Here is a 227,777-nt window from a genome sequence, read left to right as displayed (position 1 = left end):
CCGCCGCCGGGGTACCGGTCCCCCGGGCCCTGACCGGCCCGCCCGTGGCCGGCTGGGGGGACCTGCGGGCCCGGCTGGAGACGGCCGGACTGCGCCGCGTCTTCGTCAAGCCGGTGCACGGCTCCTCGGCGTCCGGGGTGGTGGCGCTGGAGTTCGGTCCGCGGGGGCAGGTCCTGGCCACCACCTCGGTCGAATCGGAGGACGGCCGCCTGTACAACTCGCTGCGGGTCCGGCGCCATCGGGACGAGCGGACGGTGGCCGAGCTGGTCGACCGCCTCGCGCCCGACGGCCTGCACGTCGAGCAGTGGATCCCGAAGTCCTCGCAGTCGGGGCGCTCGGCGGATCTCCGGGTGGTGGTGATCGGTGGGCGCGCCACCCACGCGGTGGTGCGGACCAGCACCCAGCCGATCACCAACCTCCACCTCGGCGGCGCCCGCGGCAGCCTCGACCTCGCACAGCAGGCCGCGGGCAACGCCTGGCCGGCCCTGCTGGAGACGGCGGAGCGGGCGGCCGCCTGCTTCCCGAACTCCCCCATGGTCGGCGTCGACGTGCTGCCGGCCGGTGGCTGGCGGCGGGCCCTGGTCGGCGAGGTGAACGCCTTCGGCGACCTGCTGCCCAACCTCACCGGCCTGCCCGGCGGCCCGGCCGAGGGCCTCGACACCTACGCCGCCCAGCTCGCCGCACTCCACCGCACCGACCCCGACGGCCGGCCCGAACCGGCCGACCGCACACGCCTGGAACCGATCGGATGAACCACCAGAACCCCCGTACCCACCACCGCGCGGACGCCGAAGCCAGCCCGACCGCGGCGACCAACGCCACGGCTCCGACCAACGCTCCGGCTCCGAGCGCCGCCACGGCGAACGCCGCCGACGCGACGCCCGACATGAACGCCGTGGTGGGCAGCCACGACCTGCTCCTGGTCACCCTCGACACCCTGCGATTCGACGTCGCCGAGGAACTGGCGGCGGCCGGCCGGATCCCCAACCTCGCCGCCCACCTCCCGGGTGGCCGGTGGGAGCGCCGGCACTCGCCCGGGAGCTTCACCTACGCCTCGCACCAGGCGATCCTGGCCGGCTTCCTGCCCACTCCGGCCTCCCCCGACGGGCCGCACCCGCGCCTGTTCGCGGCCCGCTTCGCCGGCTCGGAGACCACCGCCCCGCGCACCTGGGTCTTCGACACGCCCGACCTGCCGAGCGCCCTCGCCGCGACCGGGTACCGGACGGTCTGCATCGGCGGCGTCGGGTTCTTCAACAGGCAGGGCGCCCTGGGTTCGGTGCTGCCCGGGCTGTTCCAGGAGAGCCACTGGGAGCCCGAGATGGGCGTTCCCTCGCCCGTCTCCTTCGAGGCGCAGGTCGCCCGGGCCGAACGGGTGGCCGCCGAACAGCCTGCGGAGCAGCCGCTCTTCCTCCTCCTCAACGTGTCAGCCCTGCACCAGCCCAACTGGTTCCACCTGCCCGGCGCGACCCGCGAGGACGGGGACTCCCGCGCCAGCCACGCGGCCGCGCTGGAGTACGTGGACGCGCACATCGGTCGGCTCTTCGCCGCGATGAGCGCGCGCCGGCCGTGCTTCGCGATCGTCTGCTCCGACCACGGCACCGCCTACGGCGAGGACGGCTACACCGGCCACCGGATCGGCCACGAGGTGGTCTGGACGGTCCCGTACGCGCACTTCACCATCCCCGCCACCGGAGCGACCGTATGACCGTCACCCCCGCCGGCACGCCGGCCGCCCCTGCAACCCCGGCCGCCCCTGCAACCCCGGCCGCCTCGGGCACCGCGGCCGTCCCGGCAGTCTCGGCCCTCCCGGTCACGCAGGTCGCCCCGACCACCCCGGCGACCCCCGCTGCCGCCGCGTCCGGATCGCCGTACCAGTCGTACGTCTACGCGTACCCGCACAAGACCGCCTACCGGGCACTGCCGGAGCGCCCGCCGCTGCGCGAGCTGTGGGCCGGCGAGCCGCAGCACGCCCTCTCGCTGTACCTGCACATCCCGTTCTGCGAGGTGCGCTGCGGCTTCTGCAACCTGTTCACCCGGATCGGCAGTCCCGAGGGCCTGACCACCGCCTACCTGGATGCGCTCGACCGCCAGGCCGCCGCGGTCCGCGAGGCGCTGGCCGGCGACGCCCGGTTCGCGCTGGCCGCGTTCGGCGGGGGCACGCCCACCTACCTCTCGGCCGGTGAGCTGGAGCGGCTCTGCGACATCGCCGAGCAGCGGATGGGCGCCGACCTGCAGGCCGTCCCGCTCTCCGTGGAGGCCTCCCCCGCCACCGCGACCGCCGACCGGCTGGAGGTGCTGGCCACCCGGGGCACCACCCGCCTCAGCCTGGGCGTGCAGTCCTTCATCGACCGCGAGGCCCGCTCGGCCGTACGCCCGCAGAAGCGTGCCGAGGTCGAGGCCGCCCTCGGGCGGATCCGCGCCGCCGGGTTCCCCGTCCTCAACATCGACCTCATCTACGGCATCGACGGCCAGACCGAAGCCAGTTGGCTGCACTCGCTCGACGCCGCCCTCGCCTGGCAGCCCGAGGAGCTGTACCTCTACCCGCTGTACGTCCGGCCGTTGACGGGCCTGGCCCGGCGCGGTGAGCCGGAGAGCCCGGCCGCATGGGACGCCCGGCGGCTCGCGCTCTACCGGGCCGGCCGCGACCACCTGCTCGACCGGGGGTACCGGCAGGTGTCGATGCGGATGTTCCGCCGCGCCGCGTCCCCGCAGGCCACCGCCGGCGAGTACGCCTGCCAGACCGACGGCATGGTCGGCCTCGGCTGCGGTGCCCGCTCCTACACCTCGCGGCTGCACTACTCCTTCGACTACGCGGTGGACGCCACCGAGGTCCGCGGCATCATCGACGCGTACGTGGCCACCGGGGACTTCCACCGCGCCGAGTACGGGCGGTACACGACGCCCGAGGAGGCCCGGCGGCGCCACCTCCTCCAGTCGCTGCTCCAGGCCGAGGGCATGGAGCTGGCGGACTACCGGGCCCGGTTCGGCTCCGCGCCCGCCGAGGATTTCCCGGTCGAACTGGCCGCGTTCGAGGCACACGGCTGGCTGGCGGACGGCGGCGGGCCGCGCCTGGCGCTCTCCCCCGAGGGTTTGGCGCACTCGGACGCGGTCGGTCCGATGCTGTTCTCCCCCGAGGTGTGCCGGCTGATGGCGGAGTACGAGGCGAAATGACCTTCCTCGGCATGCCCGCGATCGGCCCGGTGCCAGGCATCGCCCCGGCGGGCGCACCTACGCCCGCCGAATCACCCGCCCCCTCCGACGCACCCGCCCCCGCCGCATCGCCCGCCCCCGTCGACGCGCCCGGCGGCGGCCTCGACCTGTCCCTGCTCTACCGCGGCCCGCTCGCCTCCTGCGACTACGACTGCCCGTACTGCCCGTTCGCGAAGCGGCGCGACACCCCGGAGCAACTACGGGCGGACCGCGCGGCGTTGGAGCGGTTCACCGGCTGGGTCGCGGGCAGGGCGGGCACGGGCGACACGCTGTCGCTGCTGTTCACCCCGTGGGGCGAGGGCCTGGTGCGGTCCTGGTACCGGCGCGCCCTCGTCGAACTGAGCCGCCTGCCGCACGTCCGCCGGGTGGCGATCCAGACCAACCTCAGCTGCCGCACCGACTGGCTGGCCGAGGCCGACCTCACCACCCTCGCGCTCTGGGTGACGTACCACCCCGGACAGGTCGGCCACGAGCGCTTCGTCGCCAAGTCCCGGGAACTCGACCGGCTCGGTGTGCGGTACAGCGTCGGTGTGGTGGGCGAGCCCGATCACCTGACGGCGGCCCGCCGGCTCCGCGCAGAGCTCTCCCCCGCGGTCTACCTGTGGATCAACGCCGCCGAGGGCCGCACGTACACCGACGCCGAGGCCGCCGACTGGCAGGCCCTCGACCCGCACTTCGGGTACAGCCGGCACGCCCACCCCAGCGCGGGCCGCCCCTGCCGTACCGGCGAGTCGGTGCTCTCGGTCGACGGCGACGGCACCGTCCGCCGCTGCCACTTCGTCCGGGACGCCCTCGGCAACCTGTACGACGGCTCGTACCGGGCGCAGCTCCGGGCCCGCCCCTGCCCGCTGCCGGTCTGCGACTGCCACATCGGCTACGTCCACCTGGAGACCCTGCCGCTCTACGAGGTCTTCGCCGGGGGCGTCCTGGAGCGGGTGCCGCACGACCGGCAGCCGCAACGGGAGCCGGCGGCGCGGGAAGTGAGGGCCTCGTGAGGGCGGCCGCCCGGGTGTCGCCCGGGGCGGCCGCCGCACGGATGGGGCCGATGCCGGGGGTCAGTTGACGTTGACCGCCGACCAGGCCGCCGCGACCGCCGCGGACTCGGCCGAGCCGGCGCCGTAGAGGTCGGTGGCGGCCTTGAGGGTGGCGGTGCGGGCGCCCGCGTAGTTGGTGGTGGACGTCATGTAGACGGTCAGCGCCCGGTACCAGACCTGCAGCGCCTTGTCCCGGCCGATGCCGGTGACGGTGGCGCCGTTGGAGGTCGGGCTGTTGTAGCTGACGCCGTTGACGGTCTTGGCGCCGCTGCCCTCGGCCAGCAGGTAGAAGAAGTGGTTGGCCACGCCGGACGAGTAGTGGACGTCCAGGTTGCCGACGCCGGAGGACCAGGAGTCGGCGGAGCGCCCGTCCTTGGAGGGCTTGTCCATGTAGCGCAGCGGCGTGCCGTCGCCGTTGATGTCGATCAGCTCGCCGATCAGGTAGTCCGGGGTGTCGGCGGGCAGGTCGGCGTACCACTCGACGCCCGTGCCGAAGATGTCGGAGGTGGCCTCGTTCAGACCGCCGGACTCGCCGGAGTAGTTCAGGCCGGCGGTGTTGGACGTGACGCCGTGGCTCATCTCGTGGCCGGAGACGTCGAGGGCGGTCAGCGGGTTCCGGTTGGAGGCGCCGTCACCGTACGTCATGCAGAAGCAGGCGTCGGACCAGAACGCGTTCACGTAGTTCTTGCCGTAGTGGACGCGGCTGACGGCGCCGACGCCGTCGCCCCGGATGCCGAGGCGGCCGAAGGCGTACTTGTAGAAGTCCCAGGTGGCGCCGGCGCCGAACTGGGCGTCCACGGCGGCGGACTGGTTGTTGGCCGCGGTGCCGTCGCCCCAGACGTTGTCGGCATCGGTGAAGAGCGTGCCCTGGCCGCTCTGCCTGTTCTTCAGCGAGACGGTGTACTGGCCGCCGCGGGTGTTGTCCTTGAGCTCGTAGGTCGAGCCGGTCCAGTTGGTCGTCAGCGTGACGCTGCCGACGAACACGCCCTTGCCCGAGCCGGTCGCGTTCGAGGTCTGCACCTGCTCGTGGGTGGAGAGGACCTCGCCGCCGCCGGCGTCGGTGACGACCAGCATGCTGCTCGGCGTGCCGTCGGCGCGGATGCCCTCGACGGTGGTCCGGTAGGCCAGCCGCGGGGTGCCGGTGGCGGCCCAGACGACCAGTTGGGCCGTGCCGGGCCGGTCGACGGAGACCAGGGCGGGCCCGTCGCCGTCGGAGACACCGACGGTGGCGCGCACGGCCGCGGTCGCCGTGGCGGCGGCCTGCGCGGCGGTGAGCTTCGGGCTGAGCGAGGCCGGTGCGATGGAGCCGGGGACCGCGCGGTCGGTGGACTTGACGGCCCCCTTGGCGTCCTGGTGGATGATCAGGTCGCCGCCGAGCACCGGCAGGCCGGCGAAGGTGCGCTCGTAGCGGAGGTGGCGGGTGCCGTCGGCGTCCACGACGGTGTTCTTCGCGACGAGCCCCTCCGGACCGGAGAGGCCGAGCGCGCGGGCCGTGGCGTCGGGCGCGGGGGCGGCGTGTGCCACGCCGGCACTGACCTGGATCACGCCGGCCAGCAGGGCCGAGGCGGACAGAACGGCTCCGAGGGCGAGCTTACGCTTCACGAAGGTGTTCCTTCCGTGTCTACCGCGTGTGCGCGGTCGCGCCGCGCTCCGAGGCGCCGGGTTGGCGCGCACTGGGGCGGAACGGGCGCTGACGTGCGCCCGTGCGAGGGTCGGCACCCACCGATGCGGGGAAGTGCGGGTGCCGATCGCGCCGGGTGGCCGGAATCATGACGAAGGATCAGGTCCGGCGAACAGACCGCCCACAGTGATTGGCAGGAGCTCGCCAGACGGCCCGCCCCGCGGGCGGACGGGGGTCGGTGGTCGCCGGGCGCATCCCCGCAGGCCGCGGGAGCCGCGGACCGGCGGACCCGCCGCGACGGCGTCCGAGCCGGGGCTGCCGGATCGGGCCCTTTCGCCGAAGGGCCGCACCAAGGCCTTGGCGGAATCCCGCCAGTGCACGCCGCTTGCCCGGCGAAACCGAATTCAGTAGGCGGCCGACACGAATTCGGCAGGAATGCAGGCGAATTCCGGGCACGACTTCGAGGCGAATGCCGCTCATCGGCATTCACCCGACGGGACGGACGGAATTCGCCTCTCCGCCAGGTCCGGGTGGACGCCTTGGGCCGTCCGGTGGATCCCCCCTTCCGATCGCGCAAGCCCGGAGGAATGCGGGGCCCGCCTCTACTCAGCGGCCGGGGACCCGCCTGCGTCACACCACGCCCGCCCGGCGCACCGCCCCGCGCCGCCCGGCCACCGGAGGGCCTCGGAATCCCGCCGGGCGCACTGGGCCCGGGCGCGCCTAGCCTGGTAAGTAGGAGGAGGCGATGGACATGCTTGGAGACGCACCGTTGGTGGCCATCATCCCGGCGGCCGACATAGCACGGGCCAAGAGCTACTACACGGACACCCTCGGCCTGAAGATCAGCGACGACAGCGGCCCGGACCTGACGTTCGAGTGCGGCGGCACCGAGTTCGGCATCTACGAGACCCCGAGTGCCGGGCAGGCGGCGCACACCCTGGCCAGCTTCAAGGTCGACGACCTGGACGCCGCGATGACCGCGCTGCGCGGCCGCGGAGTCACCTTCGAGGAGTACGACATGCCGGGCCTGAAGACGGTCAACGGCGTGGCCGAGGCCGAAGGCATGCGCGCGGCCTGGTTCAAGGACAGCGAGGGGAACATCCTCTGCCTCAACGAGCGCAGCAGCGGCTGACCCGACAACCCGACCGGCCGTCGTACGCGGCGGGGCCCCACCCCCGGCCCCGCCGCGTAGGCGGACGGCCGGCTTCAGCAGGAGCGGAGTCCCCGGCAGGTCGCCCCCCGCACCGACGGGCCGGGGGGCGGGGTGCTGTGCGCTTCGGTGCGCTTCGACGCCGGCGGGAAGGGGGCGCCTGCCCCCACCACCTCTGCCCGGTGGACCGGCCACGCTCCCCGACAGTGGTGGAAGTGTCGTTTCCTCCAGCCTGCGGGCCGATCTTGCGGCGGATCGCCCAGGCATTGGGGACTGTTGGCAGATGCGGGCGATCCACTACCTTGCCCATGGCACATGCGCCATAGAAGTAGGCATCCGGCTCGCATCTGCAATGCACCCCGCGGTCCGCGCGGCGGTGCGCGCAGCCACGCGCGCCCGGGCCGTCCGGGAGGGAACAGTCCATGCGAGACCGCCGCGAGAACCGCTCCGCCGACCGGCGCCGGCGAGGCGGGGGAGGACGCGGAGCGGCACGTCCGGCCGTCTGCCTGGCCGCCGCAGCCCTCCTCGCCCTGCCGCTGGCCGGGTGTGCGAGCGGATCCGCCGGCTCGGGCGGGTCGTCGTCCGCACCCGCCGCCGCACCCACCGCCGCCGCCACCGGCTCCCCGAGTGCGTCTGCCGCGGCCGGTACCCCCACCGCTTCCGCCACGCCGCTGAAGCCGGGCGAGGTGCGGATCACCGGGCAGGTGGACAAGCCCTACACCGTCACGGCCGCCGACGTCCGCAAGCTGCCGCAGGTGTCGGTGTCGGTCGAGTTCACCAGCGCCAAGGGCCCGCAGGCCCACACCTACGAGGGCGCGCTGCTGAGCACCGTGGTCACCGCGGCCGCGCCCCGTTTCGACCAGAGCAAGAAGAACCCCTTCCTGCGGGGCGTCGTGGTGGCCACCGGCGGCGGTGACTACCGGGCCGTCCTCGCCTGGGCCGAGCTCGACCCAGGCTTCGCCAAGAGCCAGGTCCTGCTGGCGGTCTCCGAGGACGGCAAGCCCTTCGACGACGCCGCCGGGCCGCGGCTCGTCGTCCCCCAGGACACCAAGGGCGGCCGCTACGTCTCCGAGCTCAACCAGCTGTGGGTCGGCACCGTCGACGCGGTGGTCGACGGTGCCCGCTGAGCCGGTGCCGACTGCACCGGGCGGCGCTCCGAGCACCCCGCCGAGCACCCCGCCGAGCACCCCGCCGGGCGGCTCGCCGGCAGGGCCGAACGCCACCGCTCCGCCGCGGCCGGCCCGACGGGCCGTACTCGGCGCCGGCGGGCTGGCCGCCCTCCTCGCCGGGGGCGCCACGGTCGGGGCCGCCACGACCGCGGCGGCTACGTGGGCCAGGCACTGCTGGAGGGCTGACGCCGGCCCGCCGATGCGACCGGATCCGCGTCGCGCATCGCAGGACTAGGCTGCTGACCATGGGTGCGTATCCGACGTCCGGGGAGTCCGTGGCGCGCCGGGCCGGTCCGACGGGCGGGTCCGCAGCCGTGGACGGGGCCGCGGCCGTCCCCGGCCGGACGGCAGGGACCGGCGCGGGGCTGGAGGCGGTGGAACGGCTGCTGGCCGGGCGCGGGGTCGTCGTCCTGAGCGGGGCCGGCCTGTCCACCGAGTCGGGGATTCCGGACTACCGGGGCGCCACCGGCAGCCGGCGCCGCGGCACACCGATGACGTACCAGGAGTTCACCGGGAGCGAGGCCGCCCGGCGCCGGTACTGGGCGCGCAGCCACCTCGGGTGGCGGGCGATCGCCGGGGCCGAGCCGAACGCCGGGCACCGAGCAGTCGAGGCGCTGCGCCGATCCGGGCACGTCTCGTCGGTGATCACCCAGAACGTCGACGGGCTGCACCGGGCGGCCGGCACGGCGGACGCGGTGGAACTGCACGGCGGGCTCGACCGGGTGGTCTGCCTCGGGTGCCGGCGCACCAGCGCCCGCGCCGCGCTGGACCGCCGGCTGGAGGTGCTGAACGACGGCTTCCGGGAGGCGGAGGCACCGCTCAACCCGGACGGGGACGTCGAGCTCGCGGACGAGCGGGTGGCCGCGTTCCGGGTCGCGGCGTGCGAGGCGTGCGGCGGGGTGCTCAAGCCCGACGTGGTGTTCTTCGGCGAGGCCGTCCCCAAGGAACGGGTCGAGCAGTGCTACCGGCTGGTCGACGCGGCGCGGGCGCTGCTCGTCCTGGGCTCGTCGCTGACCGTCCTCTCGGGGCTCCGGTTCGTCCGCCACGCCGCCCGCGGGGGCCGGCCGGTCGCGATCGTCAACCAGGGCAGGACGCGCGGGGACGACCTCGCGGTCGCCACGGTCGCGCTCCCGCTCGGCAGCACGCTGAGCGCGCTGGCCCACCGCCTCGCACCGCCCACCGAAGCGCCGCCGACCGGAGCACCGCCCACCGGGACACCGCCCACCGAAGGAAGGTGACAGTCCACCAGGCGGCGCGGCGCCCGACCGCGGGGCGCGGCCGCCGGGATCGGCGGAAGGTCCGTGCGCACGGCCGCCCGGCCGTCGGCGGAGGGGCGCATCGCCCAATTGGCCCGACCGGAGGGCGGATCTAGGGCGTGTATCGAAAGCACGGACAGGCCGGGCGGGGTGATGTCCCGGTCCGGCCCGTCCACTCTCTGCTAAAGGTCGAGCTGATACTGGTGTGTCGTGTGCGTGGGTGTGTAGCCGAGACCGTCGTTGACCCGTCGCATGTGCGCGTTGCTGTCGGCGGTGTCGGTCAGGAGGTCACCGAGGTCCGGATAGTCCCTGTGGGCCTGTCGGATCGACTCGGCCTTCATCCATCGGCCGAGGCCGTGACCTCAGTGCTCGGGCAGCACCCCCGTGCCGTAGTGCTGGCCGTCACCTGTGCCGTTGCCGGGGATGACGAGTTCGGTGAAGGCGGCGGTCGAGTCGCAGAGTTGAGCTCGGCCGCCTCTTGACTGACCCCTGACCTGACGGCGAAACGCCGCGGCTTGCCGGGGCGTTTCCTCAGTTCAGCGCAAGCCGTCTGTGTCGTCGTGCTCTTCGCCGACTGGGAGTGGCCGACGGTCCTCCACCGGGTCATCGCTGTAGATGACCGCGGAGACCGCGCTGTCGTAGGCATCGTCGAGGCCGTTACCGCTTGCGTCGAGTATGTTCTCCCAGTCAATTCCCATACCTACGAGCCTACCCGTAGTGTTCGAGGAATCGAGCGATGTGGGCGTTGAGCTCGTCCGCCTGGGCAAAGATCGCAGCTTCCTCTCCTGGAAGGTGGGCGGCGCGGCCAGCCTCGTCATCGGGCTAGGTGTTCTGCCTCGGGAGGTTGTGGACGGCTGGGCAGTTGAGTGCTACGGGTCGGTACAGTCGCGTGCATGCTAAAGCCAGTGCTGCATGTAGTTGAAGCGGGCGGTCGTACCGTGGACGATCCGACCGAGGAGGTTCTGCACGACCTGCTGTCTGAGATGAACCTGTCGCACCGGTTTGTGATCCTGGAAAGACTCGATCTGGAGCCTGTGGATCAGCATTGCATTCAGGTGTACCTGAACGACGACCTCAGCTACCAGGTCGAGTACCGCGAAGGCAGTGCAGACAAGCACTACCAGGCCCACGTTCCAAGGCTCCATGAAGTGTTCGGCCCAGAAGAGTCGACCGCCAAGGTGATGATGGACTGGGCTCACGATCGACAGGGCTGGCGGGAGGCGTTGCCGTGGACCCCGATGCCTTTTCAGTGAAGGATTACAGCCACTCGTTGATCGCCGCGACCAGGACTGTCGCTTCGTAGCGGACAGCGAGCTTGTCGTACCGCGTGGCGACAGCGCGGTTCCTCTTGAGGCGGTTGATCCCACACTCGACCGCTTGGCGCTCGCGGTAGTCGGCCGGGTCGAAGCGCGGCGGCCGGCCGCCGCGGGAACCGAGCCTTCGGCGGTTGCGGGCCTGGTCGGCCTTGTCCGGGATGGTGCAGCGAATCCCGCGGCGGCGCAGGTAGCCGCGGTTCCTGCGGGAGGCGTACGCCTTGTCGGCCCGCACGCGGTTGGGGCGGACGCGTGGCCGTCCCGGACCGATGCGGGGCACGCGGACCTTGTCCAACACGGGTTCGAACTGCGGCGAGTCGCCGCGCTGCCCGGCCGTGATCACGATCGACATGGGTTTCTGACCCTGCTCGACGGCCAGGTGCAACTTGGTGGTGAACCCGCCGCGTGAGCGACCCAGTCCGTGATCCTCGGGTTCGGTGAACACACCGCCTGGCGGTTCCTTCTGCAGGTCACCCTGCCTGCGGGCCCCAGCCGCATGCTGATGAGCACGACAGACCGTGGAGTCGACGCGCAGGTCCCACGTGATCCTCCCCTTCGCGTCGGCCAAGGACTGCAGCCGGGTGAAGACCTGATGCCAGGTGCCGTTCCGCTGCCACCGGCGGAACAAGTCGTAGACCCGGCCCCACGGCCCGTACTCGACGGGCACGTCCCGCCACGGAACCGCTGTACGGACCCGAAACCTATGCCATCGATCAACCGCCGCCGAGGCCAGACAGGTGGCCGGCCCGCCTTCGTGCCCTTCGGCAACAACGGCTCCAGCACCGCCCACTGCTCGTCCGTGAGATCTCCCCGACCCATGAACCGTGATCATCCACAGCACCAGATCCACTTTCGACACACAGCCTAGGGTTCCTCGGAGCCGGCGCCGGCGCCGGCGGTCCTGCAGCGAGGGGGGAGCCCGGGTGCGCGGTCGTCAGTCCCGCACGGGTCCGATCGCGACTGCCCTGTGCACGTACTCGTCCGTGTCGAGCTGCGCGAGCATGAAGTCGGCGACGTCGGCGTAGGTGACCCTGGAGCGGAACGTGAGCCGGAGGTCGGTTCCCGTGCGGTAGCGCGCGGTGCGGGGCCCGTCGGTGAGGGCGGCCGGTCGGACGATGGTCCACTCGGTGTCGCCGCCCCGGATGAGCTCCTCCATCCGTTCCTTGTCGCGCATGATGGATCTGATGGCGATCCACACGGTGGTGGCGTAGACGCCGGGGCGGCGGCTGTCGGCCGTGCCGTAGTTGCTGAGGGCGACCAGGCGGCGCACCCCGTGGGCGGCCATCGCCGGCAGGACGGTGCGCATCGCGTCCGTGCAGACCGTGGTCCCCCAACGACGTTGGCCCAGTGCGCTGATGACGGCGTCCGCGCCGGCGACTGTCCTCGCCACGGCCTCCGCGCTACGGATGTCGCCCTCGATGACGTGCAGATGTTCACGGATGGGGAGCTTGGTGGCGTCCCGGGCGAGCACGGTGACCCGGTGCCCGTGCCCCAGGGCCCGATCGACCAGGTGGCGACCGGTATGACCGGTCCCTCCGAAGATGGCCAGATACACGATGCCGCCTCCGTCCGACGACGTACCGGCACGATTGCCCGGACACTCAAACCATCATGCACATCCTCGGATTCTTCAAGGTTTTGACGCTCCATATGGCGTTCGAGTGTGCACGCGATGCCCGACACGCCCGGTGAGCCGCTCAGCCACGCCATCGTCGAACAGATCCACGCACTCGCCGCGCAGACCAGCGCCGCCTTCGCCGACCTGCTGGCGGAACCGGACCTCACCGAGGCGCCCCCATCGGTCGCCGGGGTTCGGTAAACCAAACGACTGGGGCTGGTCAGGGGGCGGCCGGCGCGTCCGGGGGCGGGCCGGGGGTGGTGCCGGGGCGGCAGTCGCCGGGGGTGGGGGCGCTGAGGTGGAGGCGCTGTTCGGCCCGGTAGTGCAGCAGCAGGACGGAGCGGACCGGGCCGTCCAGCGCGGTGTAGGAGTGCGGCATCGCCGCGTCGAAGGCGATGTAGTCGCCGGGGCCGAGCTCCACCTCGCGCCCGTCCACCCGGACGCCGAGCCGGCCGGTCTGGACGACGGTGTGCTCGGTGCCGGTGTGGCCGAGCGATTCCTGGGTGCCGTCGACCCGCACCTGCTGGTCGTAGACCTCGAACACGGCGTCGCCGGACTCGATCCGGCGCAGCGGGCGCAGGTCGACGCCCTTGCCGCTGAGCACCTCGACGTCGGCCGCGCGGACCACCGTCACCTCGCGGGACGGCGGGCGGTCCACCAGGTCCGAGATGGGCACCTCCAGGACGCGCGCGAGGCTGAACACCGTCTCGATGGTGGGGTTGCCGGTGCCCTGCTCCAGTTGCGAGAGGGTGGCCTTGCCGATCTTCGATCGCCGGGACAGCTCGGAGAGCGACAGCCCCCGCTGGGTCCTGACCCGCTTCAGGTTGGCGGCCAGCATGTCCCGGACCGATCCCTCGGTGGCGCTCACGCTTCCTCTTTCCTCCAGATGCCGTTCGATATACCGTACAGGTCGTGCCGGTGGACCAGGCCATGATGCCGATCGTTCCCCCGACCGGGGTGGAGCGCGCGCCGTGCCCGACCGGACGCCGGCCGGCTGCCGTCGAGCGGCAGCCCGGACCCCCATTCGATTCAGGAGACGGCTGTGACCGAGCGGACACCCGACAACCAGGAGTTCGAGGCCCCCGTGAGCGAGCGCAAGAAGCGGAAGAACGGCCTGCTCCAGGGGGTGAGCGAGGAGCTCGCCGCGCACATGCGGCAGGGGTGGGGCGACACCGAGCTGCGCGGCCTGGAGCCGATCCCGCAGGCCACGCACACCGCCCGCCGCCGCGCCGTGCTCTCCGCCCGCTTCCCGGGTGAGCTGCTGGTGATCCCCTCCGGCAACCCGAAGGTCCGCTCCAACGACACGGACTACCCCTTCCGGCCGTCGTCCGACTACGTCTACCTGACGGGCGACCAGTCCGAGGACGCCGCCCTGGTGCTGGAGCCCCTGGCGGACGGCGGGCACCGGGCGGTCGCCTACCTGCTGCCCCGCTCCGACCGCGAGAACGGCGAGTTCTGGCTCGACCTGCACGGCGAGCTCTGGGACGGCCGGCGCCCCAGCCTCACCGAGAACGAGCGGCTGCTCGGTCTGCCCTGCCGTGACGTCCGCACGCTGCTGGAGCGGCTCGGCGACGCCACCGGCCCGGTCCGGCTGCTGCGCGGCTACGACACGGACGTCGAGGCCGCGCTGAGCGACGCGGTGAGCCTGCGCGAGGACGAGCAGTTCCGCGAGTTCCTCTCCGAGATGCGGCTGGTCAAGGACGAGTTCGAGATCGCCGACCTGCGCTTCGCGTGCGAGGCGACCGCCCGCGGTTTCGAGGACGTCGTGCGCGCCCTCGGTGCGGACACGCCGACCGCCGAGCGGGTCATCGAGGGCACCTTCTTCCTGCGCGCCCGGACCGAGGGCAACGACATCGGCTACAAGTCGGTCTGCGCCGCCGGCGAGCACGCCACCACCCTGCACTGGGTGCGCAACAACGGCCAGGCCCGCCCGGGTGAGCTGCTGCTGCTGGACGCCGGTGTGGAGACCGACAACCTCTACACCTCCGACGTCACCCGCACCGTGCCGGTCAACGGCCGGTTCAGCCCGATCCAGCGCAAGGTCTACGACGCGGTGTACGCCGCGCAGGAGGCCGGCATCGCCGCGGTCAAGCCGGGTGCCGGCTTCCGGGACTTCCACGTCGCCGCCCAGCGCGTGCTCGCCGAGCACCTGGTCGCCTGGGGCCTGCTGGGCGAGCGCTCGGTGGACGAGGTGTTCGAGCTGGGGCTGCACCGCCGCTGGACGCTGGCCGGCACCGGTCACATGATCGGCCTGGACGTCCACGACTGTGCGGTGGCCCGCCGCGAGGCGTACGTCGACGGCGCGCTGGAGCCCGGGATGGTGCTCACCGTCGAGCCGGGGATGTACTTCCAGGCCGACGACCTCTCCGTGCCCGAGGAGTACCGCGGCATCGGCGTCCGGATCGAGGACGACATCCTGGTCACCGCCGACGGCAACGAGAACCTCTCGGCCGGCCTGCCGCGGCAGGCCGACGAGGTGGAGGCCTGGATGGCCCGCGTCCGCGGCTGACCCGCCGGCAGGTCCGCAGCGACGCGAACGGCCGGCCCGCACCACCCGGTGCGGGCCGGCCGTGCTCGCGTGCCCGCGCTACAGCAGGCCGTGCAGCCGCAGGTCGGCGACGCACTTGCCGATGAACTCCGGAGTGAGCGAGGGCACTTCACCCCCGCCGACGCCGAGCTCGCGGACCGCCGCGGTGAACCGCTCGGCCGGGGTCGCGGAGCCCGGCCGCGGCTCGCCGGGGCGGGCGTAGGCCGGCAGCAGAGGCAGCAGGGAGAGCCGGCGCTGGTGGTCGGGCAGACCGCGCAGCGCCGCCTCGAAACGCATGTGCCACTCCCGGTGGTCGTCGAAGCGGGCGATCGGGTGGCCCGCCTCGACCAGCCAGTCCACGATCCCGTCCAGCGAGATGCCGTCGTCGTTCGCGTTGACGGTGTGGAAGGTGGTGTAGCCCTCCGCGCCGTCGGCGGCGAGGGCGGCGATCGCCTCGGCGGTGAAGTCGACCGGCAGGCCGCTGTAGTGGGCCCGCTCGCTGCGCCCGCCGTCGCGGTCGAGCCGGTAGAAGGAGCGGGGTGCCATGCCGGCGGCGAGGACGCTGAGGACGACGCGGGTGAACCGGTCCGGCAGGTTCAGCCGGCCGGGGAGGCTGCGGTGGGCCAGGATCATGTCCGGTCGGAAGACGGTGACCGGCAGCCCCGTGCGTTCGTGCGCCTCCCGCAGCAGCACCTCGCCGGCCCACTTGCTGGTGGCGTAGCCGTTCGCGTCGGAGTCGTCGAGCGGACGGGCGGGGGCCGCGGCGCGGATGTCGGCCGCCTCGTCGAGCAGCGTCGCGTTGGGGCGCACCGCGGCGGCGATGGTGGAGACGTAGGCGAAGCGCTTCGGGCGGCCGGTGAGCGCCAGGGCGATCAGCTCCGCCGTCGCGGCGACGTTCGGGGTGAACAGCCGCCGGTACGGGAGCACGTGGTTGACCAGGGCGGCGGCGTGCACGATCTGGTCGGTCCGGTCGGCGAGCCGGGCCCAGGTGGCGTCGTCCAGGCCCAGTTTCGGCTCGGCGAGGTCCGCGGCCAGGACGTCGAGGCGGTCCCCCGCGGCCTCGACGAGCCGGTCGGCCCGCTCCTCCCCCGCCGCGGCGCGCAGGCAGTCGAGGACGCGCCGGCGGGCGGCCCCGTCGTCCTCGGCGCGGGCCAGGCAGGTCAGCCGCCCGCCGGTCCGGGCGAGGCGTTCGAGCCATTCGACGGCGAGGAAGCGGCCGAGGTAGCCGGTCGGGCCGGTGAGCAGGACCTCGCGGACCGGGGCCGGGCCGTCCGCCGCCCCGGCCGGGGCCCCGGCCACGGTCCCGGGCGCGGGGGTGAGCAGGCGGGCGTCGAGGAACCTGTCGAGGGTGAGGTCGGCGGCCCGGGCCTCGACCGCGTCGGCGCCGTGCACGGAGGCGAAGGTGGCCCGCGGCGCCGGAGCACCGGGCGCGGGAACACCGGACGCGGGACCACCGGACGCTCCCTGGCCGCCCGGCGCCGCCCCGGTGCCCCGGCCGAGGCGGTCGGCGATGCGGGCCAGCGTCGCGGTCGGCCCGAGGACCGCCTGGACCGGCACCTCGGTGTCGAAGACCCGTTCCAGCACGGTCGAGAAGGTGTGGGCGGAGAGCGAGTCACCGCCCAGCTCCGCGAAGGTGGCCTCCGGCCGCACCAGCGCCGCGGGGTGGCCGAGGGTGATCTGGACCGCGGTGCGGACCGCCTCCAGCGGCTCCACCTCCCCGTCGCGGGCGCGCAGCGCGGCGAACTGGCCGGCCCGGCCGGCCGCGATGTCCGCGTACAACTGCTCCAGCCGGGCGCCGTAGTGCTCCTTGAGGGCGGGGCGCAGCAGCTTGCCGACCCCCGAGAGCAGTCCGTTGGCGAGGCCGAACGGCTGCCGTTCGATCAGGACGTCCTGTGGGATCTCGTAGGCGTACAGGCCGGCGCCGTGGGCGAGTTCGCGCATCGAGTCGAGGACGGCCGCGCGGGCGGCGGCGTCGTCGGCCTGCCCCAGCCGGTCCCGGTCGGGGACGACGACCGCCAGCAGGAACGCCTGCTCGCTGCTGCCGTAGACGTAGACCTGGGCGACGGCCGGGCTGGTGGAGTAGAGCGCCTCCAGTTTGGAGACCGCGACGAACTCGCCCTGGGAGAGCTTGACGACGTTGTTGATCCGGTCGACGTAGACCAGGCGGTCGGGCTCGATCTCGGCGAAGACGTCGCCGGTGCGGTAGTAGCCGTCCTCGTCGAAGGTGCGGGCGGTGACCTCGGGCTGCCGGTAGTAGCCGGGCACCAGGTCGGTCGACCTGAGCCGCAACTCGCCCCGGGGGTGGGGCTTGTCGGTCGCGAAGTAGCCGAGCTCGGGGACGTCGACCAGGCGGTAGTCGAGGATCGGGGGGCGGCGGACCTGCTGGTCGACGATGACGGCGCGGGTGGTCTCGGTGGAGCCGTAGCAGTCGACGATCTTCGTGCCGAGGACGTCGCCCATGAAGGTGTGCATGGCGGCCGAGAGCGGCGCGCTGCCGCACAGGGCGCTCATGATCCGGCCGCCGAGCATGCCGTCGCGGACGTGGTCGCGCGCGGCCGCCTCGGCCTCGGGGCGGGCGGTGCCGCCGCGGGTGCGGCGCTCGGACTCCAGCAGGTGGCGCTGGTGGACCATGTCGCAGATCCGCGGGACGAGGCTGAGCACGGTGGGGCGGGAGAGTCGGATGTCGTCGAAGAGGGTGGACAGGTCGCCGCGGGCGGCGAAGTGGCCGATGCCGCCGCTGGCGAGCGCGGAGACCAGCCAGGAGCGGCCGTTGACGTGGCTCATCGGCATGTAGTGCAGGACGATGGTCGGCACGGGTATGCCGTCCACCGCGGCCATGCCTCCGCAGGCCTTCTGCCACATCCGGGTGATCATGGCGGCGGTGTAGATCGCGCCCTTGGGGGTGCCGGTGCTGCCGGAGGTGTAGATCAGGCCGGCCAGCCGTTCCGGATCGCCCTCGTGGGGTGCGGCGCACGGGAGTTCGGCGCCGCGCCGCAGCTCGTCCGCCAGCGGCGCCACCGCGGCCCGGCCGTCCAGCTTGTCGGCGGCGGCGCGCAGGGCCTCCCGGTGGTCGTCGACGCGCGGGTCGCAGTCGAAGACGACCAGGCGCTCGACGGTGTCGGAGGCCAGGACGGTGTCGACGGCGGCGTCGAGCGAGCCGATGTCGGCGGCGAGCAGGCGCGGCCCGGTCTCGGCGACCACCGGGGCCAGCCGGGTCGCGGGCGCGCCGGTGGCCAGCGGGACGGAGACGGTGCCCAGGTACATGCAGGCCAGGTCGATGACGGCGTAGTCGACGCCGGTGAAGCCGAGGGTGGCGACGAAGTCGCCGGGGCGCAGCCCGGCGCCGGCCGGGTCGGCCCAGGCGGTGGCGAGCCGGCCGACCCGCCGCCAGAGTTCGGCATAGCTCACCGTCTCGAAGGCGGGCAGGAGTTCGCGGATGCTCCGGCCGGTGGCGGCGTCCCGGACGACGCGTTCGGCGCGGCGGGCGAGGGCCGGCCGGTCGGCGTAGCCGCGCATGGCGGCCTCGATGGTGGCGACGAGGCCGCCGTCGCACGCCCGGATCGCGTCCGCGACCTCGGGGGACGGGACGGAGGCGGTGAAGTCGGGGTCGTGCGCGCGCAGCGCCGCGGCCCGGGCCGCGAGGTCACGGCCCGGCTGGTGTTCGGACATGGGTGCTCCGTGTGTGAGGGGTCGTTGGGCCGGTGCCCGGGAGGCCCCGCCGCGCCGGACCTCAGGGTGCGTCGGCGGGCAGTCGGCGGGCCCCGAGGCCGACGGCGAGCGCCAGCAGCAGGTAGATCAGGACGGCTGCCAGTGCCGGGGCGGCGATGCCGTTCCCGGACTGCAGGCCGCCGAGGAGGGCGACGCCGATCGTGGTGCCGGACGAGCGGCCCGCGGACATCAGCCCGCTGGCGATCGCGGAGCGGTGCTCCGGGGCCGTCGCCATGACCAGGGTGATCTGGGGAACCGTCGCCAGGCCGAAGCCGAGGCCGATGAAGGCGAGCCCGGCGCCGGTGCCGATCGGGGCGTCGCTGCCGACGAGGACCAGCAGGACGCCGCCGACCAGGGTCAGCAGGACGGCGATGCTGAGCACCCGCGGGGCGCCGAGGCGGGTGTGGATCCGCCCGGCGACCAGGGGCATCAGGGTGATCGGCAGGGCAGAGGGCAGGAAGCACAGCCCGGTGGTGACCGGGTCGTACCCGCGCACCTGCTGGAGAAACATGCTGATCGAGAAGACCAACCCGTAGTACCCGGCGAAGAGCAGCAGGCCGGCCGCGACGAAGTTGCGGAAGCCGGGCGCCCGGAACAGGTCGCCCGGGATCATCGGGTGGGCGCAGCTGCGCTGGCGGACCACGAAGGCGGCGAGCGCGAGGGCCGCGGCCGCCGCCGCCGCGACGGGCAGCGGCCTGCTCCAGCCGAGCTCCCGGCCCTCGGTGAGCGCCACCGCGATGCCGCCGAGGACGACGGTGGCCAGCAGCTGACCGGGCACGTCCCGGGGCTCCTTGCGCACGCTCGGGCCGCCCCCGGGCATGTGACGGGCCGACAGCCAGAGGACCGCCAGCACGACCGGCACGTTGACCAGGAAGATGCTGCGCCACCCCACCGCCGCGACCAGGGCGCCCCCGAGGACGGGGCCGAAGGCGACCGGGCTGCCGCCGACCATCGCCCAGACCGAGACGGCCTTGGCCCGGTCGTCCGGGTCCCGGTAGGTGTCGGTGAGCATCACCAGGGTGGCGGGCGTCAGCAGGACCCCGCCGAGGCCCTGCAGGGCCCGGGCGGTGACCAGGGCCGCGCCGCTGGGGGCGAGGCCGCAGAGCACGGACGTCACCCCGAAGACGGCGACGCCCACCCGGAAGACCGGCACCGCGCCGAACCGGCCGACCAGCGCGGCACCGGCCAGCACCAGGCTCGCCATGACCACCGCGTACGCGTCGACGACCAGCTGCATCGTCGACAGGCCCGCGCCGAGGCCGGCCCGGATCTCCGGGATGGCCACGTTCACGATGCTGATGTCGATGACGACCATGGCGGTCGCCAGGCTCGCCGCGGTGAGGACCCGGCGGGGTCTCGGGGGTGCATCGTCCAGGGCCGGCGCGTCGTTGTCGAGTCTGGTCGAGTTGGCCATGCGGCTGCCATTTCCGGTGAGGCGGTGAATTCCTGCCGAGCGGTGCCCGGAAATCCTAGCCGGGCCCAATGGGGCGTCAACCGGGTTGTCTGCCGGACTGGTCGGGATGCGCCGGATAGGTCCGATTCCAGGGTCCGGTCTAGAAGATCCTCGGCTTCCCCGCCACAGCTGACGCTCCGTAGTGTCGGACCGTCAAGAACAGCGAGAGGAGGCAGCATGGGGGCACCCCGAACGGATTCACCACTGCCTTTCCCGGAGCGGACCGCCGGAATTGTGCAACAGCCGTCGTCGATGCCGTTCCGACGCTATGCGCGGAGCGAACCGACACCCACCGCAGGCTGGTTGAGACGCTGGCCGGACCAGGAGTCGAAGCGCGCCCCGATCTGGGCGTCGGTCGACCTCCGGGACGGGAACCAGGCCCTGGCCGAGCCGATGGACCCCGGCCGGAAGCGGCGGATGTTCGATCTGCTGGTGGCGACCGGCTTCAAGGACATCGAAATCGGATATCCGGCGGCCAGTACCGACGACTTCGATTTCGTGCGGGAACTGGTGAGCAAGGACGGAATTCCGGACGACGTCACCGTCTCGGTATTCACGCCGGCCCGGCCGGAACTCATCGAACGGACCTTCGAGGCAATTCAGGGAGCCGACCGCGCGACGGTCCACCTGTGCCACGCGACGGCCTGCCTCTGGCGCGAGGTGGTGTTCGGCATGTCGCGGGACGAGGTCCGGCGGATGGCCCTCGAAGGGGCGCAGCAGCTGGTGCGGCTGGCCGAGCGGGCCGGCGGGACGGACGTCCGGTTCGAGTACTCGCCGGAGACCTTCAACCTGACCGAGCCGGAGTTCGCGCTGGAGATCGCGAACCTGGTCACCGCGACCGTCGGGGCCACCCCCGACCGGCCGCTGGTGCTGAACCTGCCCACCACCGTGGAGACCCACTCCCCCAACGTCTTCGCCGACCAGGTGGAGTGGATGCACCGCAACCTGGACCGGCGCGACGCGATCGTCCTGTCGGTGCACCCGCACAACGACCGCGGCACCGCCGTCGCCTCGGCCGAGCTGGCGGTGCTGGCCGGCGCCGACCGGGTCGAGGGCACGCTCTTCGGCAACGGCGAACGCACCGGCAACGTCTGCCTGGTGACGCTGGCGCTGAACCTGTTCAGCCAGGGCGTCGACCCGCAGCTGGAACTCTCCGACATCGACGCCGTCCGCGAGGTCGTCGAGGACTGCAACCGCCTGCCGGTGCACCCCCGGCACCCCTACGCCGGCGACCTGGTGTACACCGCCTTCTCCGGCACCCACCAGGACGCCATCGCCAAGGGCCTGGCCGCGCTCGCGGACCGGGCCGACCGCGAGGGCCGCGACGTCGCCGAGACGCCGTGGCAGGTGCCGTACCTGCCGATCGACCCGAAGGACGTCGGCCGCGACTACCGGGCGATCATCCGGGTGAACAGCCAGTCCGGCAAGGGCGGCATCGCCTACGTGCTGAAGGCCGGCTGGGGCGTCGACCTGCCGGCGGAGCTGCGCCGGGACTTCGCCTCCGTGGTCCAGGGCGCCGCCGACACCCTGGGGCGGGAGCTGGAACCGGCCGAGATCTGGCAGCTGCTCCGGGAGACCTACTGCCTGGACGACTCGCCCGCCCCGGCGGACGCCGCCGACGAGCACGAGGCGGTCGCCCGGCAGGCCGCGGCGCACGGGGTCGTCTTCACCCGGGTCGTGGCCGGCGGCACGGCGGCCGCGGCCGGCGAGCCGGCGGCCTGCTTCACCGCGCTGGAGACGGGCGGGCGGACGGTCTGGGGAATCGGCCTGGCCGCCACCGCCGCCGGCGCGGCGCACCGCTCGGCCCGCTCGGCCCTGCGCCGGGCCGGCCTCGACGAGGGAGCACGGGAAGCACAGTGAAGCGCAACTCCTACCTCTCCGTCGCCCCCGGGGTGTACCGGGAGGACGACGGCATGGTCTACGAGGACTTCGTCCCCGGCGAGGTCGTCGAGCACCGGCCCGGCCGGACCATCACCATGAGCGACAACACGTGGAGCTCGCTGCTCTGCCTCAACCAGCACCCGCTGCACATCGACGCCGTCTACGCGGAGCAGACCGCGTTCAAGAGGATCCTGGTGTCCAGCCTGGTCACCTTCGGGATCGTCAACGGGATGACGGTGTCGAGCATCAGCGCCAAGTGCATCGCCAATCTCGGCTGGGACAAGGTGCGGATGACCGCGCCGGTCTTCGTCGGCGACACCCTCTACGCGACGACCCGGATCCTCACCAAGCGCGAGTCGGCCAAGCGGCCCGGCGAGGGGATCGTGACCGTCCACACCACCGGCCTCAACCAGGACGGTGTGTCAGTGATCGAATTCGAGCGGACGATTCTCGTCCCCCGGCAGGAGGCGGACCGATGATCCCGATCATCACCCTGGAACCCGGACCGGCCGAGGCGGACCACGCCGGCGCCGAACGCCGGATCGCCGACGAGATCTCCGACGCGTGCCGCAACACCGGCTTCTTCGTCGTCCGCGGCCACGGCATCGCCCGCGAGGTCTTCGACGACGCCTACCGCACGTCGCTGGACTTCTTCGGGCGCCCGCTGGACACCAAGCGCGCGCTGGCGATGCGCACCAGCACCGCACGCGGCGACAACGACTACAGCCCGTACGGCTACAGCGCGCTGCTCTCCGAGAACGCGTACGCCTACACCGGCCGGCCGGGCATGCCCTCGGACTACGTCGAGAAGTTCAGCGCCGGGCGGCTGATCCTCGACGACGCCGAGGACCTGCCGTTCCCCGCCGACGCGCAGGGCGCGCAGCTGCGCACGGCGCTGAAGCGGTACTTCGCGGCCTGCGAGACCGTCGCCGGCCGGATCGCCGAGCTGCTGGCCCTCGCCCTGGACCTGCCGCGCGACTTCTTCGCCACCCGCACCGACACCTCCAACGACTCGCTGCGCTCGCACCTCTACCCCGGCGTCGCCCCGGAGTTCCTCAACGACCAGGGCATGGGGCAGCACACCGACGGCACGCTGATCACGCTGCTCACCCAGGACGGCCCGGGGCTGCAGCTCCGGGACCGCGCCGGCCACTGGCTGGACGTGCAGGTGCCGGACCGGGAGAGCTTCATCGTCAACATCGGCGACCTGATGGCCCGTTGGTCGAACGACGAGTACGTCTCCACCCCGCACCGGGTCCGGCTGGCCGACCGGCGGCGGCAGTCCATCGTGTTCTTCAAGCTGGCCAACGACGACACGGTCATCGAGTGCTTCCCGAAGTTCACCGCGGACCGCCCGGCCAAGTACGAGCCGATCCGCTACGAGGACTTCTCGCTGGAGAAGATGAACCTGCTGTTCGGACGGGAGGGCGCGCGGTGAAGTCGTACGCGAGCCTGCTCTACACGCCGGCACTGCGCCTGGCGTCGGTGGCCGAGCCCGGCCGGATGCACGCGGACATGCTGGTCCTGGACCTGGAGGACTCCACCCACCCGGCCCGCAAGGCCGAGGCCCGCGCGCTGCTGGCCGACGCGGACCTGACCCGGGCCGGGCTGCCGGCGCTGGGCCTGCGGGTCAACAGCATCGCGACCCCGGACGGCCTGGAGGACATGCGGACGCTGCTCGAACTGGACGCCGTGATCGGCGGCGTCCCGATCGACGTCGTCTTCATCCCCAAGATCGCCGGCCCCGGCGACGTGGCCATCTACCGGTCCCTGCTCGGGCTGACCTCGAACGCGCCGCAGATCTGCAGCTTCATCGAGACCGTGGACTCCGTCGAGAACGCCTTCGCCATCGCCGAGGTGAGCGACGGCCTCTGCTTCGGTCAGGCGGACCTGACGGCGGAGATGTACGCCGAGAACGCGACCTACCTCGACTACGCCCGGGCCCGGCTCTGCGTCGCGGCGGCCCGCCACCGGGTGCCCGCCATCGACACCAACTCCTTCGAGCTGCACGACCTCGACGTGGTCGCGGCGTCCTGCCGGGCGGCCCGGGAGGCCGGGTTCACCGGGAAGGCGGCCATCCACCCCCGACAGGTCCCCGTGATCGCCGAGGCCTTCACGGTCGGCCCGGACGAACTCGCCGAGTACCGGCGGGTGGTCGCGGACTACGACGCCACGCCGTCCGGCTTCGCGGTGGAGAAGGACCGCGTGCTGGCCCCGCCGTTCGTCCTGCGGGCCCGGCGCATGCTCGCGCTCCACGCGGCCGCCGAGGCCTGAGCGCCGGCGGGGCCCGGGCACCGCCCGGCCCCGGGCGCGCTCCGCAGCACCCACAGCACCGCCAGCACCGCCAGCACCGCCAGCACCGCCACCGCACCACCCCAGCACCCGTACCCTCACCACGAACCGGGGAGCCCCCTGTGAAGACCCTGCCCCAGCACGCCCTCATCGACGTCTCCGCCCACCCGACCGAGCTGGTCGACGGCCGCCTGCAGGCCGTCGGCGAGGAGCTGGTCTCCGAACTGGTCCGCCTGGTCACCCAGGGCCAGGGCGTCGCCGTCTGCCACGGCGTCGCCAGGACGCTGGAGCACCACGGCCTGGACGTCCACGACGAGCAGGACGCCGCCGTGGGCCGCGACTACCTGGAGTCCCTGTTCCGCGCGTTCGGCGAGCGGATCGACGTCGCGCCGTTCAGCCCCGTCGTCATGGACTACGACCGCATCGCCGGCATGGACGTCGACGGCTACAACAAGAACACCTCCTTCACCCCGAACGGCGACCACACCGCCGAGCGCGAGTTCCTCACCACCAAGTGCGTGCACTTCGACTCCGCCACGCCGTTCGTCGGGAACATCTACGGCCCCAACACCAACATCCGGGGCGGCGTCCCGGTGATCTGCGACACCCGCGCCTACTGCCAGGACGCGGGCGTGGCCCCGGGCGACCTGGTCGAGCTGATGCCGCACAGCTACAACGTCGCGGTCCGCGAGGAGCACGCCGAGCCGATCCTGGCCGGCTACGCCAGCGCGCTGGACGTCGACCTCTCCGCCGACCTGGCGATGGTCGTCCTGCTCAACGAGGTGGACGGCGGCCTCGCGCACGCCGGCTCCGAGCCCCGCCCGATCGACCCGGCCCAGCCCTCCCGCCGCCCGATCCGGCACCTGGAGTACCAGTTCGCCGAGGGCGTCGAGCTGGCCAAGTGGTTCACCCACTACGGCCTGGACGTCCCCGCCCCCATCATGGAGGCCCCGGACGACGCCTCGCGCGAGCGCTACCACCGCGGCATCGCCCCGGTCGGCGCCCAGGACGGGGCCGCCGGGTGATGAGCACCACCGACACCGGCGTGCCGGCCATGTCCGCCCGCGACACCGCCGAGCTCGACGAGCTCCTGGCGCGGCTCGCCGCGGACGACTGGCCCGACGACATCGCCGAGGCCCGGCTGTTCTACGACGCGTGGGGCACGCCGATCGCCGACGACGTCACCGTCGAACCGCGCGACGGCGGCTACCTGCTGACCCCGCCGAACGCGGAGGGCGCCCGCACCGGGCTCTACTTCCACGGCGGCGGCTACGTCTACGGCTCGCTGCGCAGCCACGGCGCCATGGTGGCCGAGATCGCCCGGGCGGCCCGCTGCCGGATGTTCTTCGTGGACTACCGGCGGGCCCCCGAGCACCCCTTCCCCGCCGCGCTCGACGACGCGGTGGCCGCCTACCGGAGCCTGCTGGCCGGCGGGACCGCCCCCGAGGACGTCGTCCTCACCGGGGACTCGGCGGGCGGCGGCCTGGTGCTCACCACGCTGCTGCGGCTCCGGGACGAGGGCGTGCCGCTGCCGGCCGCCGCGGCCTGCATCTCGCCGTGGACCGACCTGACCGGCAGCGGGGAGACCCACCGCACCCTGGCGGACCAGGATCCGATGATCAGCCAGCACGTGGTGGCCCTGGTCACCGCGTCCTACCTGGCCGGCACCGCGCCGACCACCCCCTACGTGTCCCCGCTGTTCGGGGAGCTCGCGGGCCTGCCGCCGGTGCTCGTCCAGGTGGGCAGCCGCGAGGTGATGCTCAGCGACGCCGAGCGGTTCGTCGGCGCGCTGCGGGAGGCCGGCTGCACCGGCGAACTGGAGGTCTGGCCCGGCATGGTCCACGTCTGGCACCTGCACCACGCCCGGCTGGACAAGGCCCGCCAGGCCGTGGCCCGGCTCGGCGACTGGCTGCGCGCCCGGAGCGGGGGTGCGCGATGACCGAGCCCGTCACGCCTGTCACGCCCGTCGAGTCCGTCGTCGGGCCGCACCGGTACCGGAACAACCAGAAGATGGTGCCGGCCAGCGAGGCCGCCTGGGGCCTGGCGCAGAAGCACGGCATGCTCGGCCTGGTGGTCGAGGCCGTCGAGGGCCAGAACCGGCTGCGGGAGGTGCACAGCGGCCACGAGTTCGCCAACCTGTCGTCCTGCTCCTACCTGGGCCTCAACAGCCACCCGACGGTGGTCGAGGCGGGGCGCGCCGCGCTCGCGGAGGAGCGGATCACCGGCCTGTCCATGGGCGAGTTCCGGATCCGGCTGGGGATCATGGAGCGGCTGGAGGAGGAGCTCTCCGAGCACTTCGGCGCACACGTGCTGCCGTCGGTGTCCTGCGGGGTGCTGAGCGCGGCGATCCTGCCGCTGCTGGCCTCGGGGCACCTGACCGACGGCGAGCCATTGGTCGTGGTCTTCGACCGGTTCGCGCACTTCTCGATGAACTTCCTCAAGCCGGTCCTCGCCGACGAGACGCTGGTGCTCACCTGCCCGCACAACGACCTGGCGTACCTGGAGGAGGTCTGCCGGAAGTACCCGCGGGTGGCGTACGTCTGCGAGGGCGTCTACTCGGTCGGCGGGCAGGCGGACCTGGCCGGCATCAAGGCCCTCCAGGAGCGCTACGGCATGTTCGTCTACCTCGACGACTCGCACGCGATGTCCGCGGTCGGCGAGCGGGGCGTCGGCTTCGCCCGGACGGTCTTCGACGAGCTCGACTCCCGGACCATCGTGGTCGCCTCGATCGCCAAGGCCTTCGGCAGCACCGGCGGGATCGCCATGACCGGGGACCGGGGGGTGTTCGACTTCCTCTACCGGTCGGGTCCGCTGGCCTGGTCGCAGGGGCTGCGCACGGCGGCCATCGGCACCACCCTGGGCGCCCTGGAGGTCCACCGCAGCCCCGAGCTCGGCGCACGCCAGCGGCAACTGGCCCGGAACATCGAGCTGTTCGACGAGCGGCTGCGCGGGCACGACCTGCGCGGCACCGGGTCGCACATCAAGTTCGTGGTCACCGGTGACAACGACCGGGCGGTGCGGCTGTCGAACGAGCTCTACGAGCGCGGCTACTACTGCTCGGCCATGTTCTTCCCGATCGTGGCCCGGGGCCAGGCCGGCGTGAGGATGATGCTGCGCGGCGACATGCCGACGGAGCTCACCGAGCGGTTCGCCGCCGACCTGGTGGACGTGCTGGCGGGGCTCGGGTGACCCTCCCCCGCCCGGGGCGGCCGGAGCACTCGGCCGACGACGTCAGGGCCGTCGCCGCCCTGATGCGGACCGGTCTGCGCAGCGGCGCGGTACGGCGGATGACCGTGCCGCTGCGCCTGACCGTCGAGGACGGGCGGGGCGCCAGGTTCCTGGCGATGCCCGCCGTCTCGGCCGACTTCGGGCTCTACGTCTCGAAGACCGCGACCATCACCGACGGGCCCGGGCCGACCGTCACCGCGGTGGTCCCGGTCTTCTCCACCACCGGGGAGCTGCTGGCGGTGCTGGACGGCGCGGCCGTCACCGACCTCAAGTGCGCCGCCGTCACGGCCCTGGTCACCGACCGCTGTGCGGCGCCGGGCAGTTCCGAGCTCGGGATCGTCGGGTCCGGGGTGCAGGCCTGGCAGCAGTACCTCGGCGTCTCGGCGGTGCGGGAGATCACCCGCGTCCGGGTCCATTCCCGCACCGCCGCCGGGGCCGAGGCGCTGTGCGCCCGGATCAACGCCCTCGGCCGGGCCCGGGCGGTGCCCTGCTCCTCCGCCGAGGAGGCCACCGCCGGCGCGGACGTCGTCTCCACGGCGACGACGTCGGTGCTCCCGCTGCCGATCGCCACCGACCTGCCGGAGCACGTGCACATCAACTGCATGGGGGCGCACACCACGGAGTCCCGCGAGGTGTCGCACGCCCTGCTGGCCGCCGTCACGGTCGTGGTGGAGGACATCGGGATCGCCGTCGCCGAGGCCGGCGCGATCCACCGCACGGCACTCGACCTGGAGGCGCTGGAGAGCGGCGGGCACACCGGGCTCGACGCCCGGCCGACCGTCTTCAGCTCCACCGGCCACGCCTCGCTGGACCTCATCACCTGCGCCCACCTGGTCGGGCGCACGCACCGCTGAATGCCGGTACGTCCGGACATCCGGACATCCGACTGCCCGACCGCCTGAACGCCTGACCGTCATCGAAGGGAAGACCGCACGTGGCACACGCCGGCAAGGACCCGGACACCGGGGCGCACGGCCCCGAGCCGTCCGAGGCCGAGACCGCGGACCGGGAGTTCGCCGCCGCCCTGGCCCGCCTCGGCATCGAGATGCCGCCGGACCTGGCGCCCGGCGTCCTGGCCGGCTACCGCCCGATGCGGGCCATGGCGGCCCTGCTGCGCGGGCTGGACGGCACGGACGGCCCGCTGGGGGGCCGCCATGTCTGACCCCACCCCCGCCACCGCCTCCGCGGCCACCCCCGCCGCTGCCGCGCCCGGTGCGCTCGCCGGGCTCTCCGTCGCGGAGGCCGGGGCGCTACTGCGCGCCGGGCGGCTCAGCGCGGTGGAGCTGGCCGAGCACGCCCTGGACCTCGTCGAGGCCCACGACGGGTCGCTGCACTCCTTCGTGCTGGTCACCCGGGAGCAGGCGCTGGACCGGGCCCGGCAGGCCGACCGGGAGCTGCGCGAGGGCGTCGACCGGGGCCCGCTGCACGGCATCCCCTACGCGCTGAAGGACATCTTCGCCGCCGAGGGCCTGCCCACCACCAACCAGTCCCGGCTGACCGTCGACGACGTCGCCACCGCGGACAGCGCGGTGGAGGAACGGCTGCGGGCCGGCGGCGGCGTCCTGCTGGGCAAACTGACCACCTACGAGTTCGCGATGGGCGGGCCCAGCCCGGACCTGCCCTTCCCGCCGGCGCGCAATCCGTGGAACACCGAGCACATCCCCAGCGGCTCCTCCTCCGGGGCCGGTGTCGCCGTGGCCGCCGGCTTCCTGCGCGTCGCCTTCGGCTCCGACACCGCCGGCTCGATGCGCGGCCCGGCCTTCCACTGCGGGACGGTCGGCCTGAAGCCGACGTACGGGCTGGTCTCCGGGTACGGCGCCACGCCGCTGTCGCCCACCATGGACCACTTCGGGCCGCTGGGCTGGACGGTGGCCGACACCGCGGCAGCCCTCCAGGCCGTCGCCGGACCGGACCCGCGCGATCCGCGCACCGCCGACGCGCCGGCCCCGGACTACCTCGCCGGCCTGACCGGGGACGTCCGCGGGCTGCGGGTGGCGTACTCGACCGCCTGGTACGCGGCCGACCCGGCCACCCTGCCGGAGATCACCCGCGGGATCGAGCGGGCCCTCACCCACCTGGAGGGGCTCGGCGCGATCGTCGAGGAGTGCGAGCTGCCGCCGTACGAGCTGTTCAACGCCTGCGGCCGGATCGTCATGGCGGCGGAGGGCTTCGCCACCCATGAGAAGAACCTGCGCGAGGCGCCGCGCGAGTTCGGCCGCTTCACCTACCAGAAGCTGCTGCCCGGGGCCGGCGTCGGCGCCGACGACCTGCGGCGTGCCCTGGACGTGCGGCGGCGGCTCGCCGAGGCGCTCGACCGTCAGGTCTTCTCCGGCCACGACGTGCTGGTCACCGCCTGCGGCCAGACCACCGCGGCCCGGTTCGACGACTTCCCGCGCGACTGGCCGCCGCCCCGGCTCGCCAACGACATGCAGACCATCCCGTTCGCGCTCACCGGGCACCCCGCCATGTCGCTGCCGCTCGGCTTCGCCGGCAACGGCCTGCCGATCGGCGTGCAGCTGGTCGGCCCGCGCTTCGGCGAGGCGGGCCTGTTCCGGGCCGCGATCCCGCTGGAGGCCGAGTTCGGCCGGCGCGAGGTGCGCCCCGCGCTGACGGGACCCGCGTGAACGACGCTCACCGCCCCCCGCTCCCCAGGGGCTTCTGGTGGCTGTGGACCTCGACCCTGGTGAACCGGGTCGGCCTCTTCGTGATGCCGTTCCTGTCCCTGTACCTCACCGTGGAACGCGGGTACTCCGCCACCTCGGCGGGTCTGATGGTGTCCCTGTACGGGTTCGGCGGGATCCTCGGCTCACTGGCCGGCGGCTCCCTCGCCGACCGTTGGGGGCGGCGGCCGACCATGCTCACCGGCCAACTGGGCGCCGCCGCCTGCACAGTGGGCCTCGGCCTGGCCGACCGGCTCGACCTGATCGCGCTCTGGGCCGCCGCGCTGGGCGTCACCCTGAAGATGTCCCAGCCGGCGGTCGGGGCGATGCTCGCCGACCTCGTCCCGCCGGAGGCCCGGCCGCGGGCCTACGCGCTCAACTACTGGGCCCTCAACCTGGGCTTCTCGATCTCGGCGCTCTCCGCGGGCACAATCGCCGCCTTCGGCTACCTGACGCTCTACCTGGTGGACGCCGCCACCACGCTGCTCTGCGCGGTGCTCGTCTTCCTCAGGCTCCCCGAGACCAGGCCCACCGCGCCGCCGGCGGTGCGCTCACAGGCTCCCCGCCCGTCGACGACCGAGGTGCTGCGCGACCGCCGGTTCATGTGCCTGGTCGGGCTCAACCTGCTGGTGGTCGCGGTGTTCAGCCAGCGGCACGTGGCACTGCCGCTCTCCACCGCCGAGTCCGGCCTCTCCGCCGCGCAGTACGGCCTGGTGGCCGCGGTCAACGGCATCATGATCGTCACGCTCCAGCTCGCCGTGACCCGGTTCACCCAGCACCGGCCGGCCGGCGCGGTGCTGGCCGCGGGGGCCTCGCTGGTCGGGCTCAGCGCGGCCCTCAACGCCGGCTCCGACACCGTGCTGCTCTACGCCGTCGCCGCCGTCGTCTACACGCTGGGCGAGATCGTCTACGTGCCGACCAGCGAGGCCCAGGTGCCGGCGATGGCACCGGCGTCGGCCCGCGGCCGGTACGAGGGCGTGATGGCCCTGACCTGGTCCGTCGGCGGCTTCCTCGCCCCGCTCACCAGCGGCCTGCTGATCGACGCCTACGGCACCGGCGCCCTCTGGCTGGGCTGCGCCGCCGTCGGCGTGCTCGCCGCCCTCGGCTACGCCGCGCTGCTGCGCCCGCGAACGCTCCCCGCCGACGCCCCGCCGTCGGCACGACCCCTCTCCCAGGAGTAGCGAATGGACCTCACCACGACGGCGCCGCAGTCGGCCGCCGCCACGACTGCCGCCACCGTCGCGACCGCGACCGCGACCGCGACCGCCGCCACCGTGACCGACCCGCAGCTGCTGCTCAACGCGCTCGACCACCAGTTCCGGGGCTTCCGCACCTTCTGGTTCGACCGCATCTCCCCCGCCGGCCCGCTCGTCCTGCCGGCCGCGCGCGGCGCCGAGCTCGAACGGGCCTCCGTCCGGCTGGCCGGCCTGCTGCGCCGGGCGGCGTCGGGCCTGGGCGCGGACTGCCTGGCCCGGCACCGGGCCCTGGGCCTCGACGAGCGGCTGACCGCGTTCTACGCCGACGAGGAGTTCGAGCAGACCTACGCCACCGCCATCGGCCGGCCGGACGTCGTGCTCACCGAATCCGGCTGGAAGTTCATCGAGTTCAACTTCTGCTCGGCCACCGGCGGGCAGGTCTTCACCCACCTGCTGAACGACCTCTGGCGCCAGCTGCTCCCCGGCCGCACCGCGGACTCCCTCGTCCTCGCCGACCCGATGGCCGCCCGCAACGAGCTGCTCCGCGGCGTCCTCGCGGAGTACGGGCTGGAGCCGCGCCTGGCCCTGATCGGCTACCTGCCCGACGTCTTCGTCACGGACCGCCGGTACTACGAGATCGAGATCGACGCGCTGCGCAGGGGCGGGATCGACGCGGAGTACTTCGACACCGACGAGTTCACCGACGCCCTCGCCACCCGTGCGGGCGAGTTCCCGCTGGTGCTGGAGCGGGTGGTGCCGCAGGAGTGGCTCGACGCCGGACGGGACCTCACCCCGCTGCTCACCATCAGGAAGTGCGGGGCCACCGTGCTGACGCCGCAGAGCTCCTACCAGGCGGCGAACAAGCAGCTCTTCGCCGCGCTGTCCGCGGGGCTGGACTGGATGACCGACGACGACCGGGAGTTCGTCGCCACCTACCTGCCCTGGTCGCGGAGCATCCGGGCGGAGTCCGTCGAGTTCGAGGGCGAGTCCTGGAAGCTGACCGACCTGCTGGTGCGCCGGCGGGAGGAGTTCGTGCTGAAGCGCTCCGACGGGGACCAGAACGCCGACGTGCACCTCGGCTTCCGGACCGGCGCGGCCGAGTGGGAGGCGGTCATCGCCAAGGCCCGGGAGGCCGGCACCTGGATCGTCCAGCAGGCCGTCCACAGTGCCGACCTCGCCGTGACCGTGCTCGACACCGGCAGCCGCGAGTACCGCCCGCTGTCGACGAAGGCGGTGTTCGGCCCGCTCGTCATCGGCGGCCGGACGGCGGGCTGCCCGGTCCGCTACGAAGTCCCGGCACCGCTCGGCGCCGCACCGGGGACGCCGGGTTCGAGCATCCTGGGCACCGCGGCCTGGGCGGCGTGACCGGGTAGCGGGCCCGGCGGGACCGGTGGCCGCGCCAGAGGTCGGCGCGGCCACCGGTCCCGCCGGGCCCGCGCGGTCAGCGGTCCGGGTGGCGCTCGTCCTTGCGGGCGAGCGCCACCAGCTGGACCCGCGAACGCACCCCGAGCTTGCGGTAGATCCGGGTCAGCACCGCCTCCACCGTCTTGACGCTGACGTACCGCGCGGCCGCGATGTCACGGTTGCCGTACCCGTCCGCGACCAGCTCGGCGATCCGCTTCTCCGCGTCCGTCAGACCGGCGAGCCAGGACGGCGCCCCGGCCCGCTCCGACCGGGCGGCCCCCCAGAGCGGCGCACCCGCCGCCCGGAACACCGCCTCGGCCGCCGCCCGCAGCTCCCTCGCCCGGGCCGGCCGCCGGCGCCGGCGCTCGACCGCCGCGTGGGCCAGCAGCACCCGGCCCCGCTCCAGCGGGTACCCCAGGTGGTCGAAGGTGTCCAGGGCCCGGAGCAGCAGCTCCTCGGCCCGCTCGAACTGGCCGTCCGCCGTCCGGCAGAGCGCCTCGGCGCGGTCCAGCGAGGCCAGCACGCCGCGCCGCCCCAGCTCCTCGGCCCGGCGCCTGGCCCCGGCCACCAGCCGCGCCCCCGCGGCCGGATCACCCGCGGCCACCAGCGCCTCGGCCAGGTCGGCGTCGTAGCGGATCACCGCCGGATCGGCGATCGCCAGGTCCCGGACGAGGTCGCGCACCCGGAGCAGGTCCGCCAGGGCTCCCACGGTGTCCCGCAGCAGCAGCCGGGTCAGGCCGGACAGGTGCAGGCAGTGCGCGGCGACCAGCAGGTCGGCCTCCTCCTCCGACGCCGCCAGGCCCAGCTCCGCGTACGCGAGCGCCTGCTCCAGCTCCCCGCCCGCCAGCTCGGCGGTCGCCGCGGCGTACCAGGGCGGGCCGGGCGAGGCGCCCAGTGTGCGGGCGAGGTCGAGCAGCCGGCCGGCCTCCTCACGGGCGGCCCGGCCCTCACCCCTGGCCGCGTGGACCTGGACGGAGCCGTCGAGCAGCCAGAGCAGGTCGGCGGGGCCGCCGGTGCCGGCGACCACCGGCCGGAGCTCGTCGAACAGCCGGCCCGCCTCGGCCGTCCGGTCGTCCAGCAGGGCGAAGCAGGCGGCGGCCCGCCGCGGATCCGCGGTGACCCGCGGGGCTGCGCCGGCCGCGCCCGGTGCCAGGGCCAGGCGGAGCGTCGCGGTGTGCTCCACCGCGCCGCGGCCCTGTTCGATCCGGGCGGTCAGCGTCATGGCGGCGGCGCGGGCGGCCGGGTCGCCGGCCCGCTCCGCCCAGTCCACGGCCCTGCGGGCCTGCGCCAGGGCCTCGGCGCAGAAGCCCCGGTTCAGATGGGCGCTCCAGGCCAGCCGCAGGTGCGCCGCCGAGACCAGCGCGGGCTCGTCGCCCGCGCCGGCGTCCACCAGGGCCTGGGCGGCGACGCCCTCCAACAGGGCGGCGCCCCGCCCGGCGGCGTCGATCACGGCGATCCGCGCCCGGGCCCGCGCGGCGGGCCCGGCCCTGGTGCGGCCGAGCCGTTCCAGGGCCGTCCAGGCGAGGTCGAACCGCCCGGCCGCCTCGGCGTCCCGGGCGGCCGCGACCAGCAGGTCGGGCCGGGCGCCGCCGGCCCGCTCGCCGGCCAGCAGGCCGAGCTCCGCGGCCCGCCCCCGCTCGCCGCGCTCCCGGGCGCCCGCGGCGGCCCCGGCCAGCGCCTCCACCAGGGCGGGCGGGATCTCGGCCGCCGCCCAGGCGGACGCCTCGTGCCAGGCCCGGTCGGCGGGCCCGGCCGAGGCTCCGGCCAGCACGTGGTGGGCGCGGCGCACCGCCTCGTCGCCGGCCTCCGCGACCACGCCCTCCCGCACCACGGGTGCCGGGAATGCCACCGCGCCGTCGACCAACCGGACCAGCCCGGCGGCCTCGGCGGCGGCCAGGGCCGCGTCCGCCGGTGGCCCGCCGGCCCGCCGGACGGTGGCCACCGACGGGTCGGCGGCCAGGGCCGCCAGCAGCAGCACCCGCCGCACCGGTTCGGCCAGGTCGGCCAGCCAGGCCCGCATCGCCTTGCGGGCGAACGGGGCCAGCGGCCGGGTGTCCAGCGCCGTCGCGGGCGTGCCGGCCCGGGCGAGCCCGGCGGCGATGTCCGAGACCAGCCGCGGATTGCCACCGGCGGCGGTGTGGATGCGGCCGGCGGTCCGCAGCGGGATCCCCAGCGACCGTGCGACGGCCGCCGACTCCTCCGGGCCGAGCGTCGGGATCCCGATCTCCACCGCACCGCCGCCCAGGACGTCGTGCGGCGAGGGGCCGTCCGGCCGCAGCGCCGCCAGCAGGGAGACGCTGCCGCGGATCCGCCGGGCGGCGAACCCGAAGACGTCCAGGCTGGCCGGCCCCCACCAGTGCACCTCGTCGACGGCCAGCAGCGGCCGGGCCCGGCGTCCCCAGGTCTGGAGACAGGAGAGCACCGTGACGCGCAGCGTGGTGGTGTCGGGCTCGGGCCCGGTGACGCGCCGCAGCACCCAGTCGATCGCCCGGCGCTGATGGTCCGACAGCTCGCCGGACACCTCGGCCGGACAGGCGGTGAACAGGTCGACCAGGGGCGCGTAGGCGACGTCGGCGTCGGCGGGCGCCGAGCTGAGCCGCACCACCGGGTCCCCGGCCGCCTGCCACTGGGTACAGACCGCGTCCAGCACCGCCGACTTGCCGAACCCGGTCGGTCCGACCACCGCCACCGCGCCGCCCTGCCGCAGCTCTCCGCAGACCTGCTCCACCAAGGGGCGGCGCTCGGTCATCGCAGCGACGCCATCCAGGCCTCGACCTCGTCCGCCTGGCGCGGCAGACCGGACGACAGACAGACCGCGCCGTCGGCGGTGATCAGGAAGTCGTCCTCGATCCGCATGCCGATGCCGCGCAGCTCCTCGGGGATCGTCAGGTCGTCCGGCTGGAAGTAGAGGCCGGGCTCGACGGTGAGGACGTGGCCGGGCTCCAGCACGCCGCCCAGGTAGGTCTCCTGGCGGGCGCTCGCGCAGTCGTGGCAGTCGAGGCCGAGCATGTGGCCCGAGCCGCAGACGGTGTACCGGCCGTACAGCGTGGAGTGCGGCGCGAGGGGCGGCTCGCCGCCCGGCCGCAGGCCCCAGCCGTCGAGCCCCTCGGCGATGACGGCGGCCGCGGCGTCGTGGAAGTCGCCGAAGCGGGCGCCGGGCTTGAGCGCGGCGATGCCCGCCGACTGGGCGGCGAAGACCAGGTCGTACACCTTGCGCTGGACGTCGGTGAAGCGCCCGCTGACGGGCAGCACCCGGGTGATGTCGCCGGTGTAGAAGGAGTCGGCCTCGACACCGGCGTCCAGCAGCAGGATGTCACCGTCGCGCACCGGGCCGTCGTTGTGCATCCAGTGCAGGACGCACGAGTGCGCGCCGGAGCCCACGATGGTCTCGAAGCCGAGGCCGTACCCGTCCATCCGGGCCCGGCGGTTAAAGGTGCCCTCGATCCAGCGCTCGCCGCGGGCGACGCCGGTGGCGTGGCGCAGCTCGCCGACGACGTCGTGGAAGCCGGCGACGGTGGAGCCGACGGCCGTGCGCAGCTGCTCGATCTCCCACTCGTCCTTGACCAGGCGCGATTCGGAGAGGTAGGTACGGAGTTCGGCCTCGGCCGCCTCGTTGCGCGGCACCAGGGCGTCGACCAGCGCGTCCTCGCCGCGCAGCACCCGGGTCGGGACGTGGCCGCCGAGGGCGCGTTCGAGGTCGTCGCGGGCGGCGGCCTCGATGCCGAACGCGTCGGCGGTCTCCGACAGGGTCCGGCGCCGTCCGACCCAGAACTCGCCGTGCTGCCGGTCGCGGTAGAACTCCGCGCTGTTCGGCCCGCCGTCGCGCGGCGACCGCGGCCGGGTGAACAGGGTGACCTCGTGCCCCGTCCCGGTGGGCTCGAAGACGAGGACGCTGTCCGGGACGGCCGAGGTGCCGAGCTCGGCGGTGAGGTGGATGTACGCGGAGTGCGGCCGGAACTGGTAGTCGAAGTCGTTGCTCCGGGCCTTGATCCCGCCCGACGGGACGACGATCCGCTCTCCGGGGAACCGCTCGGACAGCGCCGCACGCCGCTTCGCCGCGTGCACCGCGCCGGGCACCGGCGGCAGCTTCAGTCCGGTGTCCGCCCACCCCTGCTGGAAGCACGCGGCCAACGCGTCCGGCACCGCGCGGTCGTGGCTCTGCACACCACGCGACCCACCCTGTCGTTCCACCGTAAGCCTCCGATCTTGTTTGGTCTGCTCACGGCGAAGCTACCATTTCACATGTGACACAGCCAGAGCTGGGAAGTGATCAGCGAAGCTTTCGTTCCTGGTGAGGCGCCCGGGGCGAGCGGTACGGGGAGCGGCGCCGGGGCCGTGCCGGCCGGCACCGCAGTGGCCGCCGCGGGACGGCACACGGCGACGGGCCGGACGGTTCGTCCGGCCCGTCGTCGCAGGGGTCGTCACACGTCGGGTTGCCCGGCCCCGCCGCCGAGGTGCGCCTCGATCTCACGGCGTCCGGCGGCCAGCGCGTCCCGCTGCTCCCGGTGGGCCCCGGGACGGAGCCGGTCGAGCTCCTCATAGAGCTCCTCCGCCTCGGAGAGCAGCGCCAGCGCCTCGGCGAACTCCTCGTACGCGCTGCGATACCCCGCCGCCAGAGCCAGTGCGTGCGCCGCGGGCAGGCCGAAGGCACCGACGTCCCGCCCGGCGAGGCCCCGGAACATCTCGACCGACTCCACGATCGCCGCGCGACCTTCGTCGTGCCGCTCGGGAGTGCCGCCGAGTCGCAAGGCCAGCGCGTACAGGGCCTCGGCGAGGACGGGCTCGAAGACCGCCGGATCGGCCGCCGCCAGCGGCCGGAAGGCGCCGATCGCCTCCTCGGTGGCGGCCACGGACTCCTCCGGACGCTCCAGCTCCCACAGGCACGCGGCGAGGCTGATGACGGCGAAGGCCAGTGTGTCGGCCATCGACGGGTCGCCGGCCACCAACCTTCGGAGCAGCCGCACCGCCTCGTCCTCCGTCTCCACGGCCTCCGCGAACCGTCCGGCCTCCATCAGCTTCGCGCCCAGACCGCGGAGCGCCAGGGCGAACCGGTCCTCGAACAACCCGGGCCGTTCGTCCACCAGACCGCGATAGATCCGCACCGACTCCTCGGCGGGGGCGAGCCATTCCTCGTCCGGGCCCGCCTCCCGGCGCAGGTTCGCCAGAGAGGCCAGCAGTCCGGCGTGTTCGTCCTCGAAGGCGGAGGTGGTCTCGGCCAGGGTCCGGTAGAGCCCGGCGGCCTCCTCCGCCGCGGCGCGCGCCTCCGCGCCCCGGCCGAGCGCCGGCAACGCGCCCGCCAGGTGCAGGAGTGCCAGTGCACGTCCGCGCGTCCGGTCGTCCCCCGGCCGAGGCCGCCGGTAGATCTCCAGGGCCTGCTCCACGGCACGTACCCCGTCCACCGGCCGGCCCGCCCCGCGCAGCCGCACACCCAGGTTGAACAGTGAGACGGCGTAGTCCTGTTCGTGGACGGCCGGCAGCTCCGCGGCGAGTTCGCGCCGGATCTCCACCGCCGCCTCCATCCGGGCCAGCGCGGTGTCCTGGTCCCCTGCGTCGGACCAGTGGTTGGCGAGGTTGTGCAGTGCCATCGCCAACTGGGGGCGCAGCACCGTCGGCCGGTCGGCGGCCCTGCGCCGGTAGATCTCCACCGCCTTGGCCACCGCCACCAGCGCCTCCGGCCAACGGCCCAAATCCGACAGGAAGTTGCCGAGGTTGGAGAGCGCCAGGGCGAGGCCGGGCTCGTGCACGGCCGGGTTGTCCGGGACGAGCCGGCGCATGATGGCCACCGCCTCCCCCTCCGCGGCCAGCGCCTCCGGCCACCGGCCCAGCTCCGAGAACCGGGTGCCGAGGCTGATCAGGACGTCGGCGAGATCGGACTCGTAGGCGGCGGGACTGCTCGCGGCCAGGCGGCGCACGGTGTCCACGGCCTCCTGCTGGCACTGCAGCGCCTCCTCCCACTTCCCGCTCTCGGCCAGCCGGTTGCCGAGGTTCAGCAGGCCCCTGGCCAGTCCACGGGCATGGGTGGCCGGGTCGAGACCGGTCAGCCGGCGGTCGATCGCCACGGCCTCCCGGGCCGCTTCGAGCGAGTCCTCCGCCCGGCCCACCTCGGACAGCCGCAGCCCGAGGTTGTTCAGCGTCCCGGCGAGGTCCTCCAGTGCCCCGGAGTCGGCGGGCACAGCGTTGGTCAGCTCCCGGGCGATCCGCACCGCGGCCTCGGCCGCAGCCAGGCCCTCGTCCCATCGGCCCACCTCGGACAGATGGATGCCGAGGTTGGTCAACGACCGGGCCCAGGCCGCCCGGGTCTCCCGGTCGGCATCACCGTGGCGCTCCAGGAGCTCGACCGCCGCCCGGCCCTCGACCACCGCCCCGTGCAGGTCGCCGGCCCGCGCCAGGCAGGTCGCCAGGTAGTCGCGGGCACGACCGAGCAGCGGCTCGAACGCGACGGGGTCGTCGGCCACCCGCAGACGCAGCCCCTCGATCCGCTCGCGGATGAGCCGCAGCGCGAGCGGGGCGACGATCCGCGCCGGATCGGCGAGGGCCAGCGCGGCCGGGCGCAGCGCGTCGAAGTGCAGGGGGGTGCGGTCGAGCGCGGTGTCCAGGGCGTCCAGCACGTCCCGGGAGGGCGCCTGCCGGTCGTTGTCGTAGTGGGCCACCGCCGCGCGGGCGAGCACGGTGACGAGCTGGCCCTGCTGGTCGGGCGTCGCGGCGGCCAGCACGGCCGGCAGCTTCACTCCGCCGCGGACGACGCGGTCGGAGGCGTGGAACTCGGCCACCCGGTCCGGCTGGAGGGAGCCCCAGAACCGGTCGGGGGCGGGCGGATAGAGCCGGGCGAGCCACTGGACGGCCGCGCGGCGCTTCTCGGCCGGCAGTTCCGGCACCGCCGCGACCACGGCCAGCGCCTCGTCCACGTCCGCGGCCCCGCACAGTGCCGCGACGGCCACCAGGTCCTTGAGCGTGTCCCCGAGGTCCAGCCGGAACGCGGGGGTCCTGGCACTCTCGTGCCAGAACCGCCCCTCGTGGGCCTGCAGGATCCCCTCGGCACCTTCGCCGGCGGCCACCGGCACCGGCCGCGGTCCGTTCTGCAACAGCGTGGCCAGGGCCGTCATCTGGAGCGTGAGGGCGTTGTCGTAGCGCGGGCCGTCGAGGCCGTCCAGCGGCTCCACGGTGGCGGCCAGCTCGGCCCATGGGTGGCTGGGGAGGCCGGGGACGGCGGGCAGCAACCGGGCGAGGTGGCCCGCCGCGTCCCGGAACGCCTCCAGGCGCTCCTCCTTCGGCCCGCCGCGGGGCACCAGCGGCCCGAGCGCCATGACCACGGCGGTGTTGAGCACGCTCCTGGTGCGGTAGTCGGCGGTCAGGGTGTCGGTGCGCCACTCGCCGTCGGCGCGGGCGATCAGCAGCAGCCGGACGCGGTGGCGTGACTCCTGGAGGAAGGCGGTGACGTCCCGGACCAGCTCGGGCCGGGTCTCGGCGTAGTCGACGACCAGGAGCATCGGCAGCTCGGTCTCCAGGACGTCGAGGGTGTAGGGAACACCGTCCCGGAGGCGGGGGTCCAGGTGCCCGGTCACCCAACCGGTGTGCGCCAGGTCCGTCGTCAACTGCCGGGCCAGCCGGCTCTTGCCCTGCCCGCCGGGGCCGACCAGCACCCGGGCGGAGAGCGCCGCCCGGCCGTCCGTGCACCAGGCGGTCAGCTCCGCGAGCTCCGCCTCCCGGCCGTGGAACGGCACGGCCTCGGCGTCCGCCCGCAGCAGCCCCGCGGGCGAGTCCAGACGGCGTTCGACGGCCGCCGGGCTCAGGACCCGCTGCCGCCCCGCGGTGGGTTCCACGGGCTCCAGCACCGGTGTCCACCCGCCGCTGTGCTTCTCGATCAAGCCCCGGAACGCCTCGTCCGCGATCAGGAGAGAGACGGGGACGGCGGTCAGCCGGACGCCGCCGACCGCCAGCCGGTCCTCACAGACGACCCCGCACAGCAGGTCACCGGCACGGACCGCCGCACCCGACATGCCCGCCCACGGCGAGCCCTCTCCGCCCGCGGGCGGGGCGTACGTGGAGAAGATCTCGTAGCGACGGGCGAGCGAACCGGTCCGCGGGCTGACCTCCCCGGGCAGCCCCTCGTCGATGCGTTGCCCGTTCACCCCGTCCCTCTGATGGCGCGGGTAGCCGACCACCGAGACGTCGCAGGGCCGGGAGCCGATGAAGTGGCCCCAGCGCTGCGGCGGCCGGTCGGTGAGGTCCGCCAGGGACTCGGGCACGGGCCAGGAGTCGTCCTGATCGACCTCGATCAGTGCCGCGTCGATCAGGTCGTCGTACCGGTACCACTGCACCGTGCCGGCGAAGCCCCGGACGGCCGGGGCGGTCCACGGGCCGTCGAGCGGGCGCGGCACGGGCCGCTCCACCGTGACTTTCCCGGGCGCCTCGCCCTCGCTGGTGCCGATGGTATGAGCGGCCGTCAGAACCAGCCGGGGAGCGACGAGGTAGCCCGTCCCGAAGTCCGCCCCGCTCTCCCCCGGTGCGTACAGCCGCACCTGCACAACCCGATCGTTCTCCACAGTCTGTTCCGCCCCTTGTGGCCCGCACCCTGCTCCCGACTACTCCTCTACTCCTTGTCCTTGACCCTGACCGGGCGGTTGTCCGCCCCGCGCGGCTCCAGCCGGACCGTCACCTTGTGGGTGGACTTCGCCGCCTTCTCGGCCTTGCCGCCCAGGCTGACGACGCTGAAACGCAGCCCGGCGTCGGCGCCCCTGGTGCGCGTCAACTCCATGCCGAGTTCCAGCGTGATCTCACCCAGGCCGAACACCACGCCCTGGCCGCCCAGGCCGTCCGGGTTGTTGAGGCGGCCCTGCGCCTCGGCGATCTGGCCGCGCAGCAGCGTGATCGCGTCCGCGAGATCCAGCCGGTCCTCGTCGGGGGTGTTGCCCATTGCGGTGTCCTTTCGATTCGTCGAGTCCCGGGTGTGCCGGGCACGTTCTGGGTGGGGCCCCGGGTCGGCCGGGCGCCCCGGTCGCTCACTCCGGCTGCTCCAGGCGAGCCGTCAGCAGGTCGCGCAGCTCAGCCGCCTTGCGGAGGTCCCTCGCGACCAGGGCCGGTTCCTGCTCAGCGCGGCGTTCCAGGAGATCGATCGTCTCGTCCACGGCCGCACGGGCGTCGCCGAGCCGGTCGTTCGCCAGCAGCCGGACCCTGGCCTGGCCGAGAAGCGTGTCCGCCAGTAACAGATCCGCCCGGTCGGCGCCGTCGGCAAGGCACCGGCGGGCGAGCGAGACCGCCTCCTCACTTGTCGCCAGCGCCTGCTCGGTCTGCCCGGCCTGGGCGAGACAGAGGCCGAGAACCGGCAGCACCTTGGCCCGTCCGGCCCGTCGGCCCGTCGGATCGGTCTCGGCCAGCCGGTCGTAGATCCGCACGGCCTCGGTGGCCTCGGCCAGCGCCCCGGGCAGCGGCGGTTCGGCACCCGCCCGGTGCCCGGCGAGCGCGGCGAGCGCATCGGCCAGGACGTGCTCGAACGCCAAGGCGCCGCTACCGCGGACGGACCTGGCGGCCACCACCGCGTGCTCGAAGGCCTCCAGCGCCGCCGGATCGTCGCTCTCGGCCAGGAGGAAGCCGCGCAGGGTGAGCACCATCGCCGTCCCGGCGTGGCGGATCGGATCGTCCTCCGGGAACGGCCGGAAGGCGGCAGCGGCCTCGGTGAGCACGGCAAGCGCCTCGTCCGTCCGGCCTGACCCGTCGAGCAGCGTCGCAAAGCTGACGAGGGTGAAGCCCGGGTTCGATCCGTGGGCCTCGCGCTCCGACTCCGGCAGCCCACGCCACAGGGCGACGGCCTCCTTCAACACATCGACCGCCTCGCTCCCGCGGTCCGCCTCGATCAGCAGGGTGCCGAGCGCGCCCAGGCTCGCGGCGAGCGCGGCCCGATCGGTGGTGGAGCCGGTCGCCTCCCACCGCCGTCGGCGGACCGTCAGCGCCTCCTCGGTGACGGCGATGGCCTCCGGTAGCCGGCCCACCCAGCCCAGGTGGCTACCCAACAGATCGAGGGCCCGGACCAGCGCCGGCCCGTGCCGGGCGGGGTCGGCATCCGCCAGGCGGCGGCGCACCGCCACGATCACCTCGGCGGCGGCCAGCCCCTCCGTCGGCCGCCGGGCGAGCATCAGCAGCAGGCTGGCCGTGGTGAGGGCGGTCGCCGACTCGGGCAGGTCCGCGCTGGGCCCGAGCAGTTCAACGGACTCCAGGACGAGCGGCACGCTCTCCTCCAGGCGGTCCAGCTCGTACAGACACGTGCCCAGGTGCACCAGGTAGCGACCGAGATCGGTCCGGAACGCGTCCGGACCGTCCGCCGCCAGCTCGCGGCCGAGTCCGACGGCCTTCTCGATCAGGGGAAGCGCCTCCCCCGGCCGTTCCTGTGAGATGAGTTGGGCGGAAAGGTTGTTCATTGTCCTGGCCAGGTCGGGACGGGCCGCATCAGCCTGGTCCACCGGCAGCGACCGGTAGATCTCCAGGGCGCGGACCGTCGCGGCGAGGGACTCGCCCGGGCGGCCCGCATCGGCGAAGCGCATGCCGAGAGATTCTTGGGCCTTCGCATGCTCGGCGGCGAAGGCCTGTGGGAGGGCGCGGTGGAGCTCTCCGTAGATCTCGGCCGCCTCCGTCGCCGCACGCAGCGCACCTTCCGCGTCGCCGGCGTCCGCGAGCTGGTTCCCGAGTCCGTTCAGGACCCTGGCCAGATCCTCCCTGTGGGCGGCGGGGTGGGCCTCGGCCAGCGTTCGGAAGAGGACGACGGACTCCTCGATCCGGGCCAGCGCCTCGCTGCCGTAGCCGACCTCGCCCAGCTGGTTGGCGAGATTGTTCAGACTGTTGGCGAGGTCCGCCGTGTACGCGGCCGGGCGCCGCTCGGCGAGCCAGCGCCGGATGGCCACCGCCTCCCGGACCGTCGCCAGGGCCTCCTGCGGTCGACCCAAGTCACCCAGACAGGTCGACAGCGTCCCCAGTACCGTGGCCAGCATCGGCCGGTAGGCGTCTGGCTTCCGCTCGGCCAGTGGCCGGACCAGCTCGACGGCCTCCGAACTCTGCTCGAAGGCCGCCCCGCGGCGACCGCCTTCGAGGTAGCTCAGAGCGAGGTTGTTCAGGCCCGACGCGAGATCCGCCAGGTCGCCATCGGCGCCGGAGCTCGCCTGACGCCGCCGGAGCCGCACCGCCTCCTCCGTGGTTGCCCTCCCGGCCCGGACGTGACCGAGCTCGCGCTGGCATACCGCCAGGGTGCCGAGGGAGGTCACCAGGTGCTCCGGGCGCGCGACGGCGCCGGTTTCGTCCAGTTCCCGATAGATGCAGACGGCCTCCTCGGCCGCGCCGAGTGCCTCCTGGCGCCGGCCGAGCTCGCCGAGGAACACGGCCCGGTTGTTCAGGGCGCCCGCCAAGCCGTTCCGCGCCCGTGCCCCGTGCGGGTCCGCGATGTCCCGTGCCTTCGCCAGCGGCCGAAGCAGCTCGATGACCTCGTCGCCCTTCGCCAGCGCCTCGGCCACCGCGCCCACCGCACTGAGGCTCTTGGACAGCTCTCGGAGGCTGCCGGCGAGGGTGATCACCTCCTCGGGGGTGTTGCCGCCCGCCACGCGCCGCAACTCCACCAGCCGCTCCTGTACCTCGACGGCCCAGGGACCGAGGTTGTAGGAGAAGTCCGGGACCTCTGCGGCCCACGCCACCAGATCATCCGCACCGGTGGACGGCGCGTCGAGCAGGTCCCGCAGCCCGTCCAGGATCGGCGCGGGCTCCTCGACCTGGGTGGCCACGGCGATCGCGGGCAGCGCCAGCGCGTCCGCGTGGCCGCCGCACAGCCCGGCGAGCACCGGGGCCAGCCGCTCGCGCAGTGGACGGTGGTGGGCGGCGCGGGCGAGCACGGTCAGCAGGCGTTCGGCCTCGGCCCGCCCGATGCCGGCGAGCAGGGCGGGGAGGAGGCGTCGGCGCTCCAGGACGTGCTCGCCGGCGAACCGCTCGGCGAGCCGGTCCGGTTGCAGGCTCCCCCAGGGCCGGCGGCCGGTGCCGTCCGGCGGGTACAGCCTGGCGAGCCACCCGTCAACGGTGTCCAGGAGGTGATCGGGCAGGGAGGGCACGCGGCTCAGGACGGCATCGGCCCGGTCGTAGTCGTCCGCTCCCAGCAGGGTCGCGGCCGCCAGGGCGTCCTTGAAGGCCAGGTACTCGGGTTCCTCCTCGCCCTGCTTCAGCGTGAGGCGCCAGTACTGGGACTCGTGCACGAGCAGTCGCGTCTCGACGTCGTCGGGGTCGGCGGACGCCGAGCCCGTGGTGTCCGCCATGCCCTGGTCCAACAGGTCGGCCAGGGCGGTCATGTGCAGGGTCAGGACGTTGTCGAAGCCGGCCCGGCCGAGGTCCGGGACGGCCAGTCCGGCGGCCAGGTCCCGCCACTCCGGGCCGGCGCACTCCCGCACCTGCGGCAGGTACCGTGCGAACGCTTCCGCGGCCTGGCGGTACAACACCGTCCGCTCGGCCTCGTCCGCCGCCAGGGGCGACAGTTCCACCACGGATGCACGGCGCAGGAGGTCCGCGGCGGCACCGCGGCGGGCGTGCTTCCACCAGTGTCCGGCCGTCCGGGCGATGAGCACCAGCTTGAACGGCACCTGCCGTTCCCGGACCGTCCCGAGCAGCAGTGCCAGCTGGTCCACCCTGGTCTCGGCGTAGTCGAGCACCACCAGCAGCGGGCCGGTCGTCTCCTGCAGCCTCTTCAGCGACCGCTCGTCCAGCGCGGCGGTGGGTCGCAGCCAGACCACCGTCCAGGACGGCCGGTCCGGATCGCCGTCCGGCTTCGGCTCTTCCGTCAGACATCGGCCCAGCTCACGGACGAGACGGGTCTTCCCCTGACCCCCCGGGCCGTGCACCAGGCGGGCGCCGAAGCCGTCCTCGCGGCACCAGGCGACCAGCTCGTCAAGCAGCGGTCCGCGGCCGTGGAAGCCGACGACCTGCCGCTCGGCCTGGAGCAGCGCGGTCGGCGAACCGTTCGGACCGGCGACGTCGACGGCCTCGCCGCCGACCAGGTCGGCGAACTCGGCCGGTTCGAGGACGAGCGAGTCGGCGTCGTACAGCTTCAGCGCCGCGCGGAAGCCGTCGTCGAGGTGCAGCACGTACGCGGGGACGACCTGCACCTCGCCGTGCCCGAAATGGCGGCTCTCCGCGACGACGACCCCGACCACCGTCGGGCCGACGAACACCGCTCCGCCCGACAGGCCGCCCCACGGCAGGCCGTTCCTGCCCGTCCAGACGGGCGAGGCGCCGTCCAGCTTCACCACGTACCGGTTGCCGGCCACCCCGCTCCCCGGGTTGATCCGGCCCGTCTCGTGCTTGCCCTCGACGAAGTCGGAGCTCTCCTGGGCCGCCGCCGGAACGCCCCAGGTCTGGCACTCCTGCCGGGGCAGGTTCGTCACCAGCTTCCCCCAGCGGACCGCGGCGCCCCCGGGCGGCTGCCACCGCCCGTCCGTGATCTCGACCAGGGCGGCGTCGTCACGGCCTCCGCTCGTACCGCGCCACACCACCCGCCCGCGGAACACCTCGGGCCACCCCGGCCGGTACACCCCGATCGTCTCCGCGTCGCAGACCACGTGGGCCGAGGTCAGCACGAGTCGGGGCCCGACCGCGTACCCCGAACCGCGGCCCGACGGTCCGTCGACCGCTACCGCGCGCTGCTGATCCACACGTCCCCCTCAAGCCCCACCGTGCCGCCGCTCCCCCCGGTGCACCGGCTCAGCCCGGTCGGCGTCCGCTCACGTCGCCCGGGCCCATCGGCCGGTCGGCCGCCCCCCGGATCAGCAGGTCCGCACCGTCGGCGCTCCTCGGCGTCAGGGTGAACGACACCCGGTGGGTACGTCCGCGGGAGACGCCGGCCCCCGCCTCGGCGGTGACCGCCCAGACCTTGAACTTGCCCTTGGCGTTGGCGTCCGCCCGCAGCTCGACCTCGAACTCCATCTCCACCGGCCCCACCGTGAAGGCCAGGTCCTGGCCGGTGCCCCGCGCGGCGGCCTCCAGCAGTTCGTCCCGCACGGCCGCCACCGCGTCCGCCAGCCCGATGTCCAACTCACGCACTCCGTCCGTAAGATCATGCTTTCAGCGGACACCCTAGGAGGCCCGGGTCCGCGCGCGCAGGCGAAACGGCAAGTGCATGGCCGAAGTTGACGGAGTGTGTGGGGCGCAGCGAGGGGCGCCAACGTGCGCCGGGGGCGCTCGGTCTTCTATCGCGCGCCGGGTCGGTCGGCGGTCAGCCGGCGGCGGGCGGGGTCTCGCCGGAGCCGCGGGCGATCAGCCGGGTCGGGACCTCGATCCGCCGGGCAGGGCCGCGGTCGCCGTCGATCCGGTCGAAGAGCAGCCGGGCCGCGGTCGTGCCGAGGCCCGCCGGGTCCTGGGCGACGACGGTCAGGCCCGGGGCGAGCAGGTCCGCGAGTTCGAGGTCGTCGAAGCCGACCAGGGCGGGCCGTCCGGCGCCCGTGGGGAGGTGGTGCAGCGCGGCCAGGGTGATCCGGTTGTTGCCGGTGAGCAGTGCGGTGACGGCGTCCGGTCCGTCCGTGAGCCGCGCCACCGCGCGGGCGACGGTCGCCCGGTCGGTGGGTCCGGTGGCGATCCACCGCTCGTCGGCGGGCAGGCCCGCCTCGGCCATGGCCTCCCGGTAGCCGCGGAGGCGCTCGGTGCTGGTGTGGATCTGCGGGAGGTCGCCGACGAAGCCGATCCGGCGGTGGCCGTGCCGGATCAGGTGCCGCACCCCCGCCCGGGCGCCGACCGCGTTGTCGCTGAGGACGGCGTCGGCGTCGATGCCCGCACCGGGCCGGTCGAGGAAGACCGCAGGGGTGCCGGAGGCCGTCTCGGGCAGCAGGTACCGGTGGTCGTCGCCAGCCGGCACGATCAGCAGCCCGTCGACCCGGCGGGCGCAGAAGGCCAGCGCCAGCTCGCGCTCGCGGCGCGGATCCTCGGCGCTGGAGCCCGCGAACAGCAGGCAGTCCCGGGCCCGGGCCACCTCCTCCACGGCGCGCGACAGCGCCGAGGAGAAGGGGTCGCCGAGGTCCTCCAGCAGCAGGGCGACGCTCGCGGTGCGGCCGGTGCGCAGCAGCCGGGCACTGTCGTTGCGGCGGAAACCCAGCTCGGCGATCGCCGCCCGCACCCGCTCGGCGGTGGCGGGCGTGACGCCGCTCTCGCCGTTCACGACGCGGGACACCGTCTTGAGCCCGACGCCCGCCGCCGCGGCCACGTCCCGCATGGTGGGCCGGGATCCGGCTCTGCTCCTGGTCATGCCACCGCAGCCTAGCGGCGCCGCACCGAGGTCATGCCCGCGCACCGGACGACGGTCCGGCGGCCCGGGCCCGTCAGGGAACCCGCGCCACGAGGAGCGGTTGGAAGAACGCCGTGTCCTCGGGCGGCATCCACGCGGGTGCGTCGAAGCCGGCCTCGGTCGCCGCACCGATCAGCTGCTCCTTCGTGAGGGCCCAGTAGGTGGTGCGCCGCACCGCGACGCGCCAGTCGTCGCCCTCGGGGACCAGCTGGAAGTGCTCCAGGTCGTAGCGCTCGCCGTCGTCGTGCCAGTCCCACAGCTGGAACGTGACGGTCCGGTCGCGACCCGATCCGTGCAGTTGCGGGGCGGTGGAGGCGGGACGGGACCGCCGGATCTCGTCGTAGGGCCGGGTACTGACCAGCAGCAGCCCCCCGCTGCGCAGGACGCGGCGCATCTCGCCCAGCGCCGCGCGCAGGTCTGCTGCGGTCAGCAGGTGGGGCAGCGCGTTGTCGGCGCAGACGACGACGTCGAAGGCGGCGTCCTCGAAGGGGAGCGACCGCATGTCGGCCGTCCGGGTCGGCATGTCCAGCCCGCGCTGGGCCGCCTCCCGCCCGGCGCGCTCGGCGGCGACCGGGCTGAGGTCGGTCCCCGTGACCCGGTGACCCAGCGCCGCGAGGCCGACGGCCTGGGTGCCGATCCCGCACGCGCAGTCCAGCACCTCCGCGGGCTCCGGACCGAGGGCTGAGCGGATCAGCGCGTCCAGGGCCCGGCTCTGGCGCACCACGGCACCGTCCCAGTCGCCGTAGATGAGGTGGTAGTCCGCTGCCAGCTGATCGTAGAACCGTGCCACCGAAGCGTCGTTCACGACGGCCACACTACCCAACGACACCGGACACGCGTTTCCGTCGGCGGAACCGCCGACGGAACGGAGCGGCGTTCACCGACCCACCGTCACAGCCGTGCGCACCGCGGGTCGACAGCCGGGCCCGCCCGGCCCCGGACGCGGTCGGCCCGCGGGACTCAGTGCGGCTTGGACTCGGCGCGTCGCCCGTACCGCGCGCGTGCCCGGTGGTGGGCCTCGTCCAGCAGGTCGCGGACCGCCGTACCCGTGCGGGGGCCGGGGTTCACCACGGCCAGCCAGCCGGCGGCGCCGTAGACGGGGTGCGCGATCAGGGTGTCGGCCTCGCCCGGGTCGGCCGCGGCAGCGGCCGGATCGCCGGGGGCGTGCCCCGTCCACCGCGTGAACGCCTCCCTCCCGGCGGCGACGTTCACGCGGAAGGCGTCCGGCCGGTCCAGGCGTGAGGCCTCGTCGCCGGGACGGTTCCTGGTCACCACCGTCGCGAACGGCTGGGTGCGCGTCGGGGTGACCCCGTCCGGCGCGTAGTAGAAGAACGCGTCCCCCCAGCTGATCTCCGGTGTGCCGTCGCCGGGGGCCGGCCTGAGGGTGAGGACGCCGTCGAGGCCGTCCACGAAGCTGATGATCTCGTCCATCGTCATGTGCTCTAGCGTGGCATTCACGTGCTTGTGGAGACTTCGGGGCCGAAAGGGCGGGATCCAGGGTGCCAACTCTCAAATCGGGTGCTCTGCGCACCGTCGACGTCGCGCGGCGGGCCGGGTGCTCCGTCCAGCAGATCCGCAATCTCGAACGGGACGGGGTGCTGCCGCCCGCGTCGCGCACGGCCGCGGGCTACCGGATCTACGGCGAGGTGCACCTGCAGTCCGCGCTGGCCTACCGGGCCCTCGCCGCGGGCGCAGGTCCGACCGGGGCCAGGGGGATCGTGCGCGCCGCGCACCGGTTCCCCGGCTCGCCGGAGGTGTTCGCCCTGCTCGACGCGGCGCATGCCCGGCTCCACGGGGAGCGCGCGGAACTGGGGCAGGCCAAGGAGGCTGCGCGGGCGGTGTCCGACGAGCCGATCGAGGACGTCCGCGCCTCGGACGCGATGAGCGTCTCCGAACTCGCCGCCGCCCTCGGGGTGCGCCCTTCGACGCTGCGGCACTGGGATGCGGAGGGCCTCGTGGTCCCCGACCGCGGCCCCGTGCGCGGGGCGCGCCGCTACACACCGGCCCAGGTGCGGGATGCCCGGATCGTCCACCAGCTGCGCCGGGCCGGTTACCGCATCGCAGCCCTCCGCGCCCTCGTCCCGGAGCTCCGGCGGGCCCACCGGTCGCCGGACATCGCCACCGCGCTGGCCGCCCGGGACGCCGAGCTCGCGGCTCGTTCCAAGGCCCTGCTCGACGGTGCCGCCGCACTCGCCGCCGTCCTCGCCGCGCACGGCGGAACGGCCTGATCGCCCACCTGGACGCCGGAGGCCACCCCGCGGGCAGCCGGGCGACGAGCCAGTGCCCACCACCACCCACCGCCGCCATCGCCCCCGCCGCCCTACTGCCCCACCGCCCCACCGCCCCACCGCCTGGACAACGTTGTCAGAAGTGGTCAGAATCGGCCCGACCGACCGTCACGGCCACCGCCACGACACCGGGCCCGCACCCGCGGCCGGACGCCCGCCCGCCCACGACCGCCGGAGTAACCACGATGCGCCATGACCGGGCCGCCGCCGCCGACGACCAGCGCCCCGAGCAGCCGTCCCTGCTCGCCGCGCTCGATGTCGGCGGCACCAAGATCGCCGGTGGTCTGGTCGGACCGGACGGCGAACTCCTCCACCGGGTGCAGCTGCCCACCCCGGCCCGGGAGAGCGCCGAGGCGGTGCTCGCCACCGTGCACCGGGTCCTGGACCTCGTCGCCGAGCACCCGCTGGCAGCGGCGGTCCGCGCGGTCGGCATCGGCAGTGCCGGACCGGTCGACATCCGGCGCGGCACGGTCAGCCCGGTGAACATCCCCGGCTGGCGCGACTTCCCGCTGCGCGACGCCGTCGCCGAGCACCCGGGCGTCAAGGGCCGGCCGGTCGTCCTCGGCGGCGACGCCGTCGCGATGGCCGCCGCCGAGCACTGGCGGGGCGCCGCCCGCCCCTACCGGAACGCGCTCTGCATCGTCGTCTCCACCGGCGTCGGCGCCGGGCTGATCCTCGACGGCAGGCTGCACACCGGCCCCACCGGCAACGCCGGCCACCTCGGCCACATCACCGTCGACCTCGACGGCCGCCCTTGCCCGTGCGGCTCGCGCGGCTGCATCGAGGGCCTGGCCAGCGGGACCGCCATCGCTCGCGCCGCCCGCGAGGCCGGCTGGCGCCCGGCCGCCACCGTGGACACGGCCGCCACCCGGGACACGGCCGACGCCTCCGCCGCCGCGGTGGCCGAGGCCGCCCGGGCCGGCGACCCGATCGCCCGGCAGGCCTTCGACGGCGCCGCCCGCGCGCTCGCGGCGGGGATCGCCGCCACCGCGACCCTGGTGGAGATCGAGGCCGCCGTGGTCGGCGGCGGCGTCGCCCAGGCCGGCGAGCTCTTCTTCGAGCCCCTCCGGCGCCACCTCGCCGACTACGCCGCCCTCCCCTTCGCCGCCGGCGTGACCGTCCTGCCCGCCCGGCTGGGCACCGACGCCGGCCTGGTCGGCGCCGCCGCCCTGGCCCTCGACGCACCCACGGCCGACGCCCCCACGGCCGCCGCCCCGACAGTCGACGGCCGCTGAACCAGCCACGCCTGGCGGCCGACGGACCGCTGTCCGGCTTCCCCTCGTCCGGCTCCCCGGCGGCCACCGCTCGCCGACGGCGAGCCGCGGTCACCAGCCGCCGTCCACCAGCCGCCGGCCGCCGTCCACCGGCGTGGTCAGGCCAGCCTCTTCAGCAGCTCCTCGGCCAGCGGCCCGGCGGAGGAGGGGTTCTGGCCGGTCACCAGGTTGCGGTCCTCGACCACGAAGGGCGCCCACGGCTCGCCCTCCTGGACCAGGACGCCCGCCTCGCGGAGCCGGTCCTGGAGCAGCCACGGAGCCTTGTCGGCAAGGCCGGCCTGGGCCTCCTCGTCGTTGGTGAAGGCGGCCACCCGGTAGCCGGCGAACGCGTTGGTCCCGTCGGCGTCGACCGCGGCGAGCAGAGCGGCCGGGCCGTGACAGACCACGCCGAGGGGCTTGCCGGAGCGCAGCGCGCGGGCCAGCAGCCGGCCCGAGTCGGCGTCACCGGAGAGGTCCTCCATCGGGCCGTGGCCGCCGGGGTAGAAGACGGCGTCGTAGTCGTCGAGCTCGACGTCCGCGAGCCGGACGGGGTGCTGGAGCTCGGCGAACCCCGCGAGCGTCTCGGCGACCCGCTGCGCCCCCTCCGCGCCGCCGTTCACCTCCGGGGCGAGGCTTGCGCGGTCGACGGTGGGGACCACGCCGCCCGGGGTGGCGACGGTGATGTCGTGGCCGGCGTCCTTGAACAGCCTGTACGGGACGGCGGCCTCCTCGGCCCAGAAGCCGGTCGGGTGCTTGGTGCCGTCCGCCATCGTCCAGCGGTCGGCGCCGGTCATCACGAAGAGGATCCTTGCCACGGTGCGGTCTCCCAGCTTCGGGTCGGTACCCCGGCCTCGCCCGGCACCGGGGCGCATCGCGGGGACGCGGCGTCGGGGCGCCCTGCTGTCGGGGCACGCGGCGTCGGGGTGCTTGTCGCCCTCGAACCTAGGCGCGCTCACGCGTCGACGGCCGACGGCAACGCCGGTGCCGGACGCCAGACGGTCGGTTCCTCACCGGGATCGCCTACACGGCCGGACACGAGCAGGAACCGCTCACCCGCCCCACCCGTCATCTCCATGGAGCTGCCACAAACTCAACACTGACGCAGAGTCACCACCCCGTTCACCCGTCACCATCGAGGCCCGAGGAGATCCATGGCCGACACCGTCAACTCCCTGATCGCCCGTGTTCACGAAACCCTGGTGGGGCTCCTGACCCATGGCGCCTCCGCTGTGGGCACCGCGGGCCTCCACGACGTCGTCGCGCGCGCCACGGCGCTCGGCCCCGAGGGCACGTGGCTCGTCGCCGCGGGCCATGCGAGCCTCGCCGACGTGGCCTTCACAGGCGGAGAGACGGACCGGTTCATCTTCCACCTCGACGCCGCGGTGACCGCCGGCTACAACGACTGCGTGGCGCTCCACCTGCCCCCCGTACGCGCGCTGCACCACGATCCCCGCTTCCAGGCCCTGTACCAGCGGATGCGCATCACCCAGGCCGACCTCGACGAGTTCTTCTGGCTGCACCGGGAGATCCAGATCATGGCGAGGGACGCCCAGCGGGCGACCATCGACAACATCGACCGCCTCGACACCGGGGTGTCGCTGCTCCCGCAGGCTCCGTTGCCGACCCGCGAACCGAACACCCCCGGTGTCCTGATCACCCGCCTGGATCTCGCCGCGGCCCAGACCGCATTCCAGCAGGCCGCCGTCAAGCGGGACCTCCGGCGCAGTTCCGACAACGTCAGCCTCAGCCTCATCGACGACACCTGGGACTACGCCCGCGCCAGGCGCCATGCCTGGCAAGCCGACGAGCTGGAGTCCCACCGCCTGCAGGCGGGCGCGGCCCGGGCGTTCGTCGAACGCCCCGGTGCCGGCACCGTGCTCCTGCCCTGTCCGCCGCTGGGCACGATCACCTACCCGAGCTGAGGACCGCCGCACCGGCACGGGCGGTCGGCGAGGCGGGGGGCGAGTCGGCCGGCGAGGCGGGGGGCGAGTCGGCCCGGGTCGGCAGCCGGCCGGGAAGCGGTCGCGGCGCGCGGTCAGGCGGTGTCGGTCGGCCCGTGCCGGTCGGGCGGTACCGGTCAGCCGGTCAGCCGGTCAGCCGGTACCAACGGTGCCGCGGGCGTACATCAACCTCCCGGTTCCGTAGGCGAGGTGGGCCGTGCCGTTCTTTCCGAACTCCAGGGACGGCCAGCCGTCGCCGGTGGCCACCGGCTGACCGCTCCACCCGGCGGGTCCGCGCCTGGCGAGCACGACCTGACCGTTGTCGAGGTAGGCGATGAACAGAGTCTGGTGCGGGTCGCCCGCGGCGGAGGGGCGCCGGGGGCCGTTGGCGTCGTTGCCCTGCGCGACCACGTCGATGCTCGGGGGCGACCCGAAGGAACTGGACCAGGCGCGCACGGTGCGGGTCCGGACGTCGGCGTACGCGACGAGCACCTTGGAGAACAGGCCTCGGGCCATGGACACGCTCTCGGCGGCGCGCATGTCCGGGTCGATCACACCGTTGACGAAGGTCGGCGGGTGGGGGTCCTCGGCGTCGCTTACCTGTTCCTGCGCCAGCTTCAGCGGTTGCGGGATCACCGGCGAGCCGTCGTCGAAGCCCTGGAAGTAGGCGAGCCTGAGCCCGGCGCTGCTGTCGAAGGCCAGCGACAGGCCTGTCCTCACATCGCTCGGTGCGTCGACGCCGCTGATCTGCCAGGTTCCGCCGATCTTCCGCGCGACCGCCGCGGAGTCGCCGTTGAACGCGTCGCGGTACCCGACGGTCGGGGTGTCGGCGAACGGCGGATCGTTCAGGTTCGGCTCGATCTGCATGGAGACGTCGGCGGCGGCGCGCACGATGATCCCGGCCTGGGTGGGGATCTCCTCGCGGGACCAGCCGCCGTCGTCGCGCCTGGTGGCGAAGATCGCGTTGCCGCTCTGGCCGTCCCGGTAGGCGATGTGCGGGACGTTGGCCGAGTCGAAGCTCAGACTGATCCGCACGTCGTCCCCCGCGGCGATGCCGCCCGTGTCCTCGTGCGTCCAGTGACCGTTCTGCCGACGGGCCACCCTCACGGTGGTGCCGACCGCAGTACCGACCACGTAGGCGATGGCGGGTTCCCCGGTGCCGTCCACGGCGAGGAAGGACTGCCCCAGGACCTCGGCGGAGTCGTCGACGGTCTCTAACGTGAACTGAAGGGTTTGAGTGGTCATGACGAAGGCCCCCTTTCCGCGCGGGAGGGGTTCGGGTGCGACGCCTCTAAGGGCGCGGGCCTGCCATGTCTCTCCCTCCAGCCTAGGACGCGCACCGCGGCCCCGCCGACCCGTGCACGACTCGGTGCAGTGTGCGCCCGCAGGCCCGAGCCCCCTCCGGGCCGACCACCCGCCTCGGGGACCGGCACCGGCCGCCCTGGTGGGACTGCTGCGACGGGCCGGCCCCGGCCTGCGGCCTCCCGCGGCATCCGGGGCGGCGAGGTCGGCCGGGGCGGCCCTGCGGACGAGCGATCAGACCGCTCGGATCCGCGCCCAGTCGTAGAGGCGGTGGGCGCTGTCGCCGAGACGGGTGGCGTAGAGCGTGCCCGCCGGGCCGCCCGCGAGTTCGTCGGTGGCGGTGGTGACGCCGACGACGGTCCCCGTGCCGGTCCGGGTGTCGAAGCCGGTGAGGTGGGGGCCACCGCTCGCCCCGTGCGACATGTCGCAGGACCCGCCCCACAGGAGGGGGGCCGCAGAGCCGGGCCGGACGGGTCCGGCACAGTGGATCATGCGTGAGCCGGTGTACTTGCCGTCCGGGTTGTTGAGCCGGTCCTTCGGATAGCCGAAGGTGTGGACGAACTCGCCCTCCGCAGGCCGGGTGAACGCGATCCGCTGGCTCCCCGTGACGTCCGCGACCGGCCGCCCCTCGGCCGAGCGGTTCACCACGAGAACCCCGGTGTCGAAGCCGGCCACGGCTACGTCGTCCGAGGTCGTGCTGCCCGGATCGGCGTCCCAGCGGGAGGAGGTGGCCATGCTCCTGACGCTGAAGCCGCCGAGCGGCTTCGTGCCGTTGCGGTAGCCGGGTACGAAGTACAGGTTGTGGTTCCAGGTGTCGGCGTTGGCGGGGGAACCGACGCCCCGCAGGCAGTGCGCCGCGGTGAGGACGGTGCTGCGGTTCGCGCCGGTGACGACCGTCGCGGTGCAACTGCCGTCGTAGCCGTCGGAGAAGGTGAAGAAGAGTCGGCCGACACTGCGGTCCACCGCTCCGCCGTGACTCCAGACCGCCCCCGGGTCCGGGGTGTCGGCCGGCAACGGCCGGGGGTCGTCGGGTGTGTGGTCGTCCTCGGGCACGGGAGTGATCTCGGGGATCAGGGCGCCCGCCAGCCGCATCCGGTCGGGCGTCCAGTAGGCGTCGATCCGGCTGCGCTCCTCGGCGGTGGTGGCGCCGGCGTGCGTGGTCACGACGTCGCGTTCGGCGGCGACGGCCGCACCCGGCAGCAGCACCGCTGCGGTGGTCGCACTCAGCAGGAGGGCTGCGACGGCGGCGAGCCGGCGGGGCAGCGCGCGGTCGGTGACGGAGGTTCCTGGTGTCATCGGCATGGGCGCAACGGTAGGAACGGGACATCAAGGTCTCGCGTGGAACGGGTCTCGCTCCCCCGTCGAATGGATCAGGGCCCGGTAAAGACGTCTCGGCCGTGTATCGGTGGCGGTCGCAGTCAAGCGGCGCCGGTCGGACCAGCCGTCGGCCGGACTGTCGCGGACCGCCCCTGCGGAGAACCGGGTGAGGGCACGCCGGCCCCCTAATCGGGCTGGGTCGGGGACCACTTCCGCCCGTCGTAGGAGAACGCCGCCGCGTCGCGGATGCCGACGGTGTGAAAGGGCCGGCCGTGGTCGTCGACGCGGAGCCTGCCCTGGCGATCACCGCTGGTCCAGACCAGATCGAGGTACCAGGTGACGTCCTGCGAGGTGGTGGCGGCATCGACGTTGAAAACCTGCGGGTCGGTCACGGAGACGCGGTAGGGGAAGTTCGAGACAGTGGACTTGCCCGCACTCCCCTCGGCCGGTACGGGGACGGCCCGGGGCGCGGGCGCGTCGAGGTCCACCGCCAGAGCCGCCGGGGCGAGGGCACCACCGCAACCGGAGCCGGGTGTGTAGGCGTTCCCCTTGGGTGCCGGCTGCCTACCGACGACCTGGACGTACGCGGCGTGCAGGACGACCGGCGTGGCGCTGGCGCCCTGGGCGGTCAGTTGCAGGCGCAGGTGTCCACCCGGGACCGCCTGCTGGGCGGCCGCCCAGCTGTCGATGTCCGCTGCGGTGTCCGGCGGCGCGGTCACCTGGCCCGGGGAACGGGCGGAGAGGAACCACTGGCCGCAGGGGCTGCCCCAGTTGTCGGTCAGGACGTTGACGTGAAAGGGGGCGGGGCTCTCGTCGACCGGTGCCGACGCGGTGGGCGACGGCGTCGCGGGGAAGCCGCCCGAGGACGGCGGACTCACGGCCGGAGTCGGGGCCGCACCGGTCACGGTCGCGGTCGGGCCGGCGCTCACGGCGGAGGCCGACGTGGAGGTGGCGGAGGCGGGCGCGGAGACGGCGGGGGCGGAAGCCGAGGTGGCGGCGGGTCCACCACGGCCGTTCAGGACGAACGCCGGCACCGCGGCGGCCAAGCCCACCACGGCAACCGCACCGAGTATCGCCCTGGAACGCCATCGGCCGGTCCCGGCCGCCAGCCCTGACGGCTGCACCCTCGCCACGACATCCGAGCTTGCCTGCGACTCCCGGTCCGCTAGCGGATCCGGATCGGGCGCAGGCTCAGGCGCCGGTGCCGGTGCCGGTGCCGGTGCTGGTGCCGGCTTGGGTGTCACCGTGCCCGTCTCCCGGCGCCGCGCCGCGTCCGCCAGGATCCAGCGGCGGTGCAGCTCGACGAGTTCGTCGTCCTTGGCCCCGCAGACCCGGGCGAACCGCTCCACCGGCGCGTACTCGGAGGGGACCGCCGCGCCGTTGCAGTAGCGGTGCAGCGTGGAGGTGCTGGTGTGCAGTCGGGCCGCGAGCACGCCGTAGCTGTGGCCCGAACGTTCCTTCAGCGCCCTCAGCATCCCGGCGAACCCGTCGGTCTCCACGCCCATGTTCTGACTCCCCCACACCGCGGCCCGGCCCGGCTCCACACCGAACCCGCAGCTCACGCTACCGGTTGCCGGTCCGGGGTCCCCAATTCCGGGTGGGCCGCGCGCGGGCTCAGGGCTGCCGGTCCGCGGTGGACGCGCTGGCGGCCGCGTCCACGACGGAGCTCCGGTACAGGCCCAGCTTCGGCTTGACGACCGCGCCGGTGCCGAGCGGGAAGTTGCGCGTCTCGGCGGTGGGCATGTGGTCACCGTCGGCCAGCACGTTGAGCTGGTCGATCCCGGACGCGGTACCGGCACCCGCCCCGGCCGGATCGAGGTCGATCACGGCGTACGCCGTCCGGCCGGCCCCGACCGGGTAGGCGGGAGCGCCACCCAGCCCGCCGGGGACCAGCGGCCTGACGTCCTTGCTCCGGTCCGCGGATCGCGCGTCACCCAGGCTCACCATCGGGTAGTAGCTCAGACCGCAGGCGTGCGGGCCCTGGTTGCGCACCTCGATCACCCGCTGGGTCGGCGCCTGCGGGCGGGTGGTCACCCGCACCGACAGGTTCTTGCCCTCACAGGGGTGGGCGTAGGCGTACGAGTCGTCGTCGGCGCCACCGGAACCGGCTGCCGGGCTCGCGGCGCTCCCGGCGCTCCCGTTGCCACCGGCCCCGCCGCCCCGGGAGGCGCCGGCGGTCGGCTTGCCCGCGCCCGGCCCCGCAGCGGCCGGGCCCGAACCGGACGGGACCTGCGCGCCGGACGACGCGGCGGCGGCCGGCGGCGCCGCCGGATTCGGGGCGGCGGCACCGGACGCACCGGACGCACCGGCAGGGGCGGAGGTGGCCGAGGTGGCCGCCGGCCGCGGTCCGGCGGCCACCGTGTCGGGCCCGCAGGCGGTCAGGGCGAGAACGGCGCCGGCAAGCGCGGACGGCACGAACAGAGCACGGCGAACAGACATGACGAACCCCCGGAGAAGCGAAGCACGGATGGTGGAAGGCGGTCGGCGCCACCATCGGCGCCCCGCCGAACAGACTGTGGCCCGCCATCCGTCCCACCCACCACCCCCTGCCGCCGATCCGGCACGCGGGAACGATTCCACCCCATCTGACCTGCGGATTCATGAACCTCCTGGAACGGCCCGCCGGGACGCGGCGGCGTCATCCCCCGGTCAGGATGCACACACAGGTCACCACGGGCGCCGTGTCACTCCAGCCGCCATCGTCAGCAGCGCGCCCGCCTCGTCATGCCACCTTCCGTGGGAACCGGCCGGGCGGGAACGACGGCCGGCACCGGGACGGGCAGCAGCTCTGCAGGCTGTCAGTCCCGGTTGGCAGGATGCGTGGTGACGCAACAACCCGCACCGAGGAGCATCGTGACCGCCACCACCGAACCGACCTACCGACCCGCCTTCCAAGCCTTCTGGTGCGCCACCGACCTCGGTCCGCACCGCCCGTGCGGCGGCACCTACGAGTGGTACGACTCCGGCACGCTGCCACCGCTGGACCCGGCCCGTTTCGACGGCGGGTTCGGGTGGCTCGGCGGCACCGGCCCGGTGATGCCGGAGCTCGCCAAGCACCTTGACGCCGTCGCCGCCGAACTGGCGGGTGCCGGGATCGCGCTGCCCGCGGACTTCATCGCCTTCCAGAGCGGCGCCGCGAGCCACCAGGCCCTGGACGCAGTGTCGGCAACGGCCTGCTGGACGGATGTTTCATCGCCGATTGCGAGCCCGGTGGAGCCCGGTGCCTTCCTGGTCCGGTTCCTGCGCGACCAGCAGGACTGCGTGCACTGGTACCTCTACCTCCGCCCCACCGGCGAAGCCTTCGTGGTGGCCTCCCCTCTGGACCTCGAAGACGCACCCGAGCGGGACGAACCTGGCGTGCCGGTGGACTGGTTCGGGGCCATCGCCTGGTGCGCTGCCTCGTTCGAGGAGTTCGCGTACCGCTTCTGGGTGGAGAACCGCCTCTGGTGCGCGCTGCACGGGTACGGCGGGGAGACCATGGACGACGAGCTCGCCGGGTACCTCGCGCACTATCAGCGGGGCTGACCGGCAGGGCGGGCGGACCGGGGATCCGGGTCCGGTGCCTGCTTCGGCAGCGTGCGGCCTGTTCGAAAGCCCGGTTGTTCAGTGAGGGTGAAGCTTCTGGCGATAGGTACCCACCATGACGGCCGAAGCCCTGTACCAATTGACCAGCTCCGAATACACCGACCAGACGACAGGCTCAGGGGCGGCAGTGGGGTGGCTTCGAGGGTCGTGGCATCAGAGGCGGAGCCGGGTTCCGGGCCGGGCACGCTCGGGTGGCGAAATCGCCGGCTTTCGATGCCGGAACCTGTCAGGATCCCCGAATGGAGATCCGCCGCGTCACTCGGGTCGAGGCCGTCAACGCCGCCGGGCACCTCTTCGACACCGCCCCAGCTCAGAAGGCGACTGAACGGTTCCTGGCGGATGAGCGCCATCACCTCCTGATCGCCTATGTGGACGATGTCCCTGCGGGGATGGTCACCGGCGTCGAGATGACGCACCCGGACAAGGGGACCGCTTCCCGCCCAGGGCAGTTGGCGACCGGATGTCCGGTCACAAGGCACAGGGCAGTATGATCCGCCGCTTCATCATCTGGCGGAACAAGCACGCCGCCTGCCCCCGGGCGGCGGCCTCGGCGATCATCCCGTCCTTCTATTGGACACTCCCCGGATCAGTGGTGCGGACGGCAGCCGTCGAACACGACTCCAAGTGTTCGATCTCGCAACTCGGGTTCCCACTGATGGCGTTCCGCCGCCATGCACACGGCGCCCAGCAGGGCCAGCAGTTCGGGCATACGCAGGTCCTCGCGCACCGCACCCTGCTGCTGGGCGCGAACCAGAAGCAGCTCGATGGCGGACCGCACGGCACTGCCGACCTCCGACATGCCCGCCTTGACATCGATCCCGGCATCGGCGAGGACATCGGCCACAGCCCTCATCCGGGTTGCGTTGTCGACGATGTCAGTGAAGAAGCCGAAGAACGCCGCACCTGCGTCCTCCGCCTCACGCAAGGCCGGCACGTGCTCGACCAGGCGCTCCATTCGGGCGACGAGGATCGCTTCGTAGAGCGTCTCCCGGGTCGGGAAGTGCCGGTAGATCGTGCCGAGGCCAACGCCCGCCTCCTGCGCCACCGCCCGCATCGACGCCGCGACCCCGTCACGGGCCAGGACGGCCTCGGCCGCCTCCAAAACGCGGGCCCGGTTGCGCCGGGCATCCGCACGCAGCGGTTTGTCCTCCTTGGTCATGCCTCTCCCTGACTCGTCTGACTCATTGACATCCGGAACAGCCGTTCCGTATCGTCCAACCGGAACGCGTGATCCGATTCTATCGGGCCCGACCAGACGCATCCGACGAGCAGAAGGCCACCGAAGATGGAATACGCACGGCTCGGCAGCTCCGGCCTGAAGGTCTCCCGAGCATGCCTGGGCACCATGAACTTCGGCCCCACCGGAGGGGTGGGTGTCGGTAGCTGCGACGAGGCCGACGCCCGGCGCATCATCGACACCTTCCTGGACTCCGGTCACAACGTCATAGACACCGCCGACGCGTACACCGGCGGCGAGTCCGAGCGGATCGTGGGCCGGGCCATCGGAAGACGACGCGACTCCGTCGTCCTCGCCACCAAGGCCTTCCTTCCCCAGGGATCCGGCGCCAACGACAAGGGACTCTCCCGAGCCCATCTCACCCGCGCCCTCGACGCCAGCCTGCGCCGGCTCGGCACGGACTACATCGACCTCTACCAGTGCCACCAATGGGATCCGGAAACTCCGATCGACGAGACCATGGCGACCCTCGACGGCTTCGTCCGCTCGGGAAAGGTGCGCTACATCGGCTGCTCGAACTTCACCGCCGCCCAGATCGTGGAGTCGCAGTGGGCGGCCGAACGCGGCGGCGGCACACGGTTCGTCAGCCTGCAGTCGCAGTACTCGCTGCTGGCCCGCGGTATCGAACCGGAGATCCTGCCGACCTGCGAACGGCACGGACTCGGGACCCTGACCTGGTCCCCGCTCGGCGGCGGTGTCCTGACCGGCCGCTACGTGCGGGACGACACCCCCGACAGGGCGTCGCGAATCGGTCGACTGCTGAACTCTCCCTCACCACTGGCTCGCGCCTGGGCCAAGGACCTACTCACCGAGCGCAACCTGGACATCGCCGAAGAGGCTGCCAAGATCGCGGCGGGCCTGGGCTCGACCTCGACCGCTGTGGCACTCGCCTGGGTACGGCAGCGACCGGGCGTCACTTCGGTGATCATCGGCCCGCGCACACTCGACCAACTCACCGGAAACCTGGCGGGCTTCGCTCTGGACCTCCCCGCCGACGCCATCGCCCGACTCGACGAGATCTCCGACGCCGGCGCCTGACTTCACTGAACGGCATCGCCGCAAGGTCGGTGCCGCGCCAGGTCCGGTCCAAGGCGGCCTACTCCTCCCTCGCCGACCGCGCCCACCCGCGCCACCGTCGGATCAAGCCGTGATCCGCGAGAAGGCCTCCGACGAGGCTCTCGAAGACATGACCCGGCGCTTGCTCAGGCAGGCGTGGCAGCTTGGCCGGCGGAAGCGGCGAAGCCGGCGATTGCGGTGAAGTCCTCGTCCTGTAGGCCGATACGCGGGTTGACGTGGTGGAGCAGGGACCGGCCGGGGTGGTTGGCGGTGATGTGCGCGTGGTCCGCATCGGTCTGCTCGTCGTCCACCCACACGAAGGACCGGCCGCCGGCAGCAGGGCCTCACCATGTGCAGGGTTGAGCCACATCGTTTCCGGTCTCACGTAGGACCGGGGGCTTGTCATCGCGGAGGGCCGACGCGCCTCGGCCGAGAGGTGGACCGTGAGATGGCCCTCGGGACACGTCCCGGTCAGCGTCGCATACGGGTTCAGCGGGCCGTCGATGTCCAGGAACAGCAGCGGTCGTCGGCTCACGGTGTCCCCTGGTGCGTCGGTCGGTTCATCGCAGCGTATCCCTCGGCATGTTGAAGGGCCCCGGCCTGGGATCAGGCGGCCGGCCGGGCCGGCACTGCGTCTGCCCACCACACCCCGGCCCTGGCGACGGTGGCGTGACGCGATCGTTCCCACCGGGACCACCGGGACCACCGGCTCGCCAACCGGGATCACCGGGCCCCGCGAATAGCCCAAGCCACCCGACGAACCGGACGCGCAGCGGTCAAGCTGATCCCAGAGCACCCTTCCGCTCGCACTCCGCACCGTTCACGCCGGGAGGCATCATGGCCCGATCGTCGCGCTTCATCCTTCGCAACATGCAGGGCAGGACCCGCCACAACCACAACTTCGACGCCATCACACAGGAGTCCGCCGTCCTCGTCACGGCCGCGATGTGGCAGTTCTCCGGAGGTGTCTTCGGGACCGACGGACGCCCCGTCCTCGGGGAGGCCGGCCACGAACCCAACGTGTACGTGACCAACATCGGCCCCCACGGGAAGCCCGGGGGCGAGGCCGGGGGCGTGGAATTCCTCCTGCACACCGAGTCGAACTCGCCGGTCGACGTAATGGTCACCGTCACGGCCTTCGAGCCCGTCGAGTCCTTCCAGGTCATCGGCTGACCGAACCGGTCGCCGCCCTGGCCGCCGGCCGGCTCGACCGCGGTGCGCCGCAACCGGGCCGCGCCGCCTCCCCTCGGCGGCCGCGGCTTCGGCGGCGGCCCGCTCGTCAGCCCGCTCGTCAGCCCGCCGCCTTCTGGAGGCCGTCGAGGACGAGGTCGAGTCCGAACTCGAACTCGTCGCCGTAGGCGTACCCGGGACGCATGACGTGGGCGGTCGCGATCTCGGTCAGGTACGGGTACTCGCCGTCACCGAATCCGCTCGTGATGGACTCCGCCAGTTCGGCGGTCTCCTGCGGGGAGTCGAACGGCAGGGCCTTCTCCTGCAGGGCGAACCCGTAGATGTAGCTGTCGAGGACCGAGACGGCGTGGGCGGTCAGGGTGAGGGAGAACCCGCCCCGGCGCAGGCAGCCGAGGACGGCGTCGTGGTGACGCAGAGTGGCCGGGCCGGGGGTGGAGCGCGACTCCATCAGCCCGATCGCCCAGCGGTGGCGGGACAGTACGAGGCGCATGGAGATCGCCCGCTGACGCATCGCCTGTCGCCAGTCGTCACCCGGCGCGGGCAGGGCGACCTCGCCGAAGACCAGGTCGACCATGCCGTCGAGCAGGTCCTCCTTGTTGGCCACGTGGTTGTAGAGGGACATCGCCTCGACTCCGACGGCCTCGCCGAGCTTGCGCATGCTGAGCGCCCCCAGGCCGCCGGCGTTGGCGAGTTCGACGGCGGCCTGCAGCACCCGCTGCCGGGTGAGCGTCTCGCGGTTCGGCTGCGGGGTGGTACGTCGGGTCACGGTGGCCGGTCACTTCCTCTCGCGGTCTCCAAACGTTGACGAGCTTACGCCGTAAGTGCTCTACTTACGGCGTAAGCCCCTTTGGGCTTGCGCCGCAGGTGGGCGAGAGACGGAACCGGGACAGTGACGATGCGGAACACGAGCGAGTCGATCGCGACCACGGACGGGCCCGGGACGATGGCGGCCGTCGTGCAGGAGCGCTACGGCACCGAGCCGGAAGCCGTGCTGCGCGTGGCACGGCTCGCCCGGCCGGGCATCGGGCCGGGCGACGTGCTGGTGCGGGTGCGCGCCTCCAGCGTGGACCGGGGCACCTGGCACATGATGGCCGGCCTGCCGTACGCGGTCCGGCCCGTGAGCGGGCTGCGCAGGCCGAAGCTCCCCAACCCCGGCCGCAACATCGCCGGGGTCGTCGAGGCGGTCGGCGCCGAGGTGACCGGCTTCGCGCCCGGCGACGAGGTCTACGGCACGGCGGCCGCCGCGTTCGCGGAGTTCGCCGCCGCCCGCCCCGACCGGATCGCGCCCAAGCCGGCCGGACTCACCTTCGCGGAGGCGGCGACGGTACCCGTCAGCGCACTCACCGCACTCCAGGCGGTTCGCGACAACGGCAAGGTCCAGGAGGGCCAGCACGTACTGATCACCGGGGCCGCCGGCGGCGTGGGTTCCTTCGCCGTCCAACTCGCCCACGCCCTCGGTGCCCGGGTCACCGCCGTCGCGAGCACCCCCAAGCTCGACGCCGTGCGGGCGCTCGGCGCCGACCAGGTGATCGACTACACGCGCGAGGACTTCCTCGCCGGCCCGCGGCCCTACGACGTCATCATCGACATCGCGGGCAACCGCGGCCTGCGGGACCTGCGCCGCGCCCTGACGCCCCGCGGCAGGCTCGTCATCACCGGCGGCGAGACGAGCGGCCGCTGGCTCGGCGGCACCGACCGGCAGCTCCGCGCACAGTTGCTGTCCCCCTTCACCGGCCAGCACCTGGGAACCTTCATCGCCTCCGAACGCGCCGACGGGCTGCGCGACGTGACCGCTCTCGTCGACGCCGGCAGGCTCAGGCCGGTCGTGGACAGCGTCCACCCGCTCGCCGACACCGCCTCAGCCGTCCGACACCTTCTCGACGGCCGCGTCACGGGCAAGGTGGCGATCAGCCTGTCGGCCGACTGACACCGTCACCGTGGCCGGCACGCAGGCCGCACGGGCCGGGCGACCACGAGGGCCCGTCGGGGTGGGTGGGGCTCAGGCGCCGGTGGCGATGGTGCTGGAGGGACTCGACAGCGCCCCCACCGATCCGACCCTGCGTTGCAGCCCGCCGCGCCCGCGGGGCGGCTCGGGTCAGTGCCGGACGAAGGGCAGATCCGCCGGCCGGACCCGTTCGCGCGGCCCCGCGGCCCGCAGCACGACGTCCAGCACCCGGGCCGGGTCGGCGGCGTAGGAGTGCGAGAACCAGGCCATGTTGGCCTCCACCACGGCCCAGCGGTGGCCGGGACGGTACGGGTCGAGGAGCTGTCCGACGTCCAGGACGACGGCGCTCGGCAGCGTGTGCCCGGCGGCGGCGACCAGACGCTCGACGAACTCCGTGATCTCCGCGCCGGTGGTCCGGTCAGCGTGGTCGGCCCCGTCCGTGCCGAGCGGGCGCGGGTCGAGCCGGCCGAACACCGCGTACCGGCTCGCCGCGGCGATCCTGCCGTCCAGCAGGAACAGCCGGTACTCGGCCGCGAAGGTCACCACCTCGGAGAGGAGCACCGGCGTCGCCGGGTCCAGGCCGGCGGGCAGCCGGGAACCGTCGGCATAGACGTCCGCCGGGAAGGACTTGTCACGTGGCGGCTTGACGAACGTCGGCCGATCGAGCGCCCACGCGTCCGCGACGGTCGCCGACCGGACCTCCCGGCCGGTGAACTCCCGAGGCAGCTCGGCGAGCCAGCCGTCCGTCGGTTCGAGCAGCGCGAACCCGAGCCGGCCCGCCAACTGCGCGCCCGCGACCGGCCCGCCGTACCAGTGCGCCGGGCCCACCACCGGGCCGGGCTCCTCCGCCGCCCGGACCACCATCCCACGACCCGCCGCCTCGACGGCCAGCAGCTCCATCGTCGACGTCCGCCGCCCCGGCATGACCAGCACCGCAACCCCCTCCGCTCCGCAAAGCCGCCACGTTGACCTGCCGCGCCCGCTACCGCTGGACGGGGCCGTGGGGCCGCGGGCCGTCCGCGGCCCACTCCGGGGCCCGTCACTCGTCCGCGGCGAGCTCGGCCTCCCAGCGCAGCAGGTCGCCCGGCTGGCATTCGAGCACCTCGCAGAGCGCGGCGAGCGTGGTGAAGCGCACCGCCTTGGCACGGCCGTTCTTGAGTACCGCCAGGTTGGCGGGAGTGATGCCCACGCGGTCCGCGAGCTCGCCCACGGACATCTTCCGCCTCGCCAGCATCACGTCGATGTCGACGGCGATCGGCATCAGATCACCTCGTCCAACTCGGCTTGCATCTGCGTCGCTTCGACATCACGCGCGACGGCCTGGGCGAGCAGCATCCGCAGCACGAGCACGATGAGCGCGACGCCCAGGATGGCCACACCGATACCAGCCATGATCACCGTGACGCCCGGGTCCTCCCGCTGGCCCGGCGCATTGACGGCCGTGACCGCGAACCACACGAGGGCGGCCGCCACGATGGCGCCGATCACACCGTCCACGTAACGGAAGGCGGCGTGGGAGAACACGGTTCCGCGTCGCACCATCGCCACCAGCCGCCATACGCAGACCAGGGCGACCTGGGCCGCCATCAGCCCCACGATCGTGATCAGGCGCAGTGGGGTCAGCGGGAGCGACCCGTCCTCCGGATCGGTGGCCAACGCCCACACCATCAGCGCCTGTACGCACACGGTTCCGGCCAGCACCACCACGAGCACGGCGCGCAGCGCACGCACGGTCAGTCTTCCCACGGCCCATCCTTCCATCGAGTTGCGATGGGAATCTATCGAATTTCGATATGTAGAACAAGGGCCGGGCCTGCGGGTGGGCGACGGCAACGCATCACGGCGGGCCGGCCGGCGGCCGGCTCGACCCGACAGGGACCCCCGGGACGACTGCGGCCCGCCTCTCGAAGCGCCGAGAGGCGGGCCGCGCTGCAGCGGACAGCCGGTAAGGGCGGCCCCGGACCGGGGGCCGGACATCCCCTCCGGGAAACAGTGAAGGTCAGTCCTCGGCGCCGGCCGCCAGGACCGCCGCGTCGAGTGCGCCGGTCAGGCGGTCCAGCAGGGCGCGCAGTGCGCCGAGGTCCTCGACCGGGAGGCTGGTGGCGGTGAGGAGCCGGCGGGGCACCCGACCGGCACGGTCGCGCAGGGCCAGCCCGGCGTCGGTGAGGCTGACCGTGACCGACCGCTCGTCCTCGGGGCTGCGCTCCCGGTGGACGAGGCCGGCCGCCTCCAGCCGCTTGAGCAGCGGGGAGAGCGTGCCCGAGTCCAGTCGCAGCAGCTCACCGATCCGCTTCACCGGAAGCTCCCCGTGCTCCCAGAGCACCAGCATGACCAGGTACTGCGGGTAGGTGAGCCCCAGATCCTTGAGCAGTACCCGGTAGACGCCGCCGAACGCGCGCGAGGCGGCGTTCAGCGAGAAGCAGATCTGCTGGTCGAGGCGGAGCAGCTCGGCATCGGGGAGCTCCTCCGCATCGCGGAACTCGTCCGGGTCGCGGAGCGTCTCGTCGGTCTCGGGGGGCGTGGCCATGCCCCCATCGTACCGACCGCGCACGCCATTCAGTTGTGCGCAATTGAATTGCGTGCTCTACTTGTACCTGCACGGCGGCCCCACCAGGCCGCCGAGGACAGAAGCACGACCGACGCAGGACGGAAGGGAACGGACCCATGGACGCGCTCTACACCGCAGTGGCCACCGCGAACGGCCGGGAGGGCCGCGCTGTCAGCTCCGACGGACAGCTGGACCTCGCCCTGGCGATGCCGCCCGCCCTCGGCGGGAACGGGCAGGGCACCAACCCCGAGCAGCTGTTCGCCGCCGGCTATGCGGCCTGCTTCGCGAGCGCGCTGAGCCTGGTCGGCCGGCAGGCCCGGGTCGACACCAGCGAGGTCTCGGTCACGGCCGAGGTCTCCATCGGCAAGGACGGCGCCGGCTTCGGCCTGGGCGTGGTCCTGCGTGTGGAGCTGCCCGACTCCCTCGCGGGCGAGAGCGGCCAGCTGCTGGTCAAGCAGGCCCACGAGGTCTGCCCCTACTCCCGCGCCACCCGCGGGAACATCCCGGTCGAGCTCGTCGTCGAGTGACCTCGCCCCACCCGGACGGGCGGAGGCCCGCCGCGCACCCCGCGCGGCGGGCCTCCGCCCGTCTCTCCCGGCCGACCGGCCGGGCCTCCGCCTGCGGCGGGCGCGGCTGCTCCGCTACCCGACCGGACCGCCGTCGGCCGCCGGGCCGCCCGCTCCACCCGCACCCGGAGCGGGCCCGCCCGGAGCAGGACCACCCGGTGCAGGACCACCCGGCGCAGAACCGGAGGGCCCGGCACCACCCGGGCCGCCTCCACCCGGCCCGGCACCACCCGGACCACCGGCTCCACCCACCGATCGGAGGACGTCGAGCCGGTGCCGGTACTCCTCCGCGTCGATCTCCCCGCGCGCGAACCGCTCCGCGAGCAACTGCTCGGCCGTCGGTGGCGCAGCCCTGGGCGGCCCACCCGGTCCGACCGGCGCACCCGGCCCCACCGGTCCGCCGGCACCACCGGCACCACCCGGCCCGACCGGTCCCCACGGCCCCGGCGCGACGGGCCGCTGCGTCCGCGAGAGGTGGCGGACCAGCGCGATCCCGGCCAGCACCAGCACCGCCAGAAGCACCAGCATCCCGAGCGCCAGCAGACCCATCCCCCAGCCGCTCAGACCGTGGCCGTGGCCGTGCCCGTTCCAGTGATACATCGCGGACCTCCTCTGCCGGCCCGGGACCGGAGCCGCCGAGGCGACCGGCCCCCACCCACCCATCGTGCGCCCGAAACCGACCGGACGAGCGTGAGGATTGTCTGAGAATGCCCGGAACCGACCTCCCGCCCCGCCGGGCAGCACGCCGGGGGTAGCGTTACTGACCATGGACCGACACCCACCGATCGACGACCCCGAGCGGCTCGTCGCGACCGGGGCGCTCCGCCGCTACGAGGACGGGCGCCTGCACCCGGCCCTCGGTTACTCGCCGATCTCCTACGTCTCGACCCGGCTCTGGGACGAGCTCACCGCCCTCGCCATCGCCCCGTCCGCGGCCACCACGACCGCGCACGCGCTGCTGCGCGCCATCGCCGCCGAGGCGGTCGACGCGGCACTCGCCCCCGGCAACGAGCGGGCCCCGCGCAACGACCTGTACGTGACCCACCCCGCGTACATCGGTCCGCACCGCCGGGTGGTCTGGTTCCAGCGCACCGGCCCGCGCGGCCTGATCACCGCGACCCTGCCGCCCGGGTCCTGAGCCGGGCTCCGGGGCCCGGGCCTCCGGACCCCGCCACCGCCCCGGGCCGCGGCCCTGAACCCGCCGGCCTCAGCGCTCGACCCAGAGCCCGTGGCAGACCCAGCTGAGCCGGGGCGGCCCGAGCACGGGCGGCCGGTCGTGGTAGGTGCCGTCCGAGACGGACATGTTGACGATCAGATAGGCGTGCCAGCCCGGCCCGACGCCGCGGCGGTCGGCGTGGATCAGCGTGTCGTCGACGAACCAGTCCACGGACTGGGCGCCGAACACGGTGCGCAGCCGGAAGGTCGCGCCCGGGGCTATACCGGCCGCGGCCCCGTGCCAGTAGCGGTAGCCGCCGCGGACGTGGTTGGAGATCTCCAGGAGGTCCGGGTTGTCGGGGTGGTACTCGAAGACGTCCACCTCGTTGCCGCCGTCGCGCCACGTCCAGATCGCCGGCCAGGCGCCGAGCTCGACCGGGAGCGTGACCTCCGCGCCGAGCACGTCCCCGGTGCGGACCTGGAAGCCCTCGGGACTGCCCTCGGTGGTGAGCAGGTTGCAGGTCCACAGGTCGCTGCCGCGCCGCCGGGTGGCCGCGAAGACACCGCCGGGGCAGTACGCGCGACTGAGGAAGTCGAGTTTGTGGTCGCCTCGGTTGGTCGGCCCCATCTGGGGATAGGCGCTGCTGCGCCCCGCCGTCCACTGCCTGGTCGAGGTGAAGTCCGCGTCGAACACGACTGCCACGGCCGCCTCCCCGGTGCCCCTGCGCGCCGCCGGCCCTCCACCGGCGGACACACAGGGTGACTTACCCGGTACGCTCCGCACTATGCGAAGCGGACCGTCCGGATCCATGGGCGGCCGGGAAGCCGGGGCCGTGGCGGCCGCGAGTCCGGCACCGCGGCGCCCTGGAAGCCCGGGCCGCGGCGGCCGGGAGGCCGCGGCGACGGTCAGCCGACCGGCGTCACCTCGGCGCCGGTCCCGCCGAAGCCGCGGAGGCTGGCGAGCCGGTCGGTGACCGAGACGACGCCGTCGACCGAGCGGCAGAGGTTCAGCACGATCGGGACGAGGTACGGCTCCGGAACGGTGCCGCTGAGCACGACACGGCCCTGGTCGACCTCCACCCCCACCTCGGCCGGGCTGACCCCCTCGATCCGGCCGAGCACCTCCTCGACGATCTCGCGGCGGATCACCCGGTCCTCGCGCAGGAAGACCCGCAGCAGGTCGCCGCGGCTGACCATGGCGAAGACCCGGCCGTCCTCGTCCAGCACCGGCAGCCGCTTCACGCCGTGCCGGGCCATCAGCCGCGCCGCCGCGACCACACTCGTCCCGGGGGTGGTGCAGACCGCCGGGCCGGTCATCAGATCGGCCGCCGTGACGGCGCCGCCCGGACCGGTGCGGGTCAGTTCGGGGGCCGGGAGCAGGCTGCCCGGGTCCTCCTGGGCCGCCAGGGTGAGCAGGAGGTCCGCCTCCGAGACGATGCCGAGCGGCCGGCCCTCGGTGTCGACCACCGGCACCCCGGTGATGTCGTACTCGGCCAACAGGGCGACGATCTCCCGGAAGCCGGTTTCGGGCGCGATCCCGACCACGGGGCTGGTCATCACTGATTCGACGCTGGCATGCCGCACGCCGGTTCACCTCGTCCGCGAGCGATGTCGGCCGGACGACCGTCGTCCGGCCGCGGTACCTGGAGCATCGCCCCTGGCAGCGGGGACCGCCAGGGGCCAAGGGGCTGAAAACGCGGGACCAACGGCCCCTGACGCCGAACACCCCGTTCACGGCCGGTCCGCCGGGCGCGGCGCGCCCGGCACGCGCCTGTGCTGTGGCGGCCCGCGCCCGGCGGGGAGAAGCTGCTCGGAGGGACCGACCGACCCTGCAGCACCAGGCCCCGCAGCACCAGGCCCCCCGCACACCGCCGTCCCTGCCACCACCGCCCCGAGGCGCTGGAGCCGACATGACCGCACCGACCAACCCCGCTCCCCCGCTGCGCTGCCTGGTCACCGGAGCCACCGGCTACCTCGGCGGCCGCCTCGTCCCCGAGCTGCTCGCCGCCGGCCACTCGGTGCGCTGCCTGGTCCGCGACCCCGGACGGCTGCGCGACCACGCGTGGCGCGCCCGGGTGGAGGCGGCCCGGGGGGACGTCACCCGCCCCGACACGCTGGCCGGGGCCTTCGCCGGCATCGACGTCGCCTACTACCTGGTGCACTCGCTGGGCACCGGCCGCGACTTCGAGGCGACCGACCGCGCCGCCGCCCGGGCGTTCGGTGAGGCGGCCGCACGCGCGGGCGTCCGCCGGATCGTCTACCTCGGCGGGCTGCTCCCCCGCGGCGTGCCGCCGCACGAGCTCTCCCCGCACCTGCGCTCCCGCGCCGAGGTCGGCCGGGTGCTGCGCTCCTGCGGAGTGCCCACCGCCGAGCTGCGGGCCGCCGTGATCATCGGCTCCGGCTCGGCCTCCTTCGAGATGCTCCGCTACCTGACCGAGCGCCTGCCCGTGATGGTCACGCCGAGCTGGGTGGGTACCCGGATCCAGCCGATCGCCGTCCGCGACGTGCTGCGCTACCTCACCGGCGCGGCGCTCCTGCCGCCGGAGGTGCACCGGGCCTTCGACCTCGGCGGCCCCGAGGTCCTCACCTACCGGCGGATGATGCAGCGGTACGCCGCCGTCGCCGGGCTGCCGCACCGGGTGATCCTGCCGGTCCCGGTGCTCACCCCCGGGCTCTCCAGCCTCTGGGTCGGGCTCGTCACGCCGGTGCCGAACCGGCTGGCCCGGCCGCTGGTGGAGTCGCTGCGGCACGAGGTGGTCTGCGCCGAGCACGACATCGCCCGGTACGTGCCCGACCCGCCCGGCGGGCTCACCGGCTTCGACCGGGCCGTGGAGCTGGCCCTGCACCGGATCCGGGACGCCGACGTGACCACCCGCTGGTCCTCCGCCTCCGTCCCGGGCGCGCCGAGCGATCCGCTGCCCACCGACCCCGACTGGGCCGGCGGGAGCCTCTACCAGGACGTGCGGGAGCGCCGCGTGATCGCCCCGCCGGCGGAGCTCTGGCGGGTGGTCGAGGGCATCGGCGGCGAGAACGGCTGGTACTCCTTCCCGCTCGCGTGGGCGCTGCGCGGCCTGCTCGACCGGCTGGCCGGCGGGGTCGGTCTGCGCCGGGGCCGCCGCGATCCGGCGCGGCTGCGGATCGGCGACTCGCTGGACTTCTGGCGGGTGGAGGAGATCGAGCGGGGCCGGCTGCTGCGGCTGCGCGCGGAGATGCGGCTTCCCGGGCTCGCCTGGCTGGAGCTCTCGGTCGCCCCGGACGGCGACGGCGGGAGCCGCTACCGCCAGCGGGCCCTCTTCCACCCGCACGGGCTGGCCGGGCACGCGTACTGGTGGTCGGTCGCGCCGTTCCACGCGGCGGTGTTCGGGGGCATGGCCCGGCGGATCGCCGAGCGGGCCGAGGCCGCCCCGCGGGAACCCGCCCCACCCGGCGCAACCATCACATGATCGACTCGTTGGACCGTCCACCAGAGCACACACGGCACCACGGACGGCCCGGCGGAGGACGCGTTGGCAGGACGGATAGACGCGGGGCGACCTCCGCGGGGCACGGCCGGGCGGCCGGTGGCCGAGGCCGAGGCGGCACTGGTCCGCCACTACCGGCGGCTGGTCCGGCTCGCGTACCTGGCACTGCCGGCCGACCGGGACCGCCACAGCCGGGTGCTGGCCGCGCACGCGGCCGTCCAGCGGGCGCTGCCGTCCCGGTGGACCCTGCGGGACCTGCTGGCCGAGCCCCTCGGGCCCGACGAGGACCCGCTCTACGCCGCCCTGCGGCAGCGGGTGCTGCGCGCCGCGCTGCGGCCGCGGCCGGGCGAGCGGCTGCTCGCGCCACGGGTCTGGGGGCTGCGGCTGTTCACGCCCGGCGGCGGTGAGGCGGACGCGGCGCTGGACCGCGGGCTCGCCGGACTCGACGCGCCCGCCCGCGCGGCGTTCGCCCTGCTCGCCGTGGACGGGCTGACGCCGGCCCAGGCCGCCGGGGCGCTGCGGCAGGCCGGTGCGGCCGAGCCCGGCCCGGCGGTCGAGCGGGCCGAGCGGCTCCGCGCCGGGTCGGAGCCGGGGCGGCCGGCCTTCGACCCCTGCGCGGTCCGCGTCCAGCCGACCGACCTGCTGCGCCGGCGCCGGGCCTGGGGCGTCTCGCTGGGGGTCGCCGTGCTCGCCCTCACCACCACCGCCGCCGTCCTGGCCGGCTCCGGCGCCGGCGAGGGCGGGGGCGGTGCGACCGCCGCCCGCCCCCGGCCCGTCCCGCCGGCCGGCACGGCGTCCGATCCGGGCCGGCTGGTCCGCACCCCGGCCGACCGGTGGCAGCACACCGCACGGATGGACTTCTCCGCCTGGCCCGCCCGCGGCGACCGCCGGGACGACCCCGCCCTGCTCGGGCGCGCCCTGACCGCCTGGGCGCAGCCCGGCCCGCAGACCCGGGCCGAACCGGGCACCGACACCGCCCCGCCGCAGGGCCCGCCGCACCTGCTCTTCGCCGGTACGGTCGACGGCGCCGCCGTGGTGGTGCTGTACGACGGCGGCCGGCTCGCCCGCTACACCGACGGGCGCGGCGGCGGGCTGGACCTCGCCCGGGCCGACGACGCGGGCGTCACCACGGCCGCGGCGGTGGTGCTGCGCCGTCAGGGCACCTCGGCCCGGTACCTGCTCGCGCCGTGGATCGAGGCCGCCGACCTGCGGCGCTCGGACCAGCCCGACGCGCCCGCCAAGCCGCTGGAGCGGACCGACGGGGTGACCGCCGCGGCGGCGGCGCCCGCGACGGCCGCCTCCCCGGGGCCACTGGCCGACTGCCGGGGCGCCGCGGTGCTCCAGCTGCGCTCCTCGCCCACCATCGCCGAGAAGCACGTCTTCCTGCTGGCCGATCTCGGCGGGCTGGTCCCGGCGCACCTCACCTACACGCCGCCGCCGGACCGCGCCCAGCCCGCCCGGGAGCCGCGCGAGGCGGCCGGCCCGGACGCGCTGCAGGCCTGGGCGCGGGGCGGCTGCGCGGTGCCGGACGCCTCACCCGGGGTCAAACAGCTCAACCTCTGGGCGTTCGCCGTCCAGCAGCTGCCGCAGAGCGCGGGTGCGGCGTCCTGGGTCTGCCTGCGGGCGGACCGCTGGGACGGCGAGGGCAGCGCGGCGACGGCCGTCCTGCTGCCAGGGGCGCGCGGGCCGCAGCGCACCGGCGGCGGTCCGGGGCGGGCGTGCAGCCGGTTCGATCAGGACACGGTCGGCTGGACGTGGTGGCGCTCCCCGCAGGGCACCGAGTTCCTGCTGGCGGCGGGCAGTCGGCGGGTCGCCCGGATCGGCGTCAAGGGGCCCGACTGGACGGCCGACCGCCCCGTGCCCGACCACACCCTCGCCGTCGAGCGCCCGGCCCGGGCCGCCGTCACGGTCGAGGGCGTGCTGGACGGCGGCACCCGGATCGCCCCGCTCCGCTGAGCCGGCGCCCGGCCCCGGACACCGAACCGCTCAGGACCGTTCAACGTACCGTCAGGTCGGCCGGGTAGTCGGTCAGCTCCATCGTGCTGACCTTCCTGCCCAGCTCCAGCATCCGGTTCAGGATCCAGCTCCGGCCCAGCAGGGCGTTGCGCAACCGCAGTCCCGCCGCCGTGCCGGGGGCCAGGAAGGGACCGGTGCGGTCGCCGCCCTTCTGGCAGCCCTCGGCGTAGCCGCGGACGGCGTTCTCGTACCGGGTGAAGGCGGCCCGGTGGTCGCCGCGGGACCGGGCGAGCTCGCCGGCCAGAACGTAGGCGGCGACCACCGCGGTGCCGGTGCCCATGCCGCCGATGGTGGCGCCGCAGGCGGCGTCCCCGACCAGGGCGATCCGGCCGGTGGACCAGGCGGGGACGTCGGCCCGGCTGATCGAGTCGAAGTAGAGCTCGGGGGCGTCGTCGAGGCTCGCCAGCAGCCGGGGCACCTCCCAGCCGAGCCCGGCGAAGGCCTTCCGGAGCAACGCCTTCTGCTGCCCGGTGTCGTGCCGGTCGTAGTCGAGTTCGGGCGCGGCGAAGAGCAGGAAGGCTCCGACCCTGGAGCGGTCCCGGTGGTCGCGGCCGACCGCGGCGAGCCGGCCCGGAACGTTCAGGCCGACCGAACCGGGAGGAAGGTCCAGGTAGTTGGGCAACTGCCAGGTGGCGGCGTAGTAGCCGAGGTGGCGGACGTAGTGCCGCTCGGGGCCGAATGCCAGCCTGCGGACGTTGGAGTGGAGGCCGTCCGCGCCGATCACCAGGTCGAACACGCGGGGCGCGCCCTGCCGGAACTCGGCGCGGACGCCGGTGGGCGTCTGCTGCAGCGCAGTGATGGAGTCGCCGAAGACGTACTCGGTGCCCGGCAGGCTGTGCCGGTACAGCACCTGGGCCAGTTCGCCGCGCGGCACCTCCAGCTCGCCGCCGGCGAAGTCCGCCGGCAGGTGGAGCCTTCGCCGGCCGTTCGGGTCGACGAAGCTCATCGAGGTACCGCCGGTGGCGATCGCCCGTAGCTCGTCGAGCAGACCCATTCGCTCCAGCACGGTGCGGTGGGTCGCACCCCGGAAGTCGACCGCCTGGCCGCCGCCGCGCAGGGCGGGCGCCAGCTCGACGACGGTGGGTTCGAAGCCGTACCGGGCCAGCCAGTGGGCCAGCGCGGGGCCTGCGATGCTCGCGCCGGAGATGAGGACCTTCGCGCCCAAGGGGACCACTCCATCCGATCAGAACCAAAACTGTGTCCGGCGGACACTGATTATCGCTGTGTACGGTAGACACAGTTCGACGGTTCGGCAAGACAAGGGCGCGGGAGCGGGATTGAGCAGCGGATCGAGCAGGGCATCGGGCAGTGGATCCGGCAGCGGGGCGAGTGCGACGGCACAGCTGCTCTGGGGCCCACCGCCGAAGCCGGCCCGTGGCCCGAAGCCGGCCCTCAGCCTGGACCGGATCGCCCGCGCAGGCATCGAGATCGCGGACGCGGAAGGGCTCGGCGCCGTCTCGATGCAACGGGTGGCCGGGCTGCTGGACTACACCAAGATGTCGCTCTACCGCTATCTGCCCGGCAAGGCCGAGCTGGTCGCCCTGATGGTGGAGGCGGCGGTCGGCGAGCCGACCGAGCCGGTCGCGCCGACTGAGCCGTCCGGATGGCGCGGTCAACTCCTCGACTGGTCACACCACTTGGCGGCTGCGTTCGCCGCACACCCGTGGTTGCTGGACGCCACCGTGGGCCCCCGGCTGATGGGCCCCAGGGAGCTCGCGTGGCTGGAGCGGGTGGTGGCCGCCCTGGACGGCACCGGACTGACCGGGCCGGAGCGGATGGACGCCGCCGTCCTGCTCGCCGGCCACGTCCGCAGCATCGCCGAGCAGGCCCGGGCGGCGGGGCCCGGCGGCGAGCCGGAGTCGGAGCTGCTGGCCGCCCTCGGCGGCCTGCTCCAGGAGCACGCGGACCGCTTCCCGGCCCTGGCCGCCGCCACCCGGGAAGTCGCCGTCGACGGCGGGCAGGACGAGGCGTTCGGGTTCGGCCTGGAACGCATCCTGGACGGGCTGGAGGCCCTGATCACCCGCCGGAGCGGGCCCGCGGGCAGCTGAAACGGATCACCGGGGGCATGGGCTCAGCGCGTGTGGCGCAGGGCCTCCAGCTCCTCGGTCATCCGGCCGAGGAAGCGGGCCACGGCGGCCAGCTCGGCCGGGGTGAACTCGCCGCGCACGGCCTCGGTGCGCCGCGCCACCGGCGCGAACCACTCGCCGGCCATCCGCCCGGCGCCCGGGAGGTAGTGCACGAACACCTGGCGGCGGTCGGCGGCGTCCCGGGTGCGGCGGATGTGCCCGGCCCGCTCCAGCCGGTCGAGCACGGCGGTGACCGCCCCGGAGGTCAGGGCCAGCTCGTCGCGCAGCCGGCCGGGAGTGATCCCGCCAGGGCCGCCGTCCGGGCCGGGGGCCGCCCGCATCACGGCCAGCAGCGCCTGGACGTCGGTGGCGTGCAGGCCGCTGGCGGCGGCGAAGCCGTGGCCGAGCAGGTTGAGTTCGGAGGCGAGGTCCTGGAGCAGGCGGCCGAGCGCCGGCGCGTCCGACGCTGCCGGGTCGGCCGGGGCGGGCACGCCGGGCGAGGCGGGCGATCCGGGCGAGGCGGGCACGCCGGGCGAGGCGGGCGATCCGGGCGAGGCGGGCACGCCGGGCGAGGCGGGCGATCCGGGCACGGTGGGCGGGGTCGTCCTCGGCTCCTGCTCCGACAAGGTGATCCGCTCCGGTCGCGTACGGCGTTTACCCGATCAGCCTATCGGCCGCCCACCACGCTCACCACGCCCGCCGACGCCCGGCGCCGCCCGGCGGACCGTCAGACCCGCTCGCCGACCTGCTCCGGCACGGCCGCCCGCTCCGTCGCCGGCCGCACCCGGGCCGGCCACCAGACCCGGTCGCCCAGGTCGCGGACCAGCGCGGGCACCAGCAGCGAGCGCACCAGCAGGGTGTCCAGCAGCACGCCGAAGGCCACGATGAAGGCGATCTGCGCCAGGAAGGCCAGCGGGATCACGCTCAGCGCGGCGAAGGTCGCCGCGAGCACCACCCCGGCCGAGGTGATCACGCCGCCGGTCGCGGTCAGCCCCCGCAGCACGCCCTCCCGGGTGCCGACCCGCAGCGCCTCCTCCCGGACCCGCGTCATCAGGAAGATGTTGTAGTCCACCCCCAGCGCGACCAGGAAGACGAACCCGTACAGCGGCACCGAGGGGTCGGTGGCGGTGAAGCCGAGGACGTGCGGGAAGACCACGGCGCTGACGCCGAGCGTGGCCAGGTAGGAGAGCGCGACGGTGGCGGCGAGCAGCACCGGGGCCAGCAGTGAGCGCAGCAGCAGCACCAGGACGGCGAGGACGCAGAGCAGCACCGCCGGCATGATCAGCGACCGGTCGCGCTCCGCCGTGACCCGGGTGTCGTACTGCTGCGCGGTGTACCCGCCGACCAGCGCCTCCCCGCCCGGTACGGCGTGCACGGCCTCCCGCAGCCGGCGCACGGTGGCGATGGCCTCGTCGCTGTCGGCCGGGTCGGCGAGCGTGACGTCCAGCCGGACCCGCCCGTCGACGGTCCTGGGCGCGGCCCCCGGCGCGCCGCCGGTGTAGGGGCGGACGCCGGCCGTCCCGGGCACGGCGGCCGCAGCCGTCACCGCCCCGGCGTGCCCGGCCGCGGCGAGCACCACCGCCGGGTTGCCGGCGCCGCCGGCGAAGTGCGCGGAGAGCAGTCGCTGGCCGTCTGCCGAGGGCTGGGGTTTGACGAAGAGTTCGGACTGCGGGACGCCGCCGGAGTCGAGCGCCGGGGCGAAGGCGGCCAGCGCGGCCAGCACCGCGAGGCTCGCGGCCCAGGTGGTCCGGGGCCGGCGGCCGACCAGCGCGGCCACCCGCTGCCACACGGCGTGCACCGGCGCCCGCCCGTCGGCGGCCGGGCGGGCCGGCCAGTAGGCGGTGCGGCCGAGCAGGGTGAGGGCCGCCGGCAGGAAGGTGAGCGCCGAGACCACCGCGCAGCCGATCCCGATCGCGCCGACGGGCCCGAGCGCCCGGTTGTTGGTGAGGTCGGAGAGCAGCAGGACGAGCAGACCGAGGGCGACGGTGGCGCCGGAGGCCGCGATCGGCTCGACCGACTGCCGCCAGGCGGTCCGCATCGCGGCGAACCGGTCCCCGTGCAGGTGCAGTTCCTCGCGGAACCGGGCGGAGAGCAGCAGGCCGTAGTCGGTGGCGGCGCCGATCACCAGGATCGAGAGCAGGCCCTGGACCTGGCCGTCCACCCGGACCAGGCCGTGGTCGGCGAGCAGGTAGACCAGGGCGCAGGCGGTGGCGAGGGCGAAGACCGCGCCGAGGATCACCAGCAGCGGGAGCAGCACGCTGCGGTAGACGGCGAGCAGGATCAGCAGCACCACACCGAGCGCGACGCCGAGCAGCAGCCCGTCGATGCCGGCGAACGCGCGGCCCAGGTCGGCCGCGACGGCGGCCGGGCCGGCCAGGCCGACCTCGGTGTCCGGCACCTGCTCGGCGAGGGCGCGCACGGCCCGGACGCTGTCGCCGGTCTGCCGCCCGAGGTCGGAGCGGAATTGGACGACGCCCTGCAGAGCCCGGCCGTCCGCGGCGGTCAGAGCGGGCGAGACCCGCCCGGTGGCGCCGGGGACGGTCGCGGCGGCGCGCAGCACGTCCTCCGCGGCGGCGCGCTGCCCGGCGTCGACGGCGCCGGTGCGGCTCTCCCAGACCACGATCACGGGCAGGGTGGCGGGGGTCTGGAACTCCTGCCCCAGTCGCGCGACTTCGGTCGACTCGGCGCTGCGGGGCAGGAACGCGGCCCGGTCGTTGGTGGCGACCTCGGAGAGCCGTCCGGCGTACGGGCCGAAGGCGCCGCCGAGGCCGAGCCAGGCCACCAGCAGGGCGAGCGGGATCAGCAGCCGGGCTCGGCGCCGGGCGGTGGGGCGGCCGGTGAGCATCGTGGAACGCCCTTCGTGGCGGGGCCGGTGACGGTCCGCCGCATCCTATCTCTCAATCATCGAGATACTTCACCGGCTGAGATTTCCCGCGGCGCGCCGCGGGCCCGCGCCCCTGAGCCTGCGCCGCCGGGGGCGGTGCGGCTCGGGCCGGCGCTCCGCGTGTCCGCGGTCGGCCGGGGGCCGCGCCAGCAGTCCGGCCGCGGAGAGCGCGGCCCAGCCGAGCGACACCGCCACCGCCATCGCCCGGTGCCGCCGCTTCGGCAGCGCGGTGGCGAGCAGCGCGGCGTCACCCAGGTCGGAGGCGATCCGCAGCAGGGTGGCCGTCCGCAGCGCGGACGCGTCCGGGGCCAGGACCATGGCGAGGCCGCAGGCGGCGTCGCGGAAGGCGAGCGGGCGCAGGCACGCGGCCACGTCCGCGGGGACCGACCCGTCCGGGCCGCCGATCCCGGACGGGCGGGCCAGCAGCTCCGGGCGGCGCGCGACGGCGAACCCGTAGACGGCGGTGACGGCTCCGGTCAGGCGCAGCAGACGCTCGTTCACGGCGCGGCTCTCCTCGGGTCGACGGCTCTGCTGCGGGCCGCGGGGGCGCCTCCCCCGCGGCCCGCATCGTGGGCCCATCATGGACGACCGGGCGGCCCGGCCGGGGCCGACACGTCCGGCGGTGGCCCTTCCGGGGCGGCCGGGGTGTCCGCCGGCGCGGCGGCCGGGCGGCCGATCAGGTACTCGGCGACGAGCAGGTTGATCAGCCAGGGCGCCCAGGCCGCACCGGCGTATGCGGTGTCGAACTCCGCGCCGACGGCGTCGAAGAGGGGCAGCCAGATCCGGAGGGTGACGGCCGTCAGGATCAGCGCGTACGACCTGATCGCCCAGCGCCGGTGGCGGTCGAACCGCCGCGCCCGGGCGGTCCGGTGGGCCGCGGCGGAGGCGGCGAGGGTGAGGCCGCCCAGCACCGCGAAACCCACCGGGGCCACCGGCGGGACCAGTGCCCGCGGGGCCAGCAGCAAACCGCCCACGCCGGTCAGCGCCGCGCTCACCAGGTAGGCGCGGCCGGTCCACCGGTGCGCACCGGGGTGCCGGGCCCGCCATCCGGGGAGGAACTGCCAGGGGCCGAGCAGCAGGGCGAGGACGCCGGCTCCGATGTGCAGCAGGAGCGGGGCGAGGTGGGCGGTGTAGACGGCCTGCTGCCCGTCGAGGAAGGTGTCCTGATCCAGCGTGAAGTAGCGGGAGGAGAGCAGGGCGGTCGCCGCGGCGAGGAGGGTCATCACGGCCCAGCCGGTCCGGCGGCGGAGGGAGCGGACCGGCCTGGCCCGGTCCGCCCGCGGCCGGGGGCTCCGGCCGGGAAGGTCGGCCGGGGGCACGCGGTCGGCGGTAGACGGGTTCATACCGCGAAAGCTACGGAGCGGGAGGCGGCGGGGGCTTCCTCCCGGCGGGGTCCTCGCGGCTGCCCCGACGGGGGTGGCCGGGGCCGGACCGGGGTGGCCGACCACCCCGGCGGGGCGGCCCCGAATACCCCAGGAGGGCGATGTGCGCGGCGGGCCGGGCCGCTACCGTTCCCCCGGTCCCCACCCCGTGCCCCTGCCCGTGCCCCTGACCGTGTCCCATGACCCTGACCATGCCCCATGGCCCCGCCCGCAACGGGCCGTTCCGGGAGCGCGGCAGGCGCCGGGCCCGCCACCGAGACGCCAGGAGCCGCGTTGAACCGACCCGCCACCGGCCTCCGGGCACGCCTCCCCGACCGGTTCCTCGACCCCGCGCTGGCAGCCGCCTTCCTCGTCGCGATGCTGGTGGGGCGGGTCGGAGCCTCGGACGGGCTCGGCGGCCGGGCCGTCCCGGCCGCCGCCCTGAGCCTGGCCGTCGCCGGCGCGCTGGCCGCCCGCCGGACGGCGCCGCTGGCGTCCTACGTCGCCGGCTCGGCCGCGCTGGCGGCCGAATCGCTCCTCGGCCTCGGCAGCCCGGTGTCGCCCTACGCCAACCTCATCGGCCTCTACTCCCTGGGCCTGCACGCCTCCCGCGGGCGGGCCCGGCTCGGGCCGTTCGTGGCGCTGGCCACCATGGCCGGGTACTTCGCGCGGGTCGACGGCGCCCGTACCTACCCGGCGATCCCGGCCGGCGTGCTGTTCGTCTGGCTGCTCGGCTGGGCCCTCGGCTACGGCACCGCGCGGCGGCTGGAGGAGCGGGACGCCGCCCGGCTGCGGCTGCGCCGCGAGGCCGTCGCCCAGGAGCGCACCCGGATGGCGCGGGAGCTGCACGACCTGGTGGGCCACACGGTCACCCTGATGCTGGTGCAGGCCGGCGCGGCGCGGCGGCTGCTCGACCACGACCCGGCGCGCGCCCGCGAGGTGCTCGCGGAGCTGGAGCACACCGGGCGGGAGTCGCTCGACGAACTGGACCTGGTCCTCGGGCTGCTCCGCGGCGGTCCGGACACGCCGGAGCGGGCGCCCGACGACCCGCCCGAGGACCCGCCGGACGACCCGTCGGACCGGCCGGGCCTGGCGGACCTGTCGCGGCTGACCGGCCGGATCGGCCGGGCCGGGGTCCGGGTCGGCGTCCGCGTCGACCCGGCGGTGGGCGCGCTGCCGCACAGCATCGACGTGTCGGCGTACCGGATCGTGCAGGAGGCGCTGACCAACACCGTGCGGCACGCACGGGCCGGCTCGGCGGAGGTCACCGTCCTGGTCGCGGACGACGACGCGCTGCTGCGGGCCGGGGTCGCCCTGGTCCTGAGCACGGCCTGCAGGCCGTCGAGCTGTGCCGCCGCCTGGCCCCGGACGTGGTGCTGATGGACGTCCGGATGCCCGGGATCGACGGCGTCGAGGCGACCCGCCGGATCGTCGCGGCGGGCCTGCGCACCCGGGTCCTCGTCCTGACGGTCTTCCAGCACGACGACTACGTCTGGGGCGCGCTCCGGGCCGGCGCCGCGGGCTTCCTGCTCAAGCGCACCTCGCCGGAGCGCCTGATCGACGCCGTGCGGACGCTGGCCGCCGGCGAGCTGCTGCTCGACCCGGCCGTGACCCGCAGTCTGGTCGCCCGGGTGGTCGCGGCCTCGCCGGGCGGGCCGGCAGCCGAGGACGGGGATCCCCGGCTGGCCCGGTTGACCGCGCGGGAGCGCGAGGTGCTGCGACTGGCCGCCGAGGAGCGGTCCAACGCGGAGATCGCCGACCTGCTGGTGCTGGCGGAGTCGACCGTGAAGACCCACATGAAGCGGGTCCTGGCCAAGCTGGGCGCGCGGGACCGGGCCCAGGCCGTCGCCATCTCCTACCGCGGCGGCCTGATGGCCCGGTGAGCCCCGCGGCCCCGAGGACCGAGGGCCGCGGGAGGTACGGCGGGAACCGGCGGGCCCGCGGCGCGGAACAGCGGGCCCGCCGGTACGGCGTCAGGAGACGCGCTTCAGCTGCCAGCTGTTCTTGCCGAAGCTCGGCACCGCGGAGTAGTTGCAGCCGGAGCTGTAGAACTCGCTGACCTGCACCCAGCCGGCCGGCGGCCAGGTCGAGGCGCAGGCGTTGACCACGGTGCCGACCGGGTAGCCGGTGAGCTGCATGATCTTCTTGCTGTTGGGGGTGAAGGTGCCCGACCCGCAGCCGGCGCTGTTCCACCACTGCACGTCGACGTAGCCGCTCGGGGTGAGCGAGCTTCCGCACATGTTCACCGTGTCACCGGGCGCGGCGTGCGCGGTGGTCATCGACAGGGTCAGGGCGGCGGCAGCGGCGCCCAGGGTCAGGGCGGCGGCACGGAGACGGGACACGGAGCGGCTCCTCTCGTCGGCGCGGTCCGTCCGCACCTGGCATATTCCTATCGGCGGGTGACCGGACACGGACAGTGGCTTTCCGGTCCGGTCCCCGACGCGATTGCCGCCGTTGACAGGCTGCGCCCGGTGTGCCGCGGGTCGGCCGTCAGAGCAGGCGCTTGATGTCACCGCGGGCGCGGTAGAAGGCCCCGGAGCCGGACTCGAGCACCTCGGCCACCAGGTAGCGGGCGCCGGGCACCCGGATGTCCTTCGGGAACTGCACCCGGCGGGCCTGGTCGAAGCCGGGCGACACCACCCGGACCCGCAGCCGGCCGCCGTCCGCGACGCACTCGACCTCGATGCCGCCCGCGGCCGCCGCCGAGCCGGCGACCACCGACTCGACCTCGGCGCCGGCCACCGACGCCGTCCAGCCGCTGCCGTCGACCTCGGCGGCCTGCGGCAGCCGGCCCTCCTCGGCCGCCCGCACCGCCTCCTCGCTCGCGTCCAGGCAGACCAGCGAGCCGTCGGTGGTCACCAGGTACAGCCTGCCGTCGCGGTACTGCATGCTGTACGCGGAGCCGCAGCCGGTTCCGAGCTTCCAGAGCCGGGTGCCGTCCGCCGCGAAGCAGTACACCGAGGAGTGGTTGTCACCGGCGAAGACGTAGCGGCCGTCGGGCGACGCGGCGCACGAGAAGACGGCGGCGTCGCAGCGGTAGCGGGCCGTCTCCGAGCCGTCGGACTTGCGCAGCCGGTGCACCGAGCCGCGCGAGGTCGCGGCGAACACCTCCTCGCGCTCCTGCCAGCCGAACAGCACGTCGCCGTCGGTCCGGGTATGCCACAGCGGCTCGCCGCCGCGCGCGGCGTAGCGCGCCACCCCGCGCGAGTGCCCGTGGTAGACGCCGTCCTCGTCGCAGCGGACCATCCAGCCGTCGGTACCCTCGGCCTTGCGCCGCCACTGGAACTCGTCCTCGTGGTCGACGGTGGTGATCCCGCCGCGGGCGTCGGCGACGCCGAGCACGCCGTCGTGGATGTCCAGCCAGTAGATGTCGACGTCGGCGGCGATCTCGTACGCCACCCGCGGCACCTTGCCGCCGAGGTCGTACACCTTGCCGTCGTCGCAGCCGGCGTAGATCCACCAGTCGTCGGCGACGATGCACTTCACGCCGTCCGGCAGACCGTAGCGACCGGTGACCTGCCCGTCGTGGGTGAGCGTGTAGACGTCGCCGCGCTCGTTGCCCACCCAGGCGTGCTCCTCGCCGACGAAGATGCCGAAGGCCGCGGCGCCGGAGCGGAACCGCCAGAGCACCGGGGCCTGGTGGGCGGTCGAGCGGCTGCTGGTGATCGCCCGGCGGGTCACCGCGCGGCGCTGCCGCACCCCGCGCACGGCCGGGGCGTAGCCCTTGCGGACCTTCTCGCCGATCTTCTTGGCCGCCGCGGCGGCGGCCTTCTCCGGCGACGGGTAGCTGGTGGTCTTCGCCTGGCCGCCCTCGCCGATCCGCCCGTAGGTGATCGTCACGTCCACCCCGGCGACCCGGACCTCGTAGAACTTGTGGGCGCTGCCGGTGTCCTCGGACAGCTCCAGGTAGGTGGTCTGCTCGTCGGCGGCGACAGGCATGCGGGGCCCCTTCCGGGCGCTCGGCGGGAATCGGTGCGGGCGGCGTGCCCGGCGACACCCCAGAAGCTATGCCCAGGGACTGACAGCGCGTCCGGCGCCCCCGGCCCCGGCGGCGCAACCGCCCGCCACCGGCCCGCCACCGCCGGGGTACGGCCGGCCCGCGGCCGAGGTGTCCGGGAGGACAAACAGGGGAATCATCGGACAATATCCCTCGAAAGGCGGAATGTGATGTTCCAGCTCCTGTGGATTCTGCTCATCGGCTTCGTGCTGGGCGTGCTGGCCAAGCTGCTCCTGCGCGGCCCGCAGGCGATCCCGTGGTGGCTGACCATGCTGCTCGGCGCCGGGGGCGCCCTGCTCGGCAACGCCGCGGCCGGGTGGATCGGGGTGCGGCACACCGGTGGCATCGACTGGATCCGCCACCTCCTCCAGCTGGGCTTCGCCGTCGGCCTGGTCGCCCTCGTCGCGCCCGCGTATTCGAAGTCCCGCGCCGGACGCTAGGCCCCCCGTTGCCGGGGGCCCGGCCGGGGCCTCAGGCGACGTGGACGCGGGGGCGGCGGTCGCGGTCGGGCTCGGCCTCGCGCAGCACCTCGCGGGTGACCGGGGCGACCTCGCCCTGTCCGAGCAGGAAGAAGCGGAAGAACTGGGCGAACGGGTTGCCCTCGGTCCACTCGAAGTAGATGTGCGGCTGCTGCCCGGTCAGGTCGCGCACCTGGAGCAGCAGCGCGGCCAGCGCGTTCGGCACGCTGGAGTGCTCCAGCGTGAGGACCCGGTAGCGGTCGTGCAGCACCTCGCCGTGGACACTCAGCACCGCCTCGAACTCGGACGGGTCGCGGACCGTCACCTCGACGAAGACCAGGTCGTCCTCGGCCGGGATGTCGTTGTCGGTGCGGATCTGCCGGCTCTTCTCCTGGTACTCCGCCAGGTCGCGGCCGTTCGGCTCGTTGGCGATCAGCCGGATCGGGCGGTGGGTGTAGTCGCGGACGAAGCGCTCGGCGACCATGTCCAGCTCGACGTCGGTCACCCGCAGCTCGAAGGCGCGCTTGAGCCGGGAGGCCAGTGACAGCAGGATGATGCCGGCGATGAAGCAGGCGCCGATCTTCACCCCGTCCGGCCGCTCGGCGATGTTGACCGCGGTGGTGTAGAGGAAGACCGCGGCGATCACGGCGAATCCGACGGTCCAGTTGCGCTCGCGGGCCTTGTGGGCGGCGATGGTCACCGCGATCGCGGCGGAGCTGATCAGCACCAGCACGCCGGTGGCGTACGCGCCGCCCTGGGCGTCGACGCTGGCGTCGAAGATCCACGTCACCAGGAAGGCGATCGCGGTGAGCACCAGGACGGTCGGGCGGACCGCCCGGGCCCAGTGCGGAGCCATGCCGTAGCGGGGGAGGTAGCGGGGCATCAGGTTGAGCAGGCCCGCCATGGCCGAGGCGCCGGCGAACCAGAGGATCAGGATGGTGGAGAGGTCGTAGACGCTGCCGAAGGCGCTGCCCAGGTTCTCGTGGGCCAGGTACGCGAGCGCCCGGCCGTTGGCCTCGCCGCCGGGCTCGAACGCCGCCGGGGGGATCAGCAGGGTGGTGATGAAGCTGGTGGTGATCAGGAAGACGCTCATGATCAGCGCCGCGGTGGTGAGCAGCTTGCGGGCGCCGCGGATGCGCCCGGTGGGCTTCTCCTCGGTGTCGTCCGGATCCCCCTCGATGTGCGGCATCACGGCGACGCCGGTCTCGAAGCCGGAGAGGCCGAGCGCCAGCTTGGGGAAGGTGATCAGGGCGACCCCGATCATCGCGATCGCGTTGCCGTGCTCGGCGGTCAGCGCGTCGGCCCAGTCCGTGATCAGGTGCGGGGACTCCAGGACGTGCCAGAGCCCGTTCACCACCACGATCACGTTCAGCGCGAGGTAGACGGCCACCAGGACGACCGCCAGGCCGATCGCCTCGCTGAAGCCCTTCAGGAAGACGCCGCCGAGCAGGGCGATCAGGACGAGCGTGATCAGCACCTCCTTGTCGGTCAGCGAGCTGCTCAGGTGCGGGTTCTCCACCAGGTGCGCGGTGGCGTCGGCCGCCGAGAGGGTGATGGTGATCATGAAGTCGGTGGCGGCGAAGCCGAGCAGCGTCAGGACGAAGAGCTTGCCCTGCCAGAACGACAGCAGCCGCTCCAGCATGGCGATCGAGCCCTCCCCGTGCGGCGACTCCTTGGCCACCCGCCGGTAGACCGGCAGCGCGCCGAACAGGGTCACCAGCACCAGGACGACGGTCGCCACCGGGGAGAGCAGGCCGGCCGCCAGGGCGGCGATGCCGGGCTGGTAGCCGAGGGTGGAGAAGTAGTCCAGACCGGTCAGGCACATCACGCGCCACCAGCGGGCGCCCTTGTGCTCGACCGGCGTCTGGGCGTGCGGGCCCGGGTGCTGCTTCGCCATGTCGGACAGGCCTTCGAGCAGCCACGCGCGGAACCTCCCGCCCCGCGCCGACGGCGCCGCCCCCGGATCGGCCGAAGCTGACGAGCTCACCTGCACTCCTGTCCACGACTCCGGCCGCCCACCCGCACGCGGCTCCCGACCCACCGGCCCGGCACCGGCCACGGGCCGCCGGCACCCGCGCGCCGGCCACCGGCCACGCGCACGCCGGCCACCGGTCGCCGGACGGACGGCCCGGTCAGGCTATGTGACCGGAACTCCGCCGCCCCGCAACGCGGAGGGCGCGTCCGGGCGCGTCCCCCGCTCGGCGCTCACCCGGCCTGAGCAGCGGCGACGGCCGGGAGCCGCGGGCGGTGGGACCGGGCACGTACCACCCCGGCTAGACTCGCCCGACCGGAGTGGACAAACGTCCGGTCGGGAGCGGACGCCAGGGGGCGCGGCACCGGCCGTGGATCAACCGAGGGAAAGAACATGGTCGAGGCCTCCCCGAAGGTCGTCGTCGTCGTGCCCACGTACAACGAGCGGGAGAACCTCCCGGTCCTCGCGGGCCTGCTCGCGGACCTCGCGATGCCCGGTCTGCACCTGCTGGTGGTCGACGACAACTCCCCCGACGGCACCGGCGAGGTCGCCGACAAGCTCGCCGCAGACTCCCCCGGCACGGTCAGCGTGCTGCACCGCACCGAGAAGGACGGCCTCGGGCGCGCGTACGTGGCCGGCATGACCCGGGCCCTGGAGGACGGCGCCGACGTCGTCGTCCAGATGGACGCCGACCTGTCGCACCCGGCCTCGGTGCTCCCCGTCATGGTGGAGACGCTGCTGGCCGACGACACCGCCGTGGTGCTCGGCTCCCGGTACGTGCCGGGCGGCTCCACCGCCGAGGAGTGGCCGTGGCACCGCAAGGCGCTCTCCGCCTGGGCCAACTTCTACGTCAACACCATCCTCAGCCTGGGCGTCCGGGACGCCACCGCCGGGTTCAAGGCCTGGCGGGCGCAGACGCTGCGGGCGATCGACCTGCCGTCGGTCACCAGCAACGGTTACTCGTTCCAGGTCGAGCTCAACTACCGCGTGGTCACGCGCGGGCTGACCATCCGCGAGGTGCCGATCCGCTTCGAGGAGCGGATCAAGGGCGCCTCCAAGATGAGCCTCGGCGTGCAGGTCGAGTCGGCGATGGCCCCCTGGAAGCTGCGGCTCGGGCACCGCAGGCAGGCTTAGGCCTCTTTCGGATCCTGCCGGGCGCCGGTCGGCCGGAACGGGCTCTTTCGGGTATCCGTGGGCCGGATCGGCGGTGGGCGGGTCCGTCACGGGGAAGAACGGCCTCATGGCCCTTACCCGGGAGTCCGTCGCCACCGTGGTGCGCCGAGGTGCCCGCGAGCCCTTCGTCGTCTATTCGATCCGGGCGACCGTCGCCGCCACCCTCTCCTACGCGGTGGCCACCCAGCTGAGCAGTGAACCCGCGCCGCTCACCGCGCCGCTGACGGCCCTGCTGGTGGTCCAGGTGACCGTCTACTCGACGCTGACCACCAGCATCCGCCGGGTCAACTCGGTGGTGGTCGGGGTGCTGATCGCGATCGGCTTCAGCTCGGTGGTGGGCCTCTCCTGGTGGAGCCTCGGGCTGATCATCCTGGCCTCGCTGACCATCGGCCGGTTCGTCCGGGTGGACGAGTTCGTCCAGGAGGTGGCGATCAGCGCCATGCTCATCCTGGGCGTCTCGCAGGTGACCTCGCAGGCCTGGGACCGGGTGCTGGAGACGCTGATCGGGGCCGTCGTCGGGCTGGTGTTCAACCTGGTCTTCGCCCCGCCGGTCTGGCTCGACACCGCCGGCGAGTCGATCGAGGACCTCGCCCGGCGCGCCCGCCACCTGCTGCTGGGCATCGGCGAGGAGCTGGGGCGGCCCATCCCGGTGGAGCGCGCGGCCCAGCGGCTGCACGAGGCCCGCCGCCTCGACCAGGCGATCGCCGACGTGGACGCCGCACTGCGGCAGGCCGAGGACAGCCTGCGGCTCAACCCCAGGATCAGCGAGGGCCTGCTCTCCCGGCTGGTGCTGCGCACCGGCCTCGACACCCTGGAGATCTGCGTGGTGGTGATCCGGGTGCTGGCGCGCTCGATCACCGATCTGGCCAAGCGGCGGGCGCCCGGCGAGCGGCTCTTCCCGGCCGACGTGGCGGTGGCGCTGGAGGAGCTGCTGGCGCACATCGGCGGGGCGCTGGTGAGCTTCGCCGTCCTGGTCACCACCCCGGTCAGCCGCAACGCCGAGGAGGCCGAGGAACGGCTCACCGCCGAGCTGGCGGCCTCCTGGGCCAGTCGGGAGAACGTCGCCCAGCTGCTGCTGCAGCGGGTCCAGGAGCACCCGGAGGCCTGGCAGCTGCACGGTTCGCTGCTCGCCGAGGTGGACCGGATCCTGGACGAGCTGGACCTCGAACACCGCGGCCGGCGGCTGATGGAGGAGCTGGACCGGGCGGCGGTGGCGAGCCGGGAGCGGTTCTCCCGGTTCGCCTGGCTGCGCCGGCTGGCACGCGGTGAGAGCCTGCGCGCCGACCGGCTGCGGCCGGCCCGGCGGCGGCGCGAGCGGCGCGAGCAGCATCCGCCGGCGGGCGACCGGGCCGACTGAGCCGGTCGGGGCAGCAGGGCGTCAGGGCATCAGGGCATCAGCCAGGGTTCCTGCGGGAGCGGGCGGCCGGTCTCCAGGTAGGTCTTGAGGTTGGACAGCACCGCCGACCAGCCGGCCTCGGCGTCGGCCTGCTCCCGCTCGTCGGCGAGGTCGTCGTGGGTGACGGTGAGCCGGGTGAGGTCGCGGTGGCCCTGGAGCCGGAAGGTCACCCGGGACGGGCCGGCCGGGCGCTGTTCGTCCGGGCCGGCCCAGGTGGTGACCAGCCGGTGCGGGCGCTCGACCTCGACGACGGTGCCGACCACGTCGGCGACGCCGGAGTCGTCCGTGCGGCGGTGCTCCCAGGCGGCGCCGGGCAGCCAGGTGGAGACGTTGCGGTGCCCCCAGTAGACGCCGGACTCGTCGGCGTTGGTGAGGGCGTGCCAGACGTGCTCGGGCGTGGCGTGCAGGTAGACGGTGAGGCGGACGGCCGGGACGGTCACGGCGTCACCCCCGCGCCGCGTCGAGGAGCGGCTGGATCTCGATCTTCCGCATCTGCAGCATCGCCGCCATGACGCGGTCGGCCTTGGCGCGGTCCGGGTCGGCGATCAGCTCGGTCAGGACGCGCGGGACGATCTGCCAGGAGAGGCCGAAGCGGTCCTTCAGCCAGCCGCACTGGCTCTCCTCGCCGCCGTCCACGAGGAGCGCCGTCCAGAGCCGGTCCACCTCCGCCTGGTCGGCGCAGTCGACCTGGAGCGAGACGGCCTCGGTGAAGTGGAACACCGGGCCGCCGTTGAGGGCGGTGTAGCGCTGGCCGGCGAGCTCGAACTCGACGGTCATCACGGTGCCCGGCTCGCCGGGGCCGACGTCGCTGTAGCGGGTGGTGCCGGTGATCCGGGAGTCGGGGAAGAGCGAGGTGTAGAGGCGGGCGGCCTCTTCGGCCCGGTCGTCGTACCAGAGGAAGGTGGTGATCTTCTGCATGGCCCGACGGTAGCCGCGGGCCCCGGCCGGGCGGCCGAGCCACGGCCGGGGGTCACCGGTTCGGCGCCCCCGGCCGGGTGGGGCGGCCGGCGGTCTGCGCCGGCCGCCCCGAGGCTCCGTCAGTGCACCCAGCCCGCGTAGCGCTGGGTGAAGCGCAGGCCGGTGCCGGCCGTCACGACGACGTCGTAGCGGCCCTGCTTGTCCAGCGGCCAGACCACGTTCACCTGCTTGCCGGGCTTGACCCAGACGGTCTGCGCGGTGCCCGCGAAGTCGTTGGGGGCGGCGGTGAAGCAGACGTCGGTCAGGCCGTCGTTGACCAGCTGGAGCGTGAGCCGGGAGGAGTTGCTCAGATCGGCCGTCACGATCGGCACCCCGATGTCGTTCTGGCCGTCCTGGCCGTCCCGGACCACGGTGCCGGCGAAGCGGCGGACGAAGCCGTCCGGGCCGTGCACGGTGAAGTCGTACCGGCCGTTGGTCCCGGCCGCGTCCCAGACGTAGCCGGCGGTGGCGCCCGGGGCGACCGTGTAGGGCGTGCCGGCGAACGGCAGCAGGATGTTGGGGTAGACGGTGTACGGGAAGGCGACCGTGCCGTCGTTGGTCATGGTGCAGGTGACCTTGCCGGTCTTCCGGTCCACGTCCACGTCGGCCCAGGGCTGGTAGGGCAGCGGGCGGTGCGGGCGGTCGCCGCGCTCCTGGACCGGCATCGACTGGGCGCCGACGGCGGGCAGCTGGACACCGGGGAGCTTGGTGCCGGCGTCGGCCCTGGCCATCAGCGCGTTGGTGTCCGGGAGTTGCGGGATCGAGTGGTCCGGGGCGGCGAAGTCGAAGCAGCTGGTGAGGTCGCCGCAGACGGCCCGGCGCCAGGCCGAGATGTTGGGCTCGGCCACGCCGGTGACCTGCTCCATGAAGCGCAGGACGGAGGTGTGGTCGAAGACCTGGGAGTTGACCCAGCCGCCGCGCGACCAGGGGGAGATGACCCAGAGCGGGACGCGGTTGCCCAGGCCGATGGCGCGGCCCTGGGTGAACTCCTCGGGCGTGCCCGGCTCGGGGGTGGGCGGGACCATGTGGTCGAAGTAGCCGTCGTTCTCGTCGTACATGACCAGGAACACGGTGTGCTGCCAGACCGCCGGGTTGGACATCAGCGACTGCAGCGCCGTGTCGACCCAGTGCGCGCCGTACGCCGGCCCGGCCTCCGGGTGCTCGGAGAACAGGTAGGGCGCGACCAGCCAGGAGATCGTCGGCAGGGTGCCGTCCTTGCAGTGGGCGTCGAACGCGGTGAGGTCGAACCTGGTCATCGCGTTGACGTACCGCGGGTCGTCCTTCGGGAAGGCGTGGAACTGCTTGAAGTACGACAGCGCGTTGTCGTCGTAGTCGCCGGTCCGGTCGTCCTTACTCGGGTTGTGGTAGACCCGCCAGGAGACGCCGGCCTGCTCCAGCCGCTCGGCGTAGGTGGTCCAGTCGGCGACCGGGTTGTCGGTGACGGGCGTGTTGTCGATCCAGGGGCCGGTGGTGCCGTCCCGGCCGGGGCCGGCGGTACCGGTCCACAGGTAGAGCCGGTTCGGGTCGGTCGGGCCCGCCAGCGAGGTGAAGTAGGCGTCGCAGAGGGTGAAGGCGTCGGCCAGCGCGTACTGGTACGGGATGTCCTCGCGGTTGAAGTACCCCATGGTGCGCTCGCCCTTGGCGGCGACCCACTTGTTCATCGCGCCGTTGTTGATCGCCTGGTGGCCGGTGGCCCAGTCGTGGGCGAGACCGCCGGCGTTCTGCGCGTTGTACTTCGAGGTGTCCATCCGGTACGGCAGCATCACGCCGCCGTCGCTGCGCCCGGCGTCGGGCTGGCGGAAGACGTCGGTGCCGTTCGGGAACTGCAGCGCCTGCTTGTCGCCGAAGCCGCGGACGCCGTTCAGCGTGCCGAAGTAGTGGTCGAAGCTGCGGTTCTCCTGCATCAGCACCACGACGTGCTTGACGTCCTTGACGGTGCCGGTGAGACGGTCGGTGCCGGCTGCGGGTGCAGCGGCGGCCTGGGTGGCCGGAAGACCGACCACGGCGGCGGCGCCGGCGGCCGCGGTGGCGCCGACGAAGGAACGGCGGGAGAGATCGGGCATGACGAGCGGGCCTCTCGGGGGTGGCGGAGCAGGGTCGGCGGGCGCCCCGGGGTCGACGGGCGCCTCAGGAGGAGGGAGCTGCGGGACCGTCAGAACCGGAAGGTCGCGACGGCGGCGGCCGTGTCCGAGGGCCACTGGTTGGCGGCGACCGCTGCCTGGTCGGTGCCGGTGGCGGGCCAGTCGGCGACCAGGGTGTGCGCCTCGACCAGCTTCAGCGGGCCGGCGTACAGCACGTAGTCGATCCGGTCCTGCGGCTCGGCCTTGCCGACGGCGCGCTGCTTGCGGACCGGGGACCAGGTGCAGCCCGGCGCCTTGACCGGGTCGCGGTTCTCCTCGCGGAAGCTGTCGGTCAGCCCGGCGCCCTGGAGGACCGTCGTGACCGGCCAGGCGAGCGGCCCGAGCCCGCCGTGCGCGGCGGCGGTGGCGGCCGTCCAGTCCAGGTGGGACGGCGAGGAGAGCGCACCGGCGACCACCACCGGCGTGCGGCCGGCGGCGTCGGCCTGGACCGCGGCGGCCAGCGCCCTGGCCTGCTGGACCCGCACGGAGGCGTTCTCGGCGGCCGTCACCTGGGCGGCGCTCTGGCCGTCCTGGACGGCGTACGGGCCGTAGCCGGACTCGTCGAGGTGGGCGGCCCAGAACCGGACGGTGCGGCCGCCGGGCAGCTGGAGGGTCGCCCCGGCAGCGGGCAGCGCGTCGGTCACCGGGGTGACGGCGGTGAGCGGGTAGCGGCTGAGGATGCCGACGCTGCCGGCGCTCTGGTAGGCGTACCAGCCGAGGGCGGTGGCCAGCGTCTGGGCGGCGGTGCCGGCGGTCTCCTGGAGGGCGAGCACGTCCAGGCCCTGGGTGAGGACCACCCGCAGCTGCTTCTCCAGCCCGTCGGTGAACGCGGCGCCCGCGTTGGCGAGGTTCCAGCTCGCGGCCTTCAGACGCAGCTGGCCGGCCGGGTCGACGACCGGGATCTGCACGGTGACAGTGTCGGTGGCGCCGGCGCTGTCCTTGACGCCGACGACGACCACCTCGGGGTTCTTGGGGGCACCGGCGGGCGCCGTGCCGGTGAAGGTGCCGTCGGCGGAGACGGAGGCCCAGGCCGGCCCGGAGACCTTGCGGAACGCGGCGGTGCCGGCCGGGTTCCCGGCCGGACGGGACCAGAGGCCGCCGAGCTTGACCGAGACCGCGGCGCCCGGGGCGACCGGGGCGGTGGTCAGGGCGTCGACGGCGCTGTGCGGAGCGACCACGGCGGGCCGGGGGCGGAAGGTGAAGGGCGCGGTCTGGGCCAGGATGCCGTAGCCGTCCTTGGCCAGCAGGTAGGCGGTGTACGGGCCGCCGGTCAGCGCCGAGGTGTCGAGCTGGACGTCGCCGGAGGCGGCCGGGGTGTACTTCCAGAGCAGCGAGCTGCCGGTGCCGGGCTTCCGGGTGCCGTCGTAGATGCCGACCCAGTTCTTGGCATCGGGGGCGTCGGTGGTCCAGTGGAAGGTGAGCTTGTCACCTTCGACCGGGTTGGCGGGTGAGGTGAGCGTCAGGGCGCTGCCGGCCACGGTGGTCCTGTCCGCCGCGCTCGGGGGTCGGCCGTGCCCGGGTGGGGCGGTGCGGAGCCGGCGCCGTCGGCGGCTGGTCACTGAGGGAGGGGGGAGGCACCCACAGTTGGCTGTACAACTGCGGGCGGGCCCCATTCATCCGAAGGTCAGCGACCGAAACGTGAACGACGTATGACGGGACATCGGGCGGTCCGGGAACTCCGGGGCCTGCTGGTCCGGCGGGCACACGTCAAGGCCCTCGTCGGCGCACATGCGCAGGCCCCCTCGCGCCGTCGGCGGGAGGGGGCCGGAGGGGACCGGGAGGGCGGCCGGTCAGTCGAGGCCGCGGGCCTGCCGGAGCCGGAGGGAGACGGCCTCCGGGTCGACCAGCGGCGCCGGGTAGTCGGCCGGCGGGCGGTCCAGTCGCCAGGGGCGGTGCACGGACCGGCCGGGCAGGGCGGCCAGTTCGGGCACCCAGCGGCGGACGTAGGCGCCGTCCGGGTCGAGCCGGTCGGCCTGGGCGAGCGGGTTGAGGACGCGGTTCGGCCGGGTGTCGGTGCCCGTCCCGGCCACCCACTGCCAGTTCAGCTGGTTGTTGGCCAGATCGCCGTCCACCAGCAGGCGCAGGAAGTGCCGGGCCCCCGGGCGCCAGTCCTGGTAGAGCGTCTTGGTCAGGAAGGAGGCGGTGACCAGCCGGGCCCGGTTGTGCATCCAGCCCTCGTGGGCGAGTTGGCGCATCCCGCCGTCCACCAGGGGGAACCCGGTCCGGCCCGCCCGCCAGGCCTCGGCCTCCGCGGTGTCGGAGAGCCAGCGGTCGCCCTTGGACCGGTAGTCCCGGTGCGCGGCGTCCGGGCGGGCGGCGAGCACCTGGTGGTGGAAGTCGCGCCAGGCGAGCTGCCGGACGAACGCCTCCGCGCCGCTGCCGCCGCGCCGTTCGGCGGAGGCGGCCAGCTCGGCCGCGGAGAGGCAGCCGAAGTGCAGGTAGGGCGAGAGGCGTGACGTCCCGTCGGCGGCGAGGTCGTCGTGCAGCTCGGCGTACCGGTCGAGGTCGTAGCGCTGCCAGCGCCGGCGCCCGGCGCGCTCACCGCCCGGCGGCAGGCCGGGCGACTCCGGGGCGGCGGTGGGCAGCGGCTCGCTCGCGATGCCCTCGGGGGTGCGCAGCGCCCGGGGCACGCGGTGGACGGTCCGGCGCGGGGCCTGCTGCCAGGCGCGGAAGTACGGGGTGAAGACGGCGTAGTGGTCCCGGCCGGCCGGGGTGACCGCGCCGGGGACGACCACCGTGAGCGCGCCGTCGTGGACGTGCAGGCGGGAGCCGAGGCCGGCGCGCAGGGCCTGTTCGCGGCGGTGGGCGAAGGCGCTCACCCCGGCGGCGACGTGCACCGAGGCGGCGCCGGTCTCGTCTGCGAGCCGGGCGGCCGCGGCGGCGGCCGGCCCGCGGCGCAGGACGAGCCGGCCGCCGAGCGGGCGCAGCCGGGCGTCCAGGTCGGCGAGGCAGTCCGCGAGGAAGGCGGCGCGGTTGGGCGCGGCGAAGCCGGCGGCGGCGACGTCCGGATCGAGGACGAAGAGCGGCACGACCTCGTCGGCGGCGTCGGCGGCGGCGCGGAGCACGGGGTTGTCGTGCAGCCGCAGGTCCTGGGTGAACAGGGCGATGGAGACGGTCATCGGTGACGGGCCCGGTGGGTGGAGGGGACGTGGCAGGGCATGCGAGCCTCCCACTCCGGCCGCCGGCCGGGCGAACCGACGCGCCGGGGCCGGGGCGGTCAGCGCCTGGCCAGGCGGCGTTCGCCGCCGGCCCCGGTGGCGTAGTCGATCGAGTAGTGCGCGAAGAGCGCCGGCTCGTCCCCCGCCGGCAGGATGTCGTCCGTGCCGATCGAGGGCGCCTGCTTGACCATGCTCTTCGGGTACGCCACCCGCACGTACCCGGGCCCGAGGACGGCGTGGTCCAGGGGCACGAACACCAGCCGGCGCCGGGACGGCAGGCCGACCGTGACGGTGGCGAAGAGCGGCAGGTCGCTCGCGGTCTCCACGTAGACGGATTCGAGCGTGCCGATCCGGCGGTCCCTCTCGTCGACCACGGCGTGGCCGCGCCATTCCCTGATGTCCGCCGAGCCGATCATCGCGGCCTCCCATCGCCGGCCGGTTCCGGAGGTGTCCGGGACTCTCCATCCTGCAACAGTCCGGGCCGGCCCGCCCGGCGGGCGGTCCGCGCCTTGAAGATCGTCACTGGCGGTGCCGCTCGTCGACCACTACCGCATTGACGGCAGCGCCGGAGCTTCTCCCGTGAACACCGTCAATGCGTGGTCGAGAGTTCTTGCCACGCATCAAGTCCAGCAACTATCGTGAATTGCCTCATTGAGCAATAAACTAGCGAACCCTGGGGTCAGGTTGGACGACTCTGAGCAGGCACTGGAGCGGCTCTCCCGAGCCATCGGCCCGATGCCGGCCGACCTGACTGCCAAGGTCAAGCAGGCCATCCGGCAATCGATCGGGGAGCCCCCCGCGCCCACCGATGTTCCGCGGGAATCCGACGCCTCCCCTGAACCCGAATTCACTGAATCCCCAGGGAAGTCCACCGACCTCCCAGGAAGCTCCCAGACAACGAACTCCGGGGAACTCGGCGAATTCGCGGACTACGACATGGCCACGAGCACAGCACTGCACGCCACGACCGCCCCGCAGGCATGCGAGCACTGAACCGCACCGGCCGGCCCGGCGGACGGCGACGGCGGGCTGCGCCGCCGCGGGGAGGCTTCACCGCGGCCACCTGACGGTGCGCTAGCTGTACTGACCACGGAGGTTGGTGACAGGGCTCACGGCGTGGTGATCTTGAAATGAGTGAGGGCCTTCTGGCTCGGTGTGGATTGCGACATCTGCACCTCAGCCAGAAAGGCCCTCATGCCACACCGTAACGCACCGCTGACCGAGACCGGACGCCTGCGCCTGGCCCGCTGCGTGGTCGACGACGGCTGGCCGTTGCGGCGGGCCGCCGAGCGCTTCCAGGTCTCGCCCACCACGGCCAAGCGCTGGGCGGACCGCTACCGGGCGCTGGGCGAGGCCGGTATGAGCGACCTCTCCAGCCGCCCGCACCGCAGCCCCCGGCGGACCCCGTCGCGCACCGAGCGGCGGATCATCAAGGTCCGCGTCCTGCGCCGCTGGGGCCCGGCCCGCATCGCCTACCTGCTGCGGCTCAACCCAGCGACCGTGCACCGCGTGCTGACCCGCTACCGGCTCGCCCGCCTGGCCCACCTGGACCGCGCGACCGCTCGCCCGGTGCGGCGCTACGAACGCGCCGCACCGGGCGAGTTGGTCCACGTCGACATCAAGAAGCTCGGCAACATCCCCGACGGCGGCGGCCACAAGATCCTGGGCCGTGAGGCCGGCCGCAAGACCCGTTCCGGCGCGGGCTACAGCTACCTCCACAACGCCGTGGACGACCACTCCCGCCTGGCCTACAGCGAGATCCTGCCCGACGAGCGCAAGGAGACCGCCACCGCCTTCTGGGCCCGGGCAAGCGAGTTCTTCGCCCGGGCCGGGATCGCCGTCCAGCGCGTGCTGACCGACAACGGCTCCTGCTATCGCTCCCGGACCTGGCGCGATGCCCTCGCGGCCGAAGGCATCACGCACAAGCGAACCCGGCCCTACCGGCCCCAGACCAACGGCAAGGTCGAACGCTTCAACCGCACCCTGCTCGACGAATGGGCCTACGCCAGGCCCTACCGCACCGAACAGGAACGCCGCGACGCCTACCCCGCCTGGCTCCACACCTACAATCACCACCGCGGACACACAGCACTCGCAGGCAAGCCACCCGCCAGCCGCGTCCCCAACCTCACGAGTCAGAACAGCTAGCCCCGCCTGGCGAGCGTGCGCCGGCCCGCCCGGGCACCCGGCTCGGGCGCCTGCCGGACGTCGGACACGGCGCCGTCGGCCCGTCCGGACTCCTCGGCCCGTTCCCGCATGATCCGCTCCAGACGGGCAAGGCAACGGCCCCGGTGCGGGCCGATGGATCCCGGGGGCATCCCAAGGGCGGCGCCGATCTCGTCGTGGGGCATCAGCGGGTCGGCCACCAGCAGACCCAGCAGCGCCTGGCAGCACTCCGGCAGCCGGCTGAAGGCGCGCAGCACCTCGTCGTCCCGCTCGGCGCCCGGTGGGCACTCGCCCGGATCGTCGCCACCGCCGGCGTCCGGTCGGCCGGAGTCCTCCGACTCCCCCGCCGGAAGGCGTCGCCCCGACCGTTCGAGGTGCTTCAGACTCTCCTGGCGGGCCGCGGCCGCGATCCCCTGCACGAGCCGGTCCGGCGACCGGAGCTCGGAGAGGTGCCGGATGACCCTCAGCCAGGCGGCCTGTACGACATCCTCACAATCCGCCACACTGAGCCGATGGCTCCGTGCGATCGCGAAGACCAGCGGCGTGTAGCGGTCCACCAGTTCGTCCCAGGCCGCCTGCTCGCCGGCCAGGCATCCAGCCACAAGTTCACTCGGCGCAGTCGTATGCAACGAATCCCCCGTCATGTCGTCATCAGCCCAGCAAGAGATGACGGTGGTCCTTCGTGCGGCGCTTCCCAGGGCGCCGGACCCCGCCACCGGTCCGAGGGGCGATCCTTCGACCAGTAGCTTCCGCGCAGTACCGTCACTTCGGCTACTGGCGTAAACCATACGTGTCGGCCGACGTCCCCTGTCAACACGACTCGCGCGCCGGCGAGCCGATCTCACGATCCGTCAGCAGGGCTTCGGTCCGGGCGGATCGTGCCGCAGGTCACACCGCGTGCCGCCCCCGTTCCGACCGCTTCGTTATCGGAGTTCATTTCCGTAACATGGGGAAGACTCGACGGTAACCGGACCAACGGCGGAGGTACCTCAATGACCACGGGCCGGGTGGGTATGCCGCCACCAGCACTGACCCGTCGGGAGCGGACCCGGCTCGCCACCATCGCCGAGATGATGGCCGTGGCACGCCGGCTCCTGGCCGAGGACGGCGAGCACGCCGTCACCATCCGCGCCATCGCACGCGAGATGGGCATGACCGCGCCCGCCGTCTACCGGTACTTCGAATCGTACGAGGTCCTGGTCAGGGAGGTCCGCAAGGACATCTTCACCGAGGTCTCGCAGGCGATCCAGTCCGCCGCCGACAGCCGGGCCGACCACTCCGACGCGATCGGCCGACTCCTCGCCGCAAGCCGGGCGCTACGCCACTGGGCGCTCACCCACCGGCACGAGTTCTCCCTCATCCTGGGCACCTCGCCGCTCAGCGCGCGGGCCGCCCACGACGACGAGACGCAGAACGCCGGCTGGTTCCTGGGCTCGATCTTCGCGGCGCTGATGGCCGAACTCTGGCTGCAGAAGCCCTTCCCCACCCCGCCCGACGAGCAGCTCCCGGCCGGTCTGCGCGACCAGTTGGACAGCCTACGGGCCAGCCGCGGGGTGAACCTGCCGGCCGCCGCGATCGCCGCGATGCTCAGCGGCTGGGCCCGGCTGCACGGCCTGATCTGCCTGGACGTGCTCGGCCACCTGACGTTCGCCCTGCCGGACACCGGAAACCTCTTCGAGTACGAGCTCGCCCGGCTGAGCGCCGAGATGGGCTGGGCGGACGGCTACCGCGCGCCCTGAGGCGGGACGGACCGGCGCAGGTCCGGCGGGGCAGGCGGGGGCGTTAGGGCCGTCCGCCCATCGGACCGCGGGCCGAGCCTCTAGGCTGTCGACCGAGAGACCGGACGGATCATCAGATCAACGCCAGCGGGTGGGGCGAGCGGAGGACGCAGTGGGCCACGACAGCATGTGGGAGCCCGGCGACCCCGGCACCCCCGCCGACCTCCGCCCCGACGTCCCGCACCCGGCCCGGATGTACGACTACTACCTCGGCGGGAAGGACCACTTCCCCGCCGACCGCGAAGCCGCCGAGCGGGCCCTGGCCGCGAACCCCGAGTTCCGCTCCACGGCCCGCGCCAACCGGGCCTTCCTGCGCCGTGCCGTCCGGCACGTGGCCGGCCTCGGCCTCGACCAGTACCTCGACATCGGCACCGGCATCCCGACCGCCGGCAACACCCACGAGATCGCCCAGGCCGAGAACCCCCACGCCCGGGTCGTCTACGTCGACAACGACCCGATCGTGCTCTCCCACGCCCGCGCCCTGATGGCCGGGACGGCCCTCGGCCGGACCACCGTGATCCAGGCCGACCTGCGCGACCCGGCCGGCCTCCTCACCGCGGCCGACGCCGAGGGGGTCCTCGACCTCGACCGCCCGGTGGCCCTGGTGCTCGCCGCCGTCCTGCACTTCCTGCGGGACGAGGAGCGGCCCGACAAGGTGGTGCGCGAGCTCCTCGGCGCTCTGGCGCCCGGCAGCCACCTCGTCCTCTCCCACGGCACCGCCGACTTCATCCCCGCGGTGGTCCGCGACCGCGTCACCGGCATCTACGACAAGGCCACCGCCCCGCTGGTCGGCCGCAGCCGGGACGAGGTCCGCTCCTTCCTCGACGGCCTGGAGATCCTCGACCCGGGCGTCGTCACCGCCCCCCTCTGGCGCCCCGACACCACCCCCGACCCGGGCGCCGACCGCGTCAGCATGTACGCCGCCGTGGCCCGCAAGGCCTGACGTCCGTTCAGGGCCGCCGCAGTCCGGCCGTATCGGCACCCTCGGCCGGCACCGCTCCACCCTGGTCGGCCGGAGCCTCGTCGGCTTCGTCCGTGGTGGGGAGCACGAGCGCCGACGGGTGGTGGCGGCCGCCCCCGACGAGCGCGATCGCATCCGCGCCGCCATGCAGCGCGTCGTCAACCAGCTCACCCTGGAGAACCAGCGGCTTCGCGACCGGATCGCCGGCACGGAGCAGAACGTCGTCCCGTCCAGGAAACGCCCACTCCCAACGGCCTGAAGGCGCCGGTCCAGCCGTTTCGCCCTCAGTTCCCGACTACGGACGAAGCGGTCAAGCGCACCACACACCGGACCACTCGACGGCGAACGGCCTGACGTGAATGTCCGGCAGCCCCCGCAGGCAGCGCACGAGCGGCCCGTCGGCGGATGTGGTGCCGTCGGGCCGCTCGGGCTGAAGGTCAGGCAAGGGCGAGGAAGAGCTTCTCCAGCTCGGCCTCGGACATCGGTGGCGCGTCGCCGTCCGCGGTGGCCAGGCACTGGCGCATGCCGCTGGCCACGATCTTGAAGCCGGCCCGGTCGAGGGCACGGGAGACGGCGGCGAGCTGGGTGACGACGTCCTTGCAGTCGCGGCCGGCTTCGATCATGGCGATGACGCCGGCGAGCTGGCCCTGGGCGCGGCGCAGCCGGTTGAGGACCGCGCTCGTCGCTTCTTCTTCCACCTTCACCGGTTTCCTCCTGGCTCGTGCCTACCGCTTCCTTTCAGGATACCCCAGCGGGTATCTGTGGGAGTCAGTGGCGGACAGCGGGTTCCGGGGTGGGCGCCACCGCCCCTGCCGCGGACGGGTTCCCGGTGCGGCGGACGCGCCTGCGCCGGATCAGCACCCAGGCCGCGATCGCGGGGACGACGGTCAGGACGGCCGGGCCGATCTGGCGGCCGAGGACGAACAGGGCCATGGCGATGACGAACCAGCCGAAGCCGGTGCGCAGGGTGTGCTGGGGGATGCGTCCGGCGTAGCGGCCGCCGATGAGGCTGCCGAGGACGGCGGCTGCGGTGACGGCGAGGGCCAGGTTCCAGTCGAGGTGGGCGCCGGAGATGTGTCCGGCCAGTCCGGCGAAGGAGTTCATGGCGATGACCAGGAGCGAGGTGCCGATGGCGATGCCCATCGGCAGGCCGGCGAGCAGCGCCAGGGCGGGGACGATGAGGAAGCCGCCGCCGGCGCCGAGGATGCCGGTGACCGCGCCCACGACGAGGCCCTGCAGGAGCAGGCGGTGGAGCGGGGGCTCGCTCTGCGCCTGCTGGGTGGTCTTGCGGGGGCCGCGAAGCATCGCGGCCGCCGTGGCGAGCATCATGAGGGCGAACGCGATCAGCAGCACGGTGTCGGGGATGTGTGCGGCGGCTCGTCCGCCGGCGTAGGCGCCGGCCATGCCCGCCAGGCCGAACAGCGTCCCGGTGCGCCAGCGCACCCGGCCCGCGCGGGCGTGGGAGATCAGGCCGGCGATGCTGGTGACGCCGACGACGAACAGGGATGTGGTGATGGCCTGCTTGGTGTCCTGGCCGGCCAGGTAGACCAGGATCGGGACGGTGAGCATGGATCCGCCGCCGCCCAGGATCCCGAGGAGGACTCCGATCAGCAGCGAGGCCGCTATGGCGAGAGTGCTCACGGCCGGCTCTTCAGCGCGGCGATCACCGTGTTGATGTCGGTGCGCGGGCCGCGGTTGTAGGGGAGCCTGGCGAGCATCATGCCCATCGCACAGGTGTTGGTGACCGCGGCGAAGGTGAGGCCGGCTCCGACGGCGGTGCCGATCAGGGGCAGGCCCGGGATCGCGAGCCCGGCCAGGCCGGAGACGAGCACGATCGAACCGGCGATCAGCCTCACCTGGCGTTCCAGTTCCCAGCGCGCCGCCCCGCGGGTCACCGGGCCGCCGGCCGCCTCCCAGGCGACCATGCCGCCCTCGAGGACGCGCAGGCCGGGCAGCCCGGCATCGGCGAGCGCCTGCTCGGCCTGGGCGGCGCGGGCGCCGGAGCGGCAGATCAGGACGGTGTCCTCGTCGAGGTGGCGGAGCAGTTCGGCACGGTGCTCGCGCAGCGTGTCCAGGGGCACGTTGTAGGCGCCGGGGATGTGGACGGTGTGGAACTCGCCGGGGGTGCGCACGTCCAGCAGGCGCGGGCCGCGGCCGTCCTTGGTGAGGCCCCTCAGGACGGCGGTGTCGATTGCGGTGGGGGTGGGGGTGGGGGTGGGGGTGGGGGTGGGGGTGGTCATGTCGTCTCCGGTGTTGGTTCGGCCGGTCCGGATGGAATACCGGTGGGGGTATGTTTCGGGGTGTGGCAGGGCCCGGGTGTCCGGCGGGGCGATGGGGGGGTGGTCTCCCGTCGGACACCCGTGGGGCGAGGTGCCGGGTCCGGCGCGGAGGGCTGATGGCGGTCGGCCTCCGCGCCTGGTCCCGGTGTCTTGAGAGGGCGGTCAGGCGGTGGCGGGTTCGGCGAGCAGTGCCCAGGCGCCGTAGCCGCCGAGGATGTCGGAGACGTCCTCGAAGCCGTGGTGGCGCAGCAGGCTGGCGGCGATGGAGGAGCGGTGTCCGCCGGCGCAGTGCAGGACCAGGGGGCGGTCGGTGGGGATCTCGTCCAGGCGGTGGGGCAGTTCGCCCAGCGCGACGTGAAGCGAGCCGTCGATGTGGCCGCCGGCTCGTTCGGAGCAGTTGCGGACGTCCAGGACGAGTGGGGGCTGGTCACCGGCGAGGGCGGTGCGCAGTTGGTCGGCGGTCAGGCGGCTGGCCGGGGTGACCTGGTCGGGCATGGCGGCGAGGGCGTCGTCGGGGCCAAGCAGGTAGCCGGCCGTGCGGTCGAAGCCGATGCGGGCGAGGCGGGTGGTGATCTCCTCCTCGCGGTTCTGGGGTGCGATGACCAGGATGCGGCTGTCGGGGGTCAGGACGGTGCCGGCCTGCTCGGCGAAGCGGCCGTCGGCGGGGACGTTGATCGCGCCGCGCACGTGGCCGGTGCCGAACTCCTGCGGACTGCGGGCATCCACCACCACCGCTCCGGTGGCGTGCTCGGCGCGGAACTCCTCCGGCGACAGCGGCCGGGGCGCGGCGGCGGGGTCGAACAGGTCACGCTGCTGGCGGTTGAGGGTGGCGTCATAGGCGAAGTAGCCGGGTGCGGCGGACTGTCCGGCGGTGACGATGGCGACGAAGTCGTCCTCGCTCATCGGCCGGCAGGCGTAGTTGGTGGCGCGCTGGGCGCCGATGGTGGACTGCTTCTCGGTGGAGAGGTTCTTGCCGCAGGCCGAGCCCGCGCCGTGGGCGGGGAAGACCCGCACCTCGTCGGGCAGGCCCATCAGCTTGTGCTGCACGCTGCGGTGGAGCATCCGGCCGAGTTCCTCGGCGGTGACGCCCACCGAGGCGAGCAGGTCGGGGCGGCCGACATCGCCGATGAACAGCGCGTCTCCGGTCAGCACGCCGTAGGGGACCTCGTCGGCGGCGCGCTCGAAGACCAGGACGCTGATCGACTCCGGGGTGTGACCGGGGGTCTCCATGATCTGCAGGGTCACCTCACCGAGGCTGATCCGCTCGCCTTCGGCGAGGTGGCGGATCGGGTACTCGGTCTCGGCCCGCTGCCCGTAGCCGATCCAGGCGCCGGTGCGGGCGGCCATCTCCAGGTGACCGGCGACGAAGTCGGCGTGGAAGTGGGTGTTGATGACCGCCTCGACGGTGAAGCCCCGTGCCTGGGCGTCGGCCAGGTACTCCGAGATGTCCCGGCGCGGGTCGACGACCACCGCCCGCCCGGTGGACTCGTCGGCGATCATGTACGACGCCTGGGAGAGGCAGTCGAGGTAGTACTGGGCGAAGAACACGGGGAACAACCTCCTGATCAAGGACCTGCACAGGGCCGGAAATACCCATGGGGGTATATAGACGGGCAGGGCGAGGCCGTGGCCGGTCGGCGACGGGCCGCGACCTCGGGCACGGGAGAGCGAAAGAGAGGTGCGCCATGCGGCGCGGGGCCGCGTCAGCGCGGATGCGGGCCAGCGAGGAGGCCGCCATCGGTCCAGGTGGAGGCGAAGGCGTCGAAATCGATCTCACGGGTCACGCCAGTCCTTCATATACCCCCCGGGGCATCTTGACTTCGAACGTAACTCCACTGCGGCGCCCCTGTCAAATACCCACCGGGGTATCCAGGCGAAGGCGTGATGGCGCACTTCCGTCCGGCGACATCAAGAAGGCAAGGGCCGGGTTCGCCGACTGATCAAAGTCGGCGAACCCTGCCCCTCGGCGCGGGACCCTCGGGCAGTGCCCCGGCCTCGCGCAACTACCTTCACGTCGCCCAGGCCCTGGCGAAGCCGGGTGGCAACCGGAGCTCCCAGGCCGTCTTCGACCGCCTCCTCGACCGCGCGATCAGCGGGATCGCCCCGGGAGCGTGACCGCCCAGCCGATCGTCGGCACGTCCGGTGGAGCCGGGCGCCCGGCGACCGGAGGGTCAGGGCCGGCCCGGTCGGTGGACGGCGAGGAGCGGCGGGTCGATCGGCCAGGGCAGCGGGGCGGCGGCGACCGCAGCGGCGGCGAGGCGGAGCGCGCCGAGGAGGGGCGGGCCGTCCGGCCGGTGCGGGCGCGCGGAGGGAAGGCGGTCGGCCAGCGCCGCCTCGGCGGCCGACCGGAGGCGCGGGAGGTTGAACAAGCCCCCGGCCAGGGCGAGTCGGGGCTCCGCCAGGCCGGCCGCGGTCGCCGCGGCCGCCGCCGCGGCCGCGATCTCCTCCCCCGCCCGCCGCAGGATCACCCCGGCGACCGGGCAGCCGGCGTCGGCCGCCCCGGCCACGTCCGGCGCGAAGGCCGCGAGCAGTGCGGCCCGGTCGGGGCGCGGCTGGAGCGCGGCCGGCAGGCCGGTCACCGGGCCGTAGCGGTGCTCGGCCCGTTCGAGCAGTGCGGGCGATCCGCCGCTCCGGCCGTCGTACGCGCGCAGCGCCGCTTCGAGGCCCGCCCGGCCGATCCAGCCGCCGCTGCCGCAGTCGCCCAGCAACTGGCCCCAGCCGTCGGCCCGTTGCCAGCCGGTGCCCGGGCGGTGGCCGATCGCGACCAGCCCGGTGCCGGCCGCCACGGTCACGCCCGCCCGGGCGCCGAGGGCCCCCACGTAGGCGGCGACGGCGTCCCCGGCCAGGACCAGCCGGTCCGCCCCGGTGGCCCGGGCCAGCGGGCCGGGAAGCCGGGCGGCCAGGTCGCGGCCGAGCAGCGCCATCCCGGTGGCGCCGACGGCGACCGCACCGATGTGCGCATGGTGCGGCAACTCGGCGGTCAGTGCTTCGAGTTCGGGTATCAGCCGGACGAGCAGCGCGTCGGCGTCGTGGCCGGTGGCCGCGATCCGCGCGGCGACCGGGAGGTCGCGGGTCCGCACGCCGACGAGGTCGTCCGACCGGTCGGCCGGGGCGAGGGCGAGCCGGGCGCCGGTGCCGCCGACGTCGATGCCGACCACCCAAACGTCGGCGGCCGGGGCCGGGCCCGGCGCGCCGCGGTCGCCCGTGTGCATGCTCGTCTTCCCCGTCATCCGCCCGCCCGGTCCGTCCGGTCCACCTGCGCCACCACCGGCCCCCTCCCCCGCCGGCCGGCCGGCGAACCGGCCTGACGGCAGGAGCCGGACCGGACCCGCGCCGCGGCACCGGGCCCGGCTCCCGGGCCCCACCCGCTCGCCGGCCCGACCGGCTCCCGGCCCCGGCTCAGCCCGCCCCGCCCTTAGGCCTGTCCTCGTCCACGATCTCCGCGTCCACGACCTCCTCCTCCCCCGCGCCGGCCGGTCCGCCACCCTCGGCCCCGGCGGCCTGCGCACCGGACGCCTGGCCACCGGAGGACTGGGCGTACAGCGCGGCGCCGATCTTCTGCGCCACCACCGCCGCCCGGTCCGTCGCGGCCCGGACGGCCGCGGTGTCCTCACCCTTCAGCGTCTCCCGCAGCTCCGAAAGGGCCTCCTCCACCTCGGACTTGACGTCCTCGGGCACCTTGTCGGGGTTGTCGGCGAGGACCTTCTCGGTCGAGTAGACGAGCTGCTCGGCCTGGTTCCGCGTCTCCGCCGCCTCCTTGCGCAGCCGGTCCTCCTCCGCGTGCTGCTCCGCCTCGCGCATCATCCGCGCGATGTCGTCCTTCGGCAGCGCCGAGCCGCCGGTGACGGTCATCTTCTGCTCCCTCCCCGTCCCGAGGTCCTTGGCGCCGACGTGCATGATGCCGTTGGCGTCGATGTCGAAGGTGACCTCGATCTGGGGCAGGCCGCGGGGGGCCGGCGGCAGGCCGGTCAGCTCGAACATGCCGAGCCGCTTGTTGTACGCGGCGATCTCCCGCTCGCCCTGGTAGACCTGGATCTGCACGGACGGCTGGTTGTCCTCGGCCGTGGTGAAGATCTCGGAGCGCTTGGTCGGGATCGTGGTGTTGCGCTCGATCAGCCTGGTCATGATGCCGCCCTTGGTCTCGATGCCGAGGGACAGCGGGGTGACGTCGAGCAGCAGGACGTCCTTGACCTCGCCCTTCAGCACGCCGGCCTGCAGCGAGGCGCCGACGGCGACCACCTCGTCCGGGTTGACGCCCTTGTGCGGGTCCTTCCCGGTGAGCGACTTGACCAGCTCCGTGACCGCCGGCATCCGGGTGGAGCCGCCGACCAGGATCACGTGGTCGATGTCCGAGACCTGGATCCCCGCGTCCTCCACGGCCTGGTGGAAGGGTCCGCGGCAGCGCTCCAGCAGGTCGGAGGTGAGCTGTTCGAACTGCGCCCGGGTGAGCTTCTCCTCCAGGTGCAGCGGCCCCTCGGCGGAGGCGCTCACATAGGGCAGGTTGATCGTCGTCTCGGTGGCCGAGGAGAGCTCGATCTTGGCCTTCTCGGCTGCCTCGCGCAGCCTCTGCGCGGCCATCCGGTCCTTGGCCAGGTCGATCCCGTAGCCGTTCTTGAACTGCCGCACCAGGTGGTCGACGACCTTCTGGTCCCAGTCGTCGCCGCCGAGGTGGGTGTCGCCGTTGGTGGACTTCACCTCGACGACGCCCTCGCCGATCTCCAGCAGCGAGACGTCGAAGGTGCCGCCGCCGAGGTCGAAGACCAGGATCGTCTGGTCGTTCCCCTTGTCCAGGCCGTAGGCCAGGGCGGCGGCGGTCGGCTCGTTGACGATGCGCAGCACCCGCAGGCCGGCGATCTCGCCGGCCTCCTTGGTCGCGGTGCGCTGGGAGTCGTTGAAGTACGCGGGGACGGTGACCACGGCGTCGGTCACGTCCTCGCCGAGGTAAGACTCGGCGTCCCGCTTCAGCTTCTGCAGCACCCGGGCGGAGATCTCCTGCGCGGTGTACCGCTTCCCGTCGACGTCCCCGGTCTCGGGGAAGCGCCACTGCGCGTCGCCGACGTGCCGCTTCACCGACCGGGCCGTACGGTCGACATTGGTCACCGCCTGGCGCTTGGCCACCTCGCCGACCAGCACCTCGCCGCCCTTGGCGAACGCGACCACCGACGGCGTGGTGCGGGCACCCTCCGCGTTCGGCACGACGGCGGGCTCGCCGCCCTCCAGCACGCAGACGACGGAGTTGGTGGTGCCCAGGTCGATCCCGACTGAGCGAGCCATCGCGGTCCTCCCTCCTGAGCGACCCGGCCGGGGCCGGACCGCACGCCCGCACCCGGACCGCACGCCCGTACCGGATCGCGAGGACGCACCGGACGGCGCGGACTCACCGGACGGCGCGGACGCAGGGACCGCGCGGGCGTACCGCCGGGCGGCGGGGGCCTTGCAGCCACTCCTGGCGGCCGCTCATGAAAGTTGAGCGAATTCGTATCAATTCAATTGTCACTCGGCGCTGCCGGGGGCGCCGCCCGGGGCGGGCGCCGGCGACCCCGGCGACCGGGCCGCCGCGCTCCGGCCGCACCCGCGACCCGCCCGGTCGGCCGGGCCCGCGAACCGGCTCCGACCTGCGACGCGCGGCCGCGGGATCACCCGAGCGGGCGGCGACGACGGGCCGCGGCCGGGCGGGCGAAGTAGCGTGATGTGCCTGGCCCGACCGATTCTTCCCGGTCTGCCCGGATTCGATCGTTCTGTCCGAAGCTGTCTTCACCCCGCTGCCGGAGGAGGCCCGATGGGCGTGCCAGCCGCTCGCATCGTGTTCGACGAGATCGACCGTTCGGCCGTCGCGGACGCGGTGACCGAGATCCTCGCCACCGGCGCGCTGACGCTCGGCCCGTGGACCGAGCGGTTCGAGCAGGCCTTCGCGGCCGAGCACGGCGCCCCGCACGCGGTCGCCGTCGCCAGCGGGACGGCCGCGCTGGAGATCGCGCTGCGGACCGTCGACGTCCGCGACCGCGACGTGGTCGTCCCGGCCGTCACCTTCTACGCGACCGCCGCCGCCGTCGTGCACGCGGGCGGCCGCCCGGTCATCGCCGACGTGGACCCGCGGACCCTGGCGCTGAGCCCCGCCACCCTGGAGGCGGCGCTCACCCCGGACACCGCGGCCGTCGTCCTGGTGCACATCGGCGGGCTGGTCACCCCCGCGGTGGACGCCCTGCGCGCGATCTGCGACCGCCGGGGCGTCCCGCTGGTCGAGGACGCCGCCCACGCCCACGGCAGCAGCTACGACGGGCGCGCCGCCGGCACCTTCGGCCTGGCCGGCGCCTTCTCGTTCTACCCGACCAAGGTCACCACCAGCGGCGAGGGCGGCATGGTCCTCACCGACTCCCCCGAGCTGCGCGACGAGGCCCGGATCTACCGCGACCAGGGCAAGGGCTCGTTCACCACCAACCACCACGTCCGGCTCGGCGCCTCCTGGCGGATGAGCGAGCTGAACGCCGCCGTCGGCACGGTGCACCTGCGCCGGCTCAAGGAGTTCGTGGAGACCAGGCGGCGGGTCGCCCAGCGCTACGACGCGGCGCTCGCGGGCCTCGACGGCCTGCAGCCGATCACCGAGCCGGCCGGCTCCCGCAGCAACTACTACAAGTACGTGGCGCTGCTGCCGGCCGGCGTCGACCGCGCGGCGTTCAAGCGGGCCGTGGCCGAGGACTTCGGCGTCCGCCTCTCCGGCGAGGTGTACGACCTGCCGCTGCACCTGCAGCCGGTGCTCGCCCCCTACCGGCGGGGCCCGCTCCCGGTCGCCGAGGACCTCTGCTCCCGCCAGATCTGCCTGCCGGTGCACTCCGACATGACCGAGGACGAGACCGACCAGGTGATCGAGGCGGTCACCGCCGTCCACCGGCGGCTCGCGGGGTGACGCCCGCGCGGAGTGATGCCGAAGCCGCCCCGACGGGCGGCCCGAGAGAGTCCGTCCCAGAGACCCGTCCGAGCCGTCCGCCGAAGCGGACGAGCCCCCGGCGGGCCGGAGAAGGAGAGAGATCGTGCGCATAGCCGTCACCGGCGGGTGCGGATTCATCGGCTCGCATGTCGTGGACCGGCTGCTCGCCGCCGGACACGAGGTGCTCGCGGTGGACACCACCGACCAGTACCTCAACCCCGCCGCCGAACACGCCCGCATCGACGTCCTCGACCTGCCCGCCCTCACCTCCGCCCTGGACGGCAGTGAGGTGGTGTTCCACCTCGCCGCGATGGCCGACGTCGAGCGCGTCGCCGCCGACCCGGTGCGGGCGGTGCGGACCAACATCGACGGCACCGAGGCCGTCCTGGAGGCGGCCCGGCGCAGCGGCCTCAGCCGCACCGTGCTGGCGAGCACCGTCTGGGTCTACGGCGCCGCCCTCGCCGAGAACGAACTCGACGGCGGGGAACAGGAGTTGGACGAGCACGTGCCGATCGAGCTGGAGCACAGCGGCCACCTCTACGTCGCCACCAAGCTCGCCGCCGAGATGCTGGTGCACAGCTACCGCGAGCTGTACGGACAGCACTTCACCATCCTGCGCTACGGCATCCCGTACGGTCCGCGGATGCGGGACGAGCTGGTGGTGGCCCGGTTCGTGCAGGCCGCACTCGCCGGCCGCCCGATCACCATCGCGGGCGACGGCCGGCAGAGCCGCAACTTCGTCTACGTCGAGGACCTCGCCGACGCCCACGTCCGCGCCCTCTCCCCCGCTGCCGAGGACCAGACCTTCGCGCTGGAGGGCTCGACCGCGATCTCGGTGCGGGAGATCGCCGACACCGTCGACCGGCTGCTCGGGCCGGTGAGCATCGAGCACATCGAGGCCCGCGCCGCCGACTACGCCGGGCGGCGGATCTCGGCCGCCCAGGCGAAGCGGCTGCTGGGGTGGTCGCCGCGGACCAACTTCGCGGACGGCGTGCGGCGGTACGCCGACTGGTACCGGGAGGCGGCGGTCGCCACGGCCCGCCCCAGGACCGGCCGCCAGTCCGGCGCCTGAGGCTGGGGGCCCGGTGCCGCACGCGCTGCTGGTCTCCGGTTCGCTGGGCCAGGGCCACGACGTGATGGCCCGGGCCTGCGCCGACTCGCTGGAGGCCCGCGGCTGGACCACCGCCACCGTCGACGCGATGGCCCTGCTCGGCGAGCGCGCGGGCGCCGCCGGTGAGGCGGTCTTCCGCCGGCTGCTCGACCTGCCCGGGGTCTACGACGCCTTCCACTTCTCGGCGCTGCGTCCCGGTGCACGGATCGCCCTGGCCGCCGACGCGGCCGCCCGGCGGCGGCTCGTCCCGGCCCTGCGCGCGCTGGTGGACGAGCAGCGGCCGGCGCTGGTGGTGTCCGTGTTCGCCACCGCCACCTCGGCGGTGAACCAGCTGCTCGCCGCGGAGTACGGATGGGGCCGCGGACGGGGGCACGGCCGGGGTCGCGGGCGGGGGCACGGCCGGGGGCTCAGGCCCGGGCCCGAGCCCCCGGCCTTCCGGCACCTGGTGCTCTGCACGGACGTCACGCCGCACCGCCTCTGGGTCCAGCCGGGCACCGACCTCTTCCTGGTGACCTCGGAGGTCGCCGCCTGCGCCGTCCGCCGCTACCGCCCGGACGCGGCGGTCGCCGTACTGCCGGCCCCGCTGCGCGAGCCGTTCTACCACCCGCCCGGGCGGGCCGAGGCGCGGGCCGGACTCGGCGTGCCGCCGACCGCCCGGTGCGTACTGCTGATGTCCGGTTCCTGGGGCCTGGGCCCGCTGGCCCGCACGGCGGCACAGCTCTCCGACGCCGGGCCGCACGTGCTCGCCGTGGCCGGCCGCAACCACGAACTGGAGCGCCGCCTGCGCCGCGCCGCCCGCCACCGGCCCAACCTGCACCCCTTCGGCCACACCGACCGGATCCCCGCCCTGATGGCCGCCGCCGACCTGGTGGTGACCAGCTCCGGCGACACCTGCAGCGAGGCCCGCGCCCTGGGCCGCCGCCTGCTGCTGCTGGACGTCGTCCAGGGCCACGGCCGCGACAACCTCCAGCACGAGCTGGAACTCGGCCACGCGGACGTGGCCTCCGCCCGCCCCGCCGAGGTGGTCCGCAACGCCCTCGCCGCCCTGACCCGCCCCGCCCCGCCCCCGTCCCCCGGCGCCACCCCCACCGCCTGGCGCACCGGCTTCACCGCAGCCCTGCGGCGGGTCGGGCTGGAGCAGCCGCAGTAGTAAACGACCGTTCAATCAGCAGACGTCCGGTTCACGTGGGAGCCGCCCCGCGACGGGCGAAGTCAAGGAAGTCGGCGCCCTTCACATGCATGTCGAGTTGGGTCGGGCTCGGCAGTGCGGCCCTGACGAACTGCTGGCCGGGACGGATCCGGCTCATCTCCATGATCGCCATCATCGAACGGACCCCGTGGTGATACGAGGGGATGGTCAGGAATGCGTCCAGGACTCCCAACTGGACGTCGAACACATAGTGGGCCCCCTTGTCCGGACAGCTGGGCTCGGCGCAGCGAACCGTCGGGATCCCCTTCCGTTGGAAGAGGTCGTTGAGTACGACCGCGCGCTGCAACATGAAGTCTGACTCATTGTCCTGTTTGTCGATGCTGGCTATGTCCATGTAGCCGCGAAGCCGGCTGAGGAAGTCCAGAACTTTGGACTCGGGCGGGGACGCCTCGGCCTGCTGCTTGAACTTCGAGAACCGGTCGAACTGGCTACCACCGAACACGAAGATCGAAGCGCCGATCCGGTGCAGGGTTTGCGCCTGTTGGAAGGTTCCGTCCTGGATCGGGGCGAGGAAGTAGCGGAGCCAGCCCAGTTCCTGGTCGTTCAGTGGGGTGTCGAACTCGTCCCAGAAAGCGAGCGGGATCTTTCCGCCCAGGGCGATGTCGCGAACCCGGTGGAGCGCGCTGACGAGCTCACCCGGGGAGTCGAACTGCGACAGGTTGAACTCAATCAGTTCGATGGGCTCATTGACCTCGGGCGGTCCCTTCGGATCGCGCTCGTCCGCCTCCTGGGTCTTAATGATCTGCTTCACAGCGTACGACTTTCCGGACCCGGGGGCTCCGAACGCCGCGATCCCCAGCGGCGGAGCCGTCAGTTTAACCGAGGTTCGATAGTTCGTTATGAGATTCTGAATCGAATGCAGGCCCTCAATTTCCGTGCGGTCGATCGTCACGAGCTTTCCGAAGCGTCCGATGGGGATGTCGTGACCGTAAGCGGAACCATTCAGATTGATGCGGCGGAAGTATTTTGTGCCACCGACCGCAATGTGTCTTGCCAGGCGGTGGATGACGTCCGGCGAGTTGTCCTGCCGACTACTGAGGGAGAGGCCCGAGTCAGATCCCTGGTACAGTCTGACCGCCTTCACAACGGCGTGGCCAGGTTCGGCGGGCGGCTCGAAGACACCACCAAGCTTGAAAGAGACACCATTCTTCTCGACGCACTGGAAGCCTGCGGAATAGAGGCGCTCCATGGCACCTAGCGCCTCTTGCAGTGCTCGCGGGAAGTCTGGCTTGAGTCGATGGCGGAGCATTTCCCGCACGACCGTCGCGCAGAGCGCGCTGCCGTAGCCGAACATAGTCCCATCGCGGTGGCTCTCCCACCATGCCCGCTCCATCCGTTCACGATCGAACGCCAACGTGCAAAGTCGAGCGTCATTGATCCGGTCCAGGTACAGCACCCCGGACGGCCCGAAGGAGATGATGATTCGCCGACAGTCGGCGAGGTCCTTCACGGCCGGGCATCGCTGGATCTCACGCGCCACGTCCTCGATGCACCGCTCCCAGGACAGGTCGTGACTGATTCCCGCGCCAGCATCACGCAGGCAGGACGCACTGGTGAGCACAACCAGCCGATCCGCCAGCCAGTCATCCGGATCCCGCACCCTGGAGATCACATACTCCCAGAGCTTTCCCTCTGAACTGCCGATGGGCTTACTGATCTTGAGGATAACCCATGGACGATCATTCTCAGCCAGGCCAACCTTCGTCGCCTGCTCCAGTTCGCTCCAGTTCGCCTTCTCCTCTCGGAAGTCCATACCCGCATCATCCACTACAACGACGTTGATCAGGCCGTTCGGCGTCGGGGTCGGATCGAGCCGGAATCGCGCCGAGGAAATCTCCGCACCCGGCGCCTCGCTAAACCCCAGGTACTCCTTCACCCGAATCCTTTCGCCATAATGGGCGAGAACCGCAAATGAATGCCGGTAAGGATTCTCGAAAGCCTTCAGGGTCTCTTCCGTCGGAATCTCAGGCGAGAAGACTAATACTTTCGGTACACTGAGCAGCACAGCCGGGGCCCACTGGCTGACCGCCTCCTCAATCATCGACCGCAGGAGGAAGACGCCACCAGTAAGCCATTTCACGGCAACCTGCGTCCTCAGTCGGTCCTCGTATTCATTGCTGCGGTACTTGGACCTCTCCTCAAGGAGCCAATCGATGGTCATGTCACCAATGACCGCCACACGCCATTCGCTGGAAGCCATGCGAACCATCTTCTTACGATATTGACCAATAATTCCATTAGACACCTACTGGCGGCGCATGACGAGGCCTCTGGCGGGGTTCCTCGCACGCCGAGGCACTTACTACCGGAGGGCGTGGTGGCGGAGGGGGCCGAGGGTGAGGGAGCGGGTGCGGCAGTGGGCGGCGATCAGGGGGAGGGCGGCGAGGGTGGCGCGCCAGGAGTCGGGGGCGGAGGTGCAGTCGGAGTCGTGCAGGAGGAGGGTGGCGCCGCCGACGAGGCCGGGGCGGGCGGTGGCGTAGACGGAGTCGCCGGTGGCCTGCTCCGTCCAGTCCTCGCCCCAGGCCGTCCAGAGCACGGTACGCAGGCCGAGGCGGCGTGCGGCGAGGGCCGGACCGGCGGTGAGGACGCCGTAGGGCGGGCGGTACCAGCGCGGGCGGGCGCCGCAGAGGTCGGCGACGGCCTCGGTGGCCCGGCGCAGTTCGCGCAGGTCGCGGGCGGGCGCCGGGTACCACTGCGGCCGGTGGTGCCAGCCGTGGACGGCGGCCTCGTGGCCCCGTTCGGTCAGCTCGCGGCCGAGGTCCGGCGCGCGCTCCAGCATCGCGCCGAGCAGGAAGAAGGTGGCGCGGACACCGAGCCGGTCGAGGGCGTCCAGGATGTACGGGGTGCTGCGCGGGTCGGGCCCGTCGTCGAAGGTGAGCGCGACGTGCCGGGGGTCGGCGCCGTAGCCGGCCAGCGGGCGGGCCACCGTACGGCGCAGCGGCGTCAGACGGACGGCGGCGGGGGCGAGGTGGAGGAACTGGACGCCGGCGGCCGCGAGGGCGGCCCGGCGGGCGGCGCGGGCCCGGTCCATCGGCGGGTGCTCAGCCGAAGCGGGACGCCATGCGCCGGAACACCCCCGGCGCGGCGCCGTGGATCCGGGCCGGGACGCCCAGCCAGTGCGGGACGAACAGCCGGTCCTGCGGGGTGGTGAGGGTCGCGAAGACGGTGTCGGCGACGCGTTCCGCCGTCACCGGGCGCGGGCGTTGCCGCTGGTAGGCGGTGCCGCGGCGGGCGAAGAACGGGGTGTCCACCGCGCCGGGCAGGACCAGCCGGACGCCGACGCCGGTGCCGCGCAGCTCGTACCAGAGGCTCTCGGCGAACATCGCGAGCCCGGCCTTGGTGGCCGCGTAGGCGGCCTCGTCCCGGACGCCGACCTGCCCGGCCATCGAGCCGAGCAGCACGATCCGGCCGCGGCCGCGCTCCAGCATGCCGGGCAGGAGCAGGCGGGTCAGCCGCAGCGGGGCGGCGAGGTTGACCTCCAGCATCCGGTCCAGGGTGTCGGTGGGGGTCTCGGCGTAGGCGCCGCGCCAGCCGAGCCCGGCGCCCGCGATCAGGGCGTCGACCCGGCCGCCGGCGGCGAGGGCAGCTTCGGCGAGGCGCTGCGGCCCGTCGGGCTTGGCGAGGTCCTCGGGCAGCGGGCGGCCGCCGGTGCGGCCGGCGACCTCGTCCAGACGGGTGCGGTCGGTGCCGGAGAGCAGCAGCCGCCAGCCGGCGGTGGCGAGGCGGGCGGCGGTGGCCGCGCCGATTCCGGAGGAGGCGCCGGTGATCAGGGCCACCGGCGGACCGGCCGGGCGGAGTCGCGGTTGTCGGGAGGGTCGGTGGGCTACGTCCGTCATGGCTCCTGCCGCTCTGTGCGCGCCGCGCCGTCCGATTTGTCCGGCAAGTCACCTTCGCATGGCGAGGCCGTTCGGGCTACCGGGCCTGCGGGGTGCCAGGGCGGGCAGCGGTCCGGGGCGGGCCCCGGGCCGGCACGGTCGCGCACGGGGCGCTCGCGCACCGGGCCGACCGACAACGCGGCCGCGGGGGAGGCAGTGGCGGTGGAGGCGGCGGTGGAAGCAGCGGCGGCGGGCGCGCCGGGGGTCGTGGGGCCGACCTCCGCCTCGACCTCGCCGAAGCGGGAGAGCACGAACGTGCCGCCGACCGCCACGGCGAAGCCGGCCACGGCGCACCAGGCGTAGCCCGGGCGCGCCGCGTCGCCCAGGGCGGTCAGCCCGACCAGGGCCGGACCGAAGGTCTCGGCGACCGTCCCCGCGGCGGTCGCCGCCGTGACCGTGCCCCGCTGGAGGGCGAGCGCGTACGCGAGGTAGCCGCCGAGGCCGCCCAGGGCCAGGCCGTAGGCGGCCGGGTCGGTGAAGACGGCGGCCACGCTGTCGACGTCGAGGACGCGGACGGCGAGGCTGGTCACGCCGAAGCCGACGCCCGCGAGCAGGCCCAGGCCGGCCGCCGCGGCGTTACCGTTCCGCCGGGCGAGCACGAGGGTGAGCAGGAGCATCACCACCGTGGTGGCGAGCAGCGCCCAGTGGAACGCCGGGGGCGCGTGGTCGCGGCCCTCCTGGCCGGAGCCGAGCGCGAGCAGCGTCAGACCGACCACCACGGCGGCGATGCCGAGCAGGTCGCTGCGCCGCAGGTGGGCACCGAGCAGCCAGACGGCGGCCATGGCGGTGACCGCGAGGCTGGCGTTGGTCACCGACTGGACCAGGAACAGCGGCAGGGTGCGCAGCGCGACGATACTCAGCGCGAAACCGGCGATGTCGAGGCCCGTGCCGAGCAGGAACTGCCAGGACCGGACGAGGGCGGCGAGCAGCCCCACCCGCACCCGGTCCGCGCGGGGCGCCGACCTGGCGCCGCGGGCCTGGAAGACCGACCCGAAGCCGAAGCACCCGGTCGCGACCAGGGCGGTGGTGAGTCCGAGCAGCATGGCTCTCCCAGCCTCGGAGGCAGGATCCACCACCAGTCTGGTCCCACGCCCCGTGCCCCGCTCCCCGCACCTCGCCCCCGACACCTCGTTCCCGACACCTCACTCCCGAACCCGGCCGGGACGGCGGGAACGGCGAGCGGCCCACGGGTCCGCGGGTGGCCGCGGGAACGCGGTGCGGGGCGCGGTCACGGCCCGGAGGGCCCGGTCAGGCCAGGCCCGGGTGGGCGGCGGCGATCTCGGGCGAGCGACCGGTGCCCGTTCCGGTCACCGCGAGGGAGGCCCAGGGCGGTGGGCCGGCCGCATCCTCGTCTCGGTCGGCGGCGGCGACGGCTTCGAGCGCATGGACGGTGTAGTGGTGCGGGGCCATGGCGGTGTCGCGGCCGGGGAGGGCGGCGACCACCGCCCGATGGGCGGTGAGCGGGGTGACGTCCGGGTCGGCGGTGGCGATGCGTGCGGTGATCCGGCCCCCGACCACGTCGACCGCGGTGAGGGCACCGGCGCCGAGGGCGTCGGCGACCAGGCTCCGGACGGCGTCCAGGTCGATCCAGCAGTTGTCGATCCGGTGCCAGTCGCCGGTCCGGTCGGCCGGCTGCAGTCCGGTGAGGGCGGGCAGCACGGAGAGCGGGACCGGGCCCCGGGCGGCGGCGTCGAGGAGGCCGGTCAGGGCGAGCGCGAACCGCTCGGTCTCCGCCCGGTCGAGCACCTGCGGGCAGGCGAGCAGCACGAACTCCAGGCAGTCGACGGCCCGCAGGACGTTGAGCATGACGCGGACCGCGAGCGGCTGGTCGGGCAGCCAGGTCAGCTCGGGGTCGGCGACCGGGGCCGGGCGGGCGTCGGACATCAGCTCGGGGATGGTCAGGCTGAGGTCGTTCACGACCACGTGGCGGACGAAGCGGGCGCCCCGCAGGTGGGTGACGTCCTCGATCAGCTGCCAGACCCTCTCGGAGTCGAGGGTGCTGTGCCAGTAGCCGGCGAGCGAGGCCGCCTTGGTGCGGCCGATCAGCTGGTCCAGGTCGGCGGTGTCGGTGTCCAGGACGAGCAGCGCGTCCTGGGCGAGGGTGCCGATGTGGTCGGCCATGGCGGCGCGCTGGCGGTTGGCGGAGAGGGCGGCGAAGACCAGCTCCGACCGGCCCGCCCGCTGGGCGACCAGGGCGGAGAAGGCCGCGAGCAGGACGACCGAGGGGCTGGCGCCGGTGCGCCGCGAGGCGGCGGCGAGGTCGGCCGCGGCAGTGCGGGAGCGCAGGACGACCGCTGCGAGGCCGTTCGGCGGGCCGGTGATCCGGGAGTCGGCGAAGACCGCCTGCGGGCCGGTGGCCAGGGCCTTCTCCCAGTGCCGCAGGCTGGCGGCGGTCTTGCGCCGGCCCTGGTCGCTCTGCTCCAGGGCGGCCACTTCCAGCGGCGTGCGCGCGGTTACGGGCGGTAGCTCCTTGCCGGCGGCGAGGGCGATCCAGTCCTGGAGCAGCAGGGTGGTCGCGGCGCCGTCGGCGCCGGCGTGGCAGACCGTGACGACCAGGCGCCGTACCAGGTCCGCCTCGGCCAGCAGGGTGAAGCGGAGCCGGATCCCGTCCGCGAGATCGAACGGGACGGCGACGTCGGCCCGGCCCGATTCCGCGGCCAGGCGGTCGAGTTCGGCGTCGCCGAGGCCGTCGGCACCGAGCACGGCGACGGTGAACTCGCCCTCGGAGCGGACCTCCTGGCGTTCCGGGAAGCCGTCCGGCGCCGGGCCGGGCGGGAAGACGGTGCGCAGCGAGTCGTGCCGTTCGACGAGGGTGCGCAGGGCGTCGAGGGCGGCGGCGAGGGTGGTCCCCTCGGGCACCGGCCAGACGGACTCCTTGTTGATCTGCTCGGGCAGGTCGCGCCGGATGCAGCGGACCATGTTGTCCTGGCCGAGGGTGAGCGGGCCGGAGCCGCTGCTCGCGCCGCCGAATCGGACCGTGATCCGCCGGTCGTTCTCTGTCACGTCGTCCGCGCCTTTCGGCTCGCCGGCGGCCCTGCGGGTGTGCCACCGGGGTGTGGTCGGGGACGCTGTCAGCGGTCCGCCGAATGGTCCGGGCCGGGCGCCCGGGGGGCCGGCCGATCCTCAAGTGCGTTGCCGGGTTGTGGTGTTCAGCGCGACGGAGGGGTGCCATCGGTGTGTGAGCAGCCGGAACGGGTGATCGCCGACCGCGGCCACGGCGGCCCGGAAGGGGCCGGGCACCGGGGCGTCGTCGATCCGGCACGGTCCCGGGCCGAGCGCACCGGCGTCGGCCAGGACGCGTGGCGCCGGGCCGGCCAGGGGCAGGCCGAAGCCCTGGACGAGGCGGCCGCCGTAGGCCTTGACGCAGGCCTCGCGCCGGCACCAGAGCTCGGTGAAGCGCTCGGCGCGGGCGGCCGGCGTGGGGGCGGCGGCCAGCAACTCGGCCTCGCGGCCCGGGAAGTAGCGGTGGGCGATGCGGGACGCCACCCGTGCGTCGCGGATCTCCTCGACGTCGGCGCCCACCACCCGCCGTTCGGCCAGGGCGAGCACGGCGAGCGCGCCGGAGGCCGACCAGCTCACGCCGAGCCGTCCGCCGGCCGGTCCGTGCCGGTCCACCGGCTCGGGCTTGCCGTGCGGGCCGCACCGCCAGGCGAGTTCGGCCGGGGGGACGCCGAGCCGTTCGGCGACGAGCAGCCGGACGGCGCCGCGCACGACGGTGAAGCGCCGCCCGAGGGCGGGGTCCGGTCCCGCCGCGCGGGCACGCTCGCCGGGGTCTAGGAGCCTGCTCAACTCGGCCAGCACACTGTCGGGTTGGTCGGTCGGGATGATCCAGAGGTCGACCTGGTCGGCGGAGCGCGGGGCGGTCACGGGGCGGCCCCGAGGGTGAGGGTGCTGAGCACGCCGAGCCTGCGGTCGAGACCGGCGGCCACGACGGGGCGCCGCCGGGCCTGCCAGGCGGGCAGCGCCCGGGCCAGCTCCGTCCAGAGGCCGGTGAAGGGTTGTCCGTCCGGGGCCACCGCGGTGGCGGCGTCGCCGAGGGCGGGTTCGCCCGCGAGACCGGCATCGAGCAGCAGCGCCGCGCCGGCCCCGGCGGATCGCAGCCGGCCGCGCACGGCCTCGACCGCCGGCGCCGACTCCGCGCACGGCTGCTGGGTGATCCGCAGACCGCCCGCGCCGGTGCCGCCGGCGCGGGCGTCGCCGGTGCCGTCGATCTCGTCGCAGACCAGGACCACCGCGCAGTGCCGCCGGGGCAGTTCGACCGGAGCGGCGGCCCGGTAGTGCAGCGCGGTCTGCTCGGCCAGGACCACCACCGCCCGCCGACAGCCGCCGGTGCGGTGGTGGGCGGCCGCGATCCGCAGTGCCCCGAACGCCCCCGCCGTACCCTGGTCGCAGACGGCGAAGGCCAGCGGCGCACCCGGACAGGACCGGCTCAGCGCCAGTGAACCGGGCGCGCCGGGGCGAACGTCGGGCGAATCGAACGCGAGGATCAGCAGGTCGACCGGCCGCCCGTCGGCGACCGCCTCGCGCAGCAGGCCCTCGGCCAGCTCCGCGTAGGAGTGACCGGCGCCCTCCCGCAACAGGTCCTCGCGCAGCGGCAGCCCGTACGGGCGGACCAGGTCGGAGACGAAGACCCGCAGGTCCGGGTCGAGCGAGGTCTCCGACCGCCCGTCGGTGTACGCCGACAGGATCCGGGTGAGGCCCAGCGCGGTTCCCGGCGGCGGGGCGGAGGCGGCGGGCACCCGGTCAGTCCTCGGCGATGACGTGGCCGGCGACGTAGTCGGCGAGGCTGGTCACCGAGCGCAGGTCGTCCTCGCCGATCTGCTCGACGTCGACCTGGATGTCCAGCGTCTCCTCGATCTCCAGGATCAGCTCGATGGTGCTCGCCGAGGTGAGGCCGAGGTCGTCGAAGAGGCAGGCGTTCTCGGGGATCTCGGGCAGGTCGCGCTTGAGGACGCGCGGCAGCAGCTCGCCGAGGCTGTGCAGGATCCGGTCGCGCAGCTCGGTGTCGGTGGTCTGGACCACTGGGTCTGGCATGGGTGTCCCGTCCCGTCGTGCTGGAGAGGTGAATGGGGGCGCGCGGCGCGCTCGGCGGCGGGTGCGGTCGGCGCGGCCGGCCCGACGTGCAGCCCGCCCGGCTCGGGCGTGTAGCCGCTACAACAAAGGGTTCTGACGGAGCGTCAGTGCTCGACGGCCATGGCGGAGAAGGTGGCGCCGACGCCGGCGGCGGCGATCAGGTAGCGGTCGCCGCGGCGCAGCAGCCCCCGCGTGGTGGCGGTGTGAAGATTGATGAGGCTGTCTGCAGCGAAACTGTGCCCGACCGAACGCACGTTGTCCAGCACCACCTTCTCGACCGGGTAACCGATCCGACGGCAGATCATCCGCCAGGAGGCCTGGTTGACGTTGTGCGGAAGGATGGCCGCGAGGTCCGAGAGGTCCAGACCTGCCTGGTCGAGAGCCGCCTCCAGGGCCTCGATCATCACCGCCGGGTACTCGCGCTGGTACCGGGCGAGCAGCTCCGCGTCCCCGGCCAGGCGACCGTCGAACTCGGGGCGTTGGCGCACGGCGAAGGAGAGCACGCGGTCGCGCTCGCCGCTCGCGCGGACCAGGCAGGCGGCGGCGCCCTCGGCGAAGATCCCGGTCTCGGGCACCACCTGGGCGTCCTTGGTGAAGGTCTTCTCCCCGGCGAGCACCAGGGCCAGCGCGTCGGGATCCGGGCAGCCGGACAGCAGCCGGCCGGCCAGGTCGACGGCCAGCAGCCCCACCGCGCAGGCGTGGTGGGTCACGGTGAAGGCCACGGCCCGGGACAGGCCGCGGCGGGCGATCAGGTCGTGGAGCGGGTTGAGCGGGTAGGGCACCGCCACCGGCATGCTGCGGGCGTGGATCACGAAGCGGACGTGCCGTTCGCGTCCGCGCAGCTGCGGCAGGGCCTCGACGGCGGCGTCGAGCAGGTCGGGCAGCGTCCCGTCCGGATCCAGTCGCAGCTGGTCCAGGCCGTGGAAGCGGCGGAAGAGTCGAAGTTGACGTGGGGTCAGGCCGATCCGGTCGCCCACCGCCTCGATGGGCACGGCGTGGTGGGGGAGGTGAACGGCCACTGCCTCCAGTGCGGTCACGCGGGCTAGTATTCCGACGCCCGACGGGTCGCACAAGTGATCTCCGGCCCTTCGGGGAATCGTCCGCCCCCTGCCGTCGAGCTGGTGGAGCTCCCCCATGGCTGATGCCGAACCCCCCGTTTCCCCTGCCCCGGTACGCCCCGGGCCGCCGCACGCCGGCGCGGCACCCGGCGGTTCGCCGCACCCCGGTCGGGTCCGCCCCGAGCTGGTCGCGCTGCTGGTCGAGGCGGCCGGTGCACCGCCGGAGTGGGCCGAACGGGTCACCCCGACGGCCCTTCTGGACGCCGATCTGATGCTGGACGAGCACGAAATCGCCGCGCTGGATGCCCTGCTGTGCAGCCGCTTCGGGCCGTCGGCCGGCCTCGCCCGGCGCCGCGCCGGTCTGGACCTCCCCGCACTGGAGGCACTGACCGTCGCCGATGTGCAGCGCCTGCTGCCCGCCGAGGAGGCCGACCGGTGAGCCGCTTCCTGTTCGTGGTCCCGCCCCTGACCGGCCACGTCAACCCGACCGTCGGCATCGCCCGGGAGCTGGCCGCCCGCGGCCACGACGTCGCCTGGACCGGGACCGAGACGGTGCTGCGCCCGCTACTCGGCCCGCGGGCCCAGGTCCTCGGCACCGGGACCAGGGCGTTCCGCGCCCAGGGCGGGCACGGCCTGGCGGCCCTGCGCTCGCTCTGGGAGGGCTTCATCGTCCCGTACGCGCGGTTCACCGCGAAGCCGCTGGACGCGGCGGTGCGTGCGTACCGCCCGGACGCGGTGCTGGTGGACCAGCACACCCCGGCCGGCGCGCTGGTGGCGCACCGGCACCGGCTGCCGTGGGCGAGCCTGGCGCCGGGGGCGATGGAGCTGGGGCGGCCGTTCCGAGGCCTGCCGCAGGTGGAGGCCTGGATGACCGGCCTGCTCCGGGGCCTCTGGCGGCGGGCGGGGCTGCCCGAGGAGGAGTACACCGACCCGCGGTTCTCCCCCGCCCTGGTGCTTGCGCCGACCGGTCCCGCACTGACCGGTTTCGCGCCGGCCGGCCCCGCGCCGGCCGGCCCCGCGCCGAGCGGTCCCGCGCCGACCGGGGCGACCCCTACCGGGACGGCGGTGCTGCCGGCGCAGGTCGCGCAGATCGGTCCGGTGCTGGTCGAACGCCCGGCCGACCCGGACTTCCCGTGGGAGCGCCTGACGCCCGGGCGGCGGCGGGTGCTGGTCACCATGGGCACCCTGGCCGGGGACCTCGGCCAGGACTTCCACACCCGGGCCGTCCGGGCACTGGCACTGTGCGGCGACGACGTACAGCCGGTGATCGCGGCGCCGCGCGATCTCCTCCCGGAGCTGCCGGACCACGCGATCGCCGCGAGCCGGGTGCCGGTCCTGGAGCTGCTGGCGCGCGGCGCAGTGGACGCGGTGCTCTGCCACGGCGGGATGAACACCGTGGGCGAGGCGCTGGCGCACGGGGTTCCGCTGGTGACGGCGCCGATCCGGCACGACCAGCCGTTCGTCGCGGCACAGGTGGCGGCGGCCGGGGCCGGGCTGCGGGCGCCGTTCCCCCGGGCCACGCCGGAGCAGCTGGCGGCGCGGCTGCGGGCCGTCCTCGACGAGCCCCGGTACCGGGCCGCGGCGGCCCGGGTCGGGGCCGAACTGCTGGCCGGCGGCGGGGCGGTGACGGCGGCCGACCGGCTGGAGTCGCTGGTGGCGGGCGAGGCGGGCCCGAGGAATCCATTGGTCTAGGCCATTGTTTCCGGAGGGTCGCAGACCCTAGGGTGGGCTCGCAGCACCACCTCACGGTGCCCCGGCAACCCATCCCCGCACGGGAGTTCTGGTTGATCGAGACCACGGGACTGCGTAAGTCCTACCCCTCCGGAAAACGCGGCCAGGCCGCCGTCGACGCCGTGCGCGGCATCGATCTCGACGTCGCCGCAGGCGAGATCTTCGGCTTCCTCGGCCCCAACGGCGCCGGCAAGACGACCACCCTGCGCATGCTCGCCACGCTCATCCGCCCGGACGGCGGCGAGGCCCGGATCGCCGGCGCCGACCTGCTCGCCGACCCGGCCGAGGTCCGCCGCCGGATCGGCTACGTCGCCCAGGGCGGCGGCACCACCGACGCCGTCACCGGCCGCGAGGAGCTGGTGCACCAGGCCCGGATGCACGGCACCGGCAAGGCCGAGGCCCTGCGCCGCGCCGACGACGCGCTGCGGGCCTTCGAACTCACCGAGTTCGCCGACCGCCCCTGCCGCACCTACTCCGGCGGCCAGCGCCGCCGGGTGGACATCGCCCTGGGCGTCATCCACGCGCCGAAGGTGCTCTTCCTCGACGAGCCCACGGTGGGCCTGGACCCGGCCAGCCGCGGCCACGTCTGGGCGGAGATCCGCCGCCTGCGCGCCGAGGGCATGACCGTGGTGGTGACCACCCACTACCTCGACGAGGCCGACGCCCTCTGCGACCGGGTGGCCATCGTCGACCACGGCGGGATCGTCGCCGAGGGCACCCCCGACACGCTCAAGCGGGAGATCTCCGGCGACGTGGTGCTGGTCGGCCTGCCCGAGGGCGAGGCCGAACGGGCCGCCAAGGCCCTGCGCGAACAGCCCTACCTGCACCGGCTGGAGGCACAGGGCGACGACGGGCTCCGGCTCTACCTGGACGACGGCGCCGCCGCGATCCCGCTGCTCATGCGCGCCCTGGACGGCGCGGGCGTCGCCCCCCGCACCGTCCAGCTGCAACGCCCCAGCCTGGACGACGTGTTCCTGGCCCGCACCGGCCGCTCGATCGAGCAGTCCTGATCCGATGACGAGAGGCGCCATGAAGCTCGCCCGCGACACCTGGCTGGTCTTCCAGCGGCAGCTGCTGCTGATGTGGCGGACACCGGTCTGGATCGCCGTCGGCGTCATCCAGCCGGTCTTCTACCTCCTGCTGTTCGCGCCGCTGCTCAAGAAGGTGCTGGCGCCGATGGGCGCGACCACCTACGCCGAGGCCTACCAGATCTACGTGCCGGGCCTGTTGGCCGTGCTCTGCATCTTCGGCGGCCTGTACACCGGGTTCAGTCTGCTCGGCGAGCTGAAGGCCGGCATCATCGAGCGCTCCCGGGTCACCCCGGTCAGCCGGCTGGCGCTGCTGCTCGGCCGGGCGCTGCGCGAGACGGTCGCCCTACTGGTGCAGGCCGTCATCATCACGCTGGTGGCGCTGCCGTTCGGCCTGCGGGTGGGGCCGGTGGACCTGCTGCTGGCCTACCTGCTGCTCGGCCTGCTGGCCCTGATGACCTCGGCGATCTCCTACGGCATCGCGCTGCTGCTCCCGGCCGACGAGGCGATGGCTCCCGTGGTGAACACCGTCGCGCAGCCGATCGCCCTGCTTTCCGGCGTCCTGCTGCCGCTGGCGCTGGCGCCGATGTGGCTGCAGACGATGGCCAAGTGGAACCCCTTCTACTGGGCCGTGGAGGGCATGCGCGCGCTGTTTTCCGGGCACGTCGGGGACGACGTGGTCTGGCAGGGGCTGCTGGTGGTCGTGCTGATGACGGTGGCGGCGGTCTCCTGGTCGGCCCGGCTGTTCTCCCGCCGGGTGCGCTGACGGGCAGGCACGCCAAGGGGCGGGCCGGGTGGTCGACGACCACCCGGCCCGCCGTCGCCCCCTACGACGCCCCGCCACCGGCGCCGGGCAGCCCCCCGTCAGCCGGCCTCGGCGCGGACGAAGCGGGCCAGGGAGGCCACCCCGTCGACGATCTGACGCTTCGTCACTGAACTGATGGAGAGCCGGAGTCGCCGCTCTCCCCCGCCGGCCGGGTAGAACGGCGCCATCGGCGTCCAGAGCACGCCGTGGTCGCGCGCGCACCGTTCCATGGCGGCCTCGTCGGCCGCGAACGGCACGGTCAGCACGGCGAAGAAGCCGCCCTCCGGCTCGTTCCAGGAGATCCCCAGCCGGCGCCGCTCCGGCGGCGGGAAGTGTCGCTCCAACTCGCCCAGCAGCACGGTCATGTTGGCCGCGTAGTGGGCCGCAGCAGGGGCGTTGGCCTCCCGCAGCCGGCAGTCGTGCCGCAGCAGCATGCCGCCGATCACGGCTTGGCTGAGCGCGGGTGTGTTGACCGTCGTCATGCTCTTCAGCCTCGCCAGCTCGTCCGCCAGCAGCGTCCGCCGCCCGCCGGGGCCGGCCACCTCCTGGTCGGCCACCACGTAGCCGAGGCGGGCGCCGGGGAAGCAGGTCTTGGCGAAGGAGCCGAGGTGGACGACCTGGCGGCGGCGGTCCAGCGCCTTCAGGGTGGGTCGTTCGCCGGCCTCCCGGGCGAAGAAGCCGTACGGGTTGTCCTCGACGACCAGCAGGCCCTCCTCCGCCGCCGCGTCCAGCAGCCGGCTGCGGGCGGGTACGGGCATGCTGGTGCCGGAGGGGTTGGCGAAGTCGGGGACGACGTAGAGCGCGCGGGGGCGCCGGCCCCCGGCCCGGACGGCGCGGGCCGCCGCACGCACCGTCGCCGGATCGGGCCCGCCCGCGGGCCCCTCGGGCACCGGGACGGTGGTGAGGTCGAGCAGCCGGGCGGCGCCGGTCACCCCGACGTAGCACGGCGAGCTGACCAGCAGCACGTCCTCCGGGCCCGCGCAGAGCGCCCGCAGCGTCAGCAGCATGCCCTCCTGGGCCCCGACGGTGAGCACCAGCGCCTCCGGCGGCACGGTGAGGCCCTCGTCGTTGGCCAGGGTGCGGGCCACCAGGTCGGCGATGACGCCCTTGGTCGGCCCGTACTGGAAGAGCGTGGTGCGGACGGCGTCCCGGCCGGCGCCGCGGGCCGCCAGGTGGTCCAGGTAGGTGTCGAGGTAGTGGTGGACGTCGGCGGGCTCGAAGAAGCCCTCGTAGGGGCGGCCGGGCGCGAAGGAGACGGCCTGCGGGTAGCGAGTGGTGGCCTCGTTGAGGAAGGTCATCGCGTCCAGCAGCGGATCGGCGAGGGAGGCGTGCAGGTCGCCCAGCCGCAGGGGGACCGGGAACGGCGGCCCGCCCTCACCGGCACCCTCACCGCGTTCCGCGGCCTGCTCGGGGGCAGCGGCCGCGGCCACCGCGTCGCGGGCGCTCACCGCAGGGCCTCGCGCAGCCGCCCGGCCGCGTACCGCTGCGCCTCGCCGGCCGCGTCCAGCACGCCGGTCATGGCGAAGAAGCCGTGCGGCACCCCGTCGTACCGCCGCGCCTCGACCGGGACGCCGGCCGCGCGCAGCGCCTCCGCGTAGCGCTCGCCCTCGTCGCGCAGCGGGTCGTACTCGGCCGTGATCACGGTGGCGGGCGGCAGCCCGGCGAGGCTCGGGGCGCGCAGCGGGGAGGCGTGCGGGTGGGCGCCGTCGGCGGGGTCGGCCAGGTAGTGGCCCCAGTACCAGGCGACCGAGCGGCGGTTGAACAGCAGCGGGTCGTCGTGCTCGCGCAGCGAGGCGGTGTCGGCCCGGTGGTCGGTGTTGGGGTAGACGAGCAGCTGGTGGCGCAGGGCCGGGCCGCCCTCGTCGCGGGCGAGCAGGGTGAGCGCCGCGGCGAGGTTGCCGCCGGCGCTGTCCCCTGCGACGGCGAGGCGGGCGGCGTCGATGCCGAGCGCGCCGGCCTGCCCGGCCAGCCACCGGGCGGCCGCGCGGCAGTCGTGGACGGCGGCGGGGAAGGGGTGCTCGGGGGCGAGGCGGTAGCCGACGGAGGCGGTGACGCAGCCCACCGCGTTGGTGAGGCGGCGGCAGATCGCGTCGCTGGTGTCGGGCGATCCGAGGGTCCAGCCGCCGCCGAAGAGGTAGAGCAGGGCGGGGAGTTCGCGTCTGGGTGGCTCCGGCCGGTAGAGGCGCACGGCGAGCGGGCCGCTGGGGCCGGCGATCCGGTGCTCCTCGACGGCGGCGACGGGCTCGGGGGTACCGGCCGAGGCCCGGATGTCGGCCAGGTCGGCCGCCCGGGCCTCGGCCGGGGTGAGGCTGTAGAGCGGCGGGGTGCCGGCCCGGGCGCGGCGCTCGCGCAGGGCCTGGGCCTGGGGGTGCAGTGGCATGGGCGGTCGTCGTCCCGTCGGGCTGGTGGTCGGGTACCCGGGGTCGCCCGGGCGTCGGGGGTCGTACCGGGGCCTAGCGATCGGCCTCGATGTAGACCGTTTCGTCGGTGCGGAAGGCCGTGTCGAGGTCGGCGACGTCGGCGCGGGCGCCCTGGCGGTAGCCGCAGTGGCGGATCCGGCCGGGCTCGAAGCCGGCCAGGGTGAGCACGTGGCGCAGCTCGTCCAGGTCGTAGATCCACTGGTGGCCGTAGTACCGGAAGATCTGGTTGACCAGGAAGGCCGGGCGCTGCGGCATCGGCGGGCCGAAGCCCATGGTGGTGAGCCGGCGGCGGTGCTTGGCGAGGAAGCCGTCGCCGGTGGCGTAGCCGACCAGGTAGCGGGCCAGGTCCGGGGTGGTCAGGCGCAGCACGCCGCCGGGGCGCAGCACCCGCCGGGCCTCGCGCAGCCAGCCGGTCGCGACCGGCAGGGTGACGTGCTCGATCAGGTGCTCGGCGTAGACCCAGTCGACGCTGGCGTCGGCGAAGGGCAGCGGCCGGGCGATGTCGAGCTGGGTGAACCAGCGGTCGCCGTCCACCCGGTAGAGGGTGCCGGGTTCGGTGGTGGCGTCGGGGCTGCGCAGGGCGGTCAGGTCGGTGCCGAGGCCGTTCGGGTGGGCGGTGCGGAAGGCGGCGAACTCGATGCCGGTGAGGCCGAGTTCCCGGAAGTCGGCGTGGCCGTGCGGGAGGCGGTCGGCCGGTTCGAGGGTCTTGCAGGTGGCGACCTGGGCGCTGATCCCGTCGAGGCGGGTGGCGAGCCCCTCGGGGTCGTCCCAGTCCCAGCCGGGGAAGGCGTCCTGTTTCGTCATGGCGGTGGTCTCCCTGTCGGGTGTGCTGCGCCGGGTGCGGCCCGGGTGTGCGGCGGGGGCGGTTCGGCGGTGCGGTCGGCCCTTACGGGCAACTCCTGGGGAACATGCGGGTGCCGGCGCCGGATCGGGCGGGCAGCTCCGTGCCGCCCTGCGGTCGGAATACGGCACGGCTACGGGCCGCGCTGGCCGGCGCGCGGGCCGTGCACCGGCCACGGGGCCAGCGCGGTGCGGTCGAGATCGGCCGGGCTCGGGCGCCCCAACAGGGCCAGGGTGTGCTCCAGTTCGGTTCGGAGCAGGCCGAGGACATCGGCCACGCCGTCCGCTCCCCCGGTGGCCAGCCCCCAGAGCACGGGGCGGCCGACCAGCACCGCGCGGGCGCCGAGGGCGAGGGCGACGGCGATGTCGGTGCCGGTGCGGACCCCGCCGTCGAGCAGGAGCGGCAGTTCCGGCGGGAGGGCGGCGGCCACCTCGGGGAGGGCGGCCAGGGCGGGCAGCGCACCGTCCAGCTGGCGGCCGCCGTGGTTGGAGACCACCACGGCGTCGACGCCGTGCTCGGCGGCGAGCCGGGCGTCCTCGGCGGTCAGGATGCCCTTGAGGACCAGCGGCAGGTCCGTGCGCTCGCGCAGCCAGGCGAGGTCGGCCCAGGTCAGGGTGGGGTCGAACTGCTCCAGGGCGTGCTCGGCGATGCCGGAGGCGCCGGCGCCGGCCCGATGCGTGGCGGCCGTCAGCCCCGGGTCGAGGTTGACGGCGCGGATCTCCGACGGGACGGCGAAGCCGTTGCGCAGGTCGCGCAGCCGGCGCCCGATCCGCGGGGCGTCCACGGTGAGCACCAGTGCGGCGAAGCCGGCCGCCTCGGCGCGTTCGACCAGCGCGGCGAGCGCGTCGCGGCGGCGCAGCCAGTAGAGCTGCAGCCAGAGCGGGCCGGCGGACTCGGCCGCGATCGCCTCCAGGGTGCGGCTGGCGAAGATTCCCGCGACCAGCAGCGCGCCGGCCCGGCCGGCCGCCCGGGCGGTCGCGGTCTCGCCGTCCGGGTGGACCAGCCGGTGGTAGGCCATCGGGGCAATTCCGACCGGGAGTCCGAGCTCGGCACCCAGGAGCGTGGTGCCGGTCGAGCAGGCCGAGACGTCGACGAGCGTGCGAGGCCGCAGTGCATAGTGGTCGAACATTTCCCGGTTCCCGGCGAGGGTACGTTCCCCCTCACTGCCGCCCTCGATGAAGTCCCATATTTCCGCGGGAAGTTGGGCGCGTGCAGCGCGCTCGATCCCGGCCAGCGTGAGTGGTCCCACGGGCATCCTCGCTCCCGGACGGCCACGCTCGGACCAGTCCCGGCTCGGCAGCGTAGGAGGTTCAGACCACATTGGTATAGACCTTGATTTGACCAATCGTCTGTGCAAAGGTCTGGCAACGGAATTGGCCGTTTCCTGTGAACGGCGTCCATGACAAATCTCCTCACTGTGTGGAGTGGCGTTGACCGGCATTTCCCCTTCTCCGCTTCCGCCTCCGCTTCCGCCTTCTTCGCCGCCGCACTCCGACGCCCCCGACGACTGGGTGGAACGGTTCCTGCTGGCCGGTCCCGGGGGCGAGGAGTGCCTGCGGTTGGGCACCCCCGTCGACCGCGACGCACTGCGCGTCCTGGTCGGCGAGCAGGCCGAGCGGCTGGCCGCGGCCGGCCTGGGCCCGGGCGGTACCGCGGCGCTGCGACTGCCGCCCTCCCTGGGCTTCGTCGCGGCGCTCCTGGCCTGCTGGCAACTGCGCGCCCAGGTGGCGCTGTTGGACCACCGGCTGACCGACCACGAGATCGAGATCGCGGTCGAACGGCTGGCTCCGCAGGTGCTGGTGGGGTCCGCCCACCGGCCGTCGGCGGCGCTGCGCGGCTTCGCCGACGCCGACCCGGTCGCCGTCCGGCTACCGAACGGCCGGCCGGCCCGTACCGGCCACGCGCTGGTCCAGCTCAGCTCCGGGTCAACCGGCCCGGCCAAGGTGATCGCGCGCACCGCCGGCGACCTCCTGCGCGAACTCGACTGCTACCGCGAGCTGGTGGGATTCCCCGGCGAGGGCGAGCGGGTGGTCCTGCTCTCCTCGGTGGTGCACGTGCTCGGCCTGGTCGGCGGACTGCTGAACAGCCTGCACGCCCGCGCCCCGCTGACCGTGCCGGAACGGATGACGGCCGCGGGCATCCTCGCCGCCGTCGCCGAGGAGGAGCAGCGGCCGACCATCGTGATCGGCGTGCCCTTCCACGCCGAACTGCTGGCCGGCGCGGCCGCACCCCCGCCGCTGCCGGGGCTGCGCCGGATGGTGGTGGCCGGGGAGCTGGTCCGACCGGGCCTGCCCGCCGCCTTCACCGCCGCGTACGGCGTCCCGCTCGGCACCATGTACGGGATGACCGAGCTCGGCGTCATCGCCACCGACCTGGACGGCGCCCTGCACCCGGCGAAGCAGCCGGTCACCGGGATGGAACTGCGCCTGGTGGAGGGTGAGTTGCAGATACGCACCGCCGCCTCGCCCTACCCGGGACTGGACGACCCGACCCGCTGGTCGGACGGCTGGCTGCACACCCGGGACGCCGCCGAACTGGACGACGCCACCGGACGGGTCACCGTCCTCGGCCGCCGGGACTCGCAGGTCTCGATCGGCGGCCTCAAGGTGGACCTCACCGAGGTCGAGCAGACCCTCGCCGCCCTGCCGCGGGTCCGCGAGGCGGTGGTGGTCTTCGACGAGGGCGCCATCGAGGCGTACCTCGCCACCGAGGAGGGCGCGGACCGGGACCTCGTCCGGGACGGACTGGCCCGGCAGCTCGCCGCCTACAAACGGCCCCGCCGGCTCGCCTTCCTGCCCCGGCTGCCCCGCACGGCCACCGGGAAGCTGCTGCGCGATCCGGCGGCACTGCGCGCGGCCGCCACCTGAACCGCCTCTCCCACTGGGCCGTCGGTGCCCGACGGGCCACGCCCGCCCACCGGCCCCGCCTCACCACACCCGCCCCACCACACCCGCCCCACCCCCGACGATCCCCGCGCACACCGCACGTGCGCGGACCCAAGGAGCACGCCATGCAGGACCGCATCCGCGCGTTCGTCCTCGCCGCCCTCACCGAGATGCAGTACGACGTCTCCGAGGTCACCGGCGACACCGACCTCGGCCCGGCCGGGCTCGACCTGGAATCGCTCGCCCTCGCCGACCTCTCGGTGCAGGTCGAGGACGAGTTCGGCGTCAAGTTCGACATGGACGAGATGGAGACCACCGCGATGATGACGCTGGACGAGTTCACCGCCGACGTCGCCGCGCGCATCGCCGCCACCGCGGCCGCCCCGGGCAGCGCCGCGTGACCAGCCCCGCCCTCCCCGGCCGGGCCGAGGTCCGGACCCCCGACCGGGCCGAGGTCCGGACGATCCTCGCGGCGTTCGGGCAGCGCGCCGACGAGGACGTCCCCGAGGAGCTCGGCTCCCTCGAACTCACGTGGCTGATCGCCGAGTTCGAACAGCGCTACGGCGTCCAGCTGGACCTCGACGACGAGCAGTTCGAGGCCGTCCGGACCGTCGACACCGCCACCGAGGTGCTTCGGGCGGCCGTGCTGGCCGCCGCCGGCGCCACGGCGGCGACGGCCGCGACACCCGGGGCCGCGCAGCCATGACCGGCCACGCCCCGCCCGCCGTCCGGCCCGTGGTGACCGGGGTCGGCGTGCTCAGCGCGGCCGGCACCGGGCTCGGCCCGCTCGCCGAGGCCACCGCCCACGGCAAGGCCGCCTTCACCGCGGTGGACCGGTTCGACGTCTCCGCGCGCCGCACCACGCGCGCCGCGCTGCTGCCCGAGCCACTGCCGCTCGCCACCGCCGTCCTCGCGGCGGTGGACCAGGCCTGCCGCCAGGCCGGCCTGCCCACCGGACCGGCTGCCGCCGGTGCTCCGGGCGGGAGCGGCGGCCCCGCCCTGCCGGTGCTGCTCGCCCTCCACAGCGACCTGCGCACCCGGGCGGTCGCCACGGCCGTCGCCGGCGGAGTGTCGGCCGGGTGGGGCGCCGCCGGCGTCACCCGGGTCTACACCGGCGCCTGCGTGGCGGCCGGCACCGCGGTCGCCGACGCCGCCGCGTCGGTCGCGGCCGGGCGCCATCGGCGCGTCCTGGTCGCGGCCGGGCACCTGGTCGAGCCGGGCGTCTTCGCCGCCTTCGACGCCGGCCGGGCCCTCGCCCGCGACGGCGAGCTGCGCCCGTTCAGCGCGGGCCGCACCGGCACCCTGCTCGGCGACGCGGCCGCCGCCGTGGTCGTCGAGGCCGAACCGGCCGCCGCGCGGCGCGGTGCGCCCGTGCTGGCCCGGCTGGCCGGCTGGGGCCGGGCCGGCGACGCCCACCACGTCTGCCGCCCCGAACCGGAGGGCGACGGCGCCGCGCGGGCCATCGCGGCCGCCCTGGCCCGGGCCGGCGTCGAGCCCCCGGACATCGGCTACGTCAACGCCAACGGGACCGGCTCGCCGCTGGCCGACCGGGCCGAGGCGAGCGCGCTGCGCCGGGTGTTCGGAGCGCACCTCGCCAGGCTGCCGGTCAGCTCCAGCAAGGCCGTCCACGGCCACGCCCTGGAGGCCTCGGCCCTGCTCGAACTCGCCGTCACCATCACGGCGTTGCGGGACGGCCGGCTGCCGGTGAACGCCGGCTGGCTCGGCCCGGACCCGGAGCTGGGGCTCGACCTCGTCCTGGACGGCCCGCGCGCCGCCCGGCCGCGGCACGCGCTCACCCTCAACTCCGCTTTCGGCGGCGCCAACACCGCACTCCTGGTGGCCGCCCCGTGACCGCGCCGCGCATCCTCGCCGAGGCCCACTGGCCGGACCCCGCCCGGACCGCACCGGGTCGGCCCGACACCCTGCCCCCCGTACCGGGCTTCGCCGCCTCCTCGTTCAATCCCCTGGTGGCCGAGACCGCCGAGCGCTGCCTGCGCGCCCACCACGGCCCCCCTCCGGCCCCCGGCCGGACCGCGCTGCTGCTGGCCAGCACGGACGGCGACCGCGCCACCGCGCGCGCCATCGACGAGGCGGCCGCCTCCGGGCGCCGGGTGCCGCCGCTGCTCTTCTTCCAGTCCAACCCCAACGCCGTCCTCGGCCACATCGCCGCCCGCTGGGGCCTGACCGGCCCCGTGGTGGCGATCAGCCCGGCCGAGTCACCGCCGGGGCGGGTACCTCAGGACGCCCTGGCCCTGGCGGCGCTGCTCCTCGCGGACGGCGATGCCGACCACGTCCTGATCATCGCCGCCGAACAGGGCGAACCCACCGGGCGACCCGCGGCGGAACCCGCGGCGGGCACCCCACCGGAGCCCGCCACCGGTACCGGCACCGGCCACACCCGGGACGCCGGGCCCACCACCGCGACCGACCGGCCCTCCAAAGATCGGACCGGCACCGACCGGCCCTCCACCGACCGGGCCGTGGCCGTCCTGGTCACCACGGGCTGACCGCCCGGCCCCCGCGTCACGCCCCACCACCCACCGCACCCCCGCGCGAGCGGCCCCACACGCCGCGTCCCACCGCAGCACGCCCAGCACCATGGGAGGGATCAACCACCGTGAGCACCCGCAACATCCGCACCCTTCTCGCGGACGACCCGGACGTCGGCGCCGGCAACGTCCTGACCAGCCGGCTGGCCCTGGGCCTCGGCCTGGACGAGCCGCTGCTGACCTTCGACACCCCGGTGGACGACCACCCCGCCTGGCAGCCCTTCACCCTGCGCGAGCTCGACCGCGCCGTCCGCTCCCGGGCCGCGGCCCTGCACGCGCTCGGCATCACCCGCCGCGACCCGGTAGCGGTCTACGCCACGGACGCCGCCGACCACGTGCTGGCCTTCCTGGCGCTCGCCCGGCTCGGCGCCGTCCCGGCGCTGCTCAACCCCAACGTCGACGGCGAGCGCGCCGCCCGCTACATCGCCGGGATCCGCCCGGTCGGCATCCTCGCCGACGCCGCGCACCTGGCCGCGCTGGCCGACCACGGCCCCGGTGCTCCCGTCCTCCCGGACATCTCCACCCTCGGCGCGGGCGACCCGGACGCCGCCCCGGCGCCCTACCGGCACTGGTCCGGCGACCCGGTGGCGATCACCCATTCCTCCGGCACCACCGGTATGCCCAAGGCCGTGGTCCACTCGCACGCCGGCCTGTTCGCGGCGATCCGCCACCGGCTGCGGCTGCCCCGCCCGCAGGGCCAGGAGCGGATGCTCAGCGCCCTGCCCGCCCCGCACGCCGCCACCCTGATCGCGGTCAACCTGGCCCTCGGCTCCCACACCGAACTCGCCGTGCTGTCAACGCAGTCGGGAGCCGGCGTCCTGGACGCGATCGAGAGCTGGCAGCCCAGCGGCGTGGTCGGCTTCGCCGCCACCTGGGCCGAGCTGGCCCACCACGACCTGTCCCGGCGGGAGTTGGACTCCGTCGCGCTCTGGTGGAACACCGGCGACTGCGCCCACGAGGTGCACATCCGCCGCCTGATCGCCACCGGCAGCCGGGAGTCCGTCACCCGCCGGGGCCGGGTCCGCGCGCCCGGCTCGTTCTTCGTCGACGGCCTCGGCTCCACCGAGATGGGCCACTCGCACTTCTTCATCACCCACGGCCCCGGCACCGAGCGGTACGGCCGCTGCGTGGGCCGCCCGCACGCCTTCGTCGACTGCGAGGTGGTCGGGCCGGACGGCGAACCGCTCGGCCCCGGCGAGGTCGGCGAACTGGCCACCGCCTCCCCCACCCTGGCGCTCGGCTACTGGAACGACTCGGCCACCACCTTCCGCACCAGGATCCGCGGGCGCTTCCTCACCGGCGACCTGATGTACCGGGACGAGGAGGGCTACTACTACCACGTCGACCGCGCCGTGGACTCGGTCGAACTCGGGGACGGCAGACGGCTGTTCACCGCCATGTCGGAGGAGCGCGTGCTGGCCGCCTGCCCCGACGTGGCCGACTGCACGGTCGTCGCGGTCCGCGACGGCGAGCAGGTCGTCACCGATGTGCTGCTGATCCTGAGTGCGGACGCCGACCCGGCGGCCGACCGCACCGAGGCCGTCACCGCCGCCCTCGACGAAGCCGTCGCGGCCACCGTCCGCCGGGTGCTGGTGGTGGCCGGCGACGACATCCCGCTCGGGCCCACCGGCAAGGTCCGCAAGGTGCTGCTGCGCCGGCGCCACCTCGACGCGGCGGCCGCCCGATGACCGGCCACCAGGCACCCGGCCACCCGCCGACCGGCCGGCACGAGAGCGCCCCCGCACGCACCCCCGGCCGGCCGGGCGCCGTCGTCACCGGCATCGGCCTGGTCACGCCGGTCGGCCGCAAGCCCGCCGAGGTCTTCGACGCCCTCGCCGCCGGCCGTTCCGGCATCCGCGCGCTGCCCGAGGACCACGCCGCGCACGGCTGGCTCACCGCCGCCGGCATCGCGCCGCCGGTGGACGGCCGCGAGGTGCTGCCGCCGACCGAGACCCGGTGCGTGGACCGCTTCGTGCTGCTCGCCCTGGCCGCCGCCGACGACGCGCTCGCCGACGCCGATCTGGTGGTGGGCCGCGACGCCGACCCGCACCGCACCGCGGTGGTCCTGGCCACCGGCGGGGGCGGGCTGGAGACCTTCGAGCAGCAGTCGCACCGCCGGCTGGAGCGCGGACGCCCCGGCGTCAGCCCGTACCTGCTGCCCGGCATGCTGTCGAACATGGCCACCGCCCGGATCGCCATCAAGCACGGGATCCGCGGCTTCAGTTCGGCCATCGTGACCGCCTGCGCGGCCGGTGCCCAGGCCGTCGCGGAGGGCCTGCGGCTGATCCGGGCCGGCGACGCCGACGTGGTGGTGTGCGGCGGCAGCGAGTCCTCGCTCCACCCGACCATCGCCGCCGCCTTCACCAACGCCCGCGCGCTCTCCTCGGGCTGGGAGGATCCGGAGCAGGCGAGCCGCCCCTTCGACGCCCGCCGCAACGGCTTCGTACTCGGCGAGGGCAGCGCCGTGCTGGTACTGGAACGCGCCGAGCACGCCGACGCCCGCGGCGCGGCCGGCTACGCCGACCTGACCGGATGGGGCGCCTCCACCGACGCGCACCACCCCACCATGCCCCGCCCGGACGGCGCGGGCGCGGCCGACGCGATGCGGGCCGCGCTCGCCGACGCGGGCCTGGCACCCGCCGATATCGGCTACGTCAACGCCCACGGGACCGGCACCAGGCTCGGCGACGTCGCCGAGACCGCCGCGCTGCGCGCCGTCTTCGGCGAGCACGGCCCGGCGGTCAGCTCCACCAAGGGGGCCACCGGTCATCTGCTGGGCGCCGCAGGGGCGTTGGAGGCAGCGGTCACCGCACTCGCGGTGGCCCGGGGGACGCTGCCGCCCACGGTGAACCTCACCGACCCCGACCCGGCCTGCGCGCTCGACCACGTGCGCGGCGCAGCCCGGTCCGCACCGTTGCGGGCCGCGCTCAGCAACGCCTTCGCCTTCGGCGGCCACAACCTCAGCCTGGTCTTCGGCCCGGCGTCCACCCGCTCCGCCCGCCAGGTCCTGTCCGGTCGCTAGCGCCCGCCAGGTCCTGTCCGGCCGCTACGGCCGGTCCATCCGCTCCGCCCGCCGGGCCGCGGCGACGCCCGGCCGCGCGCGGATCCCGCGCGGGTCCGGCCCCCGCCGCACCCGGCCACCCGTCCCACGCCCACCCCCGGGGAGATCCCGTTGTCCATCCAGTCCATCACCCATGTCGAGTTCCACTGCGCGGACGCCGACCGGGCCGCGGCCGGCCTCGGCGCCGACCACGGCTTCACCGTGGAGCCCGGCGTCCCGCAGGCGGACGGCCTGCGCACCGTCCGGCTGCGCCAGGGCGCCATCCGGCTGCACTTCCACTCGGCCGCCGACCCGGCCCATCCGGTGGCCCGGTACGCGGCCCGGCACGGCGACGGCGTCGCGGTGATCGCCCTCGGCTGTACCGACCCGCGGGCCTCGCTGGAACGCGCGGAGCGGCACGGCGCCGTCGTGCTGGACCGGGCCGGCGGTCTGGTGGCCGGCTTCGGCGACCTGGCCCTGCGGTTCGTTCCCCAGCCGGACCGGCCCCCCGCCGGGGCCGACGCAGCGGCCCCCGCGGGAGAGGCAGCGGGGCGGGCCACCGCCGCGCAGCCCGCCGGCGCGCTGCTGGAGGCCCTCGACCACGCCGCGATCTGCGTCCCGGCCGGCGAGCTGGCCCCCGCCGTCAGATTCTGCGAGGCCGCCCTCGGCCTGCACCGGATCTTCGGCGAGTACATCGAGGTCGGCGAGCAGGCGATGGACTCCAGCGTCGTCCAGAGCGCCTCCGGGGAGGTCACCTTCACACTGATCGAGCCGGACACCGGCCGCCGGCCCGGCCAGATCGACACCTTCCTGGCCGACCACGACGGCGCCGGCGTCCAGCACCTGGCCTTCCGCACCGACGACATCGCCGCCGCCGTCCGCGCCGGCCGTGCCCGCGGCGTCGAGTTTCTCAGCACACCCGGCACCTACTACGACGCGCTGGCCGAACGGCTCGGCGGCACCGCCATCCCGGTCGGGACGCTGCGCGAGCTGGACGTCCTGGTCGACCAGGACCACGGCGGCCAGCTCTTCCAGATCTTCGCCCGCTCCACCCACCCGCGCCGGACGTTCTTCCTGGAACTGATCGAGCGCCAGGGCGCGGGCACCTTCGGAACCGCCAACATCAAGGCCCTCTACGAGGCCGTCGAACGGCAGCGCGCCGCCGCCTCCGTCTGACCACCCCGCCCACGACCCGACCAGTGGCTCCGGTGCGCACCGCCGGCCGGACGCCGCGACCAGAACAGGAGGCCCGACCCGTGACCACCGCGACCGAGTTCCACCTGACCGAGGCCGAGCATGCGCTGCTGCCCACCCCCGAGGAGGTGGCCGGCTACCGGGAGCACGGCTGGTACCTCTCCCGCCGGCTATTCGGCGACGAGGAGCTGGACGCCCTGCAGGCCGCCACCGAGAAGTACTACGAGGGCCACCGCGACCGCGAGCTGCCCGTCCGCCCGCCGAACCTCGCCTCCTGGGAGCCCGCGCACGGGCACGTCCAGCGGCACAACGACTACGTGCACTACGAGAGCGACGCGATCGGCGCGATCCTGCGCAAGCCGCTGCTCGGGGCCGTCGCCGCGCTGCTCTCCGGCGCGGCGGAGATCCGGGTGTTCCAGGCCACCCTGATCTACAAGCCGCCGGTCGCCGAGGAGCCCACCAACCGGGTGCCCTGGCACTTCGACAAGCACTACTGGCAGACCTCCAGCTCCGAGCGGATGCTCACCGCGTTCCTGCCGTTCCACGACTGCCGGGAGGAGAACGGCACCATCACCATGGTCGACGGCAGCCACCGCTGGCGGGAGCTGGACTCCGGCGAGGACTCCACCCGGCACTTCGCCCGGCGCGACCGCTCCGAGCTGGAGGAGATCCTCGCGGCGAACGCCCGCTTCAACGGCCAGGAGGTCCGCAAGGTCCCGATGGTCATCCCGCGCGGGCACGTCAGCTTCCACCACTGCCGGACCTACCACGGCAGCGGCCCCAACCTCGCCGCCACCCCGCGCCGCGCCGTCTCGCTGCACCTGCAGGACGGCGGCAACGAGTACCGCGGCCACACCCGGCCGGACGGCAGCCCGGTGGTCTACAACCACGACGTGGTGGTCCGCCGCACGCCCGACGGCCGGCCCGACTACGCCGACCCGCAGATCTGCCCGACGGTCTGGCGGGGAGCCCTGTGACGACCGTGCAGCCACCCGCCGGGCCCGCGGCCCCGGCCGCGATCGCGATCGCGCCCCTCGGTACCCCCGGGCAGCGGTACCGGATGCTGCGCCTGATCCGCGGCTTCGAGGAGCTGGCACTCGGCCTGGTCCGCAGCGGGGTGATCACCGGCGGCATCCACCCGTACATCGGGCAGGAGGCCGTCGCGGTCGGCGTCTGCGCCGCGCTCGGGCCCGGCGACCGGCTCACCTCGACCCACCGCGGCCACGGCCACGTCCTCGCCCGGGGCGCCGCCCCGCACCGGCTGCTCGCCGAACTGGCGGGCCGGGTGGGCGGGTTGAACAAGGGCCGGGGCGGCTCGATGCACGCCGCCGACCTCTCACTGGGGATCCTCGGCGCCAACGGCATCGTCGGCGCCGGCGCGCCGATCGCGGTCGGCGCCGCCTGGGCGGCCCGGCAGGCCGGCGACGACGGGGTGGCGGTCTCCTTCTTCGGCGACGGCGCGCTCAACCAGGGCGTGCTGCTGGAGTCGCTGAACCTGGCCGCGATGTGGCGGGCTCCCGTGGTCTTCGTCTGCGAGAACAACGGCTACGCCACCACGCTGCCCGCCGCGACCGCGGTCGCCGGCAGCGCGCTCGGCCGGGCCGCCGCCTTCGGGATCCCGGCGGTCGCGGTCGACGGGATGGACACCGAGGCCGTCCGGGCCGCGGCTGAGGAGGCGGTGGCCCGGGCCCGCGCCGGCGGGGGTCCCGGGTTCCTGGAGTGCCGCACCTACCGCTTCGAGGGCCACCACACCATGGAGCGCCGGATGAAACTGCACTACCGCACCGCCGAGGAGGTGGACGCCTGGCGCGAGCGCGACCCGCTGCCGCGCGCCGCCGCCGCGATCGGTCCGGCCGAGGCCGGCACGCTGGACGCCGAGGTGGCGGCCGAGCTGGCGGCCGCCGAGCGGTTCGCGCTCGCCTCCGACCACCCGGACCCGGCCGGCGCGGCGGCCTACCTCTACGCGGACGGGCTGCGCCCACGGGCGGGGGCGGTGGCATGAGGCTCTCCTACACCAAGGCGCTCAACCGGGCGCTCGCCGACGAGCTCGCCGCGGACCCCGCGGTCTGCGTCTTCGGGGAGGACATCGGCGCCGGGATGGCCGGCCCGACCCTCGGCCTGCTGGACCGCTTCGGGCCCGGGCGGATCGTCGACACCCCGCTCTCCGAGCAGGCCTTCACCGCGATGGCGATCGGCGCCGCGCTGTCCGGCCGCCGCCCGGTACTGGAGTTCCAGATCCCCTCGCTGCTCTTCCTGGTCTTCGAACAACTCGTCAACCAGGCGCACAAGTTCTCGCTGATGACCGGCGGCCAGGCGGGCGTACCGCTGACCTGCCTGGTCCCGGGCTCCGGTTCCCGGGACGGCTGGGCGGGCCAGCACTCGGACCACCCGTACGGCCTGTTCGCGCACGCCGGGGTGAAGACCGTGGTGCCGGCCACCCCGGCGGACGCCTACGGCCTGCTCCGCTCGGCCGTCCGCGACCCCGACCCGGTGATGGTGTTCGCCCCGGCCGCCGCACTGCCGGTGCGCGAGACCGTCACCCGCGAGCTGGCGCCGGTCCCGCTCGGCTCGGCCCGGGTGCACCGGTCGGGCACGGACGTCACGCTGGTCGCGGTCGGGCACCTGGTGCACGACGCGCTGGCGGTGGCCGAGGAGCTCGCCGACGAGATCTCGGTGGAGGTGTTCGACCCGCGCACCCTGTACCCGTTCGACTGGACGGCACTCGCCGCCTCGCTGGAGCGCACCGGCCGCCTGGTGGTGGTCGACGACTCCAACCGCAGCTGCGGCATCGGCGCCGAGGTGCTGGCCACCGCCGCCGAGGAGATGCGGCTCACCGCCCCGCCGCGCCGGATCACCCGCCCGGACGGCGCGGTGCTGCCGTTCGCCCCCGCGCTCGACCGCGCCCTCCAGCCCGGCCGGGAGCAGCTGCGGCACGCGCTGCGCGCCGTCGTGAAGTAACTCCGTTACCGCGCAACCCCTTTGCCCTATGCGCACCTCGTGCCAGAATCCGGATCCCCACGTGAAGGAGCTTCACATGTCCACCAACCGCTACCACTGGGACCGTTCGCACCCCGGGCTGACCGGCCTGCAACAGGCGATCGAACCGCTTCGCCGCGAAGTCGTCTCCCACACCGTGTACGGCGGGCTGACCAGCATCGAGCGCGTCCGCACCTTCCTCGACCGGCACGTCTTCGCCGTCTGGGACTTCATGTCGCTGCTGAAGAGCCTGCAGCGCGAACTGACCTGCGTCGACGTCCCGTGGGTTCCGAACGGGCCGACCGCCAGCCGCCGACTGATCAACGAGATCGTGCTGGTCGAGGAGAGCGACGAGCTGGGCGAGGGGTTCACCAGCCACTTCGAGCTCTACGTCGAGGGCATGCGGCAGGCCGGCGCCGATCCGCGACCGGTCGAGGAGTTCCTCGCACTGCTGGGCGCGGGCACGCCGGTGCCGGAGGCGCTGAAGGCCGCCGGGGTGCCGCAAGCCGCCGTCGACTTCACCACCACCACCTGGGAGATCATCGAGAACGCGCCGGTGCACTGTCGCGCGGCCGCCTTCGCGTTCGGCCGCGAAGACCTCATCCCGGACATGTTCGCCCAGGTGATCCGGATCGAGGACCCGGACGGCGCGCTCACCGTCTTCAAGGACTACCTGGCCCGGCACATCGAGGTCGACGGTGAGCAGCACACCCCGATGGCGATGCAGATGCTGATCGACCTGAACGGCGAGGACGAGGCCAAGTGGGCGGCCTGCGCGGAGACCGTCGGGCTCGCGCTGCAGGCCCGGGTGCGGCTGTGGACGGCTATCGAGCAGGCCTTCCCGGCCTGACGCCCCGCCCTGACGCCCCGCCCTGACGCCCCGGCAGAACAACGAGGGGCGGCCGCACCGCCCCCCCCTATCCCGTGCGCCCCGGCCCGCTCAGAGCACCTTCGGCACGGCGGCGGCCACCTCGGGCAGTCGGTCCGCCGCGTCCCGGAAGCGGTGCAGCGCCGCGCGCCCCTCGGCGCCGCGCAGCCGGGCGGCCAGCCGCGCCGGCAGCACCACCGTGGTGAGCAGCCCGGTGCCGTAGAACCCCTCGACGGTCCAGGACACCCACGGCAGCGGGTAGTTGGCGGTGGGGCTGAAGAACACCGGGCCCCGACCCTGGAAGGCCACCCGGTAGGCGCCGAACCGGCTCCAGTTGGAGAAGCTGAACCGCTTGCGCTGCGGGTCGAAGCCGAGCGGCACGCACGCACCGAGCCGGTCCCGGCCGAGGGCCTCCAGGAAGCCCAGGTTGGAACGGAGGTTGAGGTGTTCGGCGGTGAACTCCTCGACCGCGGTCCGCAGTTCGGCGGCGAGCGCGGCCGGGCCGGCCTCGGGGCGCTGCGTGAGGTGGATCTCGCTGAGCAGGTTGCCGACCAGGGCCGGCGGGAGGCCGAGCGGGCGGCGGACGTTGACCGGGACGGTCAGCCCGCGCGCCTCGGTGTCGCCGTCCAACTCCCGTACGGTGTGGACGACGTGGGCGCAGAGCGCGTCACCGGTGGAGAGCCGACGGCCCGCCTCGGCGGTGAACCGCTCGCGCATCCGGGCGAGTTCGCCGTCGCCGAAGTGGATCTGGACGGTTCGGTTGGCCCGTGGCCCGGCCGCCACCTCCCGGGCCAGCGCGGCGGCCTCGATCGGGCCGGGCAGCCGGAACCCGGGCCGGCCGCAGTCCTCGGCGGGCAGCACCTCGTCCAGCAGGGCGTCCTGGTCCTCGACCAGTTCGGCCGCGGGCAGCTCCTCGCCCTCGACGGCGGCGGACCAGGCGCGCAGCAGCAGCATGAAGCTGTGCAGGTCGCCGACGGCGTGGTGCCAGGAGCAGCCGAGCACCGTGCCGCCGGCCGCGGGCCGGGTGATGCGGACGGTGAGCAGCGGCGCCCCGCCGGTGCGGGCGGCCGGGGCGTCCACCGGGTCGACCAGCTGCGCACCGGCCGCGCCGACCCGGCCCATCGCCTCGGCGAGAGTGCCGTCGACCTCGTAACTGTCCATCGGCACACCGGAGTCGTCACAGACGGCGATCAGCGCGCCGGCCTCGGTGCGGAGCCGGCCGGCGAACACGGGGACCCGTTCCAGCGCGCGGGCGAGGCCGGCTGCGAGCCGGTCCTCGTCCAGCGTCTGTTCGTAGCAGAGGACGACGGAGACCGCGAGGTCGGCGAGCATGGTGTCCATCAGTCCGCAGCGCAGCACCGCCCCGGAGGCCCGGCCGGCCCGGACGAGCCGGGATTCGCGCAACTGCGGCCAGAGGCTCATGGGTCCGTCCCGGGGGTTCGCGGGGAGTGGTGGTGCGCAGCTCCCCTCGTCCCGGGGGCGGCACCCCGAACGATAGGGCAGCGCACCGGACCGGATCCAGTGGTCCAGTCCAATTTCCTTGCCCGCCCGGATGCCCGGCGGGGCGCCCGCCCGGGCATCCGCCCCGCCCGGCCCCGGTCCGCCGAACCGGCCGGGTCTGCCCGGCCGGACTAGAATCCGAGGCATGGGAGACCGCGCAGGCGCGTCGACCGCGCCGCCCCTGGTTCTCGTCACCGACACGGACTCGCAGCTGATCGATCCGCGCCGGGCGTACCACGTCGGCCGCGACCCGACGAGCGAGATCGTCCTCGACGACCCCCGGGTCTCCTGGCACCACGCCGTCCTCCGCGCCGACGACGGCCACTGGCTGCTCGACGACGTCGGCAGCACCAACGGCACCTTCACCGACGGCCGCCGGATCCAGCACGAGGACGTCGGCCCCGGCACCCGGCTGCGGTTCGGCGACGCGGCCGACGGCCCGTCCGCGACCTTCGCCGGCCTGCCCGCCCCCGCGCCCGGCGAGCGGCCCTCCCTGATCGCCCCGCAGGCCTCCGGGGTCTTCCGCCAGCCCAGTGCCGTCCTCCGGCTGCCCGGCCGCACGGTGCGCATCGGCCGGGCCGGCGACAACGACCTCGTCCTGGAGGACCTGGTGGTCTCCCGCCACCACGCCGAGCTGCGCACGCTGCCGGACGGCGGCCACGAGATCGTCGACCTGTCCAGCCACAACGGCACCTACCTCAACGGCCGGCCGGTGGACCGGGCCGCGGTCGGGCCGGCCGACATCATCGGCATCGGCCACGCCGCCCTCTGCCTGTCCGGCGACGAGCTGGTCGAGTACACCGACACCGGCGAGATCTCCCTGCACGTCCAGGGCCTGGTGGTCCGGGTCGGCCCCGACCACCGGGTACTGCTGGACGACGTGGGCTTCCCGCTCGCCGAGAAGGCCCTGCTCGCGGTGGCCGGCCCCAGCGGCGCGGGCAAGTCGACCCTGCTCAACGCGCTCACCGGGCTGCGCCCCGCCGACGAGGGCACCGTCCTGTACGACGGGCGCGACCTCTACCGCGACTACGCCGAGCTGCGCCGCCGGATCGGCCTGGTGCCGCAGGACGACATCCTGCACAAGGAGCTGACCGTCCGCCGCGCGCTCTCCTACGCCGCCGAGCTGAGGTTCCCCGGCGACACCGCCCGGGAGGAGCGCGAGGCCCGGGTCAACGAGGTGATCCACGAACTCGGCCTGGACGCCCGCACCGACCAGGTGATCTCCAGCCTCTCCGGCGGCCAGCGCAAGCGCGTCAGCGTCGCCCTGGAGCTGCTCACCAAACCGTCGCTGCTCTTCCTCGACGAGCCCACCTCCGGCCTGGACCCGGGCATGGAGCGCTCGGTGATGCAGATGCTGCGCGGCCTGGCCGACGACGGCCGCACGGTGGTCGTGGTCACCCACAGCGTGCTCAGCCTGGACGTCTGCGACCGGCTGCTGGTGCTGGCCCCCGGAGGCCGGGTCGCGTACTACGGCCCGCCGGACGAGGCCCTGTCGTTCTTCGGCTTCTCCGAGTGGCCCGAGGCCTTCGAGGCGTTCGAGAACGAGGACCACGAAGGCTGGCAGCGCCGGTTCCGGGAGTCCCCGCTCCACGAGCGGTACGTGGCCGGCGCCGCGCTGCCGGCCGCCGCGGTCCCGGCGCCCGCCCCCGCGGCGGGAGCGGCCGGGGCCGCCCGCAGCCCGATCGGCCCGGAGAAGCCGCAGGGCTGGTTCGCCCAGCTCACCACCCTGGTGCGGCGGTACACCTCCGTGCTGGCCGCCGACCGGCTCTTCCTGACCGTGATGATCGCCCTGCCGTTCATCATCGGCATCATGTGCCGGGCCATGGCCGGCTCCCGGATCTCCTCCGAGAACGCGATCAACGTCGTCCTCACCCTCTGCATCGGCGGCCTGCTCACCGGCTCCGCCAACGCGGTGCGCGAGATCGTCAAGGAGCGGGCGATCTACCAGCGCGAACGGGTGGTCGGCCTGTCCAGATCCGCCTACCTGGTCTCCAAGGTGGTGGTGCTGGGCACGATCACGGTGGTCCAGGCCGCCGTGCTGACCACCGTCGGCCTGGCCGGGGTGCAGCTCAGCCCGGTCCTGGCCAACGGGGTGCGGCTGCAGAGCGGGGTGGTGCTGCCACCGCTGGTCGAACTGATCATCGCCGTCGCGGCGCTCTCCTTCTCGGCGATGATGCTGGGCCTGCTGGTCTCGGCGCTGGTGCGCAAGGAGGAGGCCACCATGCCGATGCTGGTGCTCCTCGCGGTGGTGCAGATCGTCTTCAGCGGCGCCATGCTGAAGCTGTACGGAGTGCCCGGCCTCGAACAGTTCGCCTGGCTGGTGCCGTCCCGCTGGGGCCTGGCGGCCATGGCCCAGAGCATCGACCTGCACACGGTCTTCCCGACCACCATCACCGCCGACCCGCTGTTCCGCCCGGACCGCACCACCTGGCTGCGCTGTCTGGGCCTGCTGGTGGCCCTGTCGGCGGCCCTCGGCCTCGCCGTGCTGGCCCTGCTGCGCCGGCAGGAGCCCGCGATCATGCGCAAGTGACGGAGTACGCGGAAGTGACGGAGGCGGCCCGGCGAGCGACGGGCCCGGCCGAAGCAGTCAGGAGACAGGCAGCCGCCCATGGACGAGTTCGCGTTCCGCCCGACCCACGTCGCCGCGCCGGACGGGATGGCCACCTGGGCGGCGCCGGACCCGTCGCAGCCGTCGACGCCGCTGGACCCGCTGCTGCCGGTCCGGCTGATCGACCGGCGGGGCGACTGGGCGTACGTGCTCTGCTCCAACGGCTGGTCCACCTGGGTGGACGGCCGGCTGCTGGTCGCCCTCCCGGACACCCCGCCGGCTCCCGGCGCGCCCCCCGCCCGCACCGCCGACCCCCGGCGGGCGCTGGCCGAGGTCGAGGCCGCCCTCAACCGCTACCGCTCGCTGCTGGAGGACCTCGCGGCCGGCCAGGTCGACCTGGAGACCTTCCGGGAGCGGGCCCGCGGCCTGCGGATCGGGCTGGTCGTCGACGGCGAGGCGCTCTGGGTGTTCGACGCGGCCCACGACCGCTGGTGCTACTGCGACGGCCTGCAGCTGCAGACCTACGCAGCCTCCGGCCGGCCGCGCTCCAACCCCAGCTCGGCCGGCGGTCCGGCGTCCCCCCGCCCGCCCGTCGCCCCCGCCACCCCGCGCCCGCCGGGCGCCGGACCGGCTGCCCCGCCGGGCGGGTACGAGCCGACCCGGACGGGTGAACCGTGAGCCCGCAGGAACCACCGCCCGCCGCCTCCGGACCGCCGCCCCACCCGCAGCGCACCACCGAGGACGTGCCCAGCCTGCCCGCCGGCAAGGTCGGCCGCCGGGTGGCCGGCTACCGGCTGGAGTCCGAGATCGGCCGCGGTGGCATGGCCGTCGTCTACCGGGCCAAGGACCTGCGGCTGGGCCGGACCGTCGCGGTCAAGCTGCTGGCCCCCGAGCTGGCCCGCAACGAGGTGTTCCGCAAGCGCTTCATCCACGAGTCGGAGGCGGCCGCCGCGATCGACCACCCGCACATCATCCCGGTGTTCGAGGCGGGCGAGGCCGACGGCATCCTGTTCATCGCGATGCGCTACGTCGAGGGCGGCGACCTGCGCGGCCTGATCAGGCGGGACGGCCCGTTCCAGGTCGAGCGGGCGGCGCAGCTCGCCCTGCAGATCGCCTCCGCGCTGGACGCCGCGCACGCCCACGACCTGGTCCACCGGGACGTCAAGCCCGGCAACGTGCTGGTCGCCGCCGGCACCGACAGCGAGCACCCCGAGCACCTCTACCTGGCCGACTTCGGCCTCACCAAGAAGTCGCTCTCGCTCAGCGGGCTGACCAACGTCGGCCAGATCGTCGGCACGCTCGACTACGCGGCGCCGGAGCAGATCTCCGGCCGCCCGCTGGACGGCCGCTGCGACCAGTACAGCCTCGCCTGCGTGGTCTTCGAGATGCTGGCCGGGGAGCCGCCGTTCCGCCGGGAGAGCGACCTCGCGCTGCTCTGGGCCCACCTCAACGACCCGCCGCCCAGCCTGCGCGAGCGCCGCCCCGACCTGTCCGACGCCGTGGACGTCGCGGTGGCCCGCGCGCTCGCCAAGTCACCCGAACAGCGGTACGAAGGCTGCCTGCCGTTCGTCGCCGGGCTGCGCGCCGCGATCATCGCCTCCGCCGCCGGGGGGCCCGCGTCCGCCGAGCCCTGGCAGTGGGGCGGCGGCCCGCGGACCGAGGTGGTCGCGGCCCACGGCCCGACCGCACCGCCCGACGTGCCCGAGCCGCCGTCCTGGGCGGCCCCGGTCGTCAGCCCTCCGCCGCGCTGACCCGACGACCCGAGCCCGCCGCCCCTGCCCTGCCCCCCTCCGGCCCTTCCGAACGCGGAGCCCCCATGAACGCCGTCAGCCAGGTCTTCGCCCTGATCGCCGCCGGAGTCCACCTGATCGTCTGGCCACTGGAGAGCTTCCTCTACGGGCACCCGCGGGTGCGCTACCTGCTCACCGGCAGCACCGCGGACGCTCCCGAGGTCCGGCTCTGGCGCTTCAACGTGGGCTTCTACAACCTGTACCTGGCCCTCGGACTCGGCGCGGGGGTGGTCGCCCTGCACACGGACGACCGGGCCACCGGCCGCGCGCTGGTCCTGTTCGTCAGCGCCTTCATGATCGCGGCCGGGACCACCCTCTTCGCCTCCGAGCGCCGGGTCTGGCGCGGTGCCCTCGCCCAGGCCGTGCCGCCGGCGGTGGTCATCATCGCCCACCTCGTGGCCGACTGAGCCATCGACCGCGGACCGGGGCGGTCCCGGCCGCTCACGGGGCGACGGGCGGCTCCACCTCCCCGCGCCGGCCGAGGCGGGCCGCCACCAGACCGCCCAGGAAGCCCGTCACCAGGCCCCAGCCCGCCGCCAGCGGGACGGCCACCCAGAGCTGCGGCTCCAGGACGAGCGTGCCGCCGCCCAGGCCGGCCAGCGGGTTGGTGCCGCCGAGGACCGAGCCGAGCAGGTCGCCCAGGCCGCCCTCGCCCACCCCGACGCCCAGCACCGAGAGCCCGTACTCGGCGTAGACCCGGGTCCAGACGCCCACCAGCAGCATCGTCACGGCCGCGGCGGCCGCCAGGCGCACGGCGTGCTGCCACGGCCGCACCCCGCGCGGCGCGCGGTAGGCGGCGAGGACGCCGGCGGCGAGCAGCAGGACGGCCGCCAGCGGGAGCAGCCACCAGGCCCGGCCGTCCTGCTCGGCGAGGGTGCCGAGGCTGACGGTGGCCTCCTGCCCCTCCGGTGCCCGCAGCACCTCGGCCAGCGGCTTGGGCACCGGCAGGCCGACCGCGCCCGTCAGGTGGCCGTGCCACTCCGCACCCGTGCCGACCCCGAAGGCGAGCCAGACCAGGTTCGGCAGCGCCAGGAGCAGGACCGCCATCGTCTCCCGGGCGTTGCCGTGCACGGCGGCGGTGATCAGGCCCACGACCACCCCGATCGCCACGTAGGCGAGCAGCACCAGCAGCATCGCGAAGGCGGCCGGCCGGACGGCCTGCTGGAACGGCACCAGGTTGCGCGGCAGCGGCGCCCGGCGGGAGACCGCGAAGGCGGCCGCCAGGACGACCAGCAGCCAGAGCAGTCCGAGGCCGATGGTGGTGGCCGCCTCGGCGTGGAAGCCGACCTCGGGATTGACCCCGAGGAGCCCGCCGATCTGTTCGGCGAGGTCGTTGCCGAGCGGGACGGCGAAGGTGTGCTTGGCGCCGACCGTCAGCAGGGCGAGGGCGACCACCCAGACGGCCGCCGTCCGGGCCACCCGCCCGAGCAGCTCACCGCCGTGGGCGACCGCGCGGAAGCGCAGCTGGCGCAGGAACACCTCCACCATGGCCAGGGCGCCGACCAGGCCGACCGACAGCGGCATCGCGGTGATCCCGGCGTCCACCTGGGCGAAGAACCCGGCCCCGCCGTCCAGGCTCACGGTGCCGCCGACCGCGAGGGCCAGCGTGGCGGCCAGCACGGAGGGGAAGCCCCCCTCCGGCAGCGCGTCGGCGCCGGCCGCCCAGAGGCCGAGGGCGGCCACCACGGCCATCGCGGCGAGCCCGGCGAGGACGACCGCGAGCGCGTCCAGCCAGCCGCGCAGGAAGCCGGGCGGGCCGGGCGCCGGGGTGGGGGGCTCCGGGTGCATGGGGGCTCCTGACGGGTTCGGGTACGGGGTCGGCCCGCGGCGGGTCCGTGGCCGGCCCGCGGCGGGGCGTCGTCGGCCCGCGGGGGCGTGGCCGGCCCGCGGGCACCCGGTGGGCCCGGGTGAGCGGCCGCGGGCGGTGCCCGGCCGGTCGGGCTGCCCGCTCGCCGCTCCGCCGGCGGCGGCCGGCGCGGGCCGCGCGTCCGAGACCAGGTTCACCCAGGACCGGCGGCCGCGCGCTGCGGACGCCACCGCGCGCACCACTCGGGCCCGGGGGCCGGTCCGGCTCCGGAGCCGGGCCGGGCCGGGCCGGGCCGGGCCGGGCCGAGCACCGGACCGGGCGCCGGACCCGGGCCCGGCGCGCTCGCACGGACGGCGACACCGGTGTGACCTGCTGTTGCGGCCCGCACAGGGCGGGGGCAGAAATGGAAGCCAGTGGCAGGAGCCTTCCGTGCCGGCCGTTTCGCCGGCCGCCTGCGAAACGGAGCGTCGATGAGTTCCCAACCGCCGTCCGGGCCGCCGTTCGGTCCGCCCTCCGGGCCGCCGTCCGGCCCGCTCTCCGGTCCCCCGTCCGGCGGACGCTCGGGCCCGCCCGGTCCCCCGTCCGGCCCATCCGGTCCGGGCAGCGCCGGTGGCGCCCCGGGCGGCCCGTCCGGCGGGCGGCCGACCCCGTGGTGGCGGTCCGGCCCCAAGCTGGCCATCGTCGCCGGGACGGCGGTGCTGGCCGTGGTCGCGACGGTGCTGATCGTCAACAGCAACAGCGGCTCGTCCCCCAGCGACGCCATCCCGGCCGCCAACGAGGTGGCGCTGCAGCAGCCGAGCGATCCCGGTCCGGCGCCGTTCACCCCGTCGGTGGAGACCGCCGCCGTCTCGGCCCCGCAGCCGACCTCCGCACCGGCCCAGCCGACCGGCGGCCCCAAGACCACCGGCACCCAGACCACCACCGCCGCGGCGTCGCCGACCGGCATCCACAGCGTGCAGGGCTCCTCGGCCGGGCTCTACGCGGGGACGATGTCCAAGCCGAGCTGCGACACCGAGAAGCTGATCTCCATGACGTCCACCGGCGACTCCGGCCGGGCCTGGGCCTCCGCCCAGGGGATCCAGCAGTCCGCCATCCCGAGCTACATGCGCTCGCTCACCTCGGCCTACCTGCGGGTGGACACCCGGGTGACCAACCACGGGTACAAGGGCGGCACGGCGGTCGCCTACCAGTCCGTCCTCCAGGCCGGCACCTCCGTACTGGTGGACGCTCAGGGCGTGCCGCGGGTGCGCTGCGGCTGCGGCAACCCGCTGAAGCCGCCGCAGCTGGTCTCCGACGCCAAGTACACGGGCAAGTCCTGGGCGGGTTTCCAGCCCGCCCAGGTGATCATCGTGGTGGCGGCGCCGCAGCCGGTGAAGGAGATCGTGCTGGTGAACGTCGAGACGGGCGGCTGGTTCGCCCGGGTGACCGGGCAGATCAAGGTGCAGGACACGCCGGTGAAGGCGCCCAAGGAGCTGGCGCCCGGCATCCCGCCGGCCGAGCCCATGAAGGTGGTCTCGCCGTCGGCCTCGGTCTCCGGCTCCCCGTCGGGCTCGACCTCGGCCTCCAGCACCTCGGGTTCGCCGTCCGGGCCGTCCTCCTCCGCGAGCACCGCCACGTCCACCGCCACCTCGAAGGGCCCCACCACGGGTGGCGCCTCCTCGCCGCCGGCCTCCTCGGGCCCGCCGACGTCGGCGACCGCAACGGCGACGGCGACGGCCACCTCGACCGCGACGGCCCCCGCGACGGTGACGGCGACGGCGACCGCCACCGCGACCGCGACCAGCACCGTGACCAGCACGTCGGCGACGGCCACGACGACGGCGACCGGCACCACCGCAGCCTCGGCGACCTGTGCCACCACCTCGCCGTCCACGCTGCCGCCGTGCGGCACGGCGGCGGGGGCGACGGCCAGCTGAGGCGGCACCGCGCCGTGACACCGGCGGCGGGGGCCCGGAACGGTCCGGGCCCCCGCCGCCGTTCCGTGCCGCCCGCCCGCGGCCCCTCCACCGGCCCCTGCCGTCCACCGGGGGACGCGCGCAACCCGTTCGGCTCAGCCCGAATCGTGATAATGCGCCGGTCTTCACAGACTCGTAGGGCGGGGGTGGACCCAACGGGGGTGGACTCAACTGGAAGAGGCATCCTCATGAGCATCGGTCTTCGCCGCGTCGTCGCGGCGACCGCAGTCGTTACTCTCGGTCTCGGTCTGGCGTCGTGCGGCAGCGCCAAGCAGTCCACCGGGAGCACGTCGACGGGCAGTGCGAGCGGAACCGCAGTGGGCGCGGTCCGGATCGGCCTGCTGCTGCCCGAGACCAAGACCACCCGGTACGAGCAGTTCGACCGCCCGCTGATCGAGCAGAAGATCAAGGAGCTGGCGCCGGACGCCCAGATCGACTACTACAACGCCAACGAGAACGCGACGACCCAGCAGACCCAGGTCGACACCGCCCTGACCAAGGGCGACAAGGTGCTGATCCTGGACGCGGTGGACTCCAAGGCGATCCAGTCCTCCGTCCAGAAGGCGCACGACGCGGGCGTGAAGGTGATCGCCTACGACCGCCTGGCGCAGGGCCCGGTCGACTCCTACGTGTCGTTCGACAACAAGAAGGTCGGCGAGCTGCAGGGCAAGGCCCTGGTGGACGCGGTCGGCGACAAGGCGAACGCCGGGTCGATCATCATGATCAACGGCTCCCCCACCGACCCCAACGCGGCCGACTTCAAGGCCGGCGCGCACAGCGCCATCGACGGCAAGCTCAAGATCGGCAAGGAGTACGACACTCCCAACTGGGACCCGAACAACGCCAACCAGGAGGCCGCCGCCGCGATCACCGCGATCGGCGCCCCGAACGTGGTCGGCGTCTACTCGGCCAACGACGGCATGGCCGCCGGTATCTCCACCGCGCTCAAGGCCGCCAACCTCAGCGTCCCGCTGACCGGCCAGGACGCCCAGCTGGACGCCGTCCAGCGGATCCTCGCGGGCACCCAGACGATGTCGATCTACAAGCCCTTCAAGCCGGAGACGGACGCGGCGGCCACCATGGCGGTCACGTTCGCCCAGGGCAAGCCGCTCGACGAGAAGCTGGTGCCGGTGACGGTGACCAACGGCAGCGGCAACAAGGTGCCGGCCGACCTGATCACCCCGATCGTCCTCACCAAGGACAACATCAAGACCACCGTGGTCGCCGACGGCCTCTACACCGTCCAGCAGATCTGCACGCCCGACTACGCCGCCGCCTGCACCGCGGCCGGCCTCACGTAACCGCGGGCCCTGCGCCCCGGAACACCCAGGCCGTAGCCGTACCCGTAGCCGACGAAGCCCCGCCTTCCCGGGAAGGCGGGGCGAGGGAGTTGATCACTGTGGCAGGTGAGACCGTACTGGCCCTGCGCGGGGTCTCCAAGCGGTTCGGCGCCGTGCAGGCGCTCACCGACATCGAACTCGAAGTGCACACGGGCGAGGTGGTGGCCCTGGTCGGTGACAACGGCGCCGGCAAGTCCACCCTGGTCAAGGCCATCGCCGGCGTGCACCAGCCGGACGAGGGCGTCATCGAGTGGCACGGCAGGGCGGTGACCATCCACCGCCCGCAGGACGCCCAGCACCTCGGCGTGGCCACCGTTTACCAGGACCTCGCGCTCTGCGACAACCTCGACGTGGTCGGCAACCTCTTCCTCGGCCGCGAGCTCCGGCGCTTCACCGTGCTCGACGAGGTCGAGATGGAGAAGCGCTCCCGCGAACTCCTCGACACGCTCTCGATCCGCATCCCCAGTGTGCGGATCCCCATCGCCTCGCTCTCCGGCGGCCAGCGCCAGGTGGTGGCCATCGCCCGCGCGCTGATCGGCGAGCCCAAGGTCGTGATGCTCGACGAGCCGACCGCCGCCCTCGGCGTCGAACAGACCGCGCAGGTGCTCGACCTGGTCGAGCGGCTGCGCGACCGCGACCTCGGCGTGATCCTGATCAGCCACAACATGGCCGACGTCATGGCCGTCGCCGACACCGTCGCCGTGCTGCGCCTCGGGCGCAACAACGGCGTCTTCGACAAGCGCTACACCAACCAGGAACAGATCATCTCGGCCATCACCGGCGCCACCGACAACGCGGTGACCCGCCGACAGGCCCGCGGCACGGAGGGCTCCCAGTGAGCGACAACACCCCGCCCGGGGGCGAGCCGGGACACCACGTCCCGCTGCCCGAGGACAGCATGCCCAAGGGCGGCGTCAACGCCCCCGTCCCGGTGGCCGCCGAGGCCACCCCCGCCGTGGACCCCCGGCTGATCGTCCGCCAGGAGGGCATCAAGGGCTACGTCGGCGAGTTCCGCCGGCGGCTGAGCAGCGGCGAACTCGGCTCCCTGCCGGTCGTCCTGGCGCTGATCGTGATCTGGGCCGTCTTCGGCAGCCTCAACAGCAGCTTCCTCTCCGCCCAGAACCTCTCCAACCTGTCCCAGCAGATCGTCGGCACCGGCATGATCGCGATCGGCGTGGTCTTCGTCCTGCTGCTCGGCGAGATCGACCTCTCGGTCGGCTCGGTCAGCGGCCTCTGCGCGGCGATCTACGCGGTCATGAGCGTGACGAACGGCGTCAACCAGTACGTGGCCCTGATCTGCGCCCTCCTCGGCGGCGCGGTCGTCGGCCTGATCCAGGGCGTGTTCTTCGCAAAGGTCGGCGTGCCGGCCTTCGTCGTCACCCTCGCCGGGAACCTCGGCTGGAACGGCCTGATGCTGCAGATCCTGGGCTCCAGCGGCACCGTCAACCTCCCCGGCAACGACATCGTCTCGCGCCTCTACAGCACCATCTACAGCCAGCAGATCGCCGCGTACGGCGCCGCCGCGATCGGGGTGCTGCTCTTCCTGGCCGCCTCGCTCGCCGACACCCGACGGCGCCGGGGCGCCGGGGTCCCGTACCGGCCGGCGGCGGACATCGCGCTGCGCACGGTCGTCCTCGCGGTCATCGCCTTCCTCGCCGCGTACACCCTCAACCAGTACAAGGGCCTGCCGCTGGCCCTGCTGATCTTCCTGATCTTCATCGTGGTGCTCGACTTCGTCCTGCGGCGCACCACCTACGGCCGGCAGGTGTTCGCGCTCGGCGGCAACATCGAGGGCGCCCGCCGAGCCGGCATCAACATCTCCTGGACCCGGATCAGCGTCTTCATGATCTGTTCCACCATGGCGGCGATCGGCGGCCTCTTCCTCGCCGCCCAGATCCAGTCGGCCAGCCAGACCTCCGGCGGCGGCAACCTGCTGATGAACGCCATCGCGGCCGCCGTCATCGGCGGGACCAGCCTCTTCGGCGGCCGCGGCTCGACCTGGTCGGCGCTGCTCGGTGCGCTGGTGATCGGCTCGATCCAGTCCGGCATGAACATCGAGGGCCTGAGCAACGCGATCCAGTTCATGATCACCGGTGCGGTCCTGCTCGCCGCGGTGGTCGTCGACTCCCTCGCCCGCCGCTCCCAGAAGGCCGCCGGCCGCGTCTGACGGCCCGCGCCTGCTGGATTCCGGACGGAGCCCCGACCGCGCGACACGCGGTCGGGGCATCGTGGCGTCCGAAGCATCGGAATGTGGTGGGCGTGGAAATCCACGGGTCCCGTCACGGACCCGGCAGGCGCGACCCCACCGGAGAAGGCCGGATATTTCCTCGGCCCGATCCCGCACAGCCGCAGTGAATTCGCCGTTCGATGGATTCCCGCGCTTTCCTGTCGCACCGAGAATGACATACGGAACGACGCCGGCGAATTCCACGGAAGATCATCAATTCACGCTCGCGCCGGGCCCGCGAATGAGCCGGAAGTGAACTTCCGGCTCTCACGGACACTCGGCCGACGTCACCGGTACGAGGCTACGGGACTCCCGCGCCGCCCACGGCCCTCCTCCGACCGTCCCACAGCCGTCTCAGCGTCTCACCCGTCCTCGTCACCGGCCCCGGCCTGCGCGCCGGGCCGGGGACGAGGACGGGTGAGACGGCAGAAGTGGAGACGTCTCAAGGCATGTTGGGACACGACCGCAGGGCCGGCACCAGAGGCGCACCGGGTGCGGTCGGCCCCGGGTGCCGGCGCGATGTCGTGACGGCCGGCCGCCCCAGGCACTGGCGGGGCTCCGGAAGCCGCTACCGGCGAGGGCCGCTCACCAGCCGCTGGTCAGGACCGTGGGCCGGTTGAAGGCGCCGTTGCCGTCGCCGGTCCACAGCAGCAGGTTGCCGTTGGTGTCGTCGCAGGCGACGAGGTCGGGCTTGCCGTCGCCGGTGACGTCGGCAGCCGCGGTCTGGGTGTACTTCCAGCCGGTGGTGAGGCTGGTGGCCGCGTTGAAGGAGCCGTTGGGGTTGTGCATCCAGGAGTGCAGCGTGCCGTCGGAGTCGGCGGCGAGCAGGTCTGCCTGGCCGTCGCCGTTCAGGTCGGCGGAGACGGTCTGGGTGTACTTCCAGCCGCCGGTGAGGACGGACGAGCGGGTGAAGGTGCCGTCGCCGAGGCCGGCCCAGATGAGCAGGTTGCCGTTGGCATCCCGGGCGATCAGGTCGGTCTTGTGGTCGCCGTTGTAGTCCGCGGCCGTGGTCTGGGTGTAGTTCCAGTCACCGGTGAGCTTGGCAGCACGGGTGAAGGTGCCGTCACCGAGCCCGGTCCACCGGTTGAGGTTCCCGGCGGAGTCGCGGGCGATCAGGTCGGCCTTGCCGTCGCCGGTGACGTCCGCGGCCGTGGTCTCGGTGTAGTTCCAGTCCTCGGTCAGCAGGAGCGGCCAGTCGAAGCCGTCGCCGGCGCCGTGCTTCCAGAGGTAGAGGCGGCCGTTCGTGTCCCGGGCGATGATGTCGGCCTTCCCGTCCCCGGTGAAGTCGGCGGCGACGGTCTGGGTGAAGTGCGCCCGACCGCCGGCGTCCCTCGCGGGGTAGCCACGGCGGCTGGTCTCCCGGATCCAGGGGGTGATGTCGTCGGTGCGGGTGTCGTAGGCGCCGGTGCGGGTCTCGGTCGCCGGGGTGCCGAGGCAGCCGCCCTGCCAGGAACGGCTGTGGACGGCGGCGAGCTCGTAGTGCCCGTTGACCTGACGCAGCGCCGGACCGCCGGTGTCACCCTTGCAGATCGCGGCGTCGGCGGTCTTGGCGGCGAGGTTCAGCCCGGTCGGCTTGACGGTGCCGGCGGTGAAGACCGCGGTGTGGAGCTGCTCGTTCGCCCACGTCGTACGGGTCCGGCCGTAACCGGCCGCCACCAGGTCCTCCCCCGGTGCGGGAGCCGTGGTCGCCAGCGCGACCGGCGCGACAGCGGCCGGCGCGGGCTGGGCCAGCCGAGCCATCACCAGGTCCCGGTCGGTGCGGGGCAGGAGCTCGGCGATCTCCGTGATGTGGCCGCCGGCGCCGGTGGCCAGGTCGTTGCGACCGACGGTGACGGTGGTCTTCTGCTTGGGCACGCCGGCCTGGAGGGCGGTGGGCTGGGCCGGGTCGTCGGCGAAGCAACTGGCCGCGGTGACGACCCACGACGGGTCCACCAGCACGCCGCTGCACGAACGACCCAGGTCACCGACGGACAAACGAGCGGTGAACGCGAACGACGCGTCCCCGGGCACCGCACCCGGCACCGCACCGGCGGGGGCCGCGCCCGGGCCGGAGACTATGGCACCCACCGCGGCGGTGGCGAGCAGACCTGCGGTCCACGGACGGCGTGCACGGATCTTGGACAAGGGAATCACCTGAGGTCGTGAGTGGTGGAGCGCCGGGGCGCGTGGGACAGCGGCGCGTGGGACGCCGGTTGTGCGGGCCGCCGGGGACGCGTGCGGCAGTGGGCGCTTGGGACGCCGGGCCTGGGACGCCGAGGACGCGTGGGACGGCCGGCCGGGTCAGCCGGTGATACGGAGTTCGACGGCGGTGGCGGGCGAGGCGTCCAGGCCCTCGCCGAGGCCCTGGAAGCCGCCGGAGGCGACGTCCACGCTCTGGCCGGCCCCGTCCGCGGTGACGGTCGCGCGCAGGGCACGGCCGTTGGTCTGGACGGCGAAGACGTCCGCCAGCTCCAGCGTCAGGTCGCCGGTGGAGCCGGTCACGGTGAAGCAGATCTTGTTGTCCGGGTTGCCGGCGGCACGGGTCCAGAGCTGGATCTGGGTGGTGCCCGCGCAGTCGGCCGGCGCGATGTGGCCGTCGCCGCGCTTGAGCTTGACGTTGGTGACCGCCGCAGCCCCGGGGTAGGCGAAGTCCTCCACGGCCGGCGGGGCCGCCGAGGCGTCGGTGTCCGGGGAGTCGGCGGCCGCCAGCGAGGTGACCGTGAGGGTGGCGGCGCAGAGCAGGCCGGCGGTCGCCAGCCAGGTGCGGATGCGGTGTTTCACGCCGTCTCCCCTGGTCAGCCGGTGACGCGCAGTTCGAGCAGCGTCGCCGGCTTCTGGCCGATCGCCACGCCGACGTTGGCGCTGCCGTCCTTGGGCACGTCGACGCTCTGGGTGATGCCGTCGCTGGTGACGCTGGCCTGCACGGGGTGCTCCAGGCTCGTGATGTGGAACGTGCCCGGCAGCTCCAGGGCCAGGTAGCCGGTGGCTCCGGTTACCCGGAAGCAGACGGCGGGGCCGTTGTTGGGGGTGGGGATCGCCGCGCTCCAGACCCGGATCTGGGTGGTGGTGTCGCAGTCGACGAGGTTGATGTGCCCGTCCCCGCGGACCAGCTTGAGCGCCGGGTTCGGCGCGGTGCCGGGGTAGGCGAAGTCCTCCACGGCCGGCGGCGCGGCCGCGTTGTCGTCCGGGGCGGTGTCGGCGGCGGCCAGGGTGGAGGCGCCGAACGCGGTCGCGGCGGCCAGGGCCGCGGCCACCGTCCACCGCCGTGCGCGGTTGTTCATGGTGGGTTCCTTCGTCAGGACGTGCGTCGGAAACGCCGGTCGGCGACGGCTGGGCGCCGTCGCGGCGACCGGATGGAGGCGTGCCGAATCTGCAGCCGAGGTAATCCTCGTGCCGCGACGGTTGCACTCTTTGTGGCGGCAGTCTAGGGCACCCGATCCATCGGTTCGCAACACGTTCCTGATTTCACGTCAGCGACCAGTTGGGTTTCCGATCCGGCGAACGCCTCGGAAGCCTGGAATTCCCGATCCGGTCCGTCCGACCGCGGGGCTGAAATTCCGTCACCGCATTCGATGTGGCTATGCTCCCTCCCGCCGACGATCGTCGCGCAATTTCTCTTCTCGACTGCAGGGGGTCGCCCGTGGGCGGATGGCGTGCCGGATCGATACCGGGGAGGAGGGGGCGGCCGGACGGCTCCGCCCCGAGGCGGCTGTCCCTGCGGCTGCTGCCGCTGGCGATGGCGGCGAGCCTGCTGGGCACCAGCCCGGCGTACGCGGCGGACGGGGCCCAGCCGCCCACGGTCCCGCTCCTGACGGACCGGGGCAAGGTCGTCGAGAGCTGGTTGACGGGCGGCCCCGGGGTGAAGGCCGCCGCCGAGGCCGCGCTGCTGGGCACCGACGCGGACGTGCGGAAGTTCCTCGACGGCGAACGGGCGGTCGCCCAGGTCTCCGACGACCAGGTGAGTGCCGCTCAGATCCACGCGCTGGGCGGGGGTTCGGTGCGCGCCGCCGCGGAGAAGGCGCTCGGCGGAACGCCCGAGGAGCTGCGCACCTTCCTGGTGTCGGGCTGGCAGGAGCCGCTCAAGTCCGACCAGCAGGTGCAGGCCGCCATGCTGATGAACGGCGCCGGCCGCGGGGTGCGGCAGGCCGCCGAGGCCGCGCTGAACGGCAGCGTCGACGACCTGCGGACGTTCCTCGCCGAGGGCCAGTACACCGCCCGGGAGGCCGACGACCGGGTCCAGCTGGTGCAGATCCTCAGCACCGGCGGACCCAACACACAGGCCGCCGCACGGCTGGCCCTGAACGGGTCGATCGACGACGTCCACGAGTTCCTGACGGTCGGCCAGCACGTCGCCAGGGCACGCGACATGGAGCGCACCTCCATCGCCCAGCTGGCGCAGCAGGCCAAGGAGGCGAGCGCACAGGCGGTCCGCTCGACCGAGGCCGCCAAGGAGGCCTCCGCCAAGGCGGTGGCCACCTCGAAACTCGCCAAGGAGGCTGCCGCCAAGGCCGCTTCGGACACCCAGGCCGCCGGCAGCGACAACGCGAAGGCCGGGGCGGCCGCGGACCGCGCCGCGACGGCCGCAGGCCGCGCCGCCGACGCCGCACAGACCGCCATCCAGGCCGCCCGGGCCGCGAACGCTTCCGCCCGGACCGCCGCGAGCGCGGCCTCACAGGCCGCTTACGCGGCCACCGGCGCCTCCCAGGCCGCTGCCCGCGCCGCCGGCGCCGCGACCGACGCGGTGAACGACGGCGGCAAGGCGCACGCCGCCAGCGAGGCCGCCCAGACGGCCGAGACGGCGTCCGTCGCCGCGCAGACCGCCGCCGAGGCGCTGGAGAAGGCCAACTCCGCGGCCACCTCCGCGCACGACGCCTCCGACCTCGCCCTGGCCGCCGGTGGCAACGCGAAGTCCGCCGCCGACTCGGCCGATGAGGCCGGCGGGTACGCCCGGCAGGCGGGCGCGCAGTCCGCCCGGGCCACGTCGGCCGCCGCCTCCACCCGCCGCCACGCCATGGAGGCCACCCGGGCCGCCACCGCGGCCAAGGGCCTCGCCGGTGAGGCCGCGCAGGCGGTCAAGGACGCCAAGGCGATGGCCTCGTCCGCCGCCGCCCACGCCAAGAGCGCCGCCCAGTCCGCCCGCGACGCGGCCCAGCACGCGGGCGACAGCACCGCAGCGGCCAGCAACTCCTCCGCGTACGCGAGCGACGCCCAGAAGGCGGCCACCGAGGCCAAGGACGCCGTCGACAAGGCGGGGCAGATCAAGAGCCTCGCCGAGCGGGTCGAGGCCGAGGACCGCGCCGGTCGCACCGCCGCCGCACTCGACCAGGCACGCGACGCCAGGGCCTCGTACGAGGACGCCCGGACCCAGGCCGGCCAGGCCGTCCAGGACGTGCGCGCCTTCTCGGACGAGGCCGCCCGGCTCACCGCCGCCGTCGCCCGGCCCGACGCCGACCTCGCCCGGATCGCCACCGACGGGCGCAAGTTGGCGCTGCTGTCGGTCAAGATCTCCGGCACCTGGGACGCCGCCGCCGCGCGGATGGCCCTGGCCGGGGACGACAACGCCGTGCTGGAGTACGTCCGGCAGGGACACGCGAAGGCCCTCGAACTCGACGACCGCGACCGCGTCGCCCGGCTGGCCGCCGACTCCGAGATGACCGCGGTCCGCACCGAGGCCGCGACCGCCCTCAAGGCCGACGCCGCCGCCGTCCACGCCTTCCTGGAGAGCGGCCAGTACCGGGCTGCCGCGACCGACTACCAGGTCGCCGTCGCCCAGCAGACGAACGGCGCCGGACCGGCCGTGAAGGCCGCAGCCGAGGCCGCCCTGAACGCTCAGGGTGTCGACGCGCTGAGGGAGTTCCTCGGCACCGGCCGCTACAACGCGCAGATCTCCGACGACCAGGTCCGCGCCGCCCAGCTGACCCAGACCGGCGGGCCCGAGGTCAAGGCCGCGGCCGAGGTCGCGCTCGAAGCCCCGCCGCAGGCGCTGCGAGCCTTCATCCAGACCGGGCAGTACACCGCCCGGCGCAAGGACGAACTCGCCGCGGCCCACGTCGCCGACGTCGACCGCATGATCGCCGAGGCATCGGCGGCGAGTTCACTGGCGCAGCAGAACGCCGCCGAGGCCGCCCGCGTCGCGGCGGTCGCCCGGGGCGCTGCGGCGGAGGCGAACAGCGCCGCCGACCAGGCGAAGAAGGCCGCCGACGCGGCCAACACCTACGCCAACCAGGCCAAGGAGAAGGCGAAGCAGGCGGAAGCCAGCGGCGCCAAGGCGGCGCAGGCGGCCAAAACCGCGGCCGGCGCGCGCGACGCGGCCCTGCGGGACACGGTCAGCGCGGAGTACTCGGCCCAGCGGGCGGAGAAGTCCAAGTGGTTCGCCCAGGCGTCCGCTTCCGAGGCCTACACCTCGGCGACGAAGGCGCACGATGCGGCGCAGGCGGCGGGCCAGGACGCCCGCACCGCCGCCCAGTCGGCCAACCAGGCCTTCCAGGTCACCGCCACCAAGTCGCTCACCGAGTACGTCAACCAGGTCCTGGTCCAGTCCGTCGAGGAGGTGGCCAAGCGGCAGGAGCAGAGCCGTGACGCGTTCGTCGGCCGTGGAATCGAGAAGCTGAAGCACACAGGCCGAGACATCGTCGAGAACTGGGACTGGGACGCACCCAAGCTCCCCGGCATCGACGACCTCACGGACTTCTTCGTCCACACCCTCGACCGGGTCATGGACCACCCCCTCGACGCGGTGGTCGGTGCCTTCGGGCTGCTCGGCTCGGCGTGGACCTTCTCCTTCGAGCTCACCCAGGTCGCCGTCCCGAGCTTCGTAGCGGACGGGGCACTGTGCGGGATCAGCATCGTGTCGGGCGATGCGATGGACAAGTCCCCTTCCTGCTCCGCGGCGAAGTCCATCGTCGGCGACCAGGCTGGCAAGGCCCTCGATCTCTCCAGGAAGCTGCCGTTCGGCCACGAAGTCTCCACCTACCTGGAGCAGGCGCTCACCAAGGCGGGCATCTGCCCCACGCCGAACAGCTTCCCCGCCGGTACCCGAGTCCTGATGGCCGACGGCACCACCAAGCCGATCGAGCAGATAGGCGTCGGCGACCAGGTCACGGCCACCGACCCGGCGACGGGCCGAAGCGGCGGGCGCACGGTCGACGCGACCATCCTCACCCCGGATGATCGAGACTTCACCGACCTCAACGTAGCCGCCGGCAGCGGCAGCCTGACTGCTACTGATCACCACCCCTTCTGGGCCGAGAACCGCCACCGGTGGCTCGACGCCGCCGACCTCATCGCTGGCGACGAACTGCGCACGCCCGGCGGCTCCACCGCAAGGATCACGGGCACAAAGCACCGCAATGGTCTGCAGGCCGCCTACAACCTGACGGTCCGGGATCTCCACACGTACTATGTACTCGCGGGCAATACGCCGGTACTGGTGCACAATTCCGGCGGCCTGTGCGCAGGAGAGGATGCGTATCGGATCGACGAGCACGTGAAGCCTCGCCACACATCGTCCGGCGACAAGACAGATGGGAAGTCCATCTTCAACGACGGCGAGGATCTTTATGTACTGGCTCGCGGCTCCGATGGGAAGATAGGCCAGTATCAATCCAACACCGGTCGAATCCAGTACGTGGTTGATGCGGGAAGGATCATCGGCACAGACAAGAATGGCTTGCCGACTCGGTTCTATACGATCATCAGAACGGCGAGGCCTGAGATGTACGAGACCGACTATCTCGACTTCGGTGACCTGGTGACCATGCATCCAGGAACTCCCTAGTAGAGAGCTCGGCGGCAGCGAGTCGCACCATTCAAGGAGGGTGAATGTCTTTCGGGGTTCGAGTTCTGGAGGAGAACGGAGTTGTCGTGGATAAGACCGTGGCACATGTCAACTTCAACCCGGTGATGAAGGGCGTGGACGCGAAGCAATTCCCGACGATGGCATCACTGGACCCGTACGGTGACACCGTGCTGAACTACCTCCAGTGTGGATTCCTCATCGGCGAGCTCCGAGAGGGGGCTGAATTCCTGGCGGCTTCGGGTGTGGATGAAGACGCCGTACAGAACCTGGTTCGCATGTGTGAGCTGGTCCGCGCCAAGCCGCATCGGCACCTCGTGTTCATCGGTGACTAGCCAAGGAGGTCTTAGGATTCCCCAGAATTAGCTCTGGTGGCCTCCAGTACTTGTGGTTGGCTGGCTTCAATGTCCAGAAGCTGCGGTCACTGCCAACTGATCGACGCATGATCTGGTGCGATGCCTCCACACTCCCCGGGAGCCCTGGCGGACCACGGTCCGCCAGGGCTCCGAGGCATTCGGGCGAAAGCGTTGAGCGCGCCCGGCCGGGTTGAACCCGCCGGGCCCGGTCACCCCACGGGCTCCAGGTCTGCCGGCGGACGGGCGGTGCCGTGGAAGACCTGGCGTTCGTGCCATCGGCGGTGGTGGGCGGCGACCGGGGGGAGGCCTCGTTGGGGGCCGATGACGGGGCGGCCGGCGAGGGCGAGGACGTGCTGCCGGCTCGCCTCGCTGCGGCCGACGAAGCGCTGGGAGACGAGGATGCGGTGGTCCTCCCCCAGCCCCAGCACGCCCTTGTCGAAGAGCTTGTGGTGCAGCGAGCAGAGGCAGAGGCCGTTGTCGACCTCGTCCGGCCCGTCGTGCGACCACCAGCGCACGTGCGCGGCCTCCAGCCCGACCGCGGTCGCGCCGAGCGTGCCGTCGTAGCCGCAGAACGCGCACTGGAACTCGTAGGCCGTGAGTATGAGATCGCGCATCCGCCGGTCCCGCTGGCGCCGGACCGCCGGGTCGGCGCCGTTGACGGGACCCTTCTCCGCGAGTTCCAGGTCCAGCCCGACGGCCGCGCAGAGCTCGCCGTGCAGGGACGACGGGAAATGCGTGTCCAGCAGCACCCTGACCAACCGGCCCAGCAGCAGCGGCTCCTCGTCGAGCGCGGCCCGCAGACCGGGCGCGAGCCTCCCGGTCGCCCCACTGGAACGGAGCGCCCGGACTCCGCTCCCCGGGCTCCCCGCGCCGTCGTCGGTCCGGACCTCCCACACGCCGTCACTGACCAGGTGGTGGAAGGGGTACGCGGGGGTCGTCGGATGCGGCGGACCGTACTCGGCGAGAAGCCGCTTGAGCTCCTCCTCGATCGCGCTGTAGCGCAGCCCGCCCCGAGCGTCCTGCTGGTAGCTGCCGAAGGCGTACAACAGCAACAACGGCTTGTGCGGTGCCCGGACGTCGTTGTTCGTCCACCGTCGCAGCTTCGCCACCCGATCGAGCCAGTCCATGGCCGCCAGGGTAGACGGCGGTGGTGACGGTGTCGGGTCAGGGGTCAGCCGGTGAGGGCGAGTTCGGCGACGACGGCGCGGTGGTCGGTGCCCGGCAAGCGGTGTTCGGCGACCGAGACGGCGGTCAGGGCGTCGCCGTGCAGGACGTGGTCGATCTGGATCACCGGCGGGAGGTAGGGGAAGTCGTCGTTGTCCTCGGGCCAGGTCGGCGCGACGCCGCGGCCGAGCTCGGCGTGGGTGTCGGTGAGGCCGGTGGCGAGCAGGTCGCGCATCGGCGCGTGGTCGAGGGTCGCGTTGAAGTCGCCCAGGAGGACGGCGTTGCGCGTGCCGCCCTCGGAGGCCGCCGCCCGCAGCTCGGCGAAGTCGGCGGACCAGGCCGCGGCGTCGCCGAGCGGGTAGTAGGTGTGGACGGCGGTCAGCCGGACGGTCCGGCCGCCGACCGAGACGTCGGCGGTGACCTGCGCCCGCGCCGCCGTCGGAGCGGAGGCGTCCAGCGGGGTCAGCGGCAGCCGCGAGTAGAGGACGGTGTCGCGCCCCTCCGGCAGCTGGCGGTAGGGCAGCAGTTCGGCGATCCCCGCCCGTTCCAGCGCGGCCCGCGCGGGGCCCCAGAACTCCTCCAGGGCGAGGACGTCCACCCGCTGCTCGCGCACCAGGCGGATCAGCTCGGCGGCGTCGACCCGGCCCATGTACGCGTTGCTGGTGGCCACCCGCAGGCGCGGCGCGTCGGCCGCCACCGAGCCACCCTCGGGGATGAACCGCGGTACCAGCCAGCAGAGTTGGAGCACCGCGAGCAGCCCGGCCACGACCGCCACCCACCACGAGCGGAGCGCCAGCAGCACGCCCAGCAGGACGAGGGTGCCCAGCGCCGCGTACGGCAGCAGCACCATCGGCATCGCCAGCGCCGTGCCGTCGTCCCAGCCGCCGAGGCGGACGACCGACAGCCCGGCCGGCAGCGCCAACCCGAGTGCGCAGACCCCGATCAGGACCCGCCTGGTCCACCCCCACCAGCCCGGCTTCGCCCCGCCCGCCGTCTGCTTCCCCACCCGTCACTCCCGTCGCTCGCCTTGCCGGCCTGCGGCGGAAGACGCGGGGTGCGGCGACACGGTTCCGGTGCTCCGGGTCCGGCAGACCGGACGCCGGGGCTGCGCCGGACCCGTACGCGGGCAGGCCGGCGGGCCCGCGCTCCCCTCGTGCGCGGGCCCGCCGGCGGGGCCGGGGAGGCGGTCCCCGGTGTCAGGCGGCGCCGAGGTGGGCGGCCCACTTGGCCCGCCAGGCCAGCGCGTCCGCGACGCCCTGGGCGATGTTCCGCTGCGCCGTCCAGCCGAGCAGCTCCCGCGCGGTGTCGACGGCGGCGTAGCAGCCGATGACGTCACCCGGACGCGGGTCGGCCTCGCGGACGTCCAGCCGGGCGCCGACGGCCTGCTCGAAGGCGGCGACCAGCTCGCGGACGGTGGTGCCCTCGCCGGTACCGATGTTGATCACGCGGTAGCGGTCGTCCGCGGCCGGCTTGACCACCTCGTCGAACCGGGTGAGCGCGGCGACGTGGGCGTCCGCGACGTCCTGGACGTGGATGTAGTCGCGGATGCCGGATCCGTCCCGGGTCGCCCAGTCGACACCGGTGACGGTGAACGGCGTGCCGTCGGTGTAGGCCTCGATGAGCTTGCCGAGCGCGTGGGTGGGGTTGAGGTTCTGCAGGCCGGTGCGCAGCTGCGGGTCGGCACCGATCGGGTTGAAGTACCGCAGCGCGATGACGCGGATCCGCTCGGCGCCGTCGCCCTTGGTCCAGTCCTGGAGGACCTGTTCCATCATCTGCTTGGTGCGGGCGTAGGGGCTGTTGGCGTCGACCGCGCAGGTCTCGTCCACCCGGGCGTCGGGCGTCGGCGCGTAGATCGAGGCGGAGCTGCTGAAGACCACCCGGGTGCAGCCGTTGCGCTGCAGGGACTCCAGCAGCTCGACCGTCTTGCCGACGTTCTCGCGGTAGTAGAAGAGCGGCTGGGAGACGGACTCCGGAACGACGATGCGCGCCGCACAGTGCAGGGTGGCCTCGATGTCCGGGTGCTCGGCGAAGATCCGGTCGAGCAGTCCGGGGTCGGCGATGTCGCCCTGGTAGAACACGCGGCCCTCGACGAACTCGGCCCGGCCCTTGGAGAGGTCGTCCAGGATGACCGGCGTGATGCCCTGGTCGAGCAGCGCGGAGGCGACGGTACTGCCGATGTAGCCCGCGCCACCGGTGATCAGGACCTTCTTCATACGCCGAGCTCCTTGCCTGGGTCGGCCGTCCTGGTGACGGCCGCTACCTGCCTGGACGGTGGTTCGGACGCGCCGGTTCCCGGGCCGGCGGATCAGCGGCCGCGGCCCGGTGGATCAGTGGATCAGCGGCCGCGGGCGCGTCGGCGCAGCCGGAAGCCGACGGCGACCAGGGCGACGGCCAGGGCGGCGGTGCCGACGGCCGCCCAGGCGGCCACGTTCGAGGCGGAGTCGCTGCCCGCGGTGGCGGCGGCGTTCGGGCCGGGCGACGCGGACGGCGACGCGGCGGTGCCGGTGGGAGCGGTGGTGGGGCCCGCGGTGGGATCTGCGGTGGGTCCCACGGTCGGGGTGGTCGGCGCTGGAGCCGGGCCCAGGGTCGGGACGGCGGTCGGGCCCGGGGTCGGGACCGCGGTGGCGGTGGAAGTGGCGGGTGAGGGCGGGGTCGGCAGCGTCGGGTCCGTGATGGGGGCCGCCTCGACGTCGAGTTCCCGCTCGCCGTGCCCGAGGGAGGGGAAGGCGCAGTCCACCGTGATCCTCCAGTGCCCGGCCGGCAGGAACTCCCTGGTGGTGTAGGAGCCCGGGCGGCCGGGGACGGCGACCAGGCGCCACGGCCCGGCCGAGCGCCCGTCGTCGGAGGTCGCCGCCATCGTCCCGGCGAACTCCTCGGTGACCGGGTCGTGGTCGTTCTCCCAGGTGGCGACGGCGGTGACGTGTCCGCCCTCCACACCGGCGACCTCCAGGTGCACGGTGTCGCCGTGGGCCGCGGCGGGCAGGGCGGCGGGACCGAGGACGGCCGCCCCGGCGAGGGTGAGGGTGAGGGTGAGGGCGGCGGCGATCGGGCGGATGCGCATGGCGGGTTCCTCGTGGTGCGTGGCCGGGTGCGGCCGCCGCCGCTGTGACGCGGTGGCGGCCGCACCCGGACGGATGGTGGGGCGGGTCGGCGGTCCGCGACCGGCGACCGGGTCGTGCCCGGCCGGCGGTCAGGACGCGTCCGGCGGTCCAGGACTCGTCCGGCGGTCCACGACGCGTGCGGCGCGCTCGGCCGGAGCCCTTCAAGACCAATGCCCAGGACGCGCCCGGCACCGGCCGGGCACGTCCTGGGGCTGAGGAGCCGATCCGAACCGGGGTCGGAATCAGATCGGCATCGGCATCGGGATCGGAATCAGGATCAAGAGGTCTTCTGGAGCGACCAGGACTGGTAGGCCTGACCGTTCGACTTCTGAAGCTCCAGCAGCCAACCGCCGTAGTACCAGCGGTTACTGACGCCCAGCACCAGGTCGGAGCCCTCGGCGGTCAGCGTGACCCCGCCGCCGGCGGTGGTCACCCGGAACTTCTGGCTGGAGGCGTCGGAGCAGGGCCGCTGCGCCAGGTACTGGCCGGCCACCGGGTTGCCACCGAGCTGCATGCACTTGTCCGAGCGGACGGACTTCATCCGGACGGTGCCGGAACCGGCGTCCTCGAAGGTCCACTTCTGGTTCGCGTAGCCGGTGCGCTGGTAGGCGATCGCCACCGTACCGTCGTTCATCGAGCTGCCCCAGAGGTCCGCGGCCTGGCCGGTGAGACCGTTCACCAGGGTGTAGCGGGTGCCGGGCTGGGGCTGGCCCGCGTCCGAGAGGGTGCGGAAGGAGGCCGCGCGGCCGGGCTTCGACACGGCGCCCGCGCTGTCGCGGACGGCGACCGCGACGGTGTAGGCGGTGTTGGGCGCGAGGCGGACCAGGCCGACCACGGTGCCGCGGACGGTGCCGACGGTCTGACCGTTGAGCACCACGTCATAGCCGGTGGCGCCCTGGACGGCGGGCCAGCTCAGCATCGCGGAGATCTGGGTGACCTGACTGGCCGTCACATCGGGCCCGGTGGTACCGCCGCCGGTGGGCGACGCGGTCGGCGAGGGCGAGCCGGTACGGGTGGGCGTGCCGGTCGGCGACGGGGTGGTGGAGCCGGTCGGCGAGGGCGAGCGGGTCGGGGTCGGCGTGGTGGACCCGGTGGCGGTCGGGGACGGCGTCGGGGTCTGGGTGCGGGTCGGCGAGGCCGTCGCGGTGGGGCTCGGGTTCGGGTTCGGACCGGTGCCGCCGCCCGCGATCAGGAACCGGTTGTTGGCGACGTTCCAGTGCGTGGCCAGGTAACTGCCTGCCGCCGGAGAGGTGTTGTAGTAGTCGTCGTGCCGGCAGTCCAGGCGGGAGTCACTGGCGTTGTCCGGGCAGACGGTCTTCATCGCCGGGTAGTACGGGGTGTCCGAGTAGCACATCAGGTCCCACTCGTCGACGCAGTGGCCGCCCTTGCTGGAGTTGGGCGCGCTGTTGCTCACCGCGCCCAGGTTGTGCCCGAGTTCGTGCGCGGCGGTGTGGCCGCCCCAGCAGCCGGAGTCGGTCCGCCCGTACGAGGGGCCGAAGTTGCTCAGGTTGTCCTGGCCCGGACGCTCGTCACCCGCGAAGGTGCCGATGCCGCAGTACACCTTGGCATCGGTGAACATCATGTACTTGCGGTCCTTGCGGTTGAACCCCTGCGCGGCGAGGGCCCGGTTGGTCGCGTTGAAGTCCCCGATCTCGGAGTCCGAGATCTGCACGTTCAGCACCGAGGCGGTGCAGTCGGACTCGGTGACGAAGCGGACGTGCCGGACGCCGCCGGTCTCCTGGGCGCTCGCGTTGTAGATGACGTCGACGTCCGCGGCCCACTTCTTGAACGAGGCCAGGTACTGGGCGAAGCGGTCGTTGCCCGGGGCGTGGACGTACACCACCTGCACCCGGTTACCGGTGCTGCCGTCGCCTTCACAGACGACGGCGGAGCCGCCGGCGGCGGGGGTCTGCTGGGGCGCCGAACCCGCGGCGGGCGCGTCGGCAGCAGCGGCGGCAGCGGCCGTGGGTGCCTCGCCGACCACGGCCTTCTGGCCGACGTCGAGGACCTGCGCCGAGCCCTTGACCAGGTCGGCGGCGGCCGGCGGCTGGGCGTCGGCGGGCGGCGTCAGGGTCGCGGGCTGGACGGCCGTCGCCGTCACCGGCGCGACGTCCTTGTGGATGTCCACGTCCTTCGGCGGGGCGTCCGGCCCGTGGCTGCACTGCTGGCCGCCCGAGACCTCCAGCGAACCGGCGCAGCGGTCACCGGCCGGCAGGGTGAGACCGGCGTAGACCAGACCGCGCTCCGGCTGGTCCTTGGGTATCTCCTTGATCGGCGCGGCCTTCTGGTCGCGGCGTGGGGCCGGCGCCTGGGTGGCACCCTCGGCGGTGCCCGTCTCGCCCGGCCCGCCGTCGTCGGCGACCACCCCGGCCGCGACCGCCTCCGCCCGGTCGGCCGAACCCGCCACCGCGACGTCGCTCTTCCCGGCGGACGGCTCCAGCGCGGTCTGGATCCCCAGCACGCCGGCGACCAGACCGGCCGTCACAGCCACCGCCACCAGCGCCGTGCGGCGCCCCAACCGGCGCCGCTTCCTGCGGCGGAGCTCCGAACTCCGGTGTCCCATACCGCTCTCCTCTCCTCGTGCGACGGCCGCGTGCCGCGTGGGGCGGCTGCCGGCCTTCCGACACTCCGGAGACCAGGAGGGACGGGAGGGGATAACAGAAACATCTTTCGAATTTCGGGAAGACTGGCGAGAAGCCGTACAGATGGGGGCGGTGGGTGCACGTCCGGTTCGTGCACCTGCGCGCTCCGAGGCGGTTCGGGAGGGCGCGGGGAGAGTTGACGGCGGGTCGGCGACGGGTCGGTGGTGGGCGGCCGAACGCGCTGACGGTGAGTCGGGGGGGAAGAGGCATCAGCAACCGGGCGGACGCGGCGCGGCCGGCCCACGAGCGGAGGCGATGGTGCGGCGGTGCCGGCGCGGGCGGGCGGCCCGCGGGGTGGGCGGCGGCCGCGACGGTGCGGCGGGAGCCGGGGACGGCGACGCGTCCGGGCGCACGACGGTGCCGGGGAGCGCGCTCGGGGGGTACGCGCTCCCCGGCAGGGGGTGGCGACGGCCACCCGGCCGGGCTCTCCGGGGGTTCGGAATCCGGCTGCCGTGTCCGGAATGCTAGACCCGCCGGAAGACCGTGACCAGAGTCCTGACCAGCCAATTTCCCGCCCAGGACATGCCATCCGGGCCACCGCTCGGGCCCCCGCCGCCCCACGCCGGAGCAGCCGTCACTCCGGGGCCGGCCCGCCGGCCCCGGCCGGCCGAACCGGCGCACCGCCGGAGACCGCCCACCTGGCCGGGGACGCCCGCGCGATCCGAAACGGCCGGATCGGGTCGGTCAGGCCGCGACGCCCAGCGGGCGGGGACCGGACCGGCGGGCGGCCGGCGCGTGCATGGTGGTGAGGGAGGCGGCCAGCCGGGCCGGATCGCCGGCCAGCCAGAGCCGCAGTGCGGCGGACAGCGCGCCGCTGGCCGGGCCGACCTGCACCCCGCTGAGCCGGGCCACGTGGTCGCCCACCAGCGGAAGGAGTTCGACCACCGAGGCCGGCAGCCAGAACGTCACCGCGCACGGCGCGGGACGGGCGAGCACCCGCACCAACCGGAGCGCGTCGGTGTCCCCGGTGAGCGCCGGGATGACGTCGAGCAGGCCGTCCACCGCCACCTCGGACACGTCGCCGCCGTGACCGCGCGCCAGCGCGCGCAGCAGGGCCCGCTCGGCAGCGGTGATCCGGACGGTCAGCATGACGTCCTCGCAGTCCATGGTCCCTGCTCCCGTCTTCCGCCCGGCGGTGTTCCGCCGGGCGCTCGGTGGTGGTGCTTCGGTGGTGGTGCGTGGAGGGTGTTCCCCGGGGTGGGTCCCCGGGGTGGGTCCCCGGGGTGGGTCCCCGGGGTGGGTCCCCGGGGTGGGTCCCCCGGGTGGCGCCGCCCGGCCGCCGTCAGGCCTCCGGCCCCTCCGGCCCGTCCACCGTCTCCGGCCGGACCCGCCCGTCCGCCGTCTCCGGCCGCAGCAGGCCGTAGTGCCCGTCGTAGCGGCGGTAGAGGACGCGGCCCCGGCCGTCGTCCGGGTCGGTGTGGAAGACGAACGGCCAACAGGTGAGCCAGAGCCGGCGGGCCGCCTCGGCCGGGTCGAGCCGCGGCGCGGGGTAGGGGCTCTCGGTGAGCGGGAGCCCACTGCCCCCGAACCTGGCCGCCGAGTGCGCCCGCACCAGCCGGAGCCCGCCGTCGACCGGCGCGCGGTGGACGACGCTGTCCTGGCCGGTCAGGGCGTCGACGAAGAGGTGGAACGTGTGGTCCAGGGCGAGCAGTTCGCGGACGGCCTGGTCGGGGGTGCGCAGCGCGGGCACCACCGTCTTGTACCGGGCGATCTGCCGCTCGGCGAGCGGGCGCGGGGCGTACTGCGGGCAGTAGGCGCTCTGGTAGGCCGCGGCGAGGCCGATGTGCCCCTGCTCGCGCAGCCGAGCGGCCCGGCCGGCCAGCGTGCCCAGCGCGACGTCCACCGCCTCGCGGACGCTCGTGGCCGCCAGCTGGACCCGGACCCGCCCGACGCCGTCCAGCTCCACCGAGCCCTGCACCACCGCCGGCCGGGTCACGGCCCGGTGCCGCAGCCGGGTGACCCGGACCCGGGCCGAGTGCGTGTCCGGGCCGAGGGCCGAGATCAGCTCCACCGCCTGGGTCCGGGCGTACTCGGCGTCCTCGCGGGGCAGCTCGCCACGGATCTCCACCCGCACGTCGAGAGCGGGCCGGTGGCGCAGACGGGTCATCAGGATCCTCCTTGGTCAGGCACCATGCTGGACCTGGAGGTGGTCTCCGGCCGAGGGCCGAAAGACCCTCTTGTCCGGGCCCGTCCCTCCCCCCTCCCCGCGTCGTCACCCGGGCCGTCCGGCCCGGCCCCGCCGAGGCCGCGCCGAGGTCGCACCGAGGTCGCGCCGCGGCACTGGCCGCGGCGGCCGGCCGCCGTGCGCCGGCGACCCGTCCGGTGTCCGCCGATGGAGTGATCCCCCCGAGTGCGGCGCAACGCCCGCCCGAGCGGCGCGTTTTCCTATGGCGAGCGCCCCCTCTGTTGGTGGCGTGCGCGGGGGCCTGCGCGCCTGCACTGTCCGGCCCCCGCATTCCGCCTGTCGCGGCGGGGGCTCCGGCGGTCCCGCCGCGCCGGTCCACATTGGTGAGAGGTAGTGGCATGACCCTGACGACCGAGCCCCGCAGACCGGCCGTCCCGTCCAGAAGCGCACCCCGCCCGGTGCACTCCGGCCCTCCCCCGCTCGCGCCCGGCGCCCTCCCCGGCCTCGGCCACGCCCCCGCGCTGCTGCGCGACCCGCTCGGCTTCCTCGGCTCGCTCGCCCGCCACGGCGGCGTGGTCCGGATCCGGCTGGGACCGCGCACCGTCTGCGTGGTCACCGACGCGCACCTCGTCCACACCCTGCTGGTCGCGCTGGCGCACGACTGTCCGCGCGGGGCCGTGCAGGACACTCTCCGGACGGCCTTCGGCGACGGCCTGCTGATGTCCGAGGGCCAGGCGCACCGCGACCGCCGCCGGATCGTCCAACCCGCCTTCGGCCAGGACCGGATGGCCGGCTACCTCGCGGTGATGCACCGGGTGGCCGAGGAGCGCGCCGCGCGCTGGCGGCCGGGCCAGGTGCTGGACGTCGCGAAGGAGATGAACCACCTCGCCCTGGACATCGTCACCCGGACGCTGTTCGACGCGCGGCTGAGCGAGGAGGCCGCGCTCGCCTTCCACCGGGCGCTGCCCGACATGGTGAAGGGCCAGATCGTGCAGTCGCTGTACCCGCACCCGGCGCTCGCGCGCCTGCCGCTGCCGGTCAACCGGCGCTTCGACGCCGCCGTCCGCGTCCTCAACCAGGTGGTCGACCAGGCGGTCAACGGCGCTGCCCGGCCGAAGGGTTCGGACGGCACCGGCGAATCGGGCGGAACCGGCGGTCCGGGCGGCGCCGGCGGTCCGGGTGGTTGTCCGTTCGGCGGCGGCCCGGACCGGACCCTGCCCGGCCTGCTGCGCGCCGCCACGGACCCGGCGACCGGACGCCCGCTCACCGAGGCCGACGTGCGCTCCGAGGCGATCACGATGTTCGGCGCGGGCACCGAGACCGTGTCCACCACGCTCACCTGGCTGATCGACGAGCTGCTGCGCCACCCCCGGGTCGAGGCGCGGGTCCTGGCCGAACTGGACGAACACCTCCCGGCGGGCACCGTGCCCACCCCGGAGGCGCTCGCCCGGCTCACGTACACCCGCAGCGTCACCCGGGAGGTCGTCCGGCTGCACGCCCCGAACGCCTTTCTGATGCGGACCGCGCGAGTACCGGTGGAGCTCGGCCCGTACCGGATCCCGGCCGGCACCGAGCTGCTCTACAGCCTGACCGCGCTGCACCGCGACCCGCTGCTCCACCCCGAGCCGCTGCGCTTCCACCCGGGCCGCTGGCGGTCGGGCGGTGCCGCGGCCGACGGTGGTCCCGCGGCCGAGGGCGGCGGTCCGGCCGGCGGCGGGCGGCACGCGTTCCTGCCGTTCGGCGCGGGCAAGCACAAGTGCATCGGCGAGGCCTTCGCCTGGGCCGAGCTGACCGTGGCCGCCGCCGCGATCCTGCGCCGCTGGCGGCCGACGCCGGTGGCGGGCGCCCGGGCCCGCGAGGTCGTGTGGACCACCGTCCAGGCCCAGGGCCTGCGCGTCCGGCTCGCCCCGCGCACCGGCCGGGCCCCGCAGGGCACCCCGTCCCCGCGAAGCGCGGCCACCCCGAGCAGCCGCGACACCCCGGGCACGCACAACAGCCCGGGCACGCGCGACGCCCCGGGCACGCACCGCGCGGGCCCCCGGGCCGCTCCCCCGGCGCCGGCCGCCCGCGGAGTGCGATCCGCCACCGTCCCCCGACCCGCCGGCCCTGTGACACCCGCCGGCCCTGTGGCACCCGCCGCCCGACCCTCGCCGCGCGCGGCGGTCCGCCGCTCCCCCGAGGAGCTGCGCACCGCGGCCACCCGTCACGACGGCTGGATGCTCGGCCACGGCCTGCTCACCCCCGCCGACCTGCCGCGCTACCACGCGAACACGCTCCCCGAGCTGATCGGTCACGCCTACCCGCGCGCACGCGGCGCCGAACTGGACCTCCTGGTCGACGTCCTCGGCTGGTTCACCCTCCTCGACGACCGGTTCGACGGACCGCCCGGCCGCCGCCCGGCCGAGGCCCGCAGCCTGATCGAGCCGATGCTCGCCGTACCGGCGGTCGACCGGGCCCGGGCGGCCGCCCCGAACGGCCCGCCACTGCTGCGCTCCTGGCAGGAGCTGTGGCAGCGCCAGTGCGCCACGATGTCCCCCGCCTGGCGCGAGCGCAGTGCCGCCGAGTGGCGGGCCTGTCTGGAGACCTTCCTCACCGAGTCGCAGCACCGCGCCGCCCGCACCGCCCCCGACCTGCCCGAGACCGTGCGGCTGCGCCGCCACGCCAGCTGCCTCTACCCGTTCATGAACATACTGGAGCGGGTCCAGGGCACCGAAGTACCGGCCCGGCTGCACGCCGATCCCGACCTGCACAGGCTGCGCGCCCACACCGCCGACGCGGCGACGCTCATCAACGACCTGTACTCACTGGAACGGGAGGAGCGCCAGCCCGCCGCCGCCTTCAACACCGTCCTCACACTGCAACGCGTCCGCGGCTGCACCCGCCGCACCGCGATCCGGGCCGTCCGCGCCCGGATCGCCCGGCTGCGGGAGGAGAGCACGGCCCTGCGTCGCCGGCTACGGCTGCGGCACCCGGCCGGCCACTGGTACCTCGACGGCACGCGGGAGCTGGTCGACGGCGTCCGCGTCTGGGCCGGCACCAGCCGCCGCTACCGCTCAGGCGATCGGTGACGGCCGCCCGGGCACGGGTGTCTGTGACGGACGCCCGGTGAGGGCGCTCGGCGAGGGCCACCGGGCTCGACGGCCTTGCCGGGCCGCTGCTCAGTGACGGTCGCCGAGCGCGAACAGCAACAGCACGAACCCGGCGAAGAGGTGCGTGGCGAAGATGTAGATCCCGGCGCGGATGAGCATGGCCTTGCGCCTGCGCTTCTCCTCGCTGGTGCTGTCGGAGCTGGTGCTGTCGGACATCGCCTGGGTCTCCTTCGGGCGGCGGGCGAGTGGGCGGTCGGCGGGTGAGCGGCCCGGGGGCCGGAACGGGCCTCGGACGGTCAGGCCCCGTCGGGCGCCCGGAGCTCGGTGAGCAGCGCGCCCTGGTCGGTGATCAGCTCGGTGAGGATGCGCCGGGCGGCGCGCAGCAGCTCGGCGACGTCCGGCGTGCTCAGCGCGTACACCACGGTGTTGCCCTCCCGGGTGGCCGTGACCAGCCGGGTCCGGCGCAGCACCGCGAGCTGCTGGGAGAGGTTGGACGGCTCGACCTCGATCGCGGCCAGCAGCTCGCGCACCGGCCGGGGCCCGTCCTGCAGCAGCTCCAGCACCCGGATCCGGACCGGGTGCCCGAGGGTGCGGAAGAACTCCGCCTTGGCCTGGTAGAGCGGGACCGGCATCGTCCGCTCCCTCCCTGGTGCTCGGTGGACGGGGCGGCACCGGGACCGGGGTGCGCCGCGACGGGTGCACCGCCCGGGTGGCGTGCTCCTCGGCCGGCCCCCGGGCGCCGCGGCCGACGGGCCGGGCCGGAGGCCGGGGAGCATCATTGCGCGCGGATGAAGAATTCTTCAAGTCGTCATCACGCCGAGTGTCCGGAGTCACTGCCTACGGCCCGCGCCACCGGCGGTCCGCTCCCCCCGCTACAGGCCTGCCGGCCGGACCGACCCGCCGCCGCGAACCGGTCCGCCGCGCGAGGGGCCGTGAAGCGCCCGCGCTGCGGGCGGGTCCCCCCGGCGAGGCGCCCGGAACTCACCGGAACTCAAGGGCGCGGCCCGGGCCCCCTTCCAGGGCCCGGGCCGCGCCGCACTACGGAGGCGCCCGTTTCGTGCTGCGGGCGCCTCCTTCAGCAGGTGACCGTCATCAGCAGGGGACGACGACGTCCAGGGTCACCGGAGCCGGGTTCCACGGGAACTTCGCAACGCTGAAGCTGGCGTGAACGGTCGAGCCGCAGGCCACGGTGCCGCCGACGCCCCGCACCTGCACGGTGCTGGCCGTGAACTGCGTGTAGCCGTTCACCGAGCCCAGCGAGGCACCGCCGACCACCTGGCCGGACAGACCGGTGATCAGCTCCTGAGGCTGCGGAGCCGGGCTGCCCGGGCTCGGCGGGCCGGCGAGGCTGATCTGGCCGTACAGCTGGACCTGGCCACCGGTGATCTCGGCACAGACCTTGGTGGACAACCCGGCCTGCAGGCCGGAGGCGCCGCAGGTGACGGTGGTAGCGGTGGTAGCGGTGGTCGCAGCGCCGGCCTGGGGGGCGGCCAGCAGCGTCGCCGCACCGGCGACGCCGGCGGCGATCAGAGCGATTCGGTTCATCAGACTCTCCGTTCATCGTGCTAGGAACCCAAGCTGCCACATGTGACATTGCACAGGCGGCAGGCCTCAACCCTGGCATGTGAATCGAATGCCTGAGTGGTGATCAGATCAAGAAACCGTCCGACAGACCGGAAAACGACCTTGGATGGCGCGAATTCCGCCACCCGCTCCGCCCCCATCGCGGGCCCGACGCCCCACGGCCCCCAACCGCCCCACCAGTCTTCACCGAGTCGTCATCTCCCCTGCTGACCGGCCCACTTCACCTGGCCCGATGCGCGTGCGCGGTCGCCCGGCCCGGGGTCCGTCATCACCACGGCAGGGGGAGCCCGGCCGTGGCGGTCGCGGTCGTTTGCGACCGGCCCACCGCCCGGCTCACCGCCGGGTCGGTGACGGCGGCGCGTCGGTCACTGAGCCGGGTCGGTCACTGAGCCGGGTCGGTCACTGCGCCAGGGAGGAGCGGAGGTCGTCCACGCGGTGCAGGGCGGCGAGGAAGCTGGAGCGGTCGAGGCGGCCGTCGTCGAGGGCCGCGGCGAGGGCCGCCGCCGCCTCGTCGCCCTGGGTGACGTCGCGGGCGGAGCAGAGCAGGAGGTCCATCCCTGCGTCCGCGGCGGCGACGGCGCGCGCCCGGGTGTCGCCGTAGGGCGTGAGGGCGCCGGCCTCCAGGGCGTCGGTGACGGTGACGCCGGTGAAGCCCAGGCGGTCGCGGAGCTCGCCCTGGATGGCGGCGGGCGAGAGGCCGGCCGGGCGCGCCGGGTCGAGGGCTGGGTAGACGGCCCAGGAGGCCATGACGAGGCGAACGCCCGCGGCGACGGCCGCCCGGTACGGCTCCTCGCCGCGGGCGCGCAGCTCGTCGAGCGACACGGGGAGCGTGACCGGGCCTTCGTCGGTGTTCTGGTCGCGCGCGGCGGCTCCGAGTCCGGGGAAGTGCTTGGCGGTGGCCGCCACGCCGAGGCCCTGGTGGGCGGCGAGGAAGGCGGAGCCCAACGTCCCGACCACGGAGGGGTCCGGGCTGTAGGAGCGCTCGCGGTGGTCGATGAAGTTGTCGGGCGAGTCGTAGACGTCGAGGACCGGCGCGAGGTTGACGTTGAGGCCGGCGCTTGTCAGGTTGCGGGCGGCGCCGACGCCCGAACGGGCGGCCTCGCCGACCGGGTCGGCCGCCAGGCCCGTGCGGCGGGCGGACAGCTCCGGTGCGCCGGGCAGTCGGCGGACTCGGCCGCCCTCCTGGTCGGTCATCAGCAGCAGCGGGCGCGGCTCCGCCGCCTCGGCTGCGGCCCCGCGCAACTGGTCCACCGCAGTGTGGAGTTGGGCGGGCGAGGTGATGTTCTCGCCGAACAGGATGACGCCGGCCGCGCGGCCTTCGCGAATGGCGCGGAGCAGGGCGGGCGGCGGGGTGGGGCCGGGGTAGGAGTAGACGATCCGGCGGCCGGCGAGCCGGCTGGAGTCCGCGGTCGGCATGGCGGGGTTCTCCTCCGTGACGGGCGGCGGCACGGGCCGGTGCGACCCGCGTGCGGTGCCGGCCGGGGCCGGTGCCGGGCTCAGGGCGGTCAGCAGCAGTACGAGAGCCGCGACGTGTGCGGCCCGCCGAGGCGACGGCATGGTGACTCCCGGGAGGGTGCGGGGCGGAGCGGTGAGGGGTGGTACGGAGCTGCAACGTGCAGGGTTCGGCGCGCGGGATTGGTGTGCAAGGGTGGCGGACCGGGGGCGCGGGCGTGGCCGATCCGGTCGGCCAGGGTATCGGCGGACGGGCCACCGCCGCCCGTACGCCGCGCCGGTGTCCCTGCCGGGCACCGCCCCGCAACCGCCTCGACACCCACCTGGACCACGGCCTGTCCGACGCATGTGCGGGTGGCGATCGCACGGAACTGCTCCAGAAGCGGCGGCAAGGCGGGACAGGACGCCCGGCGCGGCGGCCCCGCCGCACCACTCGGGGGCGAGACCTTTCACCGGCGGCCGTTCCTTCACGCGACGCTGCCCGGCACCGCGAAGCGTGAAGAAACGGCCGCCCTGCTGTCGCGGGAACGACACAGGATCAGCAGGTCAGGTGAACCGCCAAGGCCGGGCAGGGAACCCAAGGCCCCTGCCGGGGCTCCGGTGACGGCCGGCCGGCCGAGCCCGCGCGGCAGTGAAGCGCGCGGTGCCGGTGATCACTTGAGCATGATGCTGGCTCCGAAGATGTTGCCGACCTCCGCGCACTCCTTGACGTTGTCACGACTGAAGTACGGAGTGCTGGCCGTACCGGACAGGCCCTTTGCGGTGGCCGTGCAGTACCAGTTCTGCGGCCCCTTGTAAGCCACGTGGTAGACCTCGCTCTTCCCTGCCGCGAGGTTGCCCGAGCACTTCGTGGCGATATCCGTGTGGACGCAGATGTTCGCGATGGTCGCCGAGAAGTTGCTGAGCCGGAAAGCCGCGGACGGCGCCGCGTAGCTCGCCGGTGCGACCACCATCATTGCCGCACCGGTTGCCGCCACCATCCCCGCAACTGCCGCCAGCCTGGTGGTCCGCTTGATGATTCGAGGCACTTTTCCTCCAGTTGAATCTGTTCTCTGCCGGGTGGACGGACTGATCTGCAGGCCCCCTCGGCGGGCACCCCGGGCGAATCTGCCGACGCGCCACCCGATCCCTGTTGACTGTCCGGCACCTGACAAAGGTTCAAGTGAGCTGCATCACCGACCTGCATCGCTTGTCGGAACAGGTCGCGGTGGCCGGCGAAGGCGGGTCCGACAGTTCCCGCCGGGCGTGCGGCACCGGGGCACGCCGATCCGACGCGAATCGTCGAGCGCGCCCTACCCGATCCGGCGAAGGAGCCGGCCCAGGATCGCGATGCCTTCCGTGATCTCACCCGCCGAGCCGGCCGCGTAGCCGAGGACGAGACCGGGCGGGTGCGGCAGGCGGGCGTGCCAGGAGAGCGGCTGCACCTTGACCCCGTGGGCGAGCGCGGCCGTCGCGAGCTCGGTGTCGGAGCAGTCGACGCCGGCCGGGAAGGTCACCATCAGATGCAGCCCCGCCGCGGCACCGTGCACGACGGCTCCCGGCATATGGGCGTCGATCGCTGCGATCATCGCGTCCCGGCGGCGCCGGTGGCGCGGGCGCAACAGGCGGAGGTGGCGATCCAGTTCACCCGTCTCCATCAGCCGGGCGAGGACGAGTTGGGGCAGCGCGGCGTTGCCGAGATCGGCGAAGCGCTTGGCGGACAGCACGGCCTCGCGGTAGCGGGTCGGGGTGAGCAGCCAGCCGGTGCGCAGGGCGGGGGCGAGCAGCTTGGAGACGCTGCCGGTGTAGCAGACCTGTTCGGGGTGGACCGCGCGCAGCGCGGGCACGGGCGGCCGGTCGTAACGGTGTTCCGCGTCGTAGTCGTCCTCCAGGACGAGACCGCCCTCGCCGGCCCAGCGGAGCAGTTCGCGGCGCCGCCCGCCGCCGAGCACCACGCCGGTGGGGAACTGGTGGGCGGGGGTCAGCAGAACGGCGGGGGCGCCGGTGGCGCGCAGGGCATCGACCCGGATGCCCTCGGCGTCGACCGGGACGGGAGGGGTGGCGGTGAGCCAGTGGCCCAGGTGCTGGCGGGTACCGAGCGAACCGGGGTCCTCGACGGCCACCTCGGTGATGCCGTCCCGGGCGAGGACCTGGCCGAGCAGGGTGAGGGCCTGGGCGGCGCCGGCGACGATCAGCACCTCGTCCGGGTCGGCGCGGATGCCCCGGTTGCGGGCCAGCCAGTGGGCGACGGCCCGGCGGAGCGCCGGAGTGCCGCGCGGGTCGCCGTAGCCGAACTCCTGGGCGGGGAGGTCGTCGAGGACGGCGCGCTCGGCGCGCAGCCAGGCCGTGCGGGGGAAGGCGGCGAGGTCGGGGACGCCCGGGGCGAGGTTGATCCGGGCGGGTGCGGCGCGCAGCACGTCGAAGCTCTCGGGTGCGGGGGCGGTGCCGAACGGTGCCGGCGGCACCGGAGCGGGCGGCGCGAGCGGCCGGGGCGGCGGCGCGGGGGCGGCCAGCACGACGGTGCCGCCCCTCCCCCGACCGGCGATCTGGCCCTCCTCGGTGAGCCGGCGGTAGGCGTCGGTGACGACCCCTCGGGAGACCCGCAGCTCCGCGGCGAGCACCCGGGTGGCGGGCAGCCGGCTGCCGGTGGGGAGACGGCCGTCCGCGATCGCGGCGCGGAGCCGGGTGGCCAGCCAGTCGGCGAGTCCGCCGGGCGGGGCGGCGGCCGGATCGAGTTGGAGGAAGTCGGTCCCGGCGGGCCCGGACGTCACGTCCTCTGCGGTGGCGGTGGCGGCTGTGGCGGTGGCGTCGGCGGCGGCGGCGATGGGTGCCGCGTGGCCTTTGGACCTGTCGGCAGGCGTCTCATTGGACCTGTTCACCGGTCCATTGTGCGGGCCAGGCTGGGGACATGACCACGACGACGACCACGACCACGACCACGACCACGATGGCTACGACGACGGCTACGACGACGGCTACGACGGACATGACGGCGGCCGCGGACCGAGCGGGAACCACCGACGCACCGACCGACACGCTCGAGTACACGACCGGCTGCGCGAGCGGCTACGTGCACGGCTATTCGGAGGCGGAGGCCCGACGCCTCGGCGACCAGGCGAACACCCTCGCCGAGCTGCTGCACGCCGGAACGGCGTACCCGCCGGGCAGCCGGGTGCTGGAGGTGGGCTGCGGCGTCGGGGCGCAGACCGTCCACCTGCTCGGGTCCAACCCGGGTATGCACCTCACCGCGATCGACGTCTCGGCCGACTCCCTGGCCCAGGCACGCGCCCGCGTGGCGGCGCTCGCGCCGGGCGCGCAGGTGGACTGGCACCACGGCGACCTGCACCGGCTGCCGTTCGTCGACGGCAGCTTCGACCACCTCTTCGTCTGCTTCGTCCTGGAGCACCTGGCCGACCCGCCGGCGGCCCTGACGGCGCTGCACCGGGTGCTGAAGCCGGGCGGCACCATCACGGTGGTCGAGGGCGACCACGGCTCGGCGTTCTTCCATCCGGAGAGCGCGGCGGCCCGCGCCACGGTGGACCACCTGGTCCGGCTGCAGACCCACGCGGGCGGTGACAGCCTGATCGGCCGCCGGCTCCACCCGCTGCTGACGGAGGCGGGCTTCCGGGACGTCACCGTCCGCCCGCGCACCGTCTACGCGGACGGGAGCCGTCCGGAGCTGGTGGAGGGGTTCACCCGGCGCACGTTCGTCGCGATGGTCGAGTCCGTCCGGGCCGAGGCGCTCGCCGCCGGCCTCACCACGGCCGAGGCGTTCGACCGGGGCATCGCCGACCTCCGCCGGACGGCCGGGGAGGGCGGCACGTTCCACTACACCTTCTTCAAGGCGTCGGCCGTCAGGCCCTGACCACCCCGCCGCCCGCCGGCCGTACGGGGCACCCCGCGCGGCCGGCGGTCACTCCGGAGCGGGGCCGCGTGCGCTGGTGTCGCCGAGGTGGACGAGCAGGGTGCGGAGGGCTTCCACCAGCGCCTCGGTCTGCGGCTCGTCGAGGCCGGCGAGGACACGGTGCTCGGTGGCGAGGTGGTCGGGGAGAGCCCGGTCGATCAGCGCTTGCCCCTCGGGGGTGAGGGCGACGTCGCGGCTGCGGCCGTCGGAGCCGCTGGGGGTGCGGGTGACCAGGCCCCGCGCCTCCAGCCGGTCGAGGCGCTGGCTGATCGCCCCCGAGGTGACCATCGAGGACTGCAGCAGGCCGGTGGGGGTGAGGCGGTAGGGCGGCCCGCTGCGGCGCAGGGTGGCGAGCACGTCGAAGGAGGCGGCGTCGAGGTCGTGCTCGGCGAAGGTCCGCTTCAGCTCGGCGTCGACGAGACGGGTGAGCCGTTTGAGCCGTCCGATCACCTCCATCGGTGAGACGTCGAGGTCGGGGCGCTCCGCACCCCACTGCTGCACCACTCGGTCCACGTGATCTGCCACCCGCCCAGCCTAAACGATTGCTTAGCGGTGAGATACCTCACACCCCGTCAGCGCGTTCACCCTTCCCAGTTGTCTTAGTACTGAGATACATTGGCTTAGTGCTAAGGAATCGACTCGGAATCGTGCTGGTGACCGCTCTCGCCCCCGCCATCTGGGGGTCGACCTACCTCGTCACCACGGAACTGCTGCCGCCCGGCCGCCCGCTGCTCGCCGGGGTGCTCCGCGCCCTGCCCGCCGGGCTGCTCCTCATCGCCGTCACCCGCCGTCTGCCGAAGGGGAGTTGGTGGTGGCGCTCGGTAGTCCTGGGCGCGCTCAACATCGGCGCCTTCTTCGCCCTCCTCTTCGTCGCCGCGTACCGCCTGCCCGGCGGCGTCGCGGCCACCGTCGGCGCCGTCCAGCCGCTGATCGCCGCCGGCCTGTCGGCCGCGCTCCTCGGCGACCGGCTCACGCTGCGCACCCTGCTCTCCGGCATCGCCGGCGTGGTGGGCGTCAGCCTGCTGGTCCTGCGGGCCAACGCGCAGCTCGACGCCCTCGGGGTGGCGGCGGCGCTCGGCGGCGCGGTCGTGATGGCCACCGGCGTCGTGCTCGCCAAGCGGTGGACCTCGCCGGCCCCGCTGCTCGCCACCACCGGCTGGCAGCTCACCGCGGGCGGTCTGCTGCTGGTCCCGGTGACCCTGCTGGTGGAGGGTCCGCCGCCGTCGCACCTCACCGGCGCCAACCTGCTCGGCTACGGCTACCTCGCCCTGATCGGCGCGGCCATCGCGTACGGGCTCTGGTTCCGCGGGCTCCGCGCGCTGCCGCCCACCTCGGTCACGTTCCTCGGCCTGCTCAGCCCGGTGGTCGCCACCGCCCTCGGCTGGCTGGTCCTCGGACAGGACCTCGCTCCCGTCCAGGCGCTCGGCGCGGTGATCGTGCTCGGCTCGCTGGCCGCCGCCCAGATCCGGCGGCCGGCCGCGGCACCGACCACGGCCGAGCCGGAGCCGGCCCACCAGCCCTCCTCCCCCGAACCGGCGACCGCTCCCGGCGCCCGGGCCTGACACCGCACCACCCACACCCGGTCCTCCCGGACCGGCCGACCCTCCCGAGGATTCCCATGCGTATCACCGTGTTCGGCGCAGCCGGCAACGTCGGCAGCCGAGTGGTGGCCGAGGCGCTCACCCGCGGCCACCAGGTCACCGCCGTCCTGCGCGATCCCGCCCGACCGCACACCCTGCCCGCCGCCGCCGTGATCGCCACCGGCGACGCCGCCGACGCCGGGGACGTCGCCCGGCTGAGCGCCGGTCAGGACGTCGTGATCACCGCCACCCGGCCGGCGCCCGGCAGCGAGTCCGAGCTGGCCGTCGCCACCAAGGGCCTGCTGGCCGGACTGGCCGGGACCGGCGTGCGGCTGCTCGCCGTCGGCGGCGCCGGGAGCCTGGCCCTGCCGGGCGGCAACGGGGCCACCGTCCTGGACGATCCCGAGTTCCCGCCCTCCTGGCGGCCGATCGCCCTCGCCTGCGGCGAACAGTTCGACCTGCTCCGGGCCTCCGTCGGCGTCGAGTGGACCTACCTCAGCCCGGCCGCCCTGCTGGAACCGGGCGAGCGCACCGGCCGCTACCGCCTCGGGCGGGACGAGCTGGTCGTCGACGCCGACGGCCGGTCGGCCATCTCCATGGAGGACCTCGCGGTCGCGCTGATCGACGAGGCCGAGCGGCCGGCCCACCGCGGTCTGCGCTTCACCGCGGCGTACTGAGGTGCGGTGGCGTACCGGGGCGCCGTGGCGTCCTGGGCGCGGGACGTCGACGGCGGCGGTGACGGCGGCGGCGGTGACGGCGGCCGCGGTGGCGGCGGCCGCCGTGACGGAGGCCGCGGCGGTCGCGGCCGCGGCCGGGTGACCGGGCTGTGGCCGGCCGGTCGGCGGCCGGCGACCGGCCGGCCGGAGGTCAGCGGCGGGCCGGGTGGACATGGGTGACGGCCGGGGAGGCGACCATCCGGGTGACCCGGTAACCGTCGACCGCCTCCCCCGGGTTGATGCCGCGCCGACTCCCCGTCCCGCCGATTCCGGCCGGACGGGCCCCCCGTCCCGCCGGAGCACGCCGGACCGGGCGGGCCGACCGCCCCCGCCATTCGGGGGGTGTCGCCTGCACCACCGGAAGACGGGTGCGTGCACTATCGATCGGGCCGCTCCGGGCGACCAGGATCATCCCCGTGAACCTGACTGCTGTGAACGATCCGACCGCGACCGCCGTGACCGCGAACGCAGCCGCGCCCACGCAACGCACCCTGCGTCGCAGGGCACCGCTCGCCGCTCTGACCACCGTGCTCCTGACCACCGTCGGTCTGCCCGTCGTCACCGGCGCCGGCCCGGCCTCGGCCGCACCGGCCGCCGCCACCGTACGGGTCCCCGACCGCTACGTCCGACAGCAACTCGCCTGGCAGCCCTGCACCGAGGCACCCGCGCTGGACTGCGCCACCATGGCCGTCCCGCGCGACTGGCACCATCCGGACGCCGGGCCGGACGTCACCGTCGCGGTCTCCCGGCACCGGGCGACCGATCCGGCGAAGCAGCGCGGCACGCTGCTGATGGCGGCAGGCGGGCCCGGCGGCACCGGACTGCTGCGCCCGGACGGGTTCGTGCGCGCCGCACCGGCCGTCGGGGCGGCGTACGACGTGGTCGGCTTCGACCAGCGCGGCGTCGGCCACAGCACCCGGCCGACCTGCCAGACCCCGGAGGAGTTCAAAGACTTCTTCGCCGGGGACTTCCGCGACGACACCCCCGCCGACCGGGCCCGCGTCATCGCCGGCTCCCGCAAGCTGGCGGCCGACTGCGAACGGCGCAGCAACGGCCTGCTGCCGTACCTGACCACCGAGCAGACCGTCCGCGACCTCGATCTCTTCCGCACGCTGCTCGGCGAGCGGCGGATCAGCTATTACGGCCCCTCCTACGCCACCATGATCGGCGCGTACTACGCGTCGCTCTTCCCACAGCGGGTCGAGCGGATGGTGCTGGACAGCAACATCGGCTTCGACGGCACCTGGGAGCGGTTCGAGGTCGGGCAGCCGATGAGCTTCCAGCGCCGTTTCGAGGAGGACTTCCTCCCCTGGCTGGCCGCCCGCGACAGCACCTACCACTACGGCGCCACGGCCGCCGAGGCGAAGGCTCACTGGGAGCGGCGCCGCGCCGCCCTGCACGACGCCCCGCTCACCGACGGCGCACTCACCGTCGGCCCCAATCAACTGGACAGCGGCACCATCCAGGCCATCTACCAGGAGAACGGCGGCTTCCCCGCGCTGGCCGCCGCCCTCGCTGCGCTCGACGACTGGCCGACCGCGGGCGCCGCCGGACGGCAGGCCGCGAACCAGTTGTTCGGCCGGTACCTCTCGCCGGAGTTCCTCGCCGAGTACTTCGCGGTGACCTGCGCCGACACGCCGTGGACGCGCGACCTCACCACCTGGGCCGACCGAGGCGCCGAGTACACCGCCCGGTGGCCGCTGGCGGGGGCCCGGACCCTCGCCTTCTCGGCCGTCTGCGCCTCCTGGCCGGCGCCGACGGCGCCCAGGGTGCGGGTCACGGGCGCGGGCCTGCCGCCGACGCTGATGCTCAACTCGGTGCACGATCCGGCCACCTACTACGAGGCGGCGCTCGGCGCGCACCGGGCGCTGCACGGATCGCGCCTGGTCACGGTCACCGGCAACGGCGACCACGGCCAGTACCCCGGCTCCAACGGCTGCGTGCGCGAGCTCGTCGAGTCCTACCTGCTGGCCGATCGGATACCCGAGCGGGACGTCAGCTGCGGCTCGCCGCAGACGTCCTGATCTCCGGGCGGCGGCCCCGGGCGGCGGCGCAGCCCACCGGCCTCGGCTGCACGGCTGTCGCCTCCGAACGCAGCGGTCGCCTCCGACGCGGCCGTCTCCGCCGAACGCGGCGGTGGCCGCCGGAGAGGATCCGGCGGCCACCGAGGGCGTCAGCAGGGGCGGGGACGCGGGCGCGTCGGCGGGGTGGGTCAGGGGCGGTCCAGGGTGATGGAGTTGACCGGGGTGAGGTCGGCCCAGACGCCGTTCTGCGCGGGCATGTCGTAGTTGCAGTTGGTGCCGTTGTAGCCGAGGCAGAGGTGGGCGTGGGCGCCGCCGGACTGGTTGTTGAGGACCCAGTGCCAGCCGGTCTTGTTCTGCAGGTTGTGGGCGCCGTAGCTCCAGAAGACGTCGGTCGGCGGGGTGGAGGTGGGGGCGCCCTCGCCGTAGATGCAGACCGCCCCGTACGGGCAGCCGTCCCAGGCCCCGTCGGCTGCCTGGGCGCCGGTGGCACCCACGGTGGTGACGGCGGCGGTCGCGAGCGCGAGCGCGGCGGCGGCGTGGAGGATCTTGCGCATGGTGGATCTCCTCTGATGTGACTGGTCTGGCCAGTGCTCAGCAGCGTAGGAGCGGTCCGGCGGCAGCGGTCCCTGACGGATGACAGGGTGGCGGGCCACCGTATGAGCCCGCACCGCCGGTCGGTGCGACGGCCGGCCGGTGCGACGGCGGCAGCCTCCGTCGCACCGCCCGATGTCGCACCTGCCGGCCCACCCACGGCCGGGCCCCGCTCCCGTACGGGAAGGGGCCCGGCCGGTGGCCCGCTACTGCGGTGCCGGGGCGTAGCCGGCGGGCCGGGCGGTGAAGGTGCCCCGGCCCTGGGTGCGACTGCGCAACCTGGTCGCGTAGCCGAAGAGTTCGGCCAGCGGCACGGTCGCCGTCACCACCGCCGTGCCGCCCCGCGCCGCGGAGCCGTGCACCCGGCCGCGGCGCGCCGCGAGGTCGCCCAGCACACCGCCGACGGCGTCCTCGGGCACGGTCACCGTCACCTCGGTGACCGGCTCCAGGAGCAGCGGGCGGCAGCGTCGCAGGGCCTCGCGCAGGGCGAGGCGTCCGGCGGTGCGGAACGCCAGGTCCGACGAGTCCTTGGCGTGGGTGGCCCCGTCGGTCAGCGTGACCAGCACGCCGGTGACCGGGTGGCCGCCCAGCGGCCCGTCGGCGAGCGCGTCGCGGCAACCGGCCTCGACCGCCTGGACGTACTCCTTCGGCACCCGCCCGCCGGTGACGGTGGAGCGGAACTCGAACCCCTCCGCCGCCGCCTGGGCGCCCTCGCCACCCTCGCCACCCGCCAGCGGCGCCACGTCGATGACGACGTGGGCGAACTGGCCGGCACCGCCGTCCTGTTTGACGTGCCGGTGGACGAGGCCGGTCACGCCCGCCGAGACGGTCTCCCGGTAGGCGACCTGCGGCCGCCCGACGGTGACCTCCAGGCCCTGGCCGGTCTGGCGGATCTTCTCCACCGCGACCTCCAGGTGCAGTTCGCCCATGCCGGACAGCACCCGCTGGCCCGTCTCCGGGTCGGTGCGGACCACCAGCGACGGGTCCTCCTCGGCGAGCCGGGCCAGCGCTGCGGCCAGCCGGTCGGTGTCGATGGCCCGTCGGGCCTCGACGGCCACCGTGACCACCGGGTCGGCGGCGACGGTCGGCTCCAGGACCAACGGGTCGGCGGGCGTGCAGAGCGTGGCGCCCGCGCGGGCGGCCTTCGCCCCGACCACGGCGACGATGTCGCCGGCGGTCGCCGAGTCGGTCTCGGCGTGCCGGTCGGCCTGCACCCGCAGGATCCGGGCGATCCGCTCGGTGCGTTTCGTTCCGGCGTCCAGCACGGTGTCCCCCTTCCGCAGCGTGCCCGAGTAGATCCGCAGGTAGGTGAGCCGGCCGGTGGCGGTGGCGTTCACCTTGAACACCAGGGCCGCGAACGGCCCCGCCGGGTCGGCGGCGCGCTCCTGCTCGGCGCCGTCGCGCTCGCCGCGCACGGCGGGCACGTCCAGCGGCGAGGGCAGGTACGCGGTCACGGCGGCCAGCAGCGGCTCGATCCCCCGGTTGCGGTAGGCCGAGCCGCAGAGCACGACCACGGCCTCACCGGTGCGGGTGAGGTCGCGAAGGGCGGCGGCCAGCGTGCCGGGGGTCAGCGACCCGTGGTCGCAGAACTCCTCAAGCGCGCCCGGGTGCAGCCCGGCCACGGCCTCGTCGAGCGCCCGGCGGCGCCGTTCGGCCTCCTCGCGCAGCTCCTCGGGCACGGGGCCCTCGCGGTAGCCGTCCGGTCCGGGACCGTCCGTCCAGGTGAGGGCACGCATGCCGAGCAGGTCGACCACGCCGGTGAAGCCGTCCTCCCGCCCGATCGGCAGCTGGACGGCCAGTGGCGCCGGATGGAGCCGTTCCCGGATGGAGGCGACCGCCGCGTCGAGGTCGGCGCCGGCCCGGTCGAGCTTGTTCACGAACGCGATCCGCGGCACGCCGTGCCGGTCCGCCTGGCGCCAGACCGACTCGCTCTGCGGTTCGACGCCCGCGACGGCGTCGAACACCGCCACCGCTCCGTCGAGCACGCGCAGCGAGCGCTCCACCTCGTCGGCGAAGTCCACGTGGCCCGGCGTGTCGATCAGGTTGATCCGGTGGCCGTCCCAGGAGCAGCTGACCGCCGCGGCGAAGATGGTGATGCCGCGGTCGCGCTCCTGGGGGTCGCAGTCGGTCACGGTGGTGCCCTCGTGGACCTCGCCGCGCTTGTGGGTGGCACCGGTCAGGAAGAGGATCCGCTCGGTGACGGTGGTCTTGCCGGCGTCCACGTGGGCGAGGATGCCGAGGTTGCGAACGGTGGCGATCGCGGCGGTGGCGGTGGTCGTGGTGACGAGGTCGGTGCGCATGGCCCGGTGCCTTTCATGGCGTTACGAGGGGTCGGACTGCGCGATTCACCGCGACGACGGCACTGAGGGTGCACGGCCGGGGAACTCACGGTCGTACGGGACATCGCCCTCCGCCCACCCGGACCGGCCCGCGCAAGCGGGAGCCGGCCCGGCAACGGGCGCGGGAGGACGTGCGGTGGTTCAGGCGTTCGTCGCGGACTACCGGTGCCGGCCGCGCAGCGGGCACCGGGCGCACGAGGACACCAGGATCACCTCGTACCGGGACGAGGGAACGACGACAGCGGTGCGGTAGCGCACGACCGGTCCCTCCCTGTACTCGTCACGGGGCGTCACCCACGGAACGGTGGGCAGCGCGTCTCTGGGAGCCGAGTCTAGGGAGGCACCGCACCGCAGTCACCGGGTTTTCGTCGCCCGGCCCGGAGACGTCCGACTCCCCGCAGGTCGAGGCCCGAAGGGCCCTAGACCGGGGGAATCACCGTGTAGTTGGGCACCAGCCCTGCGCGCCGCGCCTCGTCCCGGCTCCAGATCCGCCCGGACTCCGGCTCGGAGCAGTTCCCCAGGAAGACTCCGTGCAGGCACGCGCCGCACCAGAGCGCGGCCATGACACCGCTGGAGGACGACGCCGGCCTGACGAAGGCGAGGCCGAGTTCGGCCCGGCCGCACTCCGGGCACGACCGCCCTGCCGGCGCGCGCTCGTCGGCCCACGCCTCCTCGTAGATGTCGAGCCACTGCGGGAAGCCCACCGAACCGCCCCTCCGTGTCGCCACCCGGGTGCCGGGACCCGGCCTCCGACGCCCGCCCCCCGGACACCCTGTCACGTAACCGCCGGCAGCGCAGTAGGGCGAAGCGGTGGATCCGCGGCCGGTGACCCTTCAGGGGGTGTCGCGGCACGGTGGGCGTGGAGGTGCAACGGTCGAGGCAGGTGCGGCGTGGGCGAAGTCGCGTGGCCCGCGGCGGGCGGGGGCGCGCGGGCGGCCCAGCACCACGCCCGCCAGGACCATGGCGAGACCGGCCAGTTGCAGCGGCCCCAGGCCCTCCCCCGCGACCGCGGTGCCGAGCAGTACGCCGGTCAGCGGGTTGAGCAGCCCGAGCAGGCCGACCGTCCCGGCCGGCAGGTGCCGCAGGCCGGCGAACCAGGCGGCGAACGCCAGCGCGGTGGCCACCAGGGTGACGTAGCCGAAGGCGATCAGCTGGGGCAGGGCGGGCGCGGGCGGTGCGCCCTCGACGGCCGCCGCGACCGGGAGCAGCAGCAGCCCGCCCGCCGTCAGCTGCCAGGACGTCGAGGCCAGCACGTCGGCGCCGTCCCGCCACCGGCCGGCGAGGACGTAGCCGCAGGAGGAGACCAGCATGGCCGCCGCCGAGGCGGCCAGCCCCGGCAGGCTCACGGCACCCGGCCGGGTGAGCAGCATCAACCCGACGCCGCCCAGACCCACCAACGCCCCGACCAGGTGGGCGCGGGCCGGGCGTTCGGCCACCAGGGCCCAGGCGATCAGCATCATCGCCAGCGGGGAGGCCGCCATGACGGTCGAGGCCACGCTGGTGGCCAGCAACTGGGAGGCGACGTAGAGCAGGACGAAGAACACGGCCGTGTTGAGCAGGCCGAGCACCGCCGACCGCCACCACCACGCGCCGCGCGGTCGGCGCGGGCGGAGCGCCAGCAGGATCAGCCCGGCCGGCAGGGCCCGCAGGGCGGCGCCCCAGAGCGGGCGGTCGGCCGGGAGGAACTCGCGGGTGACGTAGTAGTTGGCGCCCCACGCCACCGGCGCGACGGCGGTCAGCAGCACCCACCGAAGATTCGCTTCCATGGAAGTTAATATATCTTCCCGGGAAGATATTGGCTAGAATGGCCCCATGGAGCAGCAGCACGGCGACCCGTCCGCAAAGCCCGCAGCGGCGTTCGCACCGGCGCCCGCACCGCCCGGCCCGGCGGCCACCGCCCTCGCCCCCGGCACGGACCACGTGGCCGCCATCCAGGCCGAGTGGCACCGCGAGCGGCCCGACCTCGACGTCTCCCCCCAGGCCGTCATCGGCCGGCTCCACCGCCTGGCCGCCCGCCTCACCGACGAGCTCTGCCTGGTGTACGGGCGCTACGGCCTCGGCGAGGGCGAGTTCGACGTGCTCGCCGCGCTGCGCCGCGCCGGCGCCCCGTTCGAGCGCGCCCCCGGCGAGCTGGCCGCCCACACGATGGTCACCACCGGCGCGATGACCAAGCGGATCGACCGGCTGGAGCGGGCCGGGCTGGTCACCCGCCGGCGCAGCGAGGAGGACGGGCGCGCCCGCGTCGTCGCCCTCACCGACGCCGGACGCCGGCTGATCGACGAGGCCTTCACCGCCCACATGCGCAACGAGCGCCGGCTGCTCGACCTGCTCACCCCGGAGGAGTCGGCCGCCCTGGAGGCACTGCTGACCACCTGGCAGCAGCGCCTGGAGCACCAGCCCCCGCCCGCCTGACGCCGGCCCCGCCCGGCCCGACCCACCCGGCCCCGTCGCCCGGGGCCGAGCGCTCGGGACCGGCGGTACGCCTGTCCGACGATCATCAGTTCGGTCCCGCAGGCGCTACTGTGCCGGGGTGAACAGCAGCAATGACCTTCCCGACCAGGACGGCCGACCCGAACCGCAGCGGCCGGTGTGGCCGCGCAACCTGGCGCTCTCGCTGGCCGCGGCGGCCGCCGCGTACGGCGTGATGACCACCGTGGGGTCCTCCGACGAGGGCGACCCGGGCCACCGGGCGGCGGCCGCGCCGCCGGCCACCGCCGCATCGGCCGCCGACCGGCCGGCCGTGCCGCTGGACCGGGTGTTCCCCGCCGAGGTGAAGGCGGCCGACGGCACGGTCTACACCCGGGTGACGGCCAAGGCCCAGCTCTCCTGCCCGCCGGAGGGGGCGGTGGGCCCGCGCCTGGCCGGCCTGCTCAAGCAGGGCAAGGGCTGCGCCGGCGAGCAGACCGCGCTCTACCGGGACGGCCACGACAACCGGTTCAGCCTGGCGGTGTTCACCCTCCGGGACCCGCGGGACACCGCCCACGTGCTGGTCGAGCTGGCCAAGGCCGGCGCCGACCCCCAGGTGACCGCGCAGACCCCGCCGCTCGGGTGGGGGCTGCCCGCCCTGTCCGCCGACAGCGGCCGGGTGCAGTCCTTCGCCGGCGTCGACCGCGTCCTGGTGGTGGGGCTCGGCCAGTGGTCCGACGGCCGGAAGGCGGACTACCAGAAGCTGGTGGACCGGCTCCAGCCCGTCCTGACCGGTGTCGCCAAGAACCTCGGGCCCCGCGGGAGCGGGGTCTAGCGGCGCCGGCGGTCCGTCCCGGCGAGCCGGCGGCCGGCGCAGCCACCGGCTGCCGCCACCGTCGGCACCGATGGGCCGCGCGCCGGGGACACCCCCGGGGCGCGGCCCGCCACCGGTCCCGACCGGGACGGTCCTCGCCGGGACGGTCCTCGCCGTCCGGCCATCGGTCATTTCCCGTTGCCGGCAGCGGCGTCGTACGACTCGCGGGCGGCGAGCACCTCGGGCATGTGCTCCTCGGCCCACGCCTTGATCGACTGCATCAGCGGCAGCAGCCCGGTGCCGAGCGGGGTGAGTGCGTAGTCGACCCGGGCCGGCACCGAGGGGGTGACGGTGCGGGTGAGCAGGCCGTCGCGCTCCAGGGCGCGCAGGGTCTGGGTGAGCATCTTCTCGCTGACCCCCGCCAGTCGGCGGCGCAGGTCGCTGTACCGCTGCGGGCCGTCGGCCAGGGCGTTGACGACCAGGCTGACCCACTTGTCACCGATCCGGTCGAGCAGCTGCCGGGCCGGGCACTCGGCGATGTAGGCGTCGAAGCCGACCCGGGCGGCCTCGCGGCGCTGGGCGGCCGTCATGGTGGCCATGGGCTCTCCTCCCCGTTCGGTACGCACCTGCGGGTGCGTACTTCCTGCTGGAGAGCAACTCTCCGTAGTTTGGGTGGTGTTCGCAAGCCGCGATGCCGATCCGAAGGAGTGCGCCATGCGTGCCGTCGTCGTCCGGGCCCCGGGCGGGCCCGAAGCCCTGGAGCTGGTGGAGCTCCCGATTCCCGCGACCGGTCCCGGGCAGGTGCGGGTGCGGGTCGAGGCCGCGGGTGTCAACCCGGTCGACTCCGTCACCCGGGCCGGAATCCTGGTGGAGGCCGGGCTGATGACACCGCGCGAGGTCACCGGGATCGGCTGGGACGTGGCCGGGGTGGTCGACGAGGTGGGCCCGGGTGCGGCGGGCTTCGCTCCGGGTGACGCGGTGATCGGCCTGCGCGACCGGCTCGACCTGCCGATCGGCACCTACGCCGAGTACGTGGTGCTGGACGCCGCCGCGCTCGCCCCCGCGCCGTCCGGGATGCCCGCCGTCCGGGCCGCGACGCTCCCGCTCAACGGACTGACCGCCGTTCAGGCGCTCGACCTGCTCGATCTGCCGCCCGGTGCCACCCTGTTGGTCACCGGTGCGGCCGGCGCGGTGGGCGGCTTCGCCGTCCAACTGGCCGTCCTGCGCGGGCTCAGGGTGGTCGCGCTGGCCGGCCGCGAGGACGAGCCGGCGGTGCGTGGGCTGGGCGCCGAGTGGTTCGTCCCGCGCGGCACCGCCGACGTGGCGGCCGCGGTCCGGGGACTGATCCCCGGCGGGGTGGACGGCGTGCTCGACGCGGCGCTGCTGGGGATGCCCGCTCTGGGCGCGGTCCGCAACCGGGGTGCCTTCGTCACCGTCTCCGGCGGCGCCCCCGTGGGGCTGCGCGGCGTCCGGGTGGACACCGTCTGGATCGCCGCGGACGGTCCGGCCCTCGCCGGGCTCGCCGAGCTGGCCGCCCGGGGCTCGCTCACCCTGCGGGTGGCCGACACGTACCCGCTGGAGCGGGCCGCCGACGCCCACCGCCGGCTCGACCGCGGCGGCCTGCGCGGCCGGCTGGTGCTGCTGCCCTGAGCCGGCACGCTCCCCCGGCCCCCGCCCGGCGTCGCCCGGGCCGCGGCGGTGGCCGACGCTCAGTTCCGGCGGCCGCGTTGGCGCAGCCAGGCGACAGCGGCGATCAGGCCGACCGCCCCGCCCGTGCAGAGCTTGACGGCGCCCTTGGCGAGCAGCCAGCCCAGGCCGGGCACCGTCCAGCCCAGCCAGTGGAAGACGGCCAGCAGGACCGCCGCCGCACCCAGCGCCGCCACCACGCCGACGGCGACGGCCGTCCCGGTGGAGAGTTCGCGTTCCTCCGGCGCCGTCGCGCCCGCCTCGTTCGTGCCCCCATGGTCCATGAAGGCGATCCTAACCTCGGGTCAGCGCGGCGCGTGGTGGTGGGTGTCGCCGGTGTGCTCGCCGGTCTCGTGGTCGGGGAAGCTGACGGCCAGGGTGGCGCGGTACTCGAAGACGTCGTCGCGGTGGCCCGGCACACGTGCCCAGGCGAGCGAGTGCACCTCCGCCCCGGGTGCCTGGCGGCACCAGGCGGCCGCCTCCTCCAGCGCGCGGGCCGCCGAACGGCCGGTGCAGACGACGGCCGTGTACGCGGCGACGGACACGTCGCCGCCACCGCAGCGGGCACCCCGGGAGACGGCCCGGACCGCGGCCGCGGCGTGGGTCAGGTCGCGTGCCAGGTCGTCGACCACCCGGGGCGGCGCCGGCAGGACGACCTGGCCCTCCGCCACGGTCTCCGGCAGGTTCGTGCTCACTGTCAGGGCCTCCGTCCGCCTGGTCACGGGATCCGCCGGGCGCGGGATCCGCCTGGTCACCGGCCCAAGAATGCCGGGCGGCCATTCCTGGCATGACCACTTTCACCAGAACGTCACCCGTCCGGGGAACCGATGGTGTAGAGCATGACCGCGGCCGGTCCTCCCCTGCTATGAGCGGCCGTCCAAGCGGCCAGGTCAGCCCGCCTCCGACGTGCCCGTCCTCCAACCGTCCCCGGCTGTCACGCGGCTGTACAACACCCGTTGCAGGAACGGGAGATACCGAGCCCGACCGGCCACTACGATCCTGTAGCGTCCCAGTCCGCCGCACCGGCGGGCTTCAGCGGAGGGGGTTCCCGTGCAGCTCCACGCATCTTTCCGACAGCGGCGCCGACACCTCTGGCTGCCGGCTCTGGCGCTCGCGGGCGCCGCGCTGGCCGGGTGCTCGTCCGGCAGCAGCAAGGTGGTGGCCGCGTCCCCGGCCGGCACCGCCACCACCGGCACCGGCGCCCCCGCCACCACCGCCGCGCCCTCCGGCTCGGCCCCGGCCGCCCCGACGGGCGGCTCGACGGGCGGCTCGACGGCAGCCCCGACCGCCGCCCCCACCGGATCGCCCGGCTCCGACGCCACCGGCACAGCCACCGGCCCCGGCACCGGCACCGGCACCGGCACGGCAGGCTCCCGCCCCAAGGACGCCTGCACCCTGCTCGTGCCGACCCAGGTGGCGGCCACCATCAACGCGGTGGAGCCGCTGAACACCACCCGTCCCGACGCGGCGTCCGACGGCACCCCGGTCTGGGGCTGCACCTGGGGCAACCGCCAGTCCTACGCCTCCCTCCGCGAGATCGCGCCCGGCGTCCTCGCCTCCGCCAAGGCGGACCCCGCGAGGTCGGTCGCCCCGTTGCCCGGGGTCGGCACCGAGGCCGTGATCGCGACCCGCAAGGACCACACCCACCCCGTCGCCTACTTCGTCACCGGCGGCCACACCTACGAGGTCGAAGTGGTGAAGGACCGCGGCCCGGGCGACGCGGTCAACGCCGGCCTGGAGGCGGCGGCGGAGGGCAGCCTCGCCCTGGTGTTCGCCAAGTCCCTCGGCGGCTGACGGCCACCGCCTCCGACGGCCCGGGCCGGGGGACACGCCCCGGTCTGGGCCGTTCGAAGGCGGCGGGGGGCGCCGGGCGGCGCAGCCGGTTCCCTCCGGGGCGTGAACGGGGCCGGGGCCGGAGCGGCGGGCGGATGCGGGCGCGGCGCGGGCGTTCTCAGAATGACCCACGGCGCCGTACCCCGTAATCCCCCGACAGCCAAGGCGGATCGTATGAGCCGACTCCACCCACCCCCCGCCCGGGCCGTCCGGCGCAGGACCCGCGCGTCCCGCTCCGGGACCGCCCTCCTCTCCGGACTGGTCCTGCTCGCCCCCGCGGCCGCGGCCGGGTCGCTGGTCAGCGCGATACCCGCGCGGGCCGACAATCCGACCATCTCGCTCAACTCCCTGCGCACCGCGTGGGACGCGGCCGAGCCCAACCTCGGCCCGGCCCAGGTCTCGGCCTCGGACTTCGGCCGCCGCTGGTCCACCGCGGTCGACGGCGCGGTGTTCGCGCAGCCGCTGGTGGCGGGTTCGACGGTGGTGGTGGCCACCGAGACCAACCACGTCTACGGCGTGAGCGCGACCGACGGCCGGATCCTGTGGCAGCGCGCGCTCGGCACGCCCGTGCCGTCCTCGACGGCCTGCCTCTCCCCCGGGACCGGCATCACCTCGACGCCGGTGTACGACAAGGCGACCGACACCGTCTACCTGGTGGCCAAGGCCAACGAGAACGGCGCGCACTTCTCCGTGCACGCCCTCGACGCCGCCTCGGGTGCCGAGCGGAGCGGCTGGCCGGTCACCGTCCAGGGCGATCCGGTGAACAGCCCCGGCGTCCCGTTCAACCCGGGCACCTCCGCGCAGCGCGCCGGGCTGCTCCTGCTGAACGGTGCGGTGTACTTCGGCTTCGCCTCCGACTGCGGTGTCGGCACCTACGTCGGCCACGTGGCCGGCGTCAACACCTCGACGCGCAAGCTGACCCTCTGGTCCACCGAGTCCGGCTCCAAGTCGCAGAACGGCGGCGTCTGGATGAGCGGCGGCGGGCTGGTCTCGGACGGCTCCGGGCGGATCTTCATCGCGACCGGGAACGGCGCCGGCGAGAGCTCGTCCCCGCCGAAGGGGCCGGGTGACAAGCCGCAGGGCCACTTCGCCGACTCCGTCGTCCGGTTGGGCGTCAACAGCGACGGCAGCCTCGCGCCGAAGGACTTCTTCAGCCCGTCCAACAACCGCCAACTCGACCACGACGACCTGGACCTGGGCTCCGGCGGCCCGGCCGCGCTGCCGACCGGCTTCGGCACCTCCGCGCACCCGCACCTGCTGGTGCAGGTCGGCAAGGACGGGCGGATCTTCCTGCTGGACCGCGACAACCTGGGCGGCATGGGCCAGGGGCCGAACGGCACGGACGCGGTGGTCGGGACGACCGGCCCGTACAAGGGCGTCTGGGGCCACCCGGGCGTCTGGGGCGGGGACGGCGGCTACGTCTACATGATCGAGAACTACGGGTCGCTGCGCGCGCTCAAGTACTCGGTGAACGGCAGCGGCAACCCGCAGCTGACCAGCGCCGGGACGAGCGCCGAGGGCTTCGGCTACGCCTCCGGATCCCCGGTGGTGACGTCCAACGGGACGACGAGCGGCTCGGCGCTGGTCTGGCTCGTCTACTCCGGCACCGGACCGGGCGGGCAGAACGGTGAACTGCGGGTCTACGACCCGGTACCGGTCAACGGCACGCTGAAGATGCGGCGCAGCTTCCCGCTCGGCACGGTGACCAGGTTCTCCGTCCCGGCGACGGACAGCGGGCGGGTGTTCGTCGGCACCAAGGACGGCCACCTCATCGCCTTCGGCCGCGCCTCCTGAGCCGGTGGCCCCGGGGCCCGGTCCGGCGTTCCGGACGCCGTTGGCGAATGTGACTGATCGGCTGCGCTGAGTGACGCCGGTCTCCGAGACTTGTTCTCGGAGACCGGCGTTCGTCGTTGTGGGGGTGCGTGGTGTCGATGCGTGCGGGTGGTCCGGGCGAGGTGCCGGCGGAGACGGTGCGGGTGGCGCGGGCAGCGTTCCCGAAGGGAAGCCTGGCGATCCGGATCCGGGACGAGCTCGGGGTGCTGTTCAGCGATGGGCGGTTCGCCGATCTGTTCCCGGCGCGGGGCAAGCCGGCGTGGTCGCCAGGCCGACTCGCACTGGTGTTGGTGCTGCAGTTCGTCGAGGGGCTGACCGACCGGCAGGCCGCGGAGGCGGTGCGGGCGAGGATCGACTTCAAGTACGCCCTCGGTCTGGAACTCGGCGATCCCGGCTTCGACTTCTCGGTGCTCTCGGAGTTCAGGGACCGCCTGGTCGAGGCGGACGCCGGACGGCGGGTGCTGGACGGCGTCCTCGACGCGGCCCGGGCCAAGGGCCTGCTGAAGACTGCGGGCCGTGCCCGCACCGACTCCACCCACGTGCTGTCCGCCGCCCGGGAGATGTTCTGGCTGGAGATGGTCTCGGAGACCCTGCGCTCCGCCTTGAACGCGCTCGCCCAGGCCGCCCCCGAATGGCTGGCGGATGTCGCGGAGCCGGACTGGTTCCGGCACTACGCCACCCGGGCCGAGGACTCCCGCTTCCCCAAGGCGCACGCGAAGCGTGTCGAGGTCGGGCAGCGGATCGGCACCGATGGGACACGGCTCTTCCAGGCGCTCTGCGCTCCCGGCGCGCCGTCCGGGCCGCGGGACCTGCCCGAGGTGGAGACCCTGCGCCGGGTCTGGCTCCAGCACTTCCACCAGGTCGAGGGCGAGGTGAGGCGCCGGGACCCAAAAGACCGGCCGCCGGGCGCTCTGCGCCTGGTCACCCCGTATGACCCCGAGGCGCGCGGCGGCAGGAAGAACGAGCTGATCTGGGACGGCTACAAGGTCCACCTGACCGAGACCTGCGAGCCCGACGCGCCGAACCTGGTCACGAACGTGGCCACCACCGTCGCCACCGTCGCGGACAGCGTCATGAGCGAGACGATCCACGCCTCGCTCGCCGAGCGGGACTGCCTGCCGGGCGAGCACTGGGTCGACGCCGGGTATCCCACCGCCTCCCAGATCGCGGCGGCCCGGCGCGAGCACGGCATCGCCCTGCACGGACCGGTCGCGGCCAACACCAGCGCACAGAGCGATCCGGCCGGCGGCCACGGCCAGGAGGCCTTCACCATCGACTGGGACCGCGAGCAGGTCACCTGCCCCGGCGGCCACACCAGCGTCAACTGGAGTAGCCGGCTCTCCGAACACGGGCTGCCGGTGATCCGGGTGCGGTTCTCCTCCACCAACTGCCGTCCCTGCCCAGCCCGGACGGCATGCATCAACTCACCCAACGCCCCACGACGCGAACTGCGCCTGCGCCGACACGACGAACACCACGCCCTGCAAGCCGCCAGGACCGAGCAGCAGACCGACGACTGGAAAGAGCGCTATAAGGTCCGCGCCGGAGTCGAAGGCACCATCGCCCAAGGCGTCCAACGCTGCGGCATGCGCAGATCCCGCTACCGAGGCCTCGCGAAGACCAGCCTCCAGCACCAGCTCACCGGCGCCGCCCTCAACCTCACCCGCATCGACGCCCACCTCACCGACACACCCCGAGCCCGCACCCGCACCAGCCACTTCACAGCACTTCGCCCGCCGACCAATCGGTCGGCGGGGCGAAATGATCAGGACCCGCATTAACCAACAGCGTCCGGCGTTCCGGCCGGGGCCGACGGGGCGGGCCCGGCCGCCGTCCGTCACCCGTTCGAGCGCGATTGTCCCCGGATCGCGCGGTTCGGACCGGCGGCCGGGCCCGGCGGCTCGTAGCGTCCTGACCCAGGGGGCGCACGCGCCCCCTCCCCCAGCACCCCCGGCCCGAGGAGGACCGATGCACCAGAACGCGCAGCCCCACCCCGTCCCCGCCGCACCGCCGGCGCGCCCGGCCGGCGCCGCCAAGCCCAGCTGGTCCGCGCCGGCGGTGGAGTGCCACCGCACCGGGGCCGAGGTCACCGCGTACGCCGGACGGGCCGCCCAGTGGCGCAACCGCTGACCCGCGAGCGGTTCGCGGCCAGGCTGCACGACCTGCGCGGGCGGTACTGGGACACCCACCCGTTCCACCTGCGCCTGCACTCCGGTGGCTGCACGCCACCGGAGTTGCGGCGCTGGGTCGCCAACCGCTGGTACTACCAGCTCTGCCTGACCCGCAAGAACGCCGCCATCATCGCCAACTGCCCGCTGCCGGAGGTCCGGCGGGCCTGGGTGGAGCGACTCGGCTACCAGGACGGGCCGAACGGCGACGAGGGCGGCCTGGCCGACTGGCTGGTGCTCGCCGAGGCGGTCGGCCTCGACCGCGCGGAGGTGACCGACGAGCGCCACGTCGCGCGCGGGGTGCGCTTCGCCGTCGACGGCTACCTGCACTTCTGCCAGACCCGGCCGTGGACCGAGGGGGTCGCGGCGGCGCTCACCGAGATGTTCTCGCCCGACCACATGGCCCGGCGGGTGACCGCCTGGCGCACCCACTACGAGTGGATCGACCCGGCCGGGTACGCCTACTTCGAGCACCGCATCCCCACCGCCCGCCGGGACAGCGCCCGCACCCTGGAGCTGGTCCTGGACCACTGCACGACCGCCGCGCAGCAGCAGGCCGCGGTGGAGGCGCTGGCGTTCAAGTGCGAGGTGCTGCGCGCCATGCTGGACGCCGTCGACTACGGGGCCGACCGGTGACCGCCGCTGTCCCCCGCATCCCCGGCACCCCGCCGGCACCGGCCGGCCGGACCGCCCCTCCGGCTCGGACCGCCTCTCCGGCGGCCTCTCCGGCTCCGACCGCCCCGCCTGCCGACGTGGCGCCCACGCTGCGGCCGGGGCTGCGGCCCGGCGTGCGGCTGGTGCACGACCCGGTCCGCGACCGCGCCGCGCTGCTCTACCCCGAGGGCGTCCTGCTGCTCAACGACAGCGCCGCCGCCGTCCTGCGGCACTGCGACGGCCGCCGCGACGCCGAACGGATCACCGCCGACCTCGCCGCCGAGTACGACGGGGTGGACGGCGGCCACGTGCGCGAGCTGCTGGCAGACCTCGCCCACCAGCGGCTGCTCGCCCTGGACGGCACCGGGGCGCCGGCGAGGCCGCAGCGGGCCGCCGGGCTGCCCGGCGCCGCCGGCCGCGGGCCGGTACCGCTCGGCCTGGTCGCCGAGCTCACCCACCGCTGCCCGCTGCAGTGCACCTACTGCGCCAACCCTGTCGAGCTCGCCCGCCACCGGGACGAGTTGGCGACCGAGCAGTGGCTGCGCATCCTCGACCAGGCCCGCGGGCTGGGCGTGCTGCAGGTCCACCTCACCGGCGGCGAGCCGCTGCTCCGCCGCGACCTGACCCGGATCGTGGCCCACGCCCATGGCCTCGGCCTCTACACCAACCTGATCACCAGTGGCCTGCCACTGGACGCCGCCCGCACCGCCGAACTGGCCGAGGCCGGTCTGGACCACGTCCAGCTCTCGGTCCAGGACGCCGACCTGCGCCGGGCCGACGCCGTCGCCGGGCTGGCCGCGCACGAGCGCAAGCTCGCCGCCGCGGCGCTGCTGACCGGCGCGGGCCTGCCGCTGACCGTCAACGCCGTGCTGCACCGCGGCAACCTGCCCCGCGTCGGGGCACTGGTCGAGCTGGCCGTGGCGCTCGGCGCCGACCGCGTCGAGCTGGCGCACACCCAGTTCTACGGCTGGGCCTGGCGCAACCGGGCCCACCTCGCCCCCGGCGAGGCCCAGGTCCGGCAGGCCGAGCGGGACGTCGCCGCCGCCCGCGAGCGCCACGGCGAGCGGATCGAGATCGTGCACGTCGCCGCCGACCACCACGACGGCACCGTCAAGCCCTGCATGGACGGCTGGGGCAGCCGCCAGCTGGTCGTGGCACCCACCGGCGACGTGCTGCCCTGCCTGGCGGCGGCCCAGCTGCCCGGCCTGCCGGTACCGAGCGCCGTCACCGACGGGCTCGCCGCGATCTGGCACGACTCCCCGGCGTTCAACCGCTACCGGGGCACCGACTGGATGCCCGAGCCGTGCCGCGGCTGCGCGCTGCGCGAGGTCGACCACGGCGGCTGCCGCTGCCAGGCCTTCCAGTTCACCGGCGACGCCGGCGCCACCGACCCGGCCTGCCGGCTCTCCCCGCACCACCACCTGGTCACCGGCCCCGCCCCCGCCGACACCCCGGCGCCCGTCCCACGGAGGCTGCGCTGAAGATCCGGATCCTCGGCACCGCCGCCGGCGGCGGGCTGCCCCAGTGGAACTGCGGCTGCGCGGGCTGCACCACCGCCCGCCGCACCGGCGCCGCCCGCACCCAGGACTGCCTGGCCGTCAGCGCCGACGGCGCCGCCTGGTACCTGGTCAACGCCTCCCCCGACCTGCGCGGGCAGCTCCTGGCCGCCCCCGAGCTCGCCCCCGCTCCCGGCAGCCGGGAGACCCCGCTGCGCGGCGCGCTGCTCACCAGCGCCGAACTGGACCACACCCTGGGCCTGCTGACCCTGCGGGAGGCCGCCGCCCTCACCGTCCACGCCACCCTCCCGGTGCGCTACGCCCTGCACGCGGGCTTCCCGGTCGGCCCGCTGCTCGCGCCGTACACCAAGGCCCGCTGGCACACCCTCACCCCCGGGCAGGCCGTCGAGCTGGACGGCGGGCTGCGCGCCGAGCCGCTGGCGCTCGGCGACAAGCGCCCCCGGTACGCGGCCGACCTGCCCGGCGAGGGCTGGGAAGGCCGGTCGGACTGGGTGGTCGGCTACCGCTTCACCGCCGCCGGCAGCCGCTCCTGCGCCGTGTACGCACCCGGGCTGGCCGCCTGGACCCCGGCGGTCGAGGCGGCGGTGACCGGTGCGGACGTGGTGATCCTGGACGGCACCTTCAGCACCGACGACGAACTGGCCGGACGCACCGGCGGTGCACGCACCTCCCGCGGCATGGGCCACCTGGCGGTCCGGGACTCACTGCCCCACCTCGCCCGCCTCCCCGGGCCCCGCTACCTCTACACCCACCTCAACAACACCAACCCGCTGGCCCACCCGGGCTCCCCCGGCACCGAGGCGCCGGCGCGGGACCTCGCCGCGGCCGGCGCCGCCGTCGCCGAGGACGGGATGCTGATCGAGCTCTGATCCCCGGCGGCGGGAGCGGCGGGTCGAGGCCCGGACGGGCGCGGCCCCAGGCCTGGGGGGCGTCACTACCGGGCCGCACCGGCCGGCCCCGCCGCCACCTGCGCGTTCATCCGAAGGTGGCGCCGCGGGCAACCTTTCGCCACCTCCGCCGCGTCAGATCGTCGTGATACTAATCATCCCGGGAACGCGATCTGTCATGCACCGTCAGGCACCATGCCGACGGCCGGTCCGTTCCCCGGTAGTCCGAACGGTCACGGGGAGGGGCACGGCATGAGCGCAGGGCTGAGCGGCGGTCGGCGAACGGGGCACCGGCTGCGGCTGGGCAAGCGGATGGCCGGCACGGCGGCGGTCTTCACCGCCCTGGCGGCGCTGACGGGCTCCCAGGTGACCGGACTCGGCCTGGCCCCGGTCGCCGCGGCCGACGCGCCGCAGCCCACGGACGGCGCCACGGCCACCCGGGCCGTCGCCACCACCGTGCCCGACGCCGCCCGACCGACGCTCCCGAACACGCCCGGCGGTACCGGCACACCGGTCGACGGCGGTGGCACCGTCCCGCTGCCGCAGCCGCCCACCGCGCTGCCCGGCGACCCCTCGGCCGGCCCGTTCCGCACCGGTCCCGCGCTGCCGGAGACCGTCTTCGCCGCCTACCGGCAGGCCGAGACCGCCCTGGCGCAGCGCTCGCCCGGCTGCCACCTGCCCTGGCAGCTGCTGGCCGCGATCGGCGAGGTCGAGTCCGGCCAGGCCAACCGCGGCGGCGTGGACGCCGGCGGGACGACGTACCGGCCGATCCTCGGGCCGGTCCTCGACGGCAAGGGCTTCGCGGCGATCCCGGACACCGACGGCGGCCGCCACGACGGGGACCGGGTCTGGGACCGCGCCGTCGGTCCGATGCAGTTCATCCCCTCCACCTGGGCCTCCTGGGGCGTGGACGCCAACGGCGACGGCACGGCCGACCCCAACAACATCTTCGACGCCGCCCAGGCCGCGGGCCGCTACCTGTGCGCGGGCGGGCGTGACCTCGCCGACCCGGCGCAGCTCGACCGGGCGATCCTCGGCTACAACCACTCCGACGCGTACCTGCGGACCGTCAAGAACTGGATGGCCCACTTCGGCACCGGGACGGCGACCACCGTCCCGAACCGCCCGGCCCCGGCCGCCACCACGGCGCCCACCACGCCCGCCGCGCCGGCCCCGTCGACCGCGACCGTGCCGTCGGCGCCGGCCCCGTCGACCGCGGCCTCGCCGTCGGCCTCACCGGTCACGGCGTCCCCCTCGGCCTCGCCGAGCGCGAGCGCCTCGCCGAGCGCGAGCGCCTCGCCGAGCGCGAGCCCGAGCACCTCGCCGAGCCCGACCGCCGGCCCGAGCGCGAGCACCTCGCCCAGCGCGACGCCGACCGGCACCGGAACCCCGACCGGGACGCCGAGCGCCACCCCGACCGGCACCCCGACCACGACGCCCAGCGGTACGCCGACGGCCACGCCCACCACCTGCCCGGTGCCCACCCCGTCGGCCACCGGCACGCCGAACCCGACGGCCTCGCCGACGGCAGCCGCCACCCCCACGGCGAGCGGCACGCCCACGGCCACCCCGTCGGCGACCGCCACGGCGTCGCCCACCGCCCCCGGCTGCCCGACCCCGACCCCCACCGCGTCCGCCTCCGCGGCCGCCTCCCCCGCGGCCGCCCCGTCGGCGAACGTCTCCCCCTCGGCCGCGCCCTCGCCGTCGGCCCACTGACGCGGCGCACAGCGGGGGATCCGGCCCGGCCCGGATCCCCCGCTTCCGCACGCCTGCAGCTGCCTTTGCGTAGCTGCCTACGGCCTGACGACTCGGGACGAGCCGCCCACCCGGGCGGCCGCGCCGGTCAGTCCCCGCCGAGGGCACCCGCCCCGCCGCCGTCGTCGCCATCGCCATCGCCGCCGCCGTCATCCTCGCCGCCGCCGTCGCTTTCGCCGTCGTCGTTCTCGTGATCGTCGTCGTAGCTGATGCCCGCCTCGCGGTCACGCTGCTCCTGGAGCTTGACCGGGAGGTCCGGATCCCAGTCGGAGGTGCGCGGCAGCTCGGGCCCGTCCGGGCCGAGCCGGACCACGGGCTCGACCCGGACCAGGCGGAACCGGCGCTCGCCGGCGGACAGTTCGTGGCCGCGCTCGGCGTCGAGGCGGTCGGCGGCGGCCGCGTACCGGGCGCGCTCGTCGGCGGTCAGCCGGGGCAGCATCCGCGGCGCGAAGTCGCGCAGGTAGGCGGCGAGGCTGTCGCGGGCGGCCTGGGGGGACTCGCAGGCCGCGGTCATCGGCGCCCAACGTCCCTTCCCGTACTCGGCGACCGCGCAGTGCACCGGCAGGACGAGGACGTTCGGGTACAGGTGGGAGGCGAGCCGGGCATCGGCCCGGACGTCCTCGGGGATGCCGTGGCCGGCCGGGACCAGCGCCGTCATGTCCAGCCGGAGGATGCCGTCGACCAGCGTGACGGCGGCGGTCGGGTCGATGACGAACCCGCGCACCCGGGACGGCGCGCGGTGGCCCTTGCCGACCTCGGCCGGGTCCGGGTCGGTGGGGCGCGGCGGCTCGATGCCCTCCGGCCCGGAGCGCAACACCTGCTCGGCCCGGAAGATGCGGTACTCCCGGCCGGCGACCGCGATCTCGTCCAGCGCCTCCCAGTCCATCCGCCGGTACGCGGCGGTGTACGCGGCGCGCTCCTCGGCGGTGATGTCCCAGGAGGCGGCGAACGGGTGGCCGGGCTCGGTCCGTGCCCAGCAGCGGAACCGGTGGCCGAGGTCGTCCCGGGCCATCTGCGGGGTGGTGGAGTGGAAGTCGAGGATCCGCCAGGCACTCGGACCGACCCGCTCCAGGCTGCCGAAGACGGGCGGCATCATCATCAGCCGCGGGTACTTCTCCCGGGACTCCCAGGCCTCCAGGCCGACCACGGCGGCCACCGGGTCGTCGGTGGGGCCGACCCGGACGGTGAGGTGTGCGGGCAACTGCACGGCGTCGTCGTCCATGCGGCCAGTGTTAGCGGACCGGTCGAGCGCGTCGCAGTGATATCGCGGAAGTCCACCCGACCGAGCGCCACCGGTGGCACGCTCCGCGCGGGGCGGCCCGCCCGGGTCCGGCACCGGCCGCCATGCGGCCGCCCGGTCGCCTCCGGGACTGCAGCGGACGCGGGACCCGTCCGGGGGAGATCGGACGGGTCCCGCGCCGCCGTTCGGGGGCCGGCGGGCACACGGCGGCCGGCGGCGTCCGGCCGGAGGCGCCGGCCTCGGGCAGTGGCCCGCCGCTGCTCGTCAGAGGTGCTTGACCAGCTCGGGCATCAGGTCCTGGAAGGTGCGACCGGTCGCCGGCTGGCCGATCGCGGCCATCTGCCAGCCGTTCCCGGCACGCTGCACCTTGGCCATGATCTGCGCGGTGTACGGGCCGCCGCCGGTGAGCGTGTAGCGGGCGAGCTCGGCGCCGGTCTGCTCGTCGACCAGCCGGCAGAAGGCGTTCTCGACCTCCTGGAAGGTCTGCCCGGTGAAGGAGTTGACGGTGAACACGATCTGGTCGACCGCGGCCGGCACCCGGTCGAGGTCCACCGTGATGGACTCGTCGTCGGTCGCGTCGCCCGCACCGCCGGTCAGGTTGTCGCCGCTGTGGCGGACCGAGCCGTCGTTGCTCTGGAGGTGCTGGAAGAACACCACGTCCACCGGCTTGCTGCCGGCGAACAGCACCGCCGAGGCGTCCAGGTCGATCTCCTGGGAGGCCAGCAGCTTGGCGAAGAAGCCCTTCTTCTGCGCGGCGCGCCAGCCGAGGCCCATCCGGACCACGCCCAGCCGGCCACCGCCCGCCTTCTCCAGGCTCAGTTTCTGCCCCTTGGCCAGCGAAACGCTCATCGCGCCCTCCTCGTTCCTCCGCCTGCCGGCTTGAATCTACAGCACTGTAGAGGCCGGCCGCGTCCGGGGTCCTCGCGCGGTCCGCCTCCCCGTGGATCCCGTACCCCGCTCCGACGATCCACACCACATGGTTCGACCACGCCGCTCCGAATACAGGATCATCCGAGCACACCGGGGCAGGGCACCACGACTGACACACCGCAGCACGTTGGGGCCGTCAAGCTGCGCGCCGAACCCGGCGCGCGTGAGCCCGCCCCGGCTGCCGGCGAATCCTCAGGCGGTGCACTCCAGCCGCACCAGGGCGTCGATCGCCTCCGTCCGCTGCGGCCCGCCGGTACCGCCTCCGGCGCCCCCGGCGCCCCCGGCGGCGGCCGATCGGTGGCCACCGCCGCCCACCGGCCGGTGGACCCGCTCGGCCCGGACCGTGTGCAGCCCGGCACCGTCGAGGTCGGCGAGCACGTCGTCCGGGGTGTAGAGGACGCGCGGGTCCTGCGGACCGCCGACGCCCTCGGTGAGGTTGGTGCTGTCGTGGGCGACCACCAGCAGGGTGCCGCCGGGGGCGAGCGCGGCGGCGGCCCGCACCAGGGCGGCCCGGCGGTCCTCGGCGGGGAGCTGCAGGTACGCGACCAGCACCAAGTCGTAGCCCTCCGGCGGGGCTTCGAGCTCCCGGGCGTCGCCGTGCCGCCAGGTCAGCCGGTCGGCGACCTCGTCCGGCAGGTCCGCGGTGAGCCGCTCGGCCCGCTCCAGCGCCACCGCGGAGAAGTCCAGCCCGGTGACGTGCCAGCCCCGGCGAGCCAGCCAGATGCTGTTCCGGCCCTCCCCGGCGGCCAGGTCCAGCGCCCGGCCCGGGGCCAGCTCGGCCAGCTCACGGACCACCCACCGGTTGGGCTCGACGCCCCAGACCAACTCGCTCGCGGCGTAGCGCTCGTCCCAGTCCCGGCTCTTCATGGGTCTCCTCCACTCGACGGGGCTGCTCCCGTACGCCACCGTACCGGCGGGGCCGCCCGCGGGGAGGCCCGGCGGCGGCCGGACAGCAGCCGGACGGCAGCCGCCGCACGGCCCTGCCGCAGCGTGGACCCGTCCAGCGCCCGGACACCCTTGCCGGTGAATATTGGTCCAGTCCAATCTGTGATGTCGTGGCGCGGCCGAACCACGGTCCGGTGCCCGCCGGTTCGCCGTACGCAAAAAGCCTGCGCTTAGGCCCCGAGGGGCCGAAGAGCCGGGCCCGGGGAAGGCGGGGGCCGCGCGGATCACCGTGATCCGCGCGGCCTCGTGTCAGGACACTGAGAGGGCCTAACGCCCCGGCACCGGGTCGGGCGTGCCGCGGCGTGCGACGCCCGGGCGGCAGCGGAGCAGCCGTCCGACCGTCAGCCGGGCGCCGCGCAGCGCGCCGTGCCGGTGCAACGCCTGGACGGCGTAGGTCGAACAGCTCGGCGTGTACGGGCAGCAGGCCGGCCGCTTCGGGCTCACCTCGGTCCGGTAGTACCGCACCGCGCCGTACAGCACGCCCGCCGCGAACCCGCCCGGTACGGGCGCGGCCGGATCCGCACCGGCGCCCCCGCCCGTGCCGGGGCGACCGCCCCGGCCGCCGGTCAGGGCGAACCGGACCCCCGCGGCCATCATCACCGGGACCAGCGCGATCAGGCAGGGGTCGCCGAGCTCGCAGCAGCAGTCGACCCCGTCGCAGGCGTCCGACCAGTCGCGGTCCTTCTTCTTGCGGTTCCGCCGCTTGTACGCCAGCCACTCCTGCCGCTGCGCCTTGCGCCGGCGACGCTCCTTCTCGGGCAGCCACCACCACGCCCGCTCGGGACGCTGCGGCGGGAACTGGGCGCCCGGACCGGGCGTCGGGTAGGTCACGGCTGGTGTTCCTCTCGGCACGCTGGCGCGCCGGAGCCGGCCCCCGACGGCCCGATCAGGTTATCCGAGCACGCCGCCACAGCGGTACGTCAGTCCTGACCGCCGCCCAGGGTGGGGAACAGGTCGGTGAACGGCTGGGTGGTCACCGAGACGCTGCGGCCGAACGGGTCGTCGAAGTCCCAGATCAGGAAGAGCAGGAAGGCGATCAGCGCACTGAACGCCCCGGCCAGCAGCAACTCCCGGTAGGAGCGCCGGATCTGCAGGGCGAAGACCATGCCGACCGTCACCACGGCGCCGACGATCAGGCCGAACCAGACCACGCCGGGCATGGTCGGGCCGGCGTTCTGCCCGCGGGCGTTGCGCGCGTCGTCGGCGACGCTGATCCGGTCCATGATCGGCTGGTAGGCCTGGGCCTCCAGGTCGCCGGCCGGTGTGCGGGTAGCGACGTCCTGGCGCAGCTTGTCCAGCAGCTCGGTGCCCCGGGCGGATACCTCGCCGTGCTCGCGCATGTACGCCCACTCCACGTCCACGACGTACGAGACGTAGGCGTCCACGTCGGCCTGGACCTTGTCCCGGAACTCGACCGGGTAGACCTGGGCGCGCTCGCTCACCTCGTGCAGCGACTGCGCCTCGCGGAACACGTCGTCCTGGGCCGCGCCGCGCGCCTCCCAGACGCCGGCGATGGCGAGGCCGAGCACGATCGCGTAGACCACGCCGATCATCATCGTCATGTACTCGATGACGTCGGGCGTCTCGTCGGTGTCCTCGTCCTCACGGACCCGGCGGTGCCTCAGCAGCACCACCGCCACCACGACGGCACAGGCCGCCGACATGGCGATGGCCAGCGCCAACCACTCGGACATGGGAACTCCTTTCCAGGGTTAGGGATTTCAAGGGGCCGGGGCGCCGGCCGCCGCTCGGCGGGGCCGGTCCGCGGCGCGTCCCGTTCGCGGGAACGGCGTCGCCGACGGCGCCCGGCCGTACCGGGCGCCGTCGGACGCGGTTCGCGTGACCGCCACGAGCGCGGTCGGCTACGGCCGTGGTCACCGGGGAGCGGCCGGGCCCCGGAGCTGCCGGGAACCGGGGTTGCCGGCCTCCGAGGGGTTGCCGGCCGCCCGCGATGCCGGGAACCGGAGGTGCCGGCGGCCGAGCCGGCGGGTCGGGTGTCCGCGGCCCGGGTCGGTGATGGGTCCTCGACGAGCGTCCGCCGGGGCCCGCGATCCGCCGGAGCCGGTCAGGACCGGCCGGAACCGCCGCGGCCGGAGCGTCCGCGCGGTCGCAGGGCCGCCGCCGCGAGGACCGCCGGCACCGTGACCACGAGCATCGTCCTGGTGGTCGCGCCGCCGTGGTGCCGTTCGGGCGCCTGGATCGGTGGGGCGAGCGGCGCCTTGGCGGGCTTCGCCACCGGTTTCGGCCGTACGGGGCTGGGCGCGGGCGGGCTCGGCTCCGGCGGGGCCGGGGGCTCGGGCGCCGGGATGACCGGTTGTGCGGTCGGCTTCGGCGTGGGTTTCGGCGTCGGCCGGGGCGACGGGGGCGGCGGGGTCGGCCGCGGCGGGGGCGCGGGCGGCGGCACCGGCGCGGCGGTGGGCGGCGGTGCCGGCACGGGTGTGGGGGTCGGCGGGTGGGTCGGACTGGGCGTCGGGGTGGGCGTCGGCGTCGGGGTGGGCGTCGGCGTCGGCTTGGGAGTGGGGGTCGGTGTCGGGGTCGGCTTGGGGGTCGGTGTCGGGCTGGGACAGGGCGGTGTCGGTGTCGGGGTCGGGCACGGGTGGTGGTGACCGGGCTTAGGGTGCGGCTCGGGCTTCGGTCTGGGCTTGGGGTGCTTCGGCTTCCCCGAGTGGTCGACCGTCACCCCGACCTCCACGTCCACGTCGACGTCGACACCGACGTCCACGCCGCCGGGGCCGACCGACACCGATACATCCGTCCCGGTCGAGACGCAGGTCTCGACGACCGGCCCGTGCGATCTTCCGCCACCCTGGTGTTCGGACGCCCGGGCACCGGCCGCGCCGCTCAGCAGGGCGCAGAGGGCGGCGACCCCCGCCGCGGCACCGGCCAGCCGGGCACGCCGTCCACGGGCTCCGCCGCCGTCACCGCCCACCACGATCAGGTCTGCAATCACGGCTGCCCGTCCACCGGTATCCGTCGGGGCTGCTGGGGTTGCGGCATGGGCTCCATGCACCTCTCGCGTCGCGGGGAACGTGGGAATGTCCTCGGTCGGGACCTCGCCTACGGGTCCTCGTCGGGCGGCGCCCTCCACGCGAAGGTCCGCCCGACACCGGACGGCCCGCCTCGTGGGGCGGGCCGTCCGACATCAGGTGAAACGATCTTGCGGCCGACCGGTTACGGCCGGAGCGGATTCGGGCGCGGCCGCCGGTGGACGGCGGCCGCGCCGGCGCTCAGTGGCGCCCGTGGGCGATCTCGACGTTCTCCAGGACGCCGACCGCGTCCGGCACCAGGATCGCCGCGGAGTAGTAGGCGCTGACCAGGTAGGAGATGATGGCCTTCTCGCTGATCCCCATGAACCGGACCGAGAGGCTCGGCTGGTACTCGTCCGGGATCCCGGTCTGGTGCAGGCCGATGACGCCCTGGTTGTCCTCGCCGACTCGCATCACGAGGATGGAGCTGGTGTTCTCCTTGGTGATCGGGATCTTGCTGCAGGGCAGGATCGGGACACCGCGCCAGGCCGGCACCTGCTGCCCGCCGAGGTCGACATGGTGCGGGTAGAGGCCGCGGGCGTTCAGCTCCCGCCCGATCGCCGCGATGGTCCGCGGGTGGGCGAGCAGGTAGTCCGGGTCACGGCGGCGGTTGAGCAGCTCGTCCAGGTCGTCCGGGGTGGGCGGGCCGGAGTGGGTCTGGATCCGCTGGTCGAAGTCGGCGTTGTTGAGGAGGCCGAACTCCGGGTTGTTGATGAGCTCGAACTCCTGGCGCTCGCGCAGCGCCTCGATGGTCAGCCGGAGCTGGTGCTCGGTCTGGTTCATCGGCTGGTTGTAGAGGTCGGCGACCCGGGTGTGCACCTTGAGCACGGTCTGGGCGACGCTCAGCTCGTACTCGCGCGGCTTCAGCTCGTAGTCCACGAAGGCGCCGGGCAGCTCGTACTCGCCGTGGTGGCCGGCCGACATGGCGATCTCGGCCTCACCGCGCTCGTTCTGGCGCTGGAGCGGCAGCGCCAGGAACTCGCGGAGGTGGTCCTGCAGCGCGGGCGAGCCGTCGCGGATGGCCTCGAAGTCCCGACGGGGAAGCGAGAGCACGGTGCCGGCGGTCGCGGTCTTGGCGGTGAACTCCCAGACGGCGTCGGGGTCGAGGACCGCCTGCTCGCCGAACCGGTCGCCGTCGCCCAGGACGCCGACGACGGTCTCGTCGCCGTACTTGCCGGTGCCGATCTGGTTGATCTTGCCGTGGGCGATCAGGTAGATCCGGTCCGCCGCCGCGCCGCGCTCGGCCAGCACCTCACCCGGGCCGAAGTCCTGCTGCTCGCAGCGGTCGGCGAGGGCCATCAGCACGTCGTCGTCGTCGAAGCCGCGCAGCAGGGCCAGCTCACCGAGCTCGCGCGGGATCACCCGCACCTCGGATCCGGTCTTGATGAACTCGATCCGGCCGTCACCCACGGTGTAGGTGAGGCGGCGGTTCACCCGGTACGCGCCACCGGCGGCCTGCACCCAGGGCAGCACCTTGAGCAGCCAGCGGGAGGTGATCTCCTGCATCTGGGGCGCGGACTTGGTGGTCGTGGCGAGATTGCGGGCAGCAGCGGTGGTGAGGCTCGACTGCTGCGGCACCTGCTGTGTCTCCGGGTTGGTGTCCACCGGCATCGGCAGGGTTCTCCTTCATCTGGTCAGGTCACGCCGACCCGCCTCGGCCAGGCCGTGTCGGATCGTCAGATAGGCGTCATGGTGGGGGTGTTGGCGAAATAGTGCGATGCGCTCCGCCTTCTCGGGCGGCCCACCGGGAACCCTAGATCACCGATCCCCGACCCACCCGGAACGGACCGCAAGTGCCGCCCGATAGGGTGAATCTCGACCATGGAGTGGTTGGAATCCCACGGCCGTCTCTAGACGGATCTTCGATTCCCTGCGCACGCGAAACACCCGCAGGTCGGAACCACCCCTCCCATCCGAACGGATCAACGACGAGGGCCGCGGGCCGGGGCCCCGCCCGCGAAACCAGGGAACGCATGTTCGCCTGTCGAACAGCAGGCCACCGCGGGGCGGGCGGTGCAGCCCGACGGCGGGCGGGGGCGTTCGAGGGCGGGTGACGGCCCGCGGCCGCCGGTCACAACTCCGCTGCACGGACGAAGACTTGGAGCGCACACGCCGGAACGTTCAGGTGCGCTCCGGGCCGTTGCGCCCGCGGTCCCGGCGCTGGCGGTCCCGGCGACGGCGGTCCCGGCGACGGCGGCTCCGGGGCCGGTGGCTGCGGTACCAGAGCCCGCCGACCACGCCGGAGACCACGACCAGGGCGATCGCGAGCACCGGCCAGCGGCTCTCCGCCAGCCGGATGTCGGTGGCCAGCAGGAAGAGCACCGTACCGACCGGGACGAGAACCGAGAGCAGGGCCTGGAAGGTGGCCGCGACGAGACCGGGGTCGGTCCGCGACCGGCCCGGCTCCAGCCAGCCGGTCGCGTGGCCGCCGAAGTAGTACGAGACGCCCGTGGCCGCCACGCGCCCGGTGGCCCGGCTATACGAGTACGCCATGTACGGGAGCCAGACCAGCGGCGCGACCATGCCGATCATGAGGACCACTCCCACGAGCACCCACTCGCCGGCGGTGTGCCAGCGGGACGGCGGCGGATCGGCGCCCTCGCTGGTCAGCCCGAGCAGGCGGGCCATCCGCCAGATCAGGTACCAGAAGGAGCGCCACCGCCCGGTGCCGGGCTCCGCCGGAGCCGCTTCCGACGCCGCGGCGGGCTCACGCGCGGGCCCTGCGGCGGGCCGGTCCCCGGGGGCGGGCCCGCCGGTCGGGCGCTCGTCGCCGGGCTCGGCTCCGGGCTCGGCTCCGGTCCCCGGGCCGGGCTCCGGAGCAGGCTCGGCCGCGGGTCCGGCCGCGGGTCCGGGACCGTCGGCCGCGCCCGCACCCGGTTCGGCGGCGAGCGCCCGCTCGGCGGTCTCGACGTCGGGGTAGACGCCCTGGAGCACCAGGAGTTCGGGGATCCGGGCCCGGTCCGCCGGGTCCCGACCGGCGAGGGCGGCGAGTTCCAGCAGGAGCTGCCCCTGGGCCAGCAGGGCGGTGCAGAACGCGAACGGGACCAGCCAGAGGAAGGGGCCGCCGACGAACGCCCCCTCGCTCGTACTGACCCGGTGGCCGCGCTCGACGGCCAACGCCACCAGCTCGTCCGGTGCAGCGTCCGGGTGCGCCGCCCGGAGCGCGGCGACCCGACGGGCGGCCCGCGGACCGCGGTGGCGGACGGCGAAGACGGCCAGCGTCTCGGGCAGCCGGGAGGGGTGCTCCCGGATCGAGCGCACCAGCTCGCCGACCGGGGGCTCCGGCGCGTCCTGCGCCTCCCGGTCGGCCTCCTCGCTCCGGCCCCTCAGCCTCACCGCTCCACTCCGGACCCGGCTCCAGCGGCCGGGTTCCCCGGCCGCTGTCAGCAGCCTAATCGGGCCGGGCCGGGACCGCCCCGCCGGACACGGTCGCCCGGACCGCGCCCCGAACCGCCCGCCCCGCGGCCGCCGCGGCGGGCGGTCAGGCGATCTCGAAGCCGTGCCGTGCCCGGTCGAAGCGGCCGGCGGCCAGGTCCTCCCCGGTGATCCAGAACGAGACGTTGACGCACTCGCCCCAGTCCACGTCGAGGGCCGCGTTCTCGATCTGGAGCAGCGGACGGTGCTCGGCGGGGCGGCCGGTGTCGGTGTCGCACCAGCCGAGCACCCGCACGTCCGGGCTGGGCAGGTGGTCGCGGAAGTCGGCCGCGAGGTCGAGGGCGATCATGAAGTCGTCCGGGAAGAGGTTCTCCAGCTCCCGGTCCTGGTAGGAGGGCGCGGAGAGCTCCCAGCGGGCCCGGACCGGAACGGCCGGGACGGCGGGCCTGCACGAGTCCTGCTCCGGCGCGGGCCGGGGCGCCGAGCCGGCCGGCACGTGCAGGACCCGGCAGCCGCGGCCGGAGAAGTCGGACAGCCACTCGTCGTGGAAGAAGAGCAGCAGCCCGTGGTCGGGCAGCGGCCAGTCGCCGCCGGGGGCGGTGGCGCGGAAGGACGCGGCGAGCCCGGCGCAGTCGAGCTGGGCGAGGAACTGCATCGGCCGCCCGGCGAACTCCGGCCACCCGGTGCCGGCCGGCAGGGCGGGCAGGCCGCCGAGCTGCCCGGCAGTCGGGTCGGCGCCCGAGCCGGCACCCGCGTCGGCCTCGACACCCGGGGCGGCACCGGTTGCGGTGACGGCGTCGGCGTCGACGTCGGCGTCGGTGGCGGGGACGAGGACGAGGGAGTGGCGGAGCAGCCGGTCCACCAGCGGTGCCGTCTCCTCGCCCGCCCGCTCGCGGATCGCGGCGTACACGGCGTAGGGCATCGGCAGCCCGGGCAGCTCGTCGGCAGCGGCACCGGGAACGGCCGCGGGGGTGGGGGCGGCCGCGGTCGTGGGGCTCGCGGGCGGCGTGTCGGACGCGGCGTCGGGCGCGTCGGTGGTCAGCGGTTCGGCCATGGGCCCAAGCCTGCCATCCGGCACCGACAACGCGTGCACGCGCCCGGTGCGGCCGGCCCGCCCGAAGGCGGTCATTCGTCCGAAGGACCTGCGCGCGGATGACCCGTCAGGTGCCGGAACGGGGGCTGCCCGGCACCTGACGGGGGCTTGGTGGCGGCTCCCGGTCGGGAGCTCACGGTGGGACGGGGGACGGGGTGGTTCAGGCGGCGCAGGTGACCTCGTTGCCCGGGACGTCGAAGATCCCGGAGTCGGCGGCCGCACCGGACTGGTACTCGTAGTAGAGGTACGTGTAGAAGTCGATCCGCGCGCCGGACCCGCACGCCGAGTCGGCGGCGATGTCGTAGGTGAGCGTCACGGTCGTGGTGGCACCGGCGGCGACCGGAACGGTGTGGTGGACCAGCCCGTTCGTGGCGCCGGTGTCACAACCGCCGACGTTGCCGCCGCAGGCGGAGAACGCGTACTTCAGACCGGTGGCCTGGCTGGTGCCGTAGGTCGGCTGGACGGACTGGTAGACGAACTGCACGGGGGTGTCGTGCGGGTTCGTCAGCGTCAGGGTGAGGGTCACCGAGGAGCCCGGGGTCGCCGTCGCCTTGTCGGAGCTGACCGCCAGCAGCGGGGTGTCGGCCTGGGCGGGCGCGGCCGACAGGAGGAGACCGAGGACGAGGGCCAGGATCGCGGCAAGACCGAAGCGGCTCATGAGTGATGTGCGCATGACCAAAGAGCGTAGGGACCGCCGCCGGTTCCGGTGCCCGGCTCCGCCCCGGCCCGTACGGGCATATGACAGCGGAGCGGACGCGGCGGGCCATTGCCTGCGCTCCAGGGGGCGAAGGGACCGCCGGAAGCGGTGGCGCCCCTCTACTCTCCCGCTCCGCTCCCCCGCCCCACCGACGGCCGCCCGGTCGCGGAGGCGGGGACGGGCCCCGGGCTCAGACCGGGGGCGGCAGGATGCCGCAGAGGGTCGCGACCGCCGCCTGGTAGGCGTGGTCCGGCGGGGTGGCGTACCCGACCACCAGGCCGTCCGTCGCGGGCATCTCGTCCGGGCCGATCCCCGGGTGGCGGTAGTCGGCCAGCCCGTCGACGGCCAGGCCCTGGTACGCGGCCGCCTTCAGGACGGACCGCTCGGTGCCGGGGGCGAGCCGGAGCACGGCGTGCAGTCCGGCCGCGATGCCGGACACCTCGATGTGCGGCGCGTGCTCGGCCAGCGCCGCCACCAGGTGGTCGCGGCGCTCCCGGTAGCGGCGGCGCATCCGCCGGACGTGCCGGTCGTAGCCGCCGGACCCGATGAACTCGGCCAGGGTCAGCTGGTCGAGTGCGCTCGCCCAGGCCTCCCGCTCCCCCTTCGCCGCCAGCACCCGGTCCACCAGGTGGTCCGGCAGGACCATCCAGCCGAGCCGCAGCGCCGGGGTCAGGCTCTTGCTGGCCGTGCCGAGGTAGACCACCCGCTCCGGGTCCAGCCCCTGCACGGCACCGACCGGCTGCCGGTCGTAGCGGAACTCGCCGTCGTAGTCGTCCTCCAGCACCAGCCCGCCGTGCCGGCGCGCCCAGTCGACCACCGCCGCCCGCCGGGAAGCGTGCAGCGGCCCGCCGGTCGGGAACTGGTGAGCCGGGGTGAGCAGCACCGTCCGGACCTTCCGGTGCGCCGCCAACCCGTCGATCCGCGCGCCGTGCTCGTCCAGCGGCAGCGGCACGGTGGGCACCCCGGCGCGGGCCAGCAGCTCGCGGTGGAAGCCGAGCCCGTACGCCTCGACGGCCAGCCGGCCGCTGCCGGGCGACGGCAGTACGGCGCCCGCACCCTCGAAGAGCAGCCGCAGCGCATGGGCGAAGCCGGAGCAGATGACGATCCGGTCCGGGTCGGTACGCACCCCGCGGACCCGGGCGAGGTAGTCGGCGAGGACGGTGCGCAGCTCGCGGCGGCCCTGCGGATCTCCGGGCCCGAAGGCCTCGTTGGGCGCGGCGGTGAGCGCCCGCCGCCCGGCGGCGAGCCAGGCGGTGCGCGGGAAGGAGGACGCGTCGGGCTGCCCCTGCCGCAGGTTGTGCGAGGGGCGGTGCACCCGGGCCGGCCGGCGGACGCCGGTCGGGGCGACGGGCTCGGCGCGGTCGGCGACGGCGGTGCCCGAGCCCTGCCGTGCGGTGAGCCAGCCCTCGGCGACCAGTTCCGCGTAGGCGTCGGCGGCGGTGTTGCGGGCGATGCCGAGGTCCGCGGCGAGCGCACGGTACGGCGGCAGCCTGGTCCCGGGGGCGAGCCGCCCGCTGCGGATCGCCTCGCGCAGCGCGGCCATCAGCGCGGCGCGGCGGCCGCCGGTGGCGGGCAGTTCGAGGTGCAGGTCACTGCCGGACGTGGTGGCGGTCGGGGTGTCCGTCATGGTCACGAACCCTATCGGGGACGACCGACGGCCCCGGCTGCGGACGGTGCCGCCGCCGGGGCCGCGGCCCGGAGGAGTCGCCCGTGGCCCCGGTCAGTCGATCCGGATCGAGTTGACGATGAACGAGCGCACGTCGTTGCGGGTGCGCTCGGCCAGCGTCGAGTCGGTGGAGTAGGCGCTGACCGTCAGCCAGATGTTGCCGGACTGCGGGACGCAGACGATGTTGGCGATCACGTCGTTGTTCCCGCCGATCACCTGGTAGTCGCCGTCACCGGCGAGGTCCCAGACCTGGAAGCCCTGGCTCTGCAGGGCGCTCTGGGCCAGGCCGAGGCAGTCGCCGAGGGTGTCGTTCTTGGTGAAGGTGCCCCAGTGCGCGTACATGCGGTCTCCCTTGGGTGGCTGTGGCACCGCCTGTCGGTGCGGTGGTTCCGACGGGCGGTGCGGTGGTCCCCGCGATCGGTGTGCGAGGACGGTCGTTCGGCGGCGGCCCGGGTGGCGGCCCGGGCCGCGGCCTCTGCGTAGAGCATCGGGTGGGCGCCGTCCCGGCCACACGGGTCCGCCGTCCCGTCCCGGTCCCGGTCTCCGGACCGGGACCAGGCCTCGCCGCCCCTACGTGCCCTGCCCTGCTGCGGCCGTGGACCCGTCCCGCGCGGTCCGCGGCGCCCGTCGGAGTGCTCCGACCGGGTGGCGCGGCTCCGGCATCGGGGTCGCATCACGCCTGCATTCGAGTGGGTTCAGGGGTGGATTGTGTTCAGTCCGGCGTGTCGGCTGGCTATTCCTTCGACATGACCAACACCAGGAAGTACCTGATCGCCGCCGGCTTCAGCGCCGCGCTGGCCGTCCTCTCCGCCGGCCCCGCCTTCGCCGCCGACCTCGACACGTCCAGGTACAGCTCCCCCAGGGCCGCCGACCCGCTGGCCTCCGACGCCGCCGCCATGGCCGCCGCCCTGCTCGACGGCACCGGGCCCGGGACGGTCTGCATCAACACCGGCAGCGCCACCGCGAGCGGCATAGTCACCGGCTCGCCGGGTGTGCTGTCCGGCAACCAGATCCAGATCCCGATCAACCTCCAGCTCAACATCTGCGGCAACAGCATCTCGCTGCTCGGCGGATAGGCATCCGCCGGCATCACCCACCCCTACCCCCTCGCCAGCCGAAGGGCTGCGGGCCCGGCTCCCTGCCGGTCCGCAGCCCTTCCTCCGTGTTCGCGCCGGGCCCGCGGTGGGCGGGCCCGGCTGCCCGGGCGGCCGGGCCCTCGGCGCCGCGGGCCGCCTATGGCACGACGGTCACCGGCCAGCGGCCCGCCTTGACCAGCCGCACGGCGACCGAGCCGATCAGACGGTGCCCGGCCCGTTCCGAGGCCCCGACCACCACGGCGTCGGCCCGCAGCTCGTCGGCCAGCCGGGCCATACCCGCGAACGGATCGCCCTGGACGGTCACGAAGCGCCAGTCCAGCCGCCAGACGTCGCTCAGCCGGCGCTCGGACTCGCGCAGCGCGGCCAGCAGCTCGTCGGCGATCTCCTGGGTGGTCTCGCCGACGGCCGCCCCCGCGAGAGCCGTGGCCGCCCCCAGGACGGGCTGCACGTACGCCACGGCCAGGGTCGCGTTCTGCCGCCGCGCGAGGCCCGCGGCATAGGCGGTCGCGCGCCAGGAGGAGTCGGAGCCGTCCAGCCCGGCCAGGATCATCCGGGGCCCGTCCGTCCCCAGCTCGAACCCGGCCGGTGCGGCCGCCGCCTCCGGCCCTTCGGCGTCCCCGACGGCCCCTGCATCGCTCTCGTAGGTCATGGCCCGAGGCTATGCCGGGCACGCCCGGTGACGGTTCGGGCCACGACGGGTGAGGGCTGTGGTGCGGGCCACCCCCGGACGGGTCCACCCCCGCCCGTTCACGCACGGCCCGACGCCGGGACGTCACACGGCGTCGACCATGTGCCCGGCCTCACAGCCACACCCGTGTGGCGCGGACCACTCCCAGGCCAGGTTCGATCTTGAAAAACGGGACATTTGCCTTCAAAACGGCACAATTCCTTGATCGATACCTCAGGTAACCACCCCCCGACCAGCCCAAACCTCAGAATCCTTGAAACCCCCCACCCACCCCCGTAACTTCGAACCCGTTGCACCGAACAAACCGCCCCACCAAGGCCCCCAGGCCCACCGGGACGACACGGTGCCCGACCACGCGAGCCACACACCCCCGAAACCAACCCCCCAAAAGGGGACCTGGTTCCGCACGCCCGCACACCCCCCTTCCGAAAGGAAACCCATGACCTTCCGTAACGAGACCACCGCCACCACCGCCACCAAGCGCCGCAACCGCGTCCGCATGGCACTCATGGCCGGGGCCCTCACCGCCCTGCCCGTGGCCGGCCTCGTCACGGCCAACGCCGCCTCCGCCGCCCCCGCCTCCGTCTGGGACAAGGTCGCCCAGTGCGAAGCCACCGGCAACTGGGCCATCAACTCCGGCAACGGCTTCTACGGCGGCCTCCAGTTCACCTCCAGCACCTGGGCCGCCTTCGGCGGCACCGCCTACGCCCCCCAGGCCCACCAGGCCACCAAGGCCCAGCAGATCGCCATCGGCGAAAAGGTCCTCGCCTCCCAGGGCCCCGGCGCCTGGCCCGTCTGCTCCGTCAAGGCCGGCCTCACCAAGTAACACCCCCGGCCCCGGAAACCACCACACCGCCCCCAGGGCCACCCCGACAACGCCGCTGCACCCCACCCGACCACCACACCGGGCCCAGGAGCAGCGGCGTCGCGGCATCCCCGACCCGGAACCCGAACGCCGACGCGCAGAGGTCAGACCGGGCCGACCCGAGCCCGATCAGCCGAGCACCGGCCGGCCGACCGCCGCGCCCCGCACCGAGGACGGGTCGAAGCCCCGCACGATGAGCCGGATCGCCAGGGTGACCTCCCAGGCGAACACCGGCAGTGCCGCCAGCGACCCGGCCGTGGACACCTGCGGGTAGAGCCCGAACAGCACCGCCACCGCCGAGGCGCAGATCAGCGAGCCGCCCACCAGCCCCAGCAGCGCGACGGCCCGCGGCACCAGCCGCGAGCGGTACATCAGCCAGGCGAGCGCCAGCGAGTTGGCGCCGAGCACCACGTTCGGCCCGAGCAGGAAGGTCCAGTCGTGCAGGGCGACCAACGCCTCTGCGACGTCGGCCGCCGCGCCGCCGACGTCCTTCCGCAGCGTGACGACGGCCAGCAGGCTCACGATCCCGACGGCGATCACCGCCGCCTCCAGTAGCCGGCCGCAGACGTACGCGAGCGCCACCGCCTCCTGGTGCCGCCGCAGCACCGGGTAGAGCGCGACCCCGGTGCCGACCACCGCGAGGAGCAGCACCACCTCGCACAGCGCCCCCGCCACCACGCGCCCGTCCGCACCGCGCCCGGCGACGTACGCGGCGCCGTCGAGCACCGGCCCGTACAGCAACATCCCTGCTATCGCGGCTACTTCGGTCACGAGGAACAGCACGCCCGTGACCACTGCCGTCTTCCTGTCCGCAGACCCCTCCACCGGAATCCCCTCTCTCCGCCCCAAACTGAGGTGTACGGCGTACACCTCGCACAAGGTAGGCGTACGCCGTACACTCGTCAAGTCGTCGGTGACGGGAGGAGTGGAGATGGCCGAGGGGACGCGCCGTACCCCGCTGAGCAGGGAGCGCGTGCTGCGCGCCGCCGTGGCGCTCGCCGACGGCTCGGGCGCCGGCGGCGGAGCGGGCGGCAGCGGAGGTGCGGGCGGTGACGGTGCGGTCGGCGGAAGCGCCGGCGTCGAGGCGCTCAGCATGCGCAAACTCGCCCAGGAGCTGGGGGTGGTGCCGATGGCGCTCTACAAGCACGTCGCCAACAAGGAGGAGCTCCTGGCCGGCATGGTCGACGCCGTCGTCGGCGAGATCGACCCGCCGGCCCCGGGCGCAGATTGGAAGGACGTGGTCCGGCAGCGCGTGCTGTCCGCCCGCCGGGTGCTGCGCCACCACCCCTGGGCGCCGCGGGTGATCGAGTCGCTGCCGGCACCGACGCCCGCGATGCTCGACCACCTCGACTCGGTGATCGGTACGTTCCGATCCGGCGGCCTCTCCGCCGACCTGACGCACCATGCGATGCACGCCCTCGGCGGCCGCGTCCTGGGCTTCTCCCAGGAGTTGTTCGACGCCTCCCCGCCCGGCGGGACCCCTGCCGGGCAGACGGCACCGGAGGCGGCCGCGCAGGCCGCCGAACTCGCCGCCCGCTACCCGTACATCGCCGAGATCGCCGCCTCCGCCGTGCACACCGACGGCTCGGTGATCAGCGGCGGCTGCGACGACCAGTTCGAGTTCGAGTTCGCCCTCGACCTCCTCCTCGACGGCATCGACCGCCTCCACCGGCGGGGTTGGACGTCATCCGCCCACCGGGGCGGCCCGTCGGCGGCACCGGCCGGCGGCTAGGCCCGGCGGCTACGTCCGGCGGCTAGGTTCGACGGTCAGACGGGCTGCCAGAGCTCGATCCGGTTGCCCGCGGGGTCGGTGACCCAGCCGAACCGGCCGACGCCCTCCATGTCCTGCGTCTCCTCGGCGACGTCCGCCCCCTTGGCGCGCAACTGCGCGAGCATCGCCTCCAGGTCGCGGACCCGGAAGTTGAGCATGGTCTGCTGGGCGCGGGAGCCGAAGTAGTCGGTCCCGGATTCGAACGTCGCGAACACCGTCGGCCCGGCCTCCTGCCGCCACAGGCCGTACTCGTCGAAGTCCAGACCGAGGCAGTCGCGGTACCACGCGCCCAGGGCCTCCGGGTCGGCGGCCCGCAGGAAGTACCCACCGATTCCAAGCACACGTTCCATGCCGCCATCCTGCCAGGACGGGGGGAACGGGGCCCGGCACCACACCATCGCCCGCCCCTGCTCCCTCGCGGACCCACAGGGGCGGCGGCCGCTCGTCCGAGCACCCGCCGCCCCGTCAGGAGTCCGCCGCGCGCGCGGCGATCGGTGTCAGCAGCCCATCGGGACGGCCGCCACGGAGGCCTTCGGCGCGGCGCCCGCGGCCACGACGCCGCAACCGGCCCGCTGGTCGGCCGCGTAGTAGCGCAGCGCCGGCCAGGTGCTCGGGCCCACGAAGCCGTCCGGAGACAGCCCGTGCGCGGACTGGAACCCGGCGACCGCGGACTGGGTCTTCGGGCCGTAGTAGCCGTCGGCCGTGACGCCGTAGCCCAGGCTCCTGAGGGCGCACTGGGCCTCAAGGGCCGCGTAGCTGAAGGCGCCGCCGACCGGGACGGTGGTGTTGCCGTCGTAGTGGCCGTACGAGGCGAAGTAGCCGGAGTAGCCGCCGGCCGACTGGTAGCTCTGGTACCGCTGGCAGCCGTACACCGTGGCGGCCGACGCGTTCGTCGCGGCCAGCACGCCCGCACCCGCGAGCAGTGCGGCCGACAGGGCCACGGCGGCCGTCCTCTTCATGACGCGCATGTCCATCTCCCCACTCATTCAACTGTCGACAAGGCTCCGTCTGCGAAGCCGCCGTCCACTGTGGGACACCCGCATGCCCGGCTGCACGCCCGAGCGCCCCCTGAGACGTCTCCACTTGCCGCCGTCGCGCCGACCAGGGCTTTGGGAGCCGTCCCAGAAGAATCGGAGACGCACCATCAGCCGATGGGACGTCATGCCGGGTACGCACGGCAGTACTTCCGCACCACCTGGGTGACCCGGGCGGGCACCGCGCGCCCTGCCGGCCCGAGCGGCGGGCGGGCGAGGCGGCGTCGGCACACTCCCGATCGGCATGCCTGCGCACGCCGGTCGCCGGACGACCCGGCGCGAGGCGCGGCGCCCGGCAACCGGCAACCCGGTGTGACCACTCGGACGCCCACCGGGGGCGCCGCGCCGCCGACAGCGCGGCACCCCCGGTGGGCGATCTACCATGAAGGGACGTCCTGCCCGGTTGTCCCTCGCTGCTGCTGTGTGAGGAGGCCGTCATGGCACCCGACGAGGCCGCCCGCGGGAGGCTGCACAGCCCCCGCTACACCCCGATCTCCGAGCACGGGCTGATCGGCGACCTCCGGACCGCCGCGCTCGTCTCCACCGACGGGACCATCGACTGGTACTGCTGCCCGCGGTTCGACGCACCCAGCGTGTTCGCGTCCATCCTGGACGCCGACAAGGGCGGGTCCTTCGCACTGGCCGCCGACGTGCCGGCCCGTACCCGGCAGTTCTACTTCCCCGACACGAACGTCCTCATCACCCGGTTCTTCGCCGCGGACGGCGTGGCCGAGATCCAGGACTTCATGCCGGTGGCCGAGGAATCGCGCGAGGAGGACCGGCACCGGATGATCCGGCGGGTGATCTGCGTCCGGGGAACCCTCCCGTTCCGGGCCGCCGTCGCGCCCCGCTTCGGCTACGGCGCCGAGCGCCACACCGTGCGGCAGGAGGGCGGCCAGGCGGTGTTCCACACGCCGGCGCTGACGCTGGCGCTGACCTCGACCGTGCCGATCGAGTGCGACGGCACGGACGTGCAGGCGCACTTCAAGCTTCTCGAAGGCGAGTCCGCCGTCTTCGCCCTCGACGTGGTGGACGGCGACGTCCGCCCGCGCGCGTGCCCCGACGCGGAGGCGCAGGCGCAGTTCGAGGCGACGGTCCGGTTCTGGCGCCACTGGCTGGCCCAGTCGCGCTACCGCGGACGCTGGCGGGAGATGGTGCACCGGTCCGCGCTGGTGCTGAAACTGCTCACCTACGCGCCCACCGGCGGCATCGTCGCCGCACCCACGACCAGCCTGCCCGAGCGGATCGGCGGCGAGCGCAACTGGGACTACCGCTACGTGTGGGTCCGCGACGCCGCCTTCTGCCTCTACGCCATGCTGCGGCTCGGGTTCACCTCGGAGGCCGAGGCGTTCATCCGCTTCCTCTTCGAACGCGCGGAAGTCCTGCACTGCTCCGGCCCGGTCGACCCGTCCGGCCCGTCCGGCTCGATCGGGCCGGACGGCCCGCTGCAGATCATGTACGGCATCGACGGGCGCACCGAGCTGCCCGAGTACGATCTTCCGCACTTCGAGGGGTACCTCGGATCAGCTCCCGTCCGGGTGGGGAACGCCGCCACGGGACAGCTCCAGCTGGACATCTACGGCGCGCTGATCGACTCCGTCTACCTGTACGACAAGTGGGGGCGGCCGATCAGCAGCGGCGACTGGGACGAGCTGGGCGCGGTCGTGGACTGGCTCTGCGACCACTGGGACCAGCCCGACGAGGGCGTCTGGGAGACCAGGGCGGGCCGGCGGAACTTCGTCTACTCCCGGCTGATGTGCTGGGTGGCCGTGGAGCGGGCGATCCGGATGGCGAACCGGCGGGGCCTGCCCGCCGACCTGCCCCGCTGGCGGCAGGCCCGCGACGCGATCTACCGGCAGATCATGACCCGCGGCTGGTCCGCCGATCGCGGGGCGTTCGTCCAGGGGCTGGACGACGACGTGCTCGACGCCTCCCTGCTGATGATGCCGATGGCCAAGTTCATCGCTCCGACCGACCCCAAGTGGCTCTCCACCCTGGACGCGCTCGGCACGGAGCTGGTCACCGACTCGCTGGTCCACCGCTACGACCCGGCGGCCAGTCCGGACGGACTGCGGGGCGACGAGGGCACCTTCTCGATCTGCTCCTTCTGGTACGTCGAGGCGCTGGCCCGCGCGGGCCGTCTGGAGGAGGCCCGGCTCGCCTTCGAGAAGATGCTGACCTACGCCAACCACCTCGGCCTGTTCGCCGAGGAGATCGGCCTCACCGGCGAGCAACTCGGCAACTTCCCGCAGGCCTTCACCCACCTCTCGCTGATCAGCGCGGCATTCAACCTCGACCGCGCACTCGGCTGACCCGCTGCCGGGCCGGCGCCGGAACGGCGGGCGCCCCCGCCGCTGCACGGCGCAGCGACGGGGGCACACCGGGGCGGCGGCCCGAGGCGGACCGATCACCGCATCACCGGGACGTCACCGCATCATGTAGACGCTGTCCATGAACTCGATGATCTGCTGGTCCGTCAGGCGCTGGCCGTTGCGGTGGCCCATGGCGAGGTCGGCCTCGCTGATCATGCCGACCAGCCGGTCGCCGTCGATCACCGGGATGCGGCGGATCTGGTGCTGTTCCATCTTCTTGAGCACCGTGTCCATGCTGTCCTCGGCGCGGACGCAGTGGAGGTGGCCGGCCATGTCCATCGCCATCATGTCGGCCGGGTTCTTGCCCTCGGCGATACATCGGACGACGATGTCGCGGTCGGTGATGATGCCCTTCAGCTTCTGGTCGTCGCCGCAGATCGGGAGCGCGCCGACGTTCATGTCGCGCATCATCATGGCGGCTTCGGCGAGAGTCTGGTCGGCGCGGATGCACTGGGCACCGGTGTGCATGATGTCTCGGGCAGTGGTCACTGGGACTCCTTGTCAGGTCTGCCCCCGAGTACCGGGTCGTTCCGGTGCGATCACCATAAGCAACAGTTCCGGCTCCCGCGAGCCGCGGACCCGGGGCTCCGAGGGGAGGCGGGCAGGCCGTGAACGGAGGCGCGCGGGCCGCCGGTCGCGCCGGTGGCGGCG

The 227,777-nt window shown here is 74.3% G+C and carries 199 protein-coding genes and 2 pseudogenes (1 of these 201 cut by a window edge); 94 read left to right on the top strand and 107 right to left on the bottom strand.

Annotated features, from left to right (window positions below; translation table 11 throughout):
* The 4 genes from RMN57_RS35110 to RMN57_RS35095 all read left to right on the top strand — a co-directional run.
* Window positions 1-752, top strand: partial view of an STM4014 family protein gene (locus RMN57_RS35110; RefSeq protein WP_313767338.1) — the 3' portion only. Its footprint begins 391 nt before the window's first position; the window shows 752 of its 1,143 coding nt (coding positions 392-1,143); the start codon falls outside the window, past its left edge; its stop codon occupies window positions 750-752.
* A 134-nt stretch (window positions 753-886) separates the two neighbouring features.
* On the top strand, window positions 887-1,705 hold the full coding sequence (locus RMN57_RS35105; protein WP_313768068.1) for an STM4013/SEN3800 family hydrolase: 819 nt from the start codon (window positions 887-889) through the stop codon (window positions 1,703-1,705).
* Entirely contained in the window at window positions 1,702-3,171 is a 1,470-nt protein-coding gene (locus tag RMN57_RS35100) for an STM4012 family radical SAM protein (RefSeq protein WP_313767337.1), read from the top strand. Before RMN57_RS35105 ends, RMN57_RS35100 begins: the two co-directional genes overlap by 4 nt.
* Window positions 3,168-4,205: an STM4011 family radical SAM protein gene (locus RMN57_RS35095; protein ID WP_313767336.1), complete on the top strand. Its 1,038-nt coding sequence runs from the start codon at window positions 3,168-3,170 to the stop codon at window positions 4,203-4,205. Before RMN57_RS35100 ends, RMN57_RS35095 begins: the two co-directional genes overlap by 4 nt.
* A gap of 60 nt (window positions 4,206-4,265) precedes the next feature.
* On the opposite strand, the gene RMN57_RS35090 is transcribed toward RMN57_RS35095, so the two are convergent.
* Window positions 4,266-5,846, bottom strand: a complete 1,581-nt coding sequence (locus RMN57_RS35090; RefSeq protein WP_380234525.1) for a M4 family metallopeptidase — start codon at window positions 5,844-5,846, stop codon at window positions 4,266-4,268.
* A gap of 764 nt (window positions 5,847-6,610) precedes the next feature.
* Here RMN57_RS35090 and RMN57_RS35085 point away from each other — a divergent pair.
* The 3 genes from RMN57_RS35085 to RMN57_RS35075 all read left to right on the top strand — a co-directional run bounded on the left by RMN57_RS35085 (window position 6,611) and on the right by RMN57_RS35075 (window position 9,422).
* Window positions 6,611-6,997 carry a VOC family protein gene (locus RMN57_RS35085; protein ID WP_313767335.1) on the top strand — a complete coding sequence of 129 codons (387 nt, stop codon included), beginning with the start codon at window positions 6,611-6,613 and terminating at the stop codon, window positions 6,995-6,997.
* A gap of 440 nt (window positions 6,998-7,437) precedes the next feature.
* Entirely contained in the window at window positions 7,438-8,142 is a 705-nt protein-coding gene (locus RMN57_RS35080; RefSeq protein ID WP_313767334.1) for a molybdopterin-dependent oxidoreductase, read from the top strand.
* Between the two features lie 287 nt (window positions 8,143-8,429).
* Window positions 8,430-9,422 (top strand): NAD-dependent protein deacetylase, encoded by a 993-nt coding sequence (locus RMN57_RS35075; protein WP_313767333.1) that lies wholly within the window; start codon window positions 8,430-8,432, stop codon window positions 9,420-9,422.
* 200 nt (window positions 9,423-9,622) lie between these two features.
* On the opposite strand, the pseudogene RMN57_RS35070 reads toward RMN57_RS35075, so the two are convergent.
* Window positions 9,623-9,892, bottom strand: a pseudogene (locus RMN57_RS35070) (GNAT family N-acetyltransferase); the annotation flags it as partial.
* 84 nt (window positions 9,893-9,976) lie between these two features.
* Complete coding sequence (locus RMN57_RS35065) at window positions 9,977-10,138, bottom strand: hypothetical protein (protein WP_313767332.1); 162 nt, start codon at window positions 10,136-10,138, stop codon at window positions 9,977-9,979.
* A 195-nt stretch (window positions 10,139-10,333) separates the two neighbouring features.
* Between RMN57_RS35065 and RMN57_RS35060 the strand changes: the two genes are divergently transcribed.
* A complete protein-coding gene (locus RMN57_RS35060; RefSeq protein ID WP_313767331.1) occupies window positions 10,334-10,693 on the top strand; it encodes a hypothetical protein in 360 nt (119 codons plus the stop codon).
* Window positions 10,694-10,697: 4 nt separating this feature from the next.
* Here RMN57_RS35060 and RMN57_RS35055 read toward each other — a convergent pair.
* Together RMN57_RS35055 and RMN57_RS35050 are read right to left on the bottom strand one after the other, a co-directional pair.
* Window positions 10,698-11,572, bottom strand: a protein-coding gene (locus tag RMN57_RS35055) for an IS5 family transposase (RefSeq protein WP_313767330.1) whose coding sequence is annotated in 2 segments (ribosomal slippage) — window positions 10,698-11,455 and window positions 11,455-11,572 — 876 coding nt in all. Because the reading frame shifts where the segments join, the coding sequence is not laid out codon by codon here.
* Window positions 11,573-11,687: 115 nt separating this feature from the next.
* Window positions 11,688-12,308, bottom strand: a complete 621-nt coding sequence (locus tag RMN57_RS35050) for an SDR family oxidoreductase (RefSeq protein WP_313767329.1) — start codon at window positions 12,306-12,308, stop codon at window positions 11,688-11,690.
* 117 nt (window positions 12,309-12,425) lie between these two features.
* Between RMN57_RS35050 and RMN57_RS35045 the strand changes: the two genes are divergently transcribed.
* Entirely contained in the window at window positions 12,426-12,572 is a 147-nt protein-coding gene (locus RMN57_RS35045; RefSeq protein WP_313767328.1) for a hypothetical protein, read from the top strand.
* A 19-nt stretch (window positions 12,573-12,591) separates the two neighbouring features.
* On the opposite strand, the gene RMN57_RS35040 is transcribed toward RMN57_RS35045, so the two are convergent.
* Complete coding sequence (locus RMN57_RS35040) at window positions 12,592-13,239, bottom strand: XRE family transcriptional regulator (protein WP_313767327.1); 648 nt, start codon at window positions 13,237-13,239, stop codon at window positions 12,592-12,594.
* A gap of 174 nt (window positions 13,240-13,413) precedes the next feature.
* Here RMN57_RS35040 and RMN57_RS35035 point away from each other — a divergent pair, with 174 nt between their 5' ends.
* Entirely contained in the window at window positions 13,414-14,880 is a 1,467-nt protein-coding gene (locus RMN57_RS35035; protein ID WP_313767326.1) for an aminopeptidase P family protein, read from the top strand.
* Window positions 14,881-14,958: 78 nt separating this feature from the next.
* Here RMN57_RS35035 and car read toward each other — a convergent pair whose 3' ends face one another.
* Both car and RMN57_RS35025 read right to left on the bottom strand, forming a co-directional pair.
* Window positions 14,959-18,567 (bottom strand): carboxylic acid reductase, encoded by a 3,609-nt coding sequence (gene car, locus RMN57_RS35030; protein ID WP_313767325.1) that lies wholly within the window; start codon window positions 18,565-18,567, stop codon window positions 14,959-14,961.
* A 61-nt stretch (window positions 18,568-18,628) separates the two neighbouring features.
* On the bottom strand, window positions 18,629-20,020 hold the full coding sequence (locus tag RMN57_RS35025) for an MFS transporter (protein ID WP_313767324.1): 1,392 nt from the start codon (window positions 20,018-20,020) through the stop codon (window positions 18,629-18,631).
* Between the two features lie 216 nt (window positions 20,021-20,236).
* Here RMN57_RS35025 and RMN57_RS35020 point away from each other — a divergent pair, with 216 nt between their 5' ends.
* From RMN57_RS35020 to RMN57_RS34965, 12 genes are all read left to right on the top strand, one after another.
* Entirely contained in the window at window positions 20,237-21,919 is a 1,683-nt protein-coding gene (locus RMN57_RS35020; RefSeq protein WP_380234534.1) for a 2-isopropylmalate synthase, read from the top strand.
* A gap of 53 nt (window positions 21,920-21,972) precedes the next feature.
* A complete protein-coding gene (locus tag RMN57_RS35015) occupies window positions 21,973-22,419 on the top strand; it encodes a MaoC family dehydratase (RefSeq protein ID WP_313768066.1) in 447 nt (148 codons plus the stop codon).
* Window positions 22,416-23,378, top strand: a complete 963-nt coding sequence (locus RMN57_RS35010; RefSeq protein ID WP_313767322.1) for a 2OG-Fe(II) oxygenase family protein — start codon at window positions 22,416-22,418, stop codon at window positions 23,376-23,378. Before RMN57_RS35015 ends, RMN57_RS35010 begins: the two co-directional genes overlap by 4 nt.
* Window positions 23,375-24,214, top strand: a complete 840-nt coding sequence (locus RMN57_RS35005) for an aldolase/citrate lyase family protein (RefSeq protein WP_313767321.1) — start codon at window positions 23,375-23,377, stop codon at window positions 24,212-24,214. The genes RMN57_RS35010 and RMN57_RS35005 overlap by 4 nt, the downstream gene beginning before the upstream one ends.
* A gap of 140 nt (window positions 24,215-24,354) precedes the next feature.
* Entirely contained in the window at window positions 24,355-25,257 is a 903-nt protein-coding gene (locus RMN57_RS35000) for a hypothetical protein (protein WP_313767320.1), read from the top strand.
* A complete protein-coding gene (locus RMN57_RS34995) occupies window positions 25,257-26,171 on the top strand; it encodes an alpha/beta hydrolase (protein WP_313767319.1) in 915 nt (304 codons plus the stop codon). Before RMN57_RS35000 ends, RMN57_RS34995 begins: the two co-directional genes overlap by 1 nt.
* Entirely contained in the window at window positions 26,168-27,421 is a 1,254-nt protein-coding gene (locus RMN57_RS34990) for an aminotransferase class I/II-fold pyridoxal phosphate-dependent enzyme (RefSeq protein WP_313767318.1), read from the top strand. Before RMN57_RS34995 ends, RMN57_RS34990 begins: the two co-directional genes overlap by 4 nt.
* Entirely contained in the window at window positions 27,418-28,314 is an 897-nt protein-coding gene (locus RMN57_RS34985) for an ornithine cyclodeaminase family protein (RefSeq protein WP_313767317.1), read from the top strand. Before RMN57_RS34990 ends, RMN57_RS34985 begins: the two co-directional genes overlap by 4 nt.
* Window positions 28,315-28,394: 80 nt before the next feature.
* Window positions 28,395-28,622: a hypothetical protein gene (locus tag RMN57_RS34980; RefSeq protein WP_313767316.1), complete on the top strand. Its 228-nt coding sequence runs from the start codon at window positions 28,395-28,397 to the stop codon at window positions 28,620-28,622.
* Window positions 28,615-30,084: an amidase gene (locus RMN57_RS34975; protein WP_313767315.1), complete on the top strand. Its 1,470-nt coding sequence runs from the start codon at window positions 28,615-28,617 to the stop codon at window positions 30,082-30,084. Before RMN57_RS34980 ends, RMN57_RS34975 begins: the two co-directional genes overlap by 8 nt.
* Window positions 30,081-31,301, top strand: coding sequence for an MFS transporter (locus RMN57_RS34970; RefSeq protein WP_313767314.1), 1,221 nt, complete (start codon window positions 30,081-30,083; stop codon window positions 31,299-31,301). The genes RMN57_RS34975 and RMN57_RS34970 overlap by 4 nt, the downstream gene beginning before the upstream one ends.
* A gap of 3 nt (window positions 31,302-31,304) precedes the next feature.
* Window positions 31,305-32,681 (top strand): hypothetical protein, encoded by a 1,377-nt coding sequence (locus RMN57_RS34965; RefSeq protein WP_313767313.1) that lies wholly within the window; start codon window positions 31,305-31,307, stop codon window positions 32,679-32,681.
* 76 nt (window positions 32,682-32,757) lie between these two features.
* Here RMN57_RS34965 and RMN57_RS34960 read toward each other — a convergent pair whose 3' ends face one another.
* The 9 genes from RMN57_RS34960 to RMN57_RS34920 form a co-directional block, all read right to left on the bottom strand.
* On the bottom strand, window positions 32,758-35,469 hold the full coding sequence (locus RMN57_RS34960; protein ID WP_313767312.1) for a LuxR C-terminal-related transcriptional regulator: 2,712 nt from the start codon (window positions 35,467-35,469) through the stop codon (window positions 32,758-32,760).
* A complete protein-coding gene (locus RMN57_RS34955) occupies window positions 35,466-36,884 on the bottom strand; it encodes a Xaa-Pro aminopeptidase (RefSeq protein ID WP_313767311.1) in 1,419 nt (472 codons plus the stop codon). The genes RMN57_RS34960 and RMN57_RS34955 overlap by 4 nt, the downstream gene beginning before the upstream one ends.
* Window positions 36,885-37,141: 257 nt before the next feature.
* Window positions 37,142-41,245 (bottom strand): tetratricopeptide repeat-containing serine protease family protein, encoded by a 4,104-nt coding sequence (locus RMN57_RS34950; RefSeq protein WP_313767310.1) that lies wholly within the window; start codon window positions 41,243-41,245, stop codon window positions 37,142-37,144.
* Between the two features lie 65 nt (window positions 41,246-41,310).
* The gene (locus RMN57_RS34945; RefSeq protein ID WP_313767309.1) at window positions 41,311-41,634 is read right to left on the bottom strand and encodes a trypco2 family protein; all 324 of its coding nucleotides are present in this window, start codon (window positions 41,632-41,634) and stop codon (window positions 41,311-41,313) included.
* Between the two features lie 85 nt (window positions 41,635-41,719).
* Complete coding sequence (locus RMN57_RS34940; RefSeq protein ID WP_313767308.1) at window positions 41,720-46,390, bottom strand: tetratricopeptide repeat protein; 4,671 nt, start codon at window positions 46,388-46,390, stop codon at window positions 41,720-41,722.
* Window positions 46,391-46,439: 49 nt separating this feature from the next.
* Window positions 46,440-46,778, bottom strand: coding sequence for a trypco2 family protein (locus RMN57_RS34935; protein WP_313767307.1), 339 nt, complete (start codon window positions 46,776-46,778; stop codon window positions 46,440-46,442).
* Between the two features lie 172 nt (window positions 46,779-46,950).
* A complete protein-coding gene (locus RMN57_RS34930) occupies window positions 46,951-47,973 on the bottom strand; it encodes a LacI family DNA-binding transcriptional regulator (RefSeq protein ID WP_313767306.1) in 1,023 nt (340 codons plus the stop codon).
* 73 nt (window positions 47,974-48,046) lie between these two features.
* Entirely contained in the window at window positions 48,047-48,817 is a 771-nt protein-coding gene (locus tag RMN57_RS34925; RefSeq protein WP_313767305.1) for a class I SAM-dependent methyltransferase, read from the bottom strand.
* Window positions 48,818-48,972: 155 nt separating this feature from the next.
* Window positions 48,973-49,449 (bottom strand): DUF6194 family protein, encoded by a 477-nt coding sequence (locus RMN57_RS34920; protein WP_313767304.1) that lies wholly within the window; start codon window positions 49,447-49,449, stop codon window positions 48,973-48,975.
* 62 nt (window positions 49,450-49,511) lie between these two features.
* Here RMN57_RS34920 and RMN57_RS34915 point away from each other — a divergent pair, with 62 nt between their 5' ends.
* Window positions 49,512-50,240: a MerR family transcriptional regulator gene (locus tag RMN57_RS34915; protein WP_313767303.1), complete on the top strand. Its 729-nt coding sequence runs from the start codon at window positions 49,512-49,514 to the stop codon at window positions 50,238-50,240.
* Between the two features lie 245 nt (window positions 50,241-50,485).
* Window positions 50,486-51,535, top strand: a complete 1,050-nt coding sequence (locus tag RMN57_RS34910) for an ROK family protein (protein ID WP_313767302.1) — start codon at window positions 50,486-50,488, stop codon at window positions 51,533-51,535.
* Between the two features lie 137 nt (window positions 51,536-51,672).
* Here the strand turns inward: RMN57_RS34910 and RMN57_RS34905 are convergent, their stop codons facing one another.
* Window positions 51,673-52,368: a type 1 glutamine amidotransferase domain-containing protein gene (locus RMN57_RS34905; RefSeq protein WP_313767301.1), complete on the bottom strand. Its 696-nt coding sequence runs from the start codon at window positions 52,366-52,368 to the stop codon at window positions 51,673-51,675.
* A gap of 336 nt (window positions 52,369-52,704) precedes the next feature.
* Here RMN57_RS34905 and RMN57_RS34900 point away from each other — a divergent pair, with 336 nt between their 5' ends.
* Window positions 52,705-53,475 (top strand): hypothetical protein, encoded by a 771-nt coding sequence (locus RMN57_RS34900; RefSeq protein WP_313767300.1) that lies wholly within the window; start codon window positions 52,705-52,707, stop codon window positions 53,473-53,475.
* A 171-nt stretch (window positions 53,476-53,646) separates the two neighbouring features.
* On the opposite strand, the gene RMN57_RS34895 is transcribed toward RMN57_RS34900, so the two are convergent.
* The 4 genes from RMN57_RS34895 to RMN57_RS34880 form a co-directional block, all read right to left on the bottom strand.
* On the bottom strand, window positions 53,647-54,738 hold the full coding sequence (locus RMN57_RS34895) for a hypothetical protein (protein WP_313767299.1): 1,092 nt from the start codon (window positions 54,736-54,738) through the stop codon (window positions 53,647-53,649).
* A gap of 291 nt (window positions 54,739-55,029) precedes the next feature.
* Entirely contained in the window at window positions 55,030-56,097 is a 1,068-nt protein-coding gene (locus RMN57_RS34890; RefSeq protein ID WP_313767298.1) for a hypothetical protein, read from the bottom strand.
* A 200-nt stretch (window positions 56,098-56,297) separates the two neighbouring features.
* Complete coding sequence (locus RMN57_RS34885; RefSeq protein ID WP_313767297.1) at window positions 56,298-57,617, bottom strand: helix-turn-helix transcriptional regulator; 1,320 nt, start codon at window positions 57,615-57,617, stop codon at window positions 56,298-56,300.
* A gap of 109 nt (window positions 57,618-57,726) precedes the next feature.
* Window positions 57,727-58,551 carry a DUF4232 domain-containing protein gene (locus tag RMN57_RS34880; protein WP_313767296.1) on the bottom strand — a complete coding sequence of 275 codons (825 nt, stop codon included), beginning with the start codon at window positions 58,549-58,551 and terminating at the stop codon, window positions 57,727-57,729.
* A gap of 414 nt (window positions 58,552-58,965) precedes the next feature.
* Here RMN57_RS34880 and RMN57_RS34875 point away from each other — a divergent pair, with 414 nt between their 5' ends.
* Together RMN57_RS34875 and RMN57_RS34870 are read left to right on the top strand one after the other, a co-directional pair.
* Window positions 58,966-59,637 (top strand): hypothetical protein, encoded by a 672-nt coding sequence (locus RMN57_RS34875; protein WP_313767295.1) that lies wholly within the window; start codon window positions 58,966-58,968, stop codon window positions 59,635-59,637.
* A gap of 299 nt (window positions 59,638-59,936) precedes the next feature.
* Window positions 59,937-60,188: a hypothetical protein gene (locus RMN57_RS34870; protein ID WP_313767294.1), complete on the top strand. Its 252-nt coding sequence runs from the start codon at window positions 59,937-59,939 to the stop codon at window positions 60,186-60,188.
* A 95-nt stretch (window positions 60,189-60,283) separates the two neighbouring features.
* On the opposite strand, the gene RMN57_RS34865 is transcribed toward RMN57_RS34870, so the two are convergent.
* Complete coding sequence (locus RMN57_RS34865; RefSeq protein WP_313767293.1) at window positions 60,284-60,856, bottom strand: helix-turn-helix domain-containing protein; 573 nt, start codon at window positions 60,854-60,856, stop codon at window positions 60,284-60,286.
* Between the two features lie 126 nt (window positions 60,857-60,982).
* On the opposite strand from RMN57_RS34865, the gene RMN57_RS34860 reads away from it, so the two are divergent.
* The gene (locus RMN57_RS34860; RefSeq protein ID WP_313767292.1) at window positions 60,983-61,972 is read left to right on the top strand and encodes an aldo/keto reductase; all 990 of its coding nucleotides are present in this window, start codon (window positions 60,983-60,985) and stop codon (window positions 61,970-61,972) included.
* Window positions 61,973-62,136: 164 nt separating this feature from the next.
* Here RMN57_RS34860 and RMN57_RS34855 read toward each other — a convergent pair.
* Window positions 62,137-62,525, bottom strand: a pseudogene (locus RMN57_RS34855) (hypothetical protein).
* Window positions 62,526-62,860: 335 nt separating this feature from the next.
* Here RMN57_RS34855 and RMN57_RS34850 point away from each other — a divergent pair.
* A complete protein-coding gene (locus RMN57_RS34850; RefSeq protein ID WP_313767291.1) occupies window positions 62,861-63,163 on the top strand; it encodes a hypothetical protein in 303 nt (100 codons plus the stop codon).
* 118 nt (window positions 63,164-63,281) lie between these two features.
* On the opposite strand, the gene RMN57_RS34845 is transcribed toward RMN57_RS34850, so the two are convergent.
* Window positions 63,282-63,947 (bottom strand): TetR/AcrR family transcriptional regulator, encoded by a 666-nt coding sequence (locus RMN57_RS34845; protein ID WP_313767290.1) that lies wholly within the window; start codon window positions 63,945-63,947, stop codon window positions 63,282-63,284.
* Window positions 63,948-64,076: 129 nt separating this feature from the next.
* On the opposite strand from RMN57_RS34845, the gene RMN57_RS34840 reads away from it, so the two are divergent.
* Complete coding sequence (locus RMN57_RS34840) at window positions 64,077-65,108, top strand: NAD(P)-dependent alcohol dehydrogenase (RefSeq protein ID WP_313767289.1); 1,032 nt, start codon at window positions 64,077-64,079, stop codon at window positions 65,106-65,108.
* Window positions 65,109-65,276: 168 nt separating this feature from the next.
* On the opposite strand, the gene RMN57_RS34835 is transcribed toward RMN57_RS34840, so the two are convergent.
* The 4 genes from RMN57_RS34835 to RMN57_RS34820 form a co-directional block, all read right to left on the bottom strand.
* A complete protein-coding gene (locus tag RMN57_RS34835) occupies window positions 65,277-66,026 on the bottom strand; it encodes an ATP-grasp domain-containing protein (protein ID WP_313768065.1) in 750 nt (249 codons plus the stop codon).
* Window positions 66,027-66,165: 139 nt separating this feature from the next.
* Window positions 66,166-66,387 (bottom strand): helix-turn-helix transcriptional regulator, encoded by a 222-nt coding sequence (locus RMN57_RS34830; RefSeq protein ID WP_313767288.1) that lies wholly within the window; start codon window positions 66,385-66,387, stop codon window positions 66,166-66,168.
* The gene (locus RMN57_RS34825) at window positions 66,387-66,872 is read right to left on the bottom strand and encodes a DUF2975 domain-containing protein (RefSeq protein ID WP_313767287.1); all 486 of its coding nucleotides are present in this window, start codon (window positions 66,870-66,872) and stop codon (window positions 66,387-66,389) included. Before RMN57_RS34825 ends, RMN57_RS34830 begins: the two co-directional genes overlap by 1 nt.
* Window positions 66,873-67,125: 253 nt before the next feature.
* Complete coding sequence (locus RMN57_RS34820; RefSeq protein WP_313767286.1) at window positions 67,126-67,653, bottom strand: MarR family transcriptional regulator; 528 nt, start codon at window positions 67,651-67,653, stop codon at window positions 67,126-67,128.
* 137 nt (window positions 67,654-67,790) lie between these two features.
* Between RMN57_RS34820 and RMN57_RS34815 the strand changes: the two genes are divergently transcribed.
* Window positions 67,791-68,201 carry an organic hydroperoxide resistance protein gene (locus RMN57_RS34815; protein ID WP_313767285.1) on the top strand — a complete coding sequence of 137 codons (411 nt, stop codon included), beginning with the start codon at window positions 67,791-67,793 and terminating at the stop codon, window positions 68,199-68,201.
* An 805-nt stretch (window positions 68,202-69,006) separates the two neighbouring features.
* Window positions 69,007-69,378 (top strand): hypothetical protein, encoded by a 372-nt coding sequence (locus tag RMN57_RS34810; protein WP_313767284.1) that lies wholly within the window; start codon window positions 69,007-69,009, stop codon window positions 69,376-69,378.
* 69 nt (window positions 69,379-69,447) lie between these two features.
* On the opposite strand, the gene RMN57_RS34805 is transcribed toward RMN57_RS34810, so the two are convergent.
* Entirely contained in the window at window positions 69,448-70,098 is a 651-nt protein-coding gene (locus tag RMN57_RS34805) for a beta-glucanase (protein WP_313767283.1), read from the bottom strand.
* A gap of 203 nt (window positions 70,099-70,301) precedes the next feature.
* Window positions 70,302-70,952, bottom strand: coding sequence for a CBS domain-containing protein (locus RMN57_RS34800; protein ID WP_313768064.1), 651 nt, complete (start codon window positions 70,950-70,952; stop codon window positions 70,302-70,304).
* A gap of 353 nt (window positions 70,953-71,305) precedes the next feature.
* On the opposite strand from RMN57_RS34800, the gene RMN57_RS34795 reads away from it, so the two are divergent.
* Together RMN57_RS34795 and RMN57_RS34790 are read left to right on the top strand one after the other, a co-directional pair.
* Entirely contained in the window at window positions 71,306-72,838 is a 1,533-nt protein-coding gene (locus tag RMN57_RS34795) for an SDR family oxidoreductase (protein ID WP_313767282.1), read from the top strand.
* 63 nt (window positions 72,839-72,901) lie between these two features.
* Entirely contained in the window at window positions 72,902-74,812 is a 1,911-nt protein-coding gene (locus tag RMN57_RS34790) for a hypothetical protein (protein ID WP_313767281.1), read from the top strand.
* Between the two features lie 40 nt (window positions 74,813-74,852).
* Here RMN57_RS34790 and RMN57_RS34785 read toward each other — a convergent pair whose 3' ends face one another.
* Window positions 74,853-76,037: an FAD-dependent monooxygenase gene (locus tag RMN57_RS34785; RefSeq protein ID WP_313767280.1), complete on the bottom strand. Its 1,185-nt coding sequence runs from the start codon at window positions 76,035-76,037 to the stop codon at window positions 74,853-74,855.
* Between the two features lie 112 nt (window positions 76,038-76,149).
* Between RMN57_RS34785 and RMN57_RS34780 the strand changes: the two genes are divergently transcribed.
* A complete protein-coding gene (locus RMN57_RS34780) occupies window positions 76,150-76,920 on the top strand; it encodes a TetR/AcrR family transcriptional regulator C-terminal domain-containing protein (RefSeq protein ID WP_313767279.1) in 771 nt (256 codons plus the stop codon).
* 23 nt (window positions 76,921-76,943) lie between these two features.
* Here the strand turns inward: RMN57_RS34780 and RMN57_RS34775 are convergent, their stop codons facing one another.
* The 4 genes from RMN57_RS34775 to RMN57_RS34760 form a co-directional block, all read right to left on the bottom strand.
* Entirely contained in the window at window positions 76,944-77,564 is a 621-nt protein-coding gene (locus tag RMN57_RS34775; RefSeq protein WP_313767278.1) for a MarR family transcriptional regulator, read from the bottom strand.
* 101 nt (window positions 77,565-77,665) lie between these two features.
* Window positions 77,666-79,783 carry an MMPL family transporter gene (locus RMN57_RS34770; RefSeq protein WP_313767277.1) on the bottom strand — a complete coding sequence of 706 codons (2,118 nt, stop codon included), beginning with the start codon at window positions 79,781-79,783 and terminating at the stop codon, window positions 77,666-77,668.
* Between the two features lie 69 nt (window positions 79,784-79,852).
* A complete protein-coding gene (locus RMN57_RS34765) occupies window positions 79,853-80,323 on the bottom strand; it encodes a hypothetical protein (RefSeq protein WP_313767276.1) in 471 nt (156 codons plus the stop codon).
* 77 nt (window positions 80,324-80,400) lie between these two features.
* Window positions 80,401-81,165: a DUF2306 domain-containing protein gene (locus RMN57_RS34760; protein WP_313767275.1), complete on the bottom strand. Its 765-nt coding sequence runs from the start codon at window positions 81,163-81,165 to the stop codon at window positions 80,401-80,403.
* A gap of 312 nt (window positions 81,166-81,477) precedes the next feature.
* On the opposite strand from RMN57_RS34760, the gene RMN57_RS34755 reads away from it, so the two are divergent.
* Both RMN57_RS34755 and RMN57_RS34750 read left to right on the top strand, forming a co-directional pair.
* On the top strand, window positions 81,478-82,563 hold the full coding sequence (locus RMN57_RS34755) for a histidine kinase (protein ID WP_313767274.1): 1,086 nt from the start codon (window positions 81,478-81,480) through the stop codon (window positions 82,561-82,563).
* Entirely contained in the window at window positions 82,563-83,066 is a 504-nt protein-coding gene (locus tag RMN57_RS34750; RefSeq protein WP_313767273.1) for a response regulator transcription factor, read from the top strand. Before RMN57_RS34755 ends, RMN57_RS34750 begins: the two co-directional genes overlap by 1 nt.
* 90 nt (window positions 83,067-83,156) lie before the next feature.
* Here RMN57_RS34750 and RMN57_RS34745 read toward each other — a convergent pair whose 3' ends face one another.
* Window positions 83,157-83,525, bottom strand: coding sequence for a hypothetical protein (locus RMN57_RS34745; RefSeq protein WP_238864246.1), 369 nt, complete (start codon window positions 83,523-83,525; stop codon window positions 83,157-83,159).
* Window positions 83,526-83,673: 148 nt separating this feature from the next.
* On the bottom strand, window positions 83,674-85,122 hold the full coding sequence (locus RMN57_RS34740; RefSeq protein ID WP_313767272.1) for a WGR domain-containing protein: 1,449 nt from the start codon (window positions 85,120-85,122) through the stop codon (window positions 83,674-83,676).
* 228 nt (window positions 85,123-85,350) lie between these two features.
* On the opposite strand from RMN57_RS34740, the gene RMN57_RS34735 reads away from it, so the two are divergent.
* On the top strand, window positions 85,351-85,620 hold the full coding sequence (locus RMN57_RS34735; protein ID WP_313767271.1) for a GlsB/YeaQ/YmgE family stress response membrane protein: 270 nt from the start codon (window positions 85,351-85,353) through the stop codon (window positions 85,618-85,620).
* A gap of 31 nt (window positions 85,621-85,651) precedes the next feature.
* Here RMN57_RS34735 and RMN57_RS34730 read toward each other — a convergent pair whose 3' ends face one another.
* Window positions 85,652-87,535, bottom strand: coding sequence for an amino acid transporter (locus RMN57_RS34730; RefSeq protein WP_313768063.1), 1,884 nt, complete (start codon window positions 87,533-87,535; stop codon window positions 85,652-85,654).
* Between the two features lie 468 nt (window positions 87,536-88,003).
* On the opposite strand from RMN57_RS34730, the gene RMN57_RS34725 reads away from it, so the two are divergent.
* Both RMN57_RS34725 and RMN57_RS34720 read left to right on the top strand, forming a co-directional pair.
* Window positions 88,004-88,744, top strand: a complete 741-nt coding sequence (locus RMN57_RS34725; RefSeq protein ID WP_313767270.1) for a polyprenol monophosphomannose synthase — start codon at window positions 88,004-88,006, stop codon at window positions 88,742-88,744.
* Between the two features lie 106 nt (window positions 88,745-88,850).
* Window positions 88,851-90,140: an aromatic acid exporter family protein gene (locus RMN57_RS34720; RefSeq protein ID WP_313767269.1), complete on the top strand. Its 1,290-nt coding sequence runs from the start codon at window positions 88,851-88,853 to the stop codon at window positions 90,138-90,140.
* Window positions 90,141-90,169: 29 nt separating this feature from the next.
* Here the strand turns inward: RMN57_RS34720 and RMN57_RS34715 are convergent, their stop codons facing one another.
* The 6 genes from RMN57_RS34715 to RMN57_RS34690 all read right to left on the bottom strand — a co-directional run bounded on the left by RMN57_RS34715 (window position 90,170) and on the right by RMN57_RS34690 (window position 96,830).
* Window positions 90,170-90,619: an SRPBCC domain-containing protein gene (locus RMN57_RS34715; RefSeq protein WP_313767268.1), complete on the bottom strand. Its 450-nt coding sequence runs from the start codon at window positions 90,617-90,619 to the stop codon at window positions 90,170-90,172.
* 4 nt (window positions 90,620-90,623) lie between these two features.
* Window positions 90,624-91,097: a VOC family protein gene (locus tag RMN57_RS34710; protein WP_313767267.1), complete on the bottom strand. Its 474-nt coding sequence runs from the start codon at window positions 91,095-91,097 to the stop codon at window positions 90,624-90,626.
* A 119-nt stretch (window positions 91,098-91,216) separates the two neighbouring features.
* On the bottom strand, window positions 91,217-93,199 hold the full coding sequence (locus RMN57_RS34705) for a phosphocholine-specific phospholipase C (protein ID WP_313767266.1): 1,983 nt from the start codon (window positions 93,197-93,199) through the stop codon (window positions 91,217-91,219).
* A gap of 89 nt (window positions 93,200-93,288) precedes the next feature.
* Window positions 93,289-94,734, bottom strand: coding sequence for an endonuclease/exonuclease/phosphatase family protein (locus RMN57_RS34700; protein WP_313767265.1), 1,446 nt, complete (start codon window positions 94,732-94,734; stop codon window positions 93,289-93,291).
* A gap of 312 nt (window positions 94,735-95,046) precedes the next feature.
* Window positions 95,047-96,375 (bottom strand): deoxyribodipyrimidine photo-lyase, encoded by a 1,329-nt coding sequence (locus RMN57_RS34695; RefSeq protein WP_313767264.1) that lies wholly within the window; start codon window positions 96,373-96,375, stop codon window positions 95,047-95,049.
* Window positions 96,376-96,473: 98 nt separating this feature from the next.
* A complete protein-coding gene (locus RMN57_RS34690; protein WP_313767263.1) occupies window positions 96,474-96,830 on the bottom strand; it encodes a PRC-barrel domain-containing protein in 357 nt (118 codons plus the stop codon).
* 268 nt (window positions 96,831-97,098) lie between these two features.
* Here RMN57_RS34690 and RMN57_RS34685 point away from each other — a divergent pair, with 268 nt between their 5' ends.
* Window positions 97,099-97,407: a hypothetical protein gene (locus tag RMN57_RS34685; RefSeq protein WP_313767262.1), complete on the top strand. Its 309-nt coding sequence runs from the start codon at window positions 97,099-97,101 to the stop codon at window positions 97,405-97,407.
* A 201-nt stretch (window positions 97,408-97,608) separates the two neighbouring features.
* Window positions 97,609-98,562 (top strand): IS481 family transposase, encoded by a 954-nt coding sequence (locus RMN57_RS34680; protein WP_313764710.1) that lies wholly within the window; start codon window positions 97,609-97,611, stop codon window positions 98,560-98,562.
* Here the strand turns inward: RMN57_RS34680 and RMN57_RS34675 are convergent.
* Entirely contained in the window at window positions 98,559-99,182 is a 624-nt protein-coding gene (locus tag RMN57_RS34675) for a sigma-70 family RNA polymerase sigma factor (RefSeq protein ID WP_313767261.1), read from the bottom strand. The two genes, RMN57_RS34680 and RMN57_RS34675, sit on opposite strands and share 4 nt — an antisense overlap.
* A gap of 390 nt (window positions 99,183-99,572) precedes the next feature.
* Here RMN57_RS34675 and RMN57_RS34670 point away from each other — a divergent pair, with 390 nt between their 5' ends.
* Together RMN57_RS34670 and RMN57_RS34665 are read left to right on the top strand one after the other, a co-directional pair.
* Window positions 99,573-100,319: a TetR/AcrR family transcriptional regulator gene (locus RMN57_RS34670; protein WP_313767260.1), complete on the top strand. Its 747-nt coding sequence runs from the start codon at window positions 99,573-99,575 to the stop codon at window positions 100,317-100,319.
* Between the two features lie 151 nt (window positions 100,320-100,470).
* Window positions 100,471-101,301, top strand: a complete 831-nt coding sequence (locus RMN57_RS34665) for an SAM-dependent methyltransferase (RefSeq protein ID WP_313767259.1) — start codon at window positions 100,471-100,473, stop codon at window positions 101,299-101,301.
* 455 nt (window positions 101,302-101,756) lie between these two features.
* Here the strand turns inward: RMN57_RS34665 and RMN57_RS34660 are convergent, their stop codons facing one another.
* From RMN57_RS34660 to dnaK, 6 genes are all read right to left on the bottom strand, one after another.
* Window positions 101,757-102,023 (bottom strand): metal-sensitive transcriptional regulator, encoded by a 267-nt coding sequence (locus RMN57_RS34660; RefSeq protein WP_313767258.1) that lies wholly within the window; start codon window positions 102,021-102,023, stop codon window positions 101,757-101,759.
* Between the two features lie 64 nt (window positions 102,024-102,087).
* Complete coding sequence (locus RMN57_RS34655; RefSeq protein WP_313767257.1) at window positions 102,088-102,960, bottom strand: sulfite exporter TauE/SafE family protein; 873 nt, start codon at window positions 102,958-102,960, stop codon at window positions 102,088-102,090.
* On the bottom strand, window positions 102,957-103,559 hold the full coding sequence (locus tag RMN57_RS34650; RefSeq protein WP_313767256.1) for a rhodanese-like domain-containing protein: 603 nt from the start codon (window positions 103,557-103,559) through the stop codon (window positions 102,957-102,959). The genes RMN57_RS34655 and RMN57_RS34650 overlap by 4 nt, the downstream gene beginning before the upstream one ends.
* A gap of 201 nt (window positions 103,560-103,760) precedes the next feature.
* On the bottom strand, window positions 103,761-105,146 hold the full coding sequence (locus RMN57_RS34645) for a rhodanese-like domain-containing protein (protein WP_313767255.1): 1,386 nt from the start codon (window positions 105,144-105,146) through the stop codon (window positions 103,761-103,763).
* A gap of 623 nt (window positions 105,147-105,769) precedes the next feature.
* A complete protein-coding gene (locus RMN57_RS34640) occupies window positions 105,770-106,810 on the bottom strand; it encodes a BadF/BadG/BcrA/BcrD ATPase family protein (RefSeq protein ID WP_313767254.1) in 1,041 nt (346 codons plus the stop codon).
* 187 nt (window positions 106,811-106,997) lie between these two features.
* Entirely contained in the window at window positions 106,998-108,872 is a 1,875-nt protein-coding gene (dnaK, locus tag RMN57_RS34635; protein WP_313767253.1) for a molecular chaperone DnaK, read from the bottom strand.
* 505 nt (window positions 108,873-109,377) lie between these two features.
* Here dnaK and RMN57_RS34630 point away from each other — a divergent pair.
* From RMN57_RS34630 to RMN57_RS34620, 3 genes are all read left to right on the top strand, one after another.
* Entirely contained in the window at window positions 109,378-110,502 is a 1,125-nt protein-coding gene (locus tag RMN57_RS34630; protein WP_313767252.1) for a DegT/DnrJ/EryC1/StrS family aminotransferase, read from the top strand.
* Window positions 110,503-110,626: 124 nt separating this feature from the next.
* A complete protein-coding gene (locus RMN57_RS34625) occupies window positions 110,627-111,595 on the top strand; it encodes an NAD-dependent epimerase/dehydratase family protein (protein ID WP_313767251.1) in 969 nt (322 codons plus the stop codon).
* Window positions 111,596-111,608: 13 nt separating this feature from the next.
* A complete protein-coding gene (locus tag RMN57_RS34620) occupies window positions 111,609-112,784 on the top strand; it encodes a hypothetical protein (protein ID WP_313767250.1) in 1,176 nt (391 codons plus the stop codon).
* A gap of 31 nt (window positions 112,785-112,815) precedes the next feature.
* Here the strand turns inward: RMN57_RS34620 and RMN57_RS34615 are convergent, their stop codons facing one another.
* The 9 genes from RMN57_RS34615 to RMN57_RS34575 all read right to left on the bottom strand — a co-directional run bounded on the left by RMN57_RS34615 (window position 112,816) and on the right by RMN57_RS34575 (window position 122,829).
* Complete coding sequence (locus RMN57_RS34615) at window positions 112,816-115,044, bottom strand: hypothetical protein (RefSeq protein ID WP_313767249.1); 2,229 nt, start codon at window positions 115,042-115,044, stop codon at window positions 112,816-112,818.
* A gap of 102 nt (window positions 115,045-115,146) precedes the next feature.
* Complete coding sequence (locus RMN57_RS34610) at window positions 115,147-115,875, bottom strand: polysaccharide deacetylase family protein (protein ID WP_313767248.1); 729 nt, start codon at window positions 115,873-115,875, stop codon at window positions 115,147-115,149.
* Window positions 115,876-115,885: 10 nt separating this feature from the next.
* Complete coding sequence (locus RMN57_RS34605; protein WP_380235951.1) at window positions 115,886-116,680, bottom strand: SDR family NAD(P)-dependent oxidoreductase; 795 nt, start codon at window positions 116,678-116,680, stop codon at window positions 115,886-115,888.
* The gene (locus tag RMN57_RS34600) at window positions 116,677-117,762 is read right to left on the bottom strand and encodes a hypothetical protein (protein ID WP_313767246.1); all 1,086 of its coding nucleotides are present in this window, start codon (window positions 117,760-117,762) and stop codon (window positions 116,677-116,679) included. The genes RMN57_RS34605 and RMN57_RS34600 overlap by 4 nt, the downstream gene beginning before the upstream one ends.
* A 205-nt stretch (window positions 117,763-117,967) precedes the next feature.
* Complete coding sequence (locus tag RMN57_RS34595; RefSeq protein WP_313767245.1) at window positions 117,968-119,722, bottom strand: condensation domain-containing protein; 1,755 nt, start codon at window positions 119,720-119,722, stop codon at window positions 117,968-117,970.
* 120 nt (window positions 119,723-119,842) lie between these two features.
* Complete coding sequence (locus RMN57_RS34590; RefSeq protein WP_313767244.1) at window positions 119,843-120,586, bottom strand: 4'-phosphopantetheinyl transferase superfamily protein; 744 nt, start codon at window positions 120,584-120,586, stop codon at window positions 119,843-119,845.
* Entirely contained in the window at window positions 120,583-121,458 is an 876-nt protein-coding gene (locus tag RMN57_RS34585) for a hypothetical protein (RefSeq protein WP_313767243.1), read from the bottom strand. Before RMN57_RS34585 ends, RMN57_RS34590 begins: the two co-directional genes overlap by 4 nt.
* 4 nt (window positions 121,459-121,462) lie before the next feature.
* Entirely contained in the window at window positions 121,463-121,753 is a 291-nt protein-coding gene (locus RMN57_RS34580) for an acyl carrier protein (RefSeq protein ID WP_313767242.1), read from the bottom strand.
* Between the two features lie 143 nt (window positions 121,754-121,896).
* The gene (locus RMN57_RS34575; protein WP_313767241.1) at window positions 121,897-122,829 is read right to left on the bottom strand and encodes a 3-oxoacyl-[acyl-carrier-protein] synthase III C-terminal domain-containing protein; all 933 of its coding nucleotides are present in this window, start codon (window positions 122,827-122,829) and stop codon (window positions 121,897-121,899) included.
* 97 nt (window positions 122,830-122,926) lie between these two features.
* Between RMN57_RS34575 and RMN57_RS34570 the strand changes: the two genes are divergently transcribed.
* The 4 genes from RMN57_RS34570 (at window position 122,927) to RMN57_RS34555 (ending at window position 126,375) form a co-directional block, all read left to right on the top strand.
* Entirely contained in the window at window positions 122,927-123,289 is a 363-nt protein-coding gene (locus tag RMN57_RS34570; protein ID WP_313767240.1) for a hypothetical protein, read from the top strand.
* Window positions 123,286-124,542 (top strand): glycosyltransferase, encoded by a 1,257-nt coding sequence (locus tag RMN57_RS34565; RefSeq protein ID WP_313767239.1) that lies wholly within the window; start codon window positions 123,286-123,288, stop codon window positions 124,540-124,542. Before RMN57_RS34570 ends, RMN57_RS34565 begins: the two co-directional genes overlap by 4 nt.
* Before the next feature lie 92 nt (window positions 124,543-124,634).
* The gene (locus RMN57_RS34560) at window positions 124,635-125,591 is read left to right on the top strand and encodes an ATP-binding cassette domain-containing protein (RefSeq protein WP_313767238.1); all 957 of its coding nucleotides are present in this window, start codon (window positions 124,635-124,637) and stop codon (window positions 125,589-125,591) included.
* 4 nt (window positions 125,592-125,595) lie between these two features.
* Entirely contained in the window at window positions 125,596-126,375 is a 780-nt protein-coding gene (locus tag RMN57_RS34555; RefSeq protein WP_313767237.1) for an ABC transporter permease, read from the top strand.
* Between the two features lie 98 nt (window positions 126,376-126,473).
* On the opposite strand, the gene RMN57_RS34550 is transcribed toward RMN57_RS34555, so the two are convergent.
* From RMN57_RS34550 to RMN57_RS34535, 4 genes are all read right to left on the bottom strand, one after another.
* On the bottom strand, window positions 126,474-127,862 hold the full coding sequence (locus RMN57_RS34550; protein ID WP_313767236.1) for a PLP-dependent aminotransferase family protein: 1,389 nt from the start codon (window positions 127,860-127,862) through the stop codon (window positions 126,474-126,476).
* Complete coding sequence (locus RMN57_RS34545; RefSeq protein ID WP_313767235.1) at window positions 127,859-128,794, bottom strand: alpha/beta hydrolase; 936 nt, start codon at window positions 128,792-128,794, stop codon at window positions 127,859-127,861. Before RMN57_RS34545 ends, RMN57_RS34550 begins: the two co-directional genes overlap by 4 nt.
* Window positions 128,795-128,867: 73 nt before the next feature.
* A complete protein-coding gene (locus RMN57_RS34540; protein WP_313767234.1) occupies window positions 128,868-129,638 on the bottom strand; it encodes a methyltransferase domain-containing protein in 771 nt (256 codons plus the stop codon).
* Between the two features lie 170 nt (window positions 129,639-129,808).
* Window positions 129,809-130,930, bottom strand: coding sequence for an alpha-hydroxy acid oxidase (locus RMN57_RS34535; protein ID WP_313767233.1), 1,122 nt, complete (start codon window positions 130,928-130,930; stop codon window positions 129,809-129,811).
* 304 nt (window positions 130,931-131,234) lie between these two features.
* On the opposite strand from RMN57_RS34535, the gene RMN57_RS34530 reads away from it, so the two are divergent.
* From RMN57_RS34530 to RMN57_RS34475, 12 genes are all read left to right on the top strand, one after another.
* Complete coding sequence (locus tag RMN57_RS34530; protein ID WP_313767232.1) at window positions 131,235-132,542, top strand: fatty acid--CoA ligase family protein; 1,308 nt, start codon at window positions 131,235-131,237, stop codon at window positions 132,540-132,542.
* Window positions 132,543-132,685: 143 nt separating this feature from the next.
* Window positions 132,686-132,961: a phosphopantetheine-binding protein gene (locus RMN57_RS34525; protein ID WP_313767231.1), complete on the top strand. Its 276-nt coding sequence runs from the start codon at window positions 132,686-132,688 to the stop codon at window positions 132,959-132,961.
* The gene (locus RMN57_RS34520; protein WP_313767230.1) at window positions 132,958-133,266 is read left to right on the top strand and encodes an acyl carrier protein; all 309 of its coding nucleotides are present in this window, start codon (window positions 132,958-132,960) and stop codon (window positions 133,264-133,266) included. Before RMN57_RS34525 ends, RMN57_RS34520 begins: the two co-directional genes overlap by 4 nt.
* Window positions 133,263-134,411 (top strand): beta-ketoacyl synthase N-terminal-like domain-containing protein, encoded by a 1,149-nt coding sequence (locus RMN57_RS34515; protein ID WP_313767229.1) that lies wholly within the window; start codon window positions 133,263-133,265, stop codon window positions 134,409-134,411. Before RMN57_RS34520 ends, RMN57_RS34515 begins: the two co-directional genes overlap by 4 nt.
* Complete coding sequence (locus tag RMN57_RS34510; RefSeq protein WP_313767228.1) at window positions 134,408-135,067, top strand: hypothetical protein; 660 nt, start codon at window positions 134,408-134,410, stop codon at window positions 135,065-135,067. The genes RMN57_RS34515 and RMN57_RS34510 overlap by 4 nt, the downstream gene beginning before the upstream one ends.
* Before the next feature lie 110 nt (window positions 135,068-135,177).
* Complete coding sequence (locus tag RMN57_RS34505) at window positions 135,178-136,797, top strand: class I adenylate-forming enzyme family protein (protein ID WP_313767227.1); 1,620 nt, start codon at window positions 135,178-135,180, stop codon at window positions 136,795-136,797.
* Window positions 136,794-138,131, top strand: a complete 1,338-nt coding sequence (locus RMN57_RS34500) for a beta-ketoacyl-[acyl-carrier-protein] synthase family protein (protein ID WP_313767226.1) — start codon at window positions 136,794-136,796, stop codon at window positions 138,129-138,131. The genes RMN57_RS34505 and RMN57_RS34500 overlap by 4 nt, the downstream gene beginning before the upstream one ends.
* A gap of 150 nt (window positions 138,132-138,281) precedes the next feature.
* Window positions 138,282-139,325: a 4-hydroxyphenylpyruvate dioxygenase gene (gene hppD / locus RMN57_RS34495; RefSeq protein ID WP_313767225.1), complete on the top strand. Its 1,044-nt coding sequence runs from the start codon at window positions 138,282-138,284 to the stop codon at window positions 139,323-139,325.
* 80 nt (window positions 139,326-139,405) lie between these two features.
* Window positions 139,406-140,320 carry a phytanoyl-CoA dioxygenase family protein gene (locus tag RMN57_RS34490; RefSeq protein ID WP_313767224.1) on the top strand — a complete coding sequence of 305 codons (915 nt, stop codon included), beginning with the start codon at window positions 139,406-139,408 and terminating at the stop codon, window positions 140,318-140,320.
* Window positions 140,317-141,345: a thiamine pyrophosphate-dependent dehydrogenase E1 component subunit alpha gene (locus RMN57_RS34485; protein ID WP_313767223.1), complete on the top strand. Its 1,029-nt coding sequence runs from the start codon at window positions 140,317-140,319 to the stop codon at window positions 141,343-141,345. Before RMN57_RS34490 ends, RMN57_RS34485 begins: the two co-directional genes overlap by 4 nt.
* Window positions 141,342-142,301, top strand: a complete 960-nt coding sequence (locus RMN57_RS34480; RefSeq protein WP_313767222.1) for a transketolase C-terminal domain-containing protein — start codon at window positions 141,342-141,344, stop codon at window positions 142,299-142,301. Before RMN57_RS34485 ends, RMN57_RS34480 begins: the two co-directional genes overlap by 4 nt.
* 76 nt (window positions 142,302-142,377) lie before the next feature.
* Entirely contained in the window at window positions 142,378-143,169 is a 792-nt protein-coding gene (locus tag RMN57_RS34475) for a DUF3050 domain-containing protein (protein WP_313767221.1), read from the top strand.
* Between the two features lie 90 nt (window positions 143,170-143,259).
* On the opposite strand, the gene RMN57_RS34470 is transcribed toward RMN57_RS34475, so the two are convergent.
* A complete protein-coding gene (locus RMN57_RS34470; RefSeq protein ID WP_313767220.1) occupies window positions 143,260-144,609 on the bottom strand; it encodes an acyltransferase in 1,350 nt (449 codons plus the stop codon).
* 223 nt (window positions 144,610-144,832) lie between these two features.
* On the opposite strand from RMN57_RS34470, the gene RMN57_RS34465 reads away from it, so the two are divergent.
* The 4 genes from RMN57_RS34465 to RMN57_RS34450 all read left to right on the top strand — a co-directional run bounded on the left by RMN57_RS34465 (window position 144,833) and on the right by RMN57_RS34450 (window position 149,432).
* The gene (locus RMN57_RS34465; protein ID WP_313767219.1) at window positions 144,833-147,217 is read left to right on the top strand and encodes an FHA domain-containing protein; all 2,385 of its coding nucleotides are present in this window, start codon (window positions 144,833-144,835) and stop codon (window positions 147,215-147,217) included.
* Between the two features lie 78 nt (window positions 147,218-147,295).
* The gene (locus RMN57_RS34460; RefSeq protein ID WP_313767218.1) at window positions 147,296-147,913 is read left to right on the top strand and encodes a hypothetical protein; all 618 of its coding nucleotides are present in this window, start codon (window positions 147,296-147,298) and stop codon (window positions 147,911-147,913) included.
* Entirely contained in the window at window positions 147,910-148,986 is a 1,077-nt protein-coding gene (locus RMN57_RS34455; RefSeq protein WP_380235938.1) for a serine/threonine-protein kinase, read from the top strand. Before RMN57_RS34460 ends, RMN57_RS34455 begins: the two co-directional genes overlap by 4 nt.
* A gap of 65 nt (window positions 148,987-149,051) precedes the next feature.
* Complete coding sequence (locus RMN57_RS34450) at window positions 149,052-149,432, top strand: DUF1304 domain-containing protein (protein ID WP_313767217.1); 381 nt, start codon at window positions 149,052-149,054, stop codon at window positions 149,430-149,432.
* A gap of 34 nt (window positions 149,433-149,466) precedes the next feature.
* Here RMN57_RS34450 and RMN57_RS34445 read toward each other — a convergent pair whose 3' ends face one another.
* Complete coding sequence (locus RMN57_RS34445) at window positions 149,467-150,813, bottom strand: streptophobe family protein (RefSeq protein ID WP_313767216.1); 1,347 nt, start codon at window positions 150,811-150,813, stop codon at window positions 149,467-149,469.
* A gap of 489 nt (window positions 150,814-151,302) precedes the next feature.
* Between RMN57_RS34445 and RMN57_RS34440 the strand changes: the two genes are divergently transcribed.
* The 4 genes from RMN57_RS34440 to RMN57_RS34425 all read left to right on the top strand — a co-directional run bounded on the left by RMN57_RS34440 (window position 151,303) and on the right by RMN57_RS34425 (window position 156,294).
* Complete coding sequence (locus RMN57_RS34440; protein WP_313767215.1) at window positions 151,303-152,748, top strand: DUF6777 domain-containing protein; 1,446 nt, start codon at window positions 151,303-151,305, stop codon at window positions 152,746-152,748.
* Window positions 152,749-152,975: 227 nt separating this feature from the next.
* Complete coding sequence (locus RMN57_RS34435; RefSeq protein ID WP_313767214.1) at window positions 152,976-154,088, top strand: substrate-binding domain-containing protein; 1,113 nt, start codon at window positions 152,976-152,978, stop codon at window positions 154,086-154,088.
* A gap of 98 nt (window positions 154,089-154,186) precedes the next feature.
* A complete protein-coding gene (locus RMN57_RS34430; protein WP_380235934.1) occupies window positions 154,187-154,966 on the top strand; it encodes an ATP-binding cassette domain-containing protein in 780 nt (259 codons plus the stop codon).
* Between the two features lie 59 nt (window positions 154,967-155,025).
* On the top strand, window positions 155,026-156,294 hold the full coding sequence (locus tag RMN57_RS34425) for an ABC transporter permease subunit (protein ID WP_313768061.1): 1,269 nt from the start codon (window positions 155,026-155,028) through the stop codon (window positions 156,292-156,294).
* A gap of 645 nt (window positions 156,295-156,939) precedes the next feature.
* Here RMN57_RS34425 and RMN57_RS34420 read toward each other — a convergent pair.
* The 3 genes from RMN57_RS34420 to RMN57_RS34410 form a co-directional block, all read right to left on the bottom strand.
* The gene (locus tag RMN57_RS34420) at window positions 156,940-158,478 is read right to left on the bottom strand and encodes an FG-GAP-like repeat-containing protein (protein WP_313767212.1); all 1,539 of its coding nucleotides are present in this window, start codon (window positions 158,476-158,478) and stop codon (window positions 156,940-156,942) included.
* A gap of 156 nt (window positions 158,479-158,634) precedes the next feature.
* On the bottom strand, window positions 158,635-159,114 hold the full coding sequence (locus RMN57_RS34415; protein WP_313767211.1) for a hypothetical protein: 480 nt from the start codon (window positions 159,112-159,114) through the stop codon (window positions 158,635-158,637).
* A gap of 14 nt (window positions 159,115-159,128) precedes the next feature.
* Window positions 159,129-159,614, bottom strand: coding sequence for a hypothetical protein (locus RMN57_RS34410; protein ID WP_313767210.1), 486 nt, complete (start codon window positions 159,612-159,614; stop codon window positions 159,129-159,131).
* Between the two features lie 359 nt (window positions 159,615-159,973).
* Here RMN57_RS34410 and RMN57_RS34405 point away from each other — a divergent pair, with 359 nt between their 5' ends.
* A complete protein-coding gene (locus RMN57_RS34405) occupies window positions 159,974-164,110 on the top strand; it encodes a polymorphic toxin-type HINT domain-containing protein (protein ID WP_313767209.1) in 4,137 nt (1,378 codons plus the stop codon).
* Window positions 164,111-164,196: 86 nt separating this feature from the next.
* Window positions 164,197-164,463, top strand: a complete 267-nt coding sequence (locus RMN57_RS34400; RefSeq protein ID WP_313767208.1) for a hypothetical protein — start codon at window positions 164,197-164,199, stop codon at window positions 164,461-164,463.
* Window positions 164,464-164,693: 230 nt separating this feature from the next.
* Here RMN57_RS34400 and RMN57_RS34395 read toward each other — a convergent pair whose 3' ends face one another.
* From RMN57_RS34395 to RMN57_RS34365, 7 genes are all read right to left on the bottom strand, one after another.
* Entirely contained in the window at window positions 164,694-165,611 is a 918-nt protein-coding gene (locus RMN57_RS34395; RefSeq protein WP_313767207.1) for a phosphorothioated DNA-binding restriction endonuclease, read from the bottom strand.
* A gap of 44 nt (window positions 165,612-165,655) precedes the next feature.
* Window positions 165,656-166,654 (bottom strand): endonuclease/exonuclease/phosphatase family protein, encoded by a 999-nt coding sequence (locus tag RMN57_RS34390; protein ID WP_313767206.1) that lies wholly within the window; start codon window positions 166,652-166,654, stop codon window positions 165,656-165,658.
* Window positions 166,655-166,844: 190 nt separating this feature from the next.
* The gene (galE, locus tag RMN57_RS34385) at window positions 166,845-167,861 is read right to left on the bottom strand and encodes a UDP-glucose 4-epimerase GalE (RefSeq protein ID WP_313767205.1); all 1,017 of its coding nucleotides are present in this window, start codon (window positions 167,859-167,861) and stop codon (window positions 166,845-166,847) included.
* A gap of 122 nt (window positions 167,862-167,983) precedes the next feature.
* Window positions 167,984-168,709, bottom strand: coding sequence for a hypothetical protein (locus RMN57_RS34380; protein WP_313767204.1), 726 nt, complete (start codon window positions 168,707-168,709; stop codon window positions 167,984-167,986).
* A gap of 317 nt (window positions 168,710-169,026) precedes the next feature.
* Window positions 169,027-171,312 carry an RICIN domain-containing protein gene (locus RMN57_RS34375; RefSeq protein WP_313767203.1) on the bottom strand — a complete coding sequence of 762 codons (2,286 nt, stop codon included), beginning with the start codon at window positions 171,310-171,312 and terminating at the stop codon, window positions 169,027-169,029.
* Between the two features lie 763 nt (window positions 171,313-172,075).
* Window positions 172,076-172,498 carry a hypothetical protein gene (locus RMN57_RS34370; RefSeq protein WP_313767202.1) on the bottom strand — a complete coding sequence of 141 codons (423 nt, stop codon included), beginning with the start codon at window positions 172,496-172,498 and terminating at the stop codon, window positions 172,076-172,078.
* A gap of 175 nt (window positions 172,499-172,673) precedes the next feature.
* Window positions 172,674-173,498 (bottom strand): sigma 54 modulation/S30EA ribosomal C-terminal domain-containing protein, encoded by an 825-nt coding sequence (locus RMN57_RS34365; protein WP_313767201.1) that lies wholly within the window; start codon window positions 173,496-173,498, stop codon window positions 172,674-172,676.
* Window positions 173,499-173,914: 416 nt separating this feature from the next.
* Between RMN57_RS34365 and RMN57_RS34360 the strand changes: the two genes are divergently transcribed.
* Complete coding sequence (locus tag RMN57_RS34360; protein WP_313767200.1) at window positions 173,915-176,584, top strand: cytochrome P450; 2,670 nt, start codon at window positions 173,915-173,917, stop codon at window positions 176,582-176,584.
* Window positions 176,585-176,674: 90 nt separating this feature from the next.
* Here RMN57_RS34360 and RMN57_RS34355 read toward each other — a convergent pair whose 3' ends face one another.
* The 6 genes from RMN57_RS34355 to RMN57_RS34330 all read right to left on the bottom strand — a co-directional run bounded on the left by RMN57_RS34355 (window position 176,675) and on the right by RMN57_RS34330 (window position 182,499).
* The gene (locus tag RMN57_RS34355; protein WP_313767199.1) at window positions 176,675-176,821 is read right to left on the bottom strand and encodes a DUF6126 family protein; all 147 of its coding nucleotides are present in this window, start codon (window positions 176,819-176,821) and stop codon (window positions 176,675-176,677) included.
* Window positions 176,822-176,901: 80 nt separating this feature from the next.
* Complete coding sequence (locus RMN57_RS34350) at window positions 176,902-177,237, bottom strand: metalloregulator ArsR/SmtB family transcription factor (RefSeq protein ID WP_313767198.1); 336 nt, start codon at window positions 177,235-177,237, stop codon at window positions 176,902-176,904.
* 460 nt (window positions 177,238-177,697) lie between these two features.
* Window positions 177,698-178,150, bottom strand: coding sequence for a hypothetical protein (locus tag RMN57_RS34345; protein ID WP_313767197.1), 453 nt, complete (start codon window positions 178,148-178,150; stop codon window positions 177,698-177,700).
* 438 nt (window positions 178,151-178,588) lie between these two features.
* The gene (locus RMN57_RS34340; RefSeq protein ID WP_313767196.1) at window positions 178,589-179,605 is read right to left on the bottom strand and encodes a glycoside hydrolase family 3 N-terminal domain-containing protein; all 1,017 of its coding nucleotides are present in this window, start codon (window positions 179,603-179,605) and stop codon (window positions 178,589-178,591) included.
* Between the two features lie 689 nt (window positions 179,606-180,294).
* On the bottom strand, window positions 180,295-180,669 hold the full coding sequence (locus RMN57_RS34335) for a hypothetical protein (RefSeq protein WP_313767195.1): 375 nt from the start codon (window positions 180,667-180,669) through the stop codon (window positions 180,295-180,297).
* Window positions 180,670-180,933: 264 nt separating this feature from the next.
* A complete protein-coding gene (locus RMN57_RS34330; protein ID WP_380235924.1) occupies window positions 180,934-182,499 on the bottom strand; it encodes a PLP-dependent aminotransferase family protein in 1,566 nt (521 codons plus the stop codon).
* Window positions 182,500-182,528: 29 nt separating this feature from the next.
* Here RMN57_RS34330 and RMN57_RS34325 point away from each other — a divergent pair, with 29 nt between their 5' ends.
* Entirely contained in the window at window positions 182,529-183,485 is a 957-nt protein-coding gene (locus tag RMN57_RS34325) for a methyltransferase domain-containing protein (protein WP_313767194.1), read from the top strand.
* A 48-nt stretch (window positions 183,486-183,533) separates the two neighbouring features.
* On the opposite strand, the gene RMN57_RS34320 is transcribed toward RMN57_RS34325, so the two are convergent.
* Window positions 183,534-184,049, bottom strand: a complete 516-nt coding sequence (locus RMN57_RS34320) for a MarR family transcriptional regulator (RefSeq protein WP_313767193.1) — start codon at window positions 184,047-184,049, stop codon at window positions 183,534-183,536.
* A gap of 122 nt (window positions 184,050-184,171) precedes the next feature.
* On the opposite strand from RMN57_RS34320, the gene RMN57_RS34315 reads away from it, so the two are divergent.
* The 3 genes from RMN57_RS34315 to RMN57_RS34305 all read left to right on the top strand — a co-directional run bounded on the left by RMN57_RS34315 (window position 184,172) and on the right by RMN57_RS34305 (window position 187,844).
* Window positions 184,172-185,086, top strand: coding sequence for an EamA family transporter (locus tag RMN57_RS34315; protein WP_380235921.1), 915 nt, complete (start codon window positions 184,172-184,174; stop codon window positions 185,084-185,086).
* A gap of 56 nt (window positions 185,087-185,142) precedes the next feature.
* The gene (locus tag RMN57_RS34310; protein ID WP_313767191.1) at window positions 185,143-185,781 is read left to right on the top strand and encodes an NAD(P)H-binding protein; all 639 of its coding nucleotides are present in this window, start codon (window positions 185,143-185,145) and stop codon (window positions 185,779-185,781) included.
* A gap of 455 nt (window positions 185,782-186,236) precedes the next feature.
* Window positions 186,237-187,844, top strand: coding sequence for an alpha/beta hydrolase (locus tag RMN57_RS34305; protein ID WP_313767190.1), 1,608 nt, complete (start codon window positions 186,237-186,239; stop codon window positions 187,842-187,844).
* A gap of 188 nt (window positions 187,845-188,032) precedes the next feature.
* Here the strand turns inward: RMN57_RS34305 and RMN57_RS34300 are convergent, their stop codons facing one another.
* The 4 genes from RMN57_RS34300 to RMN57_RS34285 all read right to left on the bottom strand — a co-directional run bounded on the left by RMN57_RS34300 (window position 188,033) and on the right by RMN57_RS34285 (window position 192,540).
* On the bottom strand, window positions 188,033-188,398 hold the full coding sequence (locus tag RMN57_RS34300; protein ID WP_313767189.1) for a hypothetical protein: 366 nt from the start codon (window positions 188,396-188,398) through the stop codon (window positions 188,033-188,035).
* 243 nt (window positions 188,399-188,641) lie between these two features.
* Window positions 188,642-190,735 (bottom strand): elongation factor G, encoded by a 2,094-nt coding sequence (gene fusA / locus RMN57_RS34295; RefSeq protein ID WP_313767188.1) that lies wholly within the window; start codon window positions 190,733-190,735, stop codon window positions 188,642-188,644.
* A gap of 458 nt (window positions 190,736-191,193) precedes the next feature.
* Complete coding sequence (locus RMN57_RS34290; RefSeq protein ID WP_313767187.1) at window positions 191,194-191,478, bottom strand: hypothetical protein; 285 nt, start codon at window positions 191,476-191,478, stop codon at window positions 191,194-191,196.
* A gap of 129 nt (window positions 191,479-191,607) precedes the next feature.
* Window positions 191,608-192,540, bottom strand: coding sequence for an EamA family transporter (locus tag RMN57_RS34285; protein WP_313767186.1), 933 nt, complete (start codon window positions 192,538-192,540; stop codon window positions 191,608-191,610).
* Between the two features lie 46 nt (window positions 192,541-192,586).
* Between RMN57_RS34285 and RMN57_RS34280 the strand changes: the two genes are divergently transcribed.
* Entirely contained in the window at window positions 192,587-193,186 is a 600-nt protein-coding gene (locus tag RMN57_RS34280) for a MarR family transcriptional regulator (RefSeq protein ID WP_313767185.1), read from the top strand.
* 118 nt (window positions 193,187-193,304) lie between these two features.
* Window positions 193,305-194,015: a hypothetical protein gene (locus RMN57_RS34275; protein WP_313767184.1), complete on the top strand. Its 711-nt coding sequence runs from the start codon at window positions 193,305-193,307 to the stop codon at window positions 194,013-194,015.
* A 167-nt stretch (window positions 194,016-194,182) separates the two neighbouring features.
* Here RMN57_RS34275 and RMN57_RS34270 read toward each other — a convergent pair whose 3' ends face one another.
* On the bottom strand, window positions 194,183-194,593 hold the full coding sequence (locus RMN57_RS34270) for a helix-turn-helix domain-containing protein (protein ID WP_313767183.1): 411 nt from the start codon (window positions 194,591-194,593) through the stop codon (window positions 194,183-194,185).
* 115 nt (window positions 194,594-194,708) lie between these two features.
* Here RMN57_RS34270 and RMN57_RS34265 point away from each other — a divergent pair, with 115 nt between their 5' ends.
* A complete protein-coding gene (locus tag RMN57_RS34265) occupies window positions 194,709-195,644 on the top strand; it encodes an NADP-dependent oxidoreductase (RefSeq protein ID WP_313767182.1) in 936 nt (311 codons plus the stop codon).
* Window positions 195,645-195,703: 59 nt separating this feature from the next.
* Here RMN57_RS34265 and RMN57_RS34260 read toward each other — a convergent pair whose 3' ends face one another.
* Together RMN57_RS34260 and RMN57_RS34255 are read right to left on the bottom strand one after the other, a co-directional pair.
* Window positions 195,704-195,964: a hypothetical protein gene (locus RMN57_RS34260; RefSeq protein WP_313767181.1), complete on the bottom strand. Its 261-nt coding sequence runs from the start codon at window positions 195,962-195,964 to the stop codon at window positions 195,704-195,706.
* Between the two features lie 21 nt (window positions 195,965-195,985).
* Complete coding sequence (locus tag RMN57_RS34255; RefSeq protein WP_313767180.1) at window positions 195,986-196,375, bottom strand: hypothetical protein; 390 nt, start codon at window positions 196,373-196,375, stop codon at window positions 195,986-195,988.
* 355 nt (window positions 196,376-196,730) lie between these two features.
* Here RMN57_RS34255 and RMN57_RS34250 point away from each other — a divergent pair, with 355 nt between their 5' ends.
* The 8 genes from RMN57_RS34250 (at window position 196,731) to RMN57_RS34215 (ending at window position 206,288) form a co-directional block, all read left to right on the top strand.
* Entirely contained in the window at window positions 196,731-197,474 is a 744-nt protein-coding gene (locus RMN57_RS34250) for a hypothetical protein (protein WP_313767179.1), read from the top strand.
* A gap of 213 nt (window positions 197,475-197,687) precedes the next feature.
* Window positions 197,688-199,307 carry a PQQ-binding-like beta-propeller repeat protein gene (locus tag RMN57_RS34245; RefSeq protein ID WP_313767178.1) on the top strand — a complete coding sequence of 540 codons (1,620 nt, stop codon included), beginning with the start codon at window positions 197,688-197,690 and terminating at the stop codon, window positions 199,305-199,307.
* A gap of 131 nt (window positions 199,308-199,438) precedes the next feature.
* The gene (locus RMN57_RS34240; protein WP_313761467.1) at window positions 199,439-201,127 is read left to right on the top strand and encodes an IS1182 family transposase; all 1,689 of its coding nucleotides are present in this window, start codon (window positions 199,439-199,441) and stop codon (window positions 201,125-201,127) included.
* Window positions 201,128-201,314: 187 nt separating this feature from the next.
* The gene (gene pqqA / locus RMN57_RS34235; RefSeq protein ID WP_313767177.1) at window positions 201,315-201,476 is read left to right on the top strand and encodes a pyrroloquinoline quinone precursor peptide PqqA; all 162 of its coding nucleotides are present in this window, start codon (window positions 201,315-201,317) and stop codon (window positions 201,474-201,476) included.
* The gene (gene pqqC / locus RMN57_RS34230) at window positions 201,461-202,150 is read left to right on the top strand and encodes a pyrroloquinoline-quinone synthase PqqC (RefSeq protein ID WP_313767176.1); all 690 of its coding nucleotides are present in this window, start codon (window positions 201,461-201,463) and stop codon (window positions 202,148-202,150) included. The genes pqqA and pqqC overlap by 16 nt, the downstream gene beginning before the upstream one ends.
* Window positions 202,151-202,266: 116 nt before the next feature.
* On the top strand, window positions 202,267-203,649 hold the full coding sequence (gene pqqE, locus RMN57_RS34225; protein WP_313767175.1) for a pyrroloquinoline quinone biosynthesis protein PqqE: 1,383 nt from the start codon (window positions 202,267-202,269) through the stop codon (window positions 203,647-203,649).
* A complete protein-coding gene (gene pqqB, locus RMN57_RS34220; protein WP_313768059.1) occupies window positions 203,565-204,554 on the top strand; it encodes a pyrroloquinoline quinone biosynthesis protein PqqB in 990 nt (329 codons plus the stop codon). Before pqqE ends, pqqB begins: the two co-directional genes overlap by 85 nt.
* Before the next feature lie 270 nt (window positions 204,555-204,824).
* Window positions 204,825-206,288 (top strand): lytic transglycosylase domain-containing protein, encoded by a 1,464-nt coding sequence (locus RMN57_RS34215; RefSeq protein WP_313767174.1) that lies wholly within the window; start codon window positions 204,825-204,827, stop codon window positions 206,286-206,288.
* 127 nt (window positions 206,289-206,415) lie between these two features.
* Here RMN57_RS34215 and RMN57_RS34210 read toward each other — a convergent pair whose 3' ends face one another.
* The 5 genes from RMN57_RS34210 to RMN57_RS34190 all read right to left on the bottom strand — a co-directional run bounded on the left by RMN57_RS34210 (window position 206,416) and on the right by RMN57_RS34190 (window position 211,136).
* Window positions 206,416-207,549 carry a DUF5954 family protein gene (locus RMN57_RS34210; protein ID WP_313767173.1) on the bottom strand — a complete coding sequence of 378 codons (1,134 nt, stop codon included), beginning with the start codon at window positions 207,547-207,549 and terminating at the stop codon, window positions 206,416-206,418.
* 282 nt (window positions 207,550-207,831) lie between these two features.
* Window positions 207,832-208,416, bottom strand: coding sequence for a TerD family protein (locus RMN57_RS34205; protein WP_313767172.1), 585 nt, complete (start codon window positions 208,414-208,416; stop codon window positions 207,832-207,834).
* A gap of 273 nt (window positions 208,417-208,689) precedes the next feature.
* Window positions 208,690-209,364 (bottom strand): class I SAM-dependent methyltransferase, encoded by a 675-nt coding sequence (locus tag RMN57_RS34200; protein ID WP_313767171.1) that lies wholly within the window; start codon window positions 209,362-209,364, stop codon window positions 208,690-208,692.
* Window positions 209,365-209,709: 345 nt separating this feature from the next.
* Complete coding sequence (gene yidD, locus RMN57_RS34195) at window positions 209,710-210,273, bottom strand: membrane protein insertion efficiency factor YidD (RefSeq protein ID WP_313767170.1); 564 nt, start codon at window positions 210,271-210,273, stop codon at window positions 209,710-209,712.
* A gap of 89 nt (window positions 210,274-210,362) precedes the next feature.
* Window positions 210,363-211,136, bottom strand: a complete 774-nt coding sequence (locus tag RMN57_RS34190) for a hypothetical protein (RefSeq protein ID WP_313767169.1) — start codon at window positions 211,134-211,136, stop codon at window positions 210,363-210,365.
* 447 nt (window positions 211,137-211,583) lie between these two features.
* Here RMN57_RS34190 and RMN57_RS34185 point away from each other — a divergent pair, with 447 nt between their 5' ends.
* Window positions 211,584-212,048: a hypothetical protein gene (locus tag RMN57_RS34185; RefSeq protein WP_313767168.1), complete on the top strand. Its 465-nt coding sequence runs from the start codon at window positions 211,584-211,586 to the stop codon at window positions 212,046-212,048.
* Between the two features lie 621 nt (window positions 212,049-212,669).
* On the opposite strand, the gene RMN57_RS34180 is transcribed toward RMN57_RS34185, so the two are convergent.
* The 6 genes from RMN57_RS34180 to RMN57_RS34155 form a co-directional block, all read right to left on the bottom strand.
* Window positions 212,670-214,079 (bottom strand): family 2B encapsulin nanocompartment shell protein, encoded by a 1,410-nt coding sequence (locus tag RMN57_RS34180; protein ID WP_313767167.1) that lies wholly within the window; start codon window positions 214,077-214,079, stop codon window positions 212,670-212,672.
* Window positions 214,080-214,589: 510 nt separating this feature from the next.
* Window positions 214,590-215,804, bottom strand: coding sequence for a hypothetical protein (locus RMN57_RS34175; protein WP_313767166.1), 1,215 nt, complete (start codon window positions 215,802-215,804; stop codon window positions 214,590-214,592).
* A 145-nt stretch (window positions 215,805-215,949) separates the two neighbouring features.
* Window positions 215,950-216,897 carry a YwqG family protein gene (locus RMN57_RS34170; RefSeq protein WP_313767165.1) on the bottom strand — a complete coding sequence of 316 codons (948 nt, stop codon included), beginning with the start codon at window positions 216,895-216,897 and terminating at the stop codon, window positions 215,950-215,952.
* 199 nt (window positions 216,898-217,096) lie between these two features.
* Complete coding sequence (locus RMN57_RS34165; protein ID WP_313767164.1) at window positions 217,097-217,609, bottom strand: hypothetical protein; 513 nt, start codon at window positions 217,607-217,609, stop codon at window positions 217,097-217,099.
* 214 nt (window positions 217,610-217,823) lie between these two features.
* Window positions 217,824-219,260, bottom strand: coding sequence for a PLP-dependent aminotransferase family protein (locus tag RMN57_RS34160; protein WP_313767163.1), 1,437 nt, complete (start codon window positions 219,258-219,260; stop codon window positions 217,824-217,826).
* Window positions 219,261-219,353: 93 nt separating this feature from the next.
* A complete protein-coding gene (locus RMN57_RS34155; RefSeq protein ID WP_313767162.1) occupies window positions 219,354-219,641 on the bottom strand; it encodes a hypothetical protein in 288 nt (95 codons plus the stop codon).
* A 404-nt stretch (window positions 219,642-220,045) separates the two neighbouring features.
* Between RMN57_RS34155 and RMN57_RS34150 the strand changes: the two genes are divergently transcribed.
* A complete protein-coding gene (locus RMN57_RS34150; RefSeq protein WP_313767161.1) occupies window positions 220,046-220,375 on the top strand; it encodes a chaplin in 330 nt (109 codons plus the stop codon).
* Between the two features lie 157 nt (window positions 220,376-220,532).
* On the opposite strand, the gene RMN57_RS34145 is transcribed toward RMN57_RS34150, so the two are convergent.
* Window positions 220,533-220,946 carry a universal stress protein gene (locus tag RMN57_RS34145; protein ID WP_313768058.1) on the bottom strand — a complete coding sequence of 138 codons (414 nt, stop codon included), beginning with the start codon at window positions 220,944-220,946 and terminating at the stop codon, window positions 220,533-220,535.
* Window positions 220,947-221,523: 577 nt separating this feature from the next.
* Here RMN57_RS34145 and RMN57_RS34140 point away from each other — a divergent pair.
* Window positions 221,524-221,910, top strand: a complete 387-nt coding sequence (locus RMN57_RS34140) for a transglycosylase family protein (RefSeq protein WP_313767160.1) — start codon at window positions 221,524-221,526, stop codon at window positions 221,908-221,910.
* 168 nt (window positions 221,911-222,078) lie between these two features.
* On the opposite strand, the gene RMN57_RS34135 is transcribed toward RMN57_RS34140, so the two are convergent.
* A complete protein-coding gene (locus RMN57_RS34135; protein WP_313768057.1) occupies window positions 222,079-222,732 on the bottom strand; it encodes a DUF4386 domain-containing protein in 654 nt (217 codons plus the stop codon).
* A gap of 148 nt (window positions 222,733-222,880) precedes the next feature.
* Here RMN57_RS34135 and RMN57_RS34130 point away from each other — a divergent pair, with 148 nt between their 5' ends.
* Window positions 222,881-223,681 carry a TetR/AcrR family transcriptional regulator C-terminal domain-containing protein gene (locus RMN57_RS34130; protein ID WP_313767159.1) on the top strand — a complete coding sequence of 267 codons (801 nt, stop codon included), beginning with the start codon at window positions 222,881-222,883 and terminating at the stop codon, window positions 223,679-223,681.
* A 35-nt stretch (window positions 223,682-223,716) separates the two neighbouring features.
* On the opposite strand, the gene RMN57_RS34125 is transcribed toward RMN57_RS34130, so the two are convergent.
* Together RMN57_RS34125 and RMN57_RS34120 are read right to left on the bottom strand one after the other, a co-directional pair.
* Window positions 223,717-224,070 (bottom strand): VOC family protein, encoded by a 354-nt coding sequence (locus RMN57_RS34125; protein WP_313767158.1) that lies wholly within the window; start codon window positions 224,068-224,070, stop codon window positions 223,717-223,719.
* A 147-nt stretch (window positions 224,071-224,217) separates the two neighbouring features.
* A complete protein-coding gene (locus RMN57_RS34120) occupies window positions 224,218-224,688 on the bottom strand; it encodes a peptidoglycan-binding domain-containing protein (RefSeq protein WP_313767157.1) in 471 nt (156 codons plus the stop codon).
* Between the two features lie 503 nt (window positions 224,689-225,191).
* Here RMN57_RS34120 and RMN57_RS34115 point away from each other — a divergent pair.
* Window positions 225,192-227,066 (top strand): glycoside hydrolase family 15 protein, encoded by a 1,875-nt coding sequence (locus tag RMN57_RS34115; RefSeq protein ID WP_313767156.1) that lies wholly within the window; start codon window positions 225,192-225,194, stop codon window positions 227,064-227,066.
* A gap of 114 nt (window positions 227,067-227,180) precedes the next feature.
* Here RMN57_RS34115 and RMN57_RS34110 read toward each other — a convergent pair whose 3' ends face one another.
* Window positions 227,181-227,615 (bottom strand): CBS domain-containing protein, encoded by a 435-nt coding sequence (locus RMN57_RS34110; protein ID WP_313767155.1) that lies wholly within the window; start codon window positions 227,613-227,615, stop codon window positions 227,181-227,183.
* Between the last annotated feature and the right edge of the window lie 162 nt (window positions 227,616-227,777).

It is taken from the genome of Kitasatospora sp. CM 4170 (assembly GCF_032110285.1).
In the GTDB taxonomy this organism is placed as follows: domain Bacteria; phylum Actinomycetota; class Actinomycetes; order Streptomycetales; family Streptomycetaceae; genus Kitasatospora; species Kitasatospora aburaviensis.
This window is presented reverse-complemented; position numbering and strand designations above follow the sequence as displayed.

What these genes read in the sequence shown, in the direction of transcription:
- RMN57_RS34440 (WP_313767215.1), top strand. Translation starts at nt 151,303, where the DNA reads ATGAGTTCCCAACCGCCGTCCGGGCCGCCGTTCGGTCCGCCCTCCGGG.
- RMN57_RS34525 (WP_313767231.1), top strand. Translation starts at nt 132,686, where the DNA reads ATGCAGGACCGCATCCGCGCGTTCGTCCTCGCCGCCCTCACCGAGATG.
- RMN57_RS34860 (WP_313767292.1), top strand. Translation starts at nt 60,983, where the DNA reads ATGGAATACGCACGGCTCGGCAGCTCCGGCCTGAAGGTCTCCCGAGCA.
- RMN57_RS34300 (WP_313767189.1), bottom strand. Translation starts at nt 188,398, where the DNA reads ATGCGCAAGATCCTCCACGCCGCCGCCGCGCTCGCGCTCGCGACCGCC.
- RMN57_RS34480 (WP_313767222.1), top strand. Translation starts at nt 141,342, where the DNA reads ATGAGGCTCTCCTACACCAAGGCGCTCAACCGGGCGCTCGCCGACGAG.
- RMN57_RS34155 (WP_313767162.1), bottom strand. Translation starts at nt 219,641, where the DNA reads ATGTACGCGCACTGGGGCACCTTCACCAAGAACGACACCCTCGGCGAC.
- RMN57_RS34810 (WP_313767284.1), top strand. Translation starts at nt 69,007, where the DNA reads ATGGACCGACACCCACCGATCGACGACCCCGAGCGGCTCGTCGCGACC.
- RMN57_RS34470 (WP_313767220.1), bottom strand. Translation starts at nt 144,609, where the DNA reads ATGAGCCTCTGGCCGCAGTTGCGCGAATCCCGGCTCGTCCGGGCCGGC.
- RMN57_RS34615 (WP_313767249.1), bottom strand. Translation starts at nt 115,044, where the DNA reads ATGGCTTCCAGCGAATGGCGTGTGGCGGTCATTGGTGACATGACCATC.
- RMN57_RS34145 (WP_313768058.1), bottom strand. Translation starts at nt 220,946, where the DNA reads ATGATCCTGGCCGGGCTGGACGGCTCCGACTCCTCCTGGCGCGCGACC.
- RMN57_RS34150 (WP_313767161.1), top strand. Translation starts at nt 220,046, where the DNA reads ATGACCAACACCAGGAAGTACCTGATCGCCGCCGGCTTCAGCGCCGCG.
- RMN57_RS34920 (WP_313767304.1), bottom strand. Translation starts at nt 49,449, where the DNA reads ATGACGATGGACGAGATCATCAGCTTCGTGGACGGCCTCGACGGCGTC.
- RMN57_RS34500 (WP_313767226.1), top strand. Translation starts at nt 136,794, where the DNA reads ATGACCGGCCACCAGGCACCCGGCCACCCGCCGACCGGCCGGCACGAG.
- RMN57_RS34690 (WP_313767263.1), bottom strand. Translation starts at nt 96,830, where the DNA reads ATGATCGGCTCGGCGGACATCAGGGAATGGCGCGGCCACGCCGTGGTC.
- RMN57_RS34800 (WP_313768064.1), bottom strand. Translation starts at nt 70,952, where the DNA reads ATGACCAGCCCCGTGGTCGGGATCGCGCCCGAAACCGGCTTCCGGGAG.
- RMN57_RS34705 (WP_313767266.1), bottom strand. Translation starts at nt 93,199, where the DNA reads ATGCCCGATCTCTCCCGCCGTTCCTTCGTCGGCGCCACCGCGGCCGCC.
- RMN57_RS34835 (WP_313768065.1), bottom strand. Translation starts at nt 66,026, where the DNA reads ATGGAGCTGCTGGCCGTCGAGGCGGCGGGTCGTGGGATGGTGGTCCGG.
- car (WP_313767325.1), bottom strand. Translation starts at nt 18,567, where the DNA reads ATGTCCGAACACCAGCCGGGCCGTGACCTCGCGGCCCGGGCCGCGGCG.
- RMN57_RS34435 (WP_313767214.1), top strand. Translation starts at nt 152,976, where the DNA reads ATGAGCATCGGTCTTCGCCGCGTCGTCGCGGCGACCGCAGTCGTTACT.
- RMN57_RS34930 (WP_313767306.1), bottom strand. Translation starts at nt 47,973, where the DNA reads ATGACCAGGAGCAGAGCCGGATCCCGGCCCACCATGCGGGACGTGGCC.
- RMN57_RS34890 (WP_313767298.1), bottom strand. Translation starts at nt 56,097, where the DNA reads ATGCCGATGACACCAGGAACCTCCGTCACCGACCGCGCGCTGCCCCGC.
- RMN57_RS34170 (WP_313767165.1), bottom strand. Translation starts at nt 216,897, where the DNA reads ATGGCCGAACCGCTGACCACCGACGCGCCCGACGCCGCGTCCGACACG.
- RMN57_RS34310 (WP_313767191.1), top strand. Translation starts at nt 185,143, where the DNA reads ATGCGTATCACCGTGTTCGGCGCAGCCGGCAACGTCGGCAGCCGAGTG.
- RMN57_RS34535 (WP_313767233.1), bottom strand. Translation starts at nt 130,930, where the DNA reads ATGCCCGTGGGACCACTCACGCTGGCCGGGATCGAGCGCGCTGCACGC.
- RMN57_RS34730 (WP_313768063.1), bottom strand. Translation starts at nt 87,535, where the DNA reads ATGGCGAAGCAGCACCCGGGCCCGCACGCCCAGACGCCGGTCGAGCAC.
- RMN57_RS34545 (WP_313767235.1), bottom strand. Translation starts at nt 128,794, where the DNA reads ATGCCACTGCACCCCCAGGCCCAGGCCCTGCGCGAGCGCCGCGCCCGG.
- RMN57_RS34395 (WP_313767207.1), bottom strand. Translation starts at nt 165,611, where the DNA reads ATGGACTGGCTCGATCGGGTGGCGAAGCTGCGACGGTGGACGAACAAC.
- RMN57_RS35105 (WP_313768068.1), top strand. Translation starts at nt 887, where the DNA reads ATGAACGCCGTGGTGGGCAGCCACGACCTGCTCCTGGTCACCCTCGAC.
- RMN57_RS34910 (WP_313767302.1), top strand. Translation starts at nt 50,486, where the DNA reads ATGCGCCATGACCGGGCCGCCGCCGCCGACGACCAGCGCCCCGAGCAG.
- RMN57_RS34770 (WP_313767277.1), bottom strand. Translation starts at nt 79,783, where the DNA reads ATGCTCACCGGCCGCCCCACCGCCCGGCGCCGAGCCCGGCTGCTGATC.
- RMN57_RS34720 (WP_313767269.1), top strand. Translation starts at nt 88,851, where the DNA reads ATGGCCCTTACCCGGGAGTCCGTCGCCACCGTGGTGCGCCGAGGTGCC.
- RMN57_RS34180 (WP_313767167.1), bottom strand. Translation starts at nt 214,079, where the DNA reads ATGCCGGTGGACACCAACCCGGAGACACAGCAGGTGCCGCAGCAGTCG.
- RMN57_RS34865 (WP_313767293.1), bottom strand. Translation starts at nt 60,856, where the DNA reads ATGACCAAGGAGGACAAACCGCTGCGTGCGGATGCCCGGCGCAACCGG.
- RMN57_RS34515 (WP_313767229.1), top strand. Translation starts at nt 133,263, where the DNA reads ATGACCGGCCACGCCCCGCCCGCCGTCCGGCCCGTGGTGACCGGGGTC.
- RMN57_RS34750 (WP_313767273.1), top strand. Translation starts at nt 82,563, where the DNA reads ATGGACGTCCGGATGCCCGGGATCGACGGCGTCGAGGCGACCCGCCGG.
- RMN57_RS34130 (WP_313767159.1), top strand. Translation starts at nt 222,881, where the DNA reads ATGGCCGAGGGGACGCGCCGTACCCCGCTGAGCAGGGAGCGCGTGCTG.
- RMN57_RS34995 (WP_313767319.1), top strand. Translation starts at nt 25,257, where the DNA reads ATGAGCACCACCGACACCGGCGTGCCGGCCATGTCCGCCCGCGACACC.
- RMN57_RS34465 (WP_313767219.1), top strand. Translation starts at nt 144,833, where the DNA reads ATGGGAGACCGCGCAGGCGCGTCGACCGCGCCGCCCCTGGTTCTCGTC.
- RMN57_RS34190 (WP_313767169.1), bottom strand. Translation starts at nt 211,136, where the DNA reads ATGTCCGAGTGGTTGGCGCTGGCCATCGCCATGTCGGCGGCCTGTGCC.
- RMN57_RS34990 (WP_313767318.1), top strand. Translation starts at nt 26,168, where the DNA reads ATGACCGAGCCCGTCACGCCTGTCACGCCCGTCGAGTCCGTCGTCGGG.
- RMN57_RS35095 (WP_313767336.1), top strand. Translation starts at nt 3,168, where the DNA reads ATGACCTTCCTCGGCATGCCCGCGATCGGCCCGGTGCCAGGCATCGCC.
- RMN57_RS34570 (WP_313767240.1), top strand. Translation starts at nt 122,927, where the DNA reads ATGGCTGATGCCGAACCCCCCGTTTCCCCTGCCCCGGTACGCCCCGGG.
- RMN57_RS34200 (WP_313767171.1), bottom strand. Translation starts at nt 209,364, where the DNA reads ATGAAGAGCCGGGACTGGGACGAGCGCTACGCCGCGAGCGAGTTGGTC.
- RMN57_RS34540 (WP_313767234.1), bottom strand. Translation starts at nt 129,638, where the DNA reads ATGACGAAACAGGACGCCTTCCCCGGCTGGGACTGGGACGACCCCGAG.
- RMN57_RS34140 (WP_313767160.1), top strand. Translation starts at nt 221,524, where the DNA reads ATGACCTTCCGTAACGAGACCACCGCCACCACCGCCACCAAGCGCCGC.
- RMN57_RS34280 (WP_313767185.1), top strand. Translation starts at nt 192,587, where the DNA reads ATGGAGCAGCAGCACGGCGACCCGTCCGCAAAGCCCGCAGCGGCGTTC.
- RMN57_RS34760 (WP_313767275.1), bottom strand. Translation starts at nt 81,165, where the DNA reads ATGAACCCGTCTACCGCCGACCGCGTGCCCCCGGCCGACCTTCCCGGC.
- RMN57_RS34270 (WP_313767183.1), bottom strand. Translation starts at nt 194,593, where the DNA reads ATGGCCACCATGACGGCCGCCCAGCGCCGCGAGGCCGCCCGGGTCGGC.
- RMN57_RS34880 (WP_313767296.1), bottom strand. Translation starts at nt 58,551, where the DNA reads ATGTCTGTTCGCCGTGCTCTGTTCGTGCCGTCCGCGCTTGCCGGCGCC.
- RMN57_RS34205 (WP_313767172.1), bottom strand. Translation starts at nt 208,416, where the DNA reads ATGAGCGTTTCGCTGGCCAAGGGGCAGAAACTGAGCCTGGAGAAGGCG.
- RMN57_RS34840 (WP_313767289.1), top strand. Translation starts at nt 64,077, where the DNA reads ATGCGGAACACGAGCGAGTCGATCGCGACCACGGACGGGCCCGGGACG.
- RMN57_RS34740 (WP_313767272.1), bottom strand. Translation starts at nt 85,122, where the DNA reads ATGCCTGTCGCCGCCGACGAGCAGACCACCTACCTGGAGCTGTCCGAG.
- RMN57_RS34340 (WP_313767196.1), bottom strand. Translation starts at nt 179,605, where the DNA reads ATGCCGACCGCGGACTCCAGCCGGCTCGCCGGCCGCCGGATCGTCTAC.
- RMN57_RS34650 (WP_313767256.1), bottom strand. Translation starts at nt 103,559, where the DNA reads ATGACCACCCCCACCCCCACCCCCACCCCCACCCCCACCCCCACCGCA.
- RMN57_RS34120 (WP_313767157.1), bottom strand. Translation starts at nt 224,688, where the DNA reads ATGCGCGTCATGAAGAGGACGGCCGCCGTGGCCCTGTCGGCCGCACTG.
- RMN57_RS35010 (WP_313767322.1), top strand. Translation starts at nt 22,416, where the DNA reads ATGATCCCGATCATCACCCTGGAACCCGGACCGGCCGAGGCGGACCAC.
- RMN57_RS34360 (WP_313767200.1), top strand. Translation starts at nt 173,915, where the DNA reads ATGACCCTGACGACCGAGCCCCGCAGACCGGCCGTCCCGTCCAGAAGC.
- RMN57_RS34370 (WP_313767202.1), bottom strand. Translation starts at nt 172,498, where the DNA reads ATGGACTGCGAGGACGTCATGCTGACCGTCCGGATCACCGCTGCCGAG.
- RMN57_RS34160 (WP_313767163.1), bottom strand. Translation starts at nt 219,260, where the DNA reads ATGACGGACACCCCGACCGCCACCACGTCCGGCAGTGACCTGCACCTC.
- RMN57_RS34210 (WP_313767173.1), bottom strand. Translation starts at nt 207,549, where the DNA reads ATGGACGACGACGCCGTGCAGTTGCCCGCACACCTCACCGTCCGGGTC.
- RMN57_RS34350 (WP_313767198.1), bottom strand. Translation starts at nt 177,237, where the DNA reads ATGCCGGTCCCGCTCTACCAGGCCAAGGCGGAGTTCTTCCGCACCCTC.
- RMN57_RS34610 (WP_313767248.1), bottom strand. Translation starts at nt 115,875, where the DNA reads ATGGACCGGGCCCGCGCCGCCCGCCGGGCCGCCCTCGCGGCCGCCGGC.
- RMN57_RS34735 (WP_313767271.1), top strand. Translation starts at nt 85,351, where the DNA reads ATGTTCCAGCTCCTGTGGATTCTGCTCATCGGCTTCGTGCTGGGCGTG.
- RMN57_RS34445 (WP_313767216.1), bottom strand. Translation starts at nt 150,813, where the DNA reads ATGCACCCGGAGCCCCCCACCCCGGCGCCCGGCCCGCCCGGCTTCCTG.
- RMN57_RS34365 (WP_313767201.1), bottom strand. Translation starts at nt 173,498, where the DNA reads ATGACCCGTCTGCGCCACCGGCCCGCTCTCGACGTGCGGGTGGAGATC.
- RMN57_RS34640 (WP_313767254.1), bottom strand. Translation starts at nt 106,810, where the DNA reads ATGCACACGGGCGACCGCGGCGCGCCGGGCCCGGCCCCGGCCGCCGAC.
- RMN57_RS34630 (WP_313767252.1), top strand. Translation starts at nt 109,378, where the DNA reads ATGGGCGTGCCAGCCGCTCGCATCGTGTTCGACGAGATCGACCGTTCG.
- RMN57_RS34555 (WP_313767237.1), top strand. Translation starts at nt 125,596, where the DNA reads ATGACGAGAGGCGCCATGAAGCTCGCCCGCGACACCTGGCTGGTCTTC.
- RMN57_RS34215 (WP_313767174.1), top strand. Translation starts at nt 204,825, where the DNA reads ATGAGCGCAGGGCTGAGCGGCGGTCGGCGAACGGGGCACCGGCTGCGG.
- RMN57_RS35065 (WP_313767332.1), bottom strand. Translation starts at nt 10,138, where the DNA reads ATGGGAATTGACTGGGAGAACATACTCGACGCAAGCGGTAACGGCCTC.
- RMN57_RS35045 (WP_313767328.1), top strand. Translation starts at nt 12,426, where the DNA reads ATGCCCGACACGCCCGGTGAGCCGCTCAGCCACGCCATCGTCGAACAG.
- RMN57_RS35020 (WP_380234534.1), top strand. Translation starts at nt 20,237, where the DNA reads ATGGGGGCACCCCGAACGGATTCACCACTGCCTTTCCCGGAGCGGACC.
- RMN57_RS34710 (WP_313767267.1), bottom strand. Translation starts at nt 91,097, where the DNA reads ATGCAGAAGATCACCACCTTCCTCTGGTACGACGACCGGGCCGAAGAG.
- RMN57_RS34165 (WP_313767164.1), bottom strand. Translation starts at nt 217,609, where the DNA reads ATGCGCACATCACTCATGAGCCGCTTCGGTCTTGCCGCGATCCTGGCC.
- fusA (WP_313767188.1), bottom strand. Translation starts at nt 190,735, where the DNA reads ATGCGCACCGACCTCGTCACCACGACCACCGCCACCGCCGCGATCGCC.
- RMN57_RS34375 (WP_313767203.1), bottom strand. Translation starts at nt 171,312, where the DNA reads ATGGGACACCGGAGTTCGGAGCTCCGCCGCAGGAAGCGGCGCCGGTTG.
- RMN57_RS34795 (WP_313767282.1), top strand. Translation starts at nt 71,306, where the DNA reads ATGACCGCACCGACCAACCCCGCTCCCCCGCTGCGCTGCCTGGTCACC.
- RMN57_RS34605 (WP_380235951.1), bottom strand. Translation starts at nt 116,680, where the DNA reads ATGACGGACGTAGCCCACCGACCCTCCCGACAACCGCGACTCCGCCCG.
- RMN57_RS35075 (WP_313767333.1), top strand. Translation starts at nt 8,430, where the DNA reads ATGGGTGCGTATCCGACGTCCGGGGAGTCCGTGGCGCGCCGGGCCGGT.
- RMN57_RS34945 (WP_313767309.1), bottom strand. Translation starts at nt 41,634, where the DNA reads ATGGGCAACACCCCCGACGAGGACCGGCTGGATCTCGCGGACGCGATC.
- RMN57_RS34600 (WP_313767246.1), bottom strand. Translation starts at nt 117,762, where the DNA reads ATGCTGCTCGGACTCACCACCGCCCTGGTCGCGACCGGGTGCTTCGGC.
- RMN57_RS35100 (WP_313767337.1), top strand. Translation starts at nt 1,702, where the DNA reads ATGACCGTCACCCCCGCCGGCACGCCGGCCGCCCCTGCAACCCCGGCC.
- RMN57_RS34680 (WP_313764710.1), top strand. Translation starts at nt 97,609, where the DNA reads ATGCCACACCGTAACGCACCGCTGACCGAGACCGGACGCCTGCGCCTG.
- RMN57_RS34815 (WP_313767285.1), top strand. Translation starts at nt 67,791, where the DNA reads ATGGACGCGCTCTACACCGCAGTGGCCACCGCGAACGGCCGGGAGGGC.
- RMN57_RS34900 (WP_313767300.1), top strand. Translation starts at nt 52,705, where the DNA reads ATGGCCGACACCGTCAACTCCCTGATCGCCCGTGTTCACGAAACCCTG.
- RMN57_RS34285 (WP_313767186.1), bottom strand. Translation starts at nt 192,540, where the DNA reads ATGGAAGCGAATCTTCGGTGGGTGCTGCTGACCGCCGTCGCGCCGGTG.
- RMN57_RS34850 (WP_313767291.1), top strand. Translation starts at nt 62,861, where the DNA reads ATGCAGGGCAGGACCCGCCACAACCACAACTTCGACGCCATCACACAG.
- RMN57_RS34380 (WP_313767204.1), bottom strand. Translation starts at nt 168,709, where the DNA reads ATGCGCATCCGCCCGATCGCCGCCGCCCTCACCCTCACCCTCACCCTC.
- RMN57_RS34265 (WP_313767182.1), top strand. Translation starts at nt 194,709, where the DNA reads ATGCGTGCCGTCGTCGTCCGGGCCCCGGGCGGGCCCGAAGCCCTGGAG.
- RMN57_RS34895 (WP_313767299.1), bottom strand. Translation starts at nt 54,738, where the DNA reads ATGACCACTCAAACCCTTCAGTTCACGTTAGAGACCGTCGACGACTCC.
- RMN57_RS34450 (WP_313767217.1), top strand. Translation starts at nt 149,052, where the DNA reads ATGAACGCCGTCAGCCAGGTCTTCGCCCTGATCGCCGCCGGAGTCCAC.
- RMN57_RS34325 (WP_313767194.1), top strand. Translation starts at nt 182,529, where the DNA reads ATGACCACGACGACGACCACGACCACGACCACGACCACGATGGCTACG.
- RMN57_RS34975 (WP_313767315.1), top strand. Translation starts at nt 28,615, where the DNA reads ATGTCTGACCCCACCCCCGCCACCGCCTCCGCGGCCACCCCCGCCGCT.
- RMN57_RS34830 (WP_313767288.1), bottom strand. Translation starts at nt 66,387, where the DNA reads ATGCCGATCGCCGTCGACATCGACGTGATGCTGGCGAGGCGGAAGATG.
- RMN57_RS34410 (WP_313767210.1), bottom strand. Translation starts at nt 159,614, where the DNA reads ATGAACAACCGCGCACGGCGGTGGACGGTGGCCGCGGCCCTGGCCGCC.
- RMN57_RS34960 (WP_313767312.1), bottom strand. Translation starts at nt 35,469, where the DNA reads ATGACCGAGCGCCGCCCCTTGGTGGAGCAGGTCTGCGGAGAGCTGCGG.
- RMN57_RS34460 (WP_313767218.1), top strand. Translation starts at nt 147,296, where the DNA reads ATGGACGAGTTCGCGTTCCGCCCGACCCACGTCGCCGCGCCGGACGGG.
- RMN57_RS34425 (WP_313768061.1), top strand. Translation starts at nt 155,026, where the DNA reads ATGCCCAAGGGCGGCGTCAACGCCCCCGTCCCGGTGGCCGCCGAGGCC.
- RMN57_RS34580 (WP_313767242.1), bottom strand. Translation starts at nt 121,753, where the DNA reads ATGCCAGACCCAGTGGTCCAGACCACCGACACCGAGCTGCGCGACCGG.
- RMN57_RS34870 (WP_313767294.1), top strand. Translation starts at nt 59,937, where the DNA reads ATGGAGATCCGCCGCGTCACTCGGGTCGAGGCCGTCAACGCCGCCGGG.
- RMN57_RS34125 (WP_313767158.1), bottom strand. Translation starts at nt 224,070, where the DNA reads ATGGAACGTGTGCTTGGAATCGGTGGGTACTTCCTGCGGGCCGCCGAC.
- RMN57_RS34355 (WP_313767199.1), bottom strand. Translation starts at nt 176,821, where the DNA reads ATGTCCGACAGCACCAGCTCCGACAGCACCAGCGAGGAGAAGCGCAGG.
- RMN57_RS34115 (WP_313767156.1), top strand. Translation starts at nt 225,192, where the DNA reads ATGGCACCCGACGAGGCCGCCCGCGGGAGGCTGCACAGCCCCCGCTAC.
- RMN57_RS34670 (WP_313767260.1), top strand. Translation starts at nt 99,573, where the DNA reads ATGACCACGGGCCGGGTGGGTATGCCGCCACCAGCACTGACCCGTCGG.
- RMN57_RS35085 (WP_313767335.1), top strand. Translation starts at nt 6,611, where the DNA reads ATGGACATGCTTGGAGACGCACCGTTGGTGGCCATCATCCCGGCGGCC.
- pqqA (WP_313767177.1), top strand. Translation starts at nt 201,315, where the DNA reads ATGCACCAGAACGCGCAGCCCCACCCCGTCCCCGCCGCACCGCCGGCG.
- RMN57_RS34885 (WP_313767297.1), bottom strand. Translation starts at nt 57,617, where the DNA reads ATGGGCGTGGAGACCGACGGGTTCGCCGGGATGCTGAGGGCGCTGAAG.
- RMN57_RS34345 (WP_313767197.1), bottom strand. Translation starts at nt 178,150, where the DNA reads ATGAACCGAATCGCTCTGATCGCCGCCGGCGTCGCCGGTGCGGCGACG.
- RMN57_RS34260 (WP_313767181.1), bottom strand. Translation starts at nt 195,964, where the DNA reads ATGGACCATGGGGGCACGAACGAGGCGGGCGCGACGGCGCCGGAGGAA.
- RMN57_RS35015 (WP_313768066.1), top strand. Translation starts at nt 21,973, where the DNA reads ATGGTCTACGAGGACTTCGTCCCCGGCGAGGTCGTCGAGCACCGGCCC.
- RMN57_RS34245 (WP_313767178.1), top strand. Translation starts at nt 197,688, where the DNA reads ATGAGCCGACTCCACCCACCCCCCGCCCGGGCCGTCCGGCGCAGGACC.
- galE (WP_313767205.1), bottom strand. Translation starts at nt 167,861, where the DNA reads ATGAAGAAGGTCCTGATCACCGGTGGCGCGGGCTACATCGGCAGTACC.
- RMN57_RS34965 (WP_313767313.1), top strand. Translation starts at nt 31,305, where the DNA reads ATGGACCTCACCACGACGGCGCCGCAGTCGGCCGCCGCCACGACTGCC.
- RMN57_RS35060 (WP_313767331.1), top strand. Translation starts at nt 10,334, where the DNA reads ATGCTAAAGCCAGTGCTGCATGTAGTTGAAGCGGGCGGTCGTACCGTG.
- RMN57_RS34820 (WP_313767286.1), bottom strand. Translation starts at nt 67,653, where the DNA reads ATGGCCACGCCCCCCGAGACCGACGAGACGCTCCGCGACCCGGACGAG.
- RMN57_RS34695 (WP_313767264.1), bottom strand. Translation starts at nt 96,375, where the DNA reads ATGACCGTCTCCATCGCCCTGTTCACCCAGGACCTGCGGCTGCACGAC.
- RMN57_RS34475 (WP_313767221.1), top strand. Translation starts at nt 142,378, where the DNA reads ATGTCCACCAACCGCTACCACTGGGACCGTTCGCACCCCGGGCTGACC.
- RMN57_RS35025 (WP_313767324.1), bottom strand. Translation starts at nt 20,020, where the DNA reads ATGGCCAACTCGACCAGACTCGACAACGACGCGCCGGCCCTGGACGAT.
- RMN57_RS35080 (WP_313767334.1), top strand. Translation starts at nt 7,438, where the DNA reads ATGCGAGACCGCCGCGAGAACCGCTCCGCCGACCGGCGCCGGCGAGGC.
- dnaK (WP_313767253.1), bottom strand. Translation starts at nt 108,872, where the DNA reads ATGGCTCGCTCAGTCGGGATCGACCTGGGCACCACCAACTCCGTCGTC.
- RMN57_RS34725 (WP_313767270.1), top strand. Translation starts at nt 88,004, where the DNA reads ATGGTCGAGGCCTCCCCGAAGGTCGTCGTCGTCGTGCCCACGTACAAC.